This window comes from Nocardia rhizosphaerae (assembly GCF_042650365.1).
Lineage (GTDB): Bacteria > Actinomycetota > Actinomycetes > Mycobacteriales > Mycobacteriaceae > Nocardia > Nocardia rhizosphaerae.
The window spans coordinates 1-188,945 of record NZ_JBHSBA010000001.1 but is presented as its reverse complement, the minus strand read 5'-3'; the positions used below and the strand labels follow the sequence as shown (position 1 = coordinate 188,945).

Genomic DNA, 188,945 nt, shown 5'->3' with positions numbered 1-188,945 from the left:
AAAAATGTCCAACTTCCCAACCGGGGGGTATGAGAAGCGGAACCAATACAAATATTGGCACTGACATTCATCGACACACTATTGAGTTCTCAAAGAACACACGCACAAGCAGAACCACCGGCGCTCGTCCGGATCTTCTGCAAGGCAACTGTTCCAGCCTAACCGAGCTTCCAGACGATGTCAATCGTAACGCTGCTCACTCAGTTGAGGCAATGTCAGGCGCACCCCGTCCTACCTCGTTGCCCCTGGCCCGCCAGCCCGCTGGGCCAGCGTCTCGGCTCCGGGTCGGTGTCCGTGTCGCTCTGACTTCCAATAAGTTACGCGCCGGATAACGCCGCGTCAAATCGCCTGGACGGCAGAGTATCTGCGCAGGTCAGCGCGATGCCAACGCGCGGAGCGGAGGCTGGACTCACCGCGGTGTGACTCAGGCCTCCGCAAGAGCGTCAGGCTATCCGGCGCACGCCTGCCATGTTCTTCTTGCCCCGGCGCAGCACCAGCCACTGCCCGTGCAGGAAGTCGGTGTCCGCCGGTGTCCAGTCGATGTCACCGATGCGCTCGTTGTTCACCGAGGCACCGCCTTCGTTCACCACACGGCGGGCGGCTCCCCTGCTTTCGGCCAGGCCGGAGGCCACGAGCAGATCGACGATCGTGTTCGGTTCTCCGGGTGCGATCTCGGCGACCTTGCCGTCGAGGGCGGTCTCGCGCAGCGCCGCACCGAGCGTGGATTCGGGCAGCTCGTTGAGGTCGCCGCGGCCGAACAGCGCCTGGCTGGCCAGTTCCACCGCGCGGGTCTCCGCCTCGCCGTGTACCAGCGTGGTCATCTCGGCGGCCAGCCGCTTCTGCGCGGTCCTGGCGTGCGGCCGTTCGGCGGTGGCCTGCTCGAGCTCGTCGAGTTCGGCCCGGTCGAGGAAGGTGAACCAGCGCAGGTACCGCACCACGTCGGCGTCGGCGGTGTTCACGAAGTACTGGTACCAGGCGTAGGGGCTGGTCAGCTCGGGGTCGAGCCAGAGGCTGCCGCCGCCGGTGGACTTGCCGAACTTCTTGCCGTCGGCCGAGGTCACCAGGGGGACGGTGAGCGCGTGCACGTGCGCGCCGTCGACCCGGCGGTTCAGCTCGACGCCCGCGATGATGTTGCCCCACTGATCGGAGCCGCCGACCTGCAGGGTGCAGCCGTGTTCGCGGCGCAGCTGCAGGTAGTCGTTGGCCTGCAGCAGCATGTAGCTGAACTCGGTGTAGGAGATACCCTCGCCCTCCAGCCGCCGCTTGACGGTGTCACGGGCGAGCATGACGTTGACCGAGAAATGCTTGCCGACATCGCGTAGGAAGTCGACGGTCGACAGCGAGCCGGTCCAGTCCATGTTGTTCACGATCACGGCCCCGGTCGGGGAGTCGTCGAGGTCGACGAAGCGCTCGAGCTGGGAGCGGATGCGCCCGGCCCACTCGGCGACGGTGTCGGTGGAGTTCATGGTGCGTTCGCCGACATCGCGTGGGTCACCGATCAGCCCGGTGGCGCCACCGGCGAGGACGATCGGCCGGTGACCTGCCCGCTGGAATCGCTTCAGCGCGAGCAGAGGGACAAGGTGACCCGCGTGCAGGCTCGCCGCCGTAGGGTCGAACCCGGCATAGAGGGTCAGCGGCGCGGTCGCGGCGGCCGCCCGCAGTTCGTCCAGGTCGGTGGACTGCGCGATCAGGCCGCGCCAGGTCAGTTCGTCGAAGATGTCGCCGGTCACGGTGCCCATCTTTCCGTATGCGATCGGCTGCCCGCGCGCAGGCCGGACGGTCCAGGACGCGTGGCGACTTCTATCCGCTTCTATCCGCGCGCACGCGTGAGCCAGCCGGCGAGATCGGCTTCGACCTCGGCCCGCTTCACCTCGTTCAAGATCTCGTGGCGCAGGCCGGGGTAGATCCGGTACGTGAGGTCGGTCAGCCCGGCATCGCGATAGCGCTGTACCAGCCGATCGGAGAGCCGGGTCTGGTCGTTGAGCGGGTCCTGGTCGCCGACCATCACATACATCGGCAGATCGCGGCGCACCGCGGCGGGATCGGCCAGGCGCTGATACCCGGCGGTCGCGAGCTGCGCCATATTGGCCTCATCGAGGGCGAAGCCGCACCACGGGTCGGCGAGGTAGGCATCGACCTGCGCCTCGTCGCTGCTGATCCAGTCGGCATCGGTCCGGGTCGGCTGGAAGCCGGCGTTGAAGAACGCGGTCAGATCGCCGCCCGCGGCCATGATCTGGTCGAACAGGCCGTCGACCGCGGTCGAGCCGCACAGCACTACCTCGTCGACCAGCGCGGAGTGGTCGAGGAGGTACTGCTGGACCGCGAACGATCCGAGGCTGTGCCCGAACAGGGTGATGGGCACCGCGGGGTGCCGCTCGCGCAGCAGACCGGTCAGCGTGACCTGGTCGGCGACGAGCAGGTTCCATCCGTCCGCGCCGAGCTGTCCCGGCTCGGCGCCCATGCTGTGGCCGTGTCCGCGATGATCGGCGGCGTACACGGCGTAGCCGAGCGCGACGAGAGTGCCGGCCAGATGGCTGTACCGATCCGAGTGTTCACCCATGCCGTGCGCGATCTGCACCACGCCCACCGGCTCCACTTCCGGTAGCCAACTCCTGACATGGATCGTGAGGTCGTCGCTGCTGGTGAAGGTGAACACGGATACTCCTCCTACGGGGTTCCCGGACAGTGGGACCTCGATCCTTGCACTACGACCAGACCACGCCTATGGGATCGGACGCTGAGATACGCGCCCTCATCTTGGCTCCACCGACAAGGTCGCGGCCACGCGAAGGATCGCCGAACCCGGCGGTTCGGCGATCCTCAGCGTGGCCGGTTCGGGCTCATCGCGTCAGGGCGGTGATGCTGTCGCGGCGCTCATAGGCGATCCAGGCGAAGATCGCCGCCAGGGCCAGCGGGAAGATCGCCATGCCGGGCAGGTCGGCGATGAAGGCTTGGGTCGCCGCGGCGAGCACGGTGAGCACCGACAGCCCGATCGCGGCCAGGGCCGCCAGCTTCGGCACCATCAGCCCGACACCGCCCGCGACTTCCGCGACGCCGATGAAGATCAGCAGGCCGATCGGGATGGTCAGGTTCTCCGGCGGGTTCTGCATCAGGATGTGCGGGATGACGAGCTTGGGGCCGCCCGAGGCGATGATGAAGAACAGACCGAGCACGATCTGCAGGGTCCACAGGACGCGGTTGCGGATCTTGCCGGGCCGGTGAGCGACGGAGGCGAACGGGGCGGAGGTGGCGGTGGTGGTGGTCATTGTCTCGTCCTTCGGGTCGGTCGCGCCGGTGGCGGCGCGTTCACCAGAGAAGACGGACGACCGCCGGGAAACTCATCGCTGTCCGCGCGAATTTCTCGCCACCTCCGGTGGTTCGGGCGCACGGGGGCTGCGCCGGTAGACCGAAACGGCCGGTGAGGCCCGGAGCCGGAAGCGCCAGGCGAGATCCGCGGCGACGCTGACTCCCACTCGCGGCCCGGCCGCGATGTCGGCCCGCGGCACCGGCGGACTCAGTTCGAGGCGAACGGCGGCGAACGGATCGAACAGCTCGGTGCCGTAGTCGGCCAGGCTGATGCCGAGCGCGCTACCGACATTGCCAGGCCCACGGGCCAGGTCGGCGTCGGTGCGGGCGGCCTGCCTGCGGCTGCGCACGAGATCGATTCCGTCGAGTACCTCGGCCGCGCGCACGAGGACCGCGCCGGCTTCCCCGTCGTAGCCGCTGGTCACATTGACACAGAGGTGAATTCCATAGGAGCGATAGACATAGAGCCGTCCGGCGGGCCCGAACATCACCGCGTTGCGCGCGGTCGGCCCCGGCCACGAGTGCGCGGCGGGGTCGGGCCACGGCCCACCCGGGTCGCTGCCGTAGGCCTCGACTTCGACGATGCGCAGGGCCACCGGCCCCGACCACAGGGTGGCGCCGAGCAGCCTGCGGGCGGCAGTGGGCGGATCGGTGACGAGCTCCTGGGCGGACACAGCCGCCATTGTCGCGGATCGGATCCGGCAACCGAACAGGTGCTCGCGGCCGTGCCCGACAACCCGCGCGGCCCCCGCCTGCGCCGCGACCCGGCCCATCGCCGCCGCCGCGGCGGAGCTGACAGCCGCAGACGCGACCACCGCTCGAACTCCGTTAGGCCACATCTCGATTCAGTCGAGCCGACCGGTGCGGTGGTACAGACCGGACAGCGCTCGAGGGTTCACCTGGAAGCGCAGGTGGTGGTTCGTTCGTCAGTTCCTGGCCGGTGGCGATCCGGTGCATCCGCAGTCGCTCGGCGACCCGGGCCGAAGGGTTGACCAGCCGGCACGATCGCCTGTCAGGGTGCGAGCCAGGGTCGACTAGGGGACGAATCCCGATGTGCGCGACCTGCCGCGCTTCCTACCGTCTGGATCATGGCTTCCCCTTCTCGTCCCGGCCGTCTGCGCCGGATCCTGCTTCGCACCGGTGCGCTCGCCGTCGTCCTCGCTCTCGCGATCGCCGGACTGGCGACCTGGGCCTGGGCCACCGCCGATGTCTCCACCGTCGGCAGCACGGAGTTCCGCAGACCGCTCACCATCCCGCCACTGGCCCCGTCCACCGTCGAGCCCGACGGAACCCGCGTCTTCGCCCTCGACATGCAGACCGGGACCACGGAATTCGACCCCGGCGTGGCCACCGAGACCTGGGGGTTCAACGGCGGCTATCTCGGCCCAACGCTGCGCGCCGCCCGGGGCGAACGGGTCAGGGTCCTGGTGCGCAATCAGCTGCCCGAGGCCTCGACCGTGCACTGGCACGGCATGCACCTGCCCGCCGCGATGGACGGCGGCCCCCATCAGATGGTCGAGCCGGGCGCGACCTGGACGCCGGAATGGACAGTGGCGCAACCGGCCTCGACGCTGTGGTATCACCCGCACCCGCACGGCGCGACCGAGGACCATGTCCGGCGCGGCCTGGCCGGGCTGTTCCTGCTCGACGACGAGCCGGCGGCCGCGCTGCCGCTGCCCGATACCTATGGTGTCGACGACATTCCGGTGATCGTTCAGGATCTGCGGCTGCGCGGCGATCAGCTCGACGGCACCCACGGCGCCTTCCGCGATGTCGGATTCCTCGGTGACCGCACCATGGTCAACGGCACCATCGCCCCGTACCAGGAGGTCGGCGACGAACTCGTGCGTTTGCGGCTACTCAATGCCGCCACCGCGCGCACCTTCACCTTCGCCTTTCACGACAGCAGGGCGTTCGCGCTGATCGGTACCGACGGTGGCCTGCTCGAACGCCCGGAAACCCTGTCGAGGGTGCAGCTGTCGCCCGGCGAGCGCGCCGAGATCGTGGTGCGCGTGCAGCCGGGTGAACGCGCGGTGCTGCGCAGCGAACGGCTCGACGCGGGGCTCGACTTCTGGGCCAACCGGTTCGCGGGCGGCGACGACCGGTTCGATGTGCTGGAACTGCGGGCCGCGGCGACCCTGCGCCCCTCCCCCGCGCTGCCGGCCGCACTCGTCGCACCCGCCACCCCCGACGGGTCGGCGAGCAGCGTGGAGCGCACCTTCGATCTCACCATCGCCGGGATCAACGGCGCCGCGATGGCGATGGATCGCATCGACACCACCGTCACCAGGGGTGCCACCGAGACGTGGACGATCCGCAATGTCGACGGGATGCCGCACAACTTCCATGTCCACGATGTGCAGTTCCGGGTGCTCGACTACGCCGGAGCACCGCCGCCGCCCGCGCTGCGCGGACCCAAGGACACGATCTTCCTGCCGCCGAACACCACCGCGACCGTGACGATGCGCTTCGACGGACCCGCCGATCCCGATACGCCGTACATGTATCACTGCCACCTGCTGTGGCACGAAGACCGGGGAATGATGGGCCAGTTCGTGGTCGTCGAGCCGGGCCAGCAGGCCGGAAAACCCCCGCGACACTCCCATTGACCCTTGCCGCCGTGCCCGGATCGCGCTAAATTCATCACATAGTGAATTCAACACTCGATGAATTGAGGCGACCATGTCGCACACCACCTCGCCACCGGTAGCCGTGCGGGTCGACGGCCTGACCGTCGCGCGCGGGAAACGCACTGTCCTGCACGGGTTGTCGCTGGAGATTCCGAGCGGCTCGATCACCGGCCTGCTCGGCCCTTCGGGGTGCGGCAAGACCACCCTGATGCGGTCGATCGTGGGCACCCAGATCGTGGAATCGGGCACCGTGACGGTGCTCGGCGATCCGGCGGGCAGCGCCGCGTTGCGCCGCCGGGTCGGCTACGTCACCCAGGCGCCGAGCATCTACTCCGATCTCAGTGTCCGTGACAATCTCGCCTACTACGCCGCGCTCTACGACCGCGGCCGCGCCGACGTGGACGCCGCGCTCGACGCGGTCGGGCTCGGCGAGTACGCCGCGCAGCGCGGCGATCAGCTTTCCGGCGGGCAGCAGACCAGGGCATCGCTGGCGTGCGCGCTGGTCGGCAAGCCGGAACTGCTGGTACTGGACGAGCCGACCGTCGGCCTCGACCCGGTACTGCGGGTGGAACTGTGGAAGCAGTTCCGCGAATTGGCCGCCGCCGGAACCACACTGCTCGTGTCGAGTCACGTGATGGACGAGGCCGACCACTGCGACCGGCTGCTGCTCATGCGTGAGGGCAACCTGATCGCCCAGCTCAGCCCCGGCGAGCTGCGCGAGCGCACCGGCGAGCAGAACCTCGAGACCGCCTTCCTGACCCTCATCACGATGGGAGAGCGCGCATGACCACCCTGCTGCGCCCCTACACCGCCACCACCGGCCGGATCCTGCGCCAGCTGCGCAACGATCACCGCACCGTCGCCATGATCCTGGTGGTGCCCGCCCTGCTGATGACCCTGCTCTACTTCATCTATCAGGACGCGCCACCGGCCCCGCACTCCGCACTGACCATCTTCGACCGGGTCGGCATCACCATGCTCGGCATCCTGCCGTTCATCGTGATGTTCCTCATCACCGCCATCGCCATGCAGCGCGAACGCACCTCGGGCACGCTGGAACGGCTGCTCACCACGCCGTTGCGCAAGCTGGATCTGCTGGCCGGCTACGGCAGCGCGTTCTCGATCGCCGCCGCCGCGCAGGCGGCGGTGGCGTGCGCGGTCGCGTTCTGGCTGCTCGGGCTCGAGGCGGCGGGCAATCCGGGCTGGGTGATGGTGATCGCGATTGTCGACGCGATCTGCGGAGTCGCGCTCGGCCTGCTGGCCAGCGCGTTCGCCCGCACCGAATTCCAGGCGGTGCAGTTCATGCCGGTGGTCGTCGCGCCGCAGATCTTCCTGTGCGGGCTGCTCGTCCCGCGCGATCAGCTGCCCGGCTGGTTGGAGGCGATCAGCGATGTGATGCCGTTGAGCTACGCCGTCGACGCGCTGCAACAGGTCTCGGTGTCACCGGAGCCGACCGCGACGATGTGGCGCGATATCGCGGTGGTTGCCGGGTTCACGGTGGTCGCGCTGTGTCTCGGCGCCGCTACGCTGCGACGACGAACACCCTGACGGAACGAGGAGAAATGAGTGTCGGCAAAACCGGTTCGGGCGCGGCCAGAGCCGGACGCACCGGGCGCAGACCGGGGAATGCGGATACCAGGACAGCGATTCTGGACGCCGCCCGAATCCGGTTCGCCGACAACGGTTTCGACAAGACCTCGATCCGGGCGATCGCCGGCGACGCCGAGGTCGACCCGGCGCTCGTCCACCACTATTTCGGGACCAAGCAGCAGTTGTTCGCGGCCGCGGTGGACTTTCCGGTCGACCCGGAGTCGACACTCAGCGCCGTCGACCGCGCGCCGCTCGCCGAACTGGGCGACACGATCGTGCGCGCGGTTGTGACGGTATGGGACTCCCCTGCCGGGCCGGGCATCGTCGCGATGGTGCGCAGCATGCTCGGCGGGGGCGAGCTCAACCTCGCCCGCTCGTTCCTGTTGCAGGTCGTCCTCGAACGGGTACGCACCCGGATCGCGACTGCCGAGGACGACGGCCGCGCCAGGACCGCGCTGGCCGCCGCCCAGCTGATGGGTGTGCTCATCGCACGCAAGATCGTCGGGATCGAACCGCTCGCCTCGATGCCGATCGACGACATCGTCACAGCAGTCGGCCCGTCGGTGCAGCGCTATCTCACCGGCGACCTCGACAGCGGCCGGTGACGTGCTCGCCCGCACCGCGTAGGAACCTGCCGGGGGTCGCCCAAGGGCGCGGCACTCCGGACCGGGACCGCTCAGGACTGGGCGGCGAGGAATTCGTGCTCGGCGTCGTCGACGTCGCGGGCCTCGTCGATCAGCAGGACAGGGATGCCGTTGTCGATCGGGTAGGCACGGCGCAGGCGCGGGTTGTAGAGGACACTCGCGCCCGCTTCGGTGCGGACCAGCCGCAGCGGCCTCTTGTCCTGCGGGCAGGCCAGCAGACCGAGCAGGGTTGTGTCGAGAGTGGATTCGTGCGCCATGTGCCCAACCTACCGGGCGCGCCGGAACGAGATGTAGCGGTGTCCGAAGAAGCTCAGCACCGCCACCAGACCCATCACGGACACCGAGGCGGGCGCGGCGGGGAAGCCGAGGCCGGTCACGGCCAGCTCGACCAAGGCGACATTGAGGACCATCCCGCCGACGTTCACGCCGCAGAACGCGACGAAATCGCGCAGCACCCGGCCACGGACCCGGAACACCAGGGTGCGGTGCAGCACGAACGCGACGACCGTGCTCATCGCGTATGCCGCGACGACGGCGAGGCCGGGCCTGCCGTCGCCGAGTATCCCGAGCCAGAACACCACGAGCACCATGCCGAGCAGGGTGTTGAATCCGCCGACGATGGCGAAGGCCAGTTCCTGCCGTTTCACGATCCGCAGCAGCGGGCCGGGGGTCTCGAGCACCCCGGCCGTGGTCGCCGCCTCGGTGGTCATCGCACCGCGTCCGCGAGTTCGGCGTCACCGTCGGGGATCGACTCGACGGCGGGCGCGGCGGACTCGTCGTCCTCCGGTTTGCGCCCGCGCAGATACAGCCACTCGAACACGCCGAGACCGGCCAGGCTCAGCGCGATGGCGGCACCACCGATCTTCCAGCCCGGCGGCCGCCAGGTGAGCGTGAGGTCACCGTCGCGGGTGCCCGCCGGGATATCGACGGCGACGAAGCTCTTGGCGACAACGGTGAACGGCACTTCCTTGCCGTCGAGGTCGGCCCGGTAGCCCGGCCAGCCCAACCGCGCGAACACGACCCGGCCGCCGCCGTCGGAATCGACCTTGACCCGGCTGGTGGTGTCGGATTCGGCGACCGAGACGGCAGTAGCGCCCTGCACGGCCGAGATCCGGCCGTTACGGGTGGAGATCAGCCCGTCCTCGCGTTCGAGGACCGCGATGTAGTTCTCGTGGCCCGGGTAGTCGACCCACTGCCAGCCCGCGGGCGGCTCCTCGGCGCCCGCCTCGGGGAACAGCGCCTTCTGCAGGACGACCCGGTCGACGTTCATCAGGTCGACGATCGTCTTGCCCGTCGACGGTTCGACCGCGAACGCGCGCCGGTAGGCGTCGGGGCAGACGCTGGTGTCCCAGCGCATGCACAGCATGTCGCCGAACCAGAAGTGCCCGTTCGGGGTGTATCCGCTGACGTAGGTGCGTTCCAGATCCTTGGCGTAGTTACCGAACACCAGCGACCCGTAGGCGCCGTCGAGCGTGCGCTCCCCCGGCTGGATCAGCCCGCGGTCACCCAGTTGCAGCGTGGTCCCGGCGAATTCGGGGAAGGCCGCCTTCGCCGCGTCCCGGTCGCTGGGCAGATTCCAGCTCATCGGCGTCGGCTGGGCCCGATCCACCTGGAACCAGGCGATCGGGAACACGGCGACGATCGCCAGCGCCACCGCGGCCGATGTCCCCCTCCGCACGGCCAGCCACACCACCAGCGCGCCGAGCGCGGCGACGGCCAGCGCCGCACCGAGGTGGACCAGCCAGTTGTGCGGGTCGGCCGCGAACGAGCGCACCCACAGCAGCCCGATCAGCACCGCGGCCGCGATCCCGCGCGCACGCCAGTCCTTGAACGTCGCGAACCGGCCGAGCAGCACGCACACCAGCAGCAGCAGGCCGAGCGCCACCATCGGCAGCACCCGCGCCGGCCAGCGCAGCGGGCCGATCGTGCCAGGACCCGCGGTCCACATGAGCGCGGCGATCGCGAACAGCGCGATGCCGCTGAGCTCGCGCCACGCCGCGCGTGCCCGCCCCCAGTCGATGAAGGCGAGCGCCGGGATCAGGAACCACGCGATGTAGACCACCGGCATCGGCTGCACATATCCCCACCAGGAGGTGAACGCGGGCAGCGTGGACGGCAGGCTCGCGTTCAGCGATTCCGACCAGGGCACGGTGAGGAACTGGTCGTTGTTGATCTGGGCCGTGCCACGCCAGGTCACCTTGGCCGACAGCATGCTCGGCAGGTAGGTGGCCGATCCGGCCAGCGCGGCCAGCCCGGACACGGCGAGCAGCCGCAGCGACGGCCGCCAGGTGCGCTGGTAGATCAGTTCGCCGATCGCGACCGCGACGATCATCATTCCGGCTTCGACGGCAGGGAAGACGTACTGCACCGAGATCGCCAGGTACAGATAGACGAACACCGGAATCGGACCGCCCCTGCCCCTGGCGTACCGCACCCCCGACGCCCACGCGTGCACCATCCACGCCGTGCCGGTGAACGCGGTCATCCAGCTGGCCTCGTCGAAGAACAGCAGCCAGCCGGTGAACGGGATCGACACGCCCGCCAGCGCGGCCCACTGCACCCTGGCGCCGTAGGCCAGGCAGATCCGGTAGACACCGAGGCCGAGGATGATCGCGAAGACCAGTTTCACCACGGTCGCGTACAGCGCGAGATTGCCCACCGAGGGCGCGATCAGATCGATCAGCAGCTGCGGCGGATTCAGTAGTCCCGCTTCCTCGATCGCGTAGTTGCCCGCCATCCAGTGCTCGGGCACCAGCACCGGCAGCTCGCCGTCGCGCAGCCGTCGGCCGAGCATCACCCACAGCGGCACGTACTGGGATTCGGTGTCGTCGGTGTAGAAGTGCCTGGCGTTGGCCAGCAGAACCGCGCCGTAGCCCGCGATCACCCCCAGGGAGGTGAGCAAGCCCCACAGGTACACGGCGCGACGGGGAGGGGTTCTACTTTCCACCACGAGCACCAGACCCTACAGGTAGGCCCCCACATTCACACCGCCGCACGCCATCCCCGCGTCACCGCCGTGGCGTCGGCCGCCGGTGTTAAAGTTCCCCCACTGTCGCCATCCATCCCGGCCGCCACCGATCACCGAAAGTCGATGATGCCGATACCTTCCGCACATTCGTCCCGGCCCGGCGCCGTGCTGCCCGTGGAAGCGCCTGCCCGTCCCGGGTCACGCCCGGTGCATTCGGTGTCGGTGGTCGTGCCCGTGTACCGGGGCGAGGAGACGATCGCCGCCCTGGTCGCCGAGCTGGACCGGCTCACCGGACCGTCGACGACGACCGCGGGCGCGCGCTACGCCGTGGAGGAGATCATCCTCGTGCACGACAACGGGCCGGACCGGTCCGATGTGGTACTCGGAGAACTGGCCGCCACCTATCCGCAGGTACGCCCGGTGTGGTTGAGCCGCAACTTCGGCCAGGACGCGGCCACGATCGCCGGGATGGCGGCGGCGCGGGGCGACTGGATCGTCACCATGGACGAGGACGGCCAGCACGATCCGGCATTCGTCGGCGATTTCCTCGACGCGGCGCTGGCCTCGCGCGCGGACCTGGTCTATTCGAAGCCGACCAACACCCGGCCGCACGGTGTCCTGCGCAACGTCACCTCGCGGGCCGCGAAGATCGTGCTGGCGACGGTGTTCGCCTTCCCTGACTCCACCCGGTTCGAGAGTTTCCGGCTGATCCGCGGTGACATCGGCCGCCAGCTCGCCGAGGTCGCCGCCAACGGCGTGTACCTGGATGTGGCCCTGACCTGGGTCGTCGGCAACGCGGTCCAGGTGCCGGTGGTGTTGCGGGCCGAGGGCAGGGAGGAGTCCGGGTACAACTACCGCAGGCTGTTCTCGCTGTTCTGGAAGATGGTGCTGTGCAGCGGCACCCGTGGCCTGCGCCTGGTGAGCATGCTCGGCGGCACGCTCGCGCTGGCCGGGGTGATCATGGCCGGGGTGGTGATCGTGGAGGCACTCACCCAGGACAACAGCGATCCGGACGGCTGGGCCTCGATCATCGTCGTCCTGCTGCTGTGCTCCGGCGCGATCCTGTTCTCGCTCGGGCTGATCGCCGAGTATCTCGGCGTCGCGCTGCACATTCTGGTGGGCAAACCGCTGTATCTGACGGTGGATTCCCCCACTCCGCGCCCGGATACGATGCAGACCGCGACGCAGAAGAGGCAGCACGAGTGAGCGACCGCATCATCTTCAGCAGGCCGTTCCGTGCCGCCGCCGAACGCGCCAACCTGCTCAGTGTGCTCGATTCCGACCACAGTCACGGCGACGGCCAGTTCACCAGGTCGGCCACCGCCAGGATCAAGGCCGTCACCGGCGCCGAGCACGCCCTGCTCACCACCTCGTGCACGCACGCGCTGGAACTGGGGGCGCTGCTGCTGGAACTCGGTCCTGACGACGAGGTGATCGTCCCCAGTTTCGCGTTCACCTCCGCCGCCACCGCGATGGCGCTGCGCGGGTCGACGTGCGTGTTCGTCGACATCGACGACACCACCGGCAATATCGACCCCGACGCCGCGGCCGCCGCGATCACCGCGCGCACCAAGGCCATCGTGGTGATGCACTACGGCGGCGTGGCCGCCGACATGGCACCGCTGCTCGAGCTGGCCGCCCAGCACGGCGTGGCGCTCATCGAGGACAACGCGCACGGCCTCGGCGGCACCTGGCGCGGACGGCAGCTGGGCACCATCGGCACCATCGGCACGCAGAGCTTCCACGACACCAAGAACGTGCACTGCGGTGAGGGTGGCGCGCTGCTGCTCTCCGACGAGATCCTGATGGGCCGCGCGGAGATCATGCGGGAGAAGGGCACCGACCGGGCCCGCTTCCTGCGCGGCCAGGTCGACAAGTACTCCTGGCAGGATATCGGCTCGAGCTACCTGCCCAGTGAACTCAACGCGGCCGTGCTCGACGCGCAGCTCGCCGAGTTCGGCACCATCCAGCGCGAGCGCCACCGCGTGTGGGACACCTACGCCGCCGCGCTGCCGGACTGGGCGGCCCGCAACGACATCCGCCCCATGACGGTGCCTGCCGACCGCGGCCACACCGCGCACCTGTTCTATCTGCGGATGCCCACCGAGGACAGCCGCGACGGCCTCATCGCCCATCTCGCCGACCGCGGAATCGTGGCGCCGTTCCACTACATCCCGCTGGACTCGAGCCCGGCGGGCCTCAAGTACGGCCGCACACCGGTGCCGTGTACCCGGTCTGCGAACTTCTCCGCCACCATCGTGCGGCTGCCCCTGTGGCCGTTGCTCAGCACCGCGCAGCTGGATCGCGTCGTCGACGCGGTCACCGCCTACCAGGTGTGACCGCACCGGCGGCCGGAGCGCGCCCGGCCACCGGTGGCGCCGGTCAGTTCCCGCCGAACAGGTCGGCGGCCGCCGCGTCGGTGAGCACCTCGTAGGCCTCGGTCTCGCGGTTGTAGAGCCAGGTGTTCGGTCCAGGAGCGGGCAGGCCCGCCGCCTGGACCGCGGTCGCCGAGGGCCGGAAGCTGGGGCTGCGTGGAATGTCGTCGACGACGTAGACCAGGTCGGGACGCTGATCCGCGGTCAGCGCCCGCATCGCCTCGGTGACATCGCCCGGTTCGATCCGGAACCCAGGACGCACGCACAGCGCGGCCGCCGCCAGCGTGCCCGACGGTGTCGGCAGGCCGTAGGCGACCTCCATGTCGACCTGGGTGATGTCGTTGAGCACGTCCACGATCGGCTGGGTGTACACCGGGCCGCGCGGCGACCGGATCACGGTGTCGCGGCGGTCGACCAGCCAGTAGTCGCCGTCGCTGTCGCGGCGGAAGATGTTCTCGGTCGGCCACCAGGCGTCACCGGCCCGGAACACGCCGCGCAGCCCGCCGTCGGACAGGTCGCCGCCGTCGACGGATTTGCCAAGCAGCAGGCCGGGCTCGTTGTCGGCGCAGCGGCGTGCGAATCCGTCGTCGCCGACCAGGATCTGCTCGCCGACCGGGTCGTAGGCCACCAGTTCCACGTGTGCGGTACCCGGCACGGGTCGGCCCTTGGATCCGATCTTGATGCCGGGCACGTTGGCCAGCACCACGTCGCCGTCGATCGAGGCGTAGAACTCCAGCACCCTGGCGGGCGCGAACTGTTCCACGGTGCGCCGCCACAGCCCGGCAGGCATACCGGAGCCGATGAACAGCCGGATCGGGTGGGTGTGCCCGACCGGGAAGACCTGCGCGTCGAGCAGATCGCGCAGCATCGTCCAGGTGTAGGTGACGACGGTGACGCCGTAGCGGTGTACCTCCTGCGCGAAACGGCTCGGCTCCATGTCGGCGGGCCTGGCCAGCGCGATCCGGCTGCCGCCTGCGATCGCGCCGCCCAGCGACACCAGCAGACCCGACGAATGGTGCAGCGGCGCGAGGCAGTACACGGTGTCGCGACGATCCAGGTCGGCCGCACTGGCGGTGCCGAAGGCCGACAGCGCCCACCGATGATTGGTGATGTACTTGGCCTCCAGCTTGGCGCCGGTGCCGATCACCAGGATGAACGCCAGCTCACGGGCCAGGCCGGGGTTGGGCCGGTACCACGCCGGGACGCGCACTTTGGACGGGTCGATCTGTTCGAGATCGATCACCTGGTCGCCGGTGGGCACCGCCAGCCCTCTGGTGTCACCCCCACCGAGCACCAGCACCCGTGCCCCGGTGGCGGCGGCGGTACGCAGGTTCTCCGGGTCGGTGATCAGCGTCTGCACGCCGGCCAGTTCCATCCCGCGGGCGAGTTCGGCGCCGGGCGCGAGCAGCACCGCCACCGCGCCGAGGCGGGAGAGCGCGGCCACCGCGGCGAGCGCGCTCGGCCTGGTCTCCATCACCACCCCGATGCGCTGGGCCGGGCGCACGCCGACGGAGACGAGTCCGCGCACCACATTGTCGATGCGCACCTCCACCGCGGCGTTGGTATGCACCCGGTCGTCGAAGAGGAACAGGTCCTTCTGCGGCGCCCGCTTGGCATGCTCGCTGAGCAGCTTGCCGAGTGAGATCCTGGTGTGCGGCTGGATCATGCCGAGTCGGGTGAGCCGTGGCAGGGCACGCGCGGCCTCCCCCGCGATCTCCACCGAACCGCGAATCGTGTTGCTCGCGATGCCTTCCAGCGCCTTGCCGACTCCGGCACCAGCTTCGGCCAGGGTGGCCGCGGTGTGCACCACGCGGGTGGCGGCCGTGCGCGGTGCGTTCCCGGCCACGTGCTCCTGCATGGGCACGATCTGCTCGGGCAGCGTGCCGTTGCCCTCCATCCAGCCGATCCAGTCGCGCACCATCGGCCAGGTGTGGTTGGTGGCCATCGACCCGGCGACGAGCCCGAAATGCCCGGCCACCAGGCTGGCCTCGTACACCTCGGCGTTGGGCGCTGCCCGCACGATGCCGCGCACCGCGGCGGGCTGGCCGATGTCGTCGACCTCACCGACGAACGCCAGGATCGGGCAGCGCAGCTCGGCCAGCGAGATCGGGTGGTCGCGGATCACGAAGCCGCCGAGCATCATCCGGTTGTGCGCGACGAACTGCTTGAGCAGGTCGGCGATCGCCGGACCCGAATAGCCCACCCAGCCTTCACTGTTGAGGAATCGGCGCTGACGTTCCTTGGGCAGCAACGCTTCCCGGTCGTGCAGCTGCAGCAGGAAATCCAGCCGGGACTTGGCGGTCTTGACCGGATCGAGCATCTGGAAACCGATCCGCACCATGGATTCGGTGATCGGCAGCCGGTGCATCACGTGATCGGCCAGGAAGTCGGCGACCTCGGAGACCATGCCGTAGGGCAGCCCGAACGGCATACCCGCCACGATGTCGACCGGACTGCCGAAGGTGACGATGGAGGCCACGCCTTTGCCGTAGCGATAGGCGGTGGTCTGGTAGGCGAACATGCCACCCTGGGAGTACCCCATCAGGTGCACCTGCGCGCCGGTGGCCTCGCACACGGTGTCGATGGCGGAGTTCACCGCGAGCACGTGGTCGGCCAGGTCACGTTCCCAGCCGCCCTCCTCGGTGGCGGGCGAGCCGAAATCGATGACCCAGCAGTCGATTCCGCCGGCATGTAGCATGCCGACCGCGCCGCCCGCCGCGTTCACGTCCCAGATGTCGGCGTTCACCATCAGCGGCGGCACCAGCAGCGCCACCGGGCGCCCCGGCGCCGCGTCGTCGGGGAAGTAGTGGCGCAACCGGTACATGCGTCTGCGTTCGACGACCTCGAACGGCGAGGACTCGACATCGTGCGCCAATCCGCCGAAGCGGATCACCTCCAGCCCGTTCTGCGCGGTAGCCAGCAACCGCTGCACCGAACCGACCACACCTCTTGGACTGAGATCCACCATTCCCGCCTGCCTGATGATAGTGACACACCTCACACACCCCGATGTGCTCATATGAGCTAACCACACCGGACCTCCATTATGTGTCGCCTGTGACAGGCCGCATGTTCCGGCGATTCACCTCACAACCGCCCGGTCATGGCTTGATCACATTCAGGTAGACGCTCTGGAACGGCTCGCTGCTCACACTCAGGTCGCCGCGAAACGGATAGTCGAGCGCGGCGATCAGGAAGATCATCGCGCCGAGAAAGAAGGCGAACAGTCCACCGAGCACCAGATGGGCGTGTTTGCCGAGGTCGAACAGGCACAGCAGCACCAGGTTCACCGCGCCGCCGACCAGGATCGTCCACCACAGCACGTCGGGAATGCCGCCCTTGGTGGCGTTGATCCGGTGCCTGCGGTCGGAGTCGAACCGCGCGAACTGGTCGATGGTGGCGGCGTGCACCACCTCCTGCGGCCCGTCCACCGGCCGGAACTCGAGCAGGTGGGTCTGGAACCTGGTCACCAGCGCGGTGCCGCCCATCGGTTCCTCGCCGCGCTGCAGGGCGGGCCAGACCACGTCGAGCACATCGCGGGTGTAGGCCGTCAGATCGTCGCGCAGCACCTGCCGGTAGGGCTCGGGATAGGCGCTGACCTCGCGGTAGAGCGTGCCGATCGCGGCGGCCTCGTCGGCGACCCGGTCCTGCGCCTCGGCGTAGGACTCGTAGGTGGCGGCCGCGATCAGCCCGAGCAACAGCCCGTAGAACACCCCACCCACGGTGAGCACCATCGTGACGGTCTCGTTCCAGCCCGATTCGGCCCCGAAGGCGCGCTGAACGGCGCGTCTGCTGAGCAGGATCGTGGCGACGGTCAGCCCGACGGCGGTGCCGGTGATGAGGAGGAAGTCCAGCCAGATCGGTAATCCGTATATCCAGGTGAACATGCTTCGACGATAACCACCGCGGGCCGGATTCCGGTACCACTTCCACGATTCATCCCAGGACATTCGTTGTTCCGCAATCACCACCGGCGCAACGGATCTCCCGGTCACAGCCATGTTTCGCGGATTCACTCGCGCACGACGCCACCGACCGCCTACCATCGGTATCGTCCGGAACGCACTGACACGCATCAGATTTCGTGCAACACCGTTTCACACGCCCGGTATTCATCCGCGCAGGACCCTTCGATTCGCATCGTGACCCATCCTCAGCCTGTCGCGCATCGTCGCGCCACACAGGCCGATCGGCCGTGCCGATATCCGTCCCGAGGTGAGGAACTCCATGACCATCGAAATGCCGCTGCCCACAGACAATTCCGTCCGGAAGAGCCTGAGCACCACCGCGGCCCATCAGCTGGCGCACACGACGAAATCCGAACCGCAGATGCAGGGCATCAGCTCGCGATGGCTGTCGCGAGCGCTGCCCTGGGTGCAGGTCGCGGGCGGTGTGTACCGCGTCAACCGCAGGCTCACCCATACCGTCGGGAACGGCGAGGTCGAATTCGTCGTCGACGGCTCCCGGGCCCGCGTGATACCTCAGGAATTGCGTGAACTGCCCGCCCTGCACGCTGTCGACGACGACCAGTTGCTGCGGCCGCTCGCCGAAACGTTCGTGCAATACGATCTCGACCCCGGCGCCATCGTCACCGAATTCGGAAATCCGATGGATCAGGTGATTCTGGTGGTCCACGGAAAACTCGCCAGGATCGGGTCCGGTGAATACGGTGAGTCGACGAAACTCGGCATGCTCTCCGGTGGCGACTATTACGGCGACGAAATGCTCACCGACGAATCCGCGATCTGGCCGGACACCGTCAAGACGGTCACCAGAACAACGATTCTGTGCCTGTCCAGACAATCGTTCGACCAATTCCTGGAGATGTACCCCGAGCTGTCCCGGATCCGCTCCGACGCCACCGACGCCACCGACCGGTCACAGAACGCCAAGGGTGAGGCAGATATCGAGATCTCCTCCGGCCATTCCGGTGAGCCCCTGCTCGAGGGCACCTTCGTCGACTACGACGCCAGCCCACGCGAGTACGAGCTCAGCCTGGCGCAGAGCGTGCTGCGGATCCACACCCGCGTCGCCGATCTGTTCAACGATCCGATGAATCAGGTCGACCAGCAGCTGCGGCTCACCGTCGAAGCGCTCTACGAACGGCGCGAGCACGATCTGGTGAACAACCCGGAGTTCGGGCTGCTGCACAACTGCGACCTCAAGCAGCGCATCACCACCGAATCCGGCCCGCCCACCCCCGACGACCTCGACGAGCTGCTGAGCATGCGCCGCGGCACCAAGTTCTTCCTCGCGCATCCGAAGGCGATCGCCGCGTTCGGCCGGGAATGCTCGCGGCGCGGCCTGTATCCCGATCCGGTCGAGTTCCAGGGGCATCGGGCGTTCGGCTGGCGCGGGGTGCCGCTGCTGCCGTGTGGGAAGATCCCGGTGAGCGGCACCCAGACCACCTCGATCATGGCGATGCGCATCGGGGAGAAGGATCAGGGCGTGGTCGGCCTGCACCAGACCGGTATCCCCGACGAGTACGAACCGAGCCTGAACGTCCGGTTCAAGCAGATCGACGACCAGTCGATCATGTCGTACCTGGTGAGCTGCTACTACTCGGCCGCCGTCCTGGTCCCCGACGCGCTCGGTGTGCTCGACGACGTGCTCGTCGCGCGCCGGGCCGACTGAGCGGCGCGGGCCGTGTCGATCCTCACCAGGGCGGCGGCGCCGCATGCGAGCACCGAGCTCGCCGCGACCGTGGCCGCCCTGCTGCACGAGGCGACGGCACCCGCCGACCTGTTCCCCCGGCGCGACGTCGCGACCGGTGGTCTCACGCAGGCGCCACCGGCGACCGGTACCCCCTTTCGCCTGCTCGGTCCCACCGGAATCGGCACCTCCGCCCTGCGGCCGAGCGCGTCGACCACCCCCGCCACCGCACCGGCTCCTTCTGCACCACAACGTATTCCGACTCTCTATTGCCCGCCACCGGAACGCGACGACCCGGCGCTGGCCGAGGCCGTCAACGTCGGTCTGCTCGCCTGGGCCGCCGAGATCGGCCTCTACGAGGGCCGCCTCGACGAGCTCCGCAAGGCCGACTTCGGCCGGTTGATCATGCTCGCCCACCCCGACTGCGACGATCCGGATCCGCTGCTGGCCGCGGCCCGCTGCGCGGTCGCCGAATGGTCGGTCGACGACTACTACTGCGAGGAGGACGCCCCTGGCGACACCGCACCCGACGGGACACCGTCCAGCGCCGCCGCCGAGCTGGGGCCTCGGCTCGAGCTCGCCGCGGCCGCCATGGATCCGGCCCATCTGCCCGCGCGGTACGCACCCCGGCTCGAAGTGGCCATGCAGGCCGATCCGATCCTGCGTGCGTTCCGCACCTCGTTCGCGCACCTGGCGGGGTACGCGAGCCCGGCGCAGCTGGCCAGGTTACGCACCGAGATCGCGGGCTGGTTCATCGCGCTCGGCGCCGAGGCCGGCTGGCGCGCCGCGGGCCGGATGCCACCGGTCTGGGAGTACCTGACCAACCGGCAGCCGCACAGCTTCCTGCCGTGTATGGCACCGATCGACGCCGTCGGCGGCTACGAGCTCGGTGCCGCCGAGTACACCGATCCGCCCGTGCGGCGGGTGGTGACCACCGCGGCGCTGGCCGCCCAGATGGTGAACGACCTGTATTCGATGGCGCGCGAGGATCTTTCCGACGGCAGGGAGTTCAATCTGCCGACAGTGCTCGCCGCCGAGGAGGGCTGCAGCCGCGCCGAGGCGGTGCTGCGGACCGCGCAGATCCACGACGAACTGATGCACCGCTTCGAACGCGAAGCCGCCCCCCTCGCCGCCGCGGGTTCGCCCGACCTGCGCCGTTTCCTGGCCGGCCTGTGGGCCTGGATGGGTGGCAACCGGGCATGGCACGCAGGCAGCCGCCGCTATCACGACATCACACCAGGAGAGGACGACCGATGACCATCGCGAACCCGCAGACCGCCAGCTCCGTCCTGCGCACCACCTATCAGCGCTCCGTCGCGGCCTACTGGAACGACAATCCCAACGACGACCGGGTCAACACCAAGCTCGGCGAGGTCGACGGTCTCTACCACCACCACTACGGCATCGGTGAGCCCGACTGGTCGGTGCTCGAGGGGCCGGAAGCCACCCGGCAGGACCGGATCGTGCGCGAGCTGCACCGGCTCGAGACCGCCCAGGCCGACTATCTGCTCGACAATCTCGGCCAGGTCCAGCCCACCGACCGGCTCGTCGACGGCGGATCAGGGCGCGGCGGCACCAGTTTCATGGCGGGCCGACGTTTCGGCTGCGAGGTCGACGGCGTCTCCATCTCCGAATACCAGGTGGGCTTCGCCAACGACCAGGCCGCCGAGCGCGGGGTCAGCGACCGGGTCAGGTTCCATTTCCGGAACATGCTCGACACCGGCTTCGCCGACGAGTCGGTGCGGGCGGTGTGGACCAACGAGACCACCATGTACGTCGACCTGTTCGATCTGTTCGACGAGTTCGCCCGCATCCTGGAACCGGGTGGCCGCTATGTGTGTATCACCGGCTGCTCCAACGATGTCACCGGCGGCCGCTCGGCGTCGGTCAGCTGGATCGACGCGCACTACGGATGCATGATCCATCCGCGCAGCGAGTACTTCCGGGCGCTCTCCGACAACGGCCTGATCCCCACCACCGTGGTCGACCTCACCCCCGACACCATCCCGTACTGGGAGCTGCGCACCCATTCCGAACTCGCCACCGGTGTCGAGCAGCCGTTCCTCACCGCCTATCGCGAGGGGAGCTTCCAGTACCTGCTGATCGTCGCCGATAAGGTGGCCAGGTGACCGAATTGCTCGCCGACCCGTCGTCCGACCGCGAAGCCCTGCTCGTGGAGCTGGTCGACGACACCGGCGCCGCGATCGGCGCGTGCTCGGTGGCCGATGCCCATCGGCCACCGGGCACGCTCCACCGCGCGTTCTCGGTGCTGCTGTTCGACCGCGACGGCCGGGTCCTCATCCAGCAGCGCGCGGCGGTCAAGACCCGGTTCCCACTGCAGTGGGCCAACACCTGCTGCGGGCATCCACTGCCGGGACAGCCGGTGGCCGAGGCGGCGGCCGTCCGGCTGGGCGAGGAGCTCGGTCTGACGGCCGGGCTCACCGAGGTCGGCAGCTTCCGCTATCACGCGGGCGACGCGTCGACCGGTCGCGTCGAGCACGAATACGACCACGTCCTCATCGGCGTGACCGACGCGGTGCCACGACCCGACCCCGCCGAGGTCGGCAGCTGGGCGTGGGTCGCGCCGACGGCACTGCGGACCGACCTGGCGGCCTCCCCCGCCAAGTACACGCCGTGGCTGGCCGAGGTCCTCGACATCGCCGAGCGGGCCCATACCGCCGCCGAGGCGTAGGCTTCCCCGCTCCTCAGCATCTCTTGCTTCCGCCGGTTCTCCGCCGACCAGAGAGGGACCTATTCGTTAGATGCGCATATCTACATCTCAAAATGCTTCTTCTTCTTGGCGAACTCACAGGGTCGCCACAGTCCACGGACAGGCCACGCGCCGACCCTGGACAGGGAAACGATTCCGCGACGTGAGTGAGGTAGCGATGGTCGAGGTCGAGATCGACGACAACACGGTGACGGTGCATGTCCTCGGTGGCCACCGCCTGCTCGCGCTGCGCCAGCAGGTCGTGATCGACCGGGCTGCCATCACCGGCATCACTCCCGCCGAGGTCGACCTGCGCCCGCCGTGGGTACGGGCTCCCGGCACCTTCATCCCCGGCGTAATCGCCGCGGGCGTCTATCGCGGCAAGGGCCGCAAGGAGTTCTGGGACACCACCTTCGGCGGCAACGCGGTGCGGATCGATCTCGACGGCCCCGAGTTCACCCGCCTCGTCGTCGACGTCGCCGACCTGGACCGCGTGCTGGACGCCCTCTCCCCCGCCGCCGTCCGCGCCTGACCCGTCGGCTCAGGAGCCGAACGACGCCAGCAGCCCGGTGTAGGGCTTGGGCGGCGGTGCCGCGTACTCACCACGACCCGATTTGCGCAGGCCGAGTGTCAGCAGCGATTGCACGGTCAGTGTGGCGGCCGCGACGCCGTCGATCACCGGCACCCCGATCTCGGCGCGGATATGCGCGCACAGCTCGGCCATGCCCGCGCAGCCCAGCACGACCGCGTCCGAACCGTCGGCGGCCACCGCGGTACGGCAGGCTTCGGTGACAATCTTGCGTGCGTCCGGGTCGGTCTCCAACGCGAGCACCGGCAGCTCGCAGGCGTGCACGCCGCGGCAGAACCGTCGCATCCCATACCGTTCGGCCAGATCGGCGGCGCGCCCCGCGGTCCGGCCGAGCGTGGTGACCACGCTGAACCCACGCCCGAGATGACTGGCGGTGTGCATCGCCGCCTCGGCGATCCCGACTACCGGGCCTGCGGCAAGCTCCCTGGCCGCGTCCAGCCCGGGATCACCGAAACAGGCGATCACATAGCCGTCCACCCCGGCGGCCTCGCCATGCCGGATCGCCGCGAGCAGACCAGGCACGCTCAGCGCCTCGTCGTAGTGGCTCTCGATGGAGGCGGGGCCGGTCTCGGAGGTGACCGCGTCGAGCAGGGTGTCCTGCCCCGCCACGGCGAGGGCGCACTGTTCGATCGTCGCGGTCATCGCCCGCGTGGTGTTCGGGTTGATCACCCGGATCCGCATCAGGCACCGACCTCCCCGGCGGCCGCGCCGCGTCTGGCCGCGGTCAGCAGGTAGTAGACGACGAAGCCGACGCCGCAGCCGGTGAACCAGCTGTACTGGGCGGCGGTGTACATGCCGGGCAGGCTGTTGAACAGGACCGGGAACACCGCGATACCCGCGGCGATCGCGGTCGCGACGATCGCGGCCGGGTGATAGCCCTTGCGGTACCAGTAGGCGCCCCGCTCGGACATGGTGAACAGGTCGTCGACGATCACCCGCTGTTTGCGCACCAGGTAGTAGTCACAGATCAGCACGCCGAACAGCGGCCCGATGAACGCGCCGAGCACCTCCAGCGTGTAGTGGATGACCTCGGGGTTGTTGTACAGGTTCCACGGCGTGATGAGGACCGAGCCGACCGCGGCGATCATGCCGCCCGCGCGCCAGCTGATCCGCTGCGGGCTCACATTCGAGAAATCGAACGCGGGCGAGATGAAATTGGCGACGATATTGATGCCGATGGTGGCGATGGTGAAGGTGAGCGCACCGAGCACGATCGCGAAGGTGGAATCGATCTTGGCGACGGTGGCGACCGGGTCGGTGATGAGTTCACCGTAGACCGGAACGGTGAGCGACGCGGTGATCACCACCAGCAGTGAGAACACCAGGAAATTCACCGGAAGCCCGAGCAGATTTCCGGTTCGGACCGCCGGGAAGCTCTTTCCGTACCGGGAGAAGTCACCGAAATTCAGCATCGGCCCGGAGAAGTAGGACACCACGAGCGCGATCGCGCCGAGCATCACCGGAACCGACGCCCATCCGGTGTATTCGATCTCGCCCAGGCTCAGGTCGATCGCGCTCCAGCCGGCCTTCGAGATCAGATAGCCGCACAGGATGAACATCACGACATACACGGCCGGACCGCAGAAGTCGATGAACTTGCGGATCGAATCCATGCCACGCCAGAACACACACGCCTGCAGCACCCACAACAGCAGGTAGCTGCACCAGCCGAGCAGGGAAAGGCCGAGGAAACCGTAGTCGGCGGTGACGGCGTACGGCGCGAGGCCGGGAACCAGCTTCACCAGCACCACATCCAGAGCCGCGGAGGCGAGGAAGGTCTGGATGCCGTACCAGGCCACCGCGATCAAGCCGCGGATGATCGCCGGGATATTGGCCCCGAGCACCCCGAACGCGCTGCGGCAGATCACCGGATAGGGCACACCGGTCACCTGGCTCGGTTTCGCCACCAGATTGCAAAAGAAATAGACGATCGTGATGCCGATCAGCAGGGCGGCGAGTACCTGCCAGCTGGCCAGGCCGAGCGCGAAAAGACTTCCGGCGGTGACATATCCGCCGACGCTGTGCACATCCGACATCCAGAACGCGAAAATGTTGTATGTGCCCCAGCGTTGTTCGCGGAGCGGGGCCAGATCCTCGTTCGTCAGGCGCGGGTCGTATTTCGGGGGATCACCGGCGGGAACGCCCGCGGCGGAAGTGATGGTGTCGGTCATGATCGTTCCCGTCCGAAGGGTGAATCTGCTGCGCTGACGGTAGATATCAGCAGTTGCCCCGTGGTTTCCCGACCGTTTCCCGGCTATTGCACCGAAGATATATCTTCCGGCGCCAGCAGTCCGGTGTCGGTGGGCAGCGTGGCGATCACCGATTCCAGCCTGCGGTGGTGCTCGTCGGCGGCGACGAGGAGCCGGTCGACATCGCGGGCGAGGAACGCGTCGAGCATGGCGATGTGGTCGGCGTGCAGGCGCTCGCGGTCGGCCTTGTCGATGTGCACCATCGACTGCACCGGTTCGGTGACGTTCCAGGCGGATTCGAGCATGTGCAGCAGCCGGTGCATCCGCGACGGGCGGGTCAGCGCCACATGGAAGCTGCGGGACTGGCGCTGATACGCCTCGGGATCGTCGTCGAGGATGGCGCGCTCGAGCAGTTCGTTGACACCGAGCAGGTGTGCGCGCTCGGCCTCGCAGGCATTGGTCGCCGCCGCCGCGAGCGAGGCGGTTTCCAGGGTGTCGCGCACGATGTACATCTCCCGCAATTCGCGGGCGGTGAGCTGGGCCACTTGATAGCCGCGCTGGGGCCGGTGCGTCACCAGCCCCTCCCCGATCAGGGTCTTGAGCGCCTCCCGCACCGGGATGTGGCTGACGCCGAACAGTTCGGCCACCTCACGCAGCGGAATCACCGTGCACGGCGGCACGGCACCGTCGAGGATCACCCGGCGTAGCTCGCCGAGGATCACCTGCGGACGGCCCGGCTCGTCGACCACGAGCCTGGCGAGCAACGCCGATCGTCGTCTCAGGGTCATCGCCTCATGCTATGGACGAACTGTTGCGTGCGTGGTCATCTGTGTGACGGTCGCGAAACGATCGCCGGTGCCGATCGAGCGCCGTGGCCAGGATGGCATGCTCGGTCGATGGGAGTTTCGACAACGCAGTCGGTGGACCGCCGCTTCGTCAGCCTGGTCACCATGTTCGACAGCCTCTTCCGCACGCCGTCGCACGGTGGTGGCGCGCTGTGCGTGTACCTGCACGGTGAGCCGGTGGTCGATGTGTGGGCCGGGTACGCGAGTCCGGGTGTGCGCTGGGACGCCGAGACGGTGGCGCTGGCCTTCTCCACCGGAAAAGGCGTGGCCGCCACCGTGATCCACCAGCTCGCCGAGCGCGGCCAACTCCACTACGACACCCCGGTCGCCGAGTACTGGCCCGAGTTCGCCGCCGCGGGCAAGGCGCGGATCACCGTGCGTGACGTGCTCACCCACCGGGCCGGCCTGCACCGGTTGCGCGGCCTGCTGGCGGGGCCCGCCGATCGTTTTCTCGATGACGCGGCCGTCACCGAGGCGCTGGCCGCCGCCGCGCCGGATCCGCGGCACCGAGTGACCAGCGGCTACCACGGGATATCCTTCGGGCACCTGGCCGCCGAGCTGGTGCGCCGGGTCACCGGTCGGGAATTCACCGAGGTGGTGCGCACCGAGCTCGCCGAACCGCTCGGCGCACACGAGCTGTGGTTCCGGGTGCCGGTCGAGGAGCGCCACCGCATCGCCACCACATTCCCGCGGCTGCGGGCCGCGGGCATGGACTGGGATCGTGGTTCGGACCTGCTGGGCCGGACCCGGTTCGCGGCGGCCGCCGAGACCACCCCGCGTGGCTTCGCCGACCTCATCGTCGACCCGCGCATCCACGACTCGGTGATGCCGGGAGTGAACGGGGTGTTCTCCGCCAGGTCGCTGGCCCGCCTCTACGCCGCCATCGCGGGCAAAGGTGAACTCGACGGCACCAGGATCTTGGCCCCCGACACCATCCGGCGGATGGCCACCCGCCAGGTGTTCACCCCCGACTACGTCCTCGCCTTCCGCATTCCGTGGGCGCTCGGCTTCCACGGGGTCCCGATGAAACCGTCCAAAGCGGACCCGATCTCGGCGTTCGGCCATTTCGGCCTCGGCGGTTCCGGCGCCTTCGCCGACCCGGACACCGGCCTGTCGCTGGCCTTCGTCACCAATCGTCTCGGCGGCAAGCTCACCCCGCTCGGCGATGCACGCCTCACCCGCCTCGGCACTCGCGCCCACAATATCGCCAAGGCTATCGGCTCCTGACCCAACGGTCTCTCGGCCGACGCGTGCGTCATCGCCTGGTGATCATTCGCCCAGGAAGGTGCGCGCGGGTGGCAGCGGTGGGGCTGGCACGATGAGGCGCATGGAGAGTGTCGGGATCGGGCAGGTGGAGGCGGCGGCGCGGGTGCTCGCGCCGGTCATCCGGCGGACGCCGACCGTCGGTTCGCGGGTGTTGTCGGAGCGGATGGGCACGCAGGTCCTGCTCAAATGTGAGAATCTCCAGCGCACCGGGTCGTTCAAACCGCGCGGCGCCTACAACCGGATCGCGAATCTGCCCGCCGAGACCAGGGCACGCGGCGTGGTCGCGGCCAGTGCGGGTAACCATGCGCAGGGGGTGGCGTGGTCGGCCGCGGAGCTGGACACCACCTCGACGGTGTTCATGCCGATCGGCGCGTCCCTGCCCAAGCTCGTCGCGACCCGCGCCTACGGGGCCGAGGTGCACCAGGTTGGTCACAACATCGACGAATCACTCTCCGCCGCACAGGAATTCGCAGACCGTACCGGCGCGACGCTGATTCATCCGTTCGACCATCCCGATATCGTGGCCGGGCAGGCGACGGTGGCGCTGGAGATCCTGGAGCAGGTGCCCGAGGTCGGGACGGTGGTGGTGCCGACCGGCGGCGGGGGGCTGCTCGCCGGGGTGGCGGTCGCGCTGCACGCGCTCGCACCGCGGGTCCAGGTGATCGGCGTGCAGGCGGCCGCGGCGGCGGCATGGCCGGATTCGCTCGCGGCGGGCACCCCGATCCGGGCGGCCAGGATGGCGACGATGGCCGACGGGATCGCGGTCGGTCTGCCGGGGGCGGTGCCGTTCGCGCATGTGGCCGAGTTGGTGCGCGAAATCGTCACCGTCGACGAGGACGCGCTGTCCAAGGCGCTGCTGTTGTGTCTGGAGCGGGCCAAGCTCATCGTCGAGCCCGCGGGTGCGGCCGGGGTCGCGGCGCTACTCACCACCGCCCTGCGCGAGCGCGAGCTCCCCGGACCGGTGGTGACCATCCTGTCGGGCGGCAATATCGATCCGCTGCTGCTGACGCGGGTGATCGGGCACGGCCTCAGTGCCGCGGGCCGCTACCTGGCGATGCGGGTGACCATCGCCGATCGGCCCGGCGCGTTGTCGGCGCTGCTCGGGGTCGTCGGCCGGGCCGGGGCGAGCGTGGTCGACGTGGTCCACTCGCGAACCGGGATCTGGTTGGCCGTCGACGAGGTCGAGGTGTCGCTCACCGTCGAGACACGCGGACCCGCTCACCGTGACGATGTGCTGGAGGCACTGCGGGAGGAAGGTTTTCGAGTACACGCCGAGCTGTGACGGATCGGCAGCGAAGGTGGACGGCGAGCCTCACACCGCTGCTCCGCATGGCTACCGGGCACGTCCCTCGTTCGGCCACGTGGCGAACTCGGCGGAGGGTTCGGAGTCCTCGGCGGGCGAGCTGTCCGATCAGTGCGTCCCGCCCAGTTCCAGGGCGAGTACACCGAGAATGACCAGTCCGATCCCACCCACCTGAACCAGCGTGAGCCGCTCCCCCAGGAACAGCACCCCGATCACCGCGATCGCCGCCACGCCCACCGCCGACCAGATGCCGTACGCGACACCGATCGCCATCCCCCGTCGCAACGCCTGGGACAGGAAGAAGAACGCCGCGCCGTAGCCGAGCACGACCACGATCGAGGGCACCGGCTTGGTGAAGCCCTCCGACAGTTTCAGCGACACCGTCGCCGTCACCTCGGTGGCGATGGCCAGTGCCAGGAAGAGCAGCGTCATTCGCGCAGACTACCGGGCGCCACCGCCGATCGCGCCGCCGAGCCACGGCCACAACGGCTTCGGCGATCAGGTCTGCCGAGCGACTGACCCGCGGCCATGGCCGACGACGGCGGATGCCGGGCCGCCGTCTGGTTGTCGATCCCCGCCCGCGCAGTAATTCCAGGTCCGCCTCGTCCGCGGCCTGTCAGCACCGCACGCGGTCCCGATCCGGGCACCGGGACGTCGAGGAGTGTTCGGACCTTCAGCGCAGCCAGGTGCGGGCTTCGGTGGCCGCGGTGCCGACCTCGGCGAGTTGTTCGGCGACGCGAACCCCGGCGGTACCGCCGCGGGCATTGCGCGAGGCGATGGACCCGGCGACGGTGAGGACCTCACGCACACCGGCGGTCAAGGCGGGGTCGACAGCGGCGAACTCGGCGTCGGTGAGCTCGTCGAGGCCGACGCCACGGGATTCGGCGGCGCGCACGCAGGCACCGGCCGCCTCGTGTGCGACGCGGAACGGGACACCTTGGCGCACCATCCATTCCGCGATATCGGTGGCGAGGGTGAAGCCAGCGGGCGCGAGTTCGGCCATCCGGTCGGTGTGGAAGGTGAGGGTGCCGACCAGGCCCGCGATGGCGGGTAGCAGCAGCTCGAGCTGGGCGACCGAGTCGAACAGGGGTTCCTTGTCCTCCTGTAGGTCCCGGTTGTAGGCCAGCGGCTGGGCTTTCAGCGTGGCGAGCAGGCCGGTCAGGTTGCCGATCAGGCGGCCCGCTTTGCCACGGGTCAATTCGGAGACATCCGGGTTCTTCTTCTGCGGCATGATCGACGAGCCGGTGGACCAGGCGTCGGCCAGGGTGACATAGCCGAATTCCGGTGTGCTCCAGACGATGATCTCCTCGGCCATCCGACTCAGGTCGACCCCGATCATGGCCAGCACGAACGCCGCCTCGGCGGCGAAGTCACGCGCGGAGGTGGCATCGATCGAATTGGCCGCGGCGGCGGTGAAATCCAGCTCGGCGGCGATCTGCTCGGGATCGAGGCCGAGCGAGGAGCCGGCCAGCGCGCCCGACCCGTACGGCGAGACGGCGGCGCGTTTGTCGAAGTCGCGCAGGCGTTCCAGGTCACGCAGCAGCGGGTGGGCGTGCGCGAGCAGGTGGTGGGCCAGCAGTACCGGCTGCGCCGCCTGCAGATGGGTCTTGCCCGGCATCACCGCGTCCGGGTGCGCGGCGGCCTGGGCCACGAGCGCGTCGACCACGTCGAGCACCCCGGCGGCCACCCGGCGCACGCCGTCACGCAGCCACATCCGGAACAGCGTGGCCACCTGGTCGTTGCGCGAGCGGCCCGCGCGCAGGCGACCACCGAGTTCGGTACCGACCCGTTCGATCAGGCCGCGCTCCAGCGCGCCGTGCACGTCCTCGTCGGAGTCGGCGGGCCCGAACGCGCCGGAGGCCACATCGGCGGCGAGGGTGTCGAGCCCGGCCAGCATGGCGGCGAGGTCGGCGTCGGCGAGCAGCCCGGCTTTGTGCAGTACGCGGGCATGCGCCTTGGAGGCACGGATGTCGTAGGGGGCCAGCGCCCAGTCGAAATGGGTCGACTTGCTCAGCGCCGCCATCGCCTCGGCAGGGCCGGACGCGAAACGCCCACCCCAGAGGGCTCCCGTGTTCGTGCTGCCACCCTGCGTCATGCTCTGCTGTCTCCTCGTGTCGGATTGCGGGGTCGTGCCGGATGCGGGCCGCCGGGCGAGTGCCGGTTCGGGATCGCCGGTGACCACCGTAGCCAGCTCCGGGCCCACGGACGATCCGGGGTGCGGACAGCTCGGCACGACGTTCCGGCGTCTACCGGCGCGGTCGCCCGGTTGCGCACTCGTCCGGGTCGATCACAGGTCGCGTCCGGGACCGAGCGCGCCGATCTCGCGGGACACCGGCGCGCGGCGGCGGATCGCCCGGCCGCGCGCGCCTGCCCGCCATGCCACGGACGTTCGGTGTCCCCGAGCCGGTGGCCACGTGGGCCCGGGGACACCGGCGGCGTCCGCTACTTCTGGTTCAGATCGCGGCGCGCGGCGACCTTCGACGACAGGCCGTGGATCTGCACGAAGCCCTTGGCCAGCGACTGGTCGAAGGTATCGCCCTCGTCGTAGGTGGCCAGGTTGAAGTCGTAGAGCGACTGCTCGGAGCGGCGGCCGTTGACCACGGCGGAGCCACCGTGCAGCACCATCCGGATATCGCCGGAGACCTGCTGCTGGGTGTCCTGCACGAAAGCGTCCAGCGCCCGCTTGAGCGGGGAGAACCACAGGCCGTCGTAGGCCAGCTCGCCCCAGCGCTGCTCGACCTGACGCTTGTAGCGGCCCAGCTCGCGCTCGATGGTGACGTTCTCGAGGGCCTGGTGTGCGGTGATCAGCGCGATGGCGCCCGGCGCCTCGTAGATCTCGCGGCTCTTGATACCGACGAGCCGGTCCTCGACCATGTCGAGGCGGCCGACACCCTGGCGGCCCGCGCGGGTGTTCATCTCCTCGATGGCCTGCAGCACGCTCACCTGGCGGCCGTCGATGGCGACCGGCACACCCTTGTCGAAGGTGACGATGACCTCGTCGGGTGCCTCGAAGTTCACCGTCGGGTCGGCGGTGTAGTCGTAGACGTCCTTGGTCGGCGCGTTCCACAGGTCCTCGAGGAACCCGGTTTCCACGGCACGGCCCCACACGTTCTGGTCGATGGAGAACGGCGACTTCTTGGTGACGTTGATCGGCAGGTTGTTCTCTTCGGCGAAGGCGATCGCCTTCTCGCGGGTCCACGCGTAGTCACGGACCGGGGCGATCACGTTCAGGTCGGGCGCGAGCGCGCCGATGCCGACCTCGAAGCGGACCTGGTCGTTGCCCTTGCCGGTGCAGCCGTGCGAGACGGTGGTGGCGTTGTGGAATTTAGCCGCCTCCACCAGGTGCTTGACGATCAGCGGGCGGCTGATGGCCGAGACCAGCGGGTACTGGCCCATGTACATGGCGTTGGCCTGGATGGTGGGCAGGCAGTACTCGTCGGCGAACTCGTCGCGCGCGTCGACCACGATGGCCTCCACGGCGCCGCAGTCCAGCGCGCGCTGGCGGACCACATTCATGTCCTCGCCGCCCTGACCCAGGTCGATGGCCACGGCCACCACCTCGGCACCGGTCTCCTTCGCGATCCAGCTGATGGCGACGGAGGTGTCAAGCCCACCGGAGTAGGCGAGTACGACGCGATCGGACATGTCTGTTGTGCTCCTCGAGGTGTGGACGTCATCTGCACGGGCTGCCGCGAGCAGTATGAATGCTCCGCCGCCGATTCGGCTCGCGCCGTTGCTGCAAATGATTATGCATGATGATGCAATCTCATTCATAGCCGGGGGGTGGGCAGGGCTCCCGACCAGGTCAGCGGCCCGGTCAGCAACTTGGCAGCTAGCCATCGATATGAGACGCTGGTCACACATTGTCCACCGGTCGGGGTCGAGGAGTCAGCATGCAGCAACTACGCGATTTCGCCGAGGCGAACTACGACCTGATCGGGGCCGTCGTCATCGGTCTCGGAAATTTCGGGCTCGAGGTGGCCAAGACGGTCATCGAGCTCGGTACCCCCATCCTCCAGGGCTTCTTCGCCTGATCCGAATTCGCACCAGCACAGGGAGCCCATCATGGAGGACGCGATCCTGCAGTTCCTGTCCGACCACTACGAATCCGGCGCCACCGCTGGCCTGCACATCGGCCGAGTGCTGTTCGACCTCGGCTCGCCGCTGGCCTTGGCGATCCTGAACTTCCTCGCCTCGTAGCCCGGCCGCGCACGGTCCCACCACCCGGAAGTAATCCTGTGGCACTCTGGGAGAGCACTATTCGGCTCACACGTGAGGACGAACGAGATGCTCCACACCATCGCGCAGGAATTCTCCACCCTCGGCAACGGGGTACTCGAGGTCGGTCGGGCGATCGTCGCCCTGGTCCAGGACATCATCGATATCGCCACCCCGGACAATCCCGGCGGTGGGGGTGGCGGACAGTACCCGTTCACCTGACCGGCGTGGTGCCCGCCACCACCTGGTGGGCGCCATTAGCCTCGGCCTATGGCCGATGACGTGCGACTGAGCGCAGGCACCGCCGAACTCACGATCGCGCCCGGCGACGGCGCGGCACTGCACAGCCTCACGATCGACGGCACCGAACTGCTCCGGCAAGACCCGGGGACCGGCTGTTTCGTCATGGCGCCGTGGGCGGGCCGACTCGGCTACGGACGGTTGACCGTCGGCGATCGCACCTATCATCTGCCGATCGACAACCCGCCGCACAGCATCCACGGCACCGCCCGCGACGGCGCTTGGGAGGTGCTCAGCGCCTCGGCCACCGAAGCGACCCTGCGGCACCGGCTGGCCGACCCGTGGCCGTTCGCGGGCACGGTCACGCAGACCTGCGCGCTCACCGGCGACGGCCTCACGCTGACCATGCGTATCACCACCGACCACGACCCGTTTCCGGCCCAGGGCGGCTGGCATCCGTGGTTCCTGCGTGACATCCCGCCCGCCACCGGCCCGCTGGAACTCGAGATCCACCCGGCATGGCAGTACGAGCGCGGCCCCGACTATCTGCCGACGGGCCGGCACATCCCTCCGACTCCGCCGCCGTGGGACGACTGCTTCGGGATGCCCGGCGGGGTCGAGGCGCGACTCACCTGGCCGGGCTTCCTCGTGCTCACCATCACGAGCCCGGTCACCGATGTCGTGGTCTGGACGCTGCCCGAGGAGTCGCTGTCGGTGGAAGCCCAATCCGGGCCGCCCAACGGGCTGAACACGGCCCCGCGGATGGTGACCCCGGACGCGCCGCTGGACGTGCGGGTCGACTGGAGCTGGCAACACACGCGCGAGCGCTGAGCCACCGACATACCCTCGGCGACGGCGGTCCCTGATCCGTCTTCAACGCCCCGATCAGGTCGGCTTCGCCTGTCACGGGTGTCGGCACGACATCTCCACTCGAGCAGCACAGGCGCCACACACCGCCCTCCTACCGTGAACCCGGTGCCGTTCACCCTCGCCCATCCGGTCGCGGTGCTGCCGTTCGCCCGGCTGCTGCCACTGCCCGCGCTCATCGCCGGATCGATCGCGCCCGATGCCGTCTACTATCTGCCGATCCCGTTCGACGGTTCGCTCACCCATTCGGCGACAGGGGTATTCGGGCCGGATGTCCTGGTCGGTCTGGCCCTGCTGCTGGCAGGCCGGATCTCCGTAGCACCGGCCAGGGGACTGTTCGCGAGCCGGCTGTCGCTGCCGAGGCAGGCGATATCCGGCGGTCCGGTGCTGCTCGCCGGATCGATCGTCCTCGCCGTGGTTCTCGGCGCCGCGACCCATGTGGCGTGGGACTCCTGCACTCAGGCAACCGGTTTCGCCGTCCGGCACTGGCCGCTGCTGCGCACCCGGGTACACGGACCACACCTGACCTACAACATCCTGGGATATCTGTCGTCGGTCCTCGGCACCGCGACGCTCGGCTACGTCCTGTTCCGACGCAGGCACCGGCAGCTTCCGACGCTGCCCGCCACCGTGCGCCGCCCGATCCGGTTGGCCCTGCTCGTCGCCCTCGTCCTCGGGGCGGGCGCGGCCATCGACGATCCGGCGGCCCGGACCAGCACCTACGATCTGATCCGCCACACCGCTGTCGGTGGTGCCCGTGCCGCCGCGGCGGCCTGGCTGACCTACCTGGTCGTCTGGTACTGCGTGCTCCGGCACGGTCTCGGTCTCGGTCTCACCGAGCAATGCGGGCCGGGCAGCAGGTTTCTCAGCCCCGGACTCGACGAATCCCTGCTGCGAAATCGTCGAGAGCGGCGAGTACTTCATCGGCTTGCCAGACTCGGTTGCGGGCACGCTTCGAAACCTCGCGCAGCACTCCGGATTCCACCAGACGATCGATGGCCCGCTGCGCGGCGACTCCGCTGATGCCGCAGGACTCCGCGACGTATCCGCTGTTCACCACCGGTTGCGCGATGAGGCGATCGATCAGCTTCCAGGCAGCAGAGTCGGTGGCGCAACCCTGACCTGCTCAGGCCAGGCGTTCGATTTCCGCGGCGAGTTCGGCGCCGGTGAGGGGTTCGCGGGCGATCACCGCGATGGTGTCGTCGCCGGCGATGGTGCCGACGATGAACGGGAGAGCGGCGCGGTCGAGGGCGCTGGCCAGGAAGTGGGCGGCGCCGGGTGGGGTGCGCAGGACGGCGAGGTTGCCGCTGGCATCGGTGGACACCAGCAGGTCGCCGAGGAGTTTGGAGAGGCGACCGGTGCCGCCGGTGACACCGCGGACGGGGCTGCCGTCCTCGGGCACCACGTAGACGCCCGCGCCACCGTCGGCGGCGCGCAGCTTCACCGCGCCGAGTTCGTCGAGGTCGCGCGACAGGGTGGCCTGGGTGGTCTCGATGCCCTCGGCGGCCAGCAGTGCCGCGAGTTCGGTCTGGCTGCGAACCGAATGCGCCGACAGCAGTTCGACGATGCGGGATTGGCGGCCGGCGCGGGTGCGGGCGATGGCGGGCGAGCCCTTGCCGTTGTCGGTATCGGGCACGCTCATCGCCGGGCCTCCGCGCCGGCCCCGGTTCGCGGTCTCATGCGGCGGCTTTCGCGAGCAGCCACACCAGCAGCGCCTTCTGGGCATGCAGCCGGTTCTCGGCCTCATCCCAGACCACGCTGTGCGGGCCGTCGAGCACCTCGTCGGTGATCTCCTCGCCGCGATGGGCCGGAAGGCAGTGCATCACAATGGCTTCCGGGTCGGCGGCGGCGAGCAGCTCCTGGTTGACCTGGAACGGGCGGAACGGACCGACCCGGTCGAGCCCGTCGTTCTCCTGTCCCATCGAGGTCCAGGTGTCGGTGACGAGCACATCGGCCCCGCGCGCGCCCGCCACCGGATCGTCGATGACCGCGACACTCGCCCCGGTCTCGGCGGCACGCTTGGCGGCGGCCTCCAGGATCCACGGCAGCGGCTCGAAACCCGCAGGCGCGGCGATCGTGATGTTCATGCCCGCGGTCACGCCGCCGAGCAACAGCGAATGCGCCATGTTGTTGGCACCGTCACCGAAGTAGGTGAGCCGCAGGCCCGCGAGCGACCCCTTGCGTTCGGCGATCGTCTGCAGGTCGGCGAGCACCTGGCACGGGTGGAACTCGTTGGACAGCGCGTTCACCACCGGAACGGTCGCGGTGACCGCCATCTCGTCCAGCCGGGACTGCTCGAAGGTGCGCCAGACGATGGCATCGACGTAGCGGGACAGCACGCTGCCGGTGTCGCCGAGGGTTTCCTCGCGGCCGAGCTGGGTGTCGCGGCCGTCGACGACCACGGCGTGCCCGCCGAGCTGGGCGATGCCCAGTTCGAAGGAGAACCGGGTGCGGGTGGAGTTCTTCTCGAAGATCACCCCGACCCCGCGCGGGCCGTCCAGCGGCCGGTGCGCGAACGGGTCGGCCTTCAATTCGGCGGCGATGGCGAGGATTTCGGCCTGTTCGGCCTGGGTCACATCATCGTCACGCAAGAAGTGGCGCAGGGTCACTTACTCACTCCCTTCGCATCGGCCGCAGCCTTGTCGAGAATCCCGGGCAGGTCGGCGACGAAGTTGTCGGCCTGGGTTTCGGTGAGTACCAGCGGCGGCGCCAGCCGGATCACATTCGGCTTGGCGGGATTGACCAGGTAGCCCGCCTCCCGCGCCCGTTCGTCGACGAACGCGGAGATGTCGTCGCGCAACACGATGCCGATGAGCAGGCCCGCACCGCGCACGTGCTCGATCTCGGGGTGCTCGAGCAGCGCGATGCCGTCGCTGAGTTTCTTGCCGACCCATTCCACATGGGAGAGCAGATCTTCGGCGTCGATCGTGCGCAACACCGCCAGTGCCGCGGCGGCGCAGACCGGGTTGCCGCCGAAGGTGGTGCCGTGCAGGCCGGGGGTGAGCAGCTCGGCGGCCCGGCCCTGAGCCAGCACCGCGCCGATCGGCAGCCCACCGCCGAGCCCCTTGGCCAGGGTGATCGCGTCGGGCACGATGCCCGCCGCCTGATGCGCGAAAAACGTTCCGGTACGGCCGATTCCGGTCTGGACTTCGTCGAGGATGAGCAGCGCGCCCGCGCGCGAGGTGATCTCGCGGGCCCGGGCCAGGTAGTCGAACGGCGGGACGACCACACCGCTCTCCCCCAGCATCGGCTCGAGGAACACCGCGGCGGTGTCGGTATCGACGGCGGCCTCCAGCGCGGCGGCGTCACCGAAGGGCACGTGCACGACACCGGGCGGCATCGGCTCGAACGGCGCCCGCTTCGAGGGCTGACCGGTGAGCGCGAGCGCGCCCATGGTGCGGCCGTGGAAGGCCTCCTCGGCGGCCACGATCTTGGTCCGGCCGGTGAGCCGGGCGATCTTGAACGCGGCCTCGTTGGCCTCGGTGCCGGAATTGCAGAAGAACGCCTTGCCCTCCCCGTCTCCGAAGTGGGCGAGCAGCTTCTCGGCCAGCTCGATCACCGGTTCGCTGGCGTAGATGTTGGACACGTGTCCGAGGGTGCCCAGTTGCTGGGTGACGGCCTCGAGAATCGCCGGGTGGGCGTGGCCGAGGCTGTTCACCGCGATGCCGCCGAGGAAGTCGACATAGCGTTTGCCGTCGGCGTCGTAGACCACCGCGCCCGCGCCGCGCACCAGCGCGACCTTCGGGGTGCTGTAGTTGTTCATCATCGCGGCCGACCACCGCTGCTGCAGCTTCTCTACTTCATTCATGCGGTCACCATCGTTCCGATTCCTTCGCCGGTGAACAACTCCAGGAGCACCGAATGCGGCACCCTGCCGTCGATCACATGAGCACTCGGCACACCGGCCTGCACCGCGCGCAGACACGCTTCCATCTTGGGCACCATGCCCGCATCCAGGCGCGGCAGCAACTCCGTCAGCGCGGCCGCGTCGATCTCGCTGGTCAGCGAGGAGCGGTCGGGCCAGTCGGTGTAGAGGCCCTCCACATCGGTGAGCACGACCAGTTTCTCGGCGCCGATCCCCTCGGCCAGCGCGGCGGCGGCGGTGTCGGCGTTGATGTTGTGCACCACGCCGTCGGCGTCGGGGGCGATGGTGGAGACCACCGGGATGCGGCCCGCGTCGATCAGGTCGAGCACCGCGCCCGGATTGACCTCGGTGACGTCACCGACCAGCCCGATATCGGTGGCGACACCGTCGACGGTGACGGTGCGGCGGGTGGCGGTGAACAGGTGCGCGTCCTCACCGGAGATGCCGACCGCGTACGGGCCGTGCGCGTTGATCAGGCCGACGAGTTCCCGGCCGACCTGCCCGAACAGCACCATCCGCACCACGTCCATCACCTCGGGGGTGGTGACACGGAAACCGCCGCGGAACTCGCCCGCCATGCCCAGCTTCGTCAGCATGGCGGTGATCTGCGGGCCGCCGCCGTGCACGACCACCGGATGCACCCCGACGGTGCGCAGGAACGCCATGTCGGCGGCGAAGGCGGCCTTGAGCTCGTCGTCGATCATGGCGTTGCCGCCGTATTTCACGACGACGACCTTGTCCCGGAACTTCTGCAACCACGGCAGCGCGTCGGCCAGCACGTGCGCTTTGTCCAGCGCGGACAGGGTGTGCAGTACGCCGCCGGTCATGAGCTGTACGCCGAGTTCTCTTCGACGTAGCCGTGCGACAGGTCGGTGGTGCGCACCATGGCGCTGCCCTCGCCGACATGCAGCTCGATCAGGACATCGATGTCGGCGCCGGACAGGTCGACCTCGCGGGCGCCGGGCGCGCCGACACTGTCGACACACACCGGATTGCCGTTGAACGACACCGCGATCCGGTTCGGGTCCAGTGTCACCGGCGCGATGCCGACCGCGGCGAGCACACGGCCCCAGTTCGGATCGGACCCGAACAGTGCCGTTTTCACCAGGCTGTCGCGGGCGACGGCGCGAGCCGCGACGAGCGCCTCGTCTTCGGAGGCGGCCCCGCTGACGGTGACAGTGACGCGCTTGGTGACGCCCTCGGCATCGGCCATCAGCTGGGCGGCCAGGTCGTCGCACACGGTGAACACCGCGTCGTCGAGGTCGGCTTGGGTGGGGGCGATCCCGCTGGCGCCGTTGGCCAGCAGCAGCACGGTGTCGTTGGTGGAGCAGGAGCCGTCGACGTCGAGCCGGTCGAAGGTGTATTTCGTGGCCTTGCGCAGCGCCTCGTCGAGCTGCTGCGGCGTGGCGACGGCGTCGGTGGTGAGCACGACCAGCATGGTGGCCAGCGACGGCGCGAGCATGCCCGCGCCCTTGGCCATGCCGCCGACGTTCCACTTGTCCGCGTGGTGGAAGGCCGATTCCTTCGGCACGGTGTCGGTGGTCATGATGGCGTGCGCTGCGTCGGCGCCACCGGACATGCCGCCGCCCATCTCGTGCACGATCTCGGTGACGGCGGGGATCAGCTTGTCCATGGGGAGCCGGTCACCGATCAGGCCGGTCGAGCAGACCGCGATCTCGCCGGCGCCGGTCTCGGTGCCCCAGTTGCTCAGCGCCTTCGCGAGCTCCTCCGCGGTCCGGTGGGTGTCCTGGAAACCGCCGGGGCCGGTGCAGGCGTTGGCGCCGCCGGAGTTCAGGATCACCGCGCGCAGCCGGCCGGACTTCAGCACCTGCTGTGACCACAGCACCGGCGCCGCCTTGACCTGGTTGCTGGTGAACACCCCGGCCGCGGCGTATTCGGGGCCTTCGTTGAGGACGAGGGCGAGGTCGGGCTTGCCGCTGGCTTTGATGCCGGCCGCGATGCCTGCGGCGCGGAACCCGAGCGGAGCGGTGACGCCCTGGGTGTGGATCAGATTTCCGTGGTCCGTCAGGTGCGGATCATGGGTCGTCACGGTGCCACTCCTACGGTGGAAAGTCCGGCGGTCTCGTCGAAGCCGACGGCCAGGTTCATCGATTGCACCGCGGCGCCCGCGGTGCCCTTGGCGAGATTGTCGATCGCGCCGATCACCACCAGCTGACCCGCGTCGGCGTCGACGGTGACCTGCAGGGTGATGGCGTTGGAACCGAGCACCGAACCCGTCTGCGGCAGCATTCCTTCGGGCAGCAGGTGCACGAAAGGTTCGGCGCTGTAGGCCTTCTCGTAGACAGCGCGAGCTTGCGCGGCGTCGACCTTCACCGGGGCGGTGCAGGTGGCCAGGATGCCCCGCGGCATCGGCGCGAGCACCGGGGTGAACGACACCGAGACATCCACGCCGCCCGCGGCTTTCAGGTTCTGCGCGATCTCGGGAGTGTGCCGGTGGGCCCCGGCGACACTGTAGGCGCGCACACTGCCCATCACCTCGGAGCCGAGCAGCCCGACATCGAGTTTGCGGCCCGCGCCCGAGGTCCCGCTCACCGCGACGATGTTGACGGCCGGCTCGATGATCCCCGCGGCGAGCGCGGGCGCGAGGGCGACGCTGGCGACAGTCGGGTAACAGCCGGGCACGGCGATGCGCCTGGCCCCGGCGAGCCGTTCCCGCGCCCCCGGCAGTTCGGGCAGACCGTACGGCCAGCTGCCCGCGTGCGCGCTGCCGTAGTACTTCTCCCAGGCCGCGGCATCGGTGAGCCGGAAGTCGGCACCGCAGTCGATGATGACGGTCTGCTCGGGCAGGGCCCGCGCGATGGCGCCGGACTGGCCGTGCGGCAGGCCGAGGAACACGATGTCGTGCCCGGCCAGCACCTCGGGGGTGGTTTCCTGCAGGATCCGGTCGGCCAGCGGCAGCAGGTGCGGCTGGAGCGCGCCGAGCGTGGTGCCGGCATTGGCTCCAGCGGTCAGCGCCCCGATCTCGAGGCGCCCGGCTCGGTACTCGGGATGGGCAAGCAGTAGTCGCAGCACCTCGCCACCGGCGTAACCACTCGCACCGGCAACCGCCACCCGCAGCGCGGGTCCTCCCGACGTATCAACCATGTGATGATTATGCACGACTATGCAAGCTCATTCATGGGCAGGTGAGGTCGAGACCGGCGTCCCTCGCCCGATCAGCCGCGCCACCAGCGGAAACACCAGGACGGTCGTGGCCCCCGCGGCGACCAGGACCGAGGCGGTGTCCTCGGTCATCAGCTCCGTCGACACCGCCACCTGGGTGACGGCGACGATGATCGGCAGGCCGGTGGCCGCGAACAGGGCGAGCTGGGCCCGTTCACGCGGGGTCTCGAGATTGCGGCCATGCGGGACGAACCGTTCGCTCAGCCACACCGGCAGGCCGCGGGCCAGGGCGATCGCGGCCACGAACGACACCCACAGCAGCGGCTGCCCCGCCACCGCCGCCATGTCGATGCCCATGCCCGAGACCACGAAGAACACGGGTATCAACAGGCCGAAGCCGATGGTCTCGAGCTGTTCGTCGACCCGGGGATGGCCGACGGCGATGAGCCTGCGCAGCACCATGCCCGCGGCGAACGCACCGAGCACCACGTCCAGATCGAACTGTTCGGCCACCACCATGAGCACGAGCAGCAGCAGGATCGACCCGCGCACCGGCAGCTGGGAGGTACCGCCGTCCATCCTGGCCAGCGCGGCACCGAGATCGGGGATCCGGTCGAAGAGGTGCACCGGGAGCAGCCCCACCAGCAGCGCGGCCACCGCGAACAGCACGAGCACTGCCAGGGCGGCACCCACGTTGTGGCTGCTCAACAGCACCGACATGGCCACGATCGGGCCGAGTTCACCGACCGCGCCGTGCGCGAGGACGGCCCGGCCGAGCGGAGTGTCGAGCAGCCCGGCCTGTTTGACGATCGGCAACAGGGTGCCAAGCGCCGTGGAGGTCATCGCGATCGCGACGGCGATGTGATTGGTGGTCGCCTCCCCACTGGCCACCACGGCGACCAGCCCGAACGCGAAGACCAGCCCGGCCAGCCACACCAGCCACGCCACCCGCCCGGAGCGCCCGCCCAGCAGCTTCGGATCCAGCTCGTATCCCGCGAGCAGGAACAGCATCCCGAGCCCGAGCTCGGAGATGAGGTCGACACCCCCACCCTCGCCCGCCCAGCCAAGCGCGAACGGCCCGAGCACCGCACCAGCCACCAGCAGGATCACCACATCCGGCACATACCCGCGCAGCGCGCGCGAGAGCAACGGCGCCACGACCGCCACCAGGGCGATCCAGAACAGCGACACGATCGGCGACGGACCGTCCACGGCGGCGGAAGCTAGCGGCTCCATCGCGTCATCGTGGCACAGCGAGTCGCCCGATCGGGGTCACCGCGCTGGCCGGGCGGGCCGGGTCGGCACCCTGCGTGGCCACACCGACCACGCTGCGCCCACACCAACCGCTCGAACGGTCCATTTCCCGACCGAAACGCACGATAGTGATCGCCCAGCGCGGCCCGACCACTCACTCCTTACGCACCACCCATTCCCCCGCACCCGGCTTCCACACCGTGATGTTCAGATGGTCGCCCTCGACCTCCACCGTCGACGCGCCGGTGAGCTCGGCGACGTAGAAGTGGTCGAACTTCTCGCCCCGGATGTCCATGCCGCTCTCGTCGAACAGCATCTGGGCAAAGCGGGCGTGCACGGCTGCGTCGTGCAGGTCGCTGACGCGGCCGAACAGTTTCGCGTCGCCGTCGGAGACGTTGGTGTCGACCGTGGCGGTGTGCAGGCAGAAGCGGGGGTCGCGGGCGAGGTCGTCGAACTTGCGGGTCTTCGGCATCCCGACCAGGACCAGCATGTTCTCGAACACCATCGGTTCGATCGGGCTGATCCGGGGCGAACCGTCGGCGCGCACGGTGCCGAGCATGCACAGATTGCCGGTGGCCTGATGCCTGCGGAGGAACAGCGCGGAGATGGTCGGCGCCTCCTCGGTGAACTGGCTCCATGTGGTCATACTCGTACGGTACGACCGAACCCTGCCGTCTTACGCCAGGTTCGACGGCCGACCTCGGACAGATACGGGCGAGCAGGCTGGTGCGGTGGCCGCTGCGATGGCGACTGGCCACCGTCGCCACCGCCCAGCCGAGATGCCCGCGGCGCTGCTCAACGATCCGGTCGCGGTCCACAGGCGCAGCAGACCCTCGGGCACGGCGCGGACACCGATATCGATCCCCTCGCCGCCGTGGGACGACTCGTCGCCGCGCTGACCGCCGACCTCAGCTGACGAGCGCGAACAGCGCCGCCGCGACCACGAAACTCACCACCGACAGTACGGTTTCGAGCACCGTCCAGGTCTGCAGGGTCTGCTTCACCGTCATGTTGAAGTACTTGGCGATGATCCAGAACCCACCGTCGTTGACGTGGCTGAGAATGATCGAGCCCGCCGCGATGGCCATGGCGATCAGCGCGATCGACATCTGCGAGTAGTCGTGTCCCGCGACCAGCGGCGCGACGATACCGCCGGTGGTGACGATGGCGACCGTCGCCGAGCCCTGGGCGATCCGCAGGCCACAGCTGATCAGGTAGGCGAGCACGATCACCGGTAGCCCGGCCGCGGACATGGTGTCGGCGAGCGCGGTGCCGATCCCGGTGGCGGAGATGACCTTGCCGAAGAAGGCGCCGGCGCCCACCACCAGCAGCACCATGCCGACCGGCTTGAGTGATTCGGCGGTGATGGCGCTCAGCTCCTGCACCGTCGACCCGCGCCGGATGCCGAGCAGATAGAACGCCACCAGCACGGTGATGAGCAGCGCCACGGCGGGGGTGCCGAAGAAAGTGAGGACGGCGAGCACCGCCGAGCCCTCGTCCAGCAGCTGATAGCCGAAGGTGGCGCCGAGGATCAGAACCAGCGGGATGGCGATGATCGCGCCGATCATCGCGACCGACGGCGGCGACTTGGTGAGCACGGCGGTGCCGCCGGCACTCTCGGCGCCGGCGGCGCCCGCGACGTCACCGTGGGTGCCGTCGGGCTCGAGCGGCACGAACTCGGCGGGCACCGGCACCTGCACCCGCTTGCCGATCCAGGTGCCCCACACCAGGCCGGCCGCGACGAAACCCGGTATGCCGCAGACGAATCCCATGACGATCAGCCAGCCGAGACTCACGCCGAGCAACCCGCCCAGTGCCACCGGACCTGGGTGCGGCGGCAGGAACGCGTGCGTCATCGACAGACCGGCGAGCATGGGCATCGCATAGAGCACCAGCGACCGGCCGCCGCGCTTGGCCGCCACGTAGACCAGCGGCGCGAGCACGAAGATGCCGATGTCGAAGAACACCGGGATGCCGAAGATGAGGCCGAGCAAGCCCATCGCGACCGGAGCGCCCTTCTCGCCGAAGGTCTTCAGCAGTTTGTCGGTGAGCACGTCGGCGCCGCCGGAGCGCTCGAGAATCGCGCCGAGCACGGTACCGAGACCGATGATCACCGCGATGTGGCCGAGAATGCCGCCGAAGCCGGTTTCCAGCAGTGACTCACCGGCTTTCAGCGGGGTGCCGACGATCTCGGAAACCGGTAGCCCGGCGGCCAGCGCCAGCAGCAGACCGGTCAGCAGGAGCGCGACGAACGGCTCCAGCTTGATCTTGATGATGGCGATGAGTAGCACGGCGATCGCGAGACCGCACAGCACAAGCAACCCGGGGGTGGTGGTGCGCAACCAGTCGATTGTGGCGCCCATGGTGTACCTCTCAATCAAGCGAATGGACGAAGCGTTCGGCATTGGCGCCGATCCGGGACCAACGCGAACTCACGACGTCGGCGGGGGCGACCACATCGGTGCCCGCGGTGACGGCGACCGCGCCCGCCCGCAGGTAGTCGCGGGCGTTGCCGGCATTGACACCGCCGGAGGGAATCAGGTGCACGTGTGGGAACGGCCCGTGCAGATCCTGCAGATAGGCCGGACCGAGCGCGCGGGCCGGGAAGATCTTCACCGCCGCGGCGCCGAGCTCGACCGCGGTGAGCACCTCCGACGGGGTGAAGGCCCCCATGACGACCGGAACCTGGTGTGCCACCGCGACTTCGGCCACCTCGGTGCGCAGTGCGGGCGTCACCAGGAACCGGGCGCCCGCGTCGACGGCGGCCTCGGCCTGTGCGCGGGTGGTGACCGTCCCGACGCCGACGATCGCCGCCGACGCCGAGGCCCTGCGGACCGCGTCGAGCACGCCGAGGGTGGTGAAGGTGAGTTCGACCGCGCGGATCCCCGCTCCGGCGAGGGTTTCGGCGAGCGCGACCGGGTCGGGGATCTCGGGCGCGCGGACCACGGTGAGCGCGCGGTCGGCCCTGATCACGGCCATGGCCTCGGACGAGGAGCTGAGCAGCGGGTTCATCGGGTCTCCTTTCGCGTGGCGTCCATGCGCAGGGCCCGTCCGGCGCGCACACCGGTCGCGCTGCCGTCCGCCAGCGCGAACGCGCCGTTGACCAGCACGTGCTGGATGCCACGCGCCTGTCGGCACGGTTGTTCGAAGGTCGCGGTGTCATGGATCGCGGCCGGGTCGAAGACGACGAGGTCGGCGGCGTAGCCGGGCCGGATCAGGCCACGATCGGCCAGCCGCAGCCGGGCCGCCGGGCGACCGGTCAGGTGGTGCACACAGTCCTCCAGCTCGAGCACGCCGAGCTCGCGGACATACCGGGACAGGTAGCGCGGGAAGGTGCCCCACGCCCGCGGATGCGGACGCGCGCCGACCAGCAGGCCGTCGCTGCCGCCCATATGGCCAGGGTCGACCATGATCGCGCGCACGTTCTCCTCGTGGCCAACGTGCTGCAGGATGGTGGTCGCGAGCTGGTCGCGACGCAGCAGCTCGAAGAACACCTCGACCGGTGGCCTGCCCTCGTCGGCGGCGATCTCGGCGACGGTGCGCCCGACACAGCCCGACAGCTCCTCGGTCGCCACACCACTGATCTGGATGGTCTCCCATTCGACGGTGACACCGTGACAGCCGTCGGAGCCGTTGACGTTCACGTCGGCCACGATCGCGGCCCGTGCGGCCGGGTCGTCGAGTCTGGCCAGCGCGGCATCGGGGCCGCCGGACATGGCCCAGCTCGGCAGCAGCGCCGACAGGGTCGTCGACCCGGGCAGATAGGGATAGGTGTCGAGGGTGATGTCGGCGCCCTCGGTCCGTGCTCGCGCGACCATGTCGAGGAATTCCGGTGCGCGACCGCGGTTCACGCCGAAGTTCATGGTGGCGTGGGTGAGGTGCAGGGCGCAGCCGGTGGACTCGGCCAGACCGATCATCTCGGCGTAGGCCGCCAGCGCGCCCGCCCCGTAGGAGCGGGTGTGCGGGGCGTAGAAGCCGCCGTAGCGGGCGACGACGGCGCACAGCGCGGCGAGTTCACCGGTATCGGCGTACATGCCGGGCGTATAGGTGAGCCCGCTGGACATGCCGACCCCGCCCTCGTCGAGGCTGCGCGCCAGCAGCGCGCACATCCGATCGATCTCGGCCGGTGTGGCCGCGCGCTGCTCGCTGCCGACCACGAGCAGGCGCAGCGTGCCCTGCGGTACCAGGTAGGCGGCGTTCGGGGTGATGCCCTGGTCGAGCCGGTCCAGGTACTCCCCGACGGTGCGCCAGGAGAAGTCGAAATCGGCGGGATTGCCGTTCCAGCCCGCGATCTGCTTGCGCACCACCGCGAGTGCGGCGTCGTCGATCGGGGCGTAGGACAGGCCGTCCTGGCCGATCACCTCGGTGGTGACGCCCTGGGTGATCTTCGGGACGTGGTCCGGGTGGGTGAGCAGGTAGAGGTCGGAATGCGCGTGCATATCGATGAATCCGGGCGCGAGCACCGCACCCGGCGCGGTCTCGACGACGCGCGCGGGCGCGGTGATCGAGCCGGGCGCACCCGTCGCGGCGATCCGGCCGTCGCGGATCAGCAGATCGCCGCGACGGCGCGGCGCGCCGGTGCCGTCGACGATGTCGATGTCGCGGAAGAGCAAGTCCGTCATGATCATCCGTCAGAAGAAGGTGCGGATCAGGTCGACCACGCGGGGCGCTGCGGCCTCGGCGCTGTCGAGTACGGGGATGCACCGCCACTTGTCGAAGGCGGTGCACGGATGCGACAGTCCGAGCCGCACGATGGTGCCGACGGGAAGATCGGTGGCCGCGGCGCCGGGCAGCCGCAGGAAGGTGTGCTGATCGTTGAGCGCGCTCACCTCGGCGCCCGCGGGCAGCGTGGCGCCGATCGCCAGCTGCGCGGTCGGCAGGCCTTCGTCGAAGGGGAAGTCGCGCTTGCCGCCGTCGAGCAGGGCCAATTCCGGTTCGGGCCGGGAGACGACCCGCGCCCAGCCGTGCATGGCCGCGCGCAGCCCCGGCCGCACCGCAGGTTCGGTGAGCGGGGAGATGCCGGCGTAGAACCCGTCGTCGTGCACGAGGTAGGCGCCGCTGCGCAGCACGACCGTGGTGTCGGCGCCTGCGAGTGCGGCGAGCTCCGCGACGACCAGTTCGGGGTAGGCGCTGCCACCCGCGGTGACGACGGCGGGCCCTGGGTAGGCGCCCGCGGCCGCGAGTTCGGTGTGCAGGGCGGCGAGTTCGCCGAGGTAACCGCGCACCGCGGCCAGCCCGGCGGCGCTGCGGTCGTGCGCGAGCGCGCCTTCGTAGCCGCCGACCCCGGCCAGGACCACCCGCTCACCCGCGCCGACGGCGGCCGCGACCGCGTGCGCCTCGGCGCGGGTCCTGGCGCCGGTGCGTCCGTGCGCGCCACCGAGTTCGACCAGCACCCGCACCGGTGGCGCGGCCGGGGTGTCGCGCAGGATCTTGTCCATCAGTTCCACGGTGGCCACGCTGTCGGCCCAGCAGTAGAGCTCGAAGCCGGTGTCGCGCGCGGATTCCGCTGCGGCCCAGTTCAATCCGGCCGGATCGACCAGCGTGTTGGCCAACAGGATCCGGCCGACCCCGAACGATCGCGCCACCTGCGCCTGCCAGCCGGTGGCCAAGGTGATCGCCCACGCGCCCGCGTCGAGCTGTTCGCGCCACAGCTGCGGCGCCATGGTGGTCTTGCCGTGCGGTGCCAGCGCGACTCCGGCGTCGGCGGTCCAGCGCGCCATCAGCGCCAGGTTGGTGTCGAGCCGTTCCCGATCGAGGGTCAGCAGCGGGGTCTGCCACTGCGCGAGTTCGGTTGCGCCCGCGAGATATTCGCGCGCGGAGCGCCCCCAGGCGCCGGGCGGCACGCTCTTGTCCCTCGGCCCGAGCGACTCGTCGGCGAGCGCGTCTACGACGGCGTTGTCGATAGTCACAGCTGTCCTTCCGTGGACCGGGGTAGGTTCACCCGATCTACCATTCCGATTTTGCATTGCACTATTTGCAACAATGGTTGCACTGAGTGTTTCTGCTCGTTATTGTGCATCCAAGGAGCAGTGATGGCAAGCACGAAAGGGCGGAAAAGGTGACACAGGCAACATCCGCGGCGCCGAGGGCGGTCACCGTCGGCGAGGGTATGGCCGTGCTCGTCGCCCAGCCGGGCCCGCTCGAGCAGTCGGCACGGTTCGAGCGCGGCGTGGGCGGTGCCGAGGCGAATGTGGCCATGGTGCTCAGCCAGCTCGGCGTCTCGGCCTCCTGGCTGTCGCGGGTCGGCGACGACGGTTTCGGCCGCTATCTGCTCACCCAGCTCGCCGCCGCAGGGGTCGATGTCGGCGCGGTCGCGATCGATCCGGCCCGGCCCACCGGGGTCTACGTGAAGGAGCGCGGTGCGGGCTCGGACGCGCCGCACGACCTACCCGCGCATTCCAGCCGGATGCACTACTACCGCAGCGGCTCGGCGGCCAGCGCGCTGTCGCCCGCCGACCTCGCTCCCCGGCTCGCCGCCCGCCTGCTCGATCGCGCCGATCTGGTGCACTTCTCCGGAATCACAGTGGCCCTTTCTGCCTCGGCCAACGATCTCACCCGCACGCTCACCGGCCTCCCACGGCGGGGACGTCTGGTCAGCTTCGACCTGAACTACCGTCCGGCACTGTGGGCTTCGCGCGCCGAATCCGCCGCCGACGAGCTCGCCGCGCATGTCCGCGGCGCGGATGTGGTGCTGCTGGGCGCCGACGAGGCCGAGGAGATGTTCGGCACCGGCGACCCGGCCGCCCTACGCGCGCTGTTCCCCGAACCTGCCCAGCTGATCGTCAAGAACGATCAGCACACCGTGATCGGTTTCGACCACGACACCGCGGTCGAGGTGCCCGCGTTGAGCCTGGACATCACCGAGCGGATCGGCGCCGGTGACGCGTTCGCCGGCGGCTACCTGGCGGCGCTGCTGCACGGCGCCGACCCACGCACTCGCCTGCGCTACGGCCACCTGTGCGCGGCGGCGGCCCTCACCGCCACCGGCGATGCGGCGAAACTACCTCCGGGACAAGCCCTTCGAAGATTGGCGGCGCTACCCGAGGTGGACTGGGCCGGGCTCGACTACCCCCACGCACCGGATGGGACGATCTGGCCATGAGTCAAAGCGTGTCGCGCGCCCTGTCCATTCTCATCGCCCTCGGCGAGAACTCGCAGTCCCTCGACGAGCTCGCTGCCCGGCTCGGCGTGCACAAATCGACGGTGCTGCGCCTGCTGCAGACCATGCAGGCCGACCGGTTCGTCGTGCACGACGCCGCGCACCGGTACTCGCTGGGCACCCGGATGTTCGAATTGGCCAGTCGCGCACTGGAGAACCGCGATGTCCGCACGGTCGCGCGCCCGCATCTGCGCGCGCTCGGCGCGGCCACCGGCCAGACTGTGCACCTGGCCGCCTACGAATCCGGCGACGCCGTCTACATCGACAAGGTCGACGCCGAACAGGCGGTGCGGATGTACTCACGCATCGGCCGCCCCGCCCCGCTGCACTGCACCGCGGTCGGCAAGGTGCTCGTCGCCGCGCTGCCCCGAGCCGAATGGCCCTCGGTGGCAGCGCGATTGGACTACCACCCGTTCACGAACCGGACCCTGCGCACTCCCGAGCAGTATCTGGCGGAACTGGCGCTGGTCGCCGCGCAGGGGTTCGCCGAGGACCACGAGGAGCACGAGAGTTTCGTCAACTGCGTCGGAGTGCCGGTGCGCGACGGGATCGGCGCGGTGGTCGCCGCCGTCTCGATCTCGGTCCCCGACGTGCTGCTCGATCACGATCAGGTCCTGGCCCTGCTGCCCCAGCTGCGGGCCACCGCCGAGGCCATCTCCACCGAACTCGGCTGGACACCCCACCGAGATCCCACCCCGAGGAAAGGCTGACCCCATGTCCGACAAGATCGCCGTGCGCACCACCGACGCTCCAGCCCCGGCCCACACCTTCTCCCAGGGCGTGCGCAAGGGACCGTTCGTCCAGGTCTCCGGGCAGGGCCCGGTCGACCCGGCGACCAACGAGTACCTGCACCCCGGCGATGTCGCCGCCCAGACCACCCGCACCCTGATGAACGTGCGCGCGATCGTCGAGGCCGCGGGCGCCACCTTCGACGATGTGGTGATGCTGCGCGTCTACCTCACCGATCGGGCGGATTTCGCGGTCATGAACGAAGCGTATGGCGAGTTCGTCACCGAGCACACCACCAACGGCGTCCTGCCCTCCCGAACGACCGTCTTCACCGGCCTGCCCCGTGCGGAGATGCTGGTGGAGATCGACGCGGTAGCGATCGTCGCCGGCTGAGACGTTTCCGGCGATGTCGCGGACAGCGGCCGCCGCCCCGTGTTCTGATGGGGCGGCCCCGCCGCGGGGCTGTTCGACCCGCTCTACCCGAGGATCAGCCTATGTTCGCCAAGACCGCACGGCCGCTCGCCGTCGCCGCCATCGCCCTGTCCGTCACCGCACTCGGAGCCGGTCCCGCCGCCGCGGCCGCCACCACCGCGGCGCCGGTCGTCGGTTCGGTGTCCATCTGCGCTGGTATCCCGGTCGGCCCGTTCACCATCAGCGTCTGCCTCTAGCCCGAGTTGCGCAACGCGGTGGCGAGGCCGTTCATGGTCAGCAGGATGCCCCGTTTCACCAGCTCGGAATCGTCACCGCCGCGCAGCCTGCGCAGCAGGTCCACCTGGAGCTGATTCAGCGGCTCCAGGTAGGGGAACCGGTTGTGGATCGACTCCGCCAGCGACGGGTTGTCACTGAGCAGTTCGGTGTCGCCGGTGACCGCGAGGTACATCCGGATCGTGCGGGCGTGCTCGTCGCGGATCATGCCGAAGATGGTGGTCCGCAGCTGTTCGTCGGCCACCAGTCCGGCGTAGCGGGCGGCGATGTCGAGATCGCTCTTGGCCATCACCTGGGCCAGGTTCGACAGCACCGTGCGGAAGAACGGCCAGCGCCGGTACAGCTCGGTGAGCTGCGCCAGCCGCCGCGGATCACCGGCCACCCAGTCCTCGAGCGCGGTCCCGGTGCCGTACCAGCCGGGCAGCATGACCCGCGCCTGGCTCCACGCCATCACCCACGGGATGGCGCGCAGATCCGCGACCGAGCTGGTGGGTTTGCGGGAGGCGGGCCTGCTGCCGATATTGAGATCGCCCACCTCGGCGACCGGGGTCGACTGGCGGAAGTACTCGACGAAACCCGGTGTGTCGTGGACCAGCCGCGCGTAGGCGGCGCGGGCGCGAGCGGCCAGCTCGTCGAGGATCTCGTAGGCCGGCTCGGCGTCGGTGCCGAGGCCCTCCACGTCCAGCAGCGTCGACTCCAGCGTCCCCGCGAGCAGTGACTCCAGATTGCGGTGTGCCGCACCCTGTTCGGAGTACTTCGCCGCGATCACCTCGCCCTGTTCGGTGAGCCGCAGCGAACCGCGCACCGCGCCGGCGGGCTGGGCCAGGATGGCGTCGTAGCTGCGGCCACCGCCACGCCCGACGGTGCCGCCGCGACCGTGGAACAGCCGCAGCCGGATACCCGTCTTGCGCGCGAGGTCGACCAGATCGAGTTCGGCGCGATACAGCGCCCAGTTCGCGGCGAGATACCCACCGTCCTTGTTCGAATCGGAGTAGCCGAGCATCACCTCCTGCCGCATGCCCGCGGCGGCGACCAGATCGCGATAGACCCCCACCTCCAGCGCGGCGCCGAGAGTCGCCGCGCCCGCGCCGAGATCGGCGATGGTCTCGAACAGCGGCACGATGCCGACCGGGCTGTGCGGCGTCGCCTCGGCCGACCCCGGATCGAGAATGCCCGCCTCCTTCAGCAGCAGGGCGGCCTCGAGCATGTCGCTGACCGAGGTGCACATGCTGATGATGTAGTTCGGGATGGCGGCGGCGCCGAAGGTGTCGATCGCCTGCTTCGCGGCGCGCAGCACCCCGAGTTCCTTGGTGGCGAGCTCGCTCAGCCGGGCGTTCGGGCCGAGCAGCGGTCTGCGGGTGCGCAACTCGTTCGCCAGCAGCTCGACCCGGTCGGCCTCGGGCAGGCCGAGGTAGTCGGCGTGCGCCCCGGACCAGGCCAGCAGTTCGGCAACCACCTGCTCGTGCACCTCGGAGTTCTGCCGCAGGTCAAGGCCCTGCAGGTGGAATCCGAAGGTCTCGATGGCGTGGCGAAGGGCGGCGAGCCGGTCGTCGGCGAGCAGCGCGTCACCACTGGCGCGCATCGAGGCGTCGATCGCGTCGAGATCGTCCAGCACCGCCTGCGGCGTCGGATAGGGTGCCGCGCCGGTGTCGAGGCCGTGCTCGGGCAGCTCGCCGAGCGCGCGGGCCGCGGTGGCGCTGAGCCTGGCCCGGATCGCGTGCAGCGCACGACGATACGGTTCGTCGGCGAACACCGCCGGATCGGGATAGCCCGCCGCGGCCAGCGCGGCCACCGCGGGACTCACCTGGACCAGCCGGGCCGACTGCGACAGCGATTTCTCCAGCTCCACCAGCTCGTCGAGATACCGGGCGAAGGCGTAGGCCGCGGCCTGGCCGGTGGCGGTGAGCACCACGTCCGCGGTGACGAACGGGTTGCCGTCCCGATCACCGCCGATCCACGACCCGGGTCGCAGGATCGGGCGCGGCAGCAGATCCGCCTCGGGCCAGCGGGCCCGCAGCGCGGACCGCACCTGCGCGTTGATCGCCGGGATGACGTCGTAGAGAGTCAGGTCGTAGTACCGCAGACCCACCGCGATCTCGTCCTGGATCCGCAAGCGCGCCAACCGGATCAGCGCCGTCCGCCACAGCGTGAGCACCTCGCGGCGGATCCGCAGTTCGGTGTCGTCGAGAGCGGGATCGCCCGGCTCCAGCCTGCGCCGCACCCGCATCAGCTCGGTGATCTTGGCCTGGGTGTCGAAGACGGTGCGGCGGCGGGTCTCGGTGGGGTGCGCGGTGATCACCGGCGAGACCAGCGCGTCGGTGAGCAGCTCGCCGACCGTCGCGCCGTCGAGGGCGGCGGCGTCGAGTTTGGCGTAGGTGGCGGCCAGCGACGAGTCCTGCGGCGGCTCGCCCGCCGAGACGTGCGCGGCGCGGCGGCGGTCGCGCTGGATGTCCTCGGCCAGATTGGCCAGCAGCACGAAATAGCTGAACGCCCGGATCAGCGGGATGGCGACCTCGGTGGGTGTGCCGTCGAGCATGTCGGCGACGGCGCTGCGTTCCACCTCCTCGCGGCGCACCCGGAAGGCCTCGGTGCGCACCCGCTCGATCAGGTCGAAGACCTCGGGGCCTTCGTGATCGCGGATGGTGTCGCCCAGGATGCCGCCGAGGAACCGGATGTCCTCGCGCAGCGGCCGGGTCGCTTCCTGCTCCTGCACGGTTCGCGATTCGCCCATGAGAAGACAGTATTGCCGCCGGTGCCGGTGCGCGACCCGGCGACGCGCCCCGGCCGGACTACAGCGCGCGGACAACCCGCGCCGGATTGCCGGCGGCGAACACCCGGTCCGGCAGATCACGGGTGAGGACACTGCCCGCACCGACCACCACGTCGTCGCCGACCGTGACGCCGGGGCACACGATCACCCCGCCGCCGAACCACGCGTTGTTCCCGATCCGGATCGGCGCGGCCGATTCCCACCGCTGCCGCCGCCGCTCGTGGTCGTCCATCGGGTGCAGGGCCGTGAGCAGCTGGCAACGCGGGCCGATCGAGCAGTCGTCGCCGATCACGATGGGCGCGCAGTCGAGCAGGATCGCGTCGTAGTTGAGGAAGCTGTTGGCGCCGATCTCGATCAGGTAGCCGTAGTCGCACTGGAAGCGCGGCATGATCCACGATCCCGCGCCCACCTTGCCGAGGAGTTCGCCCAGCAGTGCGCTGCGGTGCGCGGTCTGCTCCGGGCCGGTGCGGTTGAACTCGTCGCACAACCGTTGCGCCCGTTGCCGTTCCGCCACGAGTTCGGGATCGTTGTCGCGGTACAGCTCCCCCGCCAGCATCCGCTGCTTCTGTTCGCCCACCTCGGCGAGTGTAGCCACGGGACGCGCCGGGTGTCTGGGCCAGTCGCCGCCGCGGGCGGCTCAGTAGGGTCGAGGACGTGGCAGCAGCACGCACCCGACACAACTACACCGGCACCTCGGTGGCCGAGCGGCAGGTCGAGCGCAGGGCGCTGTTCCTCGAGGCCGGGCTCACCGTCTTCGCGGAGAAGACCTATGCCAACAGTTCGCTGACCGAGGTGTGCGCGGCGGCGGGACTCTCGCGCAGGCAGTTCTACGAGCAGTTCGCCGGGCGCGAGGAGCTGCTCGTCGCGGTGTACGACGCGGTGCAGGGCAAGGCACGCGCCGCGGTCGCCGCGGCGCTGGCGGCGGCCGGGTCCGACGATGTGCGCACGCTCATCGACGCCGCGGTCCGCGCGTACACCACCGCGATCACCGACGACATCCGGTGCGCCAAGGTCGCTTTCGTCGACATCGTCGGGGTGAGCCCGGAGATCGAGGAACATCGCGCACGGGTGCGCGACGAGTGGGGCGAGGTGGTCGCCGCGATCGCCGCAGGCCGTGCCGGGGTGCGGGTCCCGCCCGGTGGCTGGCGGGTCGCCATGGCGGCCTTCATCGGCGCGGTGAACGGTGCCGTGCACCAGTGGAGCCTGGACGATCCGCGCCCGCCGGTCGACGAGCTGGTCGATGTCTTCACCACCCTGCTCAACGCACTGACCACCGCGAGCTGATTGCGACCTGCGCCACATTCGTGCCATAGTAGCCGCCATTGAGACGAAGACGTCTCAATTCATGTGAGGACTGTGCACGATGAGATCTTCGTTCGCTCTGCGCTGGTCGGCCCTGCTCACGGGCGTACTCGTGGCGACGGCGGTGGCAGTGGCCGGGCCGGTGGCCGCCGAGCCCGCTCCGGTGGCGCCCGCACCGGTGATTCCGCTGCCGCCCGAACTCGACCCCGGCTTCTATCTCCCGCCCACCGAGGTGGTGGCGGCGACCGCACCGGGCGCGATCATCGCCGCGCGGCAGGTCCGGATCGCCGATTTCGGGCTGCTGCCGATCGACGTCGACGCCTGGCAGGTGTCGTATCGCTCCAACAACAGCCGCGACGAGCCGATCCCGGCGGTGGCCACCCTGATCAAGCCACGCGGGCAGGCGATCGAGCCGCGCAAGCTGCTGTCGGTGCAGCTGGCCGAGGACTCCACCGCCGGGTATTGCGCGCCGTCGTATGCGCTGCAACATCTTTCGGTCGCGCCGGTGGCCGGGCAGATCGTGGTGCCCGCCGAGTTCCTGTTCGCGCAGGCCGCGCTGGCCCAGGGCTGGGCCGTCGTCGTCCCCGACCACCAGGGCCCGAACTCGGCGTACGCGGCGGGTCCGCTGGCGGGCCGGATCACCCTCGACGGAATCCGCGCGGCCACCTCGTTCGCGCCGCTCGAGGTGGGTCCGACCGCGCCGGTAGGGCTGTACGGATACTCGGGCGGGTCGATCGCGACCGGGCACGCCGCCGAGCTGCGCGCCTCCTACGCCCCCGAACTGAACATCGTCGGCGCGGCCGAAGGCGGGGTCGGCGCCGATCTCGGCGCCGCGCTGAGCATGGCGAACAACCAGCTCACCTCCGGGCTGGTCTTCGCCGCCGTCCTCGGCCTCACTCGCGAGTACCCGGATTTCGCCGCCTATCTCGACCAGCGGCTCGATCCGCTCGGCAAGGGCCTGTCGGCGATCAAGTCGCCGCTGTGCGTGCAGTACCAGTCGGCCCTGCTGCCGTTCCTGAATCTCACCGGCATGATCGGCTCCGACGGCAATCCGCTCGACGATCCACCGGTCGCGGCGATGCTCGACGACACCCGCATGGGCAAGTCGGTGCCCGATATGCCGCTTTTCCTGTGGCATTCGGCCTGGGACGAGATCCTGCCCCTCGCCGCCACCGACACCCTGGTCGACACCTACTGCCAGGACCCGGCCACCTCCCTGACCTACACCCGCGACCACGCCAGCGAACACATCGTCGCCGAGGTCGTCGGCGGCCCCGCCGCCCTGCTCTGGCTGCGCGACCGGCTCGACGGCGTGCCCGCCACCCCCGGCTGCACCATCTCCGACGCGGGCACCATGGCGGCCACCCCCGGCGCCCTCGACTTCCTCGGTGACACCATGGCCGCCAAGTTCGCCACGTTGTTCGGGGTCCCGCTGGGCAGCCGCTGAGCGGGTGCGGGCCAGCGGTCACCCGGACACGCTCACTTGCGGCCCGAACCCCCCGTCGCCGCAACATGAAAACCTCCCGGTACCGAATCGGGTACCGGGAGGTTTCCAACGCTGATCAGTCTTCCGCGTCGGCGGTCCCACGCAGCTGGTCGCCGAGCCCGCTGGTGCGGTGTTCGTACTCGCTGCGACTGATCTCGGTGACCTCGAACCCTGGCGTGGCTTCGAGGCCGTCGCGATGGCGTTGCGTGCGATCCCAATGCGCGGCGACATAGGCAGGATCCTGCATCCGCCGGTCGAACTCCGCATGCAGCAGCCTGATAGCATCTTGCCGGTCTGTACCAACGACGAACCAGTCGTCACCCGGGTAGTAGGCGCGCACCGTGCCGTCGGCCTGGTTCACGAACCGCGGGTTCTGCAGGACGTGAACAACCGGGTCAGATCCTGCCTGCGGGTCCGGGCGCATAGAAGACCTCCGTCGAGCCGTTGTCGTGATGGACGTAGCAGATGTACTGCATGCCAGGATGCCCCACCACTGGGCCCGTGTACACGCAGTTCATCGTCGTTGCGGCGGCCGGTGCGGCCAGGACGCCGATCGGCGTGGCGGCCAGGACGCCCGTCGCTGCGATCGCGGCCAGTCGTCGCATTCTCATTGATTCCCCCGATGGGCGAGTAGTTCAGTCGGACATCAGGTTTGGACGCGACACCCCGGCGCCCGGTTCACTCGACCTTGTCAACCACCCTCCACATCGATGTCCAGGCATGTACTTCTAGACTGGCCGCCAACGGAGCCGGGACGCTGGCCGAACGCCTCGGCTACATCGAGGGCACACTGGAATCCGGCGCCCGAGCCGCCGCCGAAGTCGCCGCGGCGCTGTCCTGAGCTGCCGATAAGACCGCCGAATCACCGGTTCCGACCTGCCGCGCATCAGCTACCGGTCGGGGCTCGATACACCGAGAACCGCGTCATGTTCGCGAGTACGGGCACGATGCCGACTCCTCGGCTCGCCCGCACCGCACAGCGATCAGCTCACCTCCCGGTGACGGGGCCGCATCCGGTGGAACAGGACCTGTTCGAGTAGTGCGACCAGGACGTCGCGGACGGAGTCGCGGGCGCGGGCGTCGCAGTCGAGGACGGGGATCCAGTCGTCGAGGCCGAGTGCTTCGCGGACTTCGGCGAGGTCGAAGTGGGCGGCGTTGTCGAAGCGGTTCACCACCACGACGAACGGCGTGCCGTGGTCCTCGAAGTAGTCCAGGACCGGATAGCAGTCCTCGACGCGGCTGGTGTCGACGATGACGATCGCGCCGAGCGCGCCGTCGGCGAGGTCGTCCCACAGGAAGACGAATCGGTCCTGTCCCGGCGTGCCGAACAGGTACAGGATCAGCGAATCGTCAAGGGTGATGCGGCCGAAGTCGAGCGCGACAGTGGTCGCGGTCTTGTCGGCGCGATGCCCCGGATCATCGACGCCGATCGACACCTCGGTCATCGCGGCCTCGGTGACCAGCGGTTCTATTTCGGAGATGGCGCTGATGAAGGTGGTCTTGCCGACGCCGAAGCCGCCGCTGACCACGATCTTCACCGACGACGGCAGCGGCACGGCCGCGCGGATGTCAGAGTGCCCGGACAAGATCCCTGATCCTCTCGATGGCGGCGGTCGACAGCTCCGGCGCGTCCCGGACGGTCACCTGACCGGCCGCGGCCAGATCGCTGACGATCACCTTGGCGATGCCGACCGGAACACGCAGCGCGGCACCGACTTCGGCGATGGAATGCGGTCGCTGGCACAACCGCACGACGGTGTGTTCCTCGAACCGCAGCGGAGCCGAGAGCGCCGAAGGCGGTGCCTGCACCAGACTTTCGATCCGCAAGCCGTCCAGCACGGGCACGGTCCGCCCGGCCGTGACGACGAAAGGGCGGACGAAACGATCGTCGGCATCGGCATGGTCGCCGGGGAGCACCCCGCCGACGGGGCTGTCGTCGTGCCAGCCGGTGGCGGTGCGCATCGGGATCATGCGCGGATCGGGCAGCCGGGGGCGATCGGGATCTCTCATCGGCGCAACGATTCTCGCAGTTCGCCGATCAGCATCGGGTCGAGCAGCGCGCCCGCGCGGTCGGCGAGCACCGCCATCTCGTAGCCGACCAGACCCACATCGCAGCCGCCCTCGGCGATCACGCCGAGACAGCTGCCGTCGCCGAGCGCCGAGACGAGCAGGAAGCCGCGCTTCATCTCGATCATGATCAGCTTCAGGCCGTCGAAATCGTAACTGCGCGAGGCACTGCGGGCCAGGCTGGACAGGCCGGACACCATGGCGGCGAGCCGGTCGGCGCCGGTGCGGTCCAGGCCGTCGGACATGGCGATGAGCAGGCCGTCGGAGGACACGGCGACGGTGTCGCGCACGCCGTCGGTATTGCGGACGAAGTTGCCGAGCAGCCAGTTGAAGGTGTGCGGGTCGGCGGTCGGTAGCTGGGTGGTCACCGGGGCTCCTGTGGTCGGTTCCGATCGGTCGGTGGGGTCGGCTCGGGCGGGGCGGCGTCGCCACCGCGTTCGTGGCCGGTACGGAAGGCGGCGAGCATGGATCGGGTCTGGTCTGGGGTCCGGTCCACAAGCGGTGGGCGGTCTTGCCGCAGCACCGGGCGCGGACGGTCCGGCGCTCCGGTGACCCTGGTGCGCTTGCTGCGCTTGACCAGGCCGTTGCGGGTGCGCTCGACAGCGGCGGGACCGGGTTCGCCGCCGGGCACGCTGGTGCGGACGTGCTCGATGGCCGCGAGTCCGGGCAGCTCACGTGCCTGCGCGCCGTTGCGCACCTGATCGCCCGTAGCGGGACCCGGCCGCTCACTCCTGGGACCGCCGTTGCGCGCGTGCTCGCTCGCGGATCCGCGCGGATTCGTCGCAGGCTGCTCGCTCCTGGTGCGCGCCTGCGGCGAACCGGCTCGATCCCCGGCATGGGATCCGCTGCGCGGCGCCCCGTTCCCCGGCTGCGTCGTGCCGGTAGCGGCGCCGTCGACCAGGCCGTCCCCGGCCGGAAGATGCCGGGTACCGTGCGCGCCGACGATGTCCGGTGCTCCGGCGACCGTGGCGGGGTCAGCTGCGGCGACCGGGTGCGCGCTGCTGAGAAACTGGGTGTACGCGGACTCGTTCGCCCCGGTCGTCGGCTCGGGAGCACTCGCATCGACCGCCAGGCCGTGCCGGGACACCTCGGGCCGCGCGGGCTCGGCGGCACGGCCATCGACCGTCATGTCAGCCGATATCGGCGCGGCGTGCACTCTGTCTCCGGCCGAGCCCGCCCGCCGGCCGTACGCACCGACCGGTCCCGGCGAGCCGGTCCCACGATCGCGCGCGCCGGCCGATTCCGCGGCATTCGTCCCTCGATCACGCTCCGCCGGACCGCCGCCGCGGCCGCCGGGTTCCCGCGAGCCCGCCTCAGGACCGTGCCCCGCGTCCGACTCGAGCGAATCCGCCCTTCGACCGCGCTCGCCACGGGAGTCCGCCGAGCGCGGTGTGTGCTCGGCGGCCAGCAGACCGGGCGGAAGCAGCAGGCGGGCGACGATCCCGCTGACCGGGGAGGTATTGAGCTCCACCGTGATACCGAGGCGCCCGGCCAGCCTGCCCACCACGTAGTGCCCGAGGTAGCGGGTGGCGGCCACGATGAAGTCCTGTTCGCCGCGCAGCCGGGCATTGGCCTCGTCCAGCTGGTCGGCGGGCATTCCGACACCGTGGTCGACGACGGCGAGCAGGTAGCCGCCCGCGACCTTGCGCCCGTAGATCTCGACCTCGAGATCAGGGGGTGAGAAGGCGAGCCCGTTCTCGATGAGTTCGGCCAGCACATGGGCGAGTTCGCTGACCACCGCGCCGGTGATCGCAACGTCGTCGACCCGGCGCAACGCCACCCGGCGGTAGTCGTCGACCTCCGACAGCCCGGCCCGGATCACATCGGTGAGCGCGATCGGCTCGGCCCAGCGCCGCGGGCTCGCCTCCCCGACGAGCACGAGCAGGCTCTCTGCATTGCGGCGCATGCGGGTCGCGAGATGGTCGAGCTCGAACAGGTTCGACAGCGCCTTCGGGTCGAGCTCGGTGCGCTCGAACTCGCTGATCAGACCGAGCTGCCTGCGCACCAGGTTCTGGTTGCGGCGGGCCAGATTCGCCATCGACTCGGTGGTGTTGCGGCGCACCAGCGCCTGTTCGGAGGCGAGCTCGAAGGCGGTGGTCTGGACCCGGTCCAGTGCGGCGGCCACCGCGCCGATCTCGGTACTCGCACCGGGTGGCGTACGCACGGGCGCGGGCGGCGCCGGCGTGGTGTCGGCGGCGCCACGCCAGGCGGCGATCACCTCGGGGAGCCTGCGCGAGGCCACGTCGTCGGCCTCGGCGGCGAGCCCGGCCAGCGGACGCACGATGGCGCGGATACTGGCGAACACCAGGGCGATCTCGGCCGCGATCGCGAGCAGTGCGGCCAGCGCGAACGCGGCAAGCACCAGTGCGGCGGTGCGGCGCAGGTCCGCGGCCCTGGCCCGGATGTCGTCGCCGACCGCCTGCTGCACCGCGCGTTCGGCGTCGATCACCTCGGTCATCCCGGCCCACCACAGCGCCGGGTCCACCGGCTGGATCAGCGGGCCTGCCATCGAGGCGATCGCGATGTTCTCCGCCTCGGCCGCCCCGGCGGCGCTGGCACCGGACAGCACGGCGTCGAGCCGGTTCTGCTGGCCGGGGGTGGCGTCGCGGCCGAATTGGACCAGCGCGGCGTGTTTGGCGGCCCGGATGTCGAGGAACTGCACGTACTCCCCCGGTGCGAACTCGCCGGCGGCGAACACGCCGTTGAGGAAGCCGCGTTCCCGACCCGTGTGTTCCTTGGCGTCGCCGAGCGCGTAGAGCGCCTGCAGTCCGTGCCGCACCTCCGGGTCGCGGGCCTGGTCGAGGCCGAGGGTCAGCCGGTTCACCGCGTCGATGGCGTCGGAGTAGAACTGGAACACGGCCTGCCGCGACAGCGTCCGGGTGTCGACCTGCGCACGCACCGCGGGCAGCCCGCTCAGTTGCCCGAGGGCCGACCGCAATTCGGCGGCGCCGGGCGGATCGGCCGCGACGACGCCGGATACCGCGCGCAGCGCCACGTCGGTGGCCGCGCGCTGGTCGGCGACCGGCTGCTCCAGCCGCGGGTCGCCACCGAGCAGCCCGTTGCTCAGGCCGCGTTCCCGCTGCACCTCGTGCACCAGGTCCTGCGCCGCCAGCGCCACCGCGACCGCGTCCACGGTGTCCCCACTCCGCGCGAACGCGCTGAGCTGTGGCGCCGCCGCCAACCCGAGCAGCGCGAGCACCAGCACCAGCGAGATCGCCAGAATCCGGGCGAGCCTGCCCGCGATGGTGCGCGGCCGGATGAGCCCGGCCTGCCGGGATTGTGAACGCACCCACCTGCTCCTCGGGAGAGGCCGCGGGAAGCTCCCGGCGGCTCAGCGAAAGTCAGGTGTCAACTTGCCCGCGGGTACCGCGACGGTCAATCCGGGAGGGCCACAGTGCGGATTTCGTGTGCTGATCTCAACGTGCCGGAAACGAATGGGCCGTTCTGTATCCGAAAGCTCACAGGCCGTTCCAGGACAATTCCGCGCCGCCGATACCGACGAGCACCCGCGATACCGATTTCGTTGCCCAGACGACGAATACGGGTCACCGCGTACCGGGTAGGGTGGTTCGGGCGCGTGCCGTGCGCGCCCGGCATCCACCGGGATGCGGTACTCCCGGGGGTGATCATGCTCGAATCCGGCGCCGTCTTCGCCGGACACCGCATCGAACGGCTGCTCGGCCGCGGCGGCATGGGATCGGTGTATCTCGCCCGGCACCCGCGGCTGCCGCGACTCACCGCCCTGAAGGTACTCGACCCGGACGGGGCGTCCGACGAGGTCTCGCGGGTCCGGTTCGAGCGGGAAGCCGCGGTCACCGCGCAGCTGGATCATCCCAACATCGTGACGGTATTCGACCGTGGCGTCGAGCAGCACCGGTTGTGGATCTCGATGCAGTATGTCCGCGGAGTGGACGCAGCCACCCTTGATCCCGAGACCGCCGTGCCCGAGCGGAGCGCGCGGATCGTCGCCGATATCGCCAGGGCCCTGGACTTCGCCCACCGGCGCGGCATCGTGCACCGCGACGTGAAGCCGGCGAACATCCTCCTCTCCGCGGAACCGGACCAGCCGGAGCGCGCGCTGCTCACCGACTTCGGCATCGCATGGCTGCGAGACAGTTCCGCCCAGATCACCCGACCCGGTTCCGTCGCCGCCACGCTCGCCTATGCCGCACCGGAACGGCTCGACGGTACCGTCCCCGACGCGCGATCCGATCAATATTCCCTGGCCTGCACCATGTTCCGGATGTTGACCGGCACCACCCCGTTCGCCGGCGACAACCCGGGCGCGGTGATCCGCGGCCATCTGGACCGGCCGCCGCCCCGGATCACCGAGATACGCGACGATCTGCCACCCACGATCGACGACGTCGTCTCCCGGGGGCTCGCCAAGAGCCCCACCGAACGGTTTCCCACCTGCACCGACTTCGCCGAGGCCGCACTCGCCGCGCTCACCGGGACCGACCCCACCGCGCCGCGACCTGCTCAGCCATCCGTTCGCCCGGACGGAAACTCACCGACCCGGACCTCCCAGGCACTTCGGCGGCCTGTCGGCGGCGCCGCCGTGCCGAGCCGGACGCTCGTCGGCCGCCCACCCGCGGATCCCGGTGCCGACCGCCCCGTGCGCACGCTGCTGCCCGCCCCGGCACGAGTCGACGGACCCTCCGTCCCCGCCGCCGGGCACCGAGCACACAGTGCCCGGCTCGCCCGCACCCACCCGGTGCCCGGCCGCGCCGCACCATCGGCGCGTCCCGACGTGGTAGTACCGGCACCGGTGCGCCCCGCGATGCCGGGCGGTGAGCCCGCCGACCGGTCCGCCGAGTCGACGATGCTCGGGACGCGGTCCCCGCGGACGACACCGCGGTCAGCGAACGTCCGGCCGACGCGGACACCCCGGCGCCGAGCGGGGCAGCCGAAGCGGCGGCGGTTCCGTCCCCTCGCCTGGCTGGTGCCGATCGTGCTCGCCACCGCCGCGGGCAGCGGCGGATACCTGCTCTATCACCACCTGTCCCCCGACCCCCACGACGTGATCCACACCGCGTTCCCCACCCTGGTACCCGCCATCGACGGCGGCTCGCCGAATCTGGGCGTGCGCTGTACCCACGCTCCGCCCGGACATCAGTTCAACGGACTCGATCTCGGTGATTGGACCGGTGCCTGGCGCTGCGTCCCCGGCCCGGGGACGGACGAACCCCAGTACGCGATCCTTGCCTATCCCTCGCGCGCCGACCGGGAATCGACCATCATCGGCCTGAATCCCGACTGGCGCCACGTCGAATACGTCGACGGTGGAATGTCCGGCTGGATGACGGCGTACTTCCTCGCCGGGCCGGCGATCGTGTCCGCACCGCCCGGACCCGACCGGAACCGGCTGCTGGTCTACGCCGACAACGGCGGGACGGTCGACGACCTCCAGGCATGGCTGCAGCGGCTGCCGGTGGGCCGGTGAACTCGGTGGCGAGGCCGAGCCGCCGCACTCGTCATTCGGCGCAGGCGAGGATGCCGAGTACCTGCTCGGAGTAGAAGAACGGTTCCAGGCGTTCACGGATCAAGCCGGCGAGCACGCCGTTGGCCTTGGCCGCCTCGATGACGGCCGGACCGTAGCGCAGGATCTCGGCGCCGATGTCCTCGGCGGTCAGGCCGAGCTCGGGCAGCATGGCGCTGACCGTGTGGTCGCGGTACTTCAGGTAGAACACCTCGACGCACTCGCGCACGAGCATGCCGAAATACTCCTTCTCCCTGGTCGTCACGGCGATCTCGTAGCAGATCTGAACCAGTTCGTTGAGGTCCTTCTGGGTGAGGTACTCCCGCAGGCCGGCGACGGGCTCGTCGGCGTGCAGGTCCCAGAACTCCATCGCCGCCGAATGCACCGGGGCGTCGCGCAGCATGTCGCGGATCGCGTTGTTGGTGCGCTTGAGCGCGAACAGCGCGCCCTTGCCCGCCAGGTCGCCGACGAAGGTGCTGTCGGCGACCTTCTTGGCACGGTTGGCGGCGGACTGGCCGAGCGACATCAGCGAGGAGACACCCGGAATCTTCTCCGCGCGTTCCCGATTGGCCTGCATGAAGTCGCCGAGCAGCTTGTCGACGAACCGGGCCGCGACGGTGGCGACGAGCGGGCTCTCGGTGAGCCGGTCCAGGATGCGCTCCTGGGCCTGGTGCATGCCGAAGATCTTCTCCAGCAGCGCCTCCACCGGCTCCCGGTCCACGACGTCGCCGAGGGTGTACTCGGTGTTGGCGGCGATATGGTCGTAGATGGCGTCGGAGAAGATGCCGACGGTGTCGGCGATGACCGGGCTGCCGCCGATCCGGTCGAATACCGTCGCCACGGTCTGCTCACCCTGCGCGAGCGAGACGACATCGCCGAAGACGATGGTGTCGCCGACGGCGAGCACCGCGGCCACGTCGCGCGCGACCACCTCGGCGAAACGCTCGCCGGTCACCTCGGCGAGCAGGAACTCCACCTGCGCGTCGAGCAGTCGGTCGGCGATCTGGCGCGCCTGCGTCATCTGGGTCCACCCATCACGGTCGTTGCTCGGACGGGAGGACCTTGCGGCTACTCGTCGCCGGTGCCGGCATCGGTGCCGTGCACCGATTTCCGGATCTGCTCCAGACGCTCGCGCGCGGCCTTCTCCCGCGCCTCCCACTGTTCGTCGGCACTGCGGCCCGCCGGGGTCTGCCGGTCGAGCTCACCCATCCCCTGCGCGGTGCCGAAGCGCCGCTCGACCTTATCGCGAACCGCGTCGAATGTCGGCACTCCAGACGGGGAATAGCTGCCGGTCGGGATGGGTGCGGCGGCTCCGGGCACCCCATGCGGTACCGGCGGTACCGGGAACGTGCCTTCGACCTGGTCCGATGCGACGGGGACCACATCGGCGTCGAACACCTCCGTGTCCAGAGTCACAGGCTGCCCGGTCTCGGCATGACCGAGCTCGGCCTGGGCGAGTGCGGCGGCGACCGCACCGAGACCGGGCCGTCCGGCGACGGCCGCCCGCAGTACCGCGACCAACTCCGCGTCCGGCAGCGCGGCCAGCTGACCGAGGATCCGGCTCACATCACTCATACCGCCAGGCTACGCACGTGCGCTCACCGCAGGAAGCGCTCGCTCCATTCGACGATCCGCCGCGGCCATTCCTTGCCGAGTGCGTCGATCACGTCATTGTGGCCCGCTCCCGGCACGACGACCAGCTCCTTCGGGTCACCCGCGGCGGCGAACAGGCGCCGCGCGTGGCGCAGCGGGAGCAGTTCGTCGCGGTCGCCGTGGAACATCAGAACCGGCACACGCAGCCCGGCGATCCGGCGCAGGCTCGGGTAGGCGTTCGGGATCAGCGGCGCGGGCAGGAACGGATAGACCGAGCGGGCCGCGGCGCGCATGCTGCTGAAGGTCGACATCAGCAGCATCCCGGCGGGCGGGTGCTCGGTGGCCAGCTCGAGCAGCACTCCCCCGCCGAGCGACTTGCCGAGGTAGATCACCCGATCCGGGTCGACGCCGGGCTGCGCGAGCAAAGCGGCCCGTGCGGCCCTGGCATCGAGATAGGTGCCGTGTTCGCCAGGGGCGCCGGTGCTGTGGCCGAAGCCGCGGTAATCGAAGGCGAGCACATCGAAACCGGCCTCGACCAGCAGGGCGATGATCGGGACGCGATCACCGATCGTGCCCGCGTTGCCGTGCGCGTAGAGGATGTGCCCGCGTGAGCGCGCGGCCCGCACGAACCAGCCGTGCAGGTCGACACCGTCGGCGGTGCGCATGGTGAGCTCACGGTGGTCGAGGCCGAAGGCGGCCGGGCTCTGGGCGACATGCTTTTCGGGGTGATAGACGAGCGCGTTGAGCACCCTGGTGGCGGGGTGGCGCATCACTTGCCCCGTCCGGACTGGAACCCGAAGTCCCAGTGGTAGAGCCGCGCGATCTCGATCACGCCGCCGCCCGGCTGCCCGGCCGGCGGCCGGACGAACGCGCCCTCGCGCCGCACCACGAGCTCCCCGTTCACGTTCTCCAGCACGGCGAGCACGGCATCACGGGAGTTGTCGGTACACCCGTCGAGGAACATCTCGATCGGTGCCGAGTTCACCGGAGTGAGGGTGACCGTGGCGTGCACACCGCGAAAGTCGCGCGCGCCCTCGTAGATCGAGGCGAACACCAGGATGCGGCGGAAGAACCGGGTGTGGTCCAGGTTGATCGACAGGTTCTCGCCGGTGACGCCGGCACCGGTGCGATCGTCGGTGTCCAGGTGGATGAACGGCGGCTCGTACAGGGCGCCGAAGCGGCGGTCCAGCGCGCGCACCGACCCGATCGCGCCGTTGGCCAGTTCGTAGAAGCAGCACAGGTCGAGGTCGATGTTCTTACCGCGCAGTTTGCCGAACAGGCCGCCCGGCGCCGCCATCGAGGTCCAGTTGAGATTCACCCGCATCACCCCGCCGGTGGCTCCGTGTTTGGTGAGCGAGACCGAGGGAGCGTCCTTGGTCAGCGAGACCTTGGCCAGGTTCACCGGTGACGCGGAAGGCATGGGGGGCGAGGCGGATCGGGGGTGCGTGTGATCGAACGGCGGGGTGTGCGGTTGCGGCGGTTGCCCGACCAGGGGCACATCCGGCTGCGGCGGCGGGGCGGCAGGCGGGGTGAAGGGCCGTGGTGGCCGGGCATCGGCGGGCGGAGACGGCGGAACGGAGTTCACCGGGGCCGGTGGAGTGACCGGCTGATCGGCAGCGGCGGGCGCGTCGTCGACGGTGATGCCGTAATCGGTTGCCAGGCCGGCCAACCCGGTGTCGTAGCCCTGGCCGACGGCACGGAACTTCCAGGTCCCCTCGCGGCGATACAGCTCGCCGAGGACGAAGGCGGTCTCGGTGGTGGCACCGGTGCTGTCGAAGCGGGCGAGTTCGGCCCCGCTGGCCGCGTCGAGCACACGGATGTGCAGGTCGCGGAACTGGCCGAAGGTGCCGCCGTCGGCGGAGGCGGCCAGCACGACGGTCTCGATCTGTGGTTCCACTCGGTCCAGGCGCACCGCGAGTGCGTCGACGATCGTCGGCCCCTGCCGTTTGCCCTCGTGCCGGACCGCCCCGGACGGATGCGCGGGCTGGTTGTAGAAGACGAAGTCGTCGTCGGAGCGTACCTTCGCTCCTGCCAGCAGCAGTGCGGAGGCATCGGCATCGAGCGCTCCCGACTGCCACCCCAGTTCGACGCGGACCGAGGCAGCGGGCACCACGACATTGGCGCCTTTCATCATCGACACATCTGCCAACCTAGCCCGCCCCCGCAGCGGGGCCCAACCCGCCTCGGGCCGGATATCGACCTGACTTCGCGGAGCGGACCGGCCAGGATGGAAGCTATGTCGACGAGGGAACTCCTGGTACTCGGGACAGCCGGTGCCGTGCCGACCCGCCGCCGCAACCACAACGGCTATCTGCTGCGGTGGGACGGCCGGGGCATTCTGTTCGATCCCGGCGAGGGCACCCAGCGGCAGATGGCGCACGCAGGCGCGTCCGCCACCGAGCTGCACTGGCTGTGTGTCACCCACTTCCACGGTGATCACGCGCTCGGGGTACCCGGCATCGTGCAGCGGCTCTGCCGCGACCAGGTCCCACACGACGTGCACGCGGTGTTCCCCGCCGACGGCGCCGAATACTGGGCGCGATTGAAGGACGCGACCAGCTACCACGGTTCGGCGACCATCGTGGAACACCCGGTGCGTGGCGCGGGCGCGACCCTGGCGGGTGACGGGTTCACGATCACCGCGCTGCCGCTGGACCACAGCATCCCCACCTACGGCTACCGGCTCGCCGAACCGGACGGCCACACCTTCCTGCCCGAGCGGCTGCGCGCGCACGGCATCGCCGGAGCGGCGGTGCGTGAGCTGTCCGGTGACCTGCTGGCCGAGTGCACGGTGCCGCGGCCGGGTCAACGCGTCGCGTTCGTGATGGATACCCGCCTGTGCGACAACGTCTTCGAACTCGCCGATGGTGCCGACATGCTCGTCATCGAGTCCACCTATCTCGACTCCGAAGCCGAGCTGGCCACCGAACGTGGGCATCTCACCGCACGCCAGGCGGGCGAGGTGGCTCGGGCCTGTGGCGTGAGAACCCTGGTCCTGACACACTTCTCGGAACGCTACGGGGCGGCCGACGACCCGGATTTCCTGATCCAGGCGGATTTCCCCGGCGCGGTCCTCGCCCACGACCTGGACCGGATACCGCTGGGTGCCCGCCGCCGAGCGCGCTGAACGAGCACGAGGCCCGCCCGGATCACCGGGCGGGCCTCGAACCTCGAGCCGAACCTATCCGCGCAGTTCCGCGCCGACCGCCGACGCGGCCGCGGCGACCGCGGCATCGCGCGCGGCACTGGCCTCGTCCTCGGTGAGGGTGCGGTCGGCGGCACGGAAGCGCAGGGCGTAGGTGAGAGACTTGCGGCCCGCACCGGCCTGGGCACCTTCGTACACGTCGAACAGCGCGATGTCCTCGAGCAGCTCGCCGCCCCCGGTGCGCAGCGCCGTTTCCACCGTCGCCGCGGGCACCGCCTTCTCGACACTGACCGAGACGTCCTGCAACACGGCGGGGAACGCGGACACCGTGGGCGCGGGCCTGGCCTGCGTCAACGGCAGCGCGTCCAGATCGAGTTCCAGCGCGCAGGTACGTGCCGGCAGTCCGGCCCGCTCCAGCACGGCCGGGTGCAGCTCGCCGGCATGACCGACGACGGTGCCGTCGACGACCAGCTCGGCGCAGCGGCCAGGATGCCACGGCAGGTAGGCCGCGCCGCGACGCTCGATGGTGACCCCGGCCGCGGCGGCGATCTCGTCGGCCAGCGCAAAGGTGTCGGCGGCCTCGGCCTGGCGGCCGGGCCCCCACGGACCGCGCGGGTCCCGCTTGCCGCTGAGCACCGCGGCCACCTGCACCGGCTGAGCGGGCAGCGACCCGTTCAGCTCGGCGATCTGGGCGTCGGTGGGCCGCCGGTCCACCGGTAGCGCCTCGACCGCGCGAGTCTCGGCACCCGGCCGCACCACCTGGGCGATGCCGTAGATGGTGAGGTCACGGGCACCACGGGAGATATTGCGGGCGGCCACTTCCAGCAGGCCGGGCAGCAGGGTGGTGGCTAGTTCCGGGCGCTCGGTGTCGAGCGGATTCAGCACACGGGTGGTGTTGCGGCGCGGATCGTCGGCGTCGAGGCCCCACACGTCGAACACTCCGGCGGGCAGGAACACCGGCGGCGGCACCTCGACACCACCGGCGAAGGCCAGCGCCCGGCTGACGGCGCGGCGGCGCCGCTGCGACGCGGTCAGGCCGCGGCCTGCGGGCGCGGACGGCAGCACCGACGGGATCTGCTCGAGACCTTCCAGGCGCAGCACCTCCTCGACCAGGTCGGCGGGCTGGGCCAGGTCGGGCCGCCAGCTCGGCGGGGTCACCAGCAGCTGGGTCTTGCCCGCGTCGTTGACCTCGATCTCGACCCCGGCACCGATCTGGGCGAGCCTGCGCACGGCGGTGCCCGCCGGGTAGGTGACCCCGGCGACCCGGTCGGGCAGGTCGATGTCCATCGCGATCGGCGCGACCGGTTCCAGCGGCACCCTGATGTCGGTGAGCGTGGTTTCGACGGTGCCACCGGTGATCTCGGCGAGCAGCGTGGCCGCGCGGTCGAGCGCGATGATGTTGAGCTCCGGGTCGACGACCCGCTCGTAGCGCTTGCCCGCCTCGGAGACCAGCTTGTGCCTGCGTGCTGTCCGGTAGACCCGCAACGGATTCCAGGTCGCCGCCTCGAGCACCACATCGGTGGTCTCCTGGCCCACCTCGGTGCTGGCACCGCCCATCACCCCGGCCAGCGAGATGACGCCGGAATCGTCGGCGATCACCACGTCCTCGGCGTCGAGGGTGCGTTCGGTGTCATCGAGAGTGCGCAGGGTCTCGCCCTTGTGCGCCGAGCGAACCACCAAGCCGCCGTTGAGCTTCGCCGCGTCGAAGGCGTGCAGGGGCTGGCCGAGTTCGAGCATCACGTAGTTGGTGACGTCGACGGCCGGGGAGATCGGGCGCATGCCGGACAGCATCAGCCTGCGCTGCAGCCACAGCGGGCTCACCGCGTGCGGATCGATGCCGGTGACGCGGCGCGCGCCGAAGCGGGTGCACTCCGAGTCGGCCTCCAGTCGCACCGACCACGCCTCGGCGTCACCGTCGGGCAGGGTCCGCACGGCGGGGTCGGCGTATTCCAGGTCGAACCCGCAGGCCAGTTCCCTGGCCAGGCCGCGGACCGAGAAGCAGTAGCCGCGGTCGGGGGTGATGTTGAGCTCGATGATGGTGTCGTCGGTGCCGAGCAGCACGTTCGCGTCGTCACCCGGCTCCGCGGAACCCGGCTCCAGCACCAGGATGCCGTCGTGGTCCTTGCCGATGCCGAGTTCGGCGACCGAGCAGATCATGCCGTTGGAGACGTGTCCGTAGGTCTTGCGCGACGAGATCTTGAATCCGCCGGGCAGTTCACCACCGGGCAGCACGACCACCACGAGGTCGCCCACCGCGAAGTTGCGGGCGCCGCAGACGATCTCCTGCAACTCCGGGTTGCCGACGTCGACCTTGCAGAAGCGGATCGGCTTCTTGAACTCGGTGAGCTCGGTGATCTCGGCGACCCGGCCGACGACCAGCGGCTTGTCGATGTCACCGCCGATCGGCTCGAGCTCGTCGACCTCCTCGACCTCGAGGCCGACGCGGACGAAACCGGCGTCGAGCTCTTCGGCGGACACCGACCATTCCGGGGTGGTGCGCTGCAGGATCTCGGTCAGCCAGGACTGCGCTACTCGCACGTGACTTTTCGCTCTCTCTTCTAAGACCGGATACCGAAGGGCAGGGTGAAGCGCACGTCACCCTCGACGATGTCGCGCATGTCGGGGATGCCGTTGCGGAACTGCAGCGTGCGTTCCATGCCCATGCCGAAGGCGAACCCGGAATACACCTCGGGATCGATGCCGCTGGCGATCAGCACCTTCGGGTTGACCATGCCGCAGCCGCCCCACTCGACCCAGCCCGCGCCGCCCTTCTTGTCCGGGAACCAGACGTCGACCTCGGCCGAGGGTTCGGTGAACGGGAAGTAGTTGGGGCGCATGCGGGTTCGGGTGTCGGGGCCGAACAGCGCACGCGCGAACGCGTCCAGGGTGCCGCGCAGATGCGCCATGGTCAGGCCCTTGTCGATCGCGAGCCCCTCCACCTGGGAGAACACCGGGGTGTGGGTGGCGTCGAGTTCGTCGGTGCGGAAGGTCCGGCCGGGACACACGACATAGATCGGCAGCTCACGCTCCAGCATGGAACGCACCTGCACCGGGGAGGTGTGGGTGCGCAGCACCTGGCGCGAACCTTCGGGGGCGATGTGGAAGGTGTCCTGCATGGTGCGGGCCGGGTGGTCGGGCAGGAAGTTGAGCGCGTCGAAGTTGAAGTGCTCGGTCTCGACCTCGGGCCCCTCTGCCACCTCCCAGCCCATGCCGACGAACACGTCGGCGATCTCCTCGGAGATGACGGTGATCGGGTGGCGGGCGCCGACCGGCTGACGCCGCGCGGGCAGCGTGACATCGATCTTCTCGGCCACCAGCACGGCCTGATCGCGTTCTTCGAGCAGCGCGGCGCGGCGGGCCTCGAATGCCTCGGACACGCGCTTGCGGGCGACATTGACCCGCTTGCCCGCGTCGGCCTTCTCCTCCTTGGGCAGCGCGCCCAGCCCGCGCTGCGCCAGCGCGATCGGCGACTTGCCTCCGATGTACTCGGTCTTGGCGACCGCAAGCGCATCCAGGTCAGCCGCAGCGGCGAACGCCTTCTCGGCCTCCGCTGCCGCTGCCGCGAGTGCCTCCTCGGTCAGCGAGGCGTTCTGCTCGACTCCACTGTTGTCGTCGGCCACGATCGTTCGACTCTCCCCTGGGGATCGGTTCACGGGTGCGTCATTGCCTACCCGCATCGGTGCTGCATAAATCCTATGGGATGGGGTCGAGGAGCTTCATCCGGATTACCGGTGGGTCGCAGGCACCGGACACCACCCGCGATCACCGGGTCGATGAGCAGACTGAAACGTCCAGGTCAGCGCCGTTTTCGCGGCGCTCGGAGATTGCCGGCGAAATGCGGGAACCGAATCGGCGCGCAGGCCGTCCAACCGAGCAAAACACATCAGCGTGTTCGACTCGAGAACAGGACTACTCGATGCCGGAACAAACGTGCGATCCCACTCCGGCCGGGGGCCGCCGCGCCCGCCACACCGCCCCGGGATCCGGCCTGGCCCTGTGCGGCCTCGGAATCCGGCCGCGCCGCCCCGGCCTCTTCTCCCGGGCAGCCGGGGTGTGCGCGGAACAGGTGCGGCTGCCGCCGGACAGCGGCGCCGAGCCGGGCAACGGGACCGAACCACACCGGCCGGAGGGCCACGACTGACACCACGGGCCCGCGGTCGACGACCTGCCAACGCCGCCGGCATCGGCAGCGCCCTCGGCGGCCGTCCGCCGCGCAGGCACTGGCGTGCCATGCCGCAGCGCTCCGCGCGTCCGGGTCCGGCGGCCGTCCGGGTCGCCCCGGCAGCGCGCCCGGTGGCGGTCGTCCCGGTGGCGGCGGCGATGGCGGCTACCGCGGTGGCGGTGGCGGTGTCCCCGGCGCAGGCCCCGGCACGCGCGTCGACTCCCGCGCAGGCCGCCCTGGCATCCTCCGCGCGGTCGCCCGGCGTGCCACGTTGGGCGAGAGCCTGCGCTATCGGCGCCGGGTTCGACGGGCTCGACAGGGCGATCAGACGGCTGACGTGGACAGCGACCTACCCCGCGTGCTGCACACGCGCACTCGCGTACAGGCAGATCGCCGCCGCCGCCGCGAGATTCAGGCTTTCGGCGCGGCCACGGATCGGGATGCGGACGCGATGGTCGGCTCGGGCGGCGACGGCGGGATCGAGGCCGTGCGCCTCGTTGCCGAAGAGCCAGGCGACGGGGCCGGTGAGCAGTTCGTCGGCGTCGTCGAGGTCGACCTCGCCGTTCGCCGCGGTGGCCAGGATCGTCACGCCCGCGGCGGAGACGGCGTCGAGCGTTTCGCCGATCTCACGGCTGCGAGCGATCGGCACATGGAACAGGCTGCCCGCGCTGGCGCGCACGCATTTGCCGTTGTGCGGGTCGACGGTGTCACCCGCCAGCACGACGCCGTCGGCACCGACGGCGTCCGCGACCCGGATCAAGGTGCCCGCATTGCCGGGTTCGGCGATCTCGACCGGCACTGCGAGCAGGCGCGGGCCACGGGCGAGAATATCGCCGAGGCCGATATCGACCAGGTCGCAGACCGCCACGAGGCCAGGGGCGGTGACGGTTTCGCCGAGATGCTCGGCGGCCCGATCGCTGACCAGCGTGGTCCGCACCCCGTCGGCGGCGGCACCGGCGATCAGCCCGGTCTCGCGCTCGGCGGCGGCCAGCGAGTAGAACAGCTCACGCACCCGCCCGGTCTCCAGCGCGGCGGTGACCGCGTTCGCACCCTCGGCGAGGAACTTGCCCGCCCTGCGGCGCTGCGCGGCACGCTGCAGCTTGACAGCGGAAACGACCCGCGGATTGCGCTCGGAGAGCGCGTCCACGGGTCGTTCCGACAGCTTGCTGTGTGTCGTCAAGCTCAGGCGGCGGCGGCCGGGGCGTTGACGTCGGCGGGCAGCGCGGCCTTGGCGACAGCGACGAGACCGGCGAAGGCCTCGGCGTCGGAGACGGCGAGCTCGGCGAGGATCTTGCGGTCCACCTCGACACCAGCGGCCTTGAGGCCCTGGATGAAACGGTTGTAGGTGATGTCGTTCAGACGCGCGGCGGCGTTGATACGAGCGATCCACAGCTTGCGGAAGTCACCCTTGCGGGCCTTGCGGTCCCGGTAGGCGTAGGTCAGCGAGTGGAGCTGCTGCTCCTTGGCCTTGCGGTACAGGCGCGAGCGCTGACCCCGGTAGCCCTTGGAGGCCTCGAGGATGGAACGGCGCTTCTTCTGAGCGTTGACGGCCCTTTTGACGCGTGCCACTGTGTCAGTCCTTGATCATCTGGGGGCGCGACGGCGCCCGGGTTCGGTAGTTGTCGGCGTCCGGGTGTCCCGGCCGCGGAATCGTCGGGGTGCGACGGTCTCAGGCGAGACCGAGCAGCCGCTTCACGCGGGGGGCGTCCACGTCGGCGACGGACTCCGTGCCTTCCAGACGACGCGTCCGGCGGGAGGACTTGTGCTCCAGGAGGTGGCGACGGTTCGCCTGCTCGCGAAGCAGCTTGCCCCGGCCCGACACCTTGAATCGCTTCTTGGCGCCGCTGTGGGTCTTGTTCTTCGGCATGGATTCCTCTATCTAGTCGTTGAAATCGGTGTTACTGCGGGTCGGCCGACGCCGCCTGCTCGGCAGGCGCGCTCGGCTGAGCCGTCGCAGCCGGTTCGGCACTCGCTGGACCGGTCGGCAGCGGCCGAGCCGCGGGCGCCGATTCCTGCTGTGCCTTCACCCGCGTCTTCGCGCCCTTGTGGGGAGCGAGGACCATGGTCATGTTGCGGCCGTCCTGCTTGGCCGAGGTCTCGACGAAACCGAGTTCGGCGACGTCGGAGGCCAGGCGCTGGAGCAGCCGGAAACCCAGCTCGGGCCGCGACTGCTCACGACCGCGGAACATGATCGTGACCTTGACCTTCGACCCGGCCTCGAGAAAGCGCACGACATTGCGCTTCTTGGTCTCGTAGTCGTGGTCGTCGATCTTCGGGCGGAGCTTCTGCTCCTTGATCACGGTCTGGACTTGGTTCTTCCGGGACTCGCGCGCCTTCTGCGCCGTCTCGTACTTGAACTTGCCGTAGTCCATGATCTTGCAGACCGGCGGACGGGCATCCGGTGCCACCTCGACGAGGTCGAGGTCGGCTTCGAGCGCGACGCGAAGTGCATCTTCAACACGCACGATCCCAACCTGCTCGCCGCCGGGTCCGATGAGACGGACCTCGGGAACACGGATGCGATCGTTGATGCGGGTCTCAGTGCTGATGGGGCCTCCTAGGTCAAGCGGTGTCGTCATAACGACCGCACGCAATAACTGCAACCCCTGTTTCAACACGAAAGCCCCGCTGCGGTATTTCGCCGCGACGGGGCCCGATGTCGACCGATCGCCCACACTCGCATGCCCTCACGGGCTCGGTGTCGACCCCTCTGTGCCAGGCACAGAGGAAACCCGCCCGACGGGCGGGTGACCGGGACCGTTGTCCAGTGCGATTGCTCGCCGGTAACGGTGGGAGTCGGGCTCCACTTATCTGCCCCCGATGTGCATGACACAACCAGGGGCGGTCGTCAGCGGAAAGTCTAGCATCGCATTCGGCTATCGCCGAATCGGCCCACCGCGGCCGGGTCCGGCCTGCCCCGCTATAGCCTTGTCGGCATGACTGACGAGCTCGATCCCCCCGTGCGCGACCTGGCCGATATCCCCGCGGTCGAGGTGATCAGCCGGGCCGCGGTGATGCTGATGAGTTCGGCCGCCGAGAAGCTCGGCCTCGCCGCGGACGATCCGCACTCCGGCCCGCACGTCGATCTGGACGAGGCGCGCCGGGTGATCACCGCGCTGGCCGGGCTTGTCACCGCGTCGGTGGAGTATCTCGGACCGCATGCGGGCCCGATCCGCGAGGGCCTGCAGGCGCTGCAGCGCGCATTCCGCGAGGCGTCCTCGGTACCGGACGCGCCGGGCGCGGGCCCGGGCGAGAAGTACACCGGACCGGTGCACTGACCGGGAACGACGAAAAGATCCGCCGACGGGTACGTCGGCGGATCTTCGCGTTCGTGGGCCGCGGTGGCGGCGTCAGGCCGTAGTCGGCGGCTGCCCCGGGGTGACCGAGACCGCCGAGCCGGAGGAGATCATATTGGCGAGTGCGGTGAACAGCGCCGCGCTACCGGTTTCCATTGCTCAGGTGTTCCTTTCGATTCCGCCGGTCAGGCAGTCGGCTGGGTGGGCTCGTAGGCCATCGAGGACCCGCCGCTCAGGAAAGACAGAATCTGGCCGATGAGCGCCGTGGTGGCTTCATCCATGGGACGTTCCTTTCGTACTGCACGACATCGCGATCGCGCCTGGGCGAATGTTACCCATACGTGTTTCACTTTGTCCTGTTTTCCGGAAGTCCGCTGCCGGGGAGCCTAGTCGTCGCTCAGCGCAGGGCGGCCGCCTTTCGGGCCAGTCGCTTGGCCGCGGCCGTCTCGGCGGGCGCTTTCTCGGCGGGCGCTTTCCCGGCGTTCCTGGCGGCGGCCTTCTTCTTCGCCGGGGCACGCACCGGCGCGGGCGCCGCGAGCACCTCCTTCAGGAACTGCCCGGTGTAGCTGCCCGACACCTGCGCCACGTCCTCCGGCGTGCCGGAAGCCACCACCGTGCCACCCCCCGAACCACCCTCCGGGCCCATGTCGACGACCCAGTCCGAGGTCTTGATGACATCGAGGTTGTGCTCGATGACGATCACCGTGTTGCCCTTGTCGACCAGGCCGTTGATCACCTTCAGCAACTTGCGGATGTCCTCGAAGTGCAGGCCGGTGGTCGGCTCGTCGAGGATGTACACGGTGCGCCCGGTCGACCGCTTCTGCAGCTCGGCGGCCAGTTTCACCCGCTGGGCCTCGCCGCCGGACAGCGTCGGCGCGCTCTGACCGAGCCGCACATAACCGAGACCGACCTCGACCAGGGTCTTCAGATAGCGGTGGATCGAGGTGACCGGCTCGAAGAACTCGGCGGCCTCGTCGATCGGCATGTCCAGCACCTCGGCGATGGTCTTGCCCTTGTAGTGCACCTCCAGCGTTTCCCGGTTGTACCTGGCGCCGTGGCACACCTCGCACGGCACATACACATCCGGCAGGAAGTTCATCTCGATCTTGAGCGTGCCGTCACCGGAGCAGGCCTCGCAGCGACCGCCCTTGACATTGAAGGAGAACCGGCCCGGCTGGTAGCCGCGCACCTTCGCCTCGGTGGTGGCCGCGAACAAGGTACGGATCTTGTCGAAGACGCCGGTGTAGGTGGCCGGGTTCGAGCGCGGGGTGCGCCCGATCGGCGACTGGTCGACCTGCACCAGCTTGTCCAGGTGATCGAGGCCGTTGATCCTGGTGTGCCTGCCGGGAACCTGCCGTGCGCCGTTGAGTTTGTTCGCCAGCACCGTCGCCAGGATGTCGTTGACCAGGGTCGACTTGCCCGAACCCGAGACACCGGTGACGGCCGTGAGCACCCCGAGCGGGAACGCCACATCGATGCCACGCAAATTGTGCTCGGTGGCGCCGACGACGGTGAGCCTGCGCTTCCGGTCGACCGGGCGCCGCACCATCGGCACCTCGATCTGTTCCCGGCCGGAAAGGTAAGCGCCGGTGAGCGATTCGGGCTCGTCGAGCAGTTCGGTGTACGGACCGCTGTGCACCACCCGGCCGCCGTGCTCACCGGCGAGCGGACCGATGTCGACCACCCAGTCCGAGGCGCGGATGGTGTCCTCGTCGTGCTCGACCACGATCAACGTGTTGCCCAGCTTCTTCAGCTGCAGCAGCGTCTCGATGAGCCTGCGGTTGTCGCGCTGATGCAGGCCGATCGACGGCTCGTCGAGCACATACAGCACGCCGACCAGACCCGAACCGATCTGGGTGGCCAGCCGGATGCGCTGTGCCTCGCCGCCGGACAGCGTCGCCGCCGCCCGCGACAGCGTGAGGTACTCCAGGCCGACGTCGAGCAGGAAGCCCAGGCGCGCCTGGATCTCCTTGAGCACCTGACCGGCGATCGCGGCCTCGCGCTCCCCCAGCGTCAGCGAATTCAGGAAATGCGCGCACTCACCGATGGACAGGTCGCTGACCTGCGCGATCGACTTGTCGGTTCCGTCGGCGGCCAAAGTGACGGCCAGGATCTCCGGGCGCAACCTGGCACCGTGGCACACCGGACACGGCACATCCCGCATATAGCCGTCGTAATGCTCCTTCATCTGCTCGGACTCGGTGTTGTCCATGCGCCGGTGCAGGAACGGCATCACGCCTTCGAAATCGGCGTAGTAGGACCGCTTGCGGCCGTAGCGGTTGACATACGACACGTGTACCTGGTCGGAGCTGCCCTCCAGCACCGCCTTGCGTGCCTTGGCGGGCAGGTTCTGCCACGGGGTGTCCATCGAGAAGCCGATCGCCTCGGCCAGCCCCGACAGCAGCCGGTTGAAGTACTCGGCGGTCTGCCCGCGCGACCACGGCGCGATCGCGCCATCGGCCAGGCTCAGCTCCGGGTCGGGCACCACCAGTTCCGGATCGACCTCCTTGCGGATGCCGAGGCCGGTGCAGTCGGGGCAGGCGCCGTAGGGCGAGTTGAACGAGAACGAGCGCGGCTCGAGGTCCTCGATGTCGAGGGCGTGGCCGTTCGGGCAGGCCAGCCGCTCGGAGAAGCGGCGCTCCCGGTCGTGCGCGTGCTCGTCACGGTCGACGAAATCGAGCACCACGATACCGTCGGCCAGCCGCAACGCCGTCTCGATGGAATCGGTGAGCCGCTGCTTGGACGCCGGCTTCACCGCCAGCCGGTCGACCACCACCTCGACGTCGTGCTTCTCCTGCTTCTTCAGCTTCGGCGGATCGGTCAGCGGATACACCACACCGTCGACCCGCACCCGCGAATAGCCCTGCGTCTTGAGCTGGTCGAACAGGTCGACGAACTCGCCCTTGCGGGTACGCACCACCGGGGCGAGGACCTGGAACTTCAGGCCCTCGTCCATCGCGAGCACCTGGTCGACGATCTGCTGCGGGGTCTGCTTGGCGATCAGCTCGCCACACACCGGGCAGTGCGGAGTGCCCGCGCGCGCGTACAGCAGGCGCAGGTAGTCGTAGACCTCGGTGATGGTGCCGACCGTGGAGCGCGGATTGCGGTTGGTCGACTTCTGGTCGATCGACACCGCGGGCGAGAGACCTTCGATGAAGTCGACATCGGGCTTGTCCATCTGCCCGAGGAACTGGCGCGCGTACGCCGACAGCGACTCGACATACCGCCGCTGCCCCTCGGCGAAGATCGTGTCGAACGCCAGACTCGACTTACCCGAGCCGGACAGACCGGTGAACACGATCAGGCTGTCGCGCGGCAGATCGAGGTCGACACCCTTGAGGTTGTGTTCCCTCGCTCCGCGCACAGTGAGGCGTTCCGCCACCTGGTGAATCCCTTCTCCATCGTCATCCGCCGACCGGACATGAACCCCCGTCGACCCATGCTAGGTGCCCCCACCGACAGGATTGTTGGAGCGCTGGCGCGCTCGAGTCGCGGCCCCCTTGGGTCCCGTCGATCAGGCACCGTTGCTTGCTCCTTCGTCGCTTGCGCAACGGCGCCTGATCGACGGGACGGGCCGCGACCGCCGCTGCGCGGCGTGACCCTCCTCGAGGTCGGGTCGTCGGGGCTGGGTTGGGTGGTCACGCTGCAGCGTTCGTAGGGCTCCGGGTTCCGCTCCAGGTCGGGTCGTTGTGGTCGAGATCCCGGACTGTGCCCGCTCTTTCGGTACGCGGATTATGTTGGACACGGGGCGGGGACGGTAGACACGATGAAGGAGCCGAAGTGCTCGAGGTGTTCCTGGTCGACGACCACGAGATCGTGCGGCGCGGGTTGATCGACCTGCTCGAGGGTGATCCAGAACTCAGGGTGATCGGGCAGGCGGGCGGTGTGGCCGAGGCGATGGTGCGCATCCGCGAGGCCAGGCCCGACGTCGCGGTGCTCGATGTGCGCCTGCCCGACGGCAACGGCATCGAACTGTGCCGCAACCTGCTGGCCGAGTTCGACGACCTGCGCTGCCTGATCCTCACCTCGTTCTCCGACGAGCACGCCATGCTCGACGCCATCCTGGCAGGCGCCAGTGGCTATGTGGTGAAGAACATCGACGGGATGAAACTGGCCGACGCGATCAAACAGGTCGGCGCCGGGCACTCCCTGCTCGACACCCGCGCCGCCGACGCACTGCGCGCCCGGCTGCGCCGCAGCACCGAACCCTCCGGCGCGCTGGCCGGGCTCACCGAACAGGAACGCAGGCTGCTCGAGTTACTCGGCGAGGGCCTCACCAATCGGCAGATCGCGGCCAGGATGTTCCTGGCCGAGAAGACCGTGAAGAACTACGTCTCCCGCCTGCTGGCCAAGCTCGGCGTCGAACGCCGGACCCAGGCCGCCGTGCTGGCGACGAAACTGCGCGAACCCTGACGGCTCAGGAGGGGACGACGATCGTCAGGTCGCCGTCGTAGCGGCGGTAGAGCAGGTTGCCGCGGCCGGTGTGGCTGTCGGTGAAGAACAGGTAGGGCAGTCCCGCGGTGCACAGCACGTGCGAGGCCTCGTCCTCGGCGAAGACCGGTGCCGCGTCCTGCACCACGCGCACCGGCATGGCACCCGCGGTGAGCGGCAGGTCGGCGGGCTCGCCCGCCGCGGCGGTGTGACGCTGCCTGGCCAGGCTGACACCGTGCGGGTCGGCCCAGGTGACGATGGCGTCCTCGCCGGTCTGGGCGTCGGTGAACAGGTACGCGTCGTAGTCCATCGCGTCGAGGACGGTGCTGGCTTCCAGCGGGGTGCCGGTCATCAGCGCGCAGTCCTTGCGGCGGATGATCGGGCGGGTGTCGGTGACCTGGGCCAGCGGGCGGCGGGCCGGATCGGGCCAGGCGCCGCGCGCCTCCTTGCCCGCGCGGCGGGCCAGCTGACGGTCCAGCCGTTCGGCGGCGAAGGTGACCGCGAACCCGCCCGGCCCGGTGACCTGCACGCGGGTGAGGGTGTCGTTGGTGCGGATATTGGCCTGCACCAGGGTCGGCTCGTCGCCGCCCTGCGGCGCGGTGACGCGCACCCGGGCCGGGCTGTCGAGGTGATGCCTGCGCATCACCCTGGTGATCGCGCGGACCGCCCTCGTCACGTCCTGGGGTGGCACTTCGCCGCGGGTGGTCACCGCGAGCTCCGGGTCCGCGGCGGTCGTCCAGTGCTGGGTCGTCGACAACGAATTCATCTCATGCCCCACTTCTCGATCCCTTTTCCCGGTGCCCTATGCCACCACTGCGCGCGTCGTGGGTGAAGGGCCGAAAGTCACCGAACAGCGTGCAGGCCGTGCGACTAGACTCTGCGTCGACGGTGGGGGCGGCGACGGGATGGCGGCGATGGCGAATGACGGTCAGGGTGGCCGCTATTCGGTGGGCCGGACCGCTTCGCAGCAGCGGTTGCGCGACCTGCTGGGTGAGGTGGCCGACCGGGTCGAGGGGATGATCGGCTCGCGCGACCGGATGGACGGCCTGGTCGAGGCCATGCTCACGGTCACCGCGGGCCTCGATCTGGACGATACGCTGCGCACGATCGTGCGGACGGCGATGGACCTGGTCGACGCGCAGTACGGCGCGCTGGCGGTGCGCGGCCACGATCAGCAGGTCGCGCAGTTCATCGACGAGGGCATGCCGGAACACATCAGGGACCGGATCGAGCGGTTGCCCGCAGGCCACGGCGTGCTCGGCGCCGTGTTCGCGCAGAAGTCGCCGCTGCGGCTCGCCGATCTCACCGAGCACAGCTCGTCGGTGGGTTTCCCGGCGGGACATCCGCCGATGCACACCTTCCTCGGGGTGCCGGTGCGGATCCGCGACGAGGTCTTCGGCAGCCTGTACCTCACCGAGAAGTCCGACGGGCAGCCGTTCACCGAGGAGGATGAGGTCCTCGTGCTCGCCCTCGCCGCCGCGGCGGGCATCGCGGTGGACAACGCGCACCTCTACGAACAGGCCAGGACCAGGCAGGCCTGGATCGAGGCCACCCGCGATATCGCGACCGAGTTCCTGGCGGGCACCGAATCCGATCGCGTGCTCGGCCATGTGGTCGACCACGCGCGCAAGCTCACCGGGTCCCATCAGGCGTTCCTTGCCTCGGTGCCGGTGCCCGACGAAGCGCCCGCCGGGATCTCGGAGCTGGTGATCACGCAGTGGACCGGCCCCGATGCGGGCCAGGACTGGCAGACCGTCCCGGTCGCGGGCACCGCGCTCGGTGACGCGTTCAGCAGACGCACGCCCCTGCGGTTCGACGACGCCTCGGCGGTGACCCTCGGCGTGGAGTTCCCCGATGCCGAATTGCCGGGCGCCGGACCGGCGCTGGTACTGCCGCTGTGCACCCCGGACGCCACCCTCGGGGTTCTGGTGACGATCCGGCCGCCCGGTTTCGCACCGTACTCCGACGAGATGCTCGAGCTGACCGCGGCGTTCTGCGATCAAGCCGCGCTGGCGGTGCGGCTGGCCGACGCTCAGCGCCGGATGCGCGAACTCGACATCGTCGCCGACCGCGACCGCATCGCCCGTGACCTGCACGATCACGTGATCCAGCGGCTGTTCGCGATCGGTCTCACCGTGCAGGCGACCATGCCGAAGGCGGTCGTTCCCGAAGTGCGGCAACGCCTCTCGTCGGTGATCATGGATCTGCAGGAGGTGGTGCAGGAGATCAGGACCTCCATCTTCGACCTGCACGCCAGCGGACCCGAGCACAGCGCGGGGCTGCAGCAGCGGCTGGAGCTGGCGATCCGGCGCCAGACCGCCGATATCGCCCTGCGGGCCACGATCCAGGTGTCGGGGCCGCTGTCGGTGCTCGACCCGCAGCTGGCCGATCACGCCGAGGCGGTGGTGCGCGAGGCGGTCAGCAACGCGGCACGCCATTCCGGGGCCGACACGGTCGCGATCGTGATCGAGGTGGCCGACGACCTGACGATCGAGGTCGTCGACAACGGCTGGGGCATCCCCAATCATGTGATCCGCAGTGGCTTGCGCAATCTCGAGCAGCGAGCCGAGGAGGCCGGCGGGCACTTCGAGATCGGTCCGGCCAAGCGGCCCGACGCCGACGGCAACCACCCGGACATGCCAGGCACCCTGCTGCGCTGGGCGGTGCCGCTCCCCCAGGACACACCCACCGACGGCTATGCGCTGGCGGCGGGTCCCGAGGCAGGCGAGGGCGACTGACTCACCGCGGGCGCGAGGACGACCGCGGCGTTGGTGCCACCCATGCCCATCGACAGCTTCACCGTGAGCCCACCGGTCAGCTCGGCGGTCCCGTCGAGCAGCCGCGGGTGCGCGGGCGCCACGATCGGCGCCGACACCGCCAGTCCCCGGTCGTAGGACAGCGCGAGCGCCGCGACCTCGACCGCCGCGGCCGCGCCCTGGCAGTGCCCGGTAAGCGGTTTGAGCGCGGTGACGACGGGCCGGTCGGCGAAGACGGTGGTGAGCACGTCACGTTCGGCCGCGTCGCACTGTCTGGTGCCGGTGGCGTGCGCGTTGACGTAGGCCACATCGGCGGCGTCGATGCCGGCGGCCGCCAGCGCGCGCCGCGCGCAGTCGATGAGCTGTGTGTGCGCCGGATCGACCGACACCACGTGGTGGGCGTCGTTGGTCATCGCGCCGCCGAGGACCCTGGCGTAGGGCCGGTCGACGGCGTCGCTGAGCAACAGGGCCACCGAGGCCTCGGCCATGACGAAGCCGCGGGTGCCCTCCTGGAACGGCCTGCACGCGGTGAACGGATCCAGGTCGGCGACGGCGGCACCCATCCCGACGAAGTGCTCGAGCATGTCCGGTGTCGCCGAGAGGTCGGTGGTGACGCACAGGACGTCGTCGACCAGCCCGGCGGCCAGCCACAGCTGGGCGGTGAGCAGCGCGGCGCTGCCCGAACTGCAGGCCGCGGAGACATTCATCGCCGGACCGTGGAAACCGAAGTCCTGCATCACCACCGAGATCGGCGTCGACGGCAGCAGCCGCAGATAGTCGCGGGAGCGCCGGTGTCCGTGGTCGACGAGGTAGAAGTCACGCCAGTCGGCGACATCGCCGAGAGTGAACGCGTGGACGAGCCCGACCGTGCGGCCGGTCCGGCGCCAGCCGCGATCCTGCGCGTCGGCGATCGCCTCGGTGGCCGCGGCCCGCACGGCACGCCCGAACAGGCCGGGCATGCCGTCGGGATCGGTGATCCGGCCCACCCACGCGTGTTCGTCGCGTCCGACGCCGTAACCGGGGTGCAAACCGGCGGCTGGTTTCCCTCCCGTTATCCCCTGCCACAGCGGTTCACGTCCCCATCCGTAGCCGGAGACCACACCCACCCCGGAGATCGACATAGAATCGAGTCGGTGGGCCCTGCCGCCGGGACACGCCTCGGGTTTCACATCGCTCCTCGCGGATCGCATCGAGATTTCTCACAGTAGTCCTGTTCGCCGGATCCGGGCCAGGCACCGAGAGGGGGTATCGCAGTGGGTGACGTACATACCGAACAGGCCGGCGCCGAGCAGCTCGCGCGGCGGTACCGCTCGCTGGTCGAGCACATGCCCGATGCCATCTGCGTGCACAAGGCGGGCACCATCGTCTATGTCAATCCCGCGATGGTCCGGCTGCTCGGCGCGCGCATGGCCACCGATCTGCTCGGGCTCTCGATCACCACCTTCGTCGCGCGCGAGTCCGTTGCGCCGATGCTCGACCGGATCGCCCAGCTCACCGCCGAGGGCGCGGCCTCGCCGCCGACCGAGATGGACCTGGTCCGGGTGGACGGGCGCACAGTGCCGGTGCGGACGGTCTCGGTGCTCACGGCCTGGCAGGACGATCTCGCCTACCAGGTGGTGGTGCACGACCTCACCGCCCAGCGAGCCGCGGAGGCGTCGGCGCGGCGGGCCGAGGCACACTTCACCACCGTGGTGTCCCAGCTGGAGGAGGGCGTGCTCGTCGTCGACCGCGCAGGCCGGATCGAGTCGATCAATCCGGCCGGGCGGCGCATTCTCGGTCTCGACGAGACGGCGCCGCTTGTCGGCCGCCGCATCGACGAACTCCCGGCGACGATGGTCGACCGCAACGGGCAGCCGCTGCCGACCACCCGGCATCCGATGGCGCACACGCTGGCGACCGGGGAGGCGGTTACCCAGTTCGTGTTCGGGGTGGACCGCGACGACGGCACCCAGGTGTGGCTCACCTGCAATTGCCGGCTGCTCAATCCGGAGAGCCCGGAGTCGTCCGGGGTGTCCTCGTTCGCCGACATCACCGCGTTCCGGGAGAGCAAGCGTCAGCTCGAATACCAGGCCACCCACGACGCGCTGACCGGGCTGGCCAACCGCTCGCTGATCCTGTCGCAGCTGGCGACCGCGCTCGACGCCGACGACGCGGGCACGGTCACCACCGTGTTGTTCCTCGACCTCGACGGTTTCAAGGCGATCAACGATGCCCTCGGCCATGCCATCGGCGACCTGGTGCTGCAGATCGTCGCCCAGCGGTTGCAGCGGGCCCTGCGCGCCGAGGATCTGGTCGGCAGGCTCGGCGGCGACGAGTTCCTCGTCCTGCTCTCCGGTCATCCGCACCCGGCCGACCTGCCCGCACTGATCGACCGGCTGCGCGCCACCATCGGCGAGCCGATCATCGCCCGCGGTCACCGGCTCGAGGTGAGCGCGTCGATCGGGGTCACCGAGCTCCAGCCGCAGGAGCATCGCACGCCCGAAGCCGTCCTGCACGACGCCGACCTGGCGATGTACCGCGACAAGCCCGCCGATCACCGTGACCTCGGTCTCGGTCAGCAGCGACGCTCGAACAACACCCACGCCTCCTGACACACTGATCGGCGTGATCGTCGAACACGCCATCCTGCCGGTTCGCCCCGGACACGCCGACGCGTTCGAGGCGGCGTTCGCCGAGGCGTACCCGATCATCGCGGGCATGCCCGGATTCGGCGGCCTCTCGCTGTCGCGGTGTGTGGAACGGCCGGAGAACTACCTGCTGCTGGTTCGCTGGGAGCGGCTCACCGATCACACCGAGGGCTTCCGTGGCTCGCCGGCATATCAGCGCTGGCGGACGCTGTTGCACCACTTCTACGATCCGTTTCCCGTGGTCGAACACTTCACGCCGATCGTCGGCGACCCTGCTGGGTCCGAGTAGACTCGACAACTCTGTTCTCGCCGGTGCCGAAGGAGTCCCGTTTTGCCCGACCGCCTCGCTGACGAACGCGCCGCGGAACAGCAGTACCTGTCGGTGCTCTACACCCGGCTCGACGGCATGCGCGACTACGCGCAGAACCGGCTCAAGACCGTACTGCTGGAATCCGGCGGCACCCCGCAGGCACGCAGTGAGCGCGAGTCGTTCACCGCGCTCTACAACGAGGACCTGGCGAAATACGATGCCGCCGAGCACGGCCTCTGCTTCGGCCGGATCGATCTGAACGGCCGCGAGCCGGAGGCCCGCTACATCGGCAGGCTCGGCATCCTCGACGAGGACAACGACTACGAGCCGCTGCTGCTGGACTGGCGCGCGCCGCTGGCCCGCCCGTTCTATCTGGCGACCACCGCCAACCCCGAGGACGTGGTCCGGCGCAGGCACATCCGGTCCCGCAATCGCGCGGTCACCGCGATCACCGACGAGTACCTGGATCTGGCGGCCGCCGAGCGCGACGGCGTGGTCGGCGCCGACGACGGGGTCGGCGGGGAGAGCGCGCTGCTGTCGGCACTCAACGCCGCCAGGACCGGGCACATGAACGACATCGTGGAGACGATCCAGTCCGAGCAGGACGCGATCATCCGCTCCGAGCACAAGAGCGTGCTGGTGGTGCAGGGCGGCCCCGGCACCGGCAAGACCGCGGTGGCGCTGCACCGCGCCGCCTACCTGCTCTACACCTACCGCCAGCAGCTGGCCAAAAGCGGCGTACTGATCATCGGCCCGAACGCGACCTTCCTCGACTACATCGGCCAGGTGCTGCCCTCGCTCGGCGAGACCGGCGTGCTGCTGTCGACCATCGGCGACCTGTATCCGGGCGTGAAGGCGGTCCGTGCGGACTCGCTGCGGGCCGGGGAGATCAAGGGCTCGCTCGACATGCTCGAGGTGCTCAAGCAGGCGGTGCGTGACCGGCAGGAGGTGCCTGCGCAGCCGGTGCGGCTGACCTTCGACGGCTATCCGGTGACGCTGGACCGCAAGATCGCCACCAGGGCACGCGGCCGGGCCAGGTCCTCGCGCCGCCCGCACAATCTGGCCCGCCCGATCTTCGCGGCCTCGGTGATCGATGCCCTCACCGACCAGCTCGCCGCCACCATGGGCGCCGATCTGTCCGGCGGCACCAGCCTGCTCAGTTCCGCCGATCTCAGCGAGATCGGCGACGAGATGCGCGCCGACCCGCAGGTCCAGGCCGCGATCGGCGCGCTGTGGCCGATCCTGTCGCCGCAAGACGTGCTGGCCGATCTGCTGGCCGACCCGGCGCGGCTGGACCGGGCAGCGAAGACGCTGAGCCCCGAGGACCGCGCCGAACTGGTGCGGTCCGACGACGGCACCTTCGCCGCCGCCGACGCGCCGCTGCTCGACGAGCTGGCCGAACTGCTCGGCGTCGACGACTCCGAGGAACGCGAACGAGCCCGCCGCCGCTGGCGCGCGCAGCTGGCCGAGGCGCAGGACGCACTCGACATCCTCACCGGTTCGGCGCCACAGGACATCGAGGACGAGCTCGACCCCGAGATCCTGATGGCCTACGACCTGATCGACGCCTCGCAGCTGGCCCAGCGACAGGAACTCGGCAACCGGCAGACCACGGCCGAGCGCGCCGCGGGCGATCGCACGTGGACCTACGGGCACGTGATCGTCGACGAGGCGCAGGAGCTGTCGGCCATGGCGTGGCGGATGGTGATGCGTCGCATCCCCAACCGGTGGATCACCGTGGTGGGCGATGTGGCCCAGACCGGCGATCCGGCGGGCGCGTCGTCGTGGCAGCGGGTGCTGGAACCGTATGTGGCGCAACGCTGGAAGCTCACCGAACTCACCGTGAACTACCGCACGCCCGCCGAGATCATGGCGGTGGCGGCCGACGTGCTCGCCGCGATCGATCCCGGTACCAAGGTGCCGCGATCGGTCCGCGAGTCCGGCCATCGGCCACGGGCCTACCGAGTCCGGCCCGCCCAGGTGGCCGGTGCGCTCGCCGGGCTGCTCGAGTCCGAGCACGCGCCCGGCACCGCCGCCGTACTCGCTCCGGCCGAACTGGTCCCCGAATTGTCTTCGCTGGCAGGCGAATCCGTGAGCGTACTGACGGTCCACGATGCCAAGGGCCTCGAGTTCGACCGGGTGTATCTGGTGGAGCCGCAGACGATTCTGGACGAGTCCCCGCGCGGTCTCAACGACCTGTACGTGGCCTTGACCCGCGCGACCCAGCGACTCGCGGTGGTGCACACCGACGACCTGCCCGAGGTGCTGTCGGCGCTGGCCTAGCCGGCAGCCCGACGCGCGAGCCCACACCGGGCCACGCGGCGGGGTCCTGGCCCGCACTCGGCCGTCCGGGAACGCACGCGAGGGCGCCGCGCGGCACGCGGCGCCCTCGACGTTGCCGAAGCGGTCCTAGCGCACGGTGTGCACGATCAGCACGTCCGAACGCGACTTGCGAGCCACGTCGGACGGCACCGAGCCGAGCAGGCGACCGGTGAGGGTGTTCAGGCCACGGTTGCCGACCACCAGCAGGTCGGCTTCGACCTCCTTGACGAGGTCGAGCAGCGAATCGACCGGCTCGCCGACGATGGCGCGCTCGACGATGTTCTTCGCGCCGGCGGCGACGGCCTTCTCCCGTGCGACGTGCAGGATCTCGTTGGTCGGCGCCGAGCCGCGCACCTGGTAGGCCTCGTCCTTGAGGACGTCGGCAGCGGCGGCGACATCGCGATCGTCGGTCGGGAAGTAGGCGCAGGCCAGCACGAGAGTCGCGTCCGCATCGGCGGCGAGCGCCGCGGCCTTCTCCACCGCGACGTACGACGAATCCGAGCCATCAGTACCGACGACAATGGTCCGGTAGGCGGTCATCTCTCCTCCAACTTGGTCGGTGCCGACGTCGAACGACCCGGGAATCGAGCGTCAGCGCGGCAATTGGGTCGACCCTAACGCCAAAACAGGCCGATTTATCGACAATCGCCACAGATCACACCGGGAGTGTTGATCTCGCGGGCCGGTCCGACGCGGGTTCTCGCGACGGATCCGAGGATTCACCTGGGGCAACCAGAACCGGATCAGCCGGAATTGTGGCCTATCACAACACAATCACCACGCCGGTCCCGGCTGGGATTTCGCTCACATCACCCGGAGAAACTCGGCAATCCGCAGGCGGCACTGCCGGTTCCGGTGGCAGGCGCCACGGTCACCGTGGTCGGCGTGATCCACTTGGTACCGAGCAACACGACCTTCGCCGTCAGCTCATGGGTGCCTGCCGCAGCGGGCCGCCAGGTCGCCGTGGTGGCACCGACCGTGGGCACCCAGACGCTGTCGATCGGCACACCGTTGTCGTAGAACGTCACCTCGGCGCCGGAGTCCGCGCTGCTGTATCCGACGACGCCGACCGCCGTGACCGTGTACGCACAGCCCGCCCGATGATCCGAGCCCGCGACTTCCACGTACTGCGTGCCGCTCGCATGGGCCGCCGGCGCGGCGAAGGCGGCGGTGGCCACGACCGCCGCCAGGGCGGAACCGATCAGGGCAGGCCACGAATCGCGGCGGAAAAGTGTTGTCACCGTTGCAGTCCTCACTTCTACGCGACACCGGGTCGCCGCGCCTGCGGTGACCCTAGCCCGGAGCTGAACCACCACTGGGTGAAACGAGAATATTTCAAACTGCTATTTCCGTGTCTGGGCACCGCCCGAGACCGCGCCGGATGCCCCCGACCGCGCCCTGCGCGCATATTCCGACGGCGACATCCCGATCCCGGCGGTGAATTCCCGGCAGAAATGCGCCTGGTCGAAATAGCCGAGTTCGGCGGCCAGATCCGCCAGGTCCGGTGCGGCGCCGCGGGCGAGCAGATCGGCGGCGTCCTGCAGGCGGAATCGGCACAGCACCCATTTCGGACCGGCGCCGACATAGCGCCGGAACAGCCGCTGCAGGGTCCTGATCGGGACGGCGAACCGCTCGGTGACCTGATCGACCCTGGTCAGCCCGGCATCGTCGGCCATCGCGGCCACGATGCGGGCCACCAGTGCGTAGTGTGGGTCGCCGCCGCGACCGCGCCCGGCGAAGAATTCCTCGACCAGCCGGACCCGCGCCGCGTCCGACGATTCGGCGAGCACCAGGTCGCCCAGGTGAGCCGCGGCGGGCAGCACCTCGGCCAGCGGCGCCGAATCATCGCGCAGCGCACCGACATCCATGCCGGTGAACGCGCCGAACCCACCGGGACGGAACCGGATGCCGAAGGTCTCCCCCACCCCGTCGAGCTCGCGCACATACTTCGTGGTGCACACGCCGGTGACGAACCCGCCCGTCCTGGTACCGCTGCGCTCGAAGGTGACATTGACGCAGGGAAACGACAACACCTCCGCGCGATAGGCGGGCTTGCCGCGCAGATCCCAGCGCACCACCCAGTACCGGTCGGCGAAGCCGCTCAGCGCGGGCCCGACCGGGAGCCGGTCCAGCGTGCGATGCCTTGCCTGTTCGTCCGGCAGCAGAATGCCCTTGCGATCGGCGAGATCCGGCGCGTCACCCGTGGTCATCGGATCTTGTCGCCTTCTTACAAGACCGGCCGCGACCGCGCGAGCAGGATCGTCGTCATGACCGACACCGTTGCGCCCATCCCGGAGGGCTACCACTCCATCACCTGCTTTCTGGCGGTGCCCGACGGCAACGCCGCCATCGATTTCTACACCGAGGTGTTCGGCGCCAAGGTACTCAGCCGGGCCGACCGGCCCGACGGCCAACCCGCGCACGCCGAACTGCTCATCGGCGATTCCACCATCCAGCTCGGCATGCCCATGCCCGAGAACAAGGTGCGGGCACCCGAGGACTGGGTCCACACCTCCATCGTGCACTACTGTCCCGACGTCGACGCCGTGGTCGCCAGGGCGGTCGCCAACGGCGCCCGCCTGGCCGAGGAACCACAGACCTTCGTCAACGGCGAGCGGTTCGGCGTGATCGTCGACCCGTTCGGGCACCGGTGGGCGGCGCTGACCCGGGTGGAGGACATCTCGCGGGAAGAGGCCGATCGCCGCATCGCGGCCTGGATGGCCGAACAGGCCTGACACCGGCGACGCGCGGCCGTCGGTACCCACCGACGGCCGCCACCGGGCCGCTGTCCGCCCACGCGTCAGCTCAGGCCCGCGGCGTCCATGCCGCGGAGTTCCTTCTTCAGATCGGCGATCTCGTCGCGCAGCCTGCCGGCGAGCTCGAACTGCAGCTCGCGGGCCGCGTTCATCATCTGCTCGGTGAGCGAGGCGACCAGATCGGCCAGTTCGGCGCGCGGCATCGACTTCACGTCGCGCTCGGCGTAGATGCCCGCGCTCACCGCCCGGCCAGGCTCGCCCTGAGCGCGCCTGCCGCGGCTGGCATTGCGGCCGGAACCGCCGACCGCCACCTCGTCCTCGGCCTCCTGATACACCTGGTCGAGAATGTCGGCGATCTTCTTGCGCAGTGGTTGCGGATCGATGCCGTTGGCTGTGTTGTAGGCGATCTGCTTGGCCCTGCGGCGATCGGTCTCGTCGATCGCGTGCCGCATCGAGTCGGTGATCTTGTCGGCGTACATGTGGACTTCGCCGGAGACATTGCGGGCCGCGCGGCCGATGGTCTGGATGAGGCTGGTACTCGACCGCAGGAATCCCTCCTTGTCGGCGTCGAGAATCGCGACCAGCGACACCTCGGGCAGGTCGAGACCCTCGCGCAGCAGGTTGATGCCGACCAGCACGTCGTACTCACCCAGCCGCAGCTGCCGCAGTAGCTCCACCCGGCGCAGGGTGTCGATCTCCGAATGCAGGTACCGCACCCGCACGCCGAGGCCGAGCAGGTAGTCGGTGAGGTCCTCGGCCATCTTCTTGGTGAGGGTGGTGACCAGCACGCGCTCGTCGCGGTCGGTGCGCTGCCGGATCTCGTGGACCAGATCGTCGATCTGGCCCTTGGTCGGCTTCACCACCACCTGCGGATCGACAAGACCGGTCGGGCGGATCACCTGCTCCACCACCTCGCCACCGACCTGGCCGAGTTCGTACGGGCCCGGCGTCGCGGACAGATACACCGCCTGCCCGATCCGGTCGGCGAACTCCTCCCAGGTCAACGGGCGATTGTCGACCGCCGACGGCAGGCGGAACCCGAATTCGACCAGATTGCGCTTGCGCGACATATCGCCTTCGAACATGCCGCCGATCTGCGGCACGGTGACGTGCGATTCGTCGACGACCAGCAGGAAATCGTCGGGGAAGTAGTCGAGCAGGGTCGCGGGCGCCGAACCCGCCGGCCGCCCGTCGATATGGCGCGAGTAGTTCTCGATGCCGGAGCAGAACCCGACCTGCCTGATCATCTCCAGGTCGTACTCGGTGCGCATCCGCAGCCGCTGCGCCTCCAGCAGTTTGCCCTGCTTCTCCAGGTCGGCCAGCCGCTCGGCCAGCTCGACCTCGATATCGGCGACCGCGCGCGACATCCGCTCCGGGCCGGCCACATAGTGGGTGGCCGGGAAGATGCGCAGCGAGTCGACCTGGCGCACCACGTCACCGGTGAGCGGGTGCAGGTAGTACAACGACTCGATCTCGTCGCCGAAGAACTCGATGCGTACCGCCAGTTCCTCGTAGGACGGGATGATCTCCACCGTGTCGCCGCGCACTCGGAAGGTGCCGCGGGTGAACGCCATGTCGTTGCGGGTGTACTGCACGTCGACCAGCAGGCGCAGCAGCGCGTCACGATCGATCTCGGTACCCACCTCGAGCTGCACCGACCGGTCCAGGTACGACTGCGGGGTACCGAGGCCGTAGATGCACGACACCGAGGCCACCACGACCACATCGCGGCGCGACAGCAGGCTCGAGGTCGCCGAGTGCCGCAGCCGCTCGACGTCGTCGTTGATCGAGCTGTCCTTCTCGATGTAGGTATCGGTCTGGGCGATGTAGGCCTCGGGCTGGTAGTAGTCGTAGTACGAGACGAAGTACTCGACGGCGTTGTGCGGCAACATCTCCCGCAACTCGTTGGCCAGCTGGGCGGCCAGGGTCTTGTTCGGCGCCATCACCAGGGTGGGCCGCTGCAGCTTCTCGATGAGCCACGCGGTGGTCGCCGACTTGCCGGTACCGGTGGCGCCGAGCAGGACGACGTCCTTCTCCCCCGCGGTGATCCGCCGCTCCAGCTCGGCGATGGCGGCGGGCTGGTCGCCCGCGGGCTTGTGCTCGCTGACCACCTCGAACTGCCCACCCGCGCGCTCGATGGTGCCGACGGGGCGATGCTCGGAATGGGCCAGGGGATGTCCCCGATCCTCGTACCCTTCCGCCGGGATCTCGGTTGCGAATGCCATGTCCTCCAGGTTAGGCCCGACCACCGACAAGTCGCGACGGATGGCGTCGCCGCCACGACACGCGCCGACGCCACGCCGTCGGGCCCCATGCTCGCCGGTGTCGTGCCGATGAATTTCCGCTCATCACGCCGCGGGGTCCGCTGCGCGCAACACGTTGCGCGCGCTCATCGGCAGCATCGTGGCGACTCGAATCCGATGCGCGATCACCAGGTCCAGCGGCCGCGTAACTCATACCCACTCGGTACAGCAATCCTCCGGCATCCGCACGGGCATGCCCGAAACACCTGATGTCACAGAACCATTCACGACAGCACCGCACCGTGGACCCGGTACGCGCGGCCGAACCCGGCGTACCGTTGGTTCGATCATCGGTACGTGGTGAAGGACAAGGCCATGAGCGCACTGCTTCCCCTGCTCCTCGCGGCTCCGGCGGTCACCGGATTCGCCGGATACTTCGCGCGCGAGATCCGTGGCTCGCAGCCGCCGCCCGTCGCGAACGCCACCACGCCGCCACCGAGCAGACCCCGGGTGGAGTTCTTCGATGTGGCCGAGCTCACCAGTACCGATACCAGGGGCTTCGTCCGGCCCGTCGACCGGTACGACGTGCAGCCGTGGGGGCTCTACCTCGCCCGCACGGTCGGCCCACGGCACCGCCACGAGGAGTCCTGGCTGCTGCCTGGACCGGGGGTGCGCGCCACCCTCGCGCACGACCGCCCCGGACATCACCGCAGCCACGACTACGTGCTCGACATCGTCGAGGTCGAGCGGATCGCACCCAAACGCTGGCGCGCCACCGACTATCTCCTGGATGTCGCGGTGCGGCGCGGTCGCACGGCGACGCTGCGCGGCACCGGCGACCTGCTGGCCGCCCACGCCGCGGGCCGGATCGACACCGAGCGGGCCGATCGGGCGTTCGAACGGGCCGCGGCGGTGCTCGACGGGCTGGCCACGCACGAGCACGACGTCGAACGGTGGCTGCGCGCCAGGGGCATCACCCTGACCTGGATGTGACACGATCGGGCACCGATGCCTCGTCACCGGTAGATTTTCCGGTCATGACGCAGGCATCCCCCGTGCACGTGCACCCACCCAAGATCGAACTCTTCGATATCGCGGCGCGGACGAACACCGATCCGAAGGGTTTCGTCCGCCCGGTGGAGATCTACCGGGAGGAGCCGTGGGGGCTGTACATGGGCAGGCATTCGGATCACCCGAACTTTCACTACCTGGAGTCGTGGGTGCTACCAGAACTCGGGCTGCGCGCGTCGAAGCTCTACTTCAATCCCGGCGTCACCCGGAACCAGGACGTCTACGTCGACGTCGGGGTGTTCACCAGGGAATCGGCCACCCTGTGGAAATCGGTCGACCACTATCTGGACCTCCTGGTCCGCACGGGCCGCGAGGTCGAACTGGTCGATGTCGACGAGTTGCTGGCCGCGCACACGACCGGGCTGCTCGACACCGCCGAGTGCCAGGCCGCGATCGCCAACGCGACCGCCGCGATCGACGGGATGGCCGCGCACGGGCATTGCATGGAAGCGTGGCTGGCGAGCCGCGGCATGATCCTGACCTGGCGCTGACACGCCACCGCCCCGACTTCCGGTAGTGAAGTCGGGGCGATGACGCCGGAACGAACGATCAGCCCGCCGACAGACTGCCGAACAGATCGCCGAGGCCGCCACCGCAGCCCGCGCTGCCGGTCGACGCCCCCTCCGCCACCGTGACCGTGATCGAGTCGCTGATCAGCAGCTGCCTGGCCTCCAGCTTGTGCTGGCCCGCCGTGGTCGGCTTCCATGTGATGCTCACCGTGCCCGACAGCAGCGAGGGCGACACCGGGCTGCCCGGGATGTCGACGCCGTTGTCGGTGAACTTGACCGAGGTCAGCCGGTCGATCTCGACGCTCGCGGTGAGCTTGTAACTACAGCCGACCTTGTGGTCGCTGCCTGCTACGGTGAGGTTTCCCACCCAGGCCGAGGCCTGCGGTGCGGCCAGCACGATGCTGGCGGCGACGGCGCCGAACGCGGTGATGCCGAAGCCCGCACGGCCGTACCGACGATGATGTGTTGTCATACGCGCTACAACTTCCCTGTGAACCGAGTCACCGCCTGGTGACTGGCCACAATGTACACAGCGCAGCGCCCCGTCCGGCAGGTTTTTGAAACATTCACATTTAACAGATCGGGGGTGCGTCAGGCCCGAGCGCGCGCCCACTCCGTGACCACGGGATACACGGTGTCGAACCACGGCTCCTTCACCGCGTAGTACGCCTCCCCGGCCGCCTCCGCCGACCCGCCCGCCGCCTGCTCGGCCGCGCGCTTCACCGCCAGATACTCCGTCCGCGCGCCCTCCTCGGCGCGCAGCCAGTCGCGCAGGTCGATCGCGAACCGCTGCCCCGGCGAATCCTGGACGCGCAGATGGATATTCGCGGGACGGGCCGGATCGGCATTGCCGTGCAGGCGTTTACCCCAGCGGGCCAGGTCGGTGCCGGCCGGATCGCCGGGAGTCGGCTTGGGGTTGTCGTGGGTCACCGCGGGCGCCGCCGGGAATCCCGCTGCGGCAAGGGCGCCGGCCAAGGCATCGGCGGCTCCGAGGTCGGCCACCGTCACCTGGATATCGATGATGTCCTTGGCGGGCAGCCCGGGCACCGCCGTCGACCCGACGTGGTCGATCCGCACCGCCGACGCCCCGCACACCAGGTGCAGCCGCGCGATGATGCGCCGTGCCTGCACCGCCCAGTCCGGGTCGGCCGGCACGAGCCGGTAGTCCGCCGTGGCCCGCACGCCCGTACGCAGATTGTGTTCGAACGGCACCAGCCGCTGTTCCCACAGTGCCCGCACCTGCGCCTCGACGATCCCCGGTGCGCCGTTGTTGTCCAGCCACACATCGGCGACGGCGTGCCGCTGGTCGTCGGTGGCCTGGGCAGCGATCCTGGCGCGCGCGTCGGCCTCGTCCACCCCGCGCTGATCGACCAGGCGGCGCAGCCTGGTCTCGACATCGGCGCCGACCACAAGCACCAGCTGCATCAGCGGCGCGAGCCCGTTCTCCACCAGCAGCGGAACATCCTGCACCACAACGGCATCCGCGGGCGCGTCGCCGATCAGCTCGGCGGTACGGGCGCCGACGAGCGGATGGGTGATGGCATTGAGCGTGCCCCGCGATTCGTCATCGGCGAAAGCGACCGCGGCCAGCGCAGGCCGGTTCAGGCTGCCGTCGGCGGCGAGGATGTCCGGGCCGAAGGCTTCGACCAGCGCGGCAAGACCCGGCGTGCCTGGGGCGACGACCTCGCGGGCGATCGCGTCGGAGTCGATGAGCACCGCCCCGAGCTCGACCAGGGTCCGCGCCACAGTGGATTTACCAGCTCCCATGCCTCCGGTGAGGCCGATCCGCAACATGGGCCCAGTCTGTCAGAACGGCATCTTTCCGACACGCCAGGGCGGTGGCGGCGGAAAATCCGGGGTTCGGCGCGTCGCGTCGGCTAACCTTCGCCCTGGCGAGAAGGCCAGCTTCAGCTACCGATAGAAGGATGATCATGGGCACCAGAGACCACCGGACGGCTCGCCACCGCCTGGGCATGCCCGGCGGTGTGCATTGCGTCGAATTCCCGGCTGTCGCAGCGACTCTCGCCGAGCATCGCCGCTCCTGGTTCACCGCCCTGGTCTCCCCGGCGCGACACAGCTTCGCGGCCATGCGCAAGCGCCCGAGCGTGGCGCCGAACTACTGGGTGCCCGCCGCCGCGAGCTGACCCAGGACGATATCCAGACCCCCACCGCGGGCCCGGCGACTGTCGCCGGGCCCGCGGTTCGTGTGCGTCCACCCGCTACCGGAGAAAGGCCGAAGGCCCCGATCCATACGGACCGGGGCCTTCGAACGTGCTCTACCCGAATCAGGCGTTGCCGGAGAGCTTCTCCCGCAGAGCCGCGAGCTGCGCATCGCTGGCGAGCGAACCGCCGGTCGACTCGGCCGCACCGGAGGACGCCTGGGCGCCGCTCTCGGAGGAGTAGTTGCCCGCGGTGGCACCGCCGTTGGCGGCCTCGGCCGCGGCGTCGGCCGCCATCTTCTCCATCTGCGCGGTGTGCATCTTGTGGCGACGCTCGGCCTCGGCGTAGCGGCCTTCCCACTCTTCGCGCTGCTTGTCGAAGCCCTCGAGCCATTCGTTGGTCTCGGGATCGAAGCCCTCGGGGAAGATGTAGTTGCCCTGCTCGTCGTAGCTGTCGGCCATGCCGTACTTCGACGGGTCGAACTCGGCGTGGTAGTCCTCGTTCGCCTGCTTCAGCGACAGCGAGATCCGGCGACGCTCCAGGTCGATGTCGATGACCTTGACCATCGCGTCGTCGCCGACGGCGACAACCTGGTCCGGGACCTCGACGTGGCGCTCGGCCAGCTCGGAGATGTGCACCAGGCCCTCGATGCCCTCTTCGACGCGCACGAACGCACCGAACGGAACCAGCTTGGTGACCTTGCCCGGCACGATCTGACCGATCGCGTGGGTGCGGGCGAACTGACGCCACGGGTCTTCCTGGGTGGCCTTGAGCGAGAGGGAGACGCGCTCGCGGTCCAGATCGACGTCGAGAACCTCGACGGTGACCTCGTTGCCGACCTCGACGACCTCGGACGGGTGGTCGATGTGCTTCCAGGACAGCTCGGAGACGTGCACCAGGCCGTCGACGCCACCCAGGTCCACGAAGGCACCGAAGTTGACGATCGAGGAGACCACACCCTTGCGGACCTGGCCCTTCTGCAGCTGGTGCAGGAACTCGCTGCGGACCTCGGACTGGGTCTGCTCCAGCCAGGCGCGACGCGAGAGAACCACGTTGTTGCGGTTCTTGTCGAGCTCGATGATCTTGGCCTCGATCTCCTTGCCGACATACGGCTGGAGGTCGCGGACGCGACGCATCTCGACGAGCGAGGCGGGCAGGAAGCCACGGAGGCCGATGTCGAGGATCAGGCCGCCCTTGACGACCTCGATGACGGTGCCCTTGACGGCCTCGTCCTTCTCCTTGAGCTCCTCGATCGTGCCCCACGCGCGCTCGTACTGCGCCCGCTTCTTCGACAGGATCAGGCGGCCTTCCTTGTCCTCCTTGGTGAGAACCAGGGCCTCGACCTCATCGCCCACGGAAACGACCTCGTTGGGGTCGACATCGTGCTTGATGGAGAGTTCGCGGGAGGGGATGACGCCTTCGGTCTTGTAACCGATGTCGAGCAGGACCTCGTCACGATCGACCTTGACGATGGTTCCCTCGACGATGTCGCCATCGTTGAAGTACTTGATCGTGGCGTCGATGGCGGCGAGGAAATCCTCGGCGGAGCCGATGTCGTTGACGGCTACCTGCGGCGAGGTGACGGTGGTGGGCATATGTGGATTTGCTCCGGACGGATTGTGGTCGGTTGCGGACATTGGATCTTTCGGTACGCTGCGAGATCACCGCGACAAGGCGACGAAAGGGATACCTGAAAAGTATCGCACGGACTGCCGCACTTGCTGCCGATCACACTCAGCACGGGTACCTGTCGTCATCGGCTACCGCACGCATTCAACCCCGGCGCACAGCTCCTCGAAGGCACTCGCGTGCCTCAGCGTACGCGACCGCCGCCGAGCCGGGCAAACCACCCCCTCCCCCCGCCGATACCCTTGGCGCCGTGTCCGACGACGAACGCCACGCGCAGGCCAACGCGCTGCTGGGAACCACAGCCACCACCCGCACCAAGATCGGTTCCGCGGACAGCGAACGAGCCAGCAGGCGCTGGTGGGACGCCGATGCCGACCAGTATCACCAGACCCACGCCGATTTCCTCGGCGTCGACTCCCCCGGCGGCGAGTTCGTCTGGTGCCCGGAGGGCTTGCACGAGGGTGACATGGAATTCCTCGGAGAGCTGACCGGCAAGTCCGTGCTCGAGATCGGCTGCGGATCGGCGCCGTGTTCGCGCTGGCTGGCAGGCCGGGGCGCGCGCCCGGTCGGGCTCGATGTGTCGATGGGCATGCTGACGCGCGGACTGGCCGCGATGGACCGGGGCGGGCCGCTGGTACCGCTGGTGCAGGCGGGCGCCGAGGCGTTGCCGTTCGCCGACGAATCCTTCGACCTGGCCTGTTCGGCCTTCGGCGGGGTCCCGTTCGTCGCCGATTCGGCGCTGGTGATGCGGGAAGTGGCGCGAGTGCTGAAGCCCGGCGGGCGCTGGGTGTTCTCGGTGAACCACCCGATGCGCTGGATCTTCCCCGACGATCCGGGACCCGCCGGGCTCACCGCCACGATCCCCTACTTCGACCGCACGCCCTATGTGGAGGTCGACGACGCCGGAGTGGCGACCTATGTCGAGCACCACCGCACGATCGGCGACCGGGTTCGCGAGATCGTCGGCGCCGGGCTCACCCTGCTCGACATCGTCGAACCGGACTGGCCGGAGTGGCTGGACCGTGAATGGGGTCAGTGGTCGCCGCTGCGCGGCCAGATCTTCCCCGGCACGGCGATCTTCGTCACCGCGAAGCCCTAGAACTCCGGCAGCGCCGCGAAGGACGGGTCGACGGTGACGTTCGGCACGGTGTCGGCGATCCATCGGCGCGTCCGGGTCAGGGCGTGATCGGGGAACTCGGTATCGAATTCGACGTCGTCGGAGCGCAGATACGGCAGCCGGCCGCGCAGGCCGGGGGCGTACGGGTGCGGTGGGCACATCTGCTCACGCCCGAACCGGCGCCCGATCGCGGTCTCCCGCGCGCCGGGCACGCCGGTTTCCGGGCAGATGATCTGGAACACTGCCGAGCATCGGTCTCTGGGGACCACGATCGATCCGGCGAAGACCAGCTCGCCGCGCGGTCCAGGCAGCACGGTCTTCTCCACGCGCAGCAGCGCGGGCAGCTGATCGACCCAGACGACGAAGGCCTCGATCAGACAACCGGTCCTGGCGTGGTGTTCGGCCAGCCGTCTGCGCAGCCGCGGCAGCTCGTGCAGCCGGGCGGGCAGATCGGGGACGCCGTCGACATAGGTCAACGCGACGACATCACGAGTGGCCGGATTCCCCCAGGTCGTGTTGTCCAACTGCTGCATTCCAGGAATGTCGAACGAGATGGGCACCCGGCCAACTTACCGGCGCGAGCGAGTTCGGTTGTCCCCGTGCGTGGTATGCCGCACCCATCACGCACGAGATCGCGCGCGCCGACCTGGTCGGCGCGCGCGATCTTGTGACCGGTCACCAGAACGGGGCGCGCGGCGTCAGTCCCGCTTCGGGGCCCGGCCCGCCCGTTCGAGGGCAAGGCGCAACGCGTATTCGATCTGGGAGTTGACGCTGCGCAGGTCGTCGGCCGCCCATTTGGCGATGGCCTCGTGGACGGCCGGGTCGAGCCGCAGCAGGACCTTCTTGGGTTCCTTCTTCGGCGCGGTCATCGGCGCTCAGGCGTAGAGCGATCCGGTGTTCACGACCGGCTGGGTGGCGCGGTCACCGCACAGGACGACGAGCAGGTTGGAGACCATCGCGGCCTTGCGTTCCTCGTCCAGTTCCACGGTGCCCGCCTCGGCGAGCCGGTCCAGCGCGAGCCCGACCATGCCGACCGCACCCTCGACGATGTGGGTCCGGGCGGCGACCACCTGCGCGGCCTGCTGGCGGACCAGCATCGCCTGGGCGATCTCGGGGGCATAGGCGAGGTGGGTGATCCTGGCCTCGATGACCTCGATACCCGCGGTCGCGGTGCGTTCGCGCAGTTCCACGGTGAGCTCCTCGGCGACCTCGGCGCCGTCACGCAGGCTGGTGCGGTCGTCGTCGTGGGCGTCGTAGGGGTGGGTGGTGGCGAGGTGGCGGACGGCGGCCTCGGACTGGGTCTCGACGTACTCCTCGTAGTCGTCGACGGCGAAGGCCGCCTTGAAACTGTCGACCACCTTGTAGACCACGACCGCCGCGATCTCGACCGGGTTGCCGTCGGCGTCGTTGACCTTCAGCTTCTGGGTCTCGAAGTTGCGCACCCGCAGCGAGATCGTCTCCCGGTCGGTGAGCGGGATGACCGAGAAGTAGCCGGGCTCGGACACCGAGCCGATGTAGCGGCCGAAGAAGGTGACCACCTTGGCCTCGTTGGGGTTGACGATGATCAACCCGGTCGCCAGCAGCGCGACGACGAGCACCGCGACCACCGCGGCGATCGCGCCGGTCAGGGCGAGCGGACCGCCGTCGTGCTTGGCGAAGGAGAAGAACCCCAACACGGCGGCGGCACCGAACAACAGGGTGAGCGCCAACCACCCCAGCAAGACGACGAATCCGTTGACGCGGGTTGCGGACCGCAGCTCCATGACATCCTCCCGATATCTGAGTGATATCACGAGGATAGTAGACAACCGGACATTTCGGCAAGCGGCGGCGGCCGAGCCCGCTACGCGGGGGCGAGATTGCGGTTGTGGCGGAAGAGGTTGGCCGGATCGGCGGCCGTCTTCAGCGCCGTCAGCCGGGCGTAGGTGTCCGCGGTGTACCCCGCCGCCGTCTGCGCGGCGTCCGCGGCGGCGCCTGCGCCGTAGAGGAAACTCAGGCTGTGCCCGATCGTCCACGGCGCCAGCGCTTCCCGTACCGACGCCAGCCCGGTGGGCGCCACGGCGCCGGGACCGGCGCCGGTGATCACACGGACGACGTACTCGGCCGCGCGATGGTCGACCGCGATGCCGGTGCCGCGGCGCATGGCCCCGCCGAGGTGGCGGATGTCGACCACCGCGTCCACCGGCCCGCCGGGCGCCGTTTGTGCCCGCAGGGCGGCGATCGCGCCGGCGGTGAGCTCGCCGAGCAAGGCGTTGGTCGCCGCGTACGCGTGCGGGAAGTCGGGGTCGCTGTGGATGGTGTGCGAAGCGGTGTAGGGCATGGTGCGCAAGTCGTCGTGCAGCCGGTCACCGATGGCACGCAGCGGCGCAACGAGACGTTCCCCCTCGGCAGCCGGGCCGTCGAAGGCGATCCGTACCGAGGCCACGTGCCTGCCGCGCAACGGTGCGGGGACCGGCGGGATATCGGGGTAGGTGAGCACGGCGACGGTCGAGGTGAGCGTGTCGGGCAGCGTCGCGGTCCAGGTTCGCCACCGGTCGAGCACGGTGTCGACGAGCGGGGTGTCGAAGATCAACCGGCCGCCGTAGACCTCGGTGACAGGGACGAGCCCGACTTCGATGCCGGTCACCACGCCGAAGTTGCCGCCGGTGCCGAGGACGGCGCCGAACAGCTCGTCGGCCGGTGTGAGGGTGCGCCGTCGCCCATCGGCGGTGACCAGCTCGATCGCGCGCACATGGTCGGCGGCGTAACCGAATTCGCGGGCGAGCAACCCCACCCCGCCGCCCAGCAAGTAGCCGACCACGCCGACCGACGGTGACGAGCCGGTGAGCGGTGCCAGACCGTGCACGGCCGCCGCTTCGACCAGCGCGCCCGCTCGCACTCCGGCGCCGATCCAGGCGCTACGGGTATGTGGGTCGACGGTGACGGTGTCCATTCGTCGCGTGCTGATCAGCACGCCGCCGTCGGCGGCGACCGAGAGCCCGTGCCCGGTCGCTTGCACGGCGATCGGAAGGCCTTGCCGCGCCGCGTATTCCACCGCGACGCGGACGTCCTCGGCGTCCAGCGCGCCGACCACGACATCGGGACGATGAGTGTAGGCGGTCTGGAAGCCGGCGATCTCCTCTGCATAGCCGGGGTCGTCCGGGGTGAACACCGGGCCGGTGAACCGGCTGGGGTCGATGGTCGCGAGGAAGTTCCTGGTCATGCCCTCGACGGTGCCAGCGCACAGAGCATAAGTACAACAGATAGTTCTTCCACTACTGATAACTCATAGTTATACGATCAGCGGATGGAACTGCGACAGCTGCGGTATTTCGTGACCGTCGTCGACGAAGGCGGGTTCACCAGGGCCGCCGACCGCCTGCACCTCACCCAGCCGGGGCTCAGCGCCCAGATCCGGCAGCTCGAACGCGAACTCGGCCAGCGCCTGCTCGACCGCGGCGCCCGCACCGTCACACCCACCGAGGTCGGCGCCGCGGTACTCACCCACGCGCGCGCCGCGCTCGCGGCGACCGACCTGATCGGCGAGACGGTGCAGGAGTTCTCCGGCCTGCTGCGCGGGCAGGTCCGGATCGGCGTGATCTCCGGTGCCGCCACCGAGGAGTTCGATGTCGCGGCCGTGCTCGCCGAGTTCCACCGAGACCACCCCGGCGTCGGCATCAGCCTCACCGAGGACACCGCCGAGCGGATGCTCGCGGCCGTCGAGCGCGGTGACCTCGACCTCGCGCTCGTCGGACTGACCGGCGCCGCACCGCGTCCGGGGATCGGCCTCGAGGTGGTCCTGGAGACCCCTGTGGTCGCGGCCGTGGCCCGCGCCGCCGCGGCCCACCCCGCCGAGTCCGCAGGCACGATCGGCCTCGCCGCACTGGCCGAGCGGCGCCTCATCTGCCTCCCGGCCGGCACCGGCCTGCGCGGCGTCTTCGAACGCAGCTGCGCCGCACAGGGTTTCACCCCGAATATCGCGTTCGAGGCCGCCGCTCCCCCACTGCTGCTCCAGCTGGCGGCGCACGGGCTCGGCACCGCCATCGTCCCCGCCCTCACCGCGGAGGAAGCCGCGGCGCTCGACGTCCGCGTCCTCACCATCGTCGACCCGGCCGTGCACGGCCGCCTCGCCCTCGCCTGGCGCGACGACCGCTCCGGCAGCCCGGCGGCAAAGGTATTGCTCGACCGGCTGCGCCTGCGGTTCCGGCCGGGCCATGCACTGAGCACCCACCCGGAGAACATGCCTTGAACTAACCTTTTGCTCTGGACTACGGCCGTGGTCACCGCGGATAGGATGAACAGATCCGCTGCCGCTGCCGGGGGGGCGACAACGAGATGTATCGGAACGAAGACGAAACAATGATCGTCAACAGCCCGGCCCGGCATCAGGCCGAGATCGGATCCGCCTGCGTCACAGCCGAATCGGCTGTCGACGCGCGGCCTGCCAACTCGCGGGCGGCCAGGTACACCGGGAACACGATGGGCGACAACATGATCGTGCCGACCAGCACCGGGCCCATCAGCAGCGGATGGATGCCGCGGGCGCGGCTGTCGAGATAGACCCAGCGGCCGAGGAACAGGTCCCAGGCGATGATCTGCGCCCAGAGCGCGGCGAGCACGGCCGGATCGGCGGCAGCCTCGGTGATCGCGGCCAGCGACGGGGAGGTGACCAGCGACCAGAGGTCGCCCAGGATCGGGACGGTGATCAGCGCCCAGATCACCAGCGGTGCGCCGACGATCCACGGCGAGCCGATGATCAACCGGGTGAACCGCCAGGCCGGGGCGAAGATCATCAATGCCCAGAACGGGATCGTGACATAGAAGACCAGGTCGAACAGGGTACTCATGCGGCGACTGCCTTTCGGTCGGTGGTCGCGCTCGCGACCGAGATCAGGGTTCCGAGGACGACAACGGTGAGGATGGCGGCGGCCGCGGTGAGCGTGGCCGAGTCGGGATGGATGAGCGGCTGCCCGCGCAGCGCCTGCCAGGTGAGCAGAGCCAGCGTCGCCGCGTAGCCCGCGGACGCGGTCAGCACCAGACCGAGCCGGACCCGCAGCACCCGCAACAACGGGAGGCGAGGCGCGAGGACCACCAGCAGGGCGGCGAACAGCGGCAGCGCCTGCAGGGCGTGCATGCCGAAGAAGTGCGGGACCCGCAGATCGCCGTCGGTGGTGCTCCAGCCGGTCAGCGGCATGCCGGGGGTGCCGTCGGGAGCGCCGACGGTGTGCGCGCCGATGATGTCGGCCACGCCGGATTCCCGTCGCGTCATCAGCTGGCCTAGGCCGAGTCCGGCCAGCGTGATCGCCAGCCCGAGCCGGATCGACCAGCTGATCGCGAGATCGCCGATGCGGGTGAGCGCGAGCTGGATGCCGATCACCAGGGTGGCGACGAACAGCACGATGATGGTGACACCCATCGTGATCCACAGCGCGGCGTCGAGCGGAGTCGTGGTGTTGAAGTGGCTGCGCAGGCCACGAATCACCTGCCCGACGATGATCACCTGCTCGATCGTGCCCGCGATCACGACCACCGTGGCCATCCACCACACGAGCCGGGAAGCCTTGGGCCGCAGGGCGATAAGCCAGGCAAGCGCCACGCTGTAGAGGACGAAGGAGACGGCGAACTTGGCCGGCTTGAACCAGGCGGCCGACCCGGCGATCACCCGGTCGTCGACGAGCAGGCCGATCAGCGCTACAAGGGCGAGCACGGCGTTCGCGGCGGCGAAGTACAGCAGTGGCCGGTGCAACGGCGCTCGCCTGCGGGGCAGCGCGTCGACGGCGGTGAGGACAGACATCCGAATCTCCCTAGTAGATAGTTCAACTATCCGTTATGGATAGCTAGACTATCCATACGGCCCGAGGTAGGCAAGGGGGACAGCGGAAATCGGAGGTGAACGGTGCGTATCTCGGAACTGAGCGAACGCAGTGGGATCGCGGTGGCGACGATCAAGTACTACCTGCGCGAGGGGCTGCTGCCGCCGGGCGAGCGCACCGGCCCGAACCAGGCCAGTTACGGTGAACAACACCTGCGCCGGCTGCGGTTGGTGCGCGCGCTGATCGAGATCGGCGGGCTTCCACTGGCCACCGTCGGGGAGGTGCTCACCGCCGTCGACTCCCCCGACCTGCCGATGTTCAAACTGCTCGGCGTGGTGCAGGACAGTCTGACCACACCACCATCGGCCGCGTCCGACGCGGAATGGGAGCGTGCCGCGGCCACCGTCGAGGCGGAGATGGCCCGGCGAGGCTGGGACCCGCACCCGAGCGCACCGGTGGCCGACACGCTCACTTCGGTGCTGGTCCGGCTCGCACAACTCGGCTACGGGGACTGGGGCGAGACCGTCATGCCCACCTACTTCGACAGCGCCCGCGCGATCGCGGAGAACGACGTGACCACCGCGCTGGCGGCGGGCGGGCGCGGCGACATCGTCGATGCCGTCGTCGTCATGACCGTTCTCGGCGACACGGCGCTGGCCGCCATCCGCCGCATCGCCCAAGCTCAGGTCTCGCTGGAACTGCTGAAGAACTCCGGCGAGTCACCGCGCTGACACCGCGACGGCCCCCGCCGGTCGTGGGGCCGTCGCGCTCAGAGCAGGCGGGACAGGAACGCCTTGGTGCGCTCGTGCTGCGGGTTCGCCAGCAGGTCTCGGGGCGGACCCGATTCGACGACGACACCGCCGTCCATGAACACCAGCTCATCGGCGACCTCACGGGCGAAGCCCATCTCGTGGGTCACCACCAGCATGGTCATGCCGGAATCGGCGAGTTCACGCATGACAGTGAGCACCTCACCGACCAGTTCGGGGTCGAGGGCCGAGGTCGGCTCGTCGAACAGCATCAGCTTGGGGTCCATCGCCAGCGCCCGCGCGATCGCGACGCGCTGCTGCTGGCCACCGGACAGCTGCGCCGGGTAGGCATTGCGTTTGGCCGCGAGGCCGACCCGGTCCAGCAGCTCCTCGGCCCTGGTGATCGCATCGGCCTTGCGGATGCCGCGCACCTGGGTGGGCGCCTCGATCACGTTCTCCAGCGCCGTCCGATGCGGGAACAGGTTGAAGTGCTGAAACACCATGCCGATATCGCGACGCTGCTTGGCGGCCTCGCGCGGATGCATCTCGTAGAGCTTGCCGTTCTTCTCCCGATAGCCGACGAGATCGCCGTCGACGTAGAGCCTGCCCGCGTTCACCTGCTCGAGGTGGTTGATGCAGCGCAGGAAGGTCGACTTGCCCGAGCCCGACGGCCCGACCAGGGTGAGCACCTTGCCCCGCTGCACCTCGAGCGTGATGCCCTTCAGTACCCGCAGCGCGCCGAAGTTCTTGCACACCCGATCGGCCAGCACCATCGGGGGTGTGGCCTTGTCCAGTTCGGTCATTTCGCCTTCACCGCCGCCTGCGCCGTGGCCAGTTCCTCGAGCTGCTTGGCCGTGAGCTGCCGGGTGGCCCCGCGCGAGTAGTAGCGCTCCAAGTAGTACTGCCCGACCATGAGGATGCTGGTGATCGCCAGGTACCAGGTGGCACAGACCAGCAGCAGCGGGATCGGCTGGAAGTTCACGCCGTAGATGTCGCGGGCGCGGCCGAACAGGTCGGTGCTCAGCGGGATCGCGGTGACCAGCGAGGTGGTCTTGAGCATGCCGATCAGCTCGTTGCCGGTGGGCGGGATGATCACCCGCATGGCCTGCGGCAGCACCGTGCGGCGCATGGTCTGCGTCCACGACATGCCGAGCGCCACCGAGGCCTCGCGCTGTCCCTCACCGACGGAGTTGATGCCGGCGCGCACGATCTCGGCCATGTAGGCGGCCTCGTTGAGACCGAGGCCGATGACCGCGAACAGGAACGCGGCCTGCAGGTTCTGCACGTCGAAGTGGAAGAACTGCGGACCGAACGGCACGCCGAGGTCGATCTGCTTGTACAGCGAGGGCACCAGGCCCCAGAACACCAGCTGCACGAACACCGGGGTGCCGCGGAAGATCCACAGATACACCCACGCGGAGGTGCGCAGCACCGGGTTCGGCGACAACCGCATCACCGCGAGCAGCGTGCCGAGACCGACCGCGATCGCCATCGCGAGCACGGTCAGTTCCAGGGTGACGATCGCGCCCGCGGTGATCCGGCTGTCGAACAGGTATTTGCCGTAGGTGTCCCACCGGTAGGCGGGATTCGTCGCGGCACCGTAGACGAACAATCCGACCAGGATCAGGATGATTGCCGCCGCGATCCAGCGGCCCGGCCTGCGCAGCGGCACCGCTTTGATCGGTTCGGGTTCGGCGCCCGGTCCGGGCGCCGTCACCGTGTCTTTCGAGTCGGTCACGTCAGCTCACTGCACCGTTGATCACCGAGGTCTTGATCTGACCTTCCTGCACACCCCAGTTGGTGGTGATCTCGCCGTACTTGCCGTTGTCGATCAGATGCTGCAGCGCCTGCTGCAGCGACACCGCGAGCGGCGAGCCCTTCTGCACGGCCCAGCCGTAGGGCGCGGAATCGAACAGCGGCCCCGCCGCCTCGATCTTGCCGTCGCTCTGCTTGATCGCGTAGGCGGTGACCGGGGAGTCGGCCGACATCGCGTCGACCTGGCCGAGCATCAGGGCGTTGGCCGCGGCGCTCTGCTCGTCGAAGGCTTTCATATCAATGGCGGGCTTACCCTCCGCGACGCACTTGGCGCTCTTGGCGGGAATCTCGTCGGTGTGCTCGACCGTAGTGGCCTGTACGGCGACTTTCAGGCCGCACGCGTTGTCGGGATCGATGGATTTCCCGGTTTGCTGGGCCCACTGGATACCCGCGGAGAAATAGGTCGTGAAATCGACCTGCTGCTCACGCTCGCGTGAATCGGTGATCGAGGACATACCCACGTCGTAGGTGCCTGCCTGAATGGCGGGAATGATCTTCTCGAAGGCGGATTCGACGTAGTCGACCTTCAGTCCGAGTGTCGTGGCGACCGCGTCGAGCAGATCCACGTCGAAGCCGATGATCTTGCCCTCGGGATTCTTCCACTCGTTGGGCTGGTACGGGACGTTCACACCGACGACGATCTTGCCTGCCTGCTTGATCTTGTCGGGGACGCCCGCGGCGAGCGCGTCGACCTTCTCCACCGACACCTTCGCCACCTCGGTGGAGTCGCCCTCGGTGTTTTCGGCGCAGCCGGTCAACACCAGGGCACCACCGGCGACCGTACACAGCAGTCGCACGGCACCACGGCCGAGAACAGTTCGAACAGACAAAGGAGCCTCCACATTTCACGTCGACGCCGGCCACGTGTCAGCGCCTGTTTGGCAATGTATGCGAACCGGACACAGCGTGGTGCGACAGTAACCGAAGATTAATCAGCGAATGTGAAAGGGGTCCCTTCACCTACGGTGCACGCGGGCACTGACCTGTTCGGTGAATTCACTGGTCGAGGCCAACCCACCCAGATCCGCGGTCGCTATACCGGCCGCGAAAGTGGCCGCGACGGCCCGGTCGATCCGATCGGCCGCGTCACGCAGGCCCGCATCGTCGTCGCGAACCGCCAACCAGCGCAACAGCATCGCCGCCGACAGCTGGAGGGCGGCGGGGTTGGCGCGATTGTGCCCGGCCAGCCCTGGCGCGGCGCCGTGCACCGCCTGGGCCATGGCCTTGTGTTCCGAGCAGTTCAGCGACGCGGCCATGCCGAGCGAGCCCGCCAGCTCACCGGCGAGGTCGGACAGGATGTCACCGAAGAGGTTCTCGGTGACGATCACGTCGTAGTCACCGGGCGCCCGCACCAGGTGCGCGGCCATCGCGTCGACGTGTTCGTCGTCGACCCGGACATCGGGATACTGCGCGGCGACCTCATAGCAGACGTCGCGGAACAGACCGGTCGTCATCGGTAGCACGTTCGCCTTGTGCACCACGGTCACCTGCCTGCGTCTGCTCCGCGCCAGCCGCAGCGCCTGATGGGCGATGCGCTCGCACGCCTGCCTGGTGACCACCGCGACCGCCATCGCGACATCGGCTGTCGGCCGGAACTCCCCCGACCCGGCGAACATGTTGCGGTCGGCGTAGAAGCCCTCGCTGTTCTCCCGCACGATCACCAGGTCGATGCCGGGTGCGGTCGCGCGCACCCCGGCGAAGGCGGCCGCGGGCCGGATATTGGCGTAGAGGCCGAGTCGCTTGCGGATGACGCCGCCGGGCGCGACCCGCACCTGCGCCGGATAGGACGCGTTGTCGTGCGGGCCGAGGATCCACGCGTCGAGCTGCTCGAGCGCCGCCATGGTCGATTCGGGCAGCGGGTCGCCGCAGGCGGCGATCGCCTCGTGGCCCATCGGCAGCGGCACCCATTCCACCGGGGCGAGCCCGGCGGCGCCGATCGCCTCGTCGACCACCGATCTGGTCGCGGCCACCACCTCGGGGCCGATGCCGTCACCGTCGATCACACCGAGCCGCACACTCGCCTTCGTCGCGTTCACGCCGTCCATCCTCGCGCCTGCGTCCGGCCGGATCGGCACGGGGACACGCCGGGGCGACTATTTTCTGTAGACCATGGTGCAGTCGGTGGAGTTGCTGCTCGACGACGGAGCCGAGGCCGAGATCCGCCGACAGTGGGCCGAGCTCGCCCGGCTCGGCATCGGCGCGCCGCGCGATGCCGCACATCGCCCGCATGTGACCGTGGCCGTGGCCACCGAAATCTGGCCACGGATCGACCGCGCGCTGGCCGGACTGGAATTCCGGCCGCTGCCGGTCCGGCTCGGCGGGCTGCTGATCTTCGGGGCGCGCCGGCCGATCCTGGTGCGGCAGGTCGCGGCCTCCGCGGAGCTGCTCGCACTGCACCGGCGGATCGCGGAGCTGGTGCAGCCGTGCCCCGGCATCCCGGCCACCATGCGGCCCGGTGCCTGGACGCCACACGTGACACTGGCCCGTCGGCTCCCGGCCGACCGTCTCGGCGAGGCGTTCGCCGCGGTGGCCGCCGACCACGATCTTCCCGCCGTCGTGGTGGGCATTCGCCGCTGGGACGGCCGGTCGCGGCAGGAGCACGTGCTGGTCGGGGGAAGATAGAACGATGTCACGGCGTTACAGTCGAGGACACCCACGAGGAGAGGACGTCATGGCCACCCAGACGCTGACCCAGCAGAACTTCGACGAAGTCATCACCGGAAACGACGTGGTCCTCGTCGATTTCTGGGCTTCTTGGTGCGGTCCGTGCCGCAGCTTCGCGCCCACCTACGAGGCGTCGTCGGAGAAGCACACCGATGTGGTGTACGGCAAGGTCGACACCGAAGCCGAGCAGGGACTCGCCGCCGCGGCGAACATCCAGTCCATCCCCACCATCATGGCCTTCCGTGAGGGCGTGCTCGTGTTCGCCCAGCCGGGCGCGCTGCCGCCCGCCGCGCTGGAGGACCTGGTGACCCAGGTCAAGGGACTGGACATGGACGATGTCCGCAAGCAGATCGCCGAACAGGCCGCTGCCGGCGAATAGCCGCCGAAATGCCAAGGGCCCGTTCACCTTCGAGAAGGTGAACGGGCCCTTTCGGTGTGCCGGTCGTCAGCGGGTGAGCTTGTTGACGCAGGCGATCATGGCGCGCACGGTCGATTCGGCGCCGTCGGTGGCCATGGCCGCTGCCCAGCCGCGGCGGCCGTTGACCTCGCCCTGGACGAAGGTCGCGGTGCCGTCGGCGGTGCGGCGCTGGTGGAACCGCAGGAGCTCGAGGGGGTAACCCTCGTCGTAGAGCGCCGAGGTCATCGCGGCAACCGGGTTGCCGGTGGCGATGACGGTGCGCAGATGGTCGGCGAACTCCAGCGTGGCGGTGAAATCCGTTCCGGAGCAGGTGAATTCACCGAGAGTGAGGGGCCCGTCGGTCCGGGTGTACCGGTCGAGGAGCTCGGCGGGTGTGAGGTCGTCGGTCTCGGCGCGCAGCCCGGCGGGGGCGGCGTCGAACAGGGCACGGTCAGGTGTCAGCAGTGTCATTGCAGGTGAGGTCTTCCCGAAGAGTGTCTTCGTTGGCAGGTGGGGACCAGCAGAACAATGAAAATCGGCCCGCAGCGAGGGGGCCGGTCCGAATCAGACCCCGCTACGGCGGGTTACTACGAGAAGAATCTGCCGAAGTGCTGCCTGCGCGGTCTGCGCGGCAGCGACCGCGCTGTCGCGGTCGGCGACTAGCGGCGCGGCGAGGCGGTCGGCGGGATTCGGCACGACAACGACAATAGGGCGATCGTCGCGGGATCGCAACCTTGTTTCCTCCTCGATGTGTCTACTCGTGAGTACCATCACCCCAGCTCAGCACGCCCGCACGACCAGGCGGATACCGTCGGGTGTATGGCCACGGTCTTCGCGATGACGATCCCCGGGGCTATCCACCGATCTCGAGCCGATCGACGGAGCCGAGCGCGCGGGCCGCACCGTCGACGTCCAGCTGCAACCGCAGGCCACCCGGCCGCAGTCCGGTGCGCAGCATCACCTTGTCCACCGCCATCACCGGCCCGACGTGTTCGACGATCGCCCGGTACGGCAGCGTCTGCCGATCGGGATGGGCGGCGAGGGCCTCCTCCACGGCCTCCCAGTACACCGCGTTGTTGACGTGGCCGAGCCGGTCCACATCGGTGACCCGCAGCGGGAACGGCACCGCCTCCACCTCGCGGTCGTCGAGTTCGGTCAGGGCGGCGCGCCAGCGCAGGCGGTGCTCGGTGGTGCCGGCCAGCATGGGCGCCATGAACGCGTCGCTCATCCGGGCGGGCCGCCCGGCCACCGGGTCGATGTGGATCAGGAACGCGGCGGCCTCGATATGTCCGCCACGCTCCCCTGTCAGCCGAATCCGCATGTCGCACCAGCGATTCGACAGCGCGTCGGCCCAGCGGCGCAGGTGCACCCGGTCACCGAACATGATCGGCTCATAGACATCGATCACTGTGCGCCGCACGATCCACGCCTGATGCTTGTCACCGTCGGCGACCGCGTCGAGATGATCGAACCCGATGTCCTGCAGATACCGGGCAACGGCGTCGAGGCGCAGCCGGTCCTGGTCGTCGGTATCACCGAGCCGGACCGGCCACGAGGCCGCGAAGGCCTGGTCGAGGTCGGGGCAGTCGGGCAGCGGGGTGGCGACGACGGGGGCGGTCATTCACCCGATGCTGCCACACCGGGCCGCGACCACCGATGACGCGACACGAATCGGCGGCCGATCACAGGCACCCGGCCGCCCGCTCGGGCGCGGGCCGTGGTCGACCGCCGGGCCCGCGTCGACCGCCAGGAACGGCCTGCTCAGTGCGCGGCGGCATCCCAGCTGCGGCCGGTGCCGACCGACACCGTCAACGGCACCGACAGCTCGATGGCCGAGGACATCTGCTCGCGCGCGAGCGCCTCCAGGGTCTCGCGCTCACCATCGGCGACCTCGAAGACCAGTTCGTCGTGGATCTGCAGCAACATCCGTGAGCGCAGCCCCGCCTGCTGAATCGCGTTCTGCACGTTGATCATCGCGACCTTGATGATGTCGGCGGCGGTGCCCTGGATGGGGGCGTTGAGCGCCATCCGCTCCGCGGCCTCGCGGCGCTGGCGGTTGCTGGAATCCAGATCGGGCAGGTACCGGCGGCGACCGAACAGGGTCTGGGTGTAGCCGACCTTGCGGGCCTGGTCGACCACATCGGCCAGGTAGTCGCGGATGCCACCGAAGCGGTCGAAGTAGACGTCCATCTGCTCCTTGGCCTCGGCCGTGCTGATCTTGAGCTGGGCGCTCAGCCCGTAGGAACTCAGCCCGTAGGCCAGCCCGTAGGACATGGCCTTGATCCGGCGGCGCATCTCCGGGGTCACCTCCGACAGCGGGATGTCGAAGGCCTTGGAGGCGACGAAGGTGTGCAGGTCCTCGCCGGAGTTGAACGCCTCGATCAGGCCGGCGTCACCGGACAGGTGCGCCATGATCCGCATCTCGATCTGGCTGTAGTCGGCGGTCATCAGCTCGGCGTAGCCGGGGCCGACCACGAAGGTGTCACGGATCTGGCGGCCGGTGTCGGTGCGGATCGGGATGTTCTGCAGGTTCGGCTCGGTGGACGACAGCCTGCCGGTGGCGGCGATGGTCTGGTTGAAGGTGGTGTGCACGCGGCCGTCGTCGGCCACCGACTTGAGCAGGCCGTCGACGGTCACCTTGAGCCGGGTGGCGTCGCGGTGGGCGAGCAGGTGCTCGAGGAAGGCGTGGCCGGTCTTCTCGAACAGCGATTCCAGCGCGTCGGCGTCGGTGGTGTAGCCGGTCTTGGTGCGCTTGGTCTTGGGCATGTCGAGCTCGTCGAACAGCACCACCTGCAGTTGCTTGGGCGAGCCCAGGTTGATCTGCTTGCCGATCACCTCGTAGGCGGAATTCGCGGCCTCGGCGACCCGGTCGGCGAACTGGCGCTGCAGTGCCTCCAGCTGGTCGACGTCGACCGCGATCCCCGCCTCCTCCAGAACGCCGAGCACGCCGAGCAGCGGCAGCTCCATCTCCTCGAGCAGGGCGGTGGATTCGATCTGGGCCAGCTCGGCATCGAGCGCGTCGGCGAGGTCGGCCACCGCGCGGGCGCGCAGCATCTCCTCGCGGGCGGCCTCGGCGGCCACGGTGTCCTCGTCGTCGAGCAGGGACAGCTGGCCGGAGTCGCCGGTCTCGGCGCGCAGCTCGCGCTTGAGGTAGCGCAGGGACAGATCGTCGAGGTTGAAGCTGCGCTGTCCGGGCCGCACCAGGTAGGCCGCCAGCGCGGTATCGCTGCTCAGCCCGGCCAGGGTGAAGCCGCGCCCACGCAACGCGTGCCCCGCGGCCTTGGCCTCGTGCAGCGCCTTGGGCACGGTCGGGTCGGCCAGCCAGGCGGCCAGGGCGGTCTCGTCCTCAGGGGCGAGCACGGTCAGGTCGATGTACCCGCCTTCGCCGTCGGCGGCGGCGATGGCGAGCGCCTTGGCGTCACCGTGCACCGGCGTTCCGGTGCCCACGATCGAAAGGCCGTGCCGTGCACCGGCTTTCGCGTGCTCGGCGAGCCAGTCGGCGACCGCGCCGGGTTCCAGCGCGGTGCCGCTGATCTCGAAACCGGACTCGGCTTCCGGCTCGGCCGAACCGAGCGTGTCGAACAGCCGGTCGCGCAGCACCCGGAACTCGAGATCGTCGAAGAGCTGGTGGATCTGCTCCCGATTCCACGGCGCCTGCGCCAGCTGGTCGGGGGTGTAGGGCAGGGGCACCTCGCGCACCATCTCGGTGAGCTGGCGGTTGAGCACCACACTGGACAGGTTGGCCCGCAGCGCGTCGCCCACCTTGCCCTTCACCTGGTCGACCCGGTCGACCAGGGTGGCCAGATCGCCGTACTCGCGGATCCATTTGGCCGCAGTCTTCTCACCGACGCCGGGGATACCGGGCAGGTTGTCGCTCGGGTCGCCGCGCAGGGCCGCGTAGTCGGGGTACTGCGCCGGGGTGAGGCCGTATTTGGTCTCCACCTCGGCCGGAGTGAAGCGGGTGAGATCGGAGACGCCCTTGCGCGGGTACAGCACGGTGACCTCGTCGGTGACCAGCTGGATGGCATCGCGGTCGCCGGTGACGATGAGCACTCGGTAGCCCTGGGCGGCGGCCTGCGTGGTGAGGGTGGCGATCACATCGTCGGCCTCGTAGCCGTCGATCGCCATCACCGGGATGCCGAGCGCGCCGAGCACATCCTTGGTGAGTTCGACCTGGCCACGGAACTCGTCGGGCGTCTGGCTGCGGTTGGCCTTGTACTCCGGGTACGCCTCGGTGCGGAAGGTCTTGCGGGACACGTCGAACGCCGCGGCCACATGCGTCGGCTGCTCGTCGCGCAGCAGGTTGATCAGCATCGAGGTGAAGCCGTACACCGCGTTGGTGGTCTGCCCGGTGACGGTCTTGAAGTTCTCGGCCGGTAGCGCGAAGAAGGCGCGATAGGCCAGTGAGTGCCCGTCCAGGAGCAGCAGCGTCGGCCGCTCCCCCGTGGTGCCGGTGGTCGTTGTCGATGCCTGCGCAGTCGTCGGTGAACTCACCCGCATGAGTGTAAGGACACCCACCGACAGGGGCGAACGCCGCCGCGCCGACCGCCACACCCCGCCCCGCACGACCCGACCTCGGGGAGGGCCCCGCCGCGTCAGCGGCGGTCGCGCTCCGAGATCACCGCCCCAGATAAGCCGCCATGACCGCGGGGTCGGTGAGCAGGGCCGCGCCCGCGCCGGTCTTGGTGACCGCGCCGGTCTCCAGGATGTAGGCCCGATCGCTGCGGGTGAGGGCCTGCTGGGCGTTCTGCTCCACCAGCAGGACGGTGGTGCCCTGCCGGTTGATCTCGCTGATGATCTTGAAGATCTGCTGGATCACCATCGGCGCCAGGCCCATCGACGGTTCGTCGAGCAGCAGCAGCTTGGGCCGGGCCATCAGGGCGCGGCCGATCGCCAGCATCTGCTGTTCGCCGCCGGAGAGGGTGCCACCCACCTGCTTGCGCCGTTCGGCCAGGCGCGGGAACAGCTCGAAGATCCAATCCAGAGTGCGCTGATATTCCGCCTTCTCGTCGAAGGGCCTGCCGTAGCACCCCATGTCCAGGTTCTCGGCGACGGTCATGCCGGGGAACACTCCGCGTCCCTCCGGTGCCTGCACCAGGCCCGCGATCGCCCGTTCGTGTGCCTTGACGGTGGAGATATCGGTGCCGTGGAACAGGATCTGCCCCGAGGTCAACGGCAGCAGGCCCGACAGCGCCCGCATGGTGGTGGTCTTGCCCGCGCCGTTGGCGCCGAGCAGAGTGACCAGCTCACCCTCCGACACCGACAGCGAGATCCCGTGCAGCGCTTGAATCCTGCCGTAGTTCACCACCATGTCGCGCACCTCGAGCAGCGGGACCGGCGCGGCGGCCTGCTCGTCTGCCGGTTCGACCACGGTGACGGGTGCGTGGCTCGGCGCGGCCTCGGCGACCGCGGCGGCGTCGGCTTCCTCGCGCACCTCGTCGACGGTGTCGGCGTCGGGCACGCCGAGGTAGGCCGCGATCACTGCCGGATCCTCGCGGACCTCGGCGGGCAGCCCGTCGGCGATCTTGCGCCCGAACTCGAGCACCACGATCCGGTCGGTCACGCCCATCACCAGGCGCATATCGTGCTCGATCAGCAGAACCGTGTAGCCGTCGTCGCGGATCTTGCGGATCAGATCCATCAGCGCCGACTTCTCGCTGGGGTTGAACCCGGCCGCAGGCTCGTCCAGGCACAGCAGTTTCGGCTCGGTGGCCAGCGCTCGGGCGATCTCGAGCCTGCGCTGGTCACCGTAGGAGAGGTTGCGTGCCTTCTCCACCGCGCGCGCGGCGATGCCGACGAACTCGAGCAGCGCCATCCCGCGTTCGATCGCGTCGCGTTCCTCGCGCCGGTGCCGCGAGGTGCGCAGCACCGCGCCCGGCACCGAGGTCCGGTGCCTGGCGTCGGTGCCGACGACCACGTTCTCCAGCGCCGTCATCTCGCCGAAGAGCCGCACGTTCTGGAACGTGCGCGCGATCCCCATCCTGGTGATCTCGTTGCGTTTGGTCTTGGCCAGCGGCTGCCCGTCGAAATGCACGCTGCCGGCCGCCGGTTTGTACACGCCGGTGATCGCGTTGAAGCAGGTGGTCTTGCCCGCGCCGTTCGGGCCGATCAGGCCCAGGATCTCGCCGCGACGGATCTCGAAGCTGACCGCGTCGAGCGCGGTCAGGCCGCCGAACTTCACGGTGAGCCCGTCGGTGCGCAGCAGCGGTGCGCCGACGGCGGTGCCGATCTCGCGATGCGGTGCCACCACCTCGGCAACCGTCTCGGCGTCGCCGAGCTCGGGCAGTACCGCGGTGACGTCGACATCGCCGGTCGGCGCCACCTCTGGTTCCGGCCGGTATCCGGCCGACATGTCCTCGTTGTCGAACAGCGCGTCTCCCGCGCCCGGCCCGGTCATCGTCGTGCTCCGATCGGTTCGTCCGCCGGCTTGCGCACGGCCTGGTACACCTGTCTGCCGTAGGTGAGCAGCTTCTGCCGCGCCGGGAACAACCCCTGCGGTCGCAGGATCATCATCGACACCAGCGCGATACCGAAGTACAGGTACTTGAGGTCACCGAGGTTCTGCGCGCCACCCTGGCGGAACAGCAGCACGCTGCCGAACAGCAGCAGCCCAGCGACCACCCCGAAGACCGCGACGACGATCACGCCGCGTCGCGCCCACACCCCGAGCACCGGACCGCGCAGCCGCCACAGCACCCACAGCCCGACCAGCACCGCGATATCGATCGCGAGCAGCACGTAGCCGGTGGTCTCGTTCGACACCAGCTGCACCGATTGCAATCGCAGCGGTAGGTAGGCGATGAGGAAGGCGCCGACGATCACGCCGAGCTTGTTGCCGGAACCGCCGAGCACGACGGCGCACAGGAACAGCATGGACAGGATGATGTCGAACTGCTTGGGGTTCACGTAGGTCACCTGACCGGCGTACATCGCACCGGAGAGGCCGCCGACGGAGGCACCGATGGTGAAGGCCCACAGCTTGTATTTGAAGGTCGGCACGCCCATGATCTCGGCGGCGTCCTCGTCCTCCCTGATGGCGACCCAGGCGCGGCCGACCCGGCTGCGTTCCAGGTTGCCGATGATCAGCAGCACCACGACCACCAGGATCGTGCCGAGCCAGAACCACCAGGTGCCGCTGTTGGCGCGCTGGAACGGATTCCAGCTGTCCGGATCACCGAGGTTGCCCGGCGAGAAGACCCCACCAGGGTCGGCCTCGGACGCGGCGACCTCGGGGTAGGCGATCTTGGACAGGCCGAGGCTGCCGTTGGTGAGTTCGGTCAGGTTGTCGGCCATCAGCCGCACGATCTCACCGAAGCCGAGGGTCACGATGGCCAGGTAGTCACCGCGCAGGCGCAGCGTCGGGGTGCCGAGGATCAGGCCGGACAGCGCGGTCAGCGCGACCGCGATCGGCAGGCACGCCAGCCAGGCCCAACTCGGTTCGAGCCAGCCGCCGTCGGTCTGGTTCCACGGGCTGTTCGGGCTGGTCAGCAGGCCGACGGTGTAGGCGCCGACCGCGTAGAAGCCCACATAGCCGAGGTCGAGCAGACCGGCCTGGCCGACCACCACGTTCAGGCCGATGGCGATCAGCGCGTACATCGCGAACAGCGCCATCACATTGCCGAAGGCAACGCCGGGAGTGTCGAGCAGCGGCGGCGGGTACAGCGGCAGCACCAGCAGCACGAGGATCACCGGGATGCCGACCGCCCACTGCGCGGGCCGGGACAGCCCGTCCCACCGGGTGCGGATCGCGTCGCCGAGACCGCGCCGAGCAGGCTGCGCCACCGGCTCTTTCGTCAGATCGGTCATGCGCGCGCCCTCCCCAGGCTCTCGCCGAGGATACCGGTGGGCCGGAACATCAGCACGGTCACCAGCAGTACGAACGCGACCACGTCGCGCCATTCGAAGCCGAACAGGATCTGCCCGTACTGCTCGGCGACACCGAGCAGCAGCCCGCCGAGCAGCGCGCCGCGCAGATTGCCGATCCCGCCGAGCACCGCGGCGCTGAACGCCTTGATACCGAGGATGAACCCGCCGGAGAAGATGATGCCGGTAGGAATGTGCAGGGTGTACAGCATCGCGGCCGCGCCGGCAAGCAGGCCGCCGATCAGGAAGGTCAGCACGATGACCCGCTCCCGGGAGACACCCATCAGTGTCGCGGTGTCGGGGTCCTGCGCGACCGCGCGGATCGCGCGACCGAACTTGGTGCGGTTGATCAGGATCTCGGTGGTGACCGCGAGCACGACAGCCGCGGCGATGATCACCAGCGCCACGTTGGTCACCGAAGCGCCGAGGAAGGTGAACTGCACCTTGGGCTCGACCAGCCGGATGCCGGTCTGGGCGTTGGTGCCGCCGAGGCCGGGCTTGATCTTGGGCAGGATGTAGTGCACGAACTCCTGGATCACGAAGGACATGCCGATCGCGGTGATCAGGAACGCCAGCGGTTTCGCGCCGCGTTTGCGCAGCGGCCGGTAGGCCACCCGTTCCAGACCCACCGCGGCGGCGCCGGAGACCAGCATGCCGATCAGCATCGCGATGCCGAGATAAACCACCGTCAGCACGACGCCCTGGGAGTACACATTGCCGCTCGGGGCGAAGCCGAGCAGTTCCAGCCCGACATAGGTGCCGAACATGCCGAGCATGAAGATCTCGGAGTGGGCGAAGTTGATCAGCCGCAGCACACCGTAGACCAGTGTGTAGCCGACGGCGACCAGTGCGTAGATGGAGCCGTAGGTAAGGCCGTCCACGGTCAATCGCCAGAATTGGTCGATCACCCCGGACACGTTGAAATCGATGGACCCCTCGGCCAGCAGGGTCACACCGAGCGATGCCGCTGATGTCATGGTTTCTCTCGCGTCAGGCGCGCGGTGCGCGTGACCGCATGGGCCACGCGCACCGCCGCACTCGTCCTGGTCGGGACTACTCGACCTCGTACATCCAGATCTGGATGTTGGCCAGTTCCCCGGTGGGACCCCACTTGTACTGGCGGGCCAGACCCGTGCCGTCGTAAGCGCGCACGTGCTCGAGCAGGTCGGCGCGGGTGACCTTGCCCGCGTCGATGCCCTTGAGCAGGATGGTGGTCAGGTCGTAGCCCTCGACCGAGTAGACGCCGGGCGCCTGGCCGTTGAGCGCCTTGTACGCGGTCGCGAACTCCTCGGGCGCCGGGCTGCACGGGCACGACAGCAGCGTGCCCTCCGACGAGCTGCCCGCCTGGCGGACGAATTCGGGATCGTTGCTGCCGTCGGCGGAGACGAACGCGGCGGTGACCCCACCCGAGCGCAGCTGCTGCACGAAGGGCGCGGCCTCGGCGTAGTACCCGGCGTAGAAGATGGCGTCGGCGTTCGCCGCGGACAGCTTCGACACCGCGGCCGAGAAGTCTTTGTCACCTTCCTTGACACTCACCGCGCACGAGGAGTCGGCGGACGCGCCTGCGGCGCCGATGAATGCCTGCGCCAGGCCTGCACCGTAGTCGGTGTTGTCCTGCACCACGCAGATCTTCTTGTACCCCTTCTCCCCGGTCAGGTAGTTGGCCAGCGCCGGACCCTGGGAGTCGTCGTTGCCGAGGCCGCGGAAGAAGGTCTGCCAGCCGTTCTGGGTGAGCGTCGGGTTGGTGGCCGAGGCGCTCAGCGCGGGCATGCCCGCCTCGCTGAGGATCTGGCCGGTCGCCTTGGTCTCGCCGGAGAAGGTCGGGCCGACCAGGGCGACGATGCTCGGATCGCTGACGATCGACGGGATCACACCGGTGGCGATCTGCGGCTTGCCCTCGGTGTCGAACTGCTTGACCGACACCTGGCAGTCCGGGTTGGCCTTGTTGTGCTCGTCGAGCGCCAGCTTGACGCCGTTGATGATGTTGATGCCGAGCGCGGAGTTGGCACCGGTCAGCGGGCCCGCCATCGCGATACTCTGCGGTGCGCACTGTGCCGTTCCGTCGCCAGCGGGATCGGCGGCGTTGCCGGTGTCGGTCGCCGCGACCGCCTTGCCCGCGGTGTCGAGCTGGACCACCGGCTGGATCGAGAGATCGGTGCTGCCGCCGCCCCCACCGTCGGACGATTTGTCGCTGCATCCGGCCAGGACCAACGACGCGGCAGCGCCGAGTACCAGAACTCCTCGCGTCGAGCGACTGCGCCATGTCGAACTGAGCACGTCTCACCTCTATGTTCTGTGCTCCCCGGGGTCCCCGAGGGGGCCGACCACGTTCAGCCCGGGTCAGAACATATCGCCGGTGTGTTAGATCTGCATCACATTCGCGTCATGTCGGCCGCGAGATGTGCAGTCGTAGTTCAACTTATTGTTTCGCTTACGTAAAGTTTTTCGGATTTCCGGGCGGAACGGTGGTGATGCCGACCCGGCATCACTGCGGAGTGAGGTTCTCCAGCACGACTTCGGCGACCGCTTTCATCGTCGTCCGCCGGTCCATCGCGGTGCGCTGAATCCATTTGAACGCTTGCGGTTCCGACAGGCCCTGGGTCTGCATGAGCACACCCTTGGCCCGCTCGACGAGTTTGCGCGTCTCCAACCGGTCCGACAGATTCGCGACTTCGGTTTCCAGCGCGGTGATTTCGTGGAAGCGGCTCGCCGCCAGCTCGATCGCGGGCACCAGATCCGACTTGGTGAACGGCTTCACCAGGTAGGCCATCGCGCCGGCGTCGCGAGCTCGCTCGACCAGGTCGCGCTGCGAGAACGCGGTCAGGATCACCACGGGCGCAACACGTTTGGTGGCGATCTCTCCCGCCGCGTCGATCCCGTCCCGACGCGGCATCTTCACATCCATGATGACCAGATCGGGACGCAACTGCTCGGCCAGCTCGACCGCCTGCTGCCCGTCGCCCGCTTCACCGACGACCTCGTAGCCCTCTTCCTTGAGCATCTCCACGAGGTCCATCCGGATGAGGGCCTCGTCCTCGGCGACGACGACGCGTTTGGCCGCGGCCTCACGCGTGGCCTCGACGCCCGCTGCATTCGTGCTCATAGGTTCGACCCCTCTGGAATTCCGACTGATGTAGAGAGTACCTTTCGCTTCCGCCGGTGAACGCGAACAGACTCGTCGCGCACACCCCCGCGACCGATACTCCCCCGCGGGACGCGGCCGGGGCCGCGTCACCGCCGTGGTGCCGAGTGTGGGACTCGAACCCACACGTCCTTTCGGACAACGGTTTTTGAGACCGTCGCGTCTGCCAGTTCCGCCAACCCGGCGCACCGCGGTCACTATAGCCTCTCGGCGCGCCGCGAAGCGAACCGCCGGTCGAACCACCCCGGCCGTCACCTCGTAGTACCTCAAAGCACGGTTCTACGGAAGGGCGCTGACATGCGGGTGAACAGGACGACCGTCGACCTGGACGACTATCCCGACCTGGTGGTGATCCTGCTCGGCATGCGCGTGCGCACCCCGCGTGGCCTGCTGCGATTGCTCGGCGTCGGCCCCAAGCTGTACCGCTCCCACGCCGACCGTCCCGACGGCCTGCTGCACCACGAGGACGTGGTCTGGTCGATGCTGCCGCCGCACTGGGGCGCGCGTCAGTACTGGCGCGATCTCGACGCGCTGGAGCGCTGGACCCGGTCGGCGCCGCACCGGCAGTGGTGGCAGGAGTTCCTCCGCGATTCCGGGGGCACCGGATTCTGGCACGAGGCGTATTTCCGGCGCGGCGGGTTCGACGCGGTCTACGACGACATGACCGCCCGGCCCGGACTCTCGGCGTTCGCGCCGGTGGTCCCGGCGCGCGGTCGGATGTTCTCCACCCGCGGCCGGGTGCACGACGCTCCGCCCGCGGTACCACCCGTTATTGGCGAATCAGATCTTTACCGCGACGAAAAGTGATTGATGCCACATTTCAGTGAAGGTGTTTCACACCATATCTCGCGGATATCACAGTCACGCACAACAGTTTTCCGCATCGCCATTCATGTACGGCATTCAACCGTCAGGTGAATAAGTAGCACCGCGCCTGTGATCGTTCCAAGGAAGGTCTATTCCACGACAATCGACCCGATTACGGTAACGGCATGCACGTGCTGTTCGTCTGCAACTCCAACGTCTGCCGCTCGGTGATCGCCGAACGGCTCACCCGGGCGTTCGCGGCGGACAACGGCCTGCCCGGCCTCACCGCGGAGAGTGCGGGCACGCGCGCGCTGGTCGGCTTTCCCCCCGAACCGCTGGCCGCCGAGACCATAGCCGGGCTCGGCGGCGACACCGCCGGATTCAAGGCACGCAAGCTCGCGCCGGAAATGGTCGACCGGGCCGACCTGGTGCTGGCGATGACCGAATCCTTACGCGATCAGGTCGCCGGACTGGCCCTCGGTGTCGCACCGCGCACCTTCACCCTTGTCGAGGCGCACCGGATCGCCAGGGTCACCGGCGCGAAATCCATTGCCGCCCTGCACCAGGCGCGCAACAACCTGGCCTATGTGGGCAGGGAGAACATCGCCGACCCGATCGGCCTGTCCGCCGACGCGTTCGTCGAGATCGGTGATCGCATCGCCGAACTGCTGTTTCCCCTGCTCGCCGCGCTGGCCCCGCACGAGCAGGCCACGCTCACCGGCGACGGCGAGCACCCCGGCCTGATCATCGAGCCCGCCGCGCCGCGCCCACTTTCGGCGTTTCTGGCCGCGCAGCGCAGGCGCTGACCCCCGAGGTCTGTTCGGCGGGGCCGCGCGGTACTACACTTCGGCGCGGACATCGTGCTCCCCTTGCTGGTTCGACACGCGACAGGACGAGAGACTTGCCGAAACGCATTTCGGATGTTTCGCTCCATGTGTATGTGACACCGGAAATCCGCGACCGCATCGTCACCGGCGTGCGGACGGTCCTCGACGACCACCTCCAGGACCTCGACATCTTCGCCTGGCGGTTCACCCTCCCCACCGACTCCGGCGATCCCGTGCACCGGGAACTCGAAACACAGTGGCGGAGTGCGCATCCCGGTGCCGAGCCGGACGCGGAGGCGACCTATGAGATCGCGCTCAGCCTGGTCGGCGACCCCGCCGACCTGACCGACACCGAGATCGCAGGCCTGGAGCACGGTCTCGTCCTCGCGGTGTACGGCGCGGCCGAGCACGCCGTCCCGTTCACGCTGTGCGCGCACCAGCGCACCGGCGTCGAGCGCGAATCCGACCCCGAATACCGCTGAGGCGGGTCAGCGGGCCGGGAAGTGCCGGATAACGCCTTCCTGGACCGTGGTGGCGAGCAATTCGCCACTGCGCGAATAGAATCGGCCGGTCGCCAGCCCGCGCGAGCCCGCCGCCACCGGCGATTCGGTGGCGTAGAGGGTCCAGTCGTCGAAGCGGAACGGGCGATGGAACCAGATCGAATGGTTCACCGTGGCCGCCAGGATCCGGTCCAGACCCCAGGACAGGCCGTGCGTGGTGATGATCGAATCGAGCACCGTGGTGTCGGAGGAGTAACCGAGCGCGGCCACATGCAGCAGCGGGTCGTCGGGCATGGTGCCGTCGGTGCGCATCCACACGCGGTTGTGGTTGAGCTTCTCGCCCGTGCCCTTGAGGATCCACGCCGGATCGTTGGTGTAGCGCATGTCGATCGGGTGCGGGGCGTTGATGAACATCTCCAGCTTGTCTTCGAAGCCGGCGAAGCTCTCCTCGATCCGGGGCAGCGACTCAGGATCGGGTACCTGCGGCCCCTCGTGCGCGTGCTCGAGACCCTTACCCCAGTCCTGGAACGCGGCCAGCATGACGAACAGCTCCTGGCCGTCCTGGCTGGCGGTGACCGTGCGATTGGCCAGCGCGCGGCCGTCGCGATGCCGCTGCACGTGGTACTCGATCGGCTTCTTCACATCACCGCCGCGCACGAAATGCGCGTTGATCGCGTGCAGCGGGCGTTCCCCCGCGGTGCGGCCCGCGGCGACGATCGCCTGGGACACCAGCTGGCCACCGAAGGTGCGGCTCCACACCTTCTCCGGGTGGTTGCCGAGGAAGACGTCCTCGCCGATCGTCTCGAGATCGAGCAGGTCCAGCAACACCCGCAGATCGGGCGACTGCTGCCCTGACACGGTGTCGACCTCGATCGATCCGCCCGCCGAACTACTCACGACTAGTGGTCCTCCTCGCCGATGCGATGCACATGGATCAGGTTGGTGGAACCGACGGTACCCGGCGGGGAACCGGCCACGATCACCACCAGGTCACCCTTGCGGTACCGATCCAGGGACAGCAGTGCCTGATCGACCTGATGGATCATCGCGTCGGTGGTCTGCACCATCGGCACGATGAAGGTCTCGGTGCCCCAGGTGAGCGTCAGCTGGCTGCGCACCTCCGGCAGCGGCGTGAACGCCAGCAGCGGCAGCGGGGTGTGCAGGCGGGCCAGGCGCCGCACCGTGTCACCGGACTGGGTGAAGGCCACCAGCGCCTTGGCGTTGAGCCGCTCGCCGATATCGCGGGCGGCGTAGGAGATCACGCCGCGCTTGGTGCGCGGCACGTGGGTCAGCGGTGGCACCCGGTTCGTCTCCGACTCCACCGCGGTGACGATGCGGGCCATGGTGCGCACCGCGTCGATCGGCCAGGCGCCGACCGAGGTCTCACCGGACAGCATCACCGCATCGGCGCCGTCGAGCACCGCGTTGGCCACATCGGACGCCTCCGCGCGGGTCGGGCGCGAGTTCTCGATCATCGACTCCAGCATCTGGGTGGCGACGATGACCGGCTTGGCGTTCTCACGCGCCATCTGGATGGCCCGCTTCTGCACCAGCGGCACCTGTTCGAGCGGCAGCTCGACGCCGAGGTCGCCGCGGGCGACCATCACCGCGTCGAAGGCGAGCACGATGGCCTCGAGATTGTCGATCGCCTCCGGCTTCTCCAGCTTGGCGATCACCGGCACCCGCCTGCCGACCCGGTCCATGATGTCGTGCACGAGTTCGATGTCGGACGGCGAGCGCACGAACGACAGCGCGATGAAGTCCACGCCCAGCTCGAGCGCGAATTCCAGGTCCTCGATGTCCTTCTCGGACAGCGCGGGCACCGACACGTCCATGCCGGGCAGCGACAAACCCTTGTTGTTGCTCACCGGGCCGCCCTCGGTGACCCGGCACACGACGTCGTTGCCCTCGACGGCCTCCACGGTCAGACCGACCTTGCCGTCGTCGACGAGCAGACGGTCACCAGCCTTGGCGTCGGCGGCGAGCTGCTTGTAGGTGGTGGAGACGCGGTCGTGGGTGCCGTCGCAGTCCTCGACGGTGATCCGCACCTGCTCGCCGTTGGCCCACATGGTCTTGCCGTCGGTGAACCGGCCGAGACGGATCTTGGGGCCCTGCAGGTCGGCGAGGATGCCGACCGCTCGGCCGGTCTCGTCCGAGGCCGCCCGGACCATCTTGTAGTTGTCGGCGTGGTCGGCGTGCTCACCGTGGCTGAAGTTCAGCCGGGCCACGTCCATGCCGCTTTCGACGAGCTCCCGAATACGGTCCTGGGTGGCAGTGGCCGGCCCAAGGGTGCACACAATCTTCGTCCGTCGCATCACGCTGTAGAGCCTAGTCCTCCCGCCGCAGCGCGTCGTTGCGCCGGTGGGGTGTTATCCCGGAGTTCACGAACTCAGCGGCGCGCGAGCGCGACGTGCCGCGACAACCGGGTCTCCAGCCGGGTCTGGCCCGCGCCGAGGAGCAGGCAGATCACCCAGTAGTACACCGCAGCCACGCCGTACAGTGCGAAGAAGTCGAACGTGGGCGCCGCGGCCAGCTGGGCGGTCCGCAGCAATTCGGTGACCAGGATGGTCGAGGCCAGCGAGGTGTCCTTCACCAGAGAAATAAGCGTGTTCGACAGCGGCGGCACCGCGATCCGCGCGGCCTGCGGGAACACGATGTACCACAGCGTCTGCGGGTAGGTCATGCCGAGCGACTCGGCCGCCTCCCACTGCCCGTGCGCCACGCTCATGATCGCCGAGCGCACCACCTCCGCGGCATAGCCGCCGACATTGAGGCTGAACGCGATCACCGCCGCGGGGAACGGATCGATGACGATCCCGAACTGGGGCAGCGCGTAGAACACGATGAACAGCTGCACCAGCAGCGGCGTGCCACGGATGATCGAGATGTAGCAGCGGGCCGGCCACGAGAGCATCCGCTTCGACGACATCCGCGCCAGCGCGACGCCGACCGCGATCGCCAGGCCGAGCACGAAACTGATGGCCGTCAGCGGCAGCGTCGCGGTCACCGTGGCCTTCAGCATCGGCCAGAGGTTGTGCCAGATCAGTTCCCTGGTCGCGGCATCCATCCGCTAGTTGCTGACGTCGGTGCCGAAGTACTTCTCCGACAGCCGGGCCAGCGTGCCGTCAGCGCGCAGTTCCGCGAGCGCCCTGTCGATCTCGGCGATCAGCGCCGCGTCGTCGGCGCGCGCGGCGAAGGCCTGCTTGCTGGTCTCGCCGGTCCTGCCCGCGATCTTGATGCCGGTGTCGCCGGTCTTCTTGGTGTACTCGCCGACGGCCAGGGTGTCGTTGACGGTGACATCGACCCGGCCCGCCTTCAGCAACTGCACCGCCTGCACGAAGCCTTCCACCACTTCGACGTTCGCGCCCGCGTCCTTGGCGACCTGGTTCCAGTTGCTGGTCGCGGTCTCGGCGGCGGTCTTGCCCGCCAGATCGGCCAGCGTGGTGATGGTGGTGTTGTCGGCCTTGGTGACGATCACGCCCTCGGAGGTCGTGTACGGCTGCGACAGCGCGTACTTCTCCGCGCGCTCCGGCGTGACGGTGACCTGGTTGGCGACCAGATCGAACCGCTTTGACTCGAGCCCGGCGAAGATCGAATCCCACGGTGTCTGCACGAATTCCACGCGCTTGCCCAGCTTCGCACCGACCGCTTCGGCGACCTCGACGTCGTAGCCGGTGAGGGTGCCGTTGTCCTGGTAGCTGAACGGCGCGTAGGTGCCCTCGGTGCCGACCGTGAGCACGTTCGGGTCGGCGTCGGACGAGCAGGCCGACAGGCCCGTCGCGGTGACCACGGCGAGCACGGCGGCGGCAAGCAGTTTGCGCACGTTCCATCCCTTTCTCCACTGCGCGCGTCGACCACGCGCAGGTCAGGCGACGCTACAGCACCACGGCGGATCGACACAGAGTATCGCTCACCGTGATCGCATCCCGGCCGGGAAACGCGCAACGGGTGCCCCACCGTCGGCGGGACACCCGTGTTGCCGGAGTCGGCGATCAGTCGCGCAGCGGACGGCCCTGCGCGTCGGGCACCTTGCCGGTGAGCATCATGATGCCGTCGATGAGCGGCCAGATGGCGCCGATGCCACAGGTCAGCCAGACCACCGCGATCTGGGCGATGCCGAGGCCGGTGTAGCCGAGGTAGAAGCGGCCGACACCGAAGCTGCCGAGGAAGATCTCCAGCAGACCGGCCATCAGCTTCTGCTTGTCGGAGAACGGGACGCCGTACATGTCACGGCCGTACGGCGCTTCCGGATCGGCCGGGTTGTAGCCCTGCGGCATGGCACCGTAGGGCGCGGCACCGTAGGCGGGCTGCGGCTGACCGTACGGGTCGGCGGGCTGACCGTACTGCGGCTGGGGCTGACCGTACTGCGGCTGGGGCTGACCGTACTGCGGCTGACCGTGCCCCGGCTGCTGGGCGTACGGGTCCGACGGCTGACCGTAGGCGGGCTGGCCGTACTGCGGCTGCGCGCCGGAGTCCTGCTTGCCCAGGTCGGGCCCGTACTGCGGATTCGGGTTGTAGGGGTCGGTCACTAAATGTCCTCCTCATTCGTGCGGGTACCCGTCGTGGCCCCCGGCCAGTGGCGATCGGCCGAACGGCGGTGCGCCCGCGACGATCACGGCCATTGTGGTCATATCGACCGGCCGTTGTCGCCTCGGGTGCCACACCATCGGCGCCGCGACAACTCGCTCGTATATCGCGACGGGCGTCGGGTATGTTGCCCGACGCCCGTCGATTCCGCCACCCCGTCGTACGGTCAGCTGTTCTTCAGCGTGGGCGCCGAGTCCGGGCCGGCGTCGTCTTTCGCCTGCTCGTCGGTGGTGCCGGGCTCGGGATCGGCCGTGTCGGTCGCGGCAGGTTGCCCCGGCTCGGTGGCGGCAGACTTCGCCGGATCCGCGCCGTCGGCCGTCACCGGATCCTTCGCGTCGTCCTTCGCCGCGGAATCGGCCGGCTGCGTTGTTGCGCGCTCGGCCGAGTCGTCCGTCGTCGCGGCGTTCCCGGCGGCACCGAGGGCGCGCAGTTTCGAGATCTGCCACGGCCACGGCCGTGGTTCCGCGTCGGGTTGCAGCTGCGCCGGGGTCTCGCGGCCCTTGGTGGCCAGTGCGAAATAGGCCATCGCACACAGGAACACGATGGCCGAGGTGAACGAGTTGATCCTGATACCGAGGATGTGGGTGGCCTCGTCGCTGCGCATCAGCTCCACGAAGAAGCGGCCGAAGCTGTAGCCGGCCACGTAGAGCGCGAACAGCCTGCCGTGCCCGATCCTGAAGCGCTTGTCCAGCTGCACCAGCGCGATCACCACCAGCACGTTCCAGACGAGCTCGTACAGGAACGTCGGGTGCACGACCTCGAGCACCCGGCCGGTGGACACGCCGTTCATCATGTCGCGCGCGCCGGTCTCGGCGTCGAAGCGCTCGTAGATCTCGAGTCCCCACGGCACGTCGGTGGCACGACCGTAGAGTTCCTGGTTGAAGTAGTTGCCGAGCCTGCCGATGGCCTGGGCGAGCAGCACGCCGGGCGCGATCGCGTCACCGAGCGCGGGCAGCGGGATCTTGTAGATCCGGCAGCCGATCCAGGCGCCGATACCGCCGAGGAACACCGCTCCCCAGATGCCGAGGCCGCCCTGCCAGATGTAGAGCGCCTCGACGGGGTTCTTACCCTCGCCGAAGTACTTCTGGTAGTCGGTGGCGACGTGGTAGAGCCTGCCGCCGACCAGCCCGAACGGCACCGCGAACATCGCGATGTCGAGCACCGCCCCCGGCTTGCCGCCGCGCTGCTGCCACCGCCGCTCACCCCACCAGATCGCGATGACGATGCCGGCGATGATGCACAGCGCGTATGCCCGCAGCGGAAAGGGCCCGAGCTGCCAGACACCCTGCGGCGGACTCGGAATGTAGGCCAGGACTGAGTTCACGGGCACCACGTTAGTGGAGTCCCCCCACGGACAGGTGACCGTGGCTCGAACGGTGGTGGATACCCGTCTGACGATATCGCCGGCGTTCACCCGGCGTCGACGCCTCGCCAGGTCTGCACGCCGGTCGACCCATCGGGCACCGCGCACAGCACACACTTTCCCGCCGATCGGTGACGAACTGGACGATCAGAACGATTGGTGTGGGCTCCGCTCGGCCTCACCACCGCTGCGGTAGTAGCGGCGTGATATCCGGAGCGGAACTGATGGCACCCCCCTGCCGAGCCCCCGTTCGTTCCGCCCGCACCGCGCACCCCGGACCAGCCTGCGGCGGAAATCCCCCGCTCCCGCAAACCCGACCGGGACGCGATCTACGAACCCGATGAACCCGACGAGGACGACCGCTACTTCCGCAACAAGTCCTGGCTGGTCTGACGAGCGCGGCAACGACCTCGGGTTGACGAGCTACGCGGTCGGCACGCGGCGGGCGCGTACGCCTTCGGCGAGTTCGCCGGTGAGGGCGCGGACCGCGTCCAGGCCGTCCGCGGCGGCCGTGACCAGCGCCGAGCCCACGATGACGCCATCGGCGTAGCCGGCGATCTCGGCGGCCTGGGCGCCGGAGCGCACGCCGAGGCCGACGCCGATCGGGATGTCGGAGTGGGCGCGGATGCGGGCGCACAGGGCGGGGGCCGCCGAGGAGACCGCGTCGCGGGCGCCGGTGACACCCATGGTGGAGGCGGCGTAGATGAAGCCGCGCGAGGCCTCGAGCGTCTTCACCAGGCGCTCCTCGGTGGAGGACGGCGCGACCAGGAAGATGCGGTCGAGGTTGTGGGTGGCCGAGGCGACGAACCAGTCGTCGGCCTCGTCGGGGATCAGGTTGGGGGTGATGATCCCGGCGCCGCCGGCGGTGGCGAGGTCGCGGGCGAAGGCGTCGACGCCGTATTGCAGCACCGGGTTCCAGTAGCTCATCACCACGGCCTGCCCGCCGGCGGCGGTGATCGCCTCGACGACGGCGAACACGTCGCGCACCCGCACCCCACCGCGCAGTGCCTGCTCGGCGGCAGCCTGGATGGTCGGGCCGTCCATCACCGGATCGGAGTAGGCGACGCCGACTTCGATGATGTCGCACCCGGATTCGACCATGGTCCGGCACACCTCGATGGAACCGGCCAGGTCGGGATAGCCCGCGGGCAGGTAGCCGATGAGGGCGGCGCGGTCCTCGGCCCGCGCGGCGGCGAAGGTGTTCGCGAGACGGGACTGCTGGCTCACTGCTGGTTCTCCTCGGCGGCGTCGTCGTCGAACAGACCGAACCAGCGGCCCGCGGTGTCCATGTCCTTGTCGCCGCGACCGGACAGGTTCACCAGGATGATCGCGCCGGGACCGAGCTGCTTGCCCAGGCGCAGCGCACCGGCCACCGCGTGCGCGGACTCGATCGCCGGGATGATGCCCTCCGAACGCGACAGCAGCAGCAGCGCGTCCATCGCCTCGGTGTCGGTGACGGGCTCGTACTCGGCCCGGCCGATGTCCTTGAGGTGGGCGTGTTCGGGGCCGACGCCCGGATAGTCCAGTCCGGCCGAGATCGAATGCGATTCGATGGTCTGCCCGTCCTCGTCCTGCAACAGGTACGAGTAGGCGCCCTGGAAGGCGCCGGGGGTGCCGCCGGTGAAGGTCGCCGCGTGCCTACCGGTCTCCACGCCGTCACCGGCCGCTTCGTAGCCGATCAGCCGCACCCCGGCGTCGGGGATGAACGCGTGGAAGATGCCGATGGCGTTGGAGCCGCCGCCGACACAGGCCACCACCGCGTCGGGCAGCCTGCCGGTGCGCTCGGTGATCTGGGCACGTGCCTCGATCCCGATGATCCGCTGGAAATCGCGCACCATCAGCGGGAACGGGTGCGGACCCGCGGCGGTGCCGAAGCAGTAGTAGGTGTCCTCGGCGTTGGACACCCAGTCGCGCAGCGCCTCGTTGATGGCGTCCTTGAGCGTCTGCGACCCGGTGGTCACCGAGACCACCTCGGCGCCGAGCAGCCGCATCCGCGCCACGTTCAGCGCCTGCCGGGCGGTGTCGACCGCACCCATGTAGATGACGCAGTCCAGACCGAGCAATGCGCACGCGGTGGCGGTGGCCACGCCGTGCTGACCGGCGCCGGTCTCGGCGATGACGCGGGTCTTGCCCATCCGCTTGGCCAGCAGCGCCTGCCCGAGCACATTGTTGATCTTGTGCGAGCCGGTGTGGTTGAGGTCCTCGCGCTTGAGGAAGATGCGCGCGCCACCGGCGTGCTCGGCCAGGTTGGCGCATTCGAACACCGGCGAGGGACGACCGGTGTAGTCGCGCTGCAGCCGGTCGAGTTCGTCGAGGAAGCCGCGATCGCTGCGGACCTTCTCGTACTCGGCGGTGACCTCCTCGATCACCGCCATCAGCGCCTCGGGAACATGCCGTCCGCCGTAGACGCCGAAGTGGCCGCCCGCGTCGGGCTCGTAGTCGGAGTGCTGGGCGATCCCGGCGCTCGCCTGGGGCAGTGCGGTCACCGGATGCTCCGGCGGGCCGGCTTGGGGCAGGACGGGTGGGTACCGGCGGTCACCAGTTCGGACACGGCGGCCCGCGGGTTGCCGCTGGTCACCAGGCCCTCGCCGACGAGTACCGCGTCGGCGCCCGCGCCGGCGTAGGCCAGCAGGTCGGCGGTGCCGCGGATCCCGGATTCGGCCACCCGGATGACCTCCGACGGCAGGCCGGGTGCGATCCGGGCGAACACGTCGCGGTCGACTTCGAGGGTCTTGAGGTTGCGCGCGTTGACCCCGATCACCGATGCGCCCGCCTCCAGCGCGCGGTCGGCCTCCTCCTCGGTGTGCACTTCCACCAGCGCGGTCATGCCCAGCGATTCGGTGCGGTCGATGAGCGCGGACAGCACGTCCTGTTCGAGCGCGGCCACGATCAGCAGGATCACGTCGGCGCCGTGTGCGCGGGCCTCGTGGATCTGATATGGGCCGACGACGAAGTCCTTGCGCAGCACCGGGATGTTCACGGCGGCGCGGACGGCGTCGAGATCGTCGAGCGAGCCGCCGAACCGGCGGCCCTCGGTGAGCACGCTGATGATGCGGGCGCCACCGTCCTCGTAGGCCTTGGCCAGCACTGCCGGGTCCGGGATGTCGGCCAGCGCGCCCTTGGACGGACTGGCCCGCTTCACCTCGGCGATGACACCGATCCCGTCCTCGTGCAGCGCGGCGGCGGCGTTGAGCGGCGCCTTCGCGGCGGCTGCCGCGGCCTTGATCGCCTGAAAATCGAGGAGGGCTTCGCGAGCGGCAACATCCGCCCGAACCCCGTCGAGAATCGAGTCGAGTACCGTCATCTGGCTCGAATCCTTTCTGGGGAGACGAACTTCTCACCTGAGAGTCCCCTCAGGCGCTGTCTCACCGATGCTTGACAACAATAAATGGAGGCCGACGGTGTCCCTGCGGCGGGGGTGCCGGGGGTCACTGCCGCGCGATCACGGGTCGCGCCGCCGCCATACTGCGGCGGGGTACCGTGGCTCGCTGCCGCGATCCGGCGGATATCGCGGGCTGTCGCCGCCCCCTGACCGCGCCGCCGCACTGTCCGGCGGTCACGCTGGTTCACCGCGTGCGACCGGATGCGGTGCCGCCGTCGTCACCCGGCTCCCCCGCGGTGTCGGTCGGGTCGGTGCCGGCGTCGAGCGCGTCCCACAGCACCCGTTCCGACAGTGGGGCTGCCGTGCCGTCGTCGGCGCGCTGTCTGCTCACCTCCGCGCTGGCGTCGGCGCGGCGGAACACGGGGTTGTCGTACTTGCCCGACAGCTGGGCGCTCTGGCCGGTCCTGCGGGTCAGCAGGACACCGGCGGCCAGCGCGCACGCCGCCGCCACGAGCGACAGGATCGCAGGCGCCAGGTGCACGTCGACGCCGCTGACCACCGCGCGGGCGGGGAGCTCGGCCAGTGTGCCCGCCCGCTCCTGGGGCCTGCCCGCACCCGCCGCCAGTGCGAAGCCGGGCACCGCCGCCACCGCGGCCAGGACCGCCAGCACCACGCCGAGCAGCTGCCGCAGACCGCCCTTCACCGCGAACACCGCCGCGATCGCGGCGACCAGCACCAGGGCCAGCGGGGTGAGCGCGCCGAACCAGGTGGCGCCGTCGAGATCGTCGGTGCGCGGTTCGGTGAGCCCGTCCGCGGAGTGCACCGTCACCCAGGTCATCCGCGACGACACCCACAGCCCGCCCGCCGCCAGCGCGAGCAGCGCCACCGCGACGACCGGCTTCGCGGCACGGACGGGCGCGACGGCGGGATCGCCGCCACCAGGCGTACCCGAAGGACCACCCGCATCGTCTCCGGTCACGCCGTCGTCCGGCTGCTCGACGGTCATGACACCACCTCGCCCCCGGTTGGCTCCGGCGTGCGCGTGGTCCCGTTGCGCCGAGGGTTCACCTGCCCACTCCTGCCTCCACCTCGCCGAAACCCGTCCGGCACGACCACGTCAGCGGCCGTGCCGATCCACCGCTCACCGCGCTCGCTCATACCTGCGCCTCGCCCGGCTCCGGCACGAGCGGGCGCTCGGCTGTGCCCATTGGTCGCTCGCTGCGCTCGCTCATGCCTGCGCCCGGCCGAGGACACCCGGCGACGGCGGGCGGCGGGTTCGAGCACCGTACCCGCTCACTGTTCGCCGCCCTCGTAGGTGCGTAGGGTCTGCGCGGCCGCGATGGCCTTGAGCACCGCCATGGCCTTGTTGCGGGCCTCGGTGTCTTCGTAGACCGGGTCGGAGTCGGCGACGACGCCCGCCCCCGCCTGTACGTAGGCGGTGCCGTCCTTGAGCAGCGCGGTACGGATGGCGATAGCGGTGTCGGCGTCGCCGGCGAAGTCGAGGTAGCCGACGACGCCGCCATAGACGCCGCGCCGGGTCGGTTCCAGTTCCTCGATGAGTTCCATCGCCCGCACCTTCGGCGCGCCCGACAGGGTGCCCGCCGGGAAGCAGGCCTGCACGGCGTCGAGGGCGATCTTGCCCTCGGCCAGCTGCCCGGACACCGTCGACACCAGGTGCATGACGTGGCTGTAGCGTTCGACGTGGCGATACTGGGTGACCCGCACGGTGCCCGGCCTGCACACCCGGCCGAGGTCGTTGCGGCCGAGGTCGACGAGCATGAGGTGCTCGGCGTTCTCCTTCTCGTCGGCCAGCAGGTCCTTCTCGAGCAGGATGTCGTCCTCGGCGCTGGTCCCGCGCCAGCGGGTGCCCGCGATCGGGTGCGTGGTGGCGATCCCGTCCTTCACCGTGACCAGCGATTCGGGGCTGGAGCCGACGATGGAGAACGCGGTGCCGCCGTCGCCGTCGGGGATGTGCATCAGGTACATGTACGGGCTCGGATTGGATGCCCGCAGCATCCGGTAGACCGCGAGCGGCGAGCCGGTGTAGTCCATCTCGAAACGCTGCGAGAGCACAACCTGGAAGGCCTCGCCCGCCTCGATCTCCTTGATCAGCCTGCGCACCCCGGCCCCGAACTCCTCGGTGGTGCGCCTGCGCAGGAACTCCGGGTCCGGCTGGTCGAAGACCGACACGGTCGACGCGGCGGGCGCGGCCAGCGCGGCGGTCATCCGGTCGAGGCGGGCGAGGGCGTCGTCGTAGGCGGCGTCGGCGTTCTCGTCGGTGCCGTTCCAGTTGACCGCGTTGGCGATGAGGGTGATCGCGCCCTCGTGGTGGTCGAACGCGGCCAGGTCCGTGGCCAGCATGAGTACCAGCTCGGGCAGCTGCAGATCGTCGGCGGCCAGTTCGGGCAGCCGTTCGATCCGGCGCACCGCGTCGTAGCCGAGGTAGCCGACCAGACCGCCCGTCAGCGGCGGCAGACCGGGCAGGCGCTCGGTCCGCAGCAGCTCCAGCGTCTCGTGCAGCGCGCGCAGCGGATCGCCGCCTGACGGCGCGTCGGCGGGCACGGCGCCGAGCCAGGCCGCCGCACCGTCGACGACGGTCAGCGCCGACGGGCTGCCTGCGCCGATGAACGACCAGCGCGACCACGACCGCCCGTTCTCGGCGGACTCGAACAGGAAGGTGCCCGGCCGGTCGCCGGCCAGCTTCCGGTAGGCCGAGAGCGGAGTTTCGGAGTCCGCCAGCACCTTTCGGGTCACCGGGACCACCCGGTGCTCGGCGGCGAGCAGCCGGAACTGGTCGCGGGTCGTTGTGGTTGGTGTCGACGCGCCCTGCATGAGCCCATCATCCCAGGCGCGCCGTCGCGCCCGCGCGCTGGCCCGACCCCCGCGACGCGAGGGCCGGTGATCGATATCACTACACTCGCGCGCGTTCCATGTCGCACGCGGTAATCCCCCCTTCCGAGAGGAGCAATAGTTGTACCCCTCGCACCAGGGCGCACAGGACGGCCGATTGGTCGCCCCGTCGCAGCAGCACTACGGTCCGGGCCAGATGTCGGCGGCCAGCGCGCTGACGTCGTTCGTCACCTACGCCAAGGCCATGGAGGATCTGGACGAGAAGCGTTTCCCGGTGGAGTACGCCGGGCACCGGGACCGTATCCGTGAGCTCGAGCCGATGCTGCGCGTGCACGGCATCCTCGATGTGATGGAGATCCGCAATCCCGAGATCGCGGCCCTGCTGCAGCGCTGACTCGGCGCAGTCCGTCGGGGGCGGCACCGAGTACGAACCGCAGGGATCCCCGTTCGCTCCGGCGGGCGGGGATCTTGTCGTCCCGGCCACCCGCTCGATAGTGTCGGACATCATGCAGCCAGGCCAGCGCGCCCCCGAGTTCGCGCTCCCCGATCAGTCCGCTCAGCTCCGCACCATCGACGACCTGCTCGCAGGCGGCCCGCTGGTGTTGTTCTTCTACCCGGCCGCCAACACTCCGGTCTGCACGGCCGAGGCCTGCCATTTCCGCGATCTGAGCGCGGAGTTCGCCGCCATCGGCGCCTCCTGCGCCGGGATCAGCACCGACAGCGCGCAGGTGCAGGCCGGGTTCGCCACCAAGCAGCGCCTCGACTACCCGCTGCTGTCCGACGCCGACGGCACGGTGGCCGCGGCGTTCGGCGTCAAGCGTGGGCTGCTCGGCAAGCTCGCCCCGGTCAAGCGGCACACCTTCGTCATCGACACCGACCGCACGATTCTGAAGGTCGTGACCGGCGAGCTGCGCGCCGCCGTGCACGCCGACGAGGCGCTGGCCTTCCTGCGCGACCGCGCCGAGGCGATCGGCTAGCTACCCCGACCGAAACGCCGGGCGCCGGATCGGCGCCCGGCCGTCGTGGCACCTCTACCCTGGTCACATGACGAGCGGCGAGCTGCAGACGAGCGGTCAGAAGTCCACACTCACCGTGTGGCGCAATCGCGCGATCATCACGGTGGCGACGGCGATCGTGCTGGTGATCGCCTATTTCATTCTGGCGTCGTTCATTCCGCGCTGGTGGGCTCAGCGCCTCGGCGCGCTGGTGCACGGCAGCTTCTCCTCCGGCATCTGGTGGGGCCTGGTCTACGGCTTCGTCTTCACCCTGGTCCCACTGCTGTTGCTGTTGCTGGCGGTTCGCGTGTGGAACCGCAAGGGCGGCAAGTTCATCGCGGGGGCCGCGGTGATCATCGCGCTGCTCGGCGCGATCCCGAATCTGATGACCTTGACCATCGTGCTCGGCCGCAACAATGCCGCACACGCCGGTCAGCGCATTCTCGATGTCGACGCGCCCGCTTTCCGCGGCGCCTGTCTCGTCGGCGCGCTGGTCGCCGGGGTGGTGTTCCTCGCGGTGGCCGCGTTCATGGGCAAGCGAGAACTGGACCGGCGCAAGGCGGTCAAGGCCGCGCAGACGCCGGAGCCGCCGGTATCCCCCGCCGAGTAGCGATAGTCCGGCCACGGCGCTGTGAGTGACCTCACGGCCACTGCCATCCCGAGGACGTCGTAGCGACGTCGTGGCAAACTCTATGCAGTGCGCGCCCAAGTACCTCAGCCCTGTCGTCCGGCCGTCAGGCAGTGCCGGTGACCACGCCATGGCTCGACCCAGTGGAACAGCGCGCCTGGCAGGCGATCGTCGCGCTCATGGCCCGGATTCCGGGCGCGCTCGACACCCGGCTGCAGCGCGAATCCGGGCTCACGCATTTCGAGTACCGGGTGTTGAGCCTGCTGTCGGAGGAACCGGGCCATCGGCTCCAGCTGAGTGATCTCGCCCACAAAGCAAATGCGTCGCTATCGCGGCTGTCGCATGTGGTGTCCAAGCTGGAACGGCTCGGCTGGGCACGCCGCGACACCACCGCGGGCAGGCGCGGGGTCAACGCGGTGCTCACCGATGCCGGATTCGAGACGGTTCTCGCGGCCGCGCCCGGCTATGTCGACGCGGTGCGCAGGCTGGTTCTCGACAGCCTGGAACCAGGGCAGATCGCCCAGCTGGCCGAGCTCGGCGAGATCGTCGCGGCGCGGCTGGAGACCGTGCTCGCCGAGGACTGCGCCACCTAGCCCACGCTGACCGGTCCAGTGCCTGCGAGCCCGGTGACGCCTACTTCGCGGCGAGCAGCACGTCGGTCTCGAAGCAGGTGTGGGTACCGGTGTGACAGGCGGCGCCCTCCTGGTCGACGATCAGCAGCACGGTGTCACCGTCGCAGTCCAGGCGCACCTCGTGCACGAACTGTGTGTGGCCGGAGGTCTCCCCCTTGACCCAGTACTGTTGCCGCGAGCGCGAATAGTAGGTTCCCCTGCGGGTTTCGAGGGTGCGGGCCAGCGCCTCGTCGTCCATCCACGCCATCATCAGCACCTCGCCGGTCGACTTCTCCTGCGCGACAGCGGCGACCAGCCCGGCCTCGTTGCGCTTGAGGCGGGCGGCGATGGCGGGATCCAGACTCATACGTCGGTTATAGCAGCCGTCCCGGTGTGCGCAGGCCTTCCGGTCTGCAGTTCGATCGCCACCAGCAATTCCACCAGATCGTTGACACTGCGCACATTGCGCCCGGTGAGCTCCTGGATGCGGCCGATCCGGTACTTGGCCGTATTGAGATGGATGCGCAGCTGCTCGGCGGCTTCCCGCAGGTTCATGTCGGCGGCGGCGAAGGCGCGGATGGTTTCGGCGAGCGAGCCGCCGCGGACGCGGTCATCGGCCAGCGCGCTGCCGATGCGCGGGTCGACGAGCTGACGGGTGGTGTCGTCGGCGCGCAGCAGCAGGTACTCGAACGGGGTCAGCTGCGGTAGCGCCAGGACACCGCCGCCGGACGGCAACAGCGCCAGTGCGGCCTTCGCCTGCCGGTAGGCCCGCGGAACCTGGGCAACCTCGGTGACCGCGGTGCTCACGCCGACGGCCAGCGCGATGCCGTCGGCGGCCAGCTCGGTGTGCAGCGCGCGCAACCGTTCGCACAGCTGCTCGGGCGAACCGTCCCGCCCGAGCGCGGGAATCGCCACGACCTCGCTGTCGCCGCGCACCACCGACAAGGTGCGCAGGCCGTTGACGCCGACGCGGGCCGCCGCGGCCGAGACCAGCCGCAGCGTCTCGCCCATGGTCTCGGTCCGCGCCGCGCCGTCGAGGACCACGGCGGTCACCACCACCAGCGGCGTGCCGTGCTCGGTGCCGATGCCATGGGCGGTGGCCACCGACAGGTGCGGGCCGCCGGCGGGCAGGGTGCCGTCGAGTAGCGAATCCATCAGCGCCTGGCTGTCGCGGCCCGATTCGGCGGCCACGTACTGCTGGAATTCCAGGTACGCGTCGGTCGCCTGGGTGCTGATCAGGTCGGTGTAGCGGGCCAGCGGTCCGGCCAGCGACAGCACCGCCTCCCTGCCCACCTCGCTGTCGCCCGCGTGCGCGAGCAGGGTCTTCCAGATGGCCCGCTGCCCGAGCCGGAACGCGGCGATGTAGTCGACCAGCGGCAATCCGGACCTGGCACGCCGCGCGGCGGCCTGGCGCGCGTAGGTGACATCGGCGGGGGTGACCCGCTTGCGCTCGAGCAGCGCGCCGAGACCGGTGCGGCTGAGCCTGGCCAGCTGGTCGTGCACATCGGCGAGGAATCCCGGATCGGCGGTGCCGTAGCCGGGCAGCTCGACCCGGATCTTGGCCATCACATCGGCGGCGATGTCGTCGGCGTGCGCGTAGGCGCACCCGACGATCCGCGCGCGCTCGGCGTGCAGCGAATCGGGCTCAGGGGTGAGCAGATGTGATCCAGCCGACATGTCCGGGGAGTCTGCATGGTCCGGTTTGCCGCTGTCAACCGGCTGCCCCGCGACCGCAGCCCCGGCCGGACCGCCTGACCAGCGCTCCTCGCGCGTGCCCCGCCGCACCGCGGCGATCCCCGTACGCGCGGTCGGTGGCCGACGCCGGCGACATCCGGCGTGCGCCCTGTCCACAGCGGACGAGAACCTGCGGCGAAGTTGGTCCGCAACGTCCGATGTGGCGTACTGACCTGCGAAATTACCGTCGTCGCATGCTCGAAACAACCAACCTGACGGTGCGCTTCGGCGGGATCACCGCCCTGCGGGAAGTCGGGTTCACGGTCGCCCCCGGCGAAATGGTCGGCCTGATCGGACCGAACGGCGCGGGCAAGACCACCCTGTTCAACTGCCTGACCCGGCGCAACCGCCCGACTTCGGGCACCCTGCGCTATCTGGACTCCGATCTGTCGACGGTGCGCCCCGACGCGCTGGCGGGGCTCGGCATCGCCCGCACCTTCCAGAACCTCGGACTGTTCCCCCGGCTGTCGGTCCGCGACAACGTGCTCGTCGGCGCACACCACCGGGCCCGCGCCGGCTTCGTCTCGGCGGGGCTGCGCCTGCCGGTCGTCCGGCGGGAGGAACGCGCATTGCGCGCCGAGGCCGACGACCTGCTCGAACGCCTCGACCTGACCGCCGTCGCCGACCATCCGGCGGCCGGCCTGCCGTTCGGCACGCTCAAGCGGATCGAATTGGCGAGGGCGCTGGCGGTGCGGCCACGGTTGCTGCTGCTCGACGAGCCGGTGAACGGGCTCAGCCACGGCGAGGTCGACGAGTTCGCCGAGCGGCTGCGCGCCCTGCAGGCCGAGCTGGAGTTGACCGTCGTGGTGGTCGAACACCACATGGGCTTCGTCATGGGCACCTGCGACCGGGTGGTGTGCCTGGAGTTCGGGCAGGTCATCGCGGAGGGCGAACCCGAAGCGGTACAACGTGATCCGGCGGTCGTCCGGGCCTACCTCGGGACGGCGGCATGAGTGGCATCGCGGGCCGGTGGCCGGTCGCGCGGACCGAGCAGAACCGTGAATTCCTCGCCATCGCCGACCTGCACGCCGGCTACGGCGCCGCGAAAGTCCTGCACGGGGTGGGGTTCTCGGTCGCCGAGGGTGAGGTCTGCGCGATCCTGGGCCCCAACGGCGCGGGCAAGACCACCCTGCTGCGCGCCCTGTGCGGCATGGTCAAGGTGCGCGGCACACTGCGGCTCGGCGGCACCGATGTCACCGGGCGCGCCCCGGAGGCGATGGCCCGCCTCGGCGTCGCTCATGTGCCCGAGGGGCGCGGCGCGTTCGCGCCGCTGTCGGTGGCGGAGAACCTGCGCCTCGGCGCCTTCACCCGGCGCGACCGCGCCGGTGTCGAGGCCGACCTGCGCCGCGTCTACGACTACTTCCCCATCCTGCGCGACAAGCAGCGCGAGCCGGCGGGCGGCCTGTCCGGCGGCCAGCAGCAGATGCTCGCGATCGGCAGGGCGCTGATGCTGCGCCCGCGCTTGCTGCTGCTCGACGAACCCTCCCTCGGACTGTCACCACTGGTGACCAAGGAGCTGTTCGGGATCGTGCACACCATCAACGAAGAGGAACGCACCACCGTGATCGTCGTCGAACAGAACGCGCACCTGGCCTTGGGCATCGCCCACCAGGCCCATGTGCTCGAGTCCGGCCGGATCGTGTTGTCCGGCACCGCGGCCCAGATCAAGGCCGACGACCAGGTCACCCGCTCCTATCTCGGAATCCGGGTGCGGCCGTGACCGAATTCGCGCAGCAGCTCGTCGAGGGGCTCTCGGCGGGCGCGATCTACGCGGGCCTGGCACTGGCGCTGGTCCTGATCTACCGGTTCACCGGGATCGTCAACTTCGCCCAGGGCGAGCTGGCCATGTTCTCGGCGTTCCTGGCCTGGCAGCTGAGCCAGACGATGCCGTTCTGGGCGGCACTGATCCTGACGCTGGCCATCTCGTTCCTGGCGGGCATGGCGATCGAGCGGGTGGTGATCCGACCGGTGGAGGGCGCGCCCGAGATCACCCTGGTGATCGTCACCGTCGGCCTGTTCTTCACGGTGCACGCGATCGCCGGCTGGATCTGGTCCTACCAGGTGAAATCCTTCCCGAATCCGTTCCCGGACGGCGCCTTCCACGGCGGCGGGATCAGTGTCGGATACGGCAGCCTCGGCATCTTCGCGGTGGTCGGGATGGTGATGGGGCTGCTGTATCTGCTGTTCCGCTACACCGGGATCGGGCTGGCCATGCGGGCGGTGGCGGCGAACCCGGCCTCGGCCCGGCTGGTCGGGATCAGGGTCGGCACGGTACTCGCGCTCGGCTGGGGTCTGGCCGCGCTGGTCGGCGCGGTATCCGGGGTGCTGTCGGCGCCGCTGCTGTTCCTCGAGCCCAACATGATGGGCGGGGTTCTGATCTACGCGTTCGCCGCGGCCACGCTCGGCGGCTTCGACTCCCCCGGCGGCGCGGTGGCGGGGGGCCTGATCGTCGGCGTCGCCGAAACCCTCACCGGCGCCTACGTCGACGTGATCGGCACCGAACTCAAGATCGGGGTGCCACTGGTGATCATCCTGGGCGTGCTGTTGCTGCGCCCGCAGGGCCTGTTCGGACACGCGGCGGTGGAACGAGTATGAGCGAATCGACGTCGACGCAGGTCATCCGCCGGATGGCCGCACCGCACCGGTTGCCCGGCGCGCTGATCGGTCTCCTGCTGGTCGTGGCCTGTCTGGCACCGTTGCAGCTGGCGCCCTTCCACACCTTCCAGCTCGCCATGGCGATGATCTACGCGGTCACCCTGCTCGGGCTGAACCTGCTGGTCGGCCACACCGGCCAGATCTCGCTCGGCCACGGCGCGTTCTTCGCGGTCGGCGCCTACACGGCGGCGGTGGCGATCGAACGATGGGACGTGCCGTATCTCGCGACCGTCCCGTTGGCGGCCGCGGTGGCCTTCGCTCTCGGCTTCGCGCTCGGTATCCCGGCGCTGCGGCTGCGCGGGCTGTATCTGGCGCTGGTCACCCTGGCGATCGCGATCTTCCTGGTGCCGCTGCTGAAGCGGTTCGACGGGCTGACCGGCGGGTCGATGGGCCTCACCGTCACCAAGCCGGTGCCGCCGGCCTGGACCGGGCTTGCCGAGGACCAGTGGCTGTATTTCCTCGCCCTCGCCACCACCGTCGCGAGCTTCGCGCTGGTCGCCGGGATGCTGCGGTCGCGGGTGGGGCGCGCGCTGCACGCGGTGCGCGACAACGAGATCGCGGCCGAGGTGCTCGGGGTGAACCTGGCCCACTACAAGACCCTCGCCTTCGCCTGGAGCGCACTGCTCGCCGGTGTCGCGGGCAGCGTCTACACGTGGGTGATCGCCTTCGTCTCGCCGGACTCGTTCGCGCTGACCCTGTCGGTGACCCTGCTGGCCGGGCTCGTAGTCGGGGGGCTCGGCACCACCTGGGGTCCGCTGCTCGGAGGCCTGTTCGTGCTGTTCGTGCCCAGCTTCGCCCAGGACGTCAATCAGGCGGCGCCCGGCGTCATCTTCGGACTGCTGATCATCGCGGTCATGTATCTCGCGCCGACGGGGCTGGCCGGGTTGGCCGGCCGCCTGGCGCAACGGCTCGGACAGCTCGTCCGGAAAGGAAAATCACATGCGCACTAAGGCGATTCACGCCATCGGCCTGGCGGCGGCGCTGCTCGCGACGCTCACCGCCTGCGGAGGCCGCGGCGCCGACACCGGCACCGTCGGGCAGGGCGACTGCAAGGGCCAGCAGACCACCGGCATCACCGACACCAGCATCAAGCTGGGTGGGATCTACCCGCTGTCGGGTCCGGCCTCGGCCTACAGCGAGGTCCCCAAGGGCATCAAGGCCTACTTCGACTACATCAACGCCGAGCAGGGCGGCATCGACGGGCGCAAGGTCGAGTACCTGGTGCGCGACGACGGTTACCAGCCGCCCAAGACCGTCGAGGAGACCCGCCGGCTGGTCGAGCAGGATCAGGTGTTCGCGATCTTCCAGACGCTGGGCACGGCGACCTCCTCCGCGGTGGTCGACTACCTCGACCAGCGCAAGGTGCCGCAGGTGTTCGTTGCCACCGGCGCCACCAAGTTCGGTGCCGACACCGCCCATCCGTGGACCATCGGCTGGCAGCCCAGCTACCGCACCGAGGCCACCGCCTACGCCACCTACATCCGCGAGCAGCGGCCCGACGCCACCGTGGCCGTGCTGTACCAGAACGACGACTTCGGCAAGGATCTGCTCGCCGGGTTCACCGACGGCATCGCGGGCAGCGGGGTGCGGGTGGTCGCCGAGCAGAGCTTCGAGGTCACCGACCCCACCGTCGACCCCCAGGTCCGCAACCTGGCGAACTCGAACGCCGATGTGCTGCTGAACTTCTCGACCCCGAAGTTCGCCTCGCAGGCGCTGGCGGCCGATGTGCGCAATACCGGGTGGAATCCGCTGCACGTGGTGACCCAGGTGTCCAACACCATGGCCACGCTGCGCCCCGTCGGTCTGGAGAACATCCAGGGCGTGGTGAGCGCCGCCTTCATCAAGGACGCCGCCGACCCGCGCTGGGCCGACGACGCGGGCATGCGGACCTTCAAGACCAAGCTGGCGCAGTACGCGCCGGGCGCCGATCCGGAGAACCAGCACACCATGGGTGGCTGGACCATGGCCCAGAGCTTCCACAAGACCATGGCCGCGGCCGCCTGCCCGACCAGGGAGGGCCTGCGCGAGGCGATGCGCTCCCTGGACGACGTGCCGGTCGACCTGCTGCTGCCCGGCATCACGATGAGCACCGGCGCCGACGACGGCTACCCGCTCGAGGCCGTCGGCATCCAGACCTTCGCCGGCACGCACTGGTCGCTCACCGAGGGCCTCTACACCACCGGAAAGTAGTCCCTCCCCGCCACGTTCCGCGTTCGCGGACCGCTCGAAGTACACCCCCGATCGATGAGGATCACCGATGAAGATGTCCACTACGCTCGCGACCGCCGCCATGACGGCGCTGGCCCTCTGTGTCGGCGCGGGCACCGGCAACGCCGAGCCCGCTCCGGCGCAGACCGAGGTGCGGTACGAGGTCAGCAGGTCGGGTGACGCCGCCGTCGTCACCACCGGTGACGGCAAGCTGCGCGTCGTCGACGACCAGCTGGTGCTCACCACCACCGACGATGTCCCGGTCGCCGCGCTGCCGCTGTCGTACCGCATGGACGACCAGCTGTTCCCGATCACCGCCGAGATCGACGGCGACACCGCGACCCTCACCCCGGTGCGGACCGGTGGCACCCAGGTGGCGGCAGCGACCGACCTGGTCGCCCCCGACGCGGCGGCGCAGCAGATCGCCGAGTCGTTCACCCCGCGCGATCAGGCCGCGCTCGGGGTGCTCGCCCAGCGCCTCGGGATCGGCAGCGCGGTGGCCGCGATCATCGGCGCCGTGGTCGGCGGCGGGATCGGCTGCTTGGTCGGCGGTGCCGCGGGCGCGGTGATCGCCAGCCCGGTGATCGTGCTGCTCGCCCCGTGGGTCGGCGCCACCGTCGCCGGGTGTGTGCTCGGCGCGGCCACGCTCGGCGCGGTCGGCACCATGGCCGGGCTGATCACGGTCGGCGGCCCGCTGGCGCTGTTCTCGGCGTACCAGTACTTCTCCACGATCCTCGCGCCGTGCCCGGCCGAACTCGGCGCCTACTGCAAGGACCCCGCGGTGCCTGCACCCGCGAAGTAGCCACCGTCCCCTGGATCGGCCGCGAACCCTGTCACGGGTTCGCGGCCGTCCGCGGTCGCGGGAGCGGGCCACCGCTCCCGCGGCGCACCGACCCGCAGAGGAATCCCCCATGCGCAGAACTGTTCTCGACGACGACCACGCCGCGTTCCGCGCGATGCTGCGCGCGTTCATCGGCGCCGAGGTGACGCCGAGCTTCGGCCGCTGGTACGCCGACGGCCTGGTGCCGCGCGAGTTCTATTACCGGCTGGGCGAACTCGGGGTGCTCGGGCTCGCGGCGCCGGTGGAGTTCGGTGGCGCGGGGCGCGGCTCGTTCGGCTACCGGACCGTGCTGGCCGAGGAGATCGCCAGGGCCGCGGTCTCCTTCGGCGGGGCGAGCGCGCATCTCGGCCGGTGCCTACCGCTGGTGCACGCGCTGGCCGACCCGGCGCAACTGGCCCGCTGGCTGCCGGGGATGGTCAGCGGTGAGACGATGTTCGCGCTGGCGGTGTCCGAGCCGGGCACCGGGTCCGAGCCCGCCGAGATGCGTACCACCGCGCCGCTGTCGGCCGATGGGCGCACCTACCTGCTGAACGGATCGAAAACCTATGTGGCGGGCGGTATCAACGCCGATCGGGTGATCGTGTGCGCTCGCACCGCGGCCCCCCGCCCCGGCGACCCCGGGTACGGCCTTTCGCTGCTCGTGGTCGACACCGGCGCGGCCGGTTTCCGGGTCGGGCGCAGGCTCGACACCTTGGGCCGCAAGCTCAGCGGCACCGCCGAACTCACCTTCACCGATGTCCGGGTCCCCGCGGCCGACCTGCTCGGCACCGCGCACCGGGCGCCCGCCCAGCTCGCCGGGCAGCTACCCACCGAACGGCTCGATATCGCCGTCGGCGCGTACGCCCAGGCCAAGGCCGCGATCCGGTTCGCCCGCAAACACGCCACCGAGCGCGTCGCCTTCACCCGTCCGGTCGCGGCCTTCCAGAACACCAAATTCGAGCTGGCCGCCTGCCAGGCCGAGGTCGACGCCGTCGAGGCCGTCGTCGACCGGGCCATCGACGCGCACGACCACGGCGACCTGGCCGAGGCGCACGCGGCCTCGGCCAAGCTCTTCGCCACCGAGACCGCGGGCCGGGTCATCGACCGCTGCCTCCAATTGCACGGCGGCGCGGGCTATCTCACCGATTCACCGATCGCCCGCCTCTACGCCGACCACCGCATCGACCGCATCCAGGGCGGATCAAGCGACACCCTGCGCACTCTCATCGCCACCGACATGGGGCTGTAGGGCAGACCAGTGGCAGCACAGCCGGTGCGCGGCGCCAGGGAAGCCGCCTACCGCCGCGCTGTCACCGAGGGCAACGTCGCATTCGGGCAGCCGAACGGCCTACCGTGGCCGCACCACGGCGCCTGGTCGTACCGGATGCGGCCCTGACCGCGTGGTGATACGGCGGGTCGAGTCAGCGGACGGTGATGCCGTCGGCGCGCATGGCGGTCTTGACGTCGCCGATGGTCAGGTCGCCGAAGTGGAACACGCTGGCGGCCAGCACCGCGTCGGCACCGGCGTGCACCGCGGGCGGGAAGTGCTCGACCGCGCCGGCGCCGCCGCTGGCGATGACCGGCACCGTGACCGCCGCGCGGACGGCGGTGATCATCGGCAGATCGAAGCCGGCCTTGGTGCCATCGGCGTCCATCGAGTTCAGCAGGATCTCACCGACGCCGAGTTCGGCACCGCGGATCGCCCATTCCACCGCGTCGATGCCGGTGCCGCGCTTGCCGCCGTGCGTGGTGACCTCCCAGCCGGACGGGGTAGCCGACTGCCCCGCGGGCACGGTGCGGGCGTCGACCGAGAGCACGATGCACTGCGAGCCGAAGCGCTGCGACATCTCCGAGAGCACTTCGGGGCGGGCGATGGCGGCGGTGTTCACCGACACCTTGTCCGCGCCCGCCCGCAGCAACCGGTCCACGTCCTCGACCGTGCGCACGCCGCCGCCGACGGTGAGCGGGATGAAGATCTGCTCGGCGGTGCGGGTCACCACGTCGAGCATGGTGCCGCGGTCGCCGGTGGAGGCGGTGACGTCGAGGAAGGTCAACTCGTCGGCGCCCTGGGCGTCGTAGGAGGCGGCCAGTTCCACCGGGTCACCCGCGTCGCGCAGGTTCTGGAAGTTGACGCCCTTGACCACCCGGCCCGCGTCGACATCGAGGCACGGGATCACACGGACTGCCAGAGTGCTCACCGCCGCGGTCTCCTGGCGGCCATCGGTGCGCGGTGTCATCGTGTTCAACCTCGTTCTTCGTCGCTGACCGTCAGGATCATGTCGAGCAGTTCGTCGTGCACGCCGGGCGCCGCGGCGAGCACCGAGCCGGAGGTGATGGTCCACGGCGCCCCGGCCAGATCGGTGACCACCCCGCCCGCGGCCCGCACCAGCGCGACCCCGGCCGCGTTGTCCCACGGATGGTGGCCGAACACCACGGCACCGCCGAGCACGCCGGAGGCGGTGAACGCCAGGTCGATGCCGGTGGCGCCGTGCATGCGCACCCGTGAGCTGAGCCTGCTCAGCGCGCCGAGCAGGTCGAACCGGAACTGGCCGGGGATGCGGCCCGCCGAGTCGACGTTGAACGCGCCGAAACCGATCATGGCGTCGGACAGCTTGCCGGGCCGCAGCGGCGGCGCCACCACGCCGTCGAGCGTGAGCCGGCCGCCCGCGACGGCGGCGTAGCGGCGCCCGAGCAGCGGCAGCCAGGTCAGGCCGATCACCGGTTCGCCCTCGTGCACGAGCGCGAGCAGGGTGCCCGACATGGGGTGGCCGGAGGAATAGTTGAAGGTGCCGTCGATCGGATCGAGCACCCAGGCCGTGCCCGAGGTGAGCGCCGGACCACCGAATTCCTCACCGTGCACCGCGATTCCGGTGCGCTGGGCGAGGTCGGCGGCGATGGTCCGTTCGAGTTCGAGATCGAGTTCGGTGGCGAAGTCGTTGCGGCCCTTGGTGACCGCGCTCGGCGCGCCGATACCCTCGACGAAGCGCGGGACGGTCCCGTCCAGGACCTGGGTGGCGACGGCCAGCAGGTCGGTCAATTCGGCGGTACTCGGCGCGGCGGTCATCGTGGGCGTCAGCGCACCGCGGCCAGTGCCTCGGGCAGCGTGAACCGGCCCGCGTACAGCGCCTTGCCGATGATCGCGCCCTCCACGCCGTCCTCGGCGAGGCCGGCGATGGCGACGAGATCGTCGAGCACCGAGATACCACCGGAGGCGACCACCGGTGCCTCGGCGGCATTGGCCACCTGGCTCAGCAGGTCGAGATTGGGGCCGGTCAGCGTGCCGTCCTTGGAGACGTCGGTGACGACATAGCGCGCGCACCCGTCGCGTTCGAGACGTTCGAGCACCTCCCACAGATCGCCGCCGTCGGTGACCCAGCCGCGCCCACGCAGCCGCCATTCGCCGTCGATCTGCTTCACGTCGAGGCCGACCGCGACCCGGTCGCCGTATTCACCGAGCACGCGGGCGCACCATTGCGGATTCTCGATCGCCGCGGTGCCGATATTGACCCGCGCGCACCCGGTGGCCAGTGCCGCCTTCAGCGAGTCGTCGTCGCGGATACCGCCGGACAGTTCGACCTTCACATCGAGCTCGCCGATCACCTGCGCGATCAGGTCCCGGTTGCTGCCCTTGCCGAATGCGGCGTCGAGGTCGACCAGGTGCACCCATTCGGCACCGGCCTGCTGCCAGGCCAGCGCGGCATCGCGGGGTGACCCGTAGCCGGTTTCGCTACCGGCCTCCCCCTGCACGAGGCGCACGGCCTCCCCATTGGCGACATCGACCGCGGGCAACAGCACAAGACTCACGTGATCAGACTAGTAGGTCTGCGACGACGATCCGCGCGCCGGTCCTGGCCCGTGCCCGGTCGCGGTCAGGCGCAGCGGCGGCGCAGTTCAGGGACGCCGCCGCCGGTGAGCTCGTCGAGGACGATCGCGCGGCCGACGACGGCGAGCGCGATGGCCTCGCCGGGGCCACGGATCTCGGGGCCGTCGCCCCAGGACCAGTCCAGGTCGGTGGCCACGAAGCGCAGCCCCCTGGTGCGCCTGCCGGGGAAGGCGAACGGGTCGGGGTAGGACAGCACCGCGATCATGCGGTCGGCGGGGATGCGGCGGGGGCGACCGAGTGGGCGGCGGATGTCCTGGTGGTGCACCAGCAGGTCCGAGAGCATGAGCCGGGGCGAGAAACGCGACAGTCTGCCCGACTCGTGCTCGAACTTGTGCAGCAACTGCGCGGTGGGCAGGCAGGCGAACGAGGCGGCCAGTGCGTTGTTGACGCGATCGATCGAACCGCGGTTGCGCGCCGCCGCGGCCGCGTACTCCAGCGGGCCGAGGGTGTCGGTGAGCAGATGGCCGACGACATCACGGACCCGCCAGCCCGTACACAGTGACGGCGCCTCCCACTCCTGCTCGCTCAGCCCGCGTAGCAGGTCGAGCAACTCGGCACGTTCCTCGGCCAGCATCCCCCGGAAGCTCATGCCCGTCACTGTAGGTCGCCGCGCGCCCGGCAGACCCCCGATTCGGTTGTCCTGGACCGGAATACCCGGCACCGTGGCGCGCACCCGACTCGCTTCCCGACCCGGCCACGAGGGACCCGCGATCTGATCGCGATGGGTATGTGATAGTGCCGAGATATGTCTCGCGGAATGTTTGCCGATTTTGCTCGACATCGGTAGCCAACCATGCGCCACCACTGATGTGACGCGCGATACAACGCGCCTACCTGCGGAAACATCCCGTTTTCCAAGAATTAACGGTGATTATCGCCACGTTCCAGAAATTAGCCAGACCCCCACCGCATCGATTAGCTTTCGTTTTGTCGGCAGGCACGAAGTTCCCCACCCAGTGCATCGCCACACCGCACTGCCGCGTTACCAGCCTGTGATTGCAGGCCGAAAGGAATTCTCATGACTCGCAAGACCCTCGCTGTCGCCGCCGCCGTCGCCATCGCCGCGCTCGGTCCGGCCGCCGCCGCCAACGCCTTCACCGGCTCGGCCACCGGCTCCGCCGCCCTCGGCGCCGCGGGTTCCGCCGCTGCCGGCGCCGCTGGTGCGGGCACCGCGGGTGCCACCGGCTCCGCGGCCGCCGTCCCCGCGATCGGCACCCTGGCCGCCACCGGCTCGGCCGGTCTCGGCGCCCTCGGCACCGGTTCGGCCGCCGCCCTGGCCGGCCTGGAACTGCTCGACACCGGCAGCTCGGCGTTCGATTCCGTCACCAGCGGTGGCGTCAACATCATCGACATCCTGCTCGGCATGCAGGAACTCAACGCTCCCGCCGAGTGATTCGAGCACGCTGAATCTTCCGGCCACCCCCTCAGGTCGGTTCGAATGCGGTGACGTCCTCCCTGGACGTCACCGCATTCTTTTTTGTGCCACCTACGACAAATCCAATCCGTGTAATTTGCCAAGATCGATTGCAGATAAATTGCTGTGCTGACCGGGCGAAGTTTCGTCGACTCGACTCGACTTCGCCGACGGCCGGTCTCCGCGCTTGCCGGTAGGGCGCAGCGCTCACCCATCGTCGCGGAGACAGGAGTTTCATGCCGGCCTCGGCCCGGGCGGGGCTTCGGCTCGTCGACGCGTCGATGGCAGTAGTCCAGCGGTCATTGCGGTGGCGGAACCGGCGCTCCTACGCTCGGGGGGTGCGGCCGATCATGTCCGACCAGGAGCTCGGGAGTGAGTGGGAGCTGGCGCGGGCGAGTGTCCGGCCGCCCGGGATGTCGGTGTCCGGGTTTCGGGATCGGCGCGGGGCCGGAGTCAGGATGCGCATCGTGGCGGTGCCCGCGGTGACGGTGGTGGTCCAGGTCGGAGAGGCCGGGCTGGTGGCCGAGGCAGCAGGGGGGACCGAACATCGGGGCGGGATGGTCAGCGGGCTCGTGCCGGGGGTGCGGCAGCTCAGCTCGGCTCGGGTCGACTGTGTCGAAGTGCGGATGTCACCGCTGACGGCGTACCCGCTGCTCGGTCTCGCGCCGCGGGAACTGTCCGGGACCGTCGCCGGCCTCGACGAAGTGTGGGGCCGATCGGGCTCGGCGCTACGCGAGCGGCTGGCCGATACCCCCGGCTGGCAGGGCAGATTCACGCTCACCACCCGGTTCCTCGCCGACCATGCGACGCGCACGACACCCGATCCCGAGGTCGCCGCCTGCTGGCAGCGCATCGTCGGCAGTGGCGGGCGGGTGCGGGTCGGGGAGTTGCTCGAGCTCACCGGCTGGAGCCAGAAGCGGCTGTGGACCCGGTTCACCGCCCAGATCGGGGAAACTCCCAAGCGGGCCGCCATGGTGGTCCGGTTCCGCCACGCCTTCGACCGCCTGATCGCCGGGGAACCCGCCGCCGCGGTCGCCACCACCTGCGGCTACACCGATCAGTCCCACCTGCACCGCGACATCGTGACATTCGCAGGCACCACTCCGGGAGCCCTGACCCCGCCGACGTGAGTGGGCGTGGCGCAGCCCCGAGCGGAGGATTCGTCCAAGACGCCCGGCCATCCGGGCTGCGATGGTGAGGCCATGACCACATCCCCCATGCTCGCTACGCGAATCCGCGCGATCGAGCGACGCGTCGCCGACACCTACGGGCTGACGACGACCGAGCGCTACCTCACCGTGGGCCACCCCGCGGTCCGGATCCGGGCGCTCACCACGGCCGAATCCGGTCTGCCGGTGCTCTGGATCAACGGGATCACCGCGCCCGCCTTGGCTTTCGCCCCTCTGCTCGCCAGGCTGCCCGGCTTCCGGCACGTGCTTGTCGATCTGCCCGGCCACAATCTCGCGGCACCGTACCGCTGGCAGGACGGCTCGGTGCGAGCGGCCGCGGTAGGGGTGCTCACCGGGCTGCTCGACGAGCTCGGCATCGACAGCACGCAGGTCGCGAGCAACTCACTCGGCGGGCTGTTCACCCTGTGGACCGCGCTCGACGCCCCCGGCCGGATCACCCGCGCCGTGCTGCTCGGCGCCCCGGCGACGGCGCTGCCAGGCACCCGCCCGACCGCGGGGATGGCGGCGACCGCGACCCCGGTGCGTGGCAGGCTCGACGAATGGCTGATGGGTATGCCGTCGCCGCGTTTCCTCGCCCGCGCCGCCCTGACGGAAGCCCTCGGCGCCGACACCGCGCGCGCCATGTCCGACGACCTGCTCGACCTGCACCGGCTCCCGCTACGCCTGCCCGGCCGAGCCGCTTCGTACCGCGCCCTGCTGCGCCGCCTGCTCGACGGCCGCACACCACGCGGCGAGGTCGTCCTCACCGAGGCCGAGCTGCGCCGCATCGGCATTCCGACGTTGTTCCTCTGGGGCGAACGGGATGCCTTCCAGTCCCCCGACCATGCCCGGCGCTCCGTCGCTGCCATGCCGGCGGCCGAGTTCGTCACCCTCGCGGGCGGCCACAATCCGTGGCTCGACGACACGCCGCGCTGCGCCGACCTCATCGGCACGTTCCTCTGCACACCCACCGAAAGCGACGCCCGTGCACAGCCATGACCCCCGCTCGCTCGCCGAACACCTGGCCCCCTTCGAATTCCGCGAACTCGCCCCCTTCAACTCCGGCGCCTTCTGCATGTACACCGGCGACCACCTCGAGTCCTCCGATTGGGAACTCCACCCCGACACCGACGAACTCCTGCTCGTCCTGCGCGGCTCCGTCACCGTCGAGATCCTCACCGCCACCGACAGCCACCGAATTCCGCTCACCGCAGGCCAATTCGCTATCGTGCCGCAGGACCACTGGCACCGCCACCTCGACATCGACCAGGTCGTCGAGGTCTTCTACACTCCGGGCGCCACAGTCGAATCCACCGCCCCCGACCCGCGCGAACCGTGACCCCGGCACATCGCGGCTTCCGCACGATCTCCGAATGCCGCAGCCGACGAACGCGATTCGTTGTCGCCCCTTTCAGTCTCTGCTACTACGCCCAGATGAGTTCGCTCACTCCTGGGTATCCGGGAGTCGATCGATCCCCACGAAGAGTCCCCAGCCGAAGCCGACGCCGTAGCGCCTGCCTGCGAACTGGAAGGTGTACTCCTCATTGGGGTACCAGCCGTCCACGGGCTGCAACGGCCCGAACAAACCATCGAATTCGTCCAGGGTGAGGGTCCATGGCCGAAGATCCGCTGGGTCGCTCACCAACGGCAAGTCTCCGGTATTGCGCCGAAATCGAGCCGCGTCAATAGTCCCGACCGCCGACCGGGTGGCCTCGAATGTGAACTGTGGCCAGAAGCTACTATCGCTACTTATGGAGTTGTCGGACCGTGACACACTGAACACCTCCTGCAATTTAGCGAACTGGTCAGGGCTAGGTTTCAGTCTGCGCTGCATCTCGTTCGAGATCCGCTTCGCACTCTCTAAAGGGACATCGATTCTAGAAAGTATGGAACTCTTTTCACTGTCGGAACAGCGCATCAGAATCAGCTGGTGTATCTCGAACTTCACTACGTCGTCGAGACTCGAACCTTCATTCAACTAACAATCCTTTCATGCCTGCAAGTACTGAACGAACTGCGTCAGGTCACCCTCGTACTTTACAACCGATCCGTCGGCATTCACAACGAACGCCTTACCGATCTGTACATACGTCGGGAAGATCATTTTGGTGCCATCAGGCAGGTGCGCGACCCCACCGGTTCCACCGAAAGCCGTCTCCGCCGCACGTGTGGCGACTGTAACGGCGTCATCCTGGGTGAGGTGGAGGTCGGTTACCTTGCCGACGAGCGCATCTTGCTGTCCAGACCCACGGGGGATGCGTGCCACTTCGTCACCGATGTCCTGTCCGAGCCGGTCGAGCTCTTCTGGAGACTTCTGAGGTCTAGGGTTCTTCTCCGTTTCACGCGGGTCACTGTCGTCGATATTTTTCGTTTCATTGGCTTTCCGCTGCGACTCCCCTAGGTCGCGTTGCTTTCGGCTGGCCTTCGCCTGGACTCGCAGCCTACGCCAATCCGCCACTTTATCGGCGATCTTGCGGGCGTAATCCAACACGGTATCTGCGATTGCGGCAGCTCCGATCACCGCGGAGACTCCGAAGGTGAGGAACGAGCTCGCTGCCGCAAGGACGAATCGTTCCGCGACCTTGAGCGCCAACTCCTCCAAAATGCTCCACAGCATTTCTTTTCGCAAGGCCCACAGTGCGTCCTTGAACTCCGTGCACATCGCCGACAACTCGCCGCACGCCGCGAGGACATCGGCCATCACGCCTTCTAGGCCGCGCAGCTTCTCCGCGATAGCTCTCGCGTCATCGGCGTCGCAGGTGTCCATCAGTTCCGCGGCCTTCGACATCACCGAGGACAACTGTGCAGTGTAGTTGTTCTGCAATCGATCCCAGGCTTCTGCGGCAGCCTGCAACTGATCTGTATCGCCGTCCGGGATCGCAATTCCGACCTTGTTTGCCAAGCCGATCACATCATCTGCCGCGTCCCGAAGTCCTCCTTGGAGGTCGGCGCCGGCCTTGCACGGTGCGCCATAGAATCTTCGCTCGACCTCCGGCATTGCCGGAATCGCGGCGGGCGGGGACTTGGGTGGCAGAATGCTGTTGTAATTTGCGAGATAGAGTTCGTATCCACAATGGACAGCGACCCGGCCGAGTTTCTGCACGGCCTCACCGAGATCCGCGACGAGCGTCAATAGTTCGCTGACCCTTGCGTCATAGTCGGACGCCCACGACTTGCCTTCTTCATCGACCCCGGCCATACCGTCGCAGGTGTTCAAGGTGCCGGTTTCGGTGGTGAACGCAGTGTGTAGGTCGTCGGCGAGGCCGAAACACGCATTTCCGACGGAATAGTACGCGCCGAAGGTAAGGTCCATATCGAATTCCCCCGGGAAGATCTTGTGGCCGCTACAAGCCCAGACGCTTCAGGTTCGCGGCCATGGCGCCGCTGTAGTTGGCGTGCGCGGTTTGCGCGGCCTTCTCCATCACCGAGAGCCCATCCTGGACGTCGGCGGCACCGTCGGCCCAGTCCTGGTGCGCGGTTCGGTACGCCGCAGCGGCTTCGCCACTCCAATCCGGTATCACCGCCTTGGCCTTGGCGTCCAGCGCGGTCAGCTGGTCCACCACGTAGGCCTTCAATCCGCGCATCCGTGCGGTGACCGCGTCGAGATGCTCGAGATCGACAGCGAATCCGTCCTCGGCACTGCTCATGACATGTTCAGCGACACAACGGTGGCCGCGTTGTCGTCATCGGTTGCCCGGAAGTTCTCGGCGGTGATCCCGAGCCGTTCGGCCAGGATGAACAGGGTGTCCCAGACATCGAGTGCGCCCCGGTGCATTTCGTCCCATCCGGCCAGGTAGGAATCTGCCGCAGCACCCTTCCAGGTGGACGTGAGTCCTTGCACTTCCGTGTCCAAGCTTCCAGAAGCGGAGCGCAATTCCTCCGCGATGCGGTAGGCCTCACGTGCGAAGGCCTGTACGTCATCCGGAACGATGTCGACCCCGACCGAACCTTCACCGCTAGCCATGCACCCCCCAAGAAAGCTGCCGCGCTGATCAATCCGCACAGCGCCGTTGTAGCACTCGGGTGCAATCTACCACGCCGGTCCAGCCCCGCGACGCGACGCTAGTCCACTGTGTAGCAACGTGATTTGCGGAGAACACCACTCAACATACGAGAACGGGAACGACGATGCCGAGGCATCTGGCAAGCCCACCGTCCGTCGAACCGGCATGCGCCCTGGTTGTTCGAACCCTGTACCCCAGGTGGCGTCGCAACCGCGGCGACCGGGCCACGTCAGGTGCAGTCCCCGGGGCCGAAATCAGGGTGTCTGTCCCTCGAACGGGGGACGACACTGCTGCGGCCGTGCAAGAGGATCGGCGTAATGACAATTCCGAGAGCCCTCGTCGGTGGCGCCGTCGCCGCGTTGGCCGTGCTCACCGGCGGGTGCGCGGCGACCCAGGAACCGGTCGAGGCACCGGGCTGGTCGGTCGCCGAGTTGGTGGCGCAGGTCGACGCGGTGGCGGCGCCGCAGGTCCGTTGGACGCCCTGTGCGGAGCAGGTGGTGCCTGACACCGAGTGTGCCGCCATCGAGGTACCGCTGGACTACACCGACCCGAACGGCCGGCAGCTCGCGCTCGCGGTCGTACGGCAACCCGCGCGCGATCCCGAGCGCCGGATCGGCACGCTGTTCACCGCGGCGGGTGGCCCCGGCGGGTCCGGGGTGGACTGGGCAGCGCGCGGGGAGATGTTCCCCGGCGAGCTCGGCGACCGTTTCGATGTGGTCACCTTCGATCAGCGTGGGATCGGGGGCAGTTCCGGTGTCCGCTGCTTCCCGGATCGGGTTCGTGCCCTGCAGCTTTCGTCACTGCTCGATCCGGTGTCGTACACCTCCGACACCCTTGCGGGCATTCATGCGACAGCGGTCGGCACCGGGGAAGTCTTCGGCGAGTTCCTGCGCCTGTGCGCGGGGGCGCGGGCCTGTGCCCTCGGCGCCGGCGGTGCGCCGGCCGACGAGCTCGGGGCGCGCGATACCGCGCTACTCGACCGGGCGAAGACGGCCGCGATCCCGGTCGGCGCGGAACCGGAGACCGTGTCGGTCGGCTACGGCGAACTCGTCCAGGCGCACGCGATGCCGCTGTACGACCCGGCCACCGGGTGGCCCGCGCTCGCTGTGCTGCTGGCCGAACTCGAACGCGGCTCCGCCGGTAGCCCCGCCGTGGTGCGCGAGATCCTGTCCGCCGTCGCGACCACCGGCGACTTCCTCGACTTGTTCGTCGCGATCTCATGCGCTGACAACACCCTCCCGCGCAGGCCCGACCTCCGGCCGGAGCTCGCTGCCGAATCGGCCACCAGCGCACCGCTGTTCGGCCCGTTCTGGCTGTACCTGCGCCGGCCATGTGCCGTCTGGCCCGCACCCGGTCCCGGCTACCCACAGCGCCGCTGACATCCGCACAGCGAGCCGCCGAGGCGATGGGCAGCGCTCGCCTGGTTGTCGTGTCCGACGGCTAAGGTCATGTGCCGACCGGCGACTGCGTCACCACGCTCCGCGAGCGTTACCTCATCGACCTCGAACTTCCCGAACCTGGCACAACGTGCACAACCGCCGGGCGCCGTTCACCCCGTAGCGGCGCAGCCGAGAACCACTGCCTACAGCGACCCGATCCAGTTGCGGAGCAGCTGGGCGCCCGCGTCCCCGGACTTCTCCGGATGGAACTGGGTGGCCGACAGGACCCCGTTCTCGACGGCGGCCAGGAACGGTACACCGTGTTCGGCCCAGGTGAGTTTCGGTGGTGCGATGTGCTCGGTGGGCGGTAGTTCCCACTGCTGGGCGGCGTAGGAATGGACGAAGTAGAAGCGGGTGTCGGCGTCCATGCCCGCGAACAGGGTGCTGTCGGCGGGGGCTTTCACCGTGTTCCAGCCCATATGCGGCAGGACGGGCGCGTCCAGCCGGGCGACGGTGCCGGGCCACTCCCCGCAGCCCTCGGTCTCCACGTCGAACTCCACGCCGCGCTCGAACAGGATCTGCATGCCGACACAGATCCCGAGCACCGGCCGCCCGCCCGCGAGCCGCTGGCCGATGATGCGTTCGCCGCGCACCGCGCGCAGCCCGGCCATGCAGGCCGCGTAGGCGCCGACACCCGGCACGACCAGGCCGTCGGCCGCCAGCGCGGCGGTGGGGTCGGCGGTCACCGTCACCTGAGCGCCCGCCCGAACCAAGGCACGTTCGGCCGAGTGCAGATTGCCGGAGCCGTAGTCCAGCAGCACCACCGATTTCACAGCACACCCTTCGTGGACGGAACACCGCTGACCCGCGGGTCGATTTCGACCGCGGCACGCAGCGCGCGGGCGACAGCCTTGAACTCGGCCTCGGTGATGTGATGCTGGTCGCGGCCATAGAGCACCCGCACGTGCAGTGCGATCCTGGCGTTCTGCGCGATCGACTCGAAGACGTGCTTGTTCAGCACCGTCGAATACGACGCGCCGGGTCCCGCGCTGGGAATGACGGTGTGCACCAGGTGATCCGGTTCTCCGGTGAACACACAGTACGGCCTGCCCGACACGTCGACGGCGGCGTGCGCGAGTGTCTCGTCCATCGGGATGAACGCGTCGCCGAAGCGGCGGATGCCCTTCTTGTCGCCGAGCGCCTTGGCCAGTGCCTGGCCGAACACGATGGCGGTGTCCTCGACCGTGTGGTGCGCCTCGATCTCGATATCGCCCTCGGCGCGGACCACCAGGTCGAACCCGGCGTGCGCGCCGAGCGCGGTCAGCATGTGGTCGTAGAACGGGACACCGGTGGAGATCTCGGTCTGCCCGGTGCCGTCGAGGTTCAGCTCGACCAGGATCGAGGACTCCTTGGTGACGCGCTCCACCCGCGCTGTTCTGCTCATCTCGTTGCCTCCAGCGGTCAGTGGGTGAGGTCGGTGCCCGCGATATCGCGGCTCACGCGCAGGAACTCGTCGTTCTCGGCGGCGAGCCCGATGGTGGCACGCAGGTATCCGGGAATCCCGACGTCGCGGATCAGCACCCCGGCGTCGAGATAGTGCTGCCAGGCGCGGGCCGCGTCGGTGAACCGGCCGAACAGGATGAAATTGGCGTCGCTGGGGATCACCTGGAAGCCCTGCTCCGCCAGTGCGGCGGCGACCCGGTCGCGCTGGGCCGCCAATTCGGCGACGCTGCCGAGGGTTTCGTCGGCGTGCCGCAGTGCCGCGCGCGCGGCGGCCTGGGTGACCACCGACAGGTGGTACGGCAGCCGCACCAGCAGGATCGCGTCGATCACCGCGGGCGAGGCGGCCAGGTAGCCGAGGCGGCCACCGGCGAAGGCGAACGCTTTGCTCATGGTGCGGGTGACCACCAGCTTGGTCGGGAACCGATCGATCAGGGTGATCGCGCTCGGGGCGGCCGAGAACTCGCCGTAGGCCTCGTCCACGACGACGATGCCGGGCGCGGCCGCGAGCAGCCGCTCCAACTCGGCGATCGGGATGCTGTGCCCGGTCGGATTGTTCGGGCTGGTCACGAACACCACGTCGGGGCGGCGCTCGGCGATCTGGGCGACGGCGTAGTCGATGTCGAGGGAGAAGTCGCCGCTGCGCTTGGCTTCGATCCATTCGGTATCGATGCCCTCGGAGATGATCGGGTGCATCGAGTAGGACGGCACGAACCCGAGCGCGCTGCGGCCCGGCCCTCCGAACGCCTGCAGCAGCTGCTGCAGGATCTCGTTGGAGCCGTTGGCCGCCCACACATTGGCGGTATCGACCGCGACGCCGGTCTGCCTGGTCAGGTAGGCCGCCAGGTCCGTGCGCAAGGCGACGGCGTCGCGGTCCGGGTATCGGTGCAGGTCGGCGGCGGCGGCACGCACCGACTCGGCGACATCGTCGATCAGCGCCCGGCTCGGCGGGTGCGGGTTCTCGTTGGTGTTGAGCTGCACGGGCACCGTCAATTGCGGTGCGCCGTACGGGGATTTGCCGCGCAGGTTGTCGCGCAGCGGCAGCTGGTCCAGGGTCGCCGCGGCGCCGGGGACGGTGGGGATAGTCACGACAGCGCCTCGAATCGCGCCCGCACGGCCTGGCCGTGCGCGGGCAGGTCTTCGGCATCGGCCAGCGCCACCACGTGTCCCGCGACATCCTTCAGCGCCGACTCGGTGTACTCGACGATGTGGATCCCGCGCAGGAAGGTCTGCACGCTCAGTCCCGAGGAATGCCGCGCGCAACCCGCTGTGGGCAGCACGTGGTTGGAGCCTGCGCAGTAGTCGCCAAGGCTCACCGGCGCCCACGGCCCGACGAAGATGGCGCCCGCGCTGCGCACCCGCGCGGCGACGGCGGCCGCGTCGGCGGTCTGGATCTCGAGATGCTCGGCGGCGTAGGCATCGACCACGCGCAGGCCCTGGGCGATATCGTCGACGAGGACGATCCCGGACTGCTTGCCGCGCAACGCTTCCCGCACTCTGGCGTCGTGCTTCACCACGGCGAGCTGGGCGTTGATCGCGTCGTCCACCGCGTCGGCGAGTGCGACCGAGTCGGTGACGAGCACGCTGGCGGCGAGCACATCGTGCTCGGCCTGGCTGATCAGGTCGGCGGCCACGTGCACCGGGTCGGCGGTGGCGTCGGCCAGCACCGCGATCTCGGTGGGGCCCGCCTCGGCGTCGATGCCGACCAGGCCGCGGCACAGCCGCTTGGCCGCGGTGACGTAGATGTTGCCGGGACCGGTGATGAGGTCGACCGGGGCCAGCGCGTCGCCGTCGGTGTCGGTGCCGCCGTAGGACAGCAGCGCGACGGCCTGCGCGCCGCCGACCGCCCACACCTCGTCCACCCCGAGCAGCGCGGCGGCGGCCAGGATCGTCGGGTGCGGCAGGCCACCGAACTGCGCCTGCGGCGGCGAGGCCACCACCAGCGACTCGACCCCGGCGGCCTGGGCCGGGACCACGTTCATCACGACCGACGACGGGTAGACGGCATTGCCGCCGGGCACGTACAGCCCGACCCGCTCGACCGGCACCCACTTCTCGGTGACGGTGCCGCCGGGCACCACCTCGGTGACGGTGTCGGTGCGGCGCTGATCGGCGTGCACCTTCCTGGTCCGTTCGATGGCCACCTCGAGGGCGGCGCGCACGGCCGGATCGAGCGCGTCGAGCGCCTCGGCCAGCTTCGCGACCGGCACCCGCACCGCGGCCGGGCGCACGCCGTCGAACTTCTCGCTGTAGTCCAGCGCGGCCTCGGCCCCCCGGTCACGAATGTCCTCGACGACCGGCCGCACATGATGCAGCACCGAGTCCACGTCGACTCCGCCACGCGGCAGCGCGGTGCGCAGCTCGGCAGTGGACGGAGTACGACCGCGCAAGTCGACGCGGGCGAGCTCGGTGCGGGGTGTCATGTCGGGTCAGGTCCTGTTCTGTCCTCGGCTCAGGTCGCCTACCAGCCTAATGGTCGACCGTCACCGCTCCACCGGCAGATCCCAGGGTGGCGGCGGGCCCGGCCACCAGACCCGCCGCCACCCGTCATTCCGCGACGAGCCGGTCGATCCCCATCGGTTCGGCCAGCACCGTCTCCAGCACGCTCCGCACATGCAGAAAGTGCGGCGTGCCGAAGTGCGCGTCGAGGTCGACGGCCGAGCTCCACCGCTCGACCAGCACCATCGCGGCGGAATCGTTGGGATCGGTGAACAGCTGGTAGAACAGGCAGCCCGGCTCGGCGAGCGTCGGTTCGATCATCGCCTCCAATGCTGTCCGCAGCCGATCCTCCTGGCCCGGAGCCGCCCGGAATCGAGCGATGACGTGCAGGGTCATGCCGAGGCTCCCGCGGACGACACCGGTCCGGTCCCGGCGCCGGTGTCAACGATCGCGGCGGCGATCTCGGCCAGATCCGCCACGCTCAGCGCACGCGCACCGGCGCCGATCCAGTCGTCGATCTGCGCGGGAGTGCGCGCACCGACGATCGCACCGGTGACGCCGGGCCAGGCGAGATTCCATGCCAGCGCGACCTCCGCGACCGACATCGCGCGCCGGGCGGCGATCGGCCGCAACGCCTCCACCAGTGCCAGATTGGCGGCCAATCCGGTCGTGAAGTCGGGATGGCTCGACCGCCAGTCGTCGGATCCGAGCGCCGCCGCGCGTTCGGCAGTGAACGCGCCGGTCAGCAGCCCCGATTGCAGCGGCGAATAGGTGATCACGCCCGTACGGTTGGCGCGCGCCCACGCGATCTCGCCGGCAGCGGAGCGGTTGAGCGCGGAGAACGGCGGTTGGATCGCGTCCACATGGGCGACCCGCTCGGCCTCGGCGAGCTGCGCCGCGTCATGGTTGGACAATCCGATCGCTCTGACCTTCCCCTCTCGCTTCAGATCGGCCATCACCTGCCAGTATTCCGCCAGCGGAGTCGCGGCATCGGTCACCCGGCTGTCCGCACCGTAGACGAAGGCCGCGCCGGTGTCGGGCCAGTGCACTTGATACAGGTCGACATGATCGACCCGCAGCCGACGCAGCGACCCTTCCAATTCCGCGCGCACCGACTCCGGGCGCATGATCCGACGCGGCGGACCGGTCGGATCGTCGCCGTCGGCCCAGATCAGCCCCGCCTTGGTGAACACGTAGGGGCGATCGGCTTCCGGCAGGCCTGCCAGCGCCCGACCGACCAATTCCTCGGCATGTCCGAGCCCATACGCCGGGGCCGTATCGATCCAGTTCACGCCGCCGTTGACCGCGTGGGTGATGGCCGCGACCGAGTCCGTGTCGTCGGTCGCTCCCCAGGAGTACTGCCAGCCGCGACCGGCGATCACCCAGGTGCCGAGCCCGAGCGGGCTGAGCTCCATACCGGTGTCACCGAGCGGACGAGTGTTGTTCGTGGTCTGTGTCATGACCACTACCTTTCGGCGGCGTGACGATCGGCGGCAGTGCACGCGCTACCTGGGCACCGCGTGCCCACCCTCGCGTCGCCGGACACAGCGATACTGGAGCGGTGACAGTGGATCGACGCACCGAACTCGGCGAATTCCTGCGCTCCCGCAGGGCCAGGCTCAACCCGACCGAGATCGGTCTCACCGATTTCGGTGGACGCAGGCGCGTACCCGGGCTTCGCCGTGAGGAGCTGGCGATGGTCGCCGGGGTCAGTGTGGATCACTATGTGCGCCTCGAGCAGGGTCGCACGCTGCACTTCTCCGAATCCGTTCTCGACGCGGTCGCACACGCTCTGCGATTGAACCCACCCGAACGCGAACACCTGCATCGGCTGGCCAGACCCTGGTCGGGCCCCGAACTACAAGCCACCCAACACGTCCGCCCCGGCCTGCGCCTGCTGCTCGACTTCGCCGCCGACCTTCCCGCCTACATCCTCGGACGCGGCACCGAAATTCTGGCGTGGAACGCCCTCGCGGCGGCACTGTTCACCGACTTCTCGACACTCGCACCCGCACAACGAAACCTGGCCCGGCTCGTCTTCCTTGACGAGGGCATGCGCGCGCTCTTCGAAGATTGGCAGACCAAGGCCGAAGACATCGTCGCGTACCTGCGCCTGGACGCCACCCGCAATCCCGGCGATCCCACCATCGGCGCACTCGTCGACGAACTCATCAGCACCGCACCCGGATTCGGCGACATGTGGGCTCGACACGAGGTGCGCGACAAGACCCACGGTCGCCACGTGTTCGTGCACCCGGTGGTGGGCCGGCTCGACCTCGCCTACGAGACACTGCGCCTCCCCGACGACCCCGACCAGGCCTTGATCGTCCACACCGCACAGCCGGATTCCCCCACCGCTGCGGGCCTGCGTCTCTTGGCTTCCTGACCGGCCACAGCGACCGGCCGGCAGGGTGACCGACGAGGTGCGACAAGCGGTCAGCGCGCCGACCCCCGCACCGGTCAGCGAACCAGCGCGAGGCCGCCGCCGACGGGGCGAGCGGCGCATATCATGTGCTCATGGCGAACCCACATCCGTGCACCCCCGACCTGCCGGAGTTCCTGACCTGGGAGGAGCTCGAACAGCTCCCGGAGGAGATCGCCGAGCAGATCGAGCTGTGGGACGGCCGGGTGGTGTGGGTGCGGCGCGGTCCAGCCGAGCGTCAGGTGTTCACCGGCCTGCTGTTCGCAACGCTCCGGCAGTGGGCAGCCAAGGAATCGTCCGAACGACCCGAGAATTGCTACCGCAGTGGCCAGGAGACCAACGTCTTCCTCGACGCCACCGGCAAATCGAACTTCCTCACTCCAGACTTCCTCGTTCACCGCTGCATAGGCACCTACCAGGACCTCCGCGCCGCTGACACGGTCCTCGTCGGCGAGGTGCTGTCCCCGTCCAACACCAGCACCGACATCGAAGCCAAGAAGGCCCGCTACGCGACCGCGGGCATCCCCTGGTATTGGGAAGTCCACCTGGCCCGAAAGGAAAGCGCCATCGCGACCGTGCGCGCCTACGCGCTCGAGACCTCCCCCGGTGATCTACCCGCCGGGGTCCGTCCGCTGCGTCCGGCGAACTACCTCCTGGTCGGCGAGTGGACCCCCGCCGACGAGCACGGCATCGAGATCGATTTCCCGTTCCCCATCCGCATCCCGTGGACCGAGCTGGCCTACTGATCCGGGTGCGATCGGCCGCCACCGACCGCACCCGGATCAGCGGGTGTCGCCGTCGATGCGCAGGCCGGCGCTGGTGTTCACCACGCGCATGACCATGGCTTTGGTCTGGCCGTTGATGGTGATGCTGGCCAGGCGCATATCGGTGGATCCGTCGGCGTTGTTGCCGCTGACCGCCGTGATGCTGGCGAACGAGTTGATGAGGCGGTCGTTCCAGTACTGGCGGAACGCGGACTCACTGCCGTACACCTGCTGCGCCGCCGGGGTGAGCATGGACCAGGAGCCCGCCGGGTTGCTGTAGAAGTTCTCCACCAGCAAGCCGGCGGAACCGATGTCGACGGTGCCGGTGTTGGTGGTCTGGCCGAGCGCGGCCGGGGTGGCAGCGCTGCTGGTCGCGGGACCGGCGGGGCTCTGCACCGATGTCGTCGGGTTCGCCTGCACCTGCGGCGAATCCGAGTCCGAGCCGCTCATGGCGCTGATCGCGACGGCGACCGCGGCGACCGCGGCGCCGATGCCGGATCCGATGAGCACCGCGCGGCCCTTGCCCGCTGCCTTACGCGGGACGGGTGCGGGCTGGGCGGTGGTCGGCGGATGCGTCGCGGTGTCGTTGCGCACGGGCGGGCGCGGATTCGACCGGATCTGGCGGGTGGTCGCGGTGGAGGCGCCCGCGTGCGCGGCTCGGTTCCCGGACTGCCGGATCACCTGGGTGGCGGCGGCGGAGTTGCGGCGGCCGTAGGCCTCGCTGGCCGGGACGAAACCCGCGGGCACCGCGTCGGCATCGGCGAAGGAGGCCAGCGCGCGTCGTGCCTCCGGCATCGTCGGCCGGTCCAGCGGCTCGGGGCTGAGCAGGTCGAGCAGGAAGTCGGTGGCCGGGCCCGCGTGCCGCGGCTCGCGCACCTGACCGTTGGCGGCGGCGTAGAGCACGGCCAGCGGGTTGGCGTTGGCGCCGTAGGGCGGTTCGCCCTCGAGCGCGTGGAAGAGGGTGGCGCCGAGCGCGAACACGTCGGCGGCGGGCGTCGGGTCGGCGCCGCGGGCCACCTCGGGTGCGAGGTAGGCGGCGGTGCCGCAGATCAGGCCGGTCTCGGTGAGGGTGACGTCACCGGCGGCGCGCGAGATGCCGAAGTCGGTGATCTTCACCTCACCGTGCTCGCCGAGCAGGATATTGCCCGGTTTCACGTCGCGGTGCACCAGCCCGGCCTGGTGGGCGGCGATCAGCGCGGACGCGACCTGCTCGCCGATGCGGGCCACCTCGGTGAGCGGCAGCGGGCCCTTCTGACCCAGCTCCGCGGCCAGGCTGACCGACTTGAGGTACTCCATCACCAGGCACGGATCACCGTTGTGCTCGGTGATGTCGAAGACGACGATGGCGTTGGGGTGCTGGAAGCGTGCCGCGTTGCGGGCTTCCCGAATCGCGCGCTGGCGCAATACATCCCGCTCACCCTCGGGCAGGCTCGGTTTGATGTGGATCTGCTTCACAGCCACGGAGCGTTGGAGGCGTTCGTCGACAGCACGCCAAACGACGCCTGTGCCGCCGCTACCAATACGCTCGACCAGGCGGTAATGCTCCGCGATCTTCTGACCGGTATCGATGGCGCCTACTCCGAACCTTCTCGAAATCGTGACATCCCGCGTATTGACCATGGATATGGCCCGTCGACGAGTGTAGCTGGCCGGGCGCGGACCGCGTGCGGCAGCGTGGGTATTGCCCGTTGCACGAGCGTGACATAGATCATCGTTTCGCGCGCAACATCCGTCCGGCCGCCGCCACCGCGGGCCCGGAACTGCCCGCGTCGGCCACGAAGACGGCGAAGGCGAGGTCGCCATCGATGCCGACGAACCAGCCGTGCGCGTGCTTGTCGTCGAGGTACTCGGCGGTGCCTGTCTTGCCGAGCAGGCCGTCGATATCGCGCAGCTCGGTAGCGGTCCCCGCGGTCACCGTCTCCCGCATCATGGTCGCGATCTGCGCCCTGACCTGCTCGGGGACCGGGGCGGCCTGCCGGTCGGCGGTGCCGGGCCGCCCGCGCACGAGCACGGGCGGCTGCGCCGATCCGTGCGCGAGCGCGGCGGCGACCACAGCCATCCCGAACGGCGACGCGGTGACGGTGCCCTGCCCGATGCTCGCCTCGACCCGCTCGGCGGGATTGCGCGCGGGTGGAACCTTCCCGGTGACGGTCGTCAAGCCGGGTGTCACATAATCCACGCCGAGCCCGAGTTGCTCGGCGGCCGCGGTGAGCCCGTCGGCGGGGAGCCGGACACCGAGTGCGGCCATCGTGGTGTTGCAGGAGCGGGCGAAGGCGGTGTGCAGCGGCACCTGCCCCAGATCGAACGAGTCGTCGTTGGGGATGGTGCGGCCCTCGATGGTCGCGCGGCCCGGGCACGGCAGCACGGTGTCGACGTCGAGCCCGCCCGCTTGCAGCGCGGCCGAGACCGTCACGGTCTTGAAGGTGGACCCCGGCGGGTAGAGGCCGGTGAGCGCGATCGGCCCCTGGGCGTCGGCGGGCGCGTTCTGCGCGAGGGCGAGCACCGCACCGGTCGACGGCCGCAGCGCGACGATGGCGGCGGGCTCGGTCAGTGGGCTCAGCGCGGCCTCCGCGGCGTTCTGCAGGTCGATGTCGACGGTGGTGGCGATGTCGGTGGTCGGGACCGGGTCGGGTCCGGCGATGCGCTGGGTGCCCGCGGGGGTGTGCGCGCGGACCGCCCAGCCCGCGGCGGCATCGGCCTCCTGCTGCCACAGCTCGGCCAGTCCCGCCGTGGTCGGTCCGATCAGGCTCTTGTCGACGGCGAGCAGGCGGGTCTGCGGCGCCAGCGACACCCCTGGCATCGCGGTGAGCGGCTCCCGTACCGGGGCGAGATCGGTCTCGCGCAGGACGACCGCGGTCACCGGCTCGCCAGGGGTGGCGGCCAGGTCGGCGCGCAGGCCTGCCTCGGTGATGCCGTGCGGCGCGAGCAGCGCGGCGACGGCGGGCAGCTCGGCATCGGGCGCCACCCGCACCAGCGTCACCGTCTGCTCGGTCATCAAGGCGCCGCCGGTGGCGTCGAGCACCCGCGCGGGTTCCGGATAGACCGGGCTGTAGCCGAGCGGGCCGAGATCGAGGCCGGGCGCGACCGTGGTGGGGTTCCAGCGGATCTTCCAGCCGTCGTTGTCGACCGCGGTGCCGGTACTGGTGTAGATCCACTCGTTGCGACCGGCGGGCCCGAATCGCCAGGTGGATTCGAGGGTGAAGGTGTCGGCGCCGGTGCCTGCCACCCGGACCGTGTCGTTCGCGCCGAGGTTGTCGAACAGCGTGGTCAGCGTGGGTCCGGCTTGCTCGGGTGCGTCGGTGAGTGCCGCGGCGGCGGCCGCGTCACCGCTGGTCAACGCGGCGGCGAAGGCTTCGGCGACAGTCCGTGGCTGATCGGGTCCGGTCGAACAGGCGACCGGGAGCAGGATCAGCGCGAGCAGCAGGACCGGTGTCTTGCGGTGGATGCGCACCGGCCCGAGGGTAGCCGCACAGCCCGCCGGATCCGGCTACCACCAGCCGGTGATCGCGCCGATCTGCCTGCCGAGTTCGGGCGCGAGCGACCGCGCGTAGCTGGCGGTGAGGTGGTGTTCGTCGCGGTAGATCAGCACATTGCCCTCCACCACCCGGCACCGCTGCGGACGGCACACGGCGTCGGACAGATCGAGCAGATGGACATTGGGATAGCCCGCCGCGGGTTCCCGCGCTGGATCGATCGCCGACAGCGCGGCGCTGCGGTCGAGCCCGCAACTGTCCGCGTCGCCCCGGTGGGCCAGGCAATCGGTGGCACGGTAGAGCACACCGTTGCGGAACAGCCGTGGGGTGTCGCGCAGGGCGAGCACGTTCAGCCCGCGGTCCTGCAGGGCCGTCCACACCTCCAGGTATTCGACCGGAACCTCGTCGCCAGGGCCGTCCATGCGGTAGCGGGTGGACAGCGTGAGCACCCAGTCCGGCGGTTCGGCGGCCAACCGGTCGAGCACCTCCTCGGTCCATTCGCGACACTCCGGGAACGGCCACTCCGCGTACGACGGCTCGTCGACGAGGGTGATCGGGCACCCTTCCTTCAGATACGACACGATCCTGATGCCGTGCTCGACACCGAGTAGCTCCAGGGCGGGCAGCCAGTGCTCGGAGTGCGATCCGCCGACCAGCGCGATACTGCGGGCTCCGGCCGGATCACCGTAGGTACAGGTGCGAACTTCGCGGTTCGGCGTGATACAGCCGTCGGTGGTCGGTGGCGGGCTGTCGGCCTGGCCTTCGAAGACCGTGGGGCGCATCGGCTCGGCCGGATAGTCGGCGCCGGAGAGCAGGGCGGCCGCGCCGGGGTACAGCTCGCTGTCCAGTGCCCGCGGTGGCACCGCCGGATTGGCGCGCAGCACCGCCTGCCAGCCGGACGCGGCGACCAGCACGGCAACCGCGAGCACGGTGACCAGCGTTCCCGCCACCCGATGCCCTCCCACCTGCTGCTCCTGTCCGCGAGGGGGCAGCCGCAGCGGGGTTTCGACCAGGTGGGTGGTGAGATACGCCGCGACCAGCGAGACCCCGATCACCACCAGCCCGTCGACGAGCCCGGCGTCGGCGCGGCCGGTCTCGGCCAGCACGAAGATGAGGATCGGCCAGTGCCACAGGTACAGCGGGTAGGCGATGGCGCCGAGCTCGGTGCAGATCCGCCCGGCCAGCAGCCGGTTCGGCCACGCCGCCGCGCCGCCGGTCCCGAAGCCGGAGACGATCACCAGGCAGGCGGCCGCCACCGGCCACAGCGCGGCGACACCGGGGAACTGGTTGGCGCCGTCGAAGATCGGACCGCAGACGAGCACCATGAGCAGGCCCGCGGCGGCGGCGAGACCACGCACCCGGCGCGGCAAGCGCACCCACGGCGCCGCCACCGCCAGCGCGGCACCGGCCAGCAGCTCCCATACCCGCGCACCGCTGTCGTAGTAGGTCCAGGCCTGGTGATGCGCCGAGCCGAACACCGCGTAGGCGAAGGAGACCAGCCCGCCGCCGAGCAGGACCAGCAGCAGCGCGGGCCGCCCCACCCCGTGCCGCCTGCGCAACCATGCCCAGCCCGCCAGCACCGCCACGATCGCCAGATAGAACTGGCCCTGCACCGACATCGACCACAGGTGCTGCAGCGGGCTCACCGACGGATCGGGCGCGAGGTAGTCGAGTTCGGCGCCGGCCAGATACCAGTTCTGTACGTAGAACATCGAGGCCAGGGTCTGCGCCGCGGTCTCGCCCAGCTGGGTGTAGGGCCGCAGTACGACCGTCGCGACGGCGATGGCGGCGAGCACCACCACCAGCGACGGCATCAGCCTGCGCGCCGTGCGTCGTGCGGTCTCGGTGACGGCCACCGTTGCACTGCGCTCCGCGCCGCGGACCACCGCGCCGGTGAAGAAGAAGCCCGACAGCACGAGGAACACATCGACACCGCCGGAGACCCGGCCCGCCCACACGTGGAAGGCGACGACCAGCGCGATCGCGATCCCACGCAGCCCGTCCAGGTCCTGCCTGCGCCCGGTGACCGGGGTCGCGGGGTCGCCGGGCAGGGCCCGGTGCGGCGCGCGCGCGGACGCGGTCTGGACTCTCGGCACGAACGACCCCAACACATCGAACCCCACGACGAGAATCGGGGGTTTGTTTCCCGGCAAGTAACCACCAATTTGCCGTAGAGACACGTCGGAAGCAAACCGCCGGGCCGGATGGGCGGCCGTTCAGCCGGTCGTCATGAGGTTCGCCACGGGGTTGCGACCAGCGCCGCGGTATCGGCTTCGTCGAGGTCGATATCGAAGATCTCGGTGAGGATCTTGGGCAGCTCGCCGGGCTCGAGCACCCGCGACTGCGCCGTCCCGTCGGGGTGTTCGGTGGTCAGCGTCAGATCGTCGAGGACGTGGTGGACGTCGGGTCCGAACCGCTGCAGGAACGGCCGGGTGGTGAACGGCGAGCGCGGCGAGGTGGAGACGAAGTGGTTGCCGACCGCGTAGTCGATCCGGTATTGCGGACTCTCGGTGAACGTGTAGCGGTCGATCCAGCCTTCGTGGCTGTGCTGGAACAGCACCCACAGATCGCCGTCGAGGGCGTCGGCGCGCCGTTCGAGGCGGTACCGCCACTCGCCGAGCGAGAACTCACCATGCCCGTCGACCAGTTCGAACGGGGCGATCGGGCCGAAACCGAAGCCGACGTCACAGATCCATACCCGATCGTCACCGGGCGCGGTCACCCGCAGCAGCGCGTGGGTCGCAGGCCGGATCGCGCCCGCGGCCAGCGCGCCGTAGGTGACGCGGCCGCTCAGCCCGATGACGCCGAAGCCGAACCGTTCCAGCACGGCCGCGAACACGCCGACGTTCTCGAAGCAGTACCCGCCGCGGCGCTGCCGGATCAGCTTGTCCTGCAGCGCCGCGAGCTCGAGCGGGACACCGCGGCCGAGAATGATCTCGAGGTTCTCGAACGGGATCACGGTGGTGTGTCCGCGGACCAGGGCGTGCAGGGTGTCGACGGTGGCGGTCCGCGGCCCGTCGTAGCCGATGCGGCTCAGGTAGGCGTCGAGGTCGATGTCTTCGCCGAGCCAGTGGTCGTCTCGGTGCACAGCGTCGGTCATGTTCGGCACAACCGCCGCATTCCGGGTGTTGTTCCCTGGCGTGCTCGGCCCGACCCGCGACGACGGCCACCGTCCCGGCTGGGATCGCCGCGTGTCGGTGCCCGCGTCTACCATCCGCGCATGCCCTCGATCGATACCGCGCAGCGCCGGGCCAGGCTGGCGACCAGGCATCGGCTCGCACCCTCGGCCAGGTGCGCCGATCCCACCGAGATCGCCAATTCGATGGTGGTGCTGCACGCCACCGATCCCGCCACGGTGTATCTGTCGGTCGCGGCACGCGGCAGCGGACTCACCCCGGCCGAGGTGGAGCGCGCGCTCTACGACGAGCGCACCCTGGTGCGGCTGCTCGCCATGCGGCGCACGATGTTCGTCGCGCCCACCGCATTGGTGCCGGTGCTGCAGTCCGCGTGCTGTGATCCGATGGCGGTCAAGCAGCGCAAGACCTACAGCCGGTTCCTCGAGCAGGCCGGGGTGGTCGACGGCGACGTGCAGGCCTGGTTCAGCGAGGTCGAGGCGCAGACCCACGCCGCGCTGCTGGCGCGCGGCGCCGCCACCGGAGCACAGCTGGGCAAGGATGTGCCGCGGCTGCGGACCCAGGTCGACACGGCACCGGGCAAGCCGTATTCCAAACCCACCGGCATCACCACCTGGGTCCTGGTTGTGCTCGGCGCCGAGGGGCGAATCGTGCGCGGACGCCCCAACGGCGGCTGGACCAGCAGTCAGTACACCTGGTCGCCCGCGGAAAACTGGTTGCCCCAAGACCTTTCGCCGGTCCCCGCCGCGACGGCCAAGGTCGAGCTGGTGCGCCGCTGGTTGCGCGCCTTCGGTCCCGCACCGCTCACCGATCTGAAGTGGTGGACCGGCTGGACGCTCGGCGAGGTCCGCAAGACGGTCGCCGAGCTCGACACCGTCGAGGTCGATCTCGACGACGGCGGCAGCGGCCTCGTCCTCGCCGACGACCTCGACCCGGTCCCCGCCCCGGAGCCGTGGGCCGCGCTGCTGCCCGCCCTCGATCCCACGCCGATGGGCTGGCAGAGCCGCGACTGGTTCCTCGGCCGGCACGCGCCGGCCCTGTTCGACCGCAACGGCAATATCGGCCCGTCCATCTGGGCCGACGGCCGCATCGTCGGGGGCTGGGCCCAGCGCGCCGACGGCGAGATCGTCACGCGGCTGCTCGAGGACGTCGATTCCGCCACCGAACACCGCATCCGGGCCGAGGTCGAGCGCACCGCCACCTGGTTCGGCGAGGTCCGCGCCATCCCCCGTTTCCGCACTCCTCTGCAACGCGAACTCACCGCGTGAGACGTCTGTGGGCGATGGCGGGCTCCCCGAGCGCGGCCCCGACGAGATCGAATTGCGCGTGCGCAACTGCCACGGTGCCGACGGCTCAGCGCCCGAGCACGATCGGCGCGCGCTGGACTACATCGCCACCGGGCAGGTGCCGGTGCACGATCTGATCACGCACCGCATCCCGCTCGGCGACGTGCTCGACGCGTTCACCGGCGTCGAGCAGGGCGAGGCGATCGAGGTGACCGTGGAGCCGTGAGCCCCGCTCACATGTCGAGGCCGAGATCGAGCACCCGCACCGAGTGGGTGAGGGCGCCGATGGCCAGGTAGTCGACACCGGTGCGGGCGTAGTCGGCGGCCTGCTCGAGCGAAAGACCGCCGGACGATTCGAGTTTCGTGGTCGGCGCGACGGCGTCGCGGCGCTGCACGGCGGCCTGGGTCTGCCAGAGCGGGAAGTTGTCGAGCAGCACCAGCTCGACGTTCTCGGCCAGCACCGCGTCGAGCTGGTCGAGGCTGTCGACTTCCACCTCGCAGGCGATGTCGGGCGCGAGCGCGCGCACCGCGCGGAGGGCGGCGACCACCGAGCCCGCGGCGACCACATGGTTGTCCTTGATCAGCGCCTCGTCGCCGAGCCCCATGCGGTGGTTCACCCCACCGCCGACGCGCACCGCGTACTTCTGCAGTGCCCGCAGCCCGGGCAGGGTCTTGCGGCTGTCGCGGATCCGGCAGCCGGTGCCATCGACCGCGTCGACCCAGGCCGACGTGGCGGTGGCGATGCCGGACAGGTGGCAGACCAGATTCAGCATGGTGCGTTCGGCGGTGAGCAGGCCGCGCGTCGGCGCCTCCAGACTCAGCACCGTCGTACCGGGCGCCACCCTGGTGCCGTCGGAGACCCGGTCGGTGATGGTGTACCCGTCGGCGCCGAGCACCTCGTCCAGCACGAGCAGGCCGATATCGAGGCCTGCCACCGTGCCGTGCTGACGCGACACCACCGACGCCTTGCTCACCGCGTCGGCGGGCACGGTCGCGACGGTGGTGACATCGGGCCCGTAGCGCAGGTCCTCGTCGAGTGCGGTGCGGATCAGCGCCAGAGTTTCGTCACGGTCAACAGCGGGATCAAGACCCATCCCTGCACTCCTTTTCTCGGGCGCCACGCGCGCTTGCTGGATTTCTTGTCGTCGTAGGGGTTCCCGGCGGGCAGTGCCACCGGCACCGCGCGCCGTGGCGGTGGCCGGAAGCCGCCGACGCGCGGTACGTCGATCCCCGTCACCGATCCCCCACCGCGACCGGCGCGAACGCGGTGTCGAGGTCGGCCGATTCGATGGCGCCGCCGGGCCCGAGCCGCAACGCGGTACTGCGCCGCTGCCCGGCGACCGGTCCTGGATGGTCCGACCTGGTATGGCAACCCCGGCTCTCGGTGCGCGCGGCGGCCGCGGTCAGCAGAACACGCGCGGTCAGGGTGAGCGCGGCGTCCTCCACCAATCGCAGTACATCCGGCACGGCACCGTCCTCGACGGGCACGCCCGTCCGCTGCCGCGCCCGCGGCGACGACCCCTCGCCCGCGCTGCCGACCCGGTCCGGCGCGGACGCGGGCCACGGCACTGTCGCGGCACCGGTCGCGACGCCGACCATGGCAGGTGTGGTGATCGCGACCACCGAGCCCGCGGCGGTGATCCGCGCGGCCGCCGCCGCGAGGCCCGTGCCGTCGCGCACGACCGAGGCATGCTCGGTCATCGCGTGCTGTACGACTGCCCGGTCGGCTAATTCGACTGCGTAGGAATCGATCTTCTCGACGCGTGCCCGCACGCCGAGCCGCTCGACGGCAGCCGCACCGGCACGCTCGCCGACGACGAGACCTTCGAGCAGACTGTTCGACGCCAGCCGGTTCGCACCGTGCAACCCGGTCCTGGCCACCTCGCCCGCGGCGTAGAGCCCGGGAACGCCGGTGCGACCGTCGGTGTCGGTGCGCACGCCACCGCACTGGTAGTGCGCGGCGGGTGCGACCGGGATGAGCTGCGCGGCCGGGTCGATGCCGGCGGCCAGGCAGGACGCGGTGATCGTCGGGAACCGCTGCGCGAAACCGGCGATCCGGCGCGCGTCGAGGAACACGTGGTCGGTGCCGGTGGCGCGCATGCGTTCGGCGATCGCCCGCGACACCACGTCCCTCGGCGCCAGGTCACCACGGGGATGCACGCCGGCGGTCACCGAATCGCCTGCGGCGTCGACGAGAGTCGCGCCTTCGCCGCGCACCGCCTCGCTGATCAGCGGCCGCCGCCCGACCCCGCCCGGTGTGTGGAGCACGGTGGGATGGAACTGCACGAACTCCAGATCGGCGACCGCGGCGCCCGCCCACAGCGCCAGCGCCAGCCCGTCCGCGGTGGCGCCTGGCGGGTTGGTGCTCAGTGCGTAGAGCTGGCCGAGCCCGCCGGTGGCCAGCAGGACCGCGGGCGCGTGCACGACACCGAACCCGTTGTCCGACACCGCGACCACGCCGCGCACCCCGTCGGCACCGGTGACCACCCGCAGGGCCGCGGCACCGAAGCGCACCGGCAGTCCGGCCGCGTTCAGCGCCCGCTGGATCTCGGCGCCGGTGGCGTCACCCCCGGCGTGGATGATCCTGCGGGTGCTGTGCCCGCCCTCGCGGGTGCGCGAGATCTGACCGTCGCGGCCGAGATCGAAGACCGCGCCGAGGTCGGTCAGCGCCGCCACCGCGGCCTGTCCGCCCTCGACGATCGAGCGCACCGCGTCGACCTCGCACAGCCCGGCACCGGCCTCGACCGTGTCGGCCACGTGCGAGTCGACCGAATCGCCCCGCGGCGCGACGACGGCGATGCCGCCCTGCGCGTACTGCGTCGAGGTGTCGGTCGGGCCGCCCTTGCTGAGGGTGAGCACCCGCAGTCCACGCAGGGAGGCGGTCCTGGCCGCGGTCAGACCGGCCACCCCGCCACCGATGACCACCAGGTCGGCCTCGGCCTCCCAGCAGACTGTCGCGGTCATGGCCGCTACCGGCTCGACCGCGCCCCGGCGGTCACTCCCCACCGCCGGGGTTGCCGATCGCGATCATCCGCTGCACCGAGGCGCGCCCTGCCTCGGCCATCGCCTGATCCACGTGCACCTCGTCGGCGCCCTCGACCAGGCAGCGCAGCAGCGCGGCCGGGGTGATCATCTTCATGTACGGGCAGGAGGCCCGGTCGTTGACGGCCTGGAAGTCGATGCCGGGCGCCGCCTTGCGCAGCTGGTGCAGCATGCCGATCTCGGTCGCCACCAGCACCTGGTTCGACTTGGCCACCTTCGCCGCGTCGATCATGCCGCCGGTGGACAGGATGTGCACGCGGTCGGCAGGGAACGAACCCTCGCCCGCCAGGTACAGCGCGGAGGTGGCGCAGCCGCACTCCGGGTGCACGAACAGCTCGGCGTCGGGGTGGGTGCGCGCCTGTTCGGTGAGCTCGTCGCCGTTGATGCCCGCGTGCACGTGGCATTCGCCCGCCCAGATGTGCATGTTCGCGCGGCCGGTCTCCCGCTTCACGTGCGCGCCGAGGAATTGATCCGGCAGGAACAGCACCTCACGGTCGGGATCGATCGAGGCGACCACGTCGACGGCGTTGGAGGAGGTGCAGCAGATGTCGGTGAGCGCCTTCACCTCGGCAGTGGTGTTCACATACGACACCACCACGGCGCCTGGGTGCTCGGCCTTCCAGGCGCGCAGGTCCTCGGCGGTGATGGAGTCGGCCAGCGAGCAGCCCGCACGCTGATCCGGGATGAGCACGGTCTTGGCCGGGCTGAGGATCTTGGCGGTCTCGGCCATGAAGTGCACACCGCAGAACACGATGGTGTCCTCTTCGGCCTCGGCCGCGATGCGCGACAGTGCCAGCGAGTCGCCGACGTGGTCGGCCACGTCCTGGATCTCGGGCAACTGGTAGTTGTGCGCGAGGATGGTGGCGTTGCGCTCGCGCGCCAGCCGCCGTACCTCCCGTGCCCACTCCGGCGTCGCCTCGACACCCGTGTACCCCGTTGGTCCGTCGAAGACCGAACCCATCAGCGTCGGCTGCGCGGTCGTCGTCGCCATGGTGGCTCCCTTCCTCGTGCGAGCGGCGTCATCGCCTCGATTCGCACCAAAACAGGTTTTCGACTTAGAATCGAAAACGTGCCCCATAGTAACACCATCCACGAATCGCTCACCGCGGTGTTCCAGGTTCGCCGCTTCCTGGCCGACGTTTCCGCTGGTAGAGGGTCCGCAAGGCATCCCGAGCTGGCGGTGCTGCTGTGGCAGCGGGCACTGGACCCACAAAAGGGCACCTGGTCGCTACCCGGCGGGAGGCTGCGCGACGACGAAGACCTCGACACCTCGGCCCGGCGGCAGCTCGCGGAGAAGGTCGACGTGCGCGAGCTGGATCACCTGGAACAGCTCTCGGTGTTCAGCGCCCCCGATCGCGTCCCCGCACCGCGCCGCATCGCCTCGGCCTACCTCGGCCTCGTTCCGCTGACCACCGAGCCGGCACTGCCGTCCGACACCACCTGGCACCCCGTCGCGGCCCTGCCCGAGATGTCCTTCGATCACCGCACCGTCGTCGACCACGCCCGCACCAGGCTGGCGGCGAAGCTCTCCTACACCAATATCGCCTACGCGCTGGCCCCCGATACCTTCACCATGTCGACACTGCGCGAGATCTATTGCGCCGCGCTGGGATACGACGTCGACACCACCAATCTGCAGCGGGTCCTCTCCCGCCGCAGGGTGATCACCCCCACCGGTGCCACCGCCCCGTCCGGCCGCGCGGGCGGCCGTCCCGCCGCGCTGTACCGCTTCACCGATTCCGGTCTGCGCGTCACCGACGAGTTCGCCGCCCTGCGCCCACCCAGCTGACCACCGCGCCGTCGCCGATTTCTGTCGGTGGGCGCTGGCACACTACGCCCATGGACGAGAACGCAGCCGAACACGTGCAGCAGACGGTCACCTCCTACGACGACCCGGACGCGCCGTGGAACCGGGAGTACTCCCCCGAGGAGATGGCCAGCTGGAACGACGAGGTGATCCGGGAGTTCCGCGACAACGGTGGCCGGGTCGGTGGTGACTACGAGGGCGGCACCCTGCTGTTGCTCACCACCACCGGGGCGCGGAGCGGTAACCAGCATGTGGTTCCGCTCAGCGCGCTGTACCGCGACGAGGTGCTGTATGTGAGTTCGTTCATCGAGGACCGGTATCCGGCCTGGTACCACAACGCCAAGGCCGATCCGCGGGTCACGATCGAACTCGGCGGGGAGAAGTTCGCCGCCACGGCCGATGTGCTCACCGGGCCGCGCTACGACGAGTTCGCGGCCTGGGCGCTGGCGGAGAACCCGTTGCTCGCCGAATACCAGGCCAAGGTCGACAAGCCGCTGCCGCTGGTGGTGCTCACCCGCGACGCGTAGGCCGGGCGAGCGCGCGATCTAGCTGTCGTACCTGCGGTCCCGGTGCTTGGCGGTGCGGCGGTAGGTCCGTCCGCTCGGCACCGCGGTCGCGGCCGACGAGCCGCGCAGTGCGTGCCTGCGCCGCCACGCGGTGAGATCGGGCCGCTCGGTGGGTGTTTCGGCGGTGTCGTTCGTGGTGCCGGGCACGGCGTTTCCTCCCCCGGGACGATATGGTGACCGGCCAACGGTAGGCGAGCACGGCGTCGGCCCGCCACCGGATTTTCAGAGCGGTTCGAGCTGCCGGTTCGCCACCGCCCAGATCACCACGATGTCGATGCCGATCACCAGCACCGACCATGCCGGATCGTAGGGCCGACCCCATGATGCCACGCAGAATCGCCAGCGCACCCACCACCAGCAACAGCGCTACGGCCAGCATCGTGACGCCGGCGGCGACAGCGTGCCGCAGCGGATACCGCTGGGCCGCACCGGCGGTCACGGCGTGCCAGGAGCCGGGGCACCACCAGCGGGCGGCTCGGCCGCGGCCTGCTCGTCCTTCTCGGCACGAGTGAGGGGCGCGCCGATCAGCACATCCACCCAGCGGGTCGACGGGTCGATATCGATGAGCAGGGCCTTCACCAGCAGGGTGAGCGGAACGGCGAGGATCGCGCCGAGGCCGCCGAGCACCCAGGACCAGAACACCAGGGACAGGAACGTCAGCGTCACACTCAAACCGACCGCGTCACCGACGAATTTGGGCTGGATGATCGACTGGATGACGAAGTTGATCACCGAGTAGATCACGATGACCCAGATCATCAACCCCGGCCCGCCGTCGAGCAGCGCCAGCAACGCGGGCGGGATGACCCCGATGATGAAGCCGATATTGGGGATGTAGTTGGTGATGAACGACAGCAACGCCCACAGCAGCGGCAGCGGTACCCCGAGCAGCCACAGCGCACCGCCGTCGAGCACCGCGACGATGGCGCCGAACACGGTCGACACCACCAGGTACTTGCGGGTACCGAGCGCGAATTCGGTGAGCGCGTGCGCGATCGCGGGCCGTTCCCTGGTCACCACGCTCATGCGCTGGCGGATACTCATTCCGTCGACCGCCATGAACAGCAACAAGGCCACGACGAAGAACAGGTTCGAGAACACCCCGAGGACACCGCCGAGCAATTCGTCGAGATAGCCGACGAGTTTGTTGACATCGATGCTCTGCAGCGCCTTCTGGATCTGCTCGTCGCTCACGCCCGCGGCGGCCAGTCCGTCGCGCAGATGATCGAGCAGTTCGTTCAGTTTGTCGCTGTACTGGGGCAGCTGCGAGGCCAGCTGAAAGGCCGAAAGCGCCAGTGCCCCACCGAGCCCGACCAGGATCAGCATCACCGCGGTGAAGCCGAGCACCATGCCCGCCCAGGCCGGCCAGCCGCGGCGCTGCGCCCAGGTCTGGACCGGTTGCACCGCGATGGTGAGCATCAACGCCAGGAACAGCGGGCCGATCACTCCGGCGAACGCTTTCATCCCGCCGATCGAGACGACCGCGGCCGCCACCGCGAGCAGCACGATCAGCCCGCGCGGGATCGACCATGCTTCGGGAGCGGGCGTAGTGGTCTGGCCTGGCATGCGCATACCGCGACGCTAGGAAGCGCGCGGGCCGACCACATCGCCCGTTCCGGGTGAACTTCCGTTGCGGTGCGGTGCGGTGCGCATGTCAGGTCGCCGAGCCCGGTCGCGGCGGCCACCATAGACTCGTCCGGTGAGTTCGGGTCGGACAGTGATCGACCAGCGCTTCGAGTTGATCGAACCGCTGGGCAGCGGCGGGATGGGAACGGTGTGGCGGGCCTACGACCTGGCCCTGCACCGGGAGGTGGCGCTCAAGGAGGTCCGCACCCTCGACACCGCCGCGCCCGACCGGGCGCTGCATCGTGAGCGGGTGCTGCGCGAGGCGCGGGCGGTGGCGCGCATCGGCGGCCATCCGAACGTGGTGACCGTGCATCACATCGTCGACACCGGCGAGCACGAGTTCCCGTGGATCGTGATGGAGCTGGTGCGCGGGCGCTCGCTGTCGGACCTGCTGGCCGATGGCCCACTGCCGCCCGGCCGGGTCGCCGGACTCGGGCGGGGCATCCTGGCCGCACTGCGGGCCGCGCACGCGGTCGGGGTGCTGCATCGCGATGTCAAACCGGCCAATGTGCTCGTCCGCGACGACGGCACACCGGTGCTCACCGATTTCGGGATCGCCGCCATCAGCGGCATGACCGCGCTCACCGCCACCGGCGGCCTGGTCGGATCACTGGATTACGTCGCGCCGGAACGGCTCAACGGGATCGAGGGCGACCCGGCCTCGGACCTCTGGTCACTCGGGCTTGTCCTGTTCTTCGCAGTGGAGGGCTACCAGCCGATGCGCCGGGAATCCTCGGTCGCGACGCTGGCCACCGTGATCAGCGGCCAGGTCCCCGCGCCGCAGCGGGCGGGCGCGCTGTCCGGGATACTCGGCGCGCTGCTGGTCGCCGATCCACGTGGCCGCCCGGACCCCGTGGATCTGGACCGCATGCTGGCCGACGCCGCGGCCCGCGAGACCGGGCCCGGCGGGCAGTACGCCCTCCCTGCACCGGCGCCGGGCTCCCAGCTCGGCGAACCCATCCCCCACCCCGCCGGACCACACTCCGTCCTACCGCCCGCGGCCTACGGATCGAATCCCAGCACATCGACCCCGGCCGCTGGATCGCACCCCGGCACACCGCTCGCCGCCTCTGGATCACACCCCGGCACACCGAACCAAGCCCCGGGTTCGCACCCCGCGGTCCCGACCCCGGCACCGGGCTCAGGCCACGGCACCCCCGCACTCGGCGCCTGGGCGCACCCGACCGCACCCGCACCGGGCCGAGGAACGCCGTACCCGGTCGGTCGACCAGAGGTGTGGACAGCGCCGACGCGACCATCGTCGTCCCGGCGGAATCGGATTGTCGCCGTCGCCGGGGGCGCGACCCTCGTGGCCGTCGTGGTCGCGGCACTCCTGCTCCGCCCCGACGGCTCCGGGCAGAACCCGAGTGCCGCCGACACCTCGTCGACCCCGGCGGCATCGGTCACCGGCGTACCGACTCCCCCGGTATCCGCCACGGGCCAACCTGGACCGGTTTCGGCCCTGCACGTCCCAGAGAACCTGCGCGCGGCGGTCGCGGCGCTGGAATCGGCCACCGGCGGAACAGAATTCACTCGCACGACGATCTACCCGGACTTCATCTCCACCGGCGCCCCGGTCCCCACCCGGCCGACCGTGTACGACGAATTCGACTACCGCGACGGCAGGGCGGACCGTACCGGTCCCGGCGGCGATCTGTCCGAACCCACCGTGCGCCTGAGCGACTTCGACTGGGACACCGTCCCCGAACTGTTCCTGGTCGCCGAGCGCGATCTCGGTGTTCCCGAACCCACCTCGCGCTATCTGATCGTCGAACCCGCCTGGACCTTCAACGACGACCGGCCCACCCTGCTGGTGTATGTCTCCGACGACTACGGCGGCGGTTATCTGGCCGCCGACCCGGACGGCACGATCGTGGACAAGATCCCGCGCTGACCTACGCGGTCTTCATCTGCGGCGTCGGCGGCGGCTCGCTGGTGCGCCTGCCCAGCCTGCCCACCGCCCAGAACGCCAGCTCGACCGCCCAGAACACCCACAGCGCCACCGTCACCACCGCGACGGGGATCAGCAGGAACACGACCGACGGCACCGCGACGAGCAGCCAGCGGGCGAGATCACCGGCGCTCGCACCACGCAGCCTGCTGCCGAGCCGCACCGCCGCCCACATCATCCAGCGCCGGGGCACCGAGATCCCGAATTCCCGCAGGCAGCGACGGAACAGGCCGTCGGCGTCGGCCCGGCCGACGGTGTCGGTGCGGCACAGGTAGTCGTGCAGGATCGCGGCCCTGGTGTAGGCGCCATAGCGCGGGATGAGCCACACCAGCGCACGCGGTACCGAGGCGAAATCGGTGCGGAAACCGGCCGGGACCGTGAAGGTTTCGACCGCGCCACGGTAGACGAGCGGCTCGGTGAGCCGCCAGAATTTCTCGTCGAGTTCCTCGACGACCGGACCACCACCGATGAATGCCACGACCTACTCCTCCCGGGCCGCCTACCTGCCGATACGGCGATGGTACGGCCAGACCGGGGCGGGCCGGACGCTCAGGCGCGCGGTTGCGGAGTCGAATCGAAATCGCCGCTGGGCCGATACGGCGCGACCGCGCCGGCGACGGGATGGTCGTCGGATGCGGCCGGGCGCAGGTCGCCGAGCAAACCGGCTGTGCCTGAACCGAGATCGGTGCGCGGGTGCAGTGCGGCCAGGAACAGCAGCACCAGTGCGGCCAGGAACGGCTGCACCAGCAGCGCGAGGGGGGTGCCGAGTTCGGCGGGCAGCGCGATGATCTGGCCCACCGGCGGGTCGTCGGGCCGCGGATAGCGCAGCAGCGCCACCGCTTCGCCGACCCACATCATCACCGCCGCACCGAGACCGGAGGCCAGCAGGATGCCAGCGACCAGCGCGGGCCCGCGCACCGCGCGCACCCGCCAGGCCGCGGCCACACTCAGCACCGCGACCACCGCGCCCGCGCACAGGAACATGCCGACGGCGTCGAACAGGTGCATGCTCTCGCCGGTGAGGACGGCGGCCCGGCCGGGCTGGGTGACCCGCAGCCGTTCGGTCGGCGCGAGCATGCCCCACACCACCCCGGCAACGGCGCTGGAGGCCAGCACGGCCGCGGCGACGAGGCCGACCCCGATCAGCTCACGGCGCAACACTTCCGGTCGCGGCGCACTGCCCGCATCGCCGAGCACTAGCGGCGTTCCAGCTGTGCCGATTCGATGACCCCGTGCCGGGAGCACTTGGCCCACCAGCCGTCCGGGCTCACCTGCACGATCATCCGGCGGCCGCACTGCTCGCAGAAGCGCGGCGGTTCGAGCCCGAGCGCGGCGGCGGCAGGCATCGCGTCGTCGAGGCCCGGCACGATCCGCTTGCCGGTGAACGGGTTGTAGCGCTCGTCCATGGCGGTCACCCTACAGCGTGTCGTTGAGCGCTTTGATCGGCATCTTCAGCTCGCCGAGCAGGTCCAGGTCCGACTCGGCCGGCCTGCCGAGCGTGGTCAGGTAGTTGCCGACGATGACGGCGTTGATGCCGCCGAGAATGCCCTGCTTCGCACCGAGGTCGCCCAAGGTGATCTCGCGGCCGCCCGCGAACCGCAGGATGGTCCGCGGCAGCGCGAGGCGGAACGCGGCGACGGCCTTGAGCGCCTCCGCGGCGGGCAGCACCTCGAGGTCCCCGAAGGGGGTGCCGGGGCGCGGGTTCAGGAAGTTCAACGGCACCTCGTCGGGCTCGAGCGAAGCCAGCTGCGCGGCGAACTCGGCGCGCTGCTCGATGGTCTCGCCCATGCCGAGGATGCCGCCGCAGCACACCTCCATGCCCGCTTCACGCACCATCCGCAGGGTGTCCCACCGCTCCTCGTAGGTGTGGGTGGTGACCACCTTCGGGAAGTGCGACTTGGCGGTCTCGAGGTTGTGGTTGTAGCGGTGCACGCCCATCGCGGCCAGCTGGTCGACCTGCTCCTGGTTCAGCATGCCCAGCGAGCACGCCACCTGGATGTCGACCTCGTTGCGGATCGCCTCGACACCCGCCGCGACCTGCGCCATCAGGCGCTCGTCCGGACCGCGGACCGCCGCGACGATGCAGAACTCCGTGGCGCCGGTCTTCGCGGTCTGCTTGGCTGCCTCGACCAGGCTCGGGATGTCGAGCCAGGCCGCGCGCACCGGCGACTGGAACAGGCCCGACTGCGAGCAGAAGTGGCAGTCCTCCGGGCAGCCGCCGGTCTTGAGGCTGATGATGCCCTCGACCTCGACCTCGGGGCCGCACCACTTCATCCGCACCTCATGGGCGAGGCCGAGCAGTTCCTCCAGGCGGTCGTCGCCCAGTCGCAGCACCTCGACGGTCTGCTCCTCGGTGAGGCCGACGCCCCGCTCGAGCACCTGCTCGCGGGCGATGGCAAGAATGTCGGTCCGGACGGGTGCCTGCGTCACGACGTGATGTCCCTTCGACGGGGTGCGTGCACGTGGCACGGGTGTGATCCACCCGGCGTAGCCGTGCAACTTGAACGGTGTTCAGGATAGGGTAGCGGCTACCGGATGCTCTCGACACCCGGGTGGGTGAATTCCGACGGAAGGACACGTGTGCAGCTGCGGAAGACGGATGTGGTCGACGCCGCCGTCGCGATTCTGGATCAGTACGGCCTCGCCGATCTGACCATGCGCAGGCTGGCGGGCTCGCTGCAGGTGCAGCCGGGCGCGCTGTACTGGCACGTCAAGGACAAGCAGACGCTGCTCGGCGCGGTCGCGGACCGCATCCTGGCACCGATGGACGAGCCGGTCACCGCCACCGAATGGCCCGAGCAGCTCGCCGAACTCGCTCACCGCCTCCGCGACTGTCTGCTGGCCTACCGCGACGGCGCCGAACTCGTCTCGGCCACCTACGCCTCCCGGCTCACCACGAGCAAAGCACGAGAACGCCTGGCGGGCATCGTCATCCGGGCCGGGATGACCAGGGAGGAGGCCGAACTGTCGGCCTATACCCTGCTGTACTACGTGCTGGGCCAGACCGTCGACGAGCAGTCGAGGATGCAGATGGACTCGGTCGGCGCGCTGCCCGACGGCGCCTCACCACTGCACGACTCCCCCGACCCGACCGCTCGCTTCGACTTCGGGCTCGGGTTGTTCGTCGCGGGCGTCCGCAGCATCCTCGGCACCCGTATCCGCTAGCCGCGCCGACCTCGAGCAACGCCCCTTCGCGACTTCCGAAAGTGCCTGTTCTCCCCGCTCGACGGGACGACGCTCGTAGCGCAGCGCGTAGCTGGTCGGTGGCTCGCCGAAGATCCGGCGGAACTCGCGACTGAGGTGAGCCTGGTCGGCATAGCCGAGTTCGGCGGCGATTCCGGCCCAGTCCACCGCGACGCCGGCGGCGAGGCGTTCGGTGATCTCGTGCAGCCGGTAGCGGCGCACCACCCACTTGGGGCCGATCCCGACACAGTCGGCGAACAGTCGCTGGAGTCCGCGCACGGTCAGGCCGTAGCGTTCGGCGAGCACGTCCACCCTGGTCACCGTGGGGTCCGCGGCGATCGCGGCCACCACCTCGGCGGCGAGACAGGCTCGGGGATCAGGGTCGGGCAGATGTGCGCGGAGGAAACGCTCGACCGATGCGTGGTCGGCCACAGTGGGGGTGTCCGCGCCGAATACCGTTGCGGCGTCGACCATCCGGTCGCGCAGTCCGGCCACCGGACCGCCGAGGAACGGCCGGAACATCCCCGGCCGGAACGCGACACCGAACACCGAACCTGCCCCGGTCAGTTCCCGGAACACATGCGACGACGATGGTCCGTGCAGCTCGGCGTGCCCGTCCCGGAAACTCAGATGCACGTTCGGCAGCGGCACGATCAGCTGCCGGTACGGCCGTTCGTACCGCCAGCGCACCGACCAGTACCGCTCGACATAGGGCGCCAGGTCAGCCGACGGCACGTCGAACGCATGCCGTTGCGCCGCCCGCCAGGCACCGCCCAGTTCCCGCGGATCACGCTGCACGCCGCGAGTGTATGTCGCGTTCGTTCAAGACAGCACGGGACCGCGGATGGTTGGCTCGAACCATGTCCGACACCGAACGCGTGGCACTGGCCGCCGAACCTCTGTCCTCGCTGCTGCACACCCTGTCCCCGGATCGCCTCGGTGAGCCGACACCCTGCGCCGACTTCGATGTCCGTGCGCTGTTGAACCACCTGCTGTTCTGGGGGCCGTCGCTGATCGGCGCCGCACGCAAGGAAGCTGTCGCCCCGCCCGCGGCCGCCGAATCCGATGTCGACCTGACCGCCGGCGACTGGGCCGCGGCCCTGGTCGCCCAGCTCGGCGAACTGGCCGAGGCATGGCGGGATCCCGCGGCGTGGCAGGGTGTCACGCGGATGGGCGGCCCGACGGAGCTCCCTGCGCCGCTGGTCGGCGGCATGGTCGTCGGTGAGCTCGTCGTCCACGGCTGGGACCTGGCCCGCGCGGTCGGGGCCACCGTGCGGTGGGAGCCCGAGCTGCTCGATCGGGTCCTCGACGAGACCGCGGCGACCGCCGCGCAGGGCAGGGCCATGGGTATCTACGGACCGGAGGTCCCCGTCTCGTCCGACGCGCCGCCCATCGATCGTGTCCTCGGCCTCACCGGCCGTGACCCCCGCTGGAAATGACCGGCCGTCACTGCGGTTCCACCGGCGACTGCTGGTAGCGCTGCACGAAGGGCAGCACCTGGGATTCGAGCACGGCGTTGTACTCGTCGGGACGCTGCCGGGGATTGGCATGCCCGATGTTGCGGGGACGCACCACGAGCAGGGTGCCGTCGACCCCGCCGACCAGCTCGATCAGTGCCTGATGGGAGTAGTCGACGTCGACGATGTGGTCCCGCGCGGCGTCGCGTGGCCGGAGGAAGACGATCGCCGGGCGCGGCTTGTCCGGGTGCGCGCGGGCAAGCGCCCGGAGATCCCGGGCGGCGCCGCCTGCGACGATCGCCAGGAACTGCGCCTGGATCAGGCCGTTGCTGGCGGCATCACGGGAGAAGACCTTGTCCCGCAGCACCTCAACGGCGACCGCGCGCAGCGCGGGGTAGTCGATATCGACGATCAGCCCCTCGCGGTCGGCGAATCGCTCACGGCGCGCGGTGACCTCGATCGCGAACCGCAGGATCCGGCTCTCCCGCGCGCCGGGCAGCCACCCCATCAACCGCATGAGATCCGTTCCGCGGCTGCGGCTTTCCGGCCGCACCGCGTTCAGGTCGACCGGGGTGCAGTCCAGCAGCACCGCGACCAGCCTGCGATCGCTGCCGTAGTGGATGTGGCGTGCCACCTCGAGCGCGATCACCCCACCCATGCTGTGCCCGACCAGCACGATATCGGGCACTCCCGCCAGCGTTGTCGCCTGCACGATCAGCTCGGCGATCACCTTGGTGTCGACACCGGCGTTGTCGTAGCGCACCGCCCACACCACCCCGAAGTTCCGCAGCGCGGGCAGGGCGCGCGCGGTCGGCTCGGCGTTCAACCCGCCGAGACCGACCATATCGACCACCGCGGTGTCCCAGCGCTGGTCGTCGAACGGCGTCGCGACCGGCAAGAGTTCGGGATCGGTGCGCGCCAGCCGATCCCGCTCCGGCATCACGTCGTGCTGCCAGTACTGGGCGAATACCGTCACCGCGGCCAACACGACCACGAGACACCGCAGCAGCACCAGCCGCGTGCGCCGCCACGACGGCGCGCCGCTGCCCCACCGGGTTTCGCGCAGCCGGGCACGCCGTCGCGCGTCGTCATAGTCCGCGACGGTGGACGGATGCCGTTCGAACGACATCACTCCACTGTAGGTCCGGCGCGGGCGCCGAGTGGTCAGTCGACGGTGCCGCGCTCGGCCAGTGCCGTCAGCTTCGCCAACGCCATCCGCCAGCCGATCTCGTTGTCGGCCGGGCTGAGCCCCGGTGGCACGTCCTCGTGGACGGCCTCCAGATCGGTGCCGCCGTCGGCCGCCTCGAACAGGCTGAAGGTGATGGTCTGCGCGCCTGCCATCTCCGGCTTGTCGGTCACGAACTCCAGGACCTCGACCACCTGCTCGTCCGGGATCAATGTCAGGAACCGGCCGTAGTAGGCGTCGTGCTGCGGTTCGGTTCCACCGGCTTCGGTCGTCTCGCCATGGGTGACGGTGATCGAGAAGGAGCCGCCCTCCGCCGACTCGAACCGATGTACCTCGCTGGTCAGGTCGTCGGGCACCATCCAGGTCTTGACCGCATCCGCCTCGATCAGCAGCCGGTAGACCGTCGCTCTTGGCGCGTTGATATGCGTGCCCATCCTCGTGGTCGCCATAGGCCCAGGCTAGCCCTCTTCGCGCCGGTTCGACGTGGCCTGCCGCCTGGCGCGCCCGACCTCCGCGCCAACCCGAACACTGGTGTGCGAGAGCGCGCGGGTCGGTACCCGAACCCGGCACTCCTCCACTACTCGATACCCGGCAGACCGGCGTCCGCGGTGCCCCGATGTCGGCCGCAGCGGCCGCCGCCGGTGGCGACACCACAGGGTTTGCCCTTGGCCGTCGGTGCGCCACATTGCAGGGCCGGATCGTGGAGATGACAGAGCCCCGAGGGATTGGCTTCGATGCGGCAGCGGGCACCGGATTTCGTGACCGCGCCGCACGAGCCGGACGACGGGGACACCGCCGGTTTCGGGGCAGCCTGCTTGCGCTCGCGCCGGGGCACCCGGCCCGGTTGCTCAGCTCTGCCACCCGCTTCGACGGCGCCCCGGACGGCGAGCCGGTCGGCACGTTCGTTGCCGGGATCGCCGGCATGGCCTTTGACCCACCGCCATTCCACGTCGTGTTCGGCGCAGGCGACAACGAGTTCGCGCCACAGGTCGGCGTTCTTCACCGGTTCGCGCGACGTGGTCAGCCAGCCGTTGCGCTGCCAGCCGTGCACCCACTTGGTGATCCCGTCGCGCACATAGGTGCTGTCGGTGTGGATGATCACCGTCGAGCGACGGGTGAGCGCACGCAGCGCACGCAGCGGGGCCGTGAGCTCCATGCGGTTGTTCGTGGTCGGCCCGGAATCGGAGCCGTAGAGCTCCTTCTCCCGCTCGCCGTAGCGCAGGAGGGCACCCCATCCGCCTGGACCGGGGTTCGGGCTGCACGCTCCGTCGGTGTAGATCACCACATCCACGGCACGAGGCTAGCGGCCCGGACGGTGGCAACACCAATTCGGCGGCCACGTCGCGAAAACGCAGAAAGGCCCCCAGCATCAGCTGGGGGCCTTTCGCAACAGTTTGTCCGGCGGTGTCCTACTCTCCCACACCCTGTCGAGTGCAGTACCATCGGCGCAGGTGGCCTTAGCTTCCGGGT

At 69.6% G+C, this 188,945-nt stretch carries 188 protein-coding genes, 1 tRNA gene and 3 pseudogenes; 72 read left to right on the top strand and 120 right to left on the bottom strand.

Annotation, left to right across the window (positions count from 1 at the left end; translation table 11 throughout):
* Positions 1-443: 443 nt before the first annotated feature.
* From tyrS to ACFOW8_RS00940, 4 genes are all read right to left on the bottom strand, one after another.
* Positions 444-1,730, bottom strand: a complete 1,287-nt coding sequence (gene tyrS, locus ACFOW8_RS00955; RefSeq protein ID WP_378543900.1) for a tyrosine--tRNA ligase — start codon at positions 1,728-1,730, stop codon at positions 444-446.
* An 80-nt stretch (positions 1,731-1,810) separates the two neighbouring features.
* Positions 1,811-2,656 carry an alpha/beta fold hydrolase gene (locus tag ACFOW8_RS00950; RefSeq protein ID WP_378543866.1) on the bottom strand — a complete coding sequence of 282 codons (846 nt, stop codon included), beginning with the start codon at positions 2,654-2,656 and terminating at the stop codon, positions 1,811-1,813.
* 184 nt (positions 2,657-2,840) lie between these two features.
* Entirely contained in the window at positions 2,841-3,266 is a 426-nt protein-coding gene (locus tag ACFOW8_RS00945) for a DoxX family protein (protein WP_378543864.1), read from the bottom strand.
* A gap of 72 nt (positions 3,267-3,338) precedes the next feature.
* Positions 3,339-3,980 (bottom strand): DNA-3-methyladenine glycosylase, encoded by a 642-nt coding sequence (locus tag ACFOW8_RS00940; protein ID WP_378543897.1) that lies wholly within the window; start codon positions 3,978-3,980, stop codon positions 3,339-3,341.
* 414 nt (positions 3,981-4,394) lie between these two features.
* On the opposite strand from ACFOW8_RS00940, the gene ACFOW8_RS00935 reads away from it, so the two are divergent.
* The 4 genes from ACFOW8_RS00935 (at position 4,395) to ACFOW8_RS00920 (ending at position 8,131) form a co-directional block, all read left to right on the top strand.
* A complete protein-coding gene (locus ACFOW8_RS00935; protein WP_378543861.1) occupies positions 4,395-5,915 on the top strand; it encodes a multicopper oxidase family protein in 1,521 nt (506 codons plus the stop codon).
* A 73-nt stretch (positions 5,916-5,988) separates the two neighbouring features.
* The gene (locus tag ACFOW8_RS00930; RefSeq protein ID WP_378543858.1) at positions 5,989-6,723 is read left to right on the top strand and encodes an ABC transporter ATP-binding protein; all 735 of its coding nucleotides are present in this window, start codon (positions 5,989-5,991) and stop codon (positions 6,721-6,723) included.
* A complete protein-coding gene (locus ACFOW8_RS00925; protein WP_378543855.1) occupies positions 6,720-7,484 on the top strand; it encodes an ABC transporter permease in 765 nt (254 codons plus the stop codon). The genes ACFOW8_RS00930 and ACFOW8_RS00925 overlap by 4 nt, the downstream gene beginning before the upstream one ends.
* 14 nt (positions 7,485-7,498) lie before the next feature.
* Positions 7,499-8,131: a TetR/AcrR family transcriptional regulator gene (locus ACFOW8_RS00920; RefSeq protein WP_378543852.1), complete on the top strand. Its 633-nt coding sequence runs from the start codon at positions 7,499-7,501 to the stop codon at positions 8,129-8,131.
* Between the two features lie 71 nt (positions 8,132-8,202).
* Here the strand turns inward: ACFOW8_RS00920 and ACFOW8_RS00915 are convergent, their stop codons facing one another.
* From ACFOW8_RS00915 to ACFOW8_RS00905, 3 genes are read right to left on the bottom strand one after another with little or no spacing between them, the layout of a single operon-like run.
* The gene (locus ACFOW8_RS00915) at positions 8,203-8,427 is read right to left on the bottom strand and encodes a Trm112 family protein (protein ID WP_378543849.1); all 225 of its coding nucleotides are present in this window, start codon (positions 8,425-8,427) and stop codon (positions 8,203-8,205) included.
* A 9-nt stretch (positions 8,428-8,436) separates the two neighbouring features.
* Entirely contained in the window at positions 8,437-8,880 is a 444-nt protein-coding gene (locus tag ACFOW8_RS00910) for a GtrA family protein (RefSeq protein ID WP_378543846.1), read from the bottom strand.
* Entirely contained in the window at positions 8,877-11,117 is a 2,241-nt protein-coding gene (locus ACFOW8_RS00905) for a hypothetical protein (protein WP_378543894.1), read from the bottom strand. Before ACFOW8_RS00905 ends, ACFOW8_RS00910 begins: the two co-directional genes overlap by 4 nt.
* A gap of 228 nt (positions 11,118-11,345) precedes the next feature.
* On the opposite strand from ACFOW8_RS00905, the gene ACFOW8_RS00900 reads away from it, so the two are divergent.
* Together ACFOW8_RS00900 and rffA are read left to right on the top strand one after the other, a co-directional pair.
* Positions 11,346-12,344: a glycosyltransferase gene (locus ACFOW8_RS00900; RefSeq protein ID WP_378543891.1), complete on the top strand. Its 999-nt coding sequence runs from the start codon at positions 11,346-11,348 to the stop codon at positions 12,342-12,344.
* Entirely contained in the window at positions 12,341-13,477 is a 1,137-nt protein-coding gene (gene rffA, locus ACFOW8_RS00895) for a dTDP-4-amino-4,6-dideoxygalactose transaminase (protein WP_378543843.1), read from the top strand. The genes ACFOW8_RS00900 and rffA overlap by 4 nt, the downstream gene beginning before the upstream one ends.
* A 43-nt stretch (positions 13,478-13,520) precedes the next feature.
* Here the strand turns inward: rffA and ACFOW8_RS00890 are convergent, their stop codons facing one another.
* Together ACFOW8_RS00890 and ACFOW8_RS00885 are read right to left on the bottom strand one after the other, a co-directional pair.
* Entirely contained in the window at positions 13,521-16,481 is a 2,961-nt protein-coding gene (locus ACFOW8_RS00890; RefSeq protein ID WP_378543840.1) for an AMP-binding protein, read from the bottom strand.
* Between the two features lie 133 nt (positions 16,482-16,614).
* Entirely contained in the window at positions 16,615-17,400 is a 786-nt protein-coding gene (locus tag ACFOW8_RS00885) for a bestrophin-like domain (protein ID WP_378543836.1), read from the bottom strand.
* Positions 17,401-17,740: 340 nt separating this feature from the next.
* Here ACFOW8_RS00885 and ACFOW8_RS00880 point away from each other — a divergent pair, with 340 nt between their 5' ends.
* The 5 genes from ACFOW8_RS00880 to ACFOW8_RS00860 all read left to right on the top strand — a co-directional run bounded on the left by ACFOW8_RS00880 (position 17,741) and on the right by ACFOW8_RS00860 (position 22,407).
* Positions 17,741-19,147: a family 2B encapsulin nanocompartment shell protein gene (locus ACFOW8_RS00880; RefSeq protein ID WP_378543833.1), complete on the top strand. Its 1,407-nt coding sequence runs from the start codon at positions 17,741-17,743 to the stop codon at positions 19,145-19,147.
* Positions 19,148-19,159: 12 nt separating this feature from the next.
* Positions 19,160-20,422, top strand: a complete 1,263-nt coding sequence (locus tag ACFOW8_RS00875; protein WP_378543830.1) for a family 2 encapsulin nanocompartment cargo protein terpene cyclase — start codon at positions 19,160-19,162, stop codon at positions 20,420-20,422.
* Positions 20,419-21,294, top strand: a complete 876-nt coding sequence (locus tag ACFOW8_RS00870) for a geranyl diphosphate 2-C-methyltransferase (RefSeq protein ID WP_378543827.1) — start codon at positions 20,419-20,421, stop codon at positions 21,292-21,294. The genes ACFOW8_RS00875 and ACFOW8_RS00870 overlap by 4 nt, the downstream gene beginning before the upstream one ends.
* Positions 21,291-21,857, top strand: a complete 567-nt coding sequence (idi, locus tag ACFOW8_RS00865; protein ID WP_378543824.1) for an isopentenyl-diphosphate Delta-isomerase — start codon at positions 21,291-21,293, stop codon at positions 21,855-21,857. Before ACFOW8_RS00870 ends, idi begins: the two co-directional genes overlap by 4 nt.
* A 181-nt stretch (positions 21,858-22,038) precedes the next feature.
* On the top strand, positions 22,039-22,407 hold the full coding sequence (locus ACFOW8_RS00860; protein ID WP_378543821.1) for a hypothetical protein: 369 nt from the start codon (positions 22,039-22,041) through the stop codon (positions 22,405-22,407).
* 9 nt (positions 22,408-22,416) lie between these two features.
* Here the strand turns inward: ACFOW8_RS00860 and ACFOW8_RS00855 are convergent, their stop codons facing one another.
* The 3 genes from ACFOW8_RS00855 to ACFOW8_RS00845 all read right to left on the bottom strand — a co-directional run bounded on the left by ACFOW8_RS00855 (position 22,417) and on the right by ACFOW8_RS00845 (position 25,441).
* Positions 22,417-23,145, bottom strand: a complete 729-nt coding sequence (locus ACFOW8_RS00855) for an aspartate/glutamate racemase family protein (protein WP_378543818.1) — start codon at positions 23,143-23,145, stop codon at positions 22,417-22,419.
* Positions 23,145-24,635, bottom strand: coding sequence for an NCS1 family nucleobase:cation symporter-1 (locus ACFOW8_RS00850; protein WP_378543815.1), 1,491 nt, complete (start codon positions 24,633-24,635; stop codon positions 23,145-23,147). Before ACFOW8_RS00850 ends, ACFOW8_RS00855 begins: the two co-directional genes overlap by 1 nt.
* 83 nt (positions 24,636-24,718) lie before the next feature.
* Positions 24,719-25,441, bottom strand: coding sequence for a GntR family transcriptional regulator (locus tag ACFOW8_RS00845; protein WP_378543812.1), 723 nt, complete (start codon positions 25,439-25,441; stop codon positions 24,719-24,721).
* A gap of 108 nt (positions 25,442-25,549) precedes the next feature.
* On the opposite strand from ACFOW8_RS00845, the gene ACFOW8_RS00840 reads away from it, so the two are divergent.
* On the top strand, positions 25,550-26,725 hold the full coding sequence (locus ACFOW8_RS00840; protein ID WP_378543809.1) for a serine hydrolase domain-containing protein: 1,176 nt from the start codon (positions 25,550-25,552) through the stop codon (positions 26,723-26,725).
* A 91-nt stretch (positions 26,726-26,816) separates the two neighbouring features.
* Positions 26,817-28,046 carry a threonine ammonia-lyase gene (gene ilvA / locus ACFOW8_RS00835; protein ID WP_378543806.1) on the top strand — a complete coding sequence of 410 codons (1,230 nt, stop codon included), beginning with the start codon at positions 26,817-26,819 and terminating at the stop codon, positions 28,044-28,046.
* Positions 28,047-28,175: 129 nt separating this feature from the next.
* Here the strand turns inward: ilvA and ACFOW8_RS00830 are convergent, their stop codons facing one another.
* From ACFOW8_RS00830 to ACFOW8_RS00820, 3 genes are all read right to left on the bottom strand, one after another.
* The gene (locus tag ACFOW8_RS00830; protein ID WP_378543803.1) at positions 28,176-28,499 is read right to left on the bottom strand and encodes a DMT family transporter; all 324 of its coding nucleotides are present in this window, start codon (positions 28,497-28,499) and stop codon (positions 28,176-28,178) included.
* A gap of 241 nt (positions 28,500-28,740) precedes the next feature.
* The gene (gene argH, locus ACFOW8_RS00825; protein ID WP_378543800.1) at positions 28,741-30,162 is read right to left on the bottom strand and encodes an argininosuccinate lyase; all 1,422 of its coding nucleotides are present in this window, start codon (positions 30,160-30,162) and stop codon (positions 28,741-28,743) included.
* 347 nt (positions 30,163-30,509) lie between these two features.
* A complete protein-coding gene (locus tag ACFOW8_RS00820) occupies positions 30,510-31,712 on the bottom strand; it encodes an argininosuccinate synthase (RefSeq protein ID WP_378543797.1) in 1,203 nt (400 codons plus the stop codon).
* Positions 31,713-31,960: 248 nt separating this feature from the next.
* Here ACFOW8_RS00820 and ACFOW8_RS00815 point away from each other — a divergent pair, with 248 nt between their 5' ends.
* From ACFOW8_RS00815 to ACFOW8_RS00795, 5 genes are all read left to right on the top strand, one after another.
* Positions 31,961-32,101, top strand: a complete 141-nt coding sequence (locus tag ACFOW8_RS00815; protein ID WP_378543794.1) for a hypothetical protein — start codon at positions 31,961-31,963, stop codon at positions 32,099-32,101.
* 31 nt (positions 32,102-32,132) lie between these two features.
* Positions 32,133-32,267: a hypothetical protein gene (locus tag ACFOW8_RS00810; protein ID WP_378543791.1), complete on the top strand. Its 135-nt coding sequence runs from the start codon at positions 32,133-32,135 to the stop codon at positions 32,265-32,267.
* A gap of 87 nt (positions 32,268-32,354) precedes the next feature.
* Entirely contained in the window at positions 32,355-32,507 is a 153-nt protein-coding gene (locus ACFOW8_RS00805; protein ID WP_378543789.1) for a hypothetical protein, read from the top strand.
* A gap of 48 nt (positions 32,508-32,555) precedes the next feature.
* The gene (locus ACFOW8_RS00800) at positions 32,556-33,356 is read left to right on the top strand and encodes an aldose epimerase family protein (protein ID WP_378543786.1); all 801 of its coding nucleotides are present in this window, start codon (positions 32,556-32,558) and stop codon (positions 33,354-33,356) included.
* 144 nt (positions 33,357-33,500) lie between these two features.
* Positions 33,501-34,415, top strand: coding sequence for a DUF4184 family protein (locus ACFOW8_RS00795; protein ID WP_378543783.1), 915 nt, complete (start codon positions 33,501-33,503; stop codon positions 34,413-34,415).
* Positions 34,416-34,518: 103 nt separating this feature from the next.
* On the opposite strand, the gene ACFOW8_RS00790 is transcribed toward ACFOW8_RS00795, so the two are convergent.
* The 12 genes from ACFOW8_RS00790 to ACFOW8_RS00735 form a co-directional block, all read right to left on the bottom strand.
* Positions 34,519-35,034: an arginine repressor gene (locus tag ACFOW8_RS00790; RefSeq protein ID WP_378543780.1), complete on the bottom strand. Its 516-nt coding sequence runs from the start codon at positions 35,032-35,034 to the stop codon at positions 34,519-34,521.
* A 34-nt stretch (positions 35,035-35,068) separates the two neighbouring features.
* Positions 35,069-36,001: an ornithine carbamoyltransferase gene (gene argF / locus ACFOW8_RS00785; RefSeq protein WP_378543777.1), complete on the bottom strand. Its 933-nt coding sequence runs from the start codon at positions 35,999-36,001 to the stop codon at positions 35,069-35,071.
* Positions 35,998-37,200 (bottom strand): acetylornithine transaminase, encoded by a 1,203-nt coding sequence (locus tag ACFOW8_RS00780; protein ID WP_378543774.1) that lies wholly within the window; start codon positions 37,198-37,200, stop codon positions 35,998-36,000. Before ACFOW8_RS00780 ends, argF begins: the two co-directional genes overlap by 4 nt.
* Positions 37,197-38,084, bottom strand: coding sequence for an acetylglutamate kinase (gene argB, locus ACFOW8_RS00775; RefSeq protein ID WP_378543771.1), 888 nt, complete (start codon positions 38,082-38,084; stop codon positions 37,197-37,199). The genes ACFOW8_RS00780 and argB overlap by 4 nt, the downstream gene beginning before the upstream one ends.
* Complete coding sequence (gene argJ / locus ACFOW8_RS00770; RefSeq protein WP_378543888.1) at positions 38,081-39,286, bottom strand: bifunctional glutamate N-acetyltransferase/amino-acid acetyltransferase ArgJ; 1,206 nt, start codon at positions 39,284-39,286, stop codon at positions 38,081-38,083. The genes argB and argJ overlap by 4 nt, the downstream gene beginning before the upstream one ends.
* A 17-nt stretch (positions 39,287-39,303) precedes the next feature.
* On the bottom strand, positions 39,304-40,362 hold the full coding sequence (gene argC, locus ACFOW8_RS00765; RefSeq protein WP_378543768.1) for an N-acetyl-gamma-glutamyl-phosphate reductase: 1,059 nt from the start codon (positions 40,360-40,362) through the stop codon (positions 39,304-39,306).
* Between the two features lie 27 nt (positions 40,363-40,389).
* A complete protein-coding gene (locus ACFOW8_RS00760) occupies positions 40,390-41,616 on the bottom strand; it encodes a cation:proton antiporter (RefSeq protein ID WP_378543765.1) in 1,227 nt (408 codons plus the stop codon).
* Positions 41,617-41,788: 172 nt separating this feature from the next.
* Positions 41,789-42,280 (bottom strand): pyridoxamine 5'-phosphate oxidase family protein, encoded by a 492-nt coding sequence (locus ACFOW8_RS00755; RefSeq protein ID WP_378543762.1) that lies wholly within the window; start codon positions 42,278-42,280, stop codon positions 41,789-41,791.
* 262 nt (positions 42,281-42,542) lie between these two features.
* Positions 42,543-43,997, bottom strand: coding sequence for a GntP family permease (locus ACFOW8_RS00750; RefSeq protein ID WP_378543759.1), 1,455 nt, complete (start codon positions 43,995-43,997; stop codon positions 42,543-42,545).
* Between the two features lie 10 nt (positions 43,998-44,007).
* Positions 44,008-44,646 carry a bifunctional 4-hydroxy-2-oxoglutarate aldolase/2-dehydro-3-deoxy-phosphogluconate aldolase gene (locus ACFOW8_RS00745; protein WP_378543756.1) on the bottom strand — a complete coding sequence of 213 codons (639 nt, stop codon included), beginning with the start codon at positions 44,644-44,646 and terminating at the stop codon, positions 44,008-44,010.
* Complete coding sequence (locus ACFOW8_RS00740) at positions 44,643-46,256, bottom strand: N-acyl-D-amino-acid deacylase family protein (protein WP_378543753.1); 1,614 nt, start codon at positions 46,254-46,256, stop codon at positions 44,643-44,645. Before ACFOW8_RS00740 ends, ACFOW8_RS00745 begins: the two co-directional genes overlap by 4 nt.
* A 9-nt stretch (positions 46,257-46,265) precedes the next feature.
* Entirely contained in the window at positions 46,266-47,600 is a 1,335-nt protein-coding gene (locus ACFOW8_RS00735; RefSeq protein WP_378543750.1) for an amino acid deaminase, read from the bottom strand.
* Positions 47,601-47,692: 92 nt separating this feature from the next.
* Here ACFOW8_RS00735 and ACFOW8_RS00730 point away from each other — a divergent pair, with 92 nt between their 5' ends.
* From ACFOW8_RS00730 to ACFOW8_RS00715, 4 genes are all read left to right on the top strand, one after another.
* On the top strand, positions 47,693-48,736 hold the full coding sequence (locus ACFOW8_RS00730) for a sugar kinase (protein WP_378543747.1): 1,044 nt from the start codon (positions 47,693-47,695) through the stop codon (positions 48,734-48,736).
* A complete protein-coding gene (locus ACFOW8_RS00725; protein ID WP_378543744.1) occupies positions 48,733-49,503 on the top strand; it encodes an IclR family transcriptional regulator in 771 nt (256 codons plus the stop codon). The genes ACFOW8_RS00730 and ACFOW8_RS00725 overlap by 4 nt, the downstream gene beginning before the upstream one ends.
* A 4-nt stretch (positions 49,504-49,507) precedes the next feature.
* Entirely contained in the window at positions 49,508-49,915 is a 408-nt protein-coding gene (locus ACFOW8_RS00720) for a RidA family protein (protein WP_378543741.1), read from the top strand.
* 101 nt (positions 49,916-50,016) lie between these two features.
* Complete coding sequence (locus ACFOW8_RS00715) at positions 50,017-50,190, top strand: hypothetical protein (protein WP_378543738.1); 174 nt, start codon at positions 50,017-50,019, stop codon at positions 50,188-50,190.
* On the opposite strand, the gene ppc is transcribed toward ACFOW8_RS00715, so the two are convergent.
* Together ppc and ACFOW8_RS00705 are read right to left on the bottom strand one after the other, a co-directional pair.
* Positions 50,187-52,958: a phosphoenolpyruvate carboxylase gene (gene ppc / locus ACFOW8_RS00710; protein WP_378543735.1), complete on the bottom strand. Its 2,772-nt coding sequence runs from the start codon at positions 52,956-52,958 to the stop codon at positions 50,187-50,189. The genes ACFOW8_RS00715 and ppc overlap by 4 nt on opposite strands.
* Before the next feature lie 58 nt (positions 52,959-53,016).
* Positions 53,017-53,574 carry a sugar O-acetyltransferase gene (locus ACFOW8_RS00705; protein WP_378543732.1) on the bottom strand — a complete coding sequence of 186 codons (558 nt, stop codon included), beginning with the start codon at positions 53,572-53,574 and terminating at the stop codon, positions 53,017-53,019.
* Positions 53,575-53,651: 77 nt separating this feature from the next.
* Between ACFOW8_RS00705 and ACFOW8_RS00700 the strand changes: the two genes are divergently transcribed.
* Both ACFOW8_RS00700 and ACFOW8_RS00695 read left to right on the top strand, forming a co-directional pair.
* Positions 53,652-54,281 carry a TetR/AcrR family transcriptional regulator gene (locus tag ACFOW8_RS00700; RefSeq protein WP_378543729.1) on the top strand — a complete coding sequence of 210 codons (630 nt, stop codon included), beginning with the start codon at positions 53,652-53,654 and terminating at the stop codon, positions 54,279-54,281.
* A gap of 79 nt (positions 54,282-54,360) precedes the next feature.
* The gene (locus ACFOW8_RS00695) at positions 54,361-55,746 is read left to right on the top strand and encodes a lipase family protein (protein ID WP_378543726.1); all 1,386 of its coding nucleotides are present in this window, start codon (positions 54,361-54,363) and stop codon (positions 55,744-55,746) included.
* Positions 55,747-55,861: 115 nt separating this feature from the next.
* On the opposite strand, the gene ACFOW8_RS00690 is transcribed toward ACFOW8_RS00695, so the two are convergent.
* On the bottom strand, positions 55,862-56,209 hold the full coding sequence (locus ACFOW8_RS00690) for a hypothetical protein (RefSeq protein WP_378543723.1): 348 nt from the start codon (positions 56,207-56,209) through the stop codon (positions 55,862-55,864).
* The gene (locus ACFOW8_RS00685; protein ID WP_378543720.1) at positions 56,181-56,396 is read right to left on the bottom strand and encodes a hypothetical protein; all 216 of its coding nucleotides are present in this window, start codon (positions 56,394-56,396) and stop codon (positions 56,181-56,183) included. The genes ACFOW8_RS00690 and ACFOW8_RS00685 overlap by 29 nt, the downstream gene beginning before the upstream one ends.
* 77 nt (positions 56,397-56,473) lie before the next feature.
* Between ACFOW8_RS00685 and ACFOW8_RS00680 the strand changes: the two genes are divergently transcribed.
* Positions 56,474-56,626 carry a hypothetical protein gene (locus tag ACFOW8_RS00680; protein ID WP_378543717.1) on the top strand — a complete coding sequence of 51 codons (153 nt, stop codon included), beginning with the start codon at positions 56,474-56,476 and terminating at the stop codon, positions 56,624-56,626.
* A gap of 142 nt (positions 56,627-56,768) precedes the next feature.
* Here ACFOW8_RS00680 and ACFOW8_RS00675 read toward each other — a convergent pair whose 3' ends face one another.
* Genes ACFOW8_RS00675 through ACFOW8_RS00660 form a run of 4 tightly spaced genes read right to left on the bottom strand, consistent with a single transcriptional unit; the run spans position 56,769 to position 61,141 of the window.
* A complete protein-coding gene (locus tag ACFOW8_RS00675; protein WP_449289749.1) occupies positions 56,769-57,374 on the bottom strand; it encodes a GTP-binding protein in 606 nt (201 codons plus the stop codon).
* Positions 57,355-57,795 carry a DUF742 domain-containing protein gene (locus ACFOW8_RS00670; protein ID WP_378543713.1) on the bottom strand — a complete coding sequence of 147 codons (441 nt, stop codon included), beginning with the start codon at positions 57,793-57,795 and terminating at the stop codon, positions 57,355-57,357. Before ACFOW8_RS00670 ends, ACFOW8_RS00675 begins: the two co-directional genes overlap by 20 nt.
* Positions 57,792-58,220 (bottom strand): roadblock/LC7 domain-containing protein, encoded by a 429-nt coding sequence (locus tag ACFOW8_RS00665; RefSeq protein ID WP_378543710.1) that lies wholly within the window; start codon positions 58,218-58,220, stop codon positions 57,792-57,794. The genes ACFOW8_RS00670 and ACFOW8_RS00665 overlap by 4 nt, the downstream gene beginning before the upstream one ends.
* Positions 58,217-61,141, bottom strand: coding sequence for a sensor histidine kinase (locus ACFOW8_RS00660; RefSeq protein WP_378543707.1), 2,925 nt, complete (start codon positions 61,139-61,141; stop codon positions 58,217-58,219). The genes ACFOW8_RS00665 and ACFOW8_RS00660 overlap by 4 nt, the downstream gene beginning before the upstream one ends.
* A gap of 339 nt (positions 61,142-61,480) precedes the next feature.
* Between ACFOW8_RS00660 and ACFOW8_RS00655 the strand changes: the two genes are divergently transcribed.
* Positions 61,481-63,298 carry a serine/threonine-protein kinase gene (locus ACFOW8_RS00655; RefSeq protein ID WP_378543883.1) on the top strand — a complete coding sequence of 606 codons (1,818 nt, stop codon included), beginning with the start codon at positions 61,481-61,483 and terminating at the stop codon, positions 63,296-63,298.
* 31 nt (positions 63,299-63,329) lie between these two features.
* Here the strand turns inward: ACFOW8_RS00655 and ACFOW8_RS00650 are convergent, their stop codons facing one another.
* From ACFOW8_RS00650 to ACFOW8_RS00635, 4 genes are read right to left on the bottom strand one after another with little or no spacing between them, the layout of a single operon-like run.
* Entirely contained in the window at positions 63,330-64,355 is a 1,026-nt protein-coding gene (locus ACFOW8_RS00650) for a hypothetical protein (RefSeq protein WP_378543704.1), read from the bottom strand.
* Positions 64,356-64,402: 47 nt separating this feature from the next.
* On the bottom strand, positions 64,403-64,909 hold the full coding sequence (locus ACFOW8_RS00645) for a hypothetical protein (RefSeq protein WP_378543701.1): 507 nt from the start codon (positions 64,907-64,909) through the stop codon (positions 64,403-64,405).
* A 23-nt stretch (positions 64,910-64,932) separates the two neighbouring features.
* Positions 64,933-65,697, bottom strand: coding sequence for an alpha/beta hydrolase (locus tag ACFOW8_RS00640; protein WP_378543698.1), 765 nt, complete (start codon positions 65,695-65,697; stop codon positions 64,933-64,935).
* On the bottom strand, positions 65,697-67,061 hold the full coding sequence (locus tag ACFOW8_RS00635) for a TerD family protein (RefSeq protein ID WP_378543880.1): 1,365 nt from the start codon (positions 67,059-67,061) through the stop codon (positions 65,697-65,699). Before ACFOW8_RS00635 ends, ACFOW8_RS00640 begins: the two co-directional genes overlap by 1 nt.
* Before the next feature lie 102 nt (positions 67,062-67,163).
* Between ACFOW8_RS00635 and ACFOW8_RS00630 the strand changes: the two genes are divergently transcribed.
* Positions 67,164-68,054, top strand: a complete 891-nt coding sequence (locus ACFOW8_RS00630; protein ID WP_378543695.1) for a ribonuclease Z — start codon at positions 67,164-67,166, stop codon at positions 68,052-68,054.
* Positions 68,055-68,108: 54 nt separating this feature from the next.
* Here ACFOW8_RS00630 and pheT read toward each other — a convergent pair whose 3' ends face one another.
* Together pheT and pheS are read right to left on the bottom strand one after the other, a co-directional pair.
* On the bottom strand, positions 68,109-70,610 hold the full coding sequence (gene pheT, locus ACFOW8_RS00625) for a phenylalanine--tRNA ligase subunit beta (protein WP_378543692.1): 2,502 nt from the start codon (positions 70,608-70,610) through the stop codon (positions 68,109-68,111).
* A gap of 20 nt (positions 70,611-70,630) precedes the next feature.
* A complete protein-coding gene (gene pheS / locus ACFOW8_RS00620) occupies positions 70,631-71,692 on the bottom strand; it encodes a phenylalanine--tRNA ligase subunit alpha (RefSeq protein WP_378543689.1) in 1,062 nt (353 codons plus the stop codon).
* Between the two features lie 296 nt (positions 71,693-71,988).
* Here pheS and ACFOW8_RS00615 point away from each other — a divergent pair, with 296 nt between their 5' ends.
* Positions 71,989-72,213 carry a hypothetical protein gene (locus ACFOW8_RS00615; protein WP_378543686.1) on the top strand — a complete coding sequence of 75 codons (225 nt, stop codon included), beginning with the start codon at positions 71,989-71,991 and terminating at the stop codon, positions 72,211-72,213.
* Between the two features lie 370 nt (positions 72,214-72,583).
* On the opposite strand, the gene ACFOW8_RS00610 is transcribed toward ACFOW8_RS00615, so the two are convergent.
* The 4 genes from ACFOW8_RS00610 to infC form a co-directional block, all read right to left on the bottom strand.
* Positions 72,584-73,381, bottom strand: a complete 798-nt coding sequence (locus ACFOW8_RS00610) for a TrmH family RNA methyltransferase (RefSeq protein WP_378543683.1) — start codon at positions 73,379-73,381, stop codon at positions 72,584-72,586.
* A 35-nt stretch (positions 73,382-73,416) separates the two neighbouring features.
* Positions 73,417-73,803 (bottom strand): 50S ribosomal protein L20, encoded by a 387-nt coding sequence (gene rplT / locus ACFOW8_RS00605; RefSeq protein ID WP_358188729.1) that lies wholly within the window; start codon positions 73,801-73,803, stop codon positions 73,417-73,419.
* Between the two features lie 100 nt (positions 73,804-73,903).
* Complete coding sequence (rpmI, locus tag ACFOW8_RS00600) at positions 73,904-74,101, bottom strand: 50S ribosomal protein L35 (RefSeq protein ID WP_232997923.1); 198 nt, start codon at positions 74,099-74,101, stop codon at positions 73,904-73,906.
* Positions 74,102-74,132: 31 nt separating this feature from the next.
* Positions 74,133-74,813, bottom strand: a complete 681-nt coding sequence (gene infC / locus ACFOW8_RS00595) for a translation initiation factor IF-3 (protein ID WP_378543878.1) — start codon at positions 74,811-74,813, stop codon at positions 74,133-74,135.
* Positions 74,814-75,170: 357 nt separating this feature from the next.
* Between infC and ACFOW8_RS00590 the strand changes: the two genes are divergently transcribed.
* On the top strand, positions 75,171-75,512 hold the full coding sequence (locus ACFOW8_RS00590) for a DUF1844 domain-containing protein (protein ID WP_378543678.1): 342 nt from the start codon (positions 75,171-75,173) through the stop codon (positions 75,510-75,512).
* Positions 75,513-75,927: 415 nt separating this feature from the next.
* Here the strand turns inward: ACFOW8_RS00590 and uvrA are convergent, their stop codons facing one another.
* Positions 75,928-78,912 carry an excinuclease ABC subunit UvrA gene (uvrA, locus tag ACFOW8_RS00585; protein WP_378543675.1) on the bottom strand — a complete coding sequence of 995 codons (2,985 nt, stop codon included), beginning with the start codon at positions 78,910-78,912 and terminating at the stop codon, positions 75,928-75,930.
* 398 nt (positions 78,913-79,310) lie between these two features.
* On the opposite strand from uvrA, the gene ACFOW8_RS00580 reads away from it, so the two are divergent.
* Positions 79,311-79,943 carry a response regulator transcription factor gene (locus ACFOW8_RS00580; RefSeq protein ID WP_378543672.1) on the top strand — a complete coding sequence of 211 codons (633 nt, stop codon included), beginning with the start codon at positions 79,311-79,313 and terminating at the stop codon, positions 79,941-79,943.
* Between the two features lie 4 nt (positions 79,944-79,947).
* On the opposite strand, the gene ACFOW8_RS00575 is transcribed toward ACFOW8_RS00580, so the two are convergent.
* Entirely contained in the window at positions 79,948-80,727 is a 780-nt protein-coding gene (locus ACFOW8_RS00575) for a sigma 54 modulation/S30EA ribosomal C-terminal domain-containing protein (RefSeq protein ID WP_378543669.1), read from the bottom strand.
* Between the two features lie 148 nt (positions 80,728-80,875).
* On the opposite strand from ACFOW8_RS00575, the gene ACFOW8_RS00570 reads away from it, so the two are divergent.
* Entirely contained in the window at positions 80,876-82,699 is a 1,824-nt protein-coding gene (locus tag ACFOW8_RS00570) for a sensor histidine kinase (protein WP_378543666.1), read from the top strand.
* Here the strand turns inward: ACFOW8_RS00570 and ACFOW8_RS00565 are convergent.
* Positions 82,657-83,838 carry a beta-ketoacyl synthase N-terminal-like domain-containing protein gene (locus ACFOW8_RS00565; protein ID WP_378543663.1) on the bottom strand — a complete coding sequence of 394 codons (1,182 nt, stop codon included), beginning with the start codon at positions 83,836-83,838 and terminating at the stop codon, positions 82,657-82,659. The two genes, ACFOW8_RS00570 and ACFOW8_RS00565, sit on opposite strands and share 43 nt — an antisense overlap.
* A gap of 132 nt (positions 83,839-83,970) precedes the next feature.
* Here ACFOW8_RS00565 and ACFOW8_RS00560 point away from each other — a divergent pair, with 132 nt between their 5' ends.
* The 3 genes from ACFOW8_RS00560 to ACFOW8_RS00550 are packed head-to-tail and all read left to right on the top strand — an operon-like array spanning position 83,971 to position 87,937.
* Positions 83,971-85,308: a diguanylate cyclase domain-containing protein gene (locus ACFOW8_RS00560; RefSeq protein ID WP_378543660.1), complete on the top strand. Its 1,338-nt coding sequence runs from the start codon at positions 83,971-83,973 to the stop codon at positions 85,306-85,308.
* 13 nt (positions 85,309-85,321) lie between these two features.
* Positions 85,322-85,633: an antibiotic biosynthesis monooxygenase family protein gene (locus tag ACFOW8_RS00555; protein ID WP_378543657.1), complete on the top strand. Its 312-nt coding sequence runs from the start codon at positions 85,322-85,324 to the stop codon at positions 85,631-85,633.
* A gap of 42 nt (positions 85,634-85,675) precedes the next feature.
* Positions 85,676-87,937, top strand: coding sequence for a HelD family protein (locus ACFOW8_RS00550; protein WP_378543655.1), 2,262 nt, complete (start codon positions 85,676-85,678; stop codon positions 87,935-87,937).
* Positions 87,938-88,063: 126 nt separating this feature from the next.
* Here ACFOW8_RS00550 and ACFOW8_RS00545 read toward each other — a convergent pair whose 3' ends face one another.
* The 3 genes from ACFOW8_RS00545 to ACFOW8_RS00535 all read right to left on the bottom strand — a co-directional run bounded on the left by ACFOW8_RS00545 (position 88,064) and on the right by ACFOW8_RS00535 (position 90,186).
* Positions 88,064-88,516: a universal stress protein gene (locus ACFOW8_RS00545; RefSeq protein WP_378543653.1), complete on the bottom strand. Its 453-nt coding sequence runs from the start codon at positions 88,514-88,516 to the stop codon at positions 88,064-88,066.
* A gap of 269 nt (positions 88,517-88,785) precedes the next feature.
* Positions 88,786-89,217 (bottom strand): hypothetical protein, encoded by a 432-nt coding sequence (locus ACFOW8_RS00540; protein WP_378543651.1) that lies wholly within the window; start codon positions 89,215-89,217, stop codon positions 88,786-88,788.
* 102 nt (positions 89,218-89,319) lie between these two features.
* Positions 89,320-90,186: an AraC family transcriptional regulator gene (locus ACFOW8_RS00535; RefSeq protein ID WP_378543649.1), complete on the bottom strand. Its 867-nt coding sequence runs from the start codon at positions 90,184-90,186 to the stop codon at positions 89,320-89,322.
* Between the two features lie 57 nt (positions 90,187-90,243).
* Between ACFOW8_RS00535 and ACFOW8_RS00530 the strand changes: the two genes are divergently transcribed.
* Positions 90,244-90,711 (top strand): VOC family protein, encoded by a 468-nt coding sequence (locus ACFOW8_RS00530; RefSeq protein WP_378543647.1) that lies wholly within the window; start codon positions 90,244-90,246, stop codon positions 90,709-90,711.
* Between the two features lie 65 nt (positions 90,712-90,776).
* Here ACFOW8_RS00530 and uvrB read toward each other — a convergent pair whose 3' ends face one another.
* Complete coding sequence (gene uvrB, locus ACFOW8_RS00525; RefSeq protein WP_378543645.1) at positions 90,777-92,957, bottom strand: excinuclease ABC subunit UvrB; 2,181 nt, start codon at positions 92,955-92,957, stop codon at positions 90,777-90,779.
* Positions 92,958-93,350: 393 nt separating this feature from the next.
* Between uvrB and ACFOW8_RS00520 the strand changes: the two genes are divergently transcribed.
* Together ACFOW8_RS00520 and ACFOW8_RS00515 are read left to right on the top strand one after the other, a co-directional pair.
* Positions 93,351-93,968, top strand: coding sequence for a DUF402 domain-containing protein (locus tag ACFOW8_RS00520; RefSeq protein ID WP_378543642.1), 618 nt, complete (start codon positions 93,351-93,353; stop codon positions 93,966-93,968).
* A gap of 44 nt (positions 93,969-94,012) precedes the next feature.
* Positions 94,013-94,537: a DUF402 domain-containing protein gene (locus ACFOW8_RS00515; RefSeq protein ID WP_378543639.1), complete on the top strand. Its 525-nt coding sequence runs from the start codon at positions 94,013-94,015 to the stop codon at positions 94,535-94,537.
* A 58-nt stretch (positions 94,538-94,595) separates the two neighbouring features.
* Here ACFOW8_RS00515 and ACFOW8_RS00510 read toward each other — a convergent pair whose 3' ends face one another.
* The gene (locus ACFOW8_RS00510; RefSeq protein WP_378543636.1) at positions 94,596-95,027 is read right to left on the bottom strand and encodes a hypothetical protein; all 432 of its coding nucleotides are present in this window, start codon (positions 95,025-95,027) and stop codon (positions 94,596-94,598) included.
* A 119-nt stretch (positions 95,028-95,146) separates the two neighbouring features.
* Positions 95,147-96,349, bottom strand: a complete 1,203-nt coding sequence (gene coaE / locus ACFOW8_RS00505) for a dephospho-CoA kinase (RefSeq protein WP_378543633.1) — start codon at positions 96,347-96,349, stop codon at positions 95,147-95,149.
* A gap of 137 nt (positions 96,350-96,486) precedes the next feature.
* On the opposite strand from coaE, the gene ACFOW8_RS00500 reads away from it, so the two are divergent.
* Positions 96,487-96,699 (top strand): hypothetical protein, encoded by a 213-nt coding sequence (locus tag ACFOW8_RS00500; protein ID WP_378543630.1) that lies wholly within the window; start codon positions 96,487-96,489, stop codon positions 96,697-96,699.
* A gap of 141 nt (positions 96,700-96,840) precedes the next feature.
* On the opposite strand, the gene rpsA is transcribed toward ACFOW8_RS00500, so the two are convergent.
* Entirely contained in the window at positions 96,841-98,310 is a 1,470-nt protein-coding gene (rpsA, locus tag ACFOW8_RS00495) for a 30S ribosomal protein S1 (protein ID WP_378543627.1), read from the bottom strand.
* A gap of 284 nt (positions 98,311-98,594) precedes the next feature.
* On the opposite strand from rpsA, the gene ACFOW8_RS00490 reads away from it, so the two are divergent.
* The gene (locus ACFOW8_RS00490; protein WP_378543624.1) at positions 98,595-99,443 is read left to right on the top strand and encodes a class I SAM-dependent methyltransferase; all 849 of its coding nucleotides are present in this window, start codon (positions 98,595-98,597) and stop codon (positions 99,441-99,443) included.
* Here the strand turns inward: ACFOW8_RS00490 and ACFOW8_RS00485 are convergent.
* The 4 genes from ACFOW8_RS00485 to ACFOW8_RS00470 all read right to left on the bottom strand — a co-directional run bounded on the left by ACFOW8_RS00485 (position 99,440) and on the right by ACFOW8_RS00470 (position 102,663).
* On the bottom strand, positions 99,440-99,994 hold the full coding sequence (locus ACFOW8_RS00485) for a hypothetical protein (protein WP_378543621.1): 555 nt from the start codon (positions 99,992-99,994) through the stop codon (positions 99,440-99,442). The two genes, ACFOW8_RS00490 and ACFOW8_RS00485, sit on opposite strands and share 4 nt — an antisense overlap.
* 165 nt (positions 99,995-100,159) lie before the next feature.
* Positions 100,160-100,330, bottom strand: a complete 171-nt coding sequence (locus tag ACFOW8_RS00480; RefSeq protein ID WP_378543618.1) for a hypothetical protein — start codon at positions 100,328-100,330, stop codon at positions 100,160-100,162.
* A gap of 6 nt (positions 100,331-100,336) precedes the next feature.
* Positions 100,337-101,224, bottom strand: coding sequence for an SPFH domain-containing protein (locus ACFOW8_RS00475; protein WP_378543616.1), 888 nt, complete (start codon positions 101,222-101,224; stop codon positions 100,337-100,339).
* Positions 101,225-101,304: 80 nt separating this feature from the next.
* Positions 101,305-102,663 (bottom strand): FAD-binding oxidoreductase, encoded by a 1,359-nt coding sequence (locus ACFOW8_RS00470; protein WP_378543613.1) that lies wholly within the window; start codon positions 102,661-102,663, stop codon positions 101,305-101,307.
* An 84-nt stretch (positions 102,664-102,747) separates the two neighbouring features.
* Between ACFOW8_RS00470 and ACFOW8_RS00465 the strand changes: the two genes are divergently transcribed.
* Positions 102,748-103,689: a LysR family transcriptional regulator gene (locus ACFOW8_RS00465; RefSeq protein WP_378543610.1), complete on the top strand. Its 942-nt coding sequence runs from the start codon at positions 102,748-102,750 to the stop codon at positions 103,687-103,689.
* A gap of 136 nt (positions 103,690-103,825) precedes the next feature.
* On the opposite strand, the gene ACFOW8_RS00460 is transcribed toward ACFOW8_RS00465, so the two are convergent.
* Together ACFOW8_RS00460 and ACFOW8_RS00455 are read right to left on the bottom strand one after the other, a co-directional pair.
* Positions 103,826-104,287, bottom strand: a complete 462-nt coding sequence (locus ACFOW8_RS00460; protein WP_378543607.1) for an ABA4-like family protein — start codon at positions 104,285-104,287, stop codon at positions 103,826-103,828.
* Complete coding sequence (locus tag ACFOW8_RS00455; protein WP_378543605.1) at positions 104,284-105,234, bottom strand: hypothetical protein; 951 nt, start codon at positions 105,232-105,234, stop codon at positions 104,284-104,286. The genes ACFOW8_RS00460 and ACFOW8_RS00455 overlap by 4 nt, the downstream gene beginning before the upstream one ends.
* 102 nt (positions 105,235-105,336) lie before the next feature.
* Here ACFOW8_RS00455 and ACFOW8_RS00450 point away from each other — a divergent pair, with 102 nt between their 5' ends.
* On the top strand, positions 105,337-105,984 hold the full coding sequence (locus ACFOW8_RS00450; RefSeq protein WP_378543602.1) for a MerR family transcriptional regulator: 648 nt from the start codon (positions 105,337-105,339) through the stop codon (positions 105,982-105,984).
* Positions 105,985-106,022: 38 nt separating this feature from the next.
* On the opposite strand, the gene ACFOW8_RS00445 is transcribed toward ACFOW8_RS00450, so the two are convergent.
* From ACFOW8_RS00445 to ACFOW8_RS00430, 4 genes are all read right to left on the bottom strand, one after another.
* Positions 106,023-106,775: an amino acid ABC transporter ATP-binding protein gene (locus tag ACFOW8_RS00445; protein WP_378543876.1), complete on the bottom strand. Its 753-nt coding sequence runs from the start codon at positions 106,773-106,775 to the stop codon at positions 106,023-106,025.
* A 26-nt stretch (positions 106,776-106,801) separates the two neighbouring features.
* Positions 106,802-107,740, bottom strand: coding sequence for an amino acid ABC transporter permease (locus ACFOW8_RS00440; protein ID WP_378543599.1), 939 nt, complete (start codon positions 107,738-107,740; stop codon positions 106,802-106,804).
* A 1-nt stretch (position 107,741) separates the two neighbouring features.
* On the bottom strand, positions 107,742-108,647 hold the full coding sequence (locus tag ACFOW8_RS00435) for an ABC transporter substrate-binding protein (protein WP_378543596.1): 906 nt from the start codon (positions 108,645-108,647) through the stop codon (positions 107,742-107,744).
* Positions 108,648-108,773: 126 nt separating this feature from the next.
* Positions 108,774-109,862: an isocitrate/isopropylmalate dehydrogenase family protein gene (locus tag ACFOW8_RS00430; RefSeq protein ID WP_378543593.1), complete on the bottom strand. Its 1,089-nt coding sequence runs from the start codon at positions 109,860-109,862 to the stop codon at positions 108,774-108,776.
* Positions 109,863-109,926: 64 nt separating this feature from the next.
* Between ACFOW8_RS00430 and ACFOW8_RS00425 the strand changes: the two genes are divergently transcribed.
* Both ACFOW8_RS00425 and trxA read left to right on the top strand, forming a co-directional pair.
* Entirely contained in the window at positions 109,927-110,439 is a 513-nt protein-coding gene (locus ACFOW8_RS00425) for a 2'-5' RNA ligase family protein (RefSeq protein WP_378543590.1), read from the top strand.
* 49 nt (positions 110,440-110,488) lie between these two features.
* Complete coding sequence (trxA, locus tag ACFOW8_RS00420) at positions 110,489-110,860, top strand: thioredoxin (protein ID WP_378543587.1); 372 nt, start codon at positions 110,489-110,491, stop codon at positions 110,858-110,860.
* 66 nt (positions 110,861-110,926) lie between these two features.
* Here trxA and ACFOW8_RS00415 read toward each other — a convergent pair whose 3' ends face one another.
* The 10 genes and pseudogenes from ACFOW8_RS00415 to ACFOW8_RS00370 form a co-directional block, all read right to left on the bottom strand.
* Positions 110,927-111,349, bottom strand: a complete 423-nt coding sequence (locus ACFOW8_RS00415) for a 2-keto-3-deoxygluconate kinase (RefSeq protein WP_378543584.1) — start codon at positions 111,347-111,349, stop codon at positions 110,927-110,929.
* 382 nt (positions 111,350-111,731) lie between these two features.
* On the bottom strand, positions 111,732-112,499 hold the full coding sequence (locus ACFOW8_RS00410) for an acyl-[acyl-carrier-protein] thioesterase (RefSeq protein ID WP_378543581.1): 768 nt from the start codon (positions 112,497-112,499) through the stop codon (positions 111,732-111,734).
* 140 nt (positions 112,500-112,639) lie between these two features.
* Positions 112,640-115,378, bottom strand: a complete 2,739-nt coding sequence (gene polA / locus ACFOW8_RS00405; RefSeq protein WP_378543578.1) for a DNA polymerase I — start codon at positions 115,376-115,378, stop codon at positions 112,640-112,642.
* A 118-nt stretch (positions 115,379-115,496) separates the two neighbouring features.
* Entirely contained in the window at positions 115,497-116,189 is a 693-nt protein-coding gene (locus tag ACFOW8_RS00400) for an ABC transporter ATP-binding protein (RefSeq protein WP_378543874.1), read from the bottom strand.
* A gap of 135 nt (positions 116,190-116,324) precedes the next feature.
* Positions 116,325-117,275: pseudogene (locus ACFOW8_RS00395) on the bottom strand (ABC transporter ATP-binding protein); the annotation flags it as partial.
* Positions 117,272-118,684: a branched-chain amino acid ABC transporter permease gene (locus ACFOW8_RS00390; protein ID WP_378543575.1), complete on the bottom strand. Its 1,413-nt coding sequence runs from the start codon at positions 118,682-118,684 to the stop codon at positions 117,272-117,274. The pseudogene ACFOW8_RS00395 and the gene ACFOW8_RS00390, both read right to left, overlap by 4 nt.
* Positions 118,681-119,718, bottom strand: a complete 1,038-nt coding sequence (locus ACFOW8_RS00385) for a branched-chain amino acid ABC transporter permease (RefSeq protein WP_378543572.1) — start codon at positions 119,716-119,718, stop codon at positions 118,681-118,683. Before ACFOW8_RS00385 ends, ACFOW8_RS00390 begins: the two co-directional genes overlap by 4 nt.
* Positions 119,719-119,794: 76 nt before the next feature.
* Positions 119,795-120,952 (bottom strand): branched-chain amino acid ABC transporter substrate-binding protein, encoded by a 1,158-nt coding sequence (locus tag ACFOW8_RS00380; RefSeq protein ID WP_378543872.1) that lies wholly within the window; start codon positions 120,950-120,952, stop codon positions 119,795-119,797.
* Positions 120,953-121,226: 274 nt separating this feature from the next.
* Positions 121,227-121,844 carry an ANTAR domain-containing response regulator gene (locus ACFOW8_RS00375; protein ID WP_378543569.1) on the bottom strand — a complete coding sequence of 206 codons (618 nt, stop codon included), beginning with the start codon at positions 121,842-121,844 and terminating at the stop codon, positions 121,227-121,229.
* 137 nt (positions 121,845-121,981) lie between these two features.
* A tRNA-Leu gene (locus ACFOW8_RS00370) sits at positions 121,982-122,068 on the bottom strand.
* Positions 122,069-122,180: 112 nt separating this feature from the next.
* Between ACFOW8_RS00370 and ACFOW8_RS00365 the strand changes: the two genes are divergently transcribed.
* The 3 genes from ACFOW8_RS00365 (at position 122,181) to ACFOW8_RS00355 (ending at position 123,999) form a co-directional block, all read left to right on the top strand.
* On the top strand, positions 122,181-122,690 hold the full coding sequence (locus ACFOW8_RS00365) for a monooxygenase family protein (protein WP_378543566.1): 510 nt from the start codon (positions 122,181-122,183) through the stop codon (positions 122,688-122,690).
* A gap of 185 nt (positions 122,691-122,875) precedes the next feature.
* The gene (locus tag ACFOW8_RS00360) at positions 122,876-123,496 is read left to right on the top strand and encodes an arsenate reductase/protein-tyrosine-phosphatase family protein (RefSeq protein ID WP_378543563.1); all 621 of its coding nucleotides are present in this window, start codon (positions 122,876-122,878) and stop codon (positions 123,494-123,496) included.
* A 134-nt stretch (positions 123,497-123,630) separates the two neighbouring features.
* A complete protein-coding gene (locus tag ACFOW8_RS00355; RefSeq protein ID WP_378543560.1) occupies positions 123,631-123,999 on the top strand; it encodes a hypothetical protein in 369 nt (122 codons plus the stop codon).
* A gap of 6 nt (positions 124,000-124,005) precedes the next feature.
* On the opposite strand, the gene ACFOW8_RS00350 is transcribed toward ACFOW8_RS00355, so the two are convergent.
* The 11 genes from ACFOW8_RS00350 to ACFOW8_RS00300 all read right to left on the bottom strand — a co-directional run bounded on the left by ACFOW8_RS00350 (position 124,006) and on the right by ACFOW8_RS00300 (position 136,121).
* On the bottom strand, positions 124,006-124,875 hold the full coding sequence (locus tag ACFOW8_RS00350) for an acyl-CoA thioesterase (protein ID WP_378543870.1): 870 nt from the start codon (positions 124,873-124,875) through the stop codon (positions 124,006-124,008).
* A 41-nt stretch (positions 124,876-124,916) separates the two neighbouring features.
* The gene (gene pyk, locus ACFOW8_RS00345) at positions 124,917-126,335 is read right to left on the bottom strand and encodes a pyruvate kinase (RefSeq protein ID WP_378543557.1); all 1,419 of its coding nucleotides are present in this window, start codon (positions 126,333-126,335) and stop codon (positions 124,917-124,919) included.
* A gap of 71 nt (positions 126,336-126,406) precedes the next feature.
* Positions 126,407-127,084 (bottom strand): amino acid ABC transporter permease, encoded by a 678-nt coding sequence (locus ACFOW8_RS00340; RefSeq protein ID WP_378543554.1) that lies wholly within the window; start codon positions 127,082-127,084, stop codon positions 126,407-126,409.
* Between the two features lie 3 nt (positions 127,085-127,087).
* Positions 127,088-127,840 (bottom strand): transporter substrate-binding domain-containing protein, encoded by a 753-nt coding sequence (locus ACFOW8_RS00335; RefSeq protein ID WP_378543551.1) that lies wholly within the window; start codon positions 127,838-127,840, stop codon positions 127,088-127,090.
* Between the two features lie 169 nt (positions 127,841-128,009).
* On the bottom strand, positions 128,010-128,546 hold the full coding sequence (locus ACFOW8_RS00330) for a TM2 domain-containing protein (RefSeq protein ID WP_378543548.1): 537 nt from the start codon (positions 128,544-128,546) through the stop codon (positions 128,010-128,012).
* A 224-nt stretch (positions 128,547-128,770) separates the two neighbouring features.
* Positions 128,771-129,937, bottom strand: coding sequence for a prolipoprotein diacylglyceryl transferase (gene lgt / locus ACFOW8_RS00325; protein ID WP_378543545.1), 1,167 nt, complete (start codon positions 129,935-129,937; stop codon positions 128,771-128,773).
* Positions 129,938-130,390: 453 nt separating this feature from the next.
* Entirely contained in the window at positions 130,391-131,194 is an 804-nt protein-coding gene (gene trpA, locus ACFOW8_RS00320) for a tryptophan synthase subunit alpha (protein WP_378543542.1), read from the bottom strand.
* Entirely contained in the window at positions 131,191-132,453 is a 1,263-nt protein-coding gene (trpB, locus tag ACFOW8_RS00315) for a tryptophan synthase subunit beta (RefSeq protein WP_378543539.1), read from the bottom strand. The genes trpA and trpB overlap by 4 nt, the downstream gene beginning before the upstream one ends.
* On the bottom strand, positions 132,450-133,271 hold the full coding sequence (trpC, locus tag ACFOW8_RS00310; RefSeq protein ID WP_378543536.1) for an indole-3-glycerol phosphate synthase TrpC: 822 nt from the start codon (positions 133,269-133,271) through the stop codon (positions 132,450-132,452). Before trpC ends, trpB begins: the two co-directional genes overlap by 4 nt.
* Positions 133,272-133,533: 262 nt before the next feature.
* A complete protein-coding gene (locus ACFOW8_RS00305) occupies positions 133,534-134,295 on the bottom strand; it encodes a TIGR02234 family membrane protein (protein ID WP_378543533.1) in 762 nt (253 codons plus the stop codon).
* Positions 134,296-134,582: 287 nt separating this feature from the next.
* The gene (locus tag ACFOW8_RS00300) at positions 134,583-136,121 is read right to left on the bottom strand and encodes an anthranilate synthase component I (protein WP_378543530.1); all 1,539 of its coding nucleotides are present in this window, start codon (positions 136,119-136,121) and stop codon (positions 134,583-134,585) included.
* Between the two features lie 139 nt (positions 136,122-136,260).
* Between ACFOW8_RS00300 and ACFOW8_RS00295 the strand changes: the two genes are divergently transcribed.
* The 4 genes from ACFOW8_RS00295 (at position 136,261) to ACFOW8_RS00280 (ending at position 138,355) form a co-directional block, all read left to right on the top strand.
* Positions 136,261-136,533: a hypothetical protein gene (locus ACFOW8_RS00295; protein WP_378543527.1), complete on the top strand. Its 273-nt coding sequence runs from the start codon at positions 136,261-136,263 to the stop codon at positions 136,531-136,533.
* 112 nt (positions 136,534-136,645) lie between these two features.
* Entirely contained in the window at positions 136,646-137,116 is a 471-nt protein-coding gene (locus tag ACFOW8_RS00290) for a peroxiredoxin (protein WP_378543524.1), read from the top strand.
* A 67-nt stretch (positions 137,117-137,183) separates the two neighbouring features.
* Entirely contained in the window at positions 137,184-137,744 is a 561-nt protein-coding gene (locus tag ACFOW8_RS00285) for a permease (RefSeq protein ID WP_378543522.1), read from the top strand.
* Between the two features lie 197 nt (positions 137,745-137,941).
* On the top strand, positions 137,942-138,355 hold the full coding sequence (locus tag ACFOW8_RS00280) for a MarR family winged helix-turn-helix transcriptional regulator (protein WP_378543868.1): 414 nt from the start codon (positions 137,942-137,944) through the stop codon (positions 138,353-138,355).
* A gap of 40 nt (positions 138,356-138,395) precedes the next feature.
* Here the strand turns inward: ACFOW8_RS00280 and hisI are convergent, their stop codons facing one another.
* Both hisI and ACFOW8_RS00270 read right to left on the bottom strand, forming a co-directional pair.
* The gene (hisI, locus tag ACFOW8_RS00275) at positions 138,396-138,740 is read right to left on the bottom strand and encodes a phosphoribosyl-AMP cyclohydrolase (protein WP_378543519.1); all 345 of its coding nucleotides are present in this window, start codon (positions 138,738-138,740) and stop codon (positions 138,396-138,398) included.
* Positions 138,737-140,050 (bottom strand): PucR family transcriptional regulator, encoded by a 1,314-nt coding sequence (locus ACFOW8_RS00270; RefSeq protein ID WP_378543516.1) that lies wholly within the window; start codon positions 140,048-140,050, stop codon positions 138,737-138,739. Before ACFOW8_RS00270 ends, hisI begins: the two co-directional genes overlap by 4 nt.
* Before the next feature lie 251 nt (positions 140,051-140,301).
* Between ACFOW8_RS00270 and ACFOW8_RS00265 the strand changes: the two genes are divergently transcribed.
* The 8 genes from ACFOW8_RS00265 to ACFOW8_RS00230 all read left to right on the top strand — a co-directional run bounded on the left by ACFOW8_RS00265 (position 140,302) and on the right by ACFOW8_RS00230 (position 147,186).
* Positions 140,302-141,060, top strand: a complete 759-nt coding sequence (locus ACFOW8_RS00265) for an ABC transporter ATP-binding protein (protein ID WP_378543513.1) — start codon at positions 140,302-140,304, stop codon at positions 141,058-141,060.
* Positions 141,057-141,827 (top strand): ABC transporter ATP-binding protein, encoded by a 771-nt coding sequence (locus ACFOW8_RS00260; RefSeq protein ID WP_378543510.1) that lies wholly within the window; start codon positions 141,057-141,059, stop codon positions 141,825-141,827. Before ACFOW8_RS00265 ends, ACFOW8_RS00260 begins: the two co-directional genes overlap by 4 nt.
* On the top strand, positions 141,824-142,702 hold the full coding sequence (locus tag ACFOW8_RS00255; protein ID WP_378543507.1) for a branched-chain amino acid ABC transporter permease: 879 nt from the start codon (positions 141,824-141,826) through the stop codon (positions 142,700-142,702). Before ACFOW8_RS00260 ends, ACFOW8_RS00255 begins: the two co-directional genes overlap by 4 nt.
* On the top strand, positions 142,699-143,712 hold the full coding sequence (locus ACFOW8_RS00250) for a branched-chain amino acid ABC transporter permease (RefSeq protein WP_378543504.1): 1,014 nt from the start codon (positions 142,699-142,701) through the stop codon (positions 143,710-143,712). Before ACFOW8_RS00255 ends, ACFOW8_RS00250 begins: the two co-directional genes overlap by 4 nt.
* Positions 143,702-144,952: an ABC transporter substrate-binding protein gene (locus tag ACFOW8_RS00245; RefSeq protein WP_378543501.1), complete on the top strand. Its 1,251-nt coding sequence runs from the start codon at positions 143,702-143,704 to the stop codon at positions 144,950-144,952. The genes ACFOW8_RS00250 and ACFOW8_RS00245 overlap by 11 nt, the downstream gene beginning before the upstream one ends.
* Before the next feature lie 67 nt (positions 144,953-145,019).
* Positions 145,020-145,772 (top strand): hypothetical protein, encoded by a 753-nt coding sequence (locus ACFOW8_RS00240; RefSeq protein WP_378543498.1) that lies wholly within the window; start codon positions 145,020-145,022, stop codon positions 145,770-145,772.
* A 109-nt stretch (positions 145,773-145,881) separates the two neighbouring features.
* Positions 145,882-147,039 carry an acyl-CoA dehydrogenase family protein gene (locus tag ACFOW8_RS00235; RefSeq protein ID WP_378543495.1) on the top strand — a complete coding sequence of 386 codons (1,158 nt, stop codon included), beginning with the start codon at positions 145,882-145,884 and terminating at the stop codon, positions 147,037-147,039.
* 9 nt (positions 147,040-147,048) lie between these two features.
* Positions 147,049-147,186, top strand: coding sequence for a hypothetical protein (locus ACFOW8_RS00230; protein WP_378543492.1), 138 nt, complete (start codon positions 147,049-147,051; stop codon positions 147,184-147,186).
* A gap of 25 nt (positions 147,187-147,211) precedes the next feature.
* Here ACFOW8_RS00230 and hisF read toward each other — a convergent pair whose 3' ends face one another.
* The 4 genes from hisF to ACFOW8_RS00210 all read right to left on the bottom strand — a co-directional run bounded on the left by hisF (position 147,212) and on the right by ACFOW8_RS00210 (position 150,262).
* Positions 147,212-148,027, bottom strand: a complete 816-nt coding sequence (gene hisF, locus ACFOW8_RS00225; RefSeq protein WP_378543489.1) for an imidazole glycerol phosphate synthase subunit HisF — start codon at positions 148,025-148,027, stop codon at positions 147,212-147,214.
* A gap of 5 nt (positions 148,028-148,032) precedes the next feature.
* Positions 148,033-148,854: an inositol monophosphatase family protein gene (locus ACFOW8_RS00220; protein WP_378543487.1), complete on the bottom strand. Its 822-nt coding sequence runs from the start codon at positions 148,852-148,854 to the stop codon at positions 148,033-148,035.
* A gap of 8 nt (positions 148,855-148,862) precedes the next feature.
* Positions 148,863-149,594 (bottom strand): bifunctional 1-(5-phosphoribosyl)-5-((5-phosphoribosylamino)methylideneamino)imidazole-4-carboxamide isomerase/phosphoribosylanthranilate isomerase PriA, encoded by a 732-nt coding sequence (gene priA / locus ACFOW8_RS00215; RefSeq protein ID WP_378543484.1) that lies wholly within the window; start codon positions 149,592-149,594, stop codon positions 148,863-148,865.
* Positions 149,595-149,659: 65 nt separating this feature from the next.
* Complete coding sequence (locus ACFOW8_RS00210; RefSeq protein WP_378543481.1) at positions 149,660-150,262, bottom strand: maleylpyruvate isomerase family mycothiol-dependent enzyme; 603 nt, start codon at positions 150,260-150,262, stop codon at positions 149,660-149,662.
* A gap of 429 nt (positions 150,263-150,691) precedes the next feature.
* Between ACFOW8_RS00210 and ACFOW8_RS00205 the strand changes: the two genes are divergently transcribed.
* The 4 genes from ACFOW8_RS00205 to ACFOW8_RS00190 all read left to right on the top strand — a co-directional run bounded on the left by ACFOW8_RS00205 (position 150,692) and on the right by ACFOW8_RS00190 (position 153,595).
* Complete coding sequence (locus ACFOW8_RS00205) at positions 150,692-151,066, top strand: hypothetical protein (protein WP_378543478.1); 375 nt, start codon at positions 150,692-150,694, stop codon at positions 151,064-151,066.
* 479 nt (positions 151,067-151,545) lie between these two features.
* Positions 151,546-152,217: a helix-turn-helix domain-containing protein gene (locus ACFOW8_RS00200; protein WP_378543475.1), complete on the top strand. Its 672-nt coding sequence runs from the start codon at positions 151,546-151,548 to the stop codon at positions 152,215-152,217.
* Between the two features lie 72 nt (positions 152,218-152,289).
* On the top strand, positions 152,290-153,255 hold the full coding sequence (locus ACFOW8_RS00195; RefSeq protein WP_378543472.1) for an alpha/beta fold hydrolase: 966 nt from the start codon (positions 152,290-152,292) through the stop codon (positions 153,253-153,255).
* Entirely contained in the window at positions 153,242-153,595 is a 354-nt protein-coding gene (locus ACFOW8_RS00190) for a cupin domain-containing protein (protein WP_378543469.1), read from the top strand. The genes ACFOW8_RS00195 and ACFOW8_RS00190 overlap by 14 nt, the downstream gene beginning before the upstream one ends.
* A gap of 105 nt (positions 153,596-153,700) precedes the next feature.
* Here the strand turns inward: ACFOW8_RS00190 and ACFOW8_RS00185 are convergent, their stop codons facing one another.
* The 4 genes from ACFOW8_RS00185 to ACFOW8_RS00170 all read right to left on the bottom strand — a co-directional run bounded on the left by ACFOW8_RS00185 (position 153,701) and on the right by ACFOW8_RS00170 (position 156,259).
* Complete coding sequence (locus tag ACFOW8_RS00185; protein ID WP_378543466.1) at positions 153,701-153,898, bottom strand: hypothetical protein; 198 nt, start codon at positions 153,896-153,898, stop codon at positions 153,701-153,703.
* A 348-nt stretch (positions 153,899-154,246) separates the two neighbouring features.
* A complete protein-coding gene (locus ACFOW8_RS00180; protein WP_378543463.1) occupies positions 154,247-155,569 on the bottom strand; it encodes a hypothetical protein in 1,323 nt (440 codons plus the stop codon).
* Between the two features lie 31 nt (positions 155,570-155,600).
* Positions 155,601-155,903: a WXG100 family type VII secretion target gene (locus ACFOW8_RS00175; RefSeq protein ID WP_378543460.1), complete on the bottom strand. Its 303-nt coding sequence runs from the start codon at positions 155,901-155,903 to the stop codon at positions 155,601-155,603.
* Positions 155,900-156,259 carry a WXG100 family type VII secretion target gene (locus ACFOW8_RS00170; RefSeq protein WP_378543457.1) on the bottom strand — a complete coding sequence of 120 codons (360 nt, stop codon included), beginning with the start codon at positions 156,257-156,259 and terminating at the stop codon, positions 155,900-155,902. The genes ACFOW8_RS00175 and ACFOW8_RS00170 overlap by 4 nt, the downstream gene beginning before the upstream one ends.
* 318 nt (positions 156,260-156,577) lie before the next feature.
* Here ACFOW8_RS00170 and ACFOW8_RS00165 point away from each other — a divergent pair, with 318 nt between their 5' ends.
* Positions 156,578-157,639 (top strand): hypothetical protein, encoded by a 1,062-nt coding sequence (locus ACFOW8_RS00165; RefSeq protein WP_378543454.1) that lies wholly within the window; start codon positions 156,578-156,580, stop codon positions 157,637-157,639.
* 203 nt (positions 157,640-157,842) lie between these two features.
* Here ACFOW8_RS00165 and hisH read toward each other — a convergent pair whose 3' ends face one another.
* The 6 genes from hisH to ACFOW8_RS00135 form a co-directional block, all read right to left on the bottom strand.
* Positions 157,843-158,472, bottom strand: a complete 630-nt coding sequence (gene hisH / locus ACFOW8_RS00160; protein ID WP_378543451.1) for an imidazole glycerol phosphate synthase subunit HisH — start codon at positions 158,470-158,472, stop codon at positions 157,843-157,845.
* Positions 158,469-159,083: an imidazoleglycerol-phosphate dehydratase HisB gene (gene hisB, locus ACFOW8_RS00155; RefSeq protein ID WP_378543448.1), complete on the bottom strand. Its 615-nt coding sequence runs from the start codon at positions 159,081-159,083 to the stop codon at positions 158,469-158,471. Before hisB ends, hisH begins: the two co-directional genes overlap by 4 nt.
* A gap of 17 nt (positions 159,084-159,100) precedes the next feature.
* Positions 159,101-160,228: a histidinol-phosphate transaminase gene (locus ACFOW8_RS00150; protein WP_378543445.1), complete on the bottom strand. Its 1,128-nt coding sequence runs from the start codon at positions 160,226-160,228 to the stop codon at positions 159,101-159,103.
* Positions 160,225-161,562, bottom strand: coding sequence for a histidinol dehydrogenase (gene hisD, locus ACFOW8_RS00145; protein ID WP_378543442.1), 1,338 nt, complete (start codon positions 161,560-161,562; stop codon positions 160,225-160,227). Before hisD ends, ACFOW8_RS00150 begins: the two co-directional genes overlap by 4 nt.
* 124 nt (positions 161,563-161,686) lie before the next feature.
* Entirely contained in the window at positions 161,687-161,974 is a 288-nt protein-coding gene (locus ACFOW8_RS00140) for a putative quinol monooxygenase (RefSeq protein ID WP_378543439.1), read from the bottom strand.
* Entirely contained in the window at positions 161,971-163,038 is a 1,068-nt protein-coding gene (locus ACFOW8_RS00135; protein WP_378543436.1) for an aldo/keto reductase, read from the bottom strand. The genes ACFOW8_RS00140 and ACFOW8_RS00135 overlap by 4 nt, the downstream gene beginning before the upstream one ends.
* 101 nt (positions 163,039-163,139) lie before the next feature.
* Here ACFOW8_RS00135 and ACFOW8_RS00130 point away from each other — a divergent pair, with 101 nt between their 5' ends.
* Both ACFOW8_RS00130 and ACFOW8_RS00125 read left to right on the top strand, forming a co-directional pair.
* Complete coding sequence (locus ACFOW8_RS00130; RefSeq protein ID WP_378543434.1) at positions 163,140-163,964, top strand: helix-turn-helix transcriptional regulator; 825 nt, start codon at positions 163,140-163,142, stop codon at positions 163,962-163,964.
* Positions 163,965-164,095: 131 nt separating this feature from the next.
* Positions 164,096-164,746, top strand: a complete 651-nt coding sequence (locus tag ACFOW8_RS00125; protein WP_378543432.1) for a Uma2 family endonuclease — start codon at positions 164,096-164,098, stop codon at positions 164,744-164,746.
* A gap of 36 nt (positions 164,747-164,782) precedes the next feature.
* Here the strand turns inward: ACFOW8_RS00125 and ACFOW8_RS00120 are convergent, their stop codons facing one another.
* The 4 genes from ACFOW8_RS00120 to ACFOW8_RS00105 all read right to left on the bottom strand — a co-directional run bounded on the left by ACFOW8_RS00120 (position 164,783) and on the right by ACFOW8_RS00105 (position 171,337).
* Positions 164,783-166,384 (bottom strand): serine/threonine-protein kinase, encoded by a 1,602-nt coding sequence (locus ACFOW8_RS00120; protein ID WP_378543430.1) that lies wholly within the window; start codon positions 166,382-166,384, stop codon positions 164,783-164,785.
* 88 nt (positions 166,385-166,472) lie between these two features.
* Positions 166,473-168,215, bottom strand: a complete 1,743-nt coding sequence (locus tag ACFOW8_RS00115) for a penicillin-binding transpeptidase domain-containing protein (RefSeq protein ID WP_378543427.1) — start codon at positions 168,213-168,215, stop codon at positions 166,473-166,475.
* Positions 168,216-168,251: 36 nt separating this feature from the next.
* On the bottom strand, positions 168,252-170,333 hold the full coding sequence (locus tag ACFOW8_RS00110; RefSeq protein WP_378543424.1) for an acyltransferase family protein: 2,082 nt from the start codon (positions 170,331-170,333) through the stop codon (positions 168,252-168,254).
* A 131-nt stretch (positions 170,334-170,464) separates the two neighbouring features.
* Positions 170,465-171,337 (bottom strand): arylamine N-acetyltransferase family protein, encoded by an 873-nt coding sequence (locus ACFOW8_RS00105; protein WP_378543421.1) that lies wholly within the window; start codon positions 171,335-171,337, stop codon positions 170,465-170,467.
* 120 nt (positions 171,338-171,457) lie between these two features.
* Here ACFOW8_RS00105 and ACFOW8_RS00100 point away from each other — a divergent pair, with 120 nt between their 5' ends.
* Positions 171,458-172,639: a winged helix DNA-binding domain-containing protein gene (locus ACFOW8_RS00100; protein ID WP_378543418.1), complete on the top strand. Its 1,182-nt coding sequence runs from the start codon at positions 171,458-171,460 to the stop codon at positions 172,637-172,639.
* 16 nt (positions 172,640-172,655) lie between these two features.
* Positions 172,656-172,883, top strand: a pseudogene (locus ACFOW8_RS00095) (alcohol dehydrogenase); the annotation flags it as partial.
* A 7-nt stretch (positions 172,884-172,890) separates the two neighbouring features.
* On the opposite strand, the gene nadC reads toward ACFOW8_RS00095, so the two are convergent.
* The 3 genes from nadC to nadA form a co-directional block, all read right to left on the bottom strand.
* The gene (gene nadC / locus ACFOW8_RS00090; RefSeq protein ID WP_378543415.1) at positions 172,891-173,751 is read right to left on the bottom strand and encodes a carboxylating nicotinate-nucleotide diphosphorylase; all 861 of its coding nucleotides are present in this window, start codon (positions 173,749-173,751) and stop codon (positions 172,891-172,893) included.
* A gap of 139 nt (positions 173,752-173,890) precedes the next feature.
* Entirely contained in the window at positions 173,891-175,621 is a 1,731-nt protein-coding gene (locus ACFOW8_RS00085) for an L-aspartate oxidase (protein ID WP_378543412.1), read from the bottom strand.
* Positions 175,622-175,652: 31 nt separating this feature from the next.
* Complete coding sequence (nadA, locus tag ACFOW8_RS00080) at positions 175,653-176,690, bottom strand: quinolinate synthase NadA (RefSeq protein WP_378543409.1); 1,038 nt, start codon at positions 176,688-176,690, stop codon at positions 175,653-175,655.
* A gap of 78 nt (positions 176,691-176,768) precedes the next feature.
* Here nadA and ACFOW8_RS00075 point away from each other — a divergent pair, with 78 nt between their 5' ends.
* Complete coding sequence (locus tag ACFOW8_RS00075; RefSeq protein WP_378543406.1) at positions 176,769-177,488, top strand: NUDIX hydrolase; 720 nt, start codon at positions 176,769-176,771, stop codon at positions 177,486-177,488.
* Positions 177,489-177,538: 50 nt separating this feature from the next.
* Positions 177,539-178,033, top strand: coding sequence for a nitroreductase/quinone reductase family protein (locus ACFOW8_RS00070; protein WP_378543403.1), 495 nt, complete (start codon positions 177,539-177,541; stop codon positions 178,031-178,033).
* 18 nt (positions 178,034-178,051) lie between these two features.
* On the opposite strand, the gene ACFOW8_RS00065 is transcribed toward ACFOW8_RS00070, so the two are convergent.
* The 3 genes from ACFOW8_RS00065 to ACFOW8_RS00060 all read right to left on the bottom strand — a co-directional run bounded on the left by ACFOW8_RS00065 (position 178,052) and on the right by ACFOW8_RS00060 (position 179,644).
* Positions 178,052-178,219, bottom strand: coding sequence for a hypothetical protein (locus tag ACFOW8_RS00065; RefSeq protein WP_378543400.1), 168 nt, complete (start codon positions 178,217-178,219; stop codon positions 178,052-178,054).
* A 75-nt stretch (positions 178,220-178,294) separates the two neighbouring features.
* Positions 178,295-178,402, bottom strand: coding sequence for a DUF7144 family membrane protein (locus ACFOW8_RS29120; protein WP_449289748.1), 108 nt, complete (start codon positions 178,400-178,402; stop codon positions 178,295-178,297).
* A 105-nt stretch (positions 178,403-178,507) separates the two neighbouring features.
* The gene (locus tag ACFOW8_RS00060) at positions 178,508-179,644 is read right to left on the bottom strand and encodes an AI-2E family transporter (protein WP_378543397.1); all 1,137 of its coding nucleotides are present in this window, start codon (positions 179,642-179,644) and stop codon (positions 178,508-178,510) included.
* Between the two features lie 127 nt (positions 179,645-179,771).
* On the opposite strand from ACFOW8_RS00060, the gene ACFOW8_RS00055 reads away from it, so the two are divergent.
* Positions 179,772-181,592 carry a serine/threonine-protein kinase gene (locus tag ACFOW8_RS00055; RefSeq protein ID WP_378543394.1) on the top strand — a complete coding sequence of 607 codons (1,821 nt, stop codon included), beginning with the start codon at positions 179,772-179,774 and terminating at the stop codon, positions 181,590-181,592.
* Position 181,593: 1 nt separating this feature from the next.
* Here the strand turns inward: ACFOW8_RS00055 and ACFOW8_RS00050 are convergent, their stop codons facing one another.
* The 4 genes from ACFOW8_RS00050 to bioB all read right to left on the bottom strand — a co-directional run bounded on the left by ACFOW8_RS00050 (position 181,594) and on the right by bioB (position 184,079).
* The gene (locus ACFOW8_RS00050) at positions 181,594-182,127 is read right to left on the bottom strand and encodes a DUF1353 domain-containing protein (protein ID WP_378543391.1); all 534 of its coding nucleotides are present in this window, start codon (positions 182,125-182,127) and stop codon (positions 181,594-181,596) included.
* A 71-nt stretch (positions 182,128-182,198) separates the two neighbouring features.
* Positions 182,199-182,846, bottom strand: a complete 648-nt coding sequence (locus ACFOW8_RS00045) for a DUF2567 domain-containing protein (RefSeq protein WP_378543388.1) — start codon at positions 182,844-182,846, stop codon at positions 182,199-182,201.
* Positions 182,846-183,055, bottom strand: coding sequence for a biotin synthase auxiliary protein BsaP (gene bsaP / locus ACFOW8_RS00040; RefSeq protein ID WP_189033945.1), 210 nt, complete (start codon positions 183,053-183,055; stop codon positions 182,846-182,848). The genes ACFOW8_RS00045 and bsaP overlap by 1 nt, the downstream gene beginning before the upstream one ends.
* A gap of 10 nt (positions 183,056-183,065) precedes the next feature.
* The gene (gene bioB, locus ACFOW8_RS00035; protein ID WP_378543385.1) at positions 183,066-184,079 is read right to left on the bottom strand and encodes a biotin synthase BioB; all 1,014 of its coding nucleotides are present in this window, start codon (positions 184,077-184,079) and stop codon (positions 183,066-183,068) included.
* A gap of 150 nt (positions 184,080-184,229) precedes the next feature.
* Between bioB and ACFOW8_RS00030 the strand changes: the two genes are divergently transcribed.
* Positions 184,230-184,814: a TetR/AcrR family transcriptional regulator C-terminal domain-containing protein gene (locus tag ACFOW8_RS00030; RefSeq protein WP_378543382.1), complete on the top strand. Its 585-nt coding sequence runs from the start codon at positions 184,230-184,232 to the stop codon at positions 184,812-184,814.
* On the opposite strand, the gene ACFOW8_RS00025 is transcribed toward ACFOW8_RS00030, so the two are convergent.
* Positions 184,713-185,630: a DUF6597 domain-containing transcriptional factor gene (locus tag ACFOW8_RS00025; RefSeq protein ID WP_378543379.1), complete on the bottom strand. Its 918-nt coding sequence runs from the start codon at positions 185,628-185,630 to the stop codon at positions 184,713-184,715. The two genes, ACFOW8_RS00030 and ACFOW8_RS00025, sit on opposite strands and share 102 nt — an antisense overlap.
* A gap of 62 nt (positions 185,631-185,692) precedes the next feature.
* Between ACFOW8_RS00025 and ACFOW8_RS00020 the strand changes: the two genes are divergently transcribed.
* Positions 185,693-186,271, top strand: coding sequence for a TIGR03086 family metal-binding protein (locus ACFOW8_RS00020; protein ID WP_378543376.1), 579 nt, complete (start codon positions 185,693-185,695; stop codon positions 186,269-186,271).
* Positions 186,272-186,278: 7 nt separating this feature from the next.
* On the opposite strand, the gene ACFOW8_RS00015 is transcribed toward ACFOW8_RS00020, so the two are convergent.
* The 3 genes and pseudogenes from ACFOW8_RS00015 to rnhA all read right to left on the bottom strand — a co-directional run.
* Positions 186,279-187,418, bottom strand: coding sequence for an alpha/beta fold hydrolase (locus ACFOW8_RS00015; RefSeq protein ID WP_378543373.1), 1,140 nt, complete (start codon positions 187,416-187,418; stop codon positions 186,279-186,281).
* Between the two features lie 35 nt (positions 187,419-187,453).
* Positions 187,454-187,924 (bottom strand): SRPBCC domain-containing protein, encoded by a 471-nt coding sequence (locus ACFOW8_RS00010; protein WP_378543370.1) that lies wholly within the window; start codon positions 187,922-187,924, stop codon positions 187,454-187,456.
* A gap of 407 nt (positions 187,925-188,331) precedes the next feature.
* Positions 188,332-188,766, bottom strand: a pseudogene (rnhA, locus tag ACFOW8_RS00005) (ribonuclease HI); the annotation flags it as partial.
* Positions 188,767-188,945: the final 179 nt, after the last annotated feature.

Coding starts and splice junctions, on each gene's coding strand:
- ACFOW8_RS00830 (WP_378543803.1), bottom strand. CDS start 28,499: ATGACGCTGCTCTTCCTGGCACTGGCCATCGCCACCGAGGTGACGGCG.
- ACFOW8_RS00720 (WP_378543741.1), top strand. CDS start 49,508: ATGTCCGACAAGATCGCCGTGCGCACCACCGACGCTCCAGCCCCGGCC.
- ACFOW8_RS00930 (WP_378543858.1), top strand. CDS start 5,989: ATGTCGCACACCACCTCGCCACCGGTAGCCGTGCGGGTCGACGGCCTG.
- ACFOW8_RS00740 (WP_378543753.1), bottom strand. CDS start 46,256: ATGACGGACTTGCTCTTCCGCGACATCGACATCGTCGACGGCACCGGC.
- ACFOW8_RS00935 (WP_378543861.1), top strand. CDS start 4,395: ATGGCTTCCCCTTCTCGTCCCGGCCGTCTGCGCCGGATCCTGCTTCGC.
- ACFOW8_RS00385 (WP_378543572.1), bottom strand. CDS start 119,718: ATGACATCAGCGGCATCGCTCGGTGTGACCCTGCTGGCCGAGGGGTCC.
- ACFOW8_RS00375 (WP_378543569.1), bottom strand. CDS start 121,844: ATGAGCACGAATGCAGCGGGCGTCGAGGCCACGCGTGAGGCCGCGGCC.
- ACFOW8_RS00880 (WP_378543833.1), top strand. CDS start 17,741: ATGACCATCGAAATGCCGCTGCCCACAGACAATTCCGTCCGGAAGAGC.
- ACFOW8_RS00250 (WP_378543504.1), top strand. CDS start 142,699: ATGAGCGAATCGACGTCGACGCAGGTCATCCGCCGGATGGCCGCACCG.
- ACFOW8_RS00070 (WP_378543403.1), top strand. CDS start 177,539: ATGGACGAGAACGCAGCCGAACACGTGCAGCAGACGGTCACCTCCTAC.
- ACFOW8_RS00535 (WP_378543649.1), bottom strand. CDS start 90,186: ATGACCACGGGTGACGCGCCGGATCTCGCCGATCGCAAGGGCATTCTG.
- ACFOW8_RS00850 (WP_378543815.1), bottom strand. CDS start 24,635: ATGACCGACACCATCACTTCCGCCGCGGGCGTTCCCGCCGGTGATCCC.
- ACFOW8_RS00750 (WP_378543759.1), bottom strand. CDS start 43,997: ATGGGCGCCACAATCGACTGGTTGCGCACCACCACCCCCGGGTTGCTT.
- ACFOW8_RS00910 (WP_378543846.1), bottom strand. CDS start 8,880: ATGACCACCGAGGCGGCGACCACGGCCGGGGTGCTCGAGACCCCCGGC.
- ACFOW8_RS00840 (WP_378543809.1), top strand. CDS start 25,550: ATGGGAGTTTCGACAACGCAGTCGGTGGACCGCCGCTTCGTCAGCCTG.
- ACFOW8_RS00915 (WP_378543849.1), bottom strand. CDS start 8,427: ATGGCGCACGAATCCACTCTCGACACAACCCTGCTCGGTCTGCTGGCC.
- ACFOW8_RS00945 (WP_378543864.1), bottom strand. CDS start 3,266: ATGACCACCACCACCGCCACCTCCGCCCCGTTCGCCTCCGTCGCTCAC.
- ACFOW8_RS00085 (WP_378543412.1), bottom strand. CDS start 175,621: ATGACCGCGACAGTCTGCTGGGAGGCCGAGGCCGACCTGGTGGTCATC.
- ACFOW8_RS00755 (WP_378543762.1), bottom strand. CDS start 42,280: ATGACCACATGGAGCCAGTTCACCGAGGAGGCGCCGACCATCTCCGCG.
- ACFOW8_RS00650 (WP_378543704.1), bottom strand. CDS start 64,355: ATGACGCAGGCGCGCCAGATCGCCGACCGACTGCTCGACGCGCAGGTG.
- trxA (WP_378543587.1), top strand. CDS start 110,489: ATGGCCACCCAGACGCTGACCCAGCAGAACTTCGACGAAGTCATCACC.
- ACFOW8_RS00195 (WP_378543472.1), top strand. CDS start 152,290: ATGACCACATCCCCCATGCTCGCTACGCGAATCCGCGCGATCGAGCGA.
- nadC (WP_378543415.1), bottom strand. CDS start 173,751: ATGGGTCTTGATCCCGCTGTTGACCGTGACGAAACTCTGGCGCTGATC.
- ACFOW8_RS00510 (WP_378543636.1), bottom strand. CDS start 95,027: ATGACAACACATCATCGTCGGTACGGCCGTGCGGGCTTCGGCATCACC.
- ACFOW8_RS00690 (WP_378543723.1), bottom strand. CDS start 56,209: ATGCGCCCGGACCCGCAGGCAGGATCTGACCCGGTTGTTCACGTCCTG.
- ACFOW8_RS00165 (WP_378543454.1), top strand. CDS start 156,578: ATGACAATTCCGAGAGCCCTCGTCGGTGGCGCCGTCGCCGCGTTGGCC.
- ACFOW8_RS00890 (WP_378543840.1), bottom strand. CDS start 16,481: ATGGTGGATCTCAGTCCAAGAGGTGTGGTCGGTTCGGTGCAGCGGTTG.
- ACFOW8_RS00015 (WP_378543373.1), bottom strand. CDS start 187,418: ATGTCGTTCGAACGGCATCCGTCCACCGTCGCGGACTATGACGACGCG.
- ACFOW8_RS00575 (WP_378543669.1), bottom strand. CDS start 80,727: ATGAATTCGTTGTCGACGACCCAGCACTGGACGACCGCCGCGGACCCG.
- infC (WP_378543878.1), bottom strand. CDS start 74,813: ATGACGACACCGCTTGACCTAGGAGGCCCCATCAGCACTGAGACCCGC.
- ACFOW8_RS00140 (WP_378543439.1), bottom strand. CDS start 161,974: ATGACCCTGCACGTCATCGCTCGATTCCGGGCGGCTCCGGGCCAGGAG.
- polA (WP_378543578.1), bottom strand. CDS start 115,378: ATGCGGGTGAGTTCACCGACGACTGCGCAGGCATCGACAACGACCACC.
- bsaP (WP_189033945.1), bottom strand. CDS start 183,055: ATGGACGAGCGCTACAACCCGTTCACCGGCAAGCGGATCGTGCCGGGC.
- rpsA (WP_378543627.1), bottom strand. CDS start 98,310: ATGCCCACCACCGTCACCTCGCCGCAGGTAGCCGTCAACGACATCGGC.
- ACFOW8_RS00120 (WP_378543430.1), bottom strand. CDS start 166,384: ATGGTCAATACGCGGGATGTCACGATTTCGAGAAGGTTCGGAGTAGGC.
- ACFOW8_RS00475 (WP_378543616.1), bottom strand. CDS start 101,224: ATGGAGCTGCGGTCCGCAACCCGCGTCAACGGATTCGTCGTCTTGCTG.
- ACFOW8_RS00800 (WP_378543786.1), top strand. CDS start 32,556: ATGGCCGATGACGTGCGACTGAGCGCAGGCACCGCCGAACTCACGATC.
- ACFOW8_RS00815 (WP_378543794.1), top strand. CDS start 31,961: ATGCAGCAACTACGCGATTTCGCCGAGGCGAACTACGACCTGATCGGG.
- ACFOW8_RS00060 (WP_378543397.1), bottom strand. CDS start 179,644: ATGCGCATGCCAGGCCAGACCACTACGCCCGCTCCCGAAGCATGGTCG.
- ACFOW8_RS00200 (WP_378543475.1), top strand. CDS start 151,546: ATGCGCATCGTGGCGGTGCCCGCGGTGACGGTGGTGGTCCAGGTCGGA.
- ACFOW8_RS00410 (WP_378543581.1), bottom strand. CDS start 112,499: ATGACCGCCCCCGTCGTCGCCACCCCGCTGCCCGACTGCCCCGACCTC.
- ACFOW8_RS00280 (WP_378543868.1), top strand. CDS start 137,942: ATGGCCCGGATTCCGGGCGCGCTCGACACCCGGCTGCAGCGCGAATCC.
- ACFOW8_RS00400 (WP_378543874.1), bottom strand. CDS start 116,189: ATGGTGGTGAACTACGGCAGGATTCAAGCGCTGCACGGGATCTCGCTG.
- ACFOW8_RS00780 (WP_378543774.1), bottom strand. CDS start 37,200: ATGAATGAAGTAGAGAAGCTGCAGCAGCGGTGGTCGGCCGCGATGATG.
- ACFOW8_RS00925 (WP_378543855.1), top strand. CDS start 6,720: ATGACCACCCTGCTGCGCCCCTACACCGCCACCACCGGCCGGATCCTG.
- ACFOW8_RS00920 (WP_378543852.1), top strand. CDS start 7,499: ATGAGTGTCGGCAAAACCGGTTCGGGCGCGGCCAGAGCCGGACGCACC.
- ACFOW8_RS00210 (WP_378543481.1), bottom strand. CDS start 150,262: ATGAGCTTCCGGGGGATGCTGGCCGAGGAACGTGCCGAGTTGCTCGAC.
- ACFOW8_RS00565 (WP_378543663.1), bottom strand. CDS start 83,838: ATGTCGATCTCCGGGGTGGGTGTGGTCTCCGGCTACGGATGGGGACGT.
- ACFOW8_RS00645 (WP_378543701.1), bottom strand. CDS start 64,909: ATGAGTGATGTGAGCCGGATCCTCGGTCAGCTGGCCGCGCTGCCGGAC.
- hisB (WP_378543448.1), bottom strand. CDS start 159,083: ATGAGCAGAACAGCGCGGGTGGAGCGCGTCACCAAGGAGTCCTCGATC.
- ACFOW8_RS00885 (WP_378543836.1), bottom strand. CDS start 17,400: ATGTTCACCTGGATATACGGATTACCGATCTGGCTGGACTTCCTCCTC.
- ACFOW8_RS00570 (WP_378543666.1), top strand. CDS start 80,876: ATGGCGAATGACGGTCAGGGTGGCCGCTATTCGGTGGGCCGGACCGCT.
- ACFOW8_RS00390 (WP_378543575.1), bottom strand. CDS start 118,684: ATGACCGATCTGACGAAAGAGCCGGTGGCGCAGCCTGCTCGGCGCGGT.
- ACFOW8_RS00590 (WP_378543678.1), top strand. CDS start 75,171: ATGACTGACGAGCTCGATCCCCCCGTGCGCGACCTGGCCGATATCCCC.
- ACFOW8_RS00245 (WP_378543501.1), top strand. CDS start 143,702: ATGCGCACTAAGGCGATTCACGCCATCGGCCTGGCGGCGGCGCTGCTC.
- ACFOW8_RS00430 (WP_378543593.1), bottom strand. CDS start 109,862: ATGGACGGCGTGAACGCGACGAAGGCGAGTGTGCGGCTCGGTGTGATC.
- ACFOW8_RS00485 (WP_378543621.1), bottom strand. CDS start 99,994: ATGCAGCAGTTGGACAACACGACCTGGGGGAATCCGGCCACTCGTGAT.
- hisF (WP_378543489.1), bottom strand. CDS start 148,027: ATGACACCGCGCACCGATGGCCGCCAGGAGACCGCGGCGGTGAGCACT.
- ilvA (WP_378543806.1), top strand. CDS start 26,817: ATGAGGCGCATGGAGAGTGTCGGGATCGGGCAGGTGGAGGCGGCGGCG.
- ACFOW8_RS00305 (WP_378543533.1), bottom strand. CDS start 134,295: ATGACCGTCGAGCAGCCGGACGACGGCGTGACCGGAGACGATGCGGGT.
- ACFOW8_RS00810 (WP_378543791.1), top strand. CDS start 32,133: ATGGAGGACGCGATCCTGCAGTTCCTGTCCGACCACTACGAATCCGGC.
- ACFOW8_RS00615 (WP_378543686.1), top strand. CDS start 71,989: ATGCCGGAACAAACGTGCGATCCCACTCCGGCCGGGGGCCGCCGCGCC.
- ACFOW8_RS00630 (WP_378543695.1), top strand. CDS start 67,164: ATGTCGACGAGGGAACTCCTGGTACTCGGGACAGCCGGTGCCGTGCCG.
- ACFOW8_RS00265 (WP_378543513.1), top strand. CDS start 140,302: ATGCTCGAAACAACCAACCTGACGGTGCGCTTCGGCGGGATCACCGCC.
- ACFOW8_RS00545 (WP_378543653.1), bottom strand. CDS start 88,516: ATGACCGCCTACCGGACCATTGTCGTCGGTACTGATGGCTCGGATTCG.
- ACFOW8_RS00455 (WP_378543605.1), bottom strand. CDS start 105,234: ATGTCTGTCCTCACCGCCGTCGACGCGCTGCCCCGCAGGCGAGCGCCG.
- ACFOW8_RS00530 (WP_378543647.1), top strand. CDS start 90,244: ATGACCGACACCGTTGCGCCCATCCCGGAGGGCTACCACTCCATCACC.
- nadA (WP_378543409.1), bottom strand. CDS start 176,690: ATGGCGACGACGACCGCGCAGCCGACGCTGATGGGTTCGGTCTTCGAC.
- ACFOW8_RS00760 (WP_378543765.1), bottom strand. CDS start 41,616: ATGGAGCCGCTAGCTTCCGCCGCCGTGGACGGTCCGTCGCCGATCGTG.
- coaE (WP_378543633.1), bottom strand. CDS start 96,349: ATGTTGCGGATCGGCCTCACCGGAGGCATGGGAGCTGGTAAATCCACT.
- rpmI (WP_232997923.1), bottom strand. CDS start 74,101: ATGCCGAAGAACAAGACCCACAGCGGCGCCAAGAAGCGATTCAAGGTG.
- trpC (WP_378543536.1), bottom strand. CDS start 133,271: ATGACGGTACTCGACTCGATTCTCGACGGGGTTCGGGCGGATGTTGCC.
- ACFOW8_RS00425 (WP_378543590.1), top strand. CDS start 109,927: ATGGTGCAGTCGGTGGAGTTGCTGCTCGACGACGGAGCCGAGGCCGAG.
- ACFOW8_RS00735 (WP_378543750.1), bottom strand. CDS start 47,600: ATGCAAAATCGGAATGGTAGATCGGGTGAACCTACCCCGGTCCACGGA.
- argC (WP_378543768.1), bottom strand. CDS start 40,362: ATGGTTGATACGTCGGGAGGACCCGCGCTGCGGGTGGCGGTTGCCGGT.
- ACFOW8_RS00360 (WP_378543563.1), top strand. CDS start 122,876: ATGCACGTGCTGTTCGTCTGCAACTCCAACGTCTGCCGCTCGGTGATC.
- ACFOW8_RS00465 (WP_378543610.1), top strand. CDS start 102,748: ATGGAACTGCGACAGCTGCGGTATTTCGTGACCGTCGTCGACGAAGGC.
- ppc (WP_378543735.1), bottom strand. CDS start 52,958: ATGGGCGAATCGCGAACCGTGCAGGAGCAGGAAGCGACCCGGCCGCTG.
- ACFOW8_RS00715 (WP_378543738.1), top strand. CDS start 50,017: ATGTTCGCCAAGACCGCACGGCCGCTCGCCGTCGCCGCCATCGCCCTG.
- ACFOW8_RS00105 (WP_378543421.1), bottom strand. CDS start 171,337: ATGACCGACGCTGTGCACCGAGACGACCACTGGCTCGGCGAAGACATC.
- ACFOW8_RS00845 (WP_378543812.1), bottom strand. CDS start 25,441: ATGACCCTGAGACGACGATCGGCGTTGCTCGCCAGGCTCGTGGTCGAC.
- ACFOW8_RS00855 (WP_378543818.1), bottom strand. CDS start 23,145: ATGCGGATCCGGGTGATCAACCCGAACACCACGCGGGCGATGACCGCG.
- ACFOW8_RS00695 (WP_378543726.1), top strand. CDS start 54,361: ATGAGATCTTCGTTCGCTCTGCGCTGGTCGGCCCTGCTCACGGGCGTA.
- ACFOW8_RS00175 (WP_378543460.1), bottom strand. CDS start 155,903: ATGAGCAGTGCCGAGGACGGATTCGCTGTCGATCTCGAGCATCTCGAC.
- ACFOW8_RS00640 (WP_378543698.1), bottom strand. CDS start 65,697: ATGCGCCACCCCGCCACCAGGGTGCTCAACGCGCTCGTCTATCACCCC.
- uvrB (WP_378543645.1), bottom strand. CDS start 92,957: ATGGCATTCGCAACCGAGATCCCGGCGGAAGGGTACGAGGATCGGGGA.
- argB (WP_378543771.1), bottom strand. CDS start 38,084: ATGACCGGCGGCGTACTGCACACCCTGTCCGCGCTGGACAAAGCGCAC.
- ACFOW8_RS00125 (WP_378543432.1), top strand. CDS start 164,096: ATGGCGAACCCACATCCGTGCACCCCCGACCTGCCGGAGTTCCTGACC.
- ACFOW8_RS00470 (WP_378543613.1), bottom strand. CDS start 102,663: ATGACCAGGAACTTCCTCGCGACCATCGACCCCAGCCGGTTCACCGGC.
- ACFOW8_RS00500 (WP_378543630.1), top strand. CDS start 96,487: ATGGGCACCAGAGACCACCGGACGGCTCGCCACCGCCTGGGCATGCCC.
- ACFOW8_RS00870 (WP_378543827.1), top strand. CDS start 20,419: ATGACCATCGCGAACCCGCAGACCGCCAGCTCCGTCCTGCGCACCACC.
- ACFOW8_RS00480 (WP_378543618.1), bottom strand. CDS start 100,330: ATGACCGCGCCGAAGAAGGAACCCAAGAAGGTCCTGCTGCGGCTCGAC.
- ACFOW8_RS00220 (WP_378543487.1), bottom strand. CDS start 148,854: ATGACCGCCGCGCCGAGTACCGCCGAATTGACCGACCTGCTGGCCGTC.
- ACFOW8_RS00340 (WP_378543554.1), bottom strand. CDS start 127,084: ATGGATGCCGCGACCAGGGAACTGATCTGGCACAACCTCTGGCCGATG.
- ACFOW8_RS00670 (WP_378543713.1), bottom strand. CDS start 57,795: ATGAGAGATCCCGATCGCCCCCGGCTGCCCGATCCGCGCATGATCCCG.
- ACFOW8_RS00445 (WP_378543876.1), bottom strand. CDS start 106,775: ATGGTGCTGGCCGATCGGGTGTGCAAGAACTTCGGCGCGCTGCGGGTA.
- hisI (WP_378543519.1), bottom strand. CDS start 138,740: ATGAGTCTGGATCCCGCCATCGCCGCCCGCCTCAAGCGCAACGAGGCC.
- ACFOW8_RS00655 (WP_378543883.1), top strand. CDS start 61,481: ATGCTCGAATCCGGCGCCGTCTTCGCCGGACACCGCATCGAACGGCTG.
- ACFOW8_RS00260 (WP_378543510.1), top strand. CDS start 141,057: ATGAGTGGCATCGCGGGCCGGTGGCCGGTCGCGCGGACCGAGCAGAAC.
- ACFOW8_RS00515 (WP_378543639.1), top strand. CDS start 94,013: ATGACGCAGGCATCCCCCGTGCACGTGCACCCACCCAAGATCGAACTC.
- ACFOW8_RS00460 (WP_378543607.1), bottom strand. CDS start 104,287: ATGAGTACCCTGTTCGACCTGGTCTTCTATGTCACGATCCCGTTCTGG.
- ACFOW8_RS00180 (WP_378543463.1), bottom strand. CDS start 155,569: ATGGACCTTACCTTCGGCGCGTACTATTCCGTCGGAAATGCGTGTTTC.
- ACFOW8_RS00790 (WP_378543780.1), bottom strand. CDS start 35,034: ATGAGCGTGCCCGATACCGACAACGGCAAGGGCTCGCCCGCCATCGCC.
- ACFOW8_RS00100 (WP_378543418.1), top strand. CDS start 171,458: ATGCCCTCGATCGATACCGCGCAGCGCCGGGCCAGGCTGGCGACCAGG.
- ACFOW8_RS00300 (WP_378543530.1), bottom strand. CDS start 136,121: ATGCAGGGCGCGTCGACACCAACCACAACGACCCGCGACCAGTTCCGG.
- ACFOW8_RS00205 (WP_378543478.1), top strand. CDS start 150,692: ATGACTCGCAAGACCCTCGCTGTCGCCGCCGCCGTCGCCATCGCCGCG.
- ACFOW8_RS00365 (WP_378543566.1), top strand. CDS start 122,181: ATGCGGGTGAACAGGACGACCGTCGACCTGGACGACTATCCCGACCTG.
- ACFOW8_RS00010 (WP_378543370.1), bottom strand. CDS start 187,924: ATGGCGACCACGAGGATGGGCACGCATATCAACGCGCCAAGAGCGACG.
- ACFOW8_RS00270 (WP_378543516.1), bottom strand. CDS start 140,050: ATGTCGGCTGGATCACATCTGCTCACCCCTGAGCCCGATTCGCTGCAC.
- ACFOW8_RS00235 (WP_378543495.1), top strand. CDS start 145,882: ATGCGCAGAACTGTTCTCGACGACGACCACGCCGCGTTCCGCGCGATG.
- ACFOW8_RS00290 (WP_378543524.1), top strand. CDS start 136,646: ATGCAGCCAGGCCAGCGCGCCCCCGAGTTCGCGCTCCCCGATCAGTCC.
- ACFOW8_RS00135 (WP_378543436.1), bottom strand. CDS start 163,038: ATGACACAGACCACGAACAACACTCGTCCGCTCGGTGACACCGGTATG.
- ACFOW8_RS00020 (WP_378543376.1), top strand. CDS start 185,693: ATGTCCGACACCGAACGCGTGGCACTGGCCGCCGAACCTCTGTCCTCG.
- ACFOW8_RS00820 (WP_378543797.1), bottom strand. CDS start 31,712: ATGTCCGATCGCGTCGTACTCGCCTACTCCGGTGGGCTTGACACCTCC.
- ACFOW8_RS00805 (WP_378543789.1), top strand. CDS start 32,355: ATGCTCCACACCATCGCGCAGGAATTCTCCACCCTCGGCAACGGGGTA.
- ACFOW8_RS00685 (WP_378543720.1), bottom strand. CDS start 56,396: ATGAGAATGCGACGACTGGCCGCGATCGCAGCGACGGGCGTCCTGGCC.
- ACFOW8_RS00285 (WP_378543522.1), top strand. CDS start 137,184: ATGACGAGCGGCGAGCTGCAGACGAGCGGTCAGAAGTCCACACTCACC.
- ACFOW8_RS00745 (WP_378543756.1), bottom strand. CDS start 44,646: ATGAACCCGCTGCTCAGCTCCTCGTCCGAGGCCATGGCCGTGATCAGG.
- hisD (WP_378543442.1), bottom strand. CDS start 161,562: ATGACACCCCGCACCGAGCTCGCCCGCGTCGACTTGCGCGGTCGTACT.
- ACFOW8_RS00520 (WP_378543642.1), top strand. CDS start 93,351: ATGAGCGCACTGCTTCCCCTGCTCCTCGCGGCTCCGGCGGTCACCGGA.
- ACFOW8_RS00725 (WP_378543744.1), top strand. CDS start 48,733: ATGAGTCAAAGCGTGTCGCGCGCCCTGTCCATTCTCATCGCCCTCGGC.
- ACFOW8_RS00635 (WP_378543880.1), bottom strand. CDS start 67,061: ATGATGAAAGGCGCCAATGTCGTGGTGCCCGCTGCCTCGGTCCGCGTC.
- ACFOW8_RS00415 (WP_378543584.1), bottom strand. CDS start 111,349: ATGACACTGCTGACACCTGACCGTGCCCTGTTCGACGCCGCCCCCGCC.
- argH (WP_378543800.1), bottom strand. CDS start 30,162: ATGACGCAGGGTGGCAGCACGAACACGGGAGCCCTCTGGGGTGGGCGT.
- ACFOW8_RS00240 (WP_378543498.1), top strand. CDS start 145,020: ATGAAGATGTCCACTACGCTCGCGACCGCCGCCATGACGGCGCTGGCC.